This is a genomic window from Sodalis sp. RH21 (assembly GCF_047324175.1).
Classification (GTDB): Bacteria; Pseudomonadota; Gammaproteobacteria; order Enterobacterales; family Enterobacteriaceae; genus Acerihabitans.
On sequence record NZ_CP178732.1, the window covers coordinates 5464100 to 5694785 of the forward strand.

193 protein-coding genes, 2 tRNA genes, 2 rRNA genes and 3 pseudogenes are annotated in these 230686 nt (G+C 55.8%); 80 read left to right on the plus strand and 120 right to left on the minus strand.

Annotation, left to right across the window (positions count from 1 at the left end):
- Positions 1–8: 8 nt before the first annotated feature.
- The 9 genes from ACL2XP_RS25235 to ubiD all read right to left on the minus strand — a co-directional run bounded on the left by ACL2XP_RS25235 (position 9) and on the right by ubiD (position 12118).
- A 23S ribosomal RNA gene (locus ACL2XP_RS25235) occupies positions 9–3111 on the minus strand.
- Positions 3112–3467: 356 nt separating this feature from the next.
- Positions 3468–3543: transfer RNA gene (locus tag ACL2XP_RS25240), tRNA-Glu, on the minus strand.
- A gap of 287 nt (positions 3544–3830) precedes the next feature.
- Positions 3831–5373: ribosomal RNA gene (locus ACL2XP_RS25245) — 16S ribosomal RNA — on the minus strand.
- Together the 16S and 23S rRNA genes with 1 tRNA gene alongside form the textbook arrangement of a ribosomal RNA operon.
- A gap of 375 nt (positions 5374–5748) precedes the next feature.
- Positions 5749–6291: a menaquinone-dependent protoporphyrinogen IX dehydrogenase gene (gene hemG, locus ACL2XP_RS25250; protein ID WP_413736172.1), complete on the minus strand. Its 543-nt coding sequence runs from the start codon at positions 6289–6291 to the stop codon at positions 5749–5751.
- Between the two features lie 12 nt (positions 6292–6303).
- Positions 6304–7755: a Trk system potassium transporter TrkH gene (trkH, locus tag ACL2XP_RS25255; RefSeq protein ID WP_413736173.1), complete on the minus strand. Its 1452-nt coding sequence runs from the start codon at positions 7753–7755 to the stop codon at positions 6304–6306.
- Between the two features lie 50 nt (positions 7756–7805).
- Positions 7806–8417, minus strand: coding sequence for an IMPACT family protein (locus ACL2XP_RS25260; protein ID WP_413736174.1), 612 nt, complete (start codon positions 8415–8417; stop codon positions 7806–7808).
- Positions 8417–9748, minus strand: coding sequence for a Xaa-Pro dipeptidase (pepQ, locus tag ACL2XP_RS25265; RefSeq protein WP_413736175.1), 1332 nt, complete (start codon positions 9746–9748; stop codon positions 8417–8419). The genes ACL2XP_RS25260 and pepQ overlap by 1 nt, the downstream gene beginning before the upstream one ends.
- Positions 9749–9877: 129 nt before the next feature.
- Positions 9878–10579, minus strand: a complete 702-nt coding sequence (gene fre, locus ACL2XP_RS25270) for an NAD(P)H-flavin reductase (RefSeq protein WP_413736176.1) — start codon at positions 10577–10579, stop codon at positions 9878–9880.
- A 51-nt stretch (positions 10580–10630) separates the two neighbouring features.
- Complete coding sequence (ubiD, locus tag ACL2XP_RS25275) at positions 10631–12118, minus strand: 4-hydroxy-3-polyprenylbenzoate decarboxylase (protein ID WP_413736177.1); 1488 nt, start codon at positions 12116–12118, stop codon at positions 10631–10633.
- 199 nt (positions 12119–12317) lie between these two features.
- Between ubiD and rfaH the strand changes: the two genes are divergently transcribed.
- Positions 12318–12809 (plus strand): transcription/translation regulatory transformer protein RfaH, encoded by a 492-nt coding sequence (rfaH, locus tag ACL2XP_RS25280; RefSeq protein WP_413736178.1) that lies wholly within the window; start codon positions 12318–12320, stop codon positions 12807–12809.
- Positions 12810–12868: 59 nt separating this feature from the next.
- Here rfaH and hemB read toward each other — a convergent pair whose 3' ends face one another.
- The 12 genes from hemB to ACL2XP_RS25340 all read right to left on the minus strand — a co-directional run bounded on the left by hemB (position 12869) and on the right by ACL2XP_RS25340 (position 23535).
- A complete protein-coding gene (hemB, locus tag ACL2XP_RS25285; protein ID WP_413736179.1) occupies positions 12869–13891 on the minus strand; it encodes a porphobilinogen synthase in 1023 nt (340 codons plus the stop codon).
- Between the two features lie 110 nt (positions 13892–14001).
- On the minus strand, positions 14002–14775 hold the full coding sequence (gene tatC, locus ACL2XP_RS25290) for a Sec-independent protein translocase subunit TatC (protein WP_413736180.1): 774 nt from the start codon (positions 14773–14775) through the stop codon (positions 14002–14004).
- 3 nt (positions 14776–14778) lie between these two features.
- Positions 14779–15345 carry a Sec-independent protein translocase protein TatB gene (gene tatB, locus ACL2XP_RS25295; RefSeq protein WP_413736181.1) on the minus strand — a complete coding sequence of 189 codons (567 nt, stop codon included), beginning with the start codon at positions 15343–15345 and terminating at the stop codon, positions 14779–14781.
- A gap of 3 nt (positions 15346–15348) precedes the next feature.
- The gene (gene tatA / locus ACL2XP_RS25300; protein ID WP_413736182.1) at positions 15349–15642 is read right to left on the minus strand and encodes a twin-arginine translocase TatA/TatE family subunit; all 294 of its coding nucleotides are present in this window, start codon (positions 15640–15642) and stop codon (positions 15349–15351) included.
- Between the two features lie 60 nt (positions 15643–15702).
- Positions 15703–17340 (minus strand): ubiquinone biosynthesis regulatory protein kinase UbiB, encoded by a 1638-nt coding sequence (gene ubiB, locus ACL2XP_RS25305; RefSeq protein ID WP_413736183.1) that lies wholly within the window; start codon positions 17338–17340, stop codon positions 15703–15705.
- Positions 17337–17942 (minus strand): ubiquinone biosynthesis protein UbiJ, encoded by a 606-nt coding sequence (gene ubiJ / locus ACL2XP_RS25310; protein WP_413736184.1) that lies wholly within the window; start codon positions 17940–17942, stop codon positions 17337–17339. Before ubiJ ends, ubiB begins: the two co-directional genes overlap by 4 nt.
- A gap of 12 nt (positions 17943–17954) precedes the next feature.
- Positions 17955–18713, minus strand: coding sequence for a bifunctional demethylmenaquinone methyltransferase/2-methoxy-6-polyprenyl-1,4-benzoquinol methylase UbiE (gene ubiE / locus ACL2XP_RS25315; RefSeq protein WP_413736185.1), 759 nt, complete (start codon positions 18711–18713; stop codon positions 17955–17957).
- A gap of 75 nt (positions 18714–18788) precedes the next feature.
- Entirely contained in the window at positions 18789–20399 is a 1611-nt protein-coding gene (gene rmuC / locus ACL2XP_RS25320) for a DNA recombination protein RmuC (protein ID WP_413736186.1), read from the minus strand.
- Between the two features lie 70 nt (positions 20400–20469).
- Positions 20470–21000, minus strand: a complete 531-nt coding sequence (locus tag ACL2XP_RS25325; protein WP_413736187.1) for a DedA family protein — start codon at positions 20998–21000, stop codon at positions 20470–20472.
- A 198-nt stretch (positions 21001–21198) separates the two neighbouring features.
- Complete coding sequence (udp, locus tag ACL2XP_RS25330) at positions 21199–21963, minus strand: uridine phosphorylase (protein WP_413736188.1); 765 nt, start codon at positions 21961–21963, stop codon at positions 21199–21201.
- Between the two features lie 103 nt (positions 21964–22066).
- Entirely contained in the window at positions 22067–22585 is a 519-nt protein-coding gene (locus tag ACL2XP_RS25335; protein WP_413736189.1) for a hypothetical protein, read from the minus strand.
- Between the two features lie 287 nt (positions 22586–22872).
- On the minus strand, positions 22873–23535 hold the full coding sequence (locus ACL2XP_RS25340) for a hypothetical protein (RefSeq protein ID WP_413736190.1): 663 nt from the start codon (positions 23533–23535) through the stop codon (positions 22873–22875).
- Positions 23536–23888: 353 nt separating this feature from the next.
- Between ACL2XP_RS25340 and ACL2XP_RS25345 the strand changes: the two genes are divergently transcribed.
- Entirely contained in the window at positions 23889–24716 is an 828-nt protein-coding gene (locus tag ACL2XP_RS25345; protein ID WP_413736191.1) for a dienelactone hydrolase family protein, read from the plus strand.
- Positions 24717–24728: 12 nt separating this feature from the next.
- Here the strand turns inward: ACL2XP_RS25345 and metE are convergent, their stop codons facing one another.
- Positions 24729–27005 carry a 5-methyltetrahydropteroyltriglutamate--homocysteine S-methyltransferase gene (gene metE / locus ACL2XP_RS25350; RefSeq protein ID WP_413736192.1) on the minus strand — a complete coding sequence of 759 codons (2277 nt, stop codon included), beginning with the start codon at positions 27003–27005 and terminating at the stop codon, positions 24729–24731.
- Positions 27006–27107: 102 nt separating this feature from the next.
- On the opposite strand from metE, the gene metR reads away from it, so the two are divergent.
- The gene (gene metR, locus ACL2XP_RS25355) at positions 27108–28043 is read left to right on the plus strand and encodes an HTH-type transcriptional regulator MetR (RefSeq protein WP_413736193.1); all 936 of its coding nucleotides are present in this window, start codon (positions 27108–27110) and stop codon (positions 28041–28043) included.
- On the opposite strand, the gene ACL2XP_RS25360 is transcribed toward metR, so the two are convergent.
- Positions 27949–28848 (minus strand): carboxylate/amino acid/amine transporter, encoded by a 900-nt coding sequence (locus tag ACL2XP_RS25360; protein ID WP_413736194.1) that lies wholly within the window; start codon positions 28846–28848, stop codon positions 27949–27951. The genes metR and ACL2XP_RS25360 overlap by 95 nt on opposite strands.
- Before the next feature lie 198 nt (positions 28849–29046).
- Positions 29047–30789, minus strand: a complete 1743-nt coding sequence (ggt, locus tag ACL2XP_RS25365; protein WP_413736195.1) for a gamma-glutamyltransferase — start codon at positions 30787–30789, stop codon at positions 29047–29049.
- A gap of 163 nt (positions 30790–30952) precedes the next feature.
- On the opposite strand from ggt, the gene ACL2XP_RS25370 reads away from it, so the two are divergent.
- Positions 30953–31258, plus strand: coding sequence for a DUF2756 domain-containing protein (locus ACL2XP_RS25370; RefSeq protein WP_413736196.1), 306 nt, complete (start codon positions 30953–30955; stop codon positions 31256–31258).
- A gap of 59 nt (positions 31259–31317) precedes the next feature.
- Here ACL2XP_RS25370 and ugpQ read toward each other — a convergent pair whose 3' ends face one another.
- The 10 genes from ugpQ to ACL2XP_RS25420 form a co-directional block, all read right to left on the minus strand.
- A complete protein-coding gene (gene ugpQ / locus ACL2XP_RS25375; RefSeq protein WP_413736197.1) occupies positions 31318–32067 on the minus strand; it encodes a glycerophosphodiester phosphodiesterase in 750 nt (249 codons plus the stop codon).
- Entirely contained in the window at positions 32064–33140 is a 1077-nt protein-coding gene (locus ACL2XP_RS25380) for a sn-glycerol-3-phosphate import ATP-binding protein UgpC (RefSeq protein ID WP_413736198.1), read from the minus strand. The genes ugpQ and ACL2XP_RS25380 overlap by 4 nt, the downstream gene beginning before the upstream one ends.
- 6 nt (positions 33141–33146) lie before the next feature.
- Positions 33147–33992 carry a sn-glycerol-3-phosphate ABC transporter permease UgpE gene (ugpE, locus tag ACL2XP_RS25385; protein ID WP_413736199.1) on the minus strand — a complete coding sequence of 282 codons (846 nt, stop codon included), beginning with the start codon at positions 33990–33992 and terminating at the stop codon, positions 33147–33149.
- A complete protein-coding gene (ugpA, locus tag ACL2XP_RS25390; protein WP_413736200.1) occupies positions 33989–34879 on the minus strand; it encodes a sn-glycerol-3-phosphate ABC transporter permease UgpA in 891 nt (296 codons plus the stop codon). Before ugpA ends, ugpE begins: the two co-directional genes overlap by 4 nt.
- Positions 34880–34947: 68 nt before the next feature.
- A complete protein-coding gene (gene ugpB / locus ACL2XP_RS25395; protein ID WP_413736201.1) occupies positions 34948–36267 on the minus strand; it encodes a sn-glycerol-3-phosphate ABC transporter substrate-binding protein UgpB in 1320 nt (439 codons plus the stop codon).
- Positions 36268–36511: 244 nt separating this feature from the next.
- Positions 36512–37213 (minus strand): high-affinity branched-chain amino acid ABC transporter ATP-binding protein LivF, encoded by a 702-nt coding sequence (gene livF, locus ACL2XP_RS25400; RefSeq protein ID WP_413736202.1) that lies wholly within the window; start codon positions 37211–37213, stop codon positions 36512–36514.
- 17 nt (positions 37214–37230) lie between these two features.
- A complete protein-coding gene (livG, locus tag ACL2XP_RS25405; RefSeq protein WP_413736203.1) occupies positions 37231–38010 on the minus strand; it encodes a high-affinity branched-chain amino acid ABC transporter ATP-binding protein LivG in 780 nt (259 codons plus the stop codon).
- On the minus strand, positions 38007–39278 hold the full coding sequence (locus ACL2XP_RS25410; RefSeq protein WP_413736204.1) for a high-affinity branched-chain amino acid ABC transporter permease LivM: 1272 nt from the start codon (positions 39276–39278) through the stop codon (positions 38007–38009). Before ACL2XP_RS25410 ends, livG begins: the two co-directional genes overlap by 4 nt.
- Entirely contained in the window at positions 39275–40201 is a 927-nt protein-coding gene (gene livH / locus ACL2XP_RS25415; RefSeq protein WP_413739293.1) for a high-affinity branched-chain amino acid ABC transporter permease LivH, read from the minus strand. The genes ACL2XP_RS25410 and livH overlap by 4 nt, the downstream gene beginning before the upstream one ends.
- A gap of 82 nt (positions 40202–40283) precedes the next feature.
- A complete protein-coding gene (locus ACL2XP_RS25420; RefSeq protein WP_413736205.1) occupies positions 40284–41393 on the minus strand; it encodes a branched-chain amino acid ABC transporter substrate-binding protein in 1110 nt (369 codons plus the stop codon).
- 402 nt (positions 41394–41795) lie between these two features.
- Here ACL2XP_RS25420 and panM point away from each other — a divergent pair, with 402 nt between their 5' ends.
- A complete protein-coding gene (gene panM, locus ACL2XP_RS25425; RefSeq protein ID WP_413736206.1) occupies positions 41796–42197 on the plus strand; it encodes an aspartate 1-decarboxylase autocleavage activator PanM in 402 nt (133 codons plus the stop codon).
- A gap of 57 nt (positions 42198–42254) precedes the next feature.
- Here the strand turns inward: panM and ACL2XP_RS25430 are convergent, their stop codons facing one another.
- The 5 genes from ACL2XP_RS25430 to ftsY all read right to left on the minus strand — a co-directional run bounded on the left by ACL2XP_RS25430 (position 42255) and on the right by ftsY (position 47333).
- On the minus strand, positions 42255–42815 hold the full coding sequence (locus ACL2XP_RS25430; protein ID WP_413736207.1) for a hypothetical protein: 561 nt from the start codon (positions 42813–42815) through the stop codon (positions 42255–42257).
- Positions 42816–43119: 304 nt separating this feature from the next.
- Positions 43120–43977: an RNA polymerase sigma factor RpoH gene (rpoH, locus tag ACL2XP_RS25435; RefSeq protein WP_413736208.1), complete on the minus strand. Its 858-nt coding sequence runs from the start codon at positions 43975–43977 to the stop codon at positions 43120–43122.
- A 233-nt stretch (positions 43978–44210) separates the two neighbouring features.
- Positions 44211–45200, minus strand: coding sequence for a permease-like cell division protein FtsX (ftsX, locus tag ACL2XP_RS25440; RefSeq protein WP_413736209.1), 990 nt, complete (start codon positions 45198–45200; stop codon positions 44211–44213).
- Positions 45190–45858, minus strand: coding sequence for a cell division ATP-binding protein FtsE (gene ftsE / locus ACL2XP_RS25445; RefSeq protein WP_413736210.1), 669 nt, complete (start codon positions 45856–45858; stop codon positions 45190–45192). The genes ftsX and ftsE overlap by 11 nt, the downstream gene beginning before the upstream one ends.
- 47 nt (positions 45859–45905) lie before the next feature.
- Entirely contained in the window at positions 45906–47333 is a 1428-nt protein-coding gene (gene ftsY / locus ACL2XP_RS25450; RefSeq protein ID WP_413736211.1) for a signal recognition particle-docking protein FtsY, read from the minus strand.
- Between the two features lie 227 nt (positions 47334–47560).
- Here ftsY and rsmD point away from each other — a divergent pair, with 227 nt between their 5' ends.
- Both rsmD and ACL2XP_RS25460 read left to right on the plus strand, forming a co-directional pair.
- Positions 47561–48166, plus strand: a complete 606-nt coding sequence (gene rsmD / locus ACL2XP_RS25455; protein ID WP_413736212.1) for a 16S rRNA (guanine(966)-N(2))-methyltransferase — start codon at positions 47561–47563, stop codon at positions 48164–48166.
- The gene (locus ACL2XP_RS25460; RefSeq protein WP_413736213.1) at positions 48156–48443 is read left to right on the plus strand and encodes a DUF1145 family protein; all 288 of its coding nucleotides are present in this window, start codon (positions 48156–48158) and stop codon (positions 48441–48443) included. Before rsmD ends, ACL2XP_RS25460 begins: the two co-directional genes overlap by 11 nt.
- A gap of 18 nt (positions 48444–48461) precedes the next feature.
- Here the strand turns inward: ACL2XP_RS25460 and ACL2XP_RS25465 are convergent, their stop codons facing one another.
- Entirely contained in the window at positions 48462–48782 is a 321-nt protein-coding gene (locus ACL2XP_RS25465) for a DUF1820 family protein (protein WP_413736214.1), read from the minus strand.
- 218 nt (positions 48783–49000) lie between these two features.
- Between ACL2XP_RS25465 and ACL2XP_RS25470 the strand changes: the two genes are divergently transcribed.
- Positions 49001–49627, plus strand: a complete 627-nt coding sequence (locus ACL2XP_RS25470; protein WP_413736215.1) for a lysoplasmalogenase — start codon at positions 49001–49003, stop codon at positions 49625–49627.
- A 3-nt stretch (positions 49628–49630) separates the two neighbouring features.
- Here ACL2XP_RS25470 and tusA read toward each other — a convergent pair whose 3' ends face one another.
- On the minus strand, positions 49631–49873 hold the full coding sequence (gene tusA / locus ACL2XP_RS25475; RefSeq protein ID WP_413736216.1) for a sulfurtransferase TusA: 243 nt from the start codon (positions 49871–49873) through the stop codon (positions 49631–49633).
- 204 nt (positions 49874–50077) lie between these two features.
- Here tusA and ACL2XP_RS25480 point away from each other — a divergent pair, with 204 nt between their 5' ends.
- On the plus strand, positions 50078–50743 hold the full coding sequence (locus ACL2XP_RS25480) for a 7-cyano-7-deazaguanine/7-aminomethyl-7-deazaguanine transporter (protein ID WP_413736217.1): 666 nt from the start codon (positions 50078–50080) through the stop codon (positions 50741–50743).
- A gap of 294 nt (positions 50744–51037) precedes the next feature.
- On the plus strand, positions 51038–51595 hold the full coding sequence (locus tag ACL2XP_RS25485; protein ID WP_413736218.1) for a DcrB family lipoprotein: 558 nt from the start codon (positions 51038–51040) through the stop codon (positions 51593–51595).
- Positions 51596–51636: 41 nt separating this feature from the next.
- On the opposite strand, the gene ACL2XP_RS25490 is transcribed toward ACL2XP_RS25485, so the two are convergent.
- Positions 51637–52848, minus strand: a complete 1212-nt coding sequence (locus tag ACL2XP_RS25490; RefSeq protein WP_413736219.1) for an MFS transporter — start codon at positions 52846–52848, stop codon at positions 51637–51639.
- 419 nt (positions 52849–53267) lie between these two features.
- Here ACL2XP_RS25490 and aegA point away from each other — a divergent pair, with 419 nt between their 5' ends.
- The 9 genes from aegA to ACL2XP_RS25535 all read left to right on the plus strand — a co-directional run bounded on the left by aegA (position 53268) and on the right by ACL2XP_RS25535 (position 64812).
- The gene (gene aegA / locus ACL2XP_RS25495; RefSeq protein WP_413736220.1) at positions 53268–55280 is read left to right on the plus strand and encodes a formate-dependent uric acid utilization protein AegA; all 2013 of its coding nucleotides are present in this window, start codon (positions 53268–53270) and stop codon (positions 55278–55280) included.
- 18 nt (positions 55281–55298) lie between these two features.
- Positions 55299–55823: a 4Fe-4S dicluster domain-containing protein gene (locus ACL2XP_RS25500; RefSeq protein WP_413736221.1), complete on the plus strand. Its 525-nt coding sequence runs from the start codon at positions 55299–55301 to the stop codon at positions 55821–55823.
- 130 nt (positions 55824–55953) lie between these two features.
- The gene (locus ACL2XP_RS25505; protein WP_413736222.1) at positions 55954–57231 is read left to right on the plus strand and encodes an acid phosphatase; all 1278 of its coding nucleotides are present in this window, start codon (positions 55954–55956) and stop codon (positions 57229–57231) included.
- 274 nt (positions 57232–57505) lie between these two features.
- Positions 57506–59005, plus strand: a complete 1500-nt coding sequence (gene proP, locus ACL2XP_RS25510; protein ID WP_413736223.1) for a glycine betaine/L-proline transporter ProP — start codon at positions 57506–57508, stop codon at positions 59003–59005.
- Between the two features lie 76 nt (positions 59006–59081).
- Complete coding sequence (locus ACL2XP_RS25515) at positions 59082–60011, plus strand: LysR family transcriptional regulator (protein ID WP_413736224.1); 930 nt, start codon at positions 59082–59084, stop codon at positions 60009–60011.
- A 106-nt stretch (positions 60012–60117) separates the two neighbouring features.
- A complete protein-coding gene (locus tag ACL2XP_RS25520; protein WP_413736225.1) occupies positions 60118–61308 on the plus strand; it encodes an MFS transporter in 1191 nt (396 codons plus the stop codon).
- A gap of 114 nt (positions 61309–61422) precedes the next feature.
- Positions 61423–62040: a TetR/AcrR family transcriptional regulator gene (locus tag ACL2XP_RS25525; RefSeq protein WP_413736226.1), complete on the plus strand. Its 618-nt coding sequence runs from the start codon at positions 61423–61425 to the stop codon at positions 62038–62040.
- A 114-nt stretch (positions 62041–62154) separates the two neighbouring features.
- Complete coding sequence (locus ACL2XP_RS25530; protein ID WP_413736227.1) at positions 62155–63378, plus strand: MFS transporter; 1224 nt, start codon at positions 62155–62157, stop codon at positions 63376–63378.
- 243 nt (positions 63379–63621) lie between these two features.
- A complete protein-coding gene (locus tag ACL2XP_RS25535; RefSeq protein ID WP_413736228.1) occupies positions 63622–64812 on the plus strand; it encodes a hypothetical protein in 1191 nt (396 codons plus the stop codon).
- Positions 64813–64869: 57 nt separating this feature from the next.
- Here the strand turns inward: ACL2XP_RS25535 and ACL2XP_RS25540 are convergent.
- Positions 64870–66181 (minus strand): annotated as a pseudogene (locus tag ACL2XP_RS25540) (arginine decarboxylase); the annotation flags it as partial.
- Between the two features lie 369 nt (positions 66182–66550).
- Here ACL2XP_RS25540 and ACL2XP_RS25545 point away from each other — a divergent pair.
- Positions 66551–67798 (plus strand): ATP-binding protein, encoded by a 1248-nt coding sequence (locus tag ACL2XP_RS25545; protein WP_413736229.1) that lies wholly within the window; start codon positions 66551–66553, stop codon positions 67796–67798.
- A 27-nt stretch (positions 67799–67825) separates the two neighbouring features.
- On the opposite strand, the gene ACL2XP_RS25550 is transcribed toward ACL2XP_RS25545, so the two are convergent.
- Positions 67826–69031, minus strand: coding sequence for an NAD(P)/FAD-dependent oxidoreductase (locus ACL2XP_RS25550; protein WP_413736230.1), 1206 nt, complete (start codon positions 69029–69031; stop codon positions 67826–67828).
- A 283-nt stretch (positions 69032–69314) separates the two neighbouring features.
- On the opposite strand from ACL2XP_RS25550, the gene pitA reads away from it, so the two are divergent.
- A complete protein-coding gene (gene pitA, locus ACL2XP_RS25555; RefSeq protein WP_413736231.1) occupies positions 69315–70820 on the plus strand; it encodes an inorganic phosphate transporter PitA in 1506 nt (501 codons plus the stop codon).
- A 55-nt stretch (positions 70821–70875) separates the two neighbouring features.
- Here the strand turns inward: pitA and uspB are convergent, their stop codons facing one another.
- The gene (gene uspB / locus ACL2XP_RS25560) at positions 70876–71211 is read right to left on the minus strand and encodes a universal stress protein UspB (protein ID WP_413736232.1); all 336 of its coding nucleotides are present in this window, start codon (positions 71209–71211) and stop codon (positions 70876–70878) included.
- Between the two features lie 578 nt (positions 71212–71789).
- Here uspB and uspA point away from each other — a divergent pair.
- The gene (gene uspA, locus ACL2XP_RS25565; protein ID WP_413736233.1) at positions 71790–72233 is read left to right on the plus strand and encodes a universal stress protein UspA; all 444 of its coding nucleotides are present in this window, start codon (positions 71790–71792) and stop codon (positions 72231–72233) included.
- A 77-nt stretch (positions 72234–72310) separates the two neighbouring features.
- Here uspA and rsmJ read toward each other — a convergent pair whose 3' ends face one another.
- Complete coding sequence (gene rsmJ, locus ACL2XP_RS25570; RefSeq protein WP_413736234.1) at positions 72311–73081, minus strand: 16S rRNA (guanine(1516)-N(2))-methyltransferase RsmJ; 771 nt, start codon at positions 73079–73081, stop codon at positions 72311–72313.
- A complete protein-coding gene (gene prlC, locus ACL2XP_RS25575) occupies positions 73081–75123 on the minus strand; it encodes an oligopeptidase A (RefSeq protein ID WP_413736235.1) in 2043 nt (680 codons plus the stop codon). Before prlC ends, rsmJ begins: the two co-directional genes overlap by 1 nt.
- Positions 75124–75440: 317 nt before the next feature.
- Here prlC and ACL2XP_RS25580 point away from each other — a divergent pair, with 317 nt between their 5' ends.
- Positions 75441–75863, plus strand: a complete 423-nt coding sequence (locus ACL2XP_RS25580; protein ID WP_413736236.1) for a DoxX family protein — start codon at positions 75441–75443, stop codon at positions 75861–75863.
- A 181-nt stretch (positions 75864–76044) separates the two neighbouring features.
- Entirely contained in the window at positions 76045–76521 is a 477-nt protein-coding gene (locus ACL2XP_RS25585) for a helix-turn-helix domain-containing protein (protein ID WP_413736237.1), read from the plus strand.
- Between the two features lie 16 nt (positions 76522–76537).
- Here the strand turns inward: ACL2XP_RS25585 and ACL2XP_RS25590 are convergent, their stop codons facing one another.
- Positions 76538–77569, minus strand: a complete 1032-nt coding sequence (locus ACL2XP_RS25590) for a pyridoxal-phosphate dependent enzyme (protein WP_413736238.1) — start codon at positions 77567–77569, stop codon at positions 76538–76540.
- Between the two features lie 423 nt (positions 77570–77992).
- Between ACL2XP_RS25590 and ACL2XP_RS25595 the strand changes: the two genes are divergently transcribed.
- From ACL2XP_RS25595 to gorA, 3 genes are all read left to right on the plus strand, one after another.
- The gene (locus tag ACL2XP_RS25595; RefSeq protein WP_413736239.1) at positions 77993–78442 is read left to right on the plus strand and encodes an RcnB family protein; all 450 of its coding nucleotides are present in this window, start codon (positions 77993–77995) and stop codon (positions 78440–78442) included.
- Positions 78443–78862: 420 nt separating this feature from the next.
- Entirely contained in the window at positions 78863–79705 is an 843-nt protein-coding gene (locus ACL2XP_RS25600; protein WP_413736240.1) for a 23S rRNA (adenine(2030)-N(6))-methyltransferase RlmJ, read from the plus strand.
- Positions 79706–79839: 134 nt separating this feature from the next.
- Positions 79840–81192 carry a glutathione-disulfide reductase gene (gorA, locus tag ACL2XP_RS25605; RefSeq protein ID WP_413736241.1) on the plus strand — a complete coding sequence of 451 codons (1353 nt, stop codon included), beginning with the start codon at positions 79840–79842 and terminating at the stop codon, positions 81190–81192.
- Between the two features lie 79 nt (positions 81193–81271).
- On the opposite strand, the gene ACL2XP_RS25610 is transcribed toward gorA, so the two are convergent.
- The 4 genes from ACL2XP_RS25610 to ACL2XP_RS25625 form a co-directional block, all read right to left on the minus strand.
- Positions 81272–82552, minus strand: coding sequence for a toll/interleukin-1 receptor domain-containing protein (locus ACL2XP_RS25610; protein WP_413736242.1), 1281 nt, complete (start codon positions 82550–82552; stop codon positions 81272–81274).
- A 57-nt stretch (positions 82553–82609) separates the two neighbouring features.
- Positions 82610–83584, minus strand: coding sequence for a hypothetical protein (locus ACL2XP_RS25615; protein ID WP_413736243.1), 975 nt, complete (start codon positions 83582–83584; stop codon positions 82610–82612).
- A 5-nt stretch (positions 83585–83589) separates the two neighbouring features.
- Complete coding sequence (locus ACL2XP_RS25620) at positions 83590–84183, minus strand: hypothetical protein (RefSeq protein ID WP_413736244.1); 594 nt, start codon at positions 84181–84183, stop codon at positions 83590–83592.
- Positions 84184–84330: 147 nt separating this feature from the next.
- Positions 84331–85692, minus strand: a complete 1362-nt coding sequence (locus tag ACL2XP_RS25625) for a cation:proton antiporter (RefSeq protein ID WP_413736245.1) — start codon at positions 85690–85692, stop codon at positions 84331–84333.
- Between the two features lie 234 nt (positions 85693–85926).
- Between ACL2XP_RS25625 and ACL2XP_RS25630 the strand changes: the two genes are divergently transcribed.
- The gene (locus ACL2XP_RS25630) at positions 85927–87048 is read left to right on the plus strand and encodes a GNAT family N-acetyltransferase (protein ID WP_413736246.1); all 1122 of its coding nucleotides are present in this window, start codon (positions 85927–85929) and stop codon (positions 87046–87048) included.
- Between the two features lie 98 nt (positions 87049–87146).
- On the opposite strand, the gene ACL2XP_RS25635 is transcribed toward ACL2XP_RS25630, so the two are convergent.
- The 4 genes from ACL2XP_RS25635 to ACL2XP_RS25650 form a co-directional block, all read right to left on the minus strand.
- A complete protein-coding gene (locus ACL2XP_RS25635; protein WP_413736247.1) occupies positions 87147–88979 on the minus strand; it encodes an ABC transporter ATP-binding protein in 1833 nt (610 codons plus the stop codon).
- Positions 88980–89327: 348 nt separating this feature from the next.
- Positions 89328–90596 (minus strand): arginine deiminase, encoded by a 1269-nt coding sequence (gene arcA / locus ACL2XP_RS25640; protein WP_413736248.1) that lies wholly within the window; start codon positions 90594–90596, stop codon positions 89328–89330.
- 15 nt (positions 90597–90611) lie between these two features.
- Positions 90612–92120 carry an amino acid permease gene (locus ACL2XP_RS25645; RefSeq protein ID WP_413736249.1) on the minus strand — a complete coding sequence of 503 codons (1509 nt, stop codon included), beginning with the start codon at positions 92118–92120 and terminating at the stop codon, positions 90612–90614.
- 482 nt (positions 92121–92602) lie between these two features.
- Positions 92603–95221 carry an ATP-binding protein gene (locus ACL2XP_RS25650; RefSeq protein WP_413736250.1) on the minus strand — a complete coding sequence of 873 codons (2619 nt, stop codon included), beginning with the start codon at positions 95219–95221 and terminating at the stop codon, positions 92603–92605.
- A gap of 143 nt (positions 95222–95364) precedes the next feature.
- Between ACL2XP_RS25650 and ACL2XP_RS25655 the strand changes: the two genes are divergently transcribed.
- From ACL2XP_RS25655 to ACL2XP_RS25670, 4 genes are all read left to right on the plus strand, one after another.
- Positions 95365–96876 carry a sugar ABC transporter ATP-binding protein gene (locus ACL2XP_RS25655; RefSeq protein ID WP_413736251.1) on the plus strand — a complete coding sequence of 504 codons (1512 nt, stop codon included), beginning with the start codon at positions 95365–95367 and terminating at the stop codon, positions 96874–96876.
- 78 nt (positions 96877–96954) lie between these two features.
- Complete coding sequence (locus tag ACL2XP_RS25660) at positions 96955–97875, plus strand: ABC transporter permease subunit (protein WP_413739294.1); 921 nt, start codon at positions 96955–96957, stop codon at positions 97873–97875.
- A gap of 18 nt (positions 97876–97893) precedes the next feature.
- Positions 97894–98835, plus strand: a complete 942-nt coding sequence (locus ACL2XP_RS25665; RefSeq protein ID WP_413736252.1) for an ABC transporter substrate-binding protein — start codon at positions 97894–97896, stop codon at positions 98833–98835.
- A 54-nt stretch (positions 98836–98889) separates the two neighbouring features.
- The gene (locus tag ACL2XP_RS25670; protein ID WP_413736253.1) at positions 98890–99594 is read left to right on the plus strand and encodes a D-lyxose/D-mannose family sugar isomerase; all 705 of its coding nucleotides are present in this window, start codon (positions 98890–98892) and stop codon (positions 99592–99594) included.
- Here ACL2XP_RS25670 and ACL2XP_RS25675 read toward each other — a convergent pair.
- On the minus strand, positions 99570–100319 hold the full coding sequence (locus ACL2XP_RS25675; protein ID WP_413736254.1) for a response regulator transcription factor: 750 nt from the start codon (positions 100317–100319) through the stop codon (positions 99570–99572). The two genes, ACL2XP_RS25670 and ACL2XP_RS25675, sit on opposite strands and share 25 nt — an antisense overlap.
- A gap of 129 nt (positions 100320–100448) precedes the next feature.
- On the opposite strand from ACL2XP_RS25675, the gene mak reads away from it, so the two are divergent.
- The 10 genes and pseudogenes from mak (at position 100449) to ACL2XP_RS25725 (ending at position 111750) form a co-directional block, all read left to right on the plus strand.
- Positions 100449–101354: a fructokinase gene (gene mak, locus ACL2XP_RS25680; protein ID WP_413736255.1), complete on the plus strand. Its 906-nt coding sequence runs from the start codon at positions 100449–100451 to the stop codon at positions 101352–101354.
- 263 nt (positions 101355–101617) lie between these two features.
- On the plus strand, positions 101618–102772 hold the full coding sequence (locus ACL2XP_RS25685) for an iron-containing alcohol dehydrogenase (RefSeq protein ID WP_413736256.1): 1155 nt from the start codon (positions 101618–101620) through the stop codon (positions 102770–102772).
- 100 nt (positions 102773–102872) lie between these two features.
- Complete coding sequence (locus ACL2XP_RS25690; RefSeq protein ID WP_413736257.1) at positions 102873–103901, plus strand: 2-dehydro-3-deoxygalactonokinase; 1029 nt, start codon at positions 102873–102875, stop codon at positions 103899–103901.
- A 12-nt stretch (positions 103902–103913) separates the two neighbouring features.
- Positions 103914–104906 carry a 2-dehydro-3-deoxygalactonokinase gene (locus ACL2XP_RS25695; protein WP_413736258.1) on the plus strand — a complete coding sequence of 331 codons (993 nt, stop codon included), beginning with the start codon at positions 103914–103916 and terminating at the stop codon, positions 104904–104906.
- Positions 104907–104951: 45 nt separating this feature from the next.
- Positions 104952–106259, plus strand: coding sequence for an MFS transporter (locus tag ACL2XP_RS25700; protein ID WP_413736259.1), 1308 nt, complete (start codon positions 104952–104954; stop codon positions 106257–106259).
- Between the two features lie 76 nt (positions 106260–106335).
- Complete coding sequence (locus tag ACL2XP_RS25705; protein ID WP_413736260.1) at positions 106336–107004, plus strand: bifunctional 4-hydroxy-2-oxoglutarate aldolase/2-dehydro-3-deoxy-phosphogluconate aldolase; 669 nt, start codon at positions 106336–106338, stop codon at positions 107002–107004.
- Positions 107005–107147: 143 nt separating this feature from the next.
- The gene (locus ACL2XP_RS25710; protein WP_413736261.1) at positions 107148–107948 is read left to right on the plus strand and encodes an IclR family transcriptional regulator; all 801 of its coding nucleotides are present in this window, start codon (positions 107148–107150) and stop codon (positions 107946–107948) included.
- A gap of 115 nt (positions 107949–108063) precedes the next feature.
- Positions 108064–109047 (plus strand): annotated as a pseudogene (gene yhjD, locus ACL2XP_RS25715) (inner membrane protein YhjD); the annotation flags it as partial.
- A gap of 492 nt (positions 109048–109539) precedes the next feature.
- Positions 109540–110862, plus strand: coding sequence for an MFS transporter (locus tag ACL2XP_RS25720; protein ID WP_413736262.1), 1323 nt, complete (start codon positions 109540–109542; stop codon positions 110860–110862).
- A gap of 114 nt (positions 110863–110976) precedes the next feature.
- Positions 110977–111750, plus strand: coding sequence for a CDP-diacylglycerol diphosphatase (locus ACL2XP_RS25725; protein ID WP_413736263.1), 774 nt, complete (start codon positions 110977–110979; stop codon positions 111748–111750).
- A 387-nt stretch (positions 111751–112137) separates the two neighbouring features.
- On the opposite strand, the gene ACL2XP_RS25730 is transcribed toward ACL2XP_RS25725, so the two are convergent.
- Complete coding sequence (locus ACL2XP_RS25730) at positions 112138–114504, minus strand: AsmA family protein (RefSeq protein WP_413736264.1); 2367 nt, start codon at positions 114502–114504, stop codon at positions 112138–112140.
- A gap of 285 nt (positions 114505–114789) precedes the next feature.
- On the opposite strand from ACL2XP_RS25730, the gene ACL2XP_RS25735 reads away from it, so the two are divergent.
- Entirely contained in the window at positions 114790–115722 is a 933-nt protein-coding gene (locus tag ACL2XP_RS25735; protein ID WP_413736265.1) for a sugar kinase, read from the plus strand.
- 57 nt (positions 115723–115779) lie between these two features.
- On the opposite strand, the gene ACL2XP_RS25740 is transcribed toward ACL2XP_RS25735, so the two are convergent.
- From ACL2XP_RS25740 to hmsP, 3 genes are all read right to left on the minus strand, one after another.
- Positions 115780–117264, minus strand: a complete 1485-nt coding sequence (locus ACL2XP_RS25740; RefSeq protein ID WP_413736266.1) for a M16 family metallopeptidase — start codon at positions 117262–117264, stop codon at positions 115780–115782.
- Positions 117265–117535: 271 nt separating this feature from the next.
- Complete coding sequence (locus ACL2XP_RS25745) at positions 117536–118810, minus strand: dicarboxylate/amino acid:cation symporter (RefSeq protein WP_413736267.1); 1275 nt, start codon at positions 118808–118810, stop codon at positions 117536–117538.
- Positions 118811–119032: 222 nt separating this feature from the next.
- Positions 119033–121039: a biofilm formation regulator HmsP gene (gene hmsP / locus ACL2XP_RS25750; RefSeq protein ID WP_413736268.1), complete on the minus strand. Its 2007-nt coding sequence runs from the start codon at positions 121037–121039 to the stop codon at positions 119033–119035.
- A gap of 732 nt (positions 121040–121771) precedes the next feature.
- On the opposite strand from hmsP, the gene ACL2XP_RS25755 reads away from it, so the two are divergent.
- From ACL2XP_RS25755 to ACL2XP_RS25785, 7 genes are read left to right on the plus strand one after another with little or no spacing between them, the layout of a single operon-like run.
- On the plus strand, positions 121772–122533 hold the full coding sequence (locus tag ACL2XP_RS25755) for a hypothetical protein (RefSeq protein WP_413736269.1): 762 nt from the start codon (positions 121772–121774) through the stop codon (positions 122531–122533).
- Entirely contained in the window at positions 122524–123327 is an 804-nt protein-coding gene (gene bcsQ / locus ACL2XP_RS25760) for a cellulose biosynthesis protein BcsQ (RefSeq protein ID WP_413736270.1), read from the plus strand. Before ACL2XP_RS25755 ends, bcsQ begins: the two co-directional genes overlap by 10 nt.
- Before the next feature lie 18 nt (positions 123328–123345).
- Complete coding sequence (bcsA, locus tag ACL2XP_RS25765) at positions 123346–125442, plus strand: UDP-forming cellulose synthase catalytic subunit (protein WP_413736271.1); 2097 nt, start codon at positions 123346–123348, stop codon at positions 125440–125442.
- A gap of 23 nt (positions 125443–125465) precedes the next feature.
- Entirely contained in the window at positions 125466–127955 is a 2490-nt protein-coding gene (gene bcsB, locus ACL2XP_RS25770) for a cellulose biosynthesis cyclic di-GMP-binding regulatory protein BcsB (protein WP_413736272.1), read from the plus strand.
- Positions 127956–128004: 49 nt separating this feature from the next.
- Positions 128005–132024, plus strand: coding sequence for a cellulose synthase subunit BcsC-related outer membrane protein (locus tag ACL2XP_RS25775; protein ID WP_413736273.1), 4020 nt, complete (start codon positions 128005–128007; stop codon positions 132022–132024).
- 2 nt (positions 132025–132026) lie between these two features.
- Positions 132027–132512, plus strand: a complete 486-nt coding sequence (gene bcsD, locus ACL2XP_RS25780) for a cellulose biosynthesis protein BcsD (RefSeq protein ID WP_413736274.1) — start codon at positions 132027–132029, stop codon at positions 132510–132512.
- A 13-nt stretch (positions 132513–132525) separates the two neighbouring features.
- Positions 132526–133527: a glycosyl hydrolase family 8 gene (locus ACL2XP_RS25785; protein ID WP_413736275.1), complete on the plus strand. Its 1002-nt coding sequence runs from the start codon at positions 132526–132528 to the stop codon at positions 133525–133527.
- Between the two features lie 97 nt (positions 133528–133624).
- On the opposite strand, the gene dppF is transcribed toward ACL2XP_RS25785, so the two are convergent.
- The 14 genes from dppF to nifH all read right to left on the minus strand — a co-directional run bounded on the left by dppF (position 133625) and on the right by nifH (position 149063).
- Positions 133625–134635: a dipeptide ABC transporter ATP-binding subunit DppF gene (dppF, locus tag ACL2XP_RS25790; protein WP_413736276.1), complete on the minus strand. Its 1011-nt coding sequence runs from the start codon at positions 134633–134635 to the stop codon at positions 133625–133627.
- Entirely contained in the window at positions 134632–135612 is a 981-nt protein-coding gene (gene dppD, locus ACL2XP_RS25795; protein ID WP_413736277.1) for a dipeptide ABC transporter ATP-binding protein, read from the minus strand. The genes dppF and dppD overlap by 4 nt, the downstream gene beginning before the upstream one ends.
- Positions 135613–135622: 10 nt before the next feature.
- The gene (gene dppC / locus ACL2XP_RS25800; RefSeq protein WP_413736278.1) at positions 135623–136525 is read right to left on the minus strand and encodes a dipeptide ABC transporter permease DppC; all 903 of its coding nucleotides are present in this window, start codon (positions 136523–136525) and stop codon (positions 135623–135625) included.
- An 11-nt stretch (positions 136526–136536) separates the two neighbouring features.
- Entirely contained in the window at positions 136537–137556 is a 1020-nt protein-coding gene (gene dppB, locus ACL2XP_RS25805; protein ID WP_413736279.1) for a dipeptide ABC transporter permease DppB, read from the minus strand.
- A 196-nt stretch (positions 137557–137752) separates the two neighbouring features.
- Positions 137753–139360 carry a dipeptide ABC transporter periplasmic-binding protein DppA gene (gene dppA / locus ACL2XP_RS25810; protein WP_413736280.1) on the minus strand — a complete coding sequence of 536 codons (1608 nt, stop codon included), beginning with the start codon at positions 139358–139360 and terminating at the stop codon, positions 137753–137755.
- Between the two features lie 750 nt (positions 139361–140110).
- Entirely contained in the window at positions 140111–141286 is a 1176-nt protein-coding gene (locus ACL2XP_RS25815) for a sigma 54-interacting transcriptional regulator (protein ID WP_413736281.1), read from the minus strand.
- Between the two features lies 1 nt (position 141287).
- The gene (locus tag ACL2XP_RS25820; protein WP_413736282.1) at positions 141288–142907 is read right to left on the minus strand and encodes a sigma 54-interacting transcriptional regulator; all 1620 of its coding nucleotides are present in this window, start codon (positions 142905–142907) and stop codon (positions 141288–141290) included.
- A gap of 246 nt (positions 142908–143153) precedes the next feature.
- A complete protein-coding gene (gene anfO, locus ACL2XP_RS25825) occupies positions 143154–143783 on the minus strand; it encodes a Fe-only nitrogenase accessory protein AnfO (RefSeq protein ID WP_413736283.1) in 630 nt (209 codons plus the stop codon).
- 11 nt (positions 143784–143794) lie between these two features.
- Positions 143795–144301, minus strand: coding sequence for a pyridoxamine 5'-phosphate oxidase family protein (locus ACL2XP_RS25830; RefSeq protein WP_413736284.1), 507 nt, complete (start codon positions 144299–144301; stop codon positions 143795–143797).
- Positions 144302–144313: 12 nt separating this feature from the next.
- Positions 144314–144733, minus strand: coding sequence for a hypothetical protein (locus ACL2XP_RS25835; protein WP_413736285.1), 420 nt, complete (start codon positions 144731–144733; stop codon positions 144314–144316).
- A gap of 94 nt (positions 144734–144827) precedes the next feature.
- The gene (gene anfK / locus ACL2XP_RS25840) at positions 144828–146216 is read right to left on the minus strand and encodes a Fe-only nitrogenase subunit beta (protein ID WP_413736286.1); all 1389 of its coding nucleotides are present in this window, start codon (positions 146214–146216) and stop codon (positions 144828–144830) included.
- Positions 146217–146227: 11 nt separating this feature from the next.
- Positions 146228–146578: a Fe-only nitrogenase subunit delta gene (gene anfG, locus ACL2XP_RS25845; protein ID WP_413736287.1), complete on the minus strand. Its 351-nt coding sequence runs from the start codon at positions 146576–146578 to the stop codon at positions 146228–146230.
- 10 nt (positions 146579–146588) lie between these two features.
- Positions 146589–148154: a nitrogenase iron-iron protein, alpha chain gene (gene anfD / locus ACL2XP_RS25850; RefSeq protein WP_413736288.1), complete on the minus strand. Its 1566-nt coding sequence runs from the start codon at positions 148152–148154 to the stop codon at positions 146589–146591.
- A gap of 81 nt (positions 148155–148235) precedes the next feature.
- Positions 148236–149063 carry a nitrogenase iron protein gene (nifH, locus tag ACL2XP_RS25855; RefSeq protein WP_413736289.1) on the minus strand — a complete coding sequence of 276 codons (828 nt, stop codon included), beginning with the start codon at positions 149061–149063 and terminating at the stop codon, positions 148236–148238.
- A gap of 404 nt (positions 149064–149467) precedes the next feature.
- On the opposite strand from nifH, the gene modD reads away from it, so the two are divergent.
- Complete coding sequence (modD, locus tag ACL2XP_RS25860) at positions 149468–150316, plus strand: ModD protein (protein WP_413736290.1); 849 nt, start codon at positions 149468–149470, stop codon at positions 150314–150316.
- 40 nt (positions 150317–150356) lie between these two features.
- Here modD and ACL2XP_RS25865 read toward each other — a convergent pair whose 3' ends face one another.
- On the minus strand, positions 150357–150785 hold the full coding sequence (locus ACL2XP_RS25865; RefSeq protein ID WP_413736291.1) for a TOBE domain-containing protein: 429 nt from the start codon (positions 150783–150785) through the stop codon (positions 150357–150359).
- Positions 150786–151014: 229 nt separating this feature from the next.
- Between ACL2XP_RS25865 and ACL2XP_RS25870 the strand changes: the two genes are divergently transcribed.
- The gene (locus tag ACL2XP_RS25870) at positions 151015–151956 is read left to right on the plus strand and encodes an extracellular solute-binding protein (RefSeq protein ID WP_413736292.1); all 942 of its coding nucleotides are present in this window, start codon (positions 151015–151017) and stop codon (positions 151954–151956) included.
- 23 nt (positions 151957–151979) lie between these two features.
- Positions 151980–152732, plus strand: a complete 753-nt coding sequence (locus ACL2XP_RS25875; RefSeq protein ID WP_413736293.1) for a molybdate ABC transporter permease subunit — start codon at positions 151980–151982, stop codon at positions 152730–152732.
- Here ACL2XP_RS25875 and ACL2XP_RS25880 read toward each other — a convergent pair.
- Positions 152726–155839 carry a dermonecrotic toxin domain-containing protein gene (locus ACL2XP_RS25880; protein WP_413736294.1) on the minus strand — a complete coding sequence of 1038 codons (3114 nt, stop codon included), beginning with the start codon at positions 155837–155839 and terminating at the stop codon, positions 152726–152728. The genes ACL2XP_RS25875 and ACL2XP_RS25880 overlap by 7 nt on opposite strands.
- A 193-nt stretch (positions 155840–156032) precedes the next feature.
- On the opposite strand from ACL2XP_RS25880, the gene ACL2XP_RS25885 reads away from it, so the two are divergent.
- On the plus strand, positions 156033–156467 hold the full coding sequence (locus ACL2XP_RS25885) for a hypothetical protein (protein ID WP_413736295.1): 435 nt from the start codon (positions 156033–156035) through the stop codon (positions 156465–156467).
- An 86-nt stretch (positions 156468–156553) separates the two neighbouring features.
- Here the strand turns inward: ACL2XP_RS25885 and ACL2XP_RS25890 are convergent, their stop codons facing one another.
- Positions 156554–157420, minus strand: a complete 867-nt coding sequence (locus tag ACL2XP_RS25890; RefSeq protein WP_413736296.1) for a LysR family transcriptional regulator — start codon at positions 157418–157420, stop codon at positions 156554–156556.
- A 94-nt stretch (positions 157421–157514) separates the two neighbouring features.
- On the opposite strand from ACL2XP_RS25890, the gene ACL2XP_RS25895 reads away from it, so the two are divergent.
- The gene (locus tag ACL2XP_RS25895) at positions 157515–158501 is read left to right on the plus strand and encodes a nitrilase family protein (protein ID WP_413736297.1); all 987 of its coding nucleotides are present in this window, start codon (positions 157515–157517) and stop codon (positions 158499–158501) included.
- 158 nt (positions 158502–158659) lie between these two features.
- Here the strand turns inward: ACL2XP_RS25895 and ACL2XP_RS25900 are convergent.
- From ACL2XP_RS25900 to ACL2XP_RS25915, 4 genes are all read right to left on the minus strand, one after another.
- Positions 158660–158736 (minus strand) — tRNA-Pro (locus tag ACL2XP_RS25900).
- A gap of 98 nt (positions 158737–158834) precedes the next feature.
- Positions 158835–160520 (minus strand): kdo(2)-lipid A phosphoethanolamine 7''-transferase, encoded by a 1686-nt coding sequence (eptB, locus tag ACL2XP_RS25905; protein ID WP_413739295.1) that lies wholly within the window; start codon positions 160518–160520, stop codon positions 158835–158837.
- A gap of 294 nt (positions 160521–160814) precedes the next feature.
- The gene (locus tag ACL2XP_RS25910) at positions 160815–161243 is read right to left on the minus strand and encodes an organic hydroperoxide resistance protein (RefSeq protein WP_413736298.1); all 429 of its coding nucleotides are present in this window, start codon (positions 161241–161243) and stop codon (positions 160815–160817) included.
- A 145-nt stretch (positions 161244–161388) separates the two neighbouring features.
- A complete protein-coding gene (locus ACL2XP_RS25915; RefSeq protein WP_413736299.1) occupies positions 161389–161850 on the minus strand; it encodes a MarR family winged helix-turn-helix transcriptional regulator in 462 nt (153 codons plus the stop codon).
- A gap of 193 nt (positions 161851–162043) precedes the next feature.
- Here ACL2XP_RS25915 and ACL2XP_RS25920 point away from each other — a divergent pair, with 193 nt between their 5' ends.
- Positions 162044–163240, plus strand: a complete 1197-nt coding sequence (locus tag ACL2XP_RS25920; protein ID WP_413736300.1) for a multidrug efflux MFS transporter — start codon at positions 162044–162046, stop codon at positions 163238–163240.
- 357 nt (positions 163241–163597) lie between these two features.
- Here ACL2XP_RS25920 and ACL2XP_RS25925 read toward each other — a convergent pair whose 3' ends face one another.
- Positions 163598–164197, minus strand: a complete 600-nt coding sequence (locus ACL2XP_RS25925) for a nitroreductase family protein (RefSeq protein WP_413736301.1) — start codon at positions 164195–164197, stop codon at positions 163598–163600.
- 232 nt (positions 164198–164429) lie between these two features.
- On the opposite strand from ACL2XP_RS25925, the gene ACL2XP_RS25930 reads away from it, so the two are divergent.
- The 5 genes from ACL2XP_RS25930 to ACL2XP_RS25950 all read left to right on the plus strand — a co-directional run bounded on the left by ACL2XP_RS25930 (position 164430) and on the right by ACL2XP_RS25950 (position 168294).
- Positions 164430–164948: a cupin gene (locus ACL2XP_RS25930; protein WP_413736302.1), complete on the plus strand. Its 519-nt coding sequence runs from the start codon at positions 164430–164432 to the stop codon at positions 164946–164948.
- A 46-nt stretch (positions 164949–164994) separates the two neighbouring features.
- Positions 164995–165390: a VOC family protein gene (locus ACL2XP_RS25935; RefSeq protein WP_413736303.1), complete on the plus strand. Its 396-nt coding sequence runs from the start codon at positions 164995–164997 to the stop codon at positions 165388–165390.
- Between the two features lie 850 nt (positions 165391–166240).
- Positions 166241–166597: a VOC family protein gene (locus ACL2XP_RS25940; RefSeq protein WP_413736304.1), complete on the plus strand. Its 357-nt coding sequence runs from the start codon at positions 166241–166243 to the stop codon at positions 166595–166597.
- Between the two features lie 183 nt (positions 166598–166780).
- On the plus strand, positions 166781–167341 hold the full coding sequence (locus ACL2XP_RS25945; RefSeq protein ID WP_413736305.1) for an isochorismatase family protein: 561 nt from the start codon (positions 166781–166783) through the stop codon (positions 167339–167341).
- A 38-nt stretch (positions 167342–167379) separates the two neighbouring features.
- The gene (locus tag ACL2XP_RS25950; protein WP_413736306.1) at positions 167380–168294 is read left to right on the plus strand and encodes a GlxA family transcriptional regulator; all 915 of its coding nucleotides are present in this window, start codon (positions 167380–167382) and stop codon (positions 168292–168294) included.
- A gap of 20 nt (positions 168295–168314) precedes the next feature.
- Here ACL2XP_RS25950 and ACL2XP_RS25955 read toward each other — a convergent pair whose 3' ends face one another.
- Positions 168315–169325 carry an acyltransferase gene (locus tag ACL2XP_RS25955; protein WP_413736307.1) on the minus strand — a complete coding sequence of 337 codons (1011 nt, stop codon included), beginning with the start codon at positions 169323–169325 and terminating at the stop codon, positions 168315–168317.
- Positions 169326–169544: 219 nt separating this feature from the next.
- On the opposite strand from ACL2XP_RS25955, the gene ACL2XP_RS25960 reads away from it, so the two are divergent.
- Positions 169545–170789 (plus strand): MFS transporter, encoded by a 1245-nt coding sequence (locus tag ACL2XP_RS25960; RefSeq protein ID WP_413736308.1) that lies wholly within the window; start codon positions 169545–169547, stop codon positions 170787–170789.
- Between the two features lie 7 nt (positions 170790–170796).
- Here ACL2XP_RS25960 and ACL2XP_RS25965 read toward each other — a convergent pair whose 3' ends face one another.
- Together ACL2XP_RS25965 and ACL2XP_RS25970 are read right to left on the minus strand one after the other, a co-directional pair.
- Positions 170797–172248: a tagaturonate reductase gene (locus tag ACL2XP_RS25965; RefSeq protein ID WP_413736309.1), complete on the minus strand. Its 1452-nt coding sequence runs from the start codon at positions 172246–172248 to the stop codon at positions 170797–170799.
- Between the two features lie 94 nt (positions 172249–172342).
- Positions 172343–173365 carry a zinc-binding alcohol dehydrogenase family protein gene (locus ACL2XP_RS25970; protein WP_413736310.1) on the minus strand — a complete coding sequence of 341 codons (1023 nt, stop codon included), beginning with the start codon at positions 173363–173365 and terminating at the stop codon, positions 172343–172345.
- 140 nt (positions 173366–173505) lie between these two features.
- Here ACL2XP_RS25970 and ACL2XP_RS25975 point away from each other — a divergent pair, with 140 nt between their 5' ends.
- Positions 173506–174411, plus strand: a complete 906-nt coding sequence (locus ACL2XP_RS25975) for an FCD domain-containing protein (RefSeq protein ID WP_413736311.1) — start codon at positions 173506–173508, stop codon at positions 174409–174411.
- Between the two features lie 349 nt (positions 174412–174760).
- A complete protein-coding gene (locus ACL2XP_RS25980) occupies positions 174761–176119 on the plus strand; it encodes an MFS transporter (protein WP_413736312.1) in 1359 nt (452 codons plus the stop codon).
- A gap of 65 nt (positions 176120–176184) precedes the next feature.
- Here ACL2XP_RS25980 and ACL2XP_RS25985 read toward each other — a convergent pair whose 3' ends face one another.
- From ACL2XP_RS25985 to ACL2XP_RS25995, 3 genes are all read right to left on the minus strand, one after another.
- On the minus strand, positions 176185–177723 hold the full coding sequence (locus ACL2XP_RS25985; RefSeq protein ID WP_413736313.1) for an aldehyde dehydrogenase family protein: 1539 nt from the start codon (positions 177721–177723) through the stop codon (positions 176185–176187).
- Positions 177724–177935: 212 nt separating this feature from the next.
- Complete coding sequence (locus tag ACL2XP_RS25990; RefSeq protein ID WP_413736314.1) at positions 177936–178574, minus strand: glutathione S-transferase; 639 nt, start codon at positions 178572–178574, stop codon at positions 177936–177938.
- Between the two features lie 71 nt (positions 178575–178645).
- Positions 178646–179254 carry a hypothetical protein gene (locus tag ACL2XP_RS25995; RefSeq protein WP_413736315.1) on the minus strand — a complete coding sequence of 203 codons (609 nt, stop codon included), beginning with the start codon at positions 179252–179254 and terminating at the stop codon, positions 178646–178648.
- 213 nt (positions 179255–179467) lie between these two features.
- On the opposite strand from ACL2XP_RS25995, the gene fdhD reads away from it, so the two are divergent.
- Both fdhD and sodA read left to right on the plus strand, forming a co-directional pair.
- Complete coding sequence (gene fdhD / locus ACL2XP_RS26000) at positions 179468–180295, plus strand: formate dehydrogenase accessory sulfurtransferase FdhD (RefSeq protein ID WP_413739296.1); 828 nt, start codon at positions 179468–179470, stop codon at positions 180293–180295.
- Positions 180296–180420: 125 nt separating this feature from the next.
- Positions 180421–181041: a superoxide dismutase [Mn] gene (sodA, locus tag ACL2XP_RS26005; RefSeq protein WP_413736316.1), complete on the plus strand. Its 621-nt coding sequence runs from the start codon at positions 180421–180423 to the stop codon at positions 181039–181041.
- A 76-nt stretch (positions 181042–181117) separates the two neighbouring features.
- Here the strand turns inward: sodA and ACL2XP_RS26010 are convergent, their stop codons facing one another.
- The 6 genes from ACL2XP_RS26010 to glyQ all read right to left on the minus strand — a co-directional run bounded on the left by ACL2XP_RS26010 (position 181118) and on the right by glyQ (position 189296).
- A complete protein-coding gene (locus ACL2XP_RS26010) occupies positions 181118–181666 on the minus strand; it encodes an MltR family transcriptional regulator (protein WP_413736317.1) in 549 nt (182 codons plus the stop codon).
- A gap of 58 nt (positions 181667–181724) precedes the next feature.
- Positions 181725–182873, minus strand: a complete 1149-nt coding sequence (locus ACL2XP_RS26015) for a mannitol-1-phosphate 5-dehydrogenase (protein WP_413736318.1) — start codon at positions 182871–182873, stop codon at positions 181725–181727.
- A gap of 86 nt (positions 182874–182959) precedes the next feature.
- Positions 182960–184882 carry a PTS mannitol transporter subunit IICBA gene (locus ACL2XP_RS26020; RefSeq protein ID WP_413736319.1) on the minus strand — a complete coding sequence of 641 codons (1923 nt, stop codon included), beginning with the start codon at positions 184880–184882 and terminating at the stop codon, positions 182960–182962.
- A gap of 551 nt (positions 184883–185433) precedes the next feature.
- Positions 185434–186144: a DUF3053 domain-containing protein gene (locus tag ACL2XP_RS26025; RefSeq protein ID WP_413739297.1), complete on the minus strand. Its 711-nt coding sequence runs from the start codon at positions 186142–186144 to the stop codon at positions 185434–185436.
- Between the two features lie 156 nt (positions 186145–186300).
- Entirely contained in the window at positions 186301–188370 is a 2070-nt protein-coding gene (gene glyS, locus ACL2XP_RS26030) for a glycine--tRNA ligase subunit beta (protein WP_413736320.1), read from the minus strand.
- 11 nt (positions 188371–188381) lie between these two features.
- A complete protein-coding gene (gene glyQ, locus ACL2XP_RS26035; RefSeq protein WP_413736321.1) occupies positions 188382–189296 on the minus strand; it encodes a glycine--tRNA ligase subunit alpha in 915 nt (304 codons plus the stop codon).
- A gap of 94 nt (positions 189297–189390) precedes the next feature.
- On the opposite strand from glyQ, the gene ACL2XP_RS26040 reads away from it, so the two are divergent.
- Entirely contained in the window at positions 189391–189822 is a 432-nt protein-coding gene (locus ACL2XP_RS26040) for an N-acetyltransferase (protein ID WP_413736322.1), read from the plus strand.
- 36 nt (positions 189823–189858) lie between these two features.
- Entirely contained in the window at positions 189859–190893 is a 1035-nt protein-coding gene (locus ACL2XP_RS26045; protein ID WP_413736323.1) for a LacI family DNA-binding transcriptional regulator, read from the plus strand.
- Between the two features lie 251 nt (positions 190894–191144).
- On the opposite strand, the gene ACL2XP_RS26050 is transcribed toward ACL2XP_RS26045, so the two are convergent.
- Positions 191145–191570, minus strand: a complete 426-nt coding sequence (locus ACL2XP_RS26050; RefSeq protein WP_413736324.1) for a mobile mystery protein B — start codon at positions 191568–191570, stop codon at positions 191145–191147.
- Positions 191567–192034, minus strand: a complete 468-nt coding sequence (locus tag ACL2XP_RS26055) for a mobile mystery protein A (protein WP_413736325.1) — start codon at positions 192032–192034, stop codon at positions 191567–191569. The genes ACL2XP_RS26050 and ACL2XP_RS26055 overlap by 4 nt, the downstream gene beginning before the upstream one ends.
- Positions 192035–192472: 438 nt before the next feature.
- Here ACL2XP_RS26055 and ACL2XP_RS26060 point away from each other — a divergent pair, with 438 nt between their 5' ends.
- The 3 genes from ACL2XP_RS26060 (at position 192473) to ghrB (ending at position 195806) form a co-directional block, all read left to right on the plus strand.
- A complete protein-coding gene (locus tag ACL2XP_RS26060) occupies positions 192473–193228 on the plus strand; it encodes a sugar phosphate isomerase/epimerase family protein (protein WP_413736326.1) in 756 nt (251 codons plus the stop codon).
- Between the two features lie 201 nt (positions 193229–193429).
- Positions 193430–194695: an MFS transporter gene (locus ACL2XP_RS26065; protein WP_413736327.1), complete on the plus strand. Its 1266-nt coding sequence runs from the start codon at positions 193430–193432 to the stop codon at positions 194693–194695.
- Positions 194696–194831: 136 nt separating this feature from the next.
- Positions 194832–195806 (plus strand): glyoxylate/hydroxypyruvate reductase GhrB, encoded by a 975-nt coding sequence (gene ghrB / locus ACL2XP_RS26070; RefSeq protein WP_413739298.1) that lies wholly within the window; start codon positions 194832–194834, stop codon positions 195804–195806.
- 28 nt (positions 195807–195834) lie between these two features.
- Here the strand turns inward: ghrB and ACL2XP_RS26075 are convergent, their stop codons facing one another.
- Positions 195835–196350, minus strand: a complete 516-nt coding sequence (locus tag ACL2XP_RS26075) for an AAA family ATPase (protein WP_413736328.1) — start codon at positions 196348–196350, stop codon at positions 195835–195837.
- A 102-nt stretch (positions 196351–196452) separates the two neighbouring features.
- On the opposite strand from ACL2XP_RS26075, the gene ACL2XP_RS26080 reads away from it, so the two are divergent.
- Entirely contained in the window at positions 196453–197451 is a 999-nt protein-coding gene (locus ACL2XP_RS26080) for an AI-2E family transporter (RefSeq protein WP_413736329.1), read from the plus strand.
- 12 nt (positions 197452–197463) lie between these two features.
- On the opposite strand, the pseudogene ACL2XP_RS26085 reads toward ACL2XP_RS26080, so the two are convergent.
- A pseudogene (locus ACL2XP_RS26085) lies at positions 197464–197642 on the minus strand (oligopeptide/dipeptide ABC transporter ATP-binding protein); the annotation flags it as partial.
- Between the two features lie 228 nt (positions 197643–197870).
- Between ACL2XP_RS26085 and ACL2XP_RS26090 the strand changes: the two are divergent.
- Complete coding sequence (locus ACL2XP_RS26090) at positions 197871–199130, plus strand: valine--pyruvate transaminase (RefSeq protein ID WP_413736330.1); 1260 nt, start codon at positions 197871–197873, stop codon at positions 199128–199130.
- A 96-nt stretch (positions 199131–199226) separates the two neighbouring features.
- Here ACL2XP_RS26090 and ibpB read toward each other — a convergent pair whose 3' ends face one another.
- Positions 199227–199709 (minus strand): small heat shock chaperone IbpB, encoded by a 483-nt coding sequence (gene ibpB, locus ACL2XP_RS26095; protein WP_413736331.1) that lies wholly within the window; start codon positions 199707–199709, stop codon positions 199227–199229.
- A 113-nt stretch (positions 199710–199822) separates the two neighbouring features.
- Entirely contained in the window at positions 199823–200236 is a 414-nt protein-coding gene (gene ibpA / locus ACL2XP_RS26100) for a small heat shock chaperone IbpA (protein WP_413736332.1), read from the minus strand.
- A gap of 300 nt (positions 200237–200536) precedes the next feature.
- Between ibpA and ACL2XP_RS26105 the strand changes: the two genes are divergently transcribed.
- Positions 200537–200902, plus strand: coding sequence for a YceK/YidQ family lipoprotein (locus ACL2XP_RS26105; RefSeq protein WP_413736333.1), 366 nt, complete (start codon positions 200537–200539; stop codon positions 200900–200902).
- Between the two features lie 61 nt (positions 200903–200963).
- Here the strand turns inward: ACL2XP_RS26105 and ACL2XP_RS26110 are convergent, their stop codons facing one another.
- From ACL2XP_RS26110 to ACL2XP_RS26175, 14 genes are all read right to left on the minus strand, one after another.
- Entirely contained in the window at positions 200964–201971 is a 1008-nt protein-coding gene (locus ACL2XP_RS26110; RefSeq protein ID WP_413736334.1) for a LacI family DNA-binding transcriptional regulator, read from the minus strand.
- Between the two features lie 79 nt (positions 201972–202050).
- Positions 202051–202968 (minus strand): N-acetylneuraminate lyase, encoded by a 918-nt coding sequence (locus tag ACL2XP_RS26115; RefSeq protein ID WP_413736335.1) that lies wholly within the window; start codon positions 202966–202968, stop codon positions 202051–202053.
- 31 nt (positions 202969–202999) lie between these two features.
- Complete coding sequence (locus ACL2XP_RS26120) at positions 203000–204322, minus strand: MFS transporter (protein WP_413739299.1); 1323 nt, start codon at positions 204320–204322, stop codon at positions 203000–203002.
- Positions 204323–204376: 54 nt separating this feature from the next.
- Positions 204377–205198, minus strand: a complete 822-nt coding sequence (locus ACL2XP_RS26125; RefSeq protein ID WP_413736336.1) for an SDR family oxidoreductase — start codon at positions 205196–205198, stop codon at positions 204377–204379.
- Positions 205199–205747: 549 nt separating this feature from the next.
- Positions 205748–207400 (minus strand): signal transduction protein, encoded by a 1653-nt coding sequence (locus ACL2XP_RS26130; RefSeq protein WP_413736337.1) that lies wholly within the window; start codon positions 207398–207400, stop codon positions 205748–205750.
- Between the two features lie 26 nt (positions 207401–207426).
- Positions 207427–209016: an FGGY-family carbohydrate kinase gene (locus ACL2XP_RS26135; protein WP_413736338.1), complete on the minus strand. Its 1590-nt coding sequence runs from the start codon at positions 209014–209016 to the stop codon at positions 207427–207429.
- Between the two features lie 396 nt (positions 209017–209412).
- Positions 209413–210351: a 2-hydroxyacid dehydrogenase gene (locus tag ACL2XP_RS26140; protein WP_413736339.1), complete on the minus strand. Its 939-nt coding sequence runs from the start codon at positions 210349–210351 to the stop codon at positions 209413–209415.
- 40 nt (positions 210352–210391) lie between these two features.
- On the minus strand, positions 210392–211705 hold the full coding sequence (locus ACL2XP_RS26145; protein WP_413736340.1) for an MFS transporter: 1314 nt from the start codon (positions 211703–211705) through the stop codon (positions 210392–210394).
- 112 nt (positions 211706–211817) lie between these two features.
- Positions 211818–212966: a galactonate dehydratase gene (gene dgoD / locus ACL2XP_RS26150; protein ID WP_413736341.1), complete on the minus strand. Its 1149-nt coding sequence runs from the start codon at positions 212964–212966 to the stop codon at positions 211818–211820.
- Between the two features lie 235 nt (positions 212967–213201).
- The gene (locus tag ACL2XP_RS26155; RefSeq protein ID WP_413736342.1) at positions 213202–213969 is read right to left on the minus strand and encodes an SDR family oxidoreductase; all 768 of its coding nucleotides are present in this window, start codon (positions 213967–213969) and stop codon (positions 213202–213204) included.
- A 227-nt stretch (positions 213970–214196) separates the two neighbouring features.
- On the minus strand, positions 214197–214814 hold the full coding sequence (locus ACL2XP_RS26160) for a 2-dehydro-3-deoxy-6-phosphogalactonate aldolase (protein ID WP_413736343.1): 618 nt from the start codon (positions 214812–214814) through the stop codon (positions 214197–214199).
- Entirely contained in the window at positions 214801–215694 is an 894-nt protein-coding gene (locus ACL2XP_RS26165) for a 2-dehydro-3-deoxygalactonokinase (RefSeq protein ID WP_413736344.1), read from the minus strand. Before ACL2XP_RS26165 ends, ACL2XP_RS26160 begins: the two co-directional genes overlap by 14 nt.
- A complete protein-coding gene (locus tag ACL2XP_RS26170; RefSeq protein WP_413736345.1) occupies positions 215691–216389 on the minus strand; it encodes a FadR/GntR family transcriptional regulator in 699 nt (232 codons plus the stop codon). Before ACL2XP_RS26170 ends, ACL2XP_RS26165 begins: the two co-directional genes overlap by 4 nt.
- A gap of 168 nt (positions 216390–216557) precedes the next feature.
- The gene (locus ACL2XP_RS26175) at positions 216558–217250 is read right to left on the minus strand and encodes a FadR/GntR family transcriptional regulator (RefSeq protein ID WP_413736346.1); all 693 of its coding nucleotides are present in this window, start codon (positions 217248–217250) and stop codon (positions 216558–216560) included.
- A 342-nt stretch (positions 217251–217592) separates the two neighbouring features.
- Here ACL2XP_RS26175 and uxuA point away from each other — a divergent pair, with 342 nt between their 5' ends.
- Positions 217593–218777: a mannonate dehydratase gene (uxuA, locus tag ACL2XP_RS26180; protein ID WP_413736347.1), complete on the plus strand. Its 1185-nt coding sequence runs from the start codon at positions 217593–217595 to the stop codon at positions 218775–218777.
- A 77-nt stretch (positions 218778–218854) separates the two neighbouring features.
- On the opposite strand, the gene yidA is transcribed toward uxuA, so the two are convergent.
- The 5 genes from yidA to dnaA form a co-directional block, all read right to left on the minus strand.
- The gene (gene yidA / locus ACL2XP_RS26185; RefSeq protein ID WP_413736348.1) at positions 218855–219670 is read right to left on the minus strand and encodes a sugar-phosphatase; all 816 of its coding nucleotides are present in this window, start codon (positions 219668–219670) and stop codon (positions 218855–218857) included.
- A 167-nt stretch (positions 219671–219837) separates the two neighbouring features.
- Positions 219838–222252: a DNA topoisomerase (ATP-hydrolyzing) subunit B gene (gyrB, locus tag ACL2XP_RS26190; RefSeq protein ID WP_413736349.1), complete on the minus strand. Its 2415-nt coding sequence runs from the start codon at positions 222250–222252 to the stop codon at positions 219838–219840.
- An 18-nt stretch (positions 222253–222270) separates the two neighbouring features.
- On the minus strand, positions 222271–223365 hold the full coding sequence (gene recF, locus ACL2XP_RS26195; protein WP_413736350.1) for a DNA replication/repair protein RecF: 1095 nt from the start codon (positions 223363–223365) through the stop codon (positions 222271–222273).
- Between the two features lie 25 nt (positions 223366–223390).
- The gene (gene dnaN / locus ACL2XP_RS26200) at positions 223391–224491 is read right to left on the minus strand and encodes a DNA polymerase III subunit beta (protein ID WP_413736351.1); all 1101 of its coding nucleotides are present in this window, start codon (positions 224489–224491) and stop codon (positions 223391–223393) included.
- A gap of 3 nt (positions 224492–224494) precedes the next feature.
- Positions 224495–225892, minus strand: a complete 1398-nt coding sequence (gene dnaA, locus ACL2XP_RS26205; RefSeq protein ID WP_413736352.1) for a chromosomal replication initiator protein DnaA — start codon at positions 225890–225892, stop codon at positions 224495–224497.
- A 633-nt stretch (positions 225893–226525) separates the two neighbouring features.
- Between dnaA and rpmH the strand changes: the two genes are divergently transcribed.
- The 5 genes from rpmH to mnmE all read left to right on the plus strand — a co-directional run bounded on the left by rpmH (position 226526) and on the right by mnmE (position 230498).
- The gene (gene rpmH / locus ACL2XP_RS26210; RefSeq protein ID WP_162368595.1) at positions 226526–226669 is read left to right on the plus strand and encodes a 50S ribosomal protein L34; all 144 of its coding nucleotides are present in this window, start codon (positions 226526–226528) and stop codon (positions 226667–226669) included.
- Between the two features lie 15 nt (positions 226670–226684).
- A complete protein-coding gene (gene rnpA / locus ACL2XP_RS26215) occupies positions 226685–227044 on the plus strand; it encodes a ribonuclease P protein component (protein WP_413736353.1) in 360 nt (119 codons plus the stop codon).
- Positions 227008–227265: a membrane protein insertion efficiency factor YidD gene (gene yidD, locus ACL2XP_RS26220; RefSeq protein ID WP_413736354.1), complete on the plus strand. Its 258-nt coding sequence runs from the start codon at positions 227008–227010 to the stop codon at positions 227263–227265. Before rnpA ends, yidD begins: the two co-directional genes overlap by 37 nt.
- A 2-nt stretch (positions 227266–227267) precedes the next feature.
- Positions 227268–228914, plus strand: a complete 1647-nt coding sequence (gene yidC / locus ACL2XP_RS26225; RefSeq protein WP_413736355.1) for a membrane protein insertase YidC — start codon at positions 227268–227270, stop codon at positions 228912–228914.
- A gap of 219 nt (positions 228915–229133) precedes the next feature.
- Complete coding sequence (gene mnmE / locus ACL2XP_RS26230; RefSeq protein WP_413736356.1) at positions 229134–230498, plus strand: tRNA uridine-5-carboxymethylaminomethyl(34) synthesis GTPase MnmE; 1365 nt, start codon at positions 229134–229136, stop codon at positions 230496–230498.
- Positions 230499–230686 lie beyond the last annotated feature (188 nt).

The following is a 230686-nucleotide window of genomic DNA, read 5'->3' on the forward strand; positions in this document are numbered from 1 at the left end:
GGTGTTGTAAGGTTAAGCCTCACGGGTCATTAGTATCGGTTAGCTCAACGCATCGCTGCGCTTACACACCCGACCTATCAACGTCATCGTCTTTAACGTCCCTTCAGGTGACTTAAAGCCACAGGGAAGACTCATCTCGAGGCAAGTTTCCCGCTTAGATGCTTTCAGCGGTTATCTTTTCCGCACGTAGCTACCGGGCAATGCCATTGGCATGACAACCCGAACACCAGTGGTGCGTCCACTCCGGTCCTCTCGTACTAGGAGCAGCCCCTCTCAATCTTCCAACGCCCACGGCAGATAGGGACCGAACTGTCTCACGACGTTCTAAACCCAGCTCGCGTACCACTTTAAATGGCGAACAGCCATACCCTTGGGACCTACTTCAGCCCCAGGATGTGATGAGCCGACATCGAGGTGCCAAACACCGCCGTCGATATGAACTCTTGGGCGGTATCAGCCTGTTATCCCCGGAGTACCTTTTATCCGTTGAGCGATGGCCCTTCCATTCAGAACCACCGGATCACTAAGACCTGCTTTCGCACCTGCTCGAGCCGTCACTCTCACAGTCAAGCTAGCTTATGCCTTTGCACTAACCTCACGATGTCCGACCGTGATTAGCTAACCTTCGTGCTCCTCCGTTACTCTTTAGGAGGAGACCGCCCCAGTCAAACTACCCACCAGACACTGTCCTCGACCCGGATCACGGGCCGGAGTTAGAACATCAAACATTAAAGGGTGGTATTTCAAGGTTGGCTCCATGCAGACTGGCGTCCACACTTCAAAGCCTCCCACCTATCCTACACATCAAGGCTCAATGTTCAGTGTCAAGCTATAGTAAAGGTTCACGGGGTCTTTCCGTCTTGCCGCGGGTACACTGCATCTTCACAGCGAGTTCAATTTCACTGAGTCTCGGGTGGAGACAGCCTGGCCATCATTACGCCATTCGTGCAGGTCGGAACTTACCCGACAAGGAATTTCGCTACCTTAGGACCGTTATAGTTACGGCCGCCGTTTACCGGGGCTTCGATCAAGAGCTTCAGCTTGCGCTTAACCCCATCAATTAACCTTCCGGCACCGGGCAGGCGTCACACCGTATACGTCCACTTTCGTGTTTGCACAGTGCTGTGTTTTTAATAAACAGTTGCAGCCAGCTGGTATCTGCGACTGGCTTCGGCTCGGGGAGCATGTCCCTCCACCTAATGCCAGCGTGCCTTCTCCCGAAGTTACGGCACCATTTTGCCTAGTTCCTTCACCCGAGTTCTCTCAAGCGCCTTGGTATTCTCTACCTGACCACCTGTGTCGGTTTGGGGTACGATTCGATGTGACCTGGAGCTTAGAGGCTTTTCCTGGAAGCGTAGCATCAATTCCTTCACCACCGTAGTGGCTCGTCGTCACGCCTCAGTGTTGAATAAAAGAGCGGATTTACCTGCTCTTTCCACCTTCACGCTTGAACCGGGACAACCGTCGCCCGGCGAACCTAGCTTTCTCCGTCCCCCCTTCGCAGTCACACCCAGTACAGGAATATTAACCTGTTTCCCATCGACTACGCCTTTCGGCCTCGCCTTAGGGGTCGACTCACCCTGCTCCGATTAACGTTGAACAGGAACCCTTGGTCTTCCGGCGAGCGGGCTTTTCACCCGCTTTATCGTTACTTATGTCAGCATTCGCACTTCTGATACCTCCAGCAGCCCTCACAGGCCACCTTCGCAGGCTTACAGAACGCTCCCCTACCCAACGGACGTATCCTTAAAACACCTTAACGCCTGGCTGCGCAACCTCACGGCCGTGTTACTCCGGTGCTCGAAATCCTCATGGACAGACAGTCCACTCCGGTTTCTGCGCGCCGGGCGCCTTGCCCTGAACTTGCTCGCTCAGTCTTACCGCTGTAATAGTTGCCTGGACGTCTATTACCCGCGTTTAAGCATTTTAAGTGATACGTCCGCTGCCGCAGCTTCGGTGCATGGTTTAGCCCCGTTACATCTTCCGCGCAGGCCGACTCGACCAGTGAGCTATTACGCTTTCTTTAAATGATGGCTGCTTCTAAGCCAACATCCTGGCTGTCTATGCCTTCCCACATCGTTTCCCACTTAACCATGACTTTGGGACCTTAGCTGGCGGTCTGGGTTGTTTCCCTCTTCACGACGGACGTTAGCACCCGCCGTGTGTCTCCCGTGGTAACATTCTTCGGTATTCGCAGTTTGCATCGGGTTGGTAATCCGGGGTGGACCCCTAGCCGAAACAGTGCTCTACCCCCGAAGATGAATTCACGAGGCGCTACCTAAATAGCTTTCGGGGAGAACCAGCTATCTCCCGGTTTGATTGGCCTTTCACCCCCAGCCACAAGTCATCCGCTAATTTTTCAACATTAGTCGGTTCGGTCCTCCAGTTAGTGTTACCCAACCTTCAACCTGCCCATGGCTAGATCACCGGGTTTCGGGTCTATACCCTGCAACTTGACGCCCAGTTAAGACTCGGTTTCCCTACGGCTCCCCTAAACGGTTAACCTTGCTACAGAATATAAGTCGCTGACCCATTATACAAAAGGTACGCAGTCACCCTGATAAATCAAGGCTCCCACTGCTTGTACGTACACGGTTTCAGGTTCTGTTTCACTCCCCTCGCCGGGGTTCTTTTCGCCTTTCCCTCACGGTACTGGTTCACTATCGGTCAGTCAGGAGTATTTAGCCTTGGAGGATGGTCCCCCCATCTTCAGACAGGATATCACGTGTCCCGCCCTACTCATCGAGCTCACAGCCATTGCACCTTCGGATACGGGGCTATCACCCTGTGTTGCCGGACTTTCCAGACCGTTCTCCTGATGCAAAAGCTGATGGTGACTCTGGGCTGTTCCCCGTTCGCTCGCCGCTACTGGGGGAATCTCGGTTGATTTCTTTTCCTCAAGGTACTGAGATGTTTCAGTTCCCTCGGTTCGCCTCGATACGCTATGGATTCACGTAACGATAGTGCAACGAATTGCACTGGGTTTCCCCATTCGGACATCGCCGGCTGATAGCGCTTCATATCAGCTCACCGGCGCATTTCGCGGATTAGCACGTCCTTCATCGCCTCTGACTGCCTAGGCATCCACCGTGTACGCTTAGTCACTTAACCTCACAACCCTAAGATGTCTTCGAAATGGCGGCGAAAGGCCCCTGCCGGTGTTGCGCGGTGCTCGTCATGCTCATGGACATCAAGTCCACTGCGCTGACTGCGCGCCGGGCGCCTTGGCCGGTGCTTTCTCGCTCATTCCTCAACACGGCCATCATCGACACGATGACCTGTTTAGGTGTGTTTATTTGAGAGACTCGCATACTGATTTTGCTCAGCATGGTATTTCAAATTTTCAGCTTGTTCCGGATTGTTAAAGAGCAGTATTTCGCAGCATACTCGCACGTTTTCACGCGTAAATGTGCTCTGAAATGATCAGACAATGAGTAATGGTCTGGGTGACAGTTCGTAAGGCGGTTTGGCGTCCCCTAGGGGGTTCGAACCCCTGTTACCGCCGTGAAAGGGCAGTGTCCTAGGCCACTAGACGAAGGGGACACGGAAAATGCATGCAACGCACCGCGTTGCTTTTCCGTGTAAGGCGAAACTTTCATTAATGAAAGTAAGCGACCTTTTTCTAGCTGAACAACGCATCGCGTTGCTCACCTATTGCAGGCCACACCTTACACTTACGGCGCACATCAGCGACCCTTTTCTAGCCGAACAACGCATCGCGTTGCTCTCCTACTGTCAGGCGACGCCTCACGTACAAAACCATACGTTCTGTTGCTCAATACAGTTATCAGACAATCTGTGTGGACACGTCACAATAAGGTATCTTTCGGTAAGGAGGTGATCCAACCGCAGGTTCCCCTACGGTTACCTTGTTACGACTTCACCCCAGTCATGAATCACAAAGTGGTAAGCGCCCTCCCGAAGGTTAAGCTACCTACTTCTTTTGCAACCCACTCCCATGGTGTGACGGGCGGTGTGTACAAGGCCCGGGAACGTATTCACCGTGGCATTCTGATCCACGATTACTAGCGATTCCGACTTCATGGAGTCGAGTTGCAGACTCCAATCCGGACTACGACGCACTTTGTGAGGTCCGCTTACTCTCGCGAGTTCGCTTCTCTTTGTATGCGCCATTGTAGCACGTGTGTAGCCCTACTCGTAAGGGCCATGATGACTTGACGTCATCCCCACCTTCCTCCGGTTTGTCACCGGCAGTCTCCTTTGAGTTCCCACCATTACGTGCTGGCAACAAAGGATAAGGGTTGCGCTCGTTGCGGGACTTAACCCAACATTTCACAACACGAGCTGACGACAGCCATGCAGCACCTGTCTCAGAGCTCCCGAAGGCACATTCGCATCTCTGCAAACTTCTCTGGATGTCAAGAGTAGGTAAGGTTCTTCGCGTTGCATCGAATTAAACCACATGCTCCACCGCTTGTGCGGGCCCCCGTCAATTCATTTGAGTTTTAACCTTGCGGCCGTACTCCCCAGGCGGTCGATTTAACGCGTTAGCTCCGAAAGCCACGGCTCAAGGCCACAACCTTCAAATCGACATCGTTTACAGCGTGGACTACCAGGGTATCTAATCCTGTTTGCTCCCCACGCTTTCGTACCTGAGCGTCAGTCTTCGTCCAGGGGGCCGCCTTCGCCACCGGTATTCCTCCAGATCTCTACGCATTTCACCGCTACACCTGGAATTCTACCCCCCTCTACGAGACTCTAGCCTGCCAGTTTCAAATGCAGTTCCCGGGTTAAGCCCGGGGATTTCACATCTGACTTAACAGACCGCCTGCGTACGCTTTACGCCCAGTAATTCCGATTAACGCTCGCACCCTCCGTATTACCGCGGCTGCTGGCACGGAGTTAGCCGGTGCTTCTTCTGCGAGTAACGTCAATGATAGGCGCTATTAACCCCTACCCCTTCCTCCTCGCTGAAAGTGCTTTACAACCCGAAGGCCTTCTTCACACACGCGGCATGGCTGCATCAGGGTTTCCCCCATTGTGCAATATTCCCCACTGCTGCCTCCCGTAGGAGTCTGGACCGTGTCTCAGTTCCAGTGTGGCTGGTCATCCTCTCAGACCAGCTAGGGATCGTCGCCTAGGTGAGCCATTACCTCACCTACTAGCTAATCCCATCTGGGTTCATCCGATGGCGTGAGGCCCGAAGGTCCCCCACTTTGGTCTTGCGACGTTATGCGGTATTAGCTACCGTTTCCAGTAGTTATCCCCCACCATCAGGCAGATCCCCAGACATTACTCACCCGTCCGCCGCTCGCCGGCAAAGTAGCAAGCTACTTCCCGCTGCCGCTCGACTTGCATGTGTTAGGCCTGCCGCCAGCGTTCAATCTGAGCCATGATCAAACTCTTCAATTAAAAGCTTGATGCTCAAAGATTGTCATACTGTTAATCTTTTGAATTACCGTATGTCACTCTTCAAGACTTGGTATTGTTGTGTTTCGATACCGTCTTGTGAGTGCCCACACAGATTGTCTGATAAATTGTTAAAGAGCATGGCCAGCGTGATGTAAAACTCACCTGGCGCGGGTTGCGTATATTACGCTTTCCCGTTGAAGAGTCAAGCATTTATTTGCTTCACCGAAGCGCTTTCCCCTTGCCGACCCGGCGTCGCGTTAGCGTTTGTTCCCGGTCAGTGGAGGCGCATTATAGGGAATTAATGAGGCGTGACAAGCGCTAATTACATATTTTCGTTTGATCGGTTTTTTTTTCGACAACCTGACGCTATCCCCGTCACTTACCGGCGGTTTTGCTGGTTAAAGCGTCAAAATCCCTGGCAAAGGCGCTAACCTGATGCCAGTCGGTATATTCAACATCTTTGGTGCTATCGGTCTCGCCGCCGGTCATGCGCATGATCAGTTGAATCATGATGCGATCGAACCAGCGATATTGCGGATAGCGCAGCGCGCCGGCAAACACCGCGCAGCGATCCGGCCGCCAGGGAGAGGCGGCGAGAAACTTACGCGTATAGGCATTGGTTTCCGGCGTGCGTTTATCCGCTTTGCGCGCCGTCAGGTTAACCGCGAAAAACGCGCTGGGCACGGTATCGAGCCACTGGAGATGACGTTTGATAAAGGCATGCAGCTCGGCGGCGAAATGCCCATAGCGGATGGCCGCGCCAATCAGCACCCGATCGTAACGTTGCAGGTCACATTCCCCGGCCTGGCCCAAATCCACCACGTCGCACGAACCCTCGTCACTGAGTTGATTGGCAATGGACCGGGCGATTTTGCGCGTTTGTCCGTCTCGGCTGGAATAAAGAATCAGCGTTTGCATAACCATCCTATGTTACTCGCGCCAGAAGGTCGGCGTGAACAGAACCAATAAGGTGAAAACTTCCAGGCGCCCGAACAGCATGGTCAAAATCAATATCCATTTAGCCGCGGCATTCATCGACGAAAAATTCTCCGCCACCACCCCCAACCCCGGCCCAAGGTTATTCAGCGTGGCGGTGACGGCAGCAAACGCGGAAAAATTATCGACGCCCGTGGCGATAATGGCCAGCATACTGACGATAAAGACTAATACATAGGCGGAAAAAAATCCCCATACCGCTTCCAGGATGCGCTCCGGTAACGCCCGGTTGCCGAGCTTGATGGTATAGACGGCATTGGGGTGAACCAGTCGTTTCAGCTCACGGGAACCCTGCAGATAAAGCAGCAGGATGCGGATGACTTTCAGGCCGCCGCCGGTAGAGCCGGCGCAGCCGCCGATAAACGCGGAGCATAATAATAAGATAGGCAAGAATAGAGGCCAGCGGGCGATGCTATCGGTAGTGAAGCCGGCGGTGGTGGCCATGGAAACGACCTGGAAAAACGCCTGGTTGATGGTTTGCAGGCTGCTTTGATAGACATTATAGCGCCATAAAATCAGGGTGCAGACCAGCACCAGCGCGAACTGCACGGTGATGTACATCCTGAATTCCGGATCGCGCCAATAAACCCGCAGGTTGTGCCCGCTCAGCACCGCAAAATGCAAACCGTAATTACAGCCGGAAATCAGCAGGAACACCGCCACGATAGTATTAATCATCGGGCTATTGAAATAGCCGATGCTGGCGTCATGGGTCGAGAAACCGCCCAGGGCAATGGTGGAAAAACTGTGGCTGATGGCATCGAACACCGACATGCCCGCTCCCCATAGCGCCAGGGCGCAGGCAATGGTGAGGGTGAGATAAATCAGCCATAAGGTTTTTGCGGTTTCGGCGATGCGCGGGCGCATTTTGTTATCTTTTAGCGGCCCGGGCATTTCGGCGCGATAGAGCTGCATTCCGCCAACGCCAAGAATAGGCAAAATCGCCACCGCCAGCACGATAATCCCCATGCCGCCGAACCATTGGAGCATCTGGCGGTAAAACAAAATGGCTTTAGGCAGGCTATCAAGCCCCACCAAAGAGGTGGCGCCAGTGGTGGTCAGGGCGGAAAAGGATTCAAAAAAGGCGTCGGTTACCGACAAATCGGGATGATCGGCAAACAAAAACGGCAGCGCCCCGACGCTCCCCAGCACCGTCCAGAACAACACCACAATCAGAAAACCTTCCCTGGGCTTAAGCTCGTTTTTCTGTTGGCGGTTCGGCAGCCAAAGCACCAGGCCAATCAGCAGGGCGAAGAAAAAGGTCTGGGTAAAAGCGCTGCCGGCACCATCCCGATAGATCAACGCCACCAGGCCGGGAATAATCATGGTCCCGGAGAACAGGATGACGAGCAGACCGACAATGCGGGTTATGGCGCGAAAATGCATTTCAGCACGATCCTTAATATTTTATATAACTGTAGCCGGGGATGGGATAATTATGGAACGGGCGTTAACTGCAATGCGCCGCGACTGAGAGCGCGCAGCTTTTCGGCGGCCAGCGCGATCCGGTCAAACGGGATAACCACCTTGAGTATAATGGATTCACCATAATCGCCCTGCACTATCCGGCCTTCGGTCTGTTTGACCACCGTTTCAACCCATGCCTGTTGCTCATAACCGCATAACACTACAAATTGCACCAGCGGGATTTTCTCCACGCGCTCGGCCAGCTTTAGCGCCTGTTGCACCCCGCCGCCATAAGCTTTAACCAGCCCGCCGGTGCCGAGCTGTATCCCGCCGTAGTAGCGCACCACCACCGCGGTAACCTCGCCGAGTCCCGAACCCATTAATTGCGCCAGCATGGGTTTGCCGGCGGTGCCGGAGGGCTCCCCGTCATCGGAGCAGCCAAGCTGTTGAGAGTCCTGGGGAAAACCGGCCACGCAGGCCCAGCAATGGTGCGCCGCCGCGGGATGCCGCTCGCGGCTTTGCTGGACAAACGCCTTGGCCGCGTCCATTCCCCGCGTGTGGGCCAATAGGGTAATAAAGCGGCTTTTTTTGATCTCCAGCGACGCCGTGACCGGCGCCGCGGGCACAAAATAGGCTTGCATTATGCCAGTTTCAGATCGCGTGTCATATTTTCGATCTGCTTATCTTTGATAACGATGTTATCTTCGATACGAATACCGCCATAGGGTTTGAACATCTCGATGCGCTGCCAGTTGAAGTGCCGGCCAAGGGCGTGCTCGCGCCATGGGGCCAGCAGCGACTCGATAAAGTAGAGCCCTGGCTCGATGGTCATTACCATGCGCGGCTGCATGACACGGGTACAGCGCAGGTAAGGGTAAAGTGCGGGAGCCGCCAGGCGGGTGCCTTTATCGTCCTGCAAAAAGCCGCCGGCATCATGTACCTGGAGCCCAAGCGGATGCCCCAGGCCATGGGGCAGGAACGGGCCGGTAATATTTTCGGCCACCATGGCTTCTTCAGTGATGCCGGACACGATGCCGTATTTGTTCAACAGCTTGGCGATGCGCCGGTGCATCTGGATATGGTACTCAATATAATTAACGCCGGTTTCGATGGTGCCGATCAGGGCCTGCTGTTCAGCGTTCATATCGGCAACCAATTCGGCGAATTCGGCGTCTTTATGCGCCGCATAGGTACGGGTAAGGTCCGCCGCGTAGCCATTGTATTCGGTACCGGCATCGATCAAAAAGCTGCGCGCTTCCTCGGGAGCAAGATGATCGAGTTTGGTATAGTGTAATACCGACGCATGCTCATTGAGGGCGATGATATTGCCGTATGGCACGTCAAAGTCGCGATGGCCGGTAGCGGACAGGTAGGCAAGGTTGATATCGAACTCGCTCATACCGGAGCGGAAAGCTTCTTGCGCGGCCCGATGGCCCGTAACCGCGGATTTTTGCGCTTCCCGCATGCACGCCAGTTCATAATCGGTTTTATAAGCGCGATGGTAATGCAAAAAGTCCAGCACCGGTTGGGGATTGATCCGTTCCGCCGCCAGGCCAAGGCTTTTCGCCCGCGCCGCGCCGGACCCCAGATATGCCACCCGATCGCGCGCCGCCGGCAATAATGGGCCGATCTGGTCAGGTTGGCTAATGGGGATGATGTCGATATAGGGGGTCCAAAAACTTTCCGGCAGCGGCTCCACGCTATACCAGTAATCCACCGGCGCGTAAAACCAGAGTTTGGGTTTGTTGATGCCGTCAACCCATAACCAGCAGTGGGGCACGTTGGTTACCGGCAGCCAGGCTTTGAACTGGGGATTAACTTTAAAAGGGTAATCACAATCATCCAGGAACGCCGTAATGGGTTCGCCGGAGTGAATCAGCAAAGCATCCAGTTTTTGCCGGGCGAGCACCTCGCGCGCGCGCAGTTGCAATGTCGCGAGATGATCCTGATAAAGAGTAGAAAAAGATTCCATGATCTGACCTTATTATACCGCTGAATTGTCGCCATCTTAGCATAGCGCCCGGACGGGAACAGCGTAAACAGCGATGAATAAAGGCCGGGCATGGCCCCGCTTTAGGCGGGGTGACGCTTGCGCCCGGGGTCAGATAAAGGCAAACGCATCGCCGAAAATACGATCCGGCAAGGCATCGCGCTCGGCGCAAAAACGCTCGCGGGCGATTTTAGCCATTTCGAAGCGACCGGCGATATAAATATCGTAGTTTTCCAAGGAGCCGTAATCCTGCAGCACCGCGCTGAGCACCGTGCCGGTTCTGCCCTGCCACACATCGTCCGGTTGTTCGACCACCGGCACTACCTTAAGACGGGGATGCCGTAGCGTCAGGGTTTCCAGCTCGCCCAAATCGTATAAATGCTGTAATTCCCTGCCGCCCCAATAAATGGCCACGTCCCGCTCCGGCTGATTCGCCAATACGGTCAGCAAAATGGAACGCGCATAGGAAAAACCGGTGCCGCCGGCTATCAGCACTATCGGCCGGTCGGTATCGTCTCGCAGCCAGGCTTCGCCGTGGGGGATATCAACCGTGATTTCACGATCTTTCAAGATACGGTCCATGACCGCCATCGCGTACAAATTAAGCTCGGAAGCCCCGATATGCAGCTCGATGATCGTGTTTTCCTTTGGGGTCGATGCCAGGGAAAAGGGGCGTTTATCGCGTTCATCCATCACTACCATCAGATACTGACCGGCGCGAAAACTAAAAGCCGCTTCCGGGACCAAACATACCCGATATACCGTATCGGTGATGGCTTCCACGGAAGTGACCTTACAGGTCAATGTTGTCATGCATTCCCTCTGTCGGGCTGTTAAGCAAAACGGAATAGAGAGCCAGGGATATCACAGCCCTTTACCGCTATCTTTGAATATGGCCAAATCGTCCCAGATAGCATCAACGCGCGCGCTCACCCCTTCATCCATTTCAATGGGGGTTCCCCACTCGCGCTGTGTTTCTCCCGGCCATTTATTGGTGGCGTCCATTCCCATTTTGGAACCCAAACCGGAAACCGGCGAGGCAAAATCCAGATAGTCTATCGGTGTATTTTCCATTAGCACCGTATCGCGCACAGGGTCCATCCGGGTAGTGATAGCCCAAATGACGTCTTTCCAATCGCGCGCGTTGATATCATCATCGCATACGATGACAAATTTGGTATACATGAATTGACGCAAGAATGACCATACTCCCATCATGACCCGTTTGGCATGCCCCGGATACTGCTTCTTGATGGTCACCACCGCCAGCCGATAGGAGCAGCCTTCGGGAGGCAGATAAAAATCGACGATTTCCGGGAACTGCTTTTGCAGGATCGGCACGAACACTTCGTTAAGCGCCACGCCCATGACCGCGGGTTCATCCGGCGGCCGGCCGGTATAAGTGGAGTGATAGATGGCATCCCGGCGCTGGGTAATATGCGTTATGGTAAATACCGGGAATTCATCCACCTCGTTGTAATAGCCGGTATGATCGCCATAAGGCCCTTCGGTGGCCGTTTCACCAGGCTCAAGATAACCTTCCAGCACGATTTCGGCGCTGGCGGGAACCTCGAGATCGCAGGAAATGCACTTTACCACCTCGGTTTTATAACCGCGTAATAACCCGGCGAAAGCATATTCGGACAAACTATCGGGCACCGGCGTGACCGCGGCCAGGATGGTCGCCGGATCGGCCCCGAGCGCCACCGCCACCGGGAAGCGCGCCCCCGGATTCGCCTGCTGCCACTCCTGGTAATCCAGCGCGCCGCCGCGGTGGGACAACCAGCGCATGATGACTTTATTTTTCCCCAAAACCTGCTGGCGATAAATGCCCAGATTCTGGCGCTCTTTATGCGGACCGCGGGTAACCGTAAGGCCCCAGGTAATGAGCGGCGCGACGTCGCCCGGCCAGCAGTGCATGATGGGTATCCGGCTCAGGTCGACGTCTTTGCCCTGCCAAATCTGCTCCTGGCACGGGGCGGAGCTCAGCCGTTTGGTGGGCATATTCATTACTTGCCGGAATTTGGGCGCTTTATCGAGCAAATCGCGAAACCCTTTTGGCGGCTCCGGCTCTTTCAGGAATGCCAGCAGCTTGCCCACGTCCCTCAGCGACGAGACGCTCTCCTGGCCCATGCCCAAGGCCACCCGTCCCGGGGTACCGAACAAATTGCACAGCACCGGCATGTCATAACCTTTAGGATGTTCGAATAGCAGCGCCGGGCCGCCGGCACGCAGCGTGCGATCGGCGATTTCCGTCATTTCCAAATAGGGGTCTATGGGCAGGGTTATCCGTTTTAATTCCCCTCGCTGTTCCAGCAAGGAGAGGAAATCGCGCAAGTCTCGATATTTCATAGCGTCATCAGGTGCCAGGTTATCAATGCATTATAAAGGCTGTTTATCAGCCATGCCGCCCTTTTGTCAAAGTTCCCGGCAAATTTACCGTTTTTTTTACGGCGCTTCCCTTATACAATTATACAATATCCGGGTGGCGCTATTTATCCCCCAAGGCTTTTGATATGCTGAGTTACCGGTTAAATGGGTATATTAGATTATGGAAGCATGGTATTTACTGTATTGTAAACGCGGTCAAATGATGCGCGCGAAAGATCATCTGGAAAGACAGGCGGTTGCCTGCCTGAGCCCGATGGTGACCCTGGAAAAAATTGTCCGGGGCAAGCGTACCGCCATCAATGAACCTCTGTTTCCCAATTATCTGTTTATCGAGTTTGATCCGGAACGCATCCATACCACCACCATCAGCGCTACCAGGGGCGTGAGCCATTTCGTTCGTTTCGGCAATCTGCCGGTCACCATTGCGCCGGATGTGATTGAAGAACTGCGCGATCATGTCTATGAAGGCGTGACCGATCCCCAAACCCCGCAGGTCGGCGACCGGGTCATCATTACCGACGGCGTATTCGAGGGCCTTGAGGCGATTTACACCGAACCCGACGGTGAAGCCCGCTCGATGCTGCTGCTTAATTTCCTCAACAAACAGGTTTGCCAAAGCCTGAACAACCGTCAATTCCAAAAGGTGCAGTAACCTTTTTTGGAATAGGGGCCGGGCGGCGCCGGCTTGACGGGCCGCCGCCGTACAAACCGCTAGCAGCCCCGCATATGGTCGTCGTGCAGCCATTGCGCCACGCGTTTGGAGAAGTAGGTCAAGATGCCGTCCGCTCCGGCGCGTTTAAAGCACAGCAGCGATTCCATAACGGCCGGTTTTTCCTGCAACCATCCGTTTTGAATCGCCGCCATATGCATGGCATATTCACCGGAGACCTGGTAAGCAAAGGTCGGGACGCCAAAAGTCTCTTTAACCCGGTGAATCATATCCAGATAAGGCATTCCCGGCTTCACCATCACCATATCGGCGCCTTCTTGTAAATCCTGCGCCACTTCCTGTAACGCTTCATTGCTGTTGGCCGGGTCCATTTGGTAGGTTTTTTTATCGCCGCCTTTCAGATTGGCGGTCGAGCCCACCGCATCGCGGAACGGGCCGTAATAGCAGGACGCATATTTGGCTGAATAAGCCATGATCTGATTATTGACCAGCCCCTGTTGTTCAAACTTTTGCCGTATGGCGCCGATACGTCCGTCCATCATATCGCTGGGAGCGACAATTTCCGCGCCCGCTTCGGCATGACACAGCGCCTGGCGAACCAGTATTTCTTTGGTCACCTCATTAATGACATAACCCTGGTCGTCAATAATGCCGTCCTGCCCGTGGGTGGTGTAAGGGTCCAGGGCCACGTCGGTGAGTAACCCCAGCTCCGGCACAGCGTCTTTTAGCGCGCGGATGGTGCGGGGGATCAAGCCTTCCGGGTTATAGGCCTCTTCCGCCAGCAGCGATTTATACGGGGCTTCGATCACCGGAAACAGCGACAGCACCGGCACGCCCAATGTGGCTACCGCCTCCGCTTCTTTAATCAGCAAATCGAGGGTCATGCGATAGACCCCGGGCATGGACGGCACTTCCAGCCGCTGTTGTTTGCCTTCCATTACGAATACGGGATAGATCAGGTCATTGACCGTCAGTCGGTTTTCCGCCACCAGCCGCCGGCTGAAATCATAACGGCGAACCCGGCGCAGGCGGCGATGGGGATACATGCCAAAAACATTGCTCATAGTGCTTTCTCCTGGATAACGCCGTCCGTTGATATGGCGGCGTTTATATTATTGTCTTGTTACCAAAACGAAGAACCGCCCTGAAGGCGGTTCTGGCAACGACGGCGCGCTTAATCCATACCTTTGGGATCTTCGGTATCTTCCTTATCCTGCTGGTCCCGGCGGCCCTTGCCCACATAAAACCGGGCGAAGAACAGCCCGATTTCAAACAGCAGGTACATGGGGATCGCCAGTAATGTCTGGGAAAACACATCGGGAGGGGTAAGCAGCATACCCACCACGAAAGCGCCGACCAGCACATAGGGCCGTTTTTTCTTCAAACCTTCGGGCGTGACCACGCCGGTCCAGCACAACAGCACAATGGCTATCGGCACCTGGAACGACACCCCGAACGCCATGAATAACGCCATGACGAAATCGAGGTAATTGTTGATGTCGGTGGCTATCAGCACTCCGCGCGGCGCGGTTTGGGCAAAGAAGCTAAAGGCCAGCGGAAAGACGATAAAATACGCAAAGGCCATGCCCGCATAAAACAGCAGCGTGCTGGAGAACAGCAGCGGCATCATCAGCCGCCGCTCGTGCTTATACAGCGCCGGCGCGATAAAGGCCCAGATCTGGTAGAGCAACAACGGCGCGGACACGAACACCGAAACGATGATGGTTAATTTGATGGGCGTGAAAAACGGCGACGCCACATCGGTTGCGATCATACTGGCACCCGCCGGCAGATGTTTAATCAAAGGTGCCGAAACAATCTGGTAGATGTCATTAGCGAAATAGACCAGCGCCAGGAACACCAGCAACACACTAAGAATGCAATTTAATAATCGCTTACGCAGCTCAATCAAATGGCTGATAAGCGGTTGGGTATCTTCAACGGCCATGTTTTAGCGATCATTATGTAAAGTAGGGGGAGGAGTCGCCGCGGTTTGCTCCGGCGCCGGCCTGGTAGTCACTGGTGGTTCCTGGGGAGCCGGTGGTTCCTGTGGTACATGGGATTCCTGCGGGACATCGGCGGCGGCTACCGGCTGCGGCGCCATGGGCGGCGCTTCAGCCTGGCTGGCGCCGTCCGCCGGCGTTACGCCGTCATGGAAGGCCTCGGGATCGGTAATCAGCGGATTATGGATCGTTTCATGGGGCTGCTCATCGGGAACCATTTTGCTATTGAAACTTTTTTTCATGGAATCCGCCGCTTCGCGCAGCTCCTCCATCGAGGCTTTGAGCTCCGGCGACAGATTATCCTTGCTGGCCTGCTCCACCTTTTTCAAGCTGTCTTGCAGCTCCTGGAGTTTTAGCTCCTGGCTCAGTTCATTTTGCACCGTTGACGCCAGCGCGCGCAGCGCCTTAATCCAGCCGACCACGGTTCTTACCGCCACCGGTAAACGCTCTGGGCCAAGAACCACCAGGCCGATGACAAACACCAGCGCCAGCTCACCAAATCCAATGTCGAACACGGCTTATACCTGCTTGTCGTCTTTATTTATCGGCTCTTCCGGCTGGGATTGAGGTTGAGGCTGAGGAGGCTGCTGCGGTTTCTCGGCCAGAGGCTGGGGCTTAACTGTGAAGTCCGCGTCCTGCCCGCTTTTTTCCGCCGGCGGCGTGGTGGGTTTATCATCATCGTTCATGGCTTTTTTAAAGCCCTTGATGGACGCGCCCAAATCCGAACCCATGCCGCGCAGCTTATTAGTGCCGAACAGTAATACCACGATGACTGCGATGATTAATAATTGCCAGATACTGATGCCGCCCATGATTTCACCTCTATTTAGGGGTTAATTCGCGTTACCGGCGCTATGCCGGACGCGCAATAATTACGCAGTGCGTTTCCAGCCAACGATCCAGCTTACAATGCCGGCAGCCATTAACCAGGCGGGGAATGATGACACCTCGTTCCCCAATGATAATAAAAATGTACCGCAGAGCAACAGGGTTGCGCCGATACCAAACAAAAACCGCGCCTGCCCTTGCCGCACATGCTGGACCTTTAGCTCAACGGTAAGCTTGTCCACGCTCTTTTGCAGTGATTTATGATTCTTGAAATTGTCATAAATCAGTTCGGGCAGCTCGGGAAGTTTCTCAGCCCAGAATGGGGCTTTTTCCTTGAGGGCCCGCAAAATGGCCGGGATGCCTACCTGATCTTTAATCCAGGTTTCCAGGAAAGGTTTAGCCGTCTTCCAGAGATCCAGCTGCGGGTAGAGCTGCCGGCCAATCCCTTCGATATACAACAGCGTTTTTTGCAGCAATACCAGTTGCGGCTGTACTTCCATATTAAAGCGCCGGGCGGTATTGAACAGGTTTAACAATACGTGGCCAAAGGAGATATCCGCCAGGGGCTTCTCGAAAATAGGTTCACATACAGTGCGTATGGCAAACTCAAAGTCCTCCACGTTGGTATCGGGGGGCACCCAACCCGAATCCACATGCAGCTCCGCCACTTTACGATAATCGCGATTGAAAAAGGCGATGAAATTCTCGGCCAGGTAGCGTTTATCTTCTTTATTCAGCGATCCGACGATGCCGCAGTCAATACCGATATATTGCGGATTCTCAGGGTGCTCAAAACTGACGAAGATATTCCCCGGATGCATGTCCGCATGAAAAAAACTATCACGAAACACCTGGGTAAAGAAGAGCTGGACGCCGCGTTCCGCTAATAATTTCATATTGGTGCCCTGTTTTTCCAACGCCGCCACGTCGGAAACCGGCACACCATAGATCCGCTCCATGACCATCATGGTTTCGCTACAGTAATCGGGATAAACCTCGGGAATATAAAGCATCGGGCTGTTATCGAAATTACGCCGCAGCTGAATGCAATTCGCCGCTTCCCGCAGCAGGTTCAGTTCATCGAGCAGGGTTTTTTCATATTCGAGCACCACTTCCACCGGACGCAAACGGCGGCCATCCGGGAGCAGGCGCGGCAGCCAGCTGGCCAGGCGGTACATTAACCGCATATCGGCTTTAATCAACGGCATGATGTCCGGGCGGATCACTTTGATCACCACCTCTTTACCGTTCTCTTTCAGCCGGGCGGTATGGACCTGGGCGATGGACGCGGATGCCAGCGCCACCTGGTCGAAATCATCGAACCAGGCTTCCAGGGGCTGGCCCATGGCTTTTTCGATATGCTGGCGCGCCAGGGCGCCGTCAAAGGGCCTGACCCGATCCTGCAACATCGCCAATTGGTCGGCAATGACCGGGGGGAACAGGTCGCGCCGGGTGGATAACATCTGGCCGAACTTAATCCATACCGGTCCCAGATCCTGCAGCGCCAGGCGCAGCCTGACGCCCAAATCTTCGTCCATATGCTGGTTGGGCATCCAGAAAAAGAGCTTGCGCCCGAGGCGCAGCGGCAGGGTCAAGCGGATCTTGGGGATCAGCTCATCCAGGCCGTAGCTCAGTAATACCCGCAAAATGCTATAGAGGCGGCCTATCTCTCCCACAATCATCGGCTCTGCTCCAAGTTATCCAGGCGAGCCGCCAGGGTTGTTCCGGCCCGGTCTATCGCGTCCACTTCTTCACTAAACCAGGCCAGTTCAAGGGCCGAAGGTGACAAACGCCACTCTTCGCTCACCACCTGGCCCAGACGGGTTTGATGCTCACGCAGGCCGCGTTGCAGTCCCTGAACATGAGCATGCAATTTTTGCGTCACGCCTTCGGCGACGATATCGCCCAGGTAGGGCGCCAGAATTTCCGCCGGGTCAACCTCCGCCATATCGAGCAGGGCGGCAAACTGCTGCACCACCTGCAAATCCCCTTCGACGTCCAAATCGCCCCGCTTGATTAATGCCGCAAGCTGCTGGCGCCGGCGCAGCGCCGGCAACGCCGAAAAATGGGTTTTCAGCGTACAATCCGCCGGGCCATCCCATGCGGTGAGCACATCGATCTGCGCGTCGCCGAATATCAGGATCGCCGGGCTATCCAGCTCCGCCAGTTCCACGCGCAGAATTTTGCCCTTAAGCCGCTGGCGCGCCGGTTTCATCGACCGGTCCTGATAAAGCAAGCGGTTGAGCGCCGTTTCCAGCGCGGCGGTAACCAATAACATCAACATGTCATTTCCCGATCAGAACTTGTATCCGCGATGCAGGGCAACGATACCTCCGGTCATATTAAAGTACTCGGCGGTATCAAAACCGGCATCCAGCATCATGGCTTTAAGGGTTTCCTGGTCAGGATGCATGCGGATGGATTCGGCCAGATAGCGATAACTGCCCGCATCGCGCGCCACCATCTCGCCGATGCGCGGCAGAACGTGGAAGGAATAGAGATCGTAGGCTTTGTTCAACGGCTTGAACAACGGGGTGGAAAATTCCAGAATCAGCAGACGGCCGCCCGGTTTCAAGACGCGGTACATGGAACGCAGCGCCTGCTCTTTTTCTGTGACGTTGCGCAAGCCGAACGAGATAGTGATGCAATCAAAGGTATCGTCCGGGAACGGCAGCGCTTCGGCGTTGGCCTGTACATACCGCACATTGCCGATAATGCCTTTATTGCGCAGTTTTTCGCGCCCGACCTTTAACATCGAATCATTGATATCGGCCAGCACCACCTCGCCTTCTTCGCCCACCATGCGGGAGAATTTCGCGGTCAGGTCGCCGGTGCCGCCGGCCAAATCCAGCACTTTCTGGCCGCGGCGCACGCCGCTGCAATGAATGGCAAAACGTTTCCAGAGACGATGGATGCCAAACGACATCAGGTCATTCATGAGATCGTATTTTGCCGCGACGGAATGAAAGACATCCGCCACCATGACCGCTTTCTCGTCTTTAGCCACGGTGCGAAAGCCAAAATGGGTCGTTTCACGCTTGTCTTCATCTGCCATGTTTTTTTGCCCTGCTTTATCAGTTATCAGAGAAGTGTAACAGAAGCGCGCTGAAAGCCCCACTTCGGGCCAAGCTCACCGCAGCGGATATCCTTCCGGCGCCCGTTGCGAAGTGTCCCCCAGCAGGGCGTCGTCGTCAACCGACAGCGGGTATTCATCCGCGCCCTGCTCCGCATCGTGCCCGGTGGCCGGGAAAGCGGACTCATCGGCGTCCTGGTCCCGGCCGGGCCGATCGGTATAGGGGAGATCGCGTGCCTGCCCCGCCAGGGTGGGATTGATGGGACGTTTGATTTCCACGCCCAGCGCCCGGAACCCTTCCGCCTGGCTGATGATATTGCCCCGGCCCTCGGCCAATTTATTCATGGCCAGCCGGTAACCGGCTTGGGCTTTATCAAGGCTCTGGCCGATGGCCGTCATATCGTCGACAAACAGGCGCATCTTGTCGTACAACCGCGCCGCCCGGTCGGCGATATGCTCGGCATTGCGGCTCTGATGCTCGTAGCGCCACAGGTTGTTGATGGTGCGTAGCGCCACCAGCAAGGTGGTCGGGCTGACCAGCATGATATTGAGCTTCAGCGCTTCGCCGATCAGCTCAGGCTGCCGATCGATTGCCAGCATAAAGGCCGGTTCAATGGGGATAAACATCAACACATAATCCAGCGAGCGTAAACCGGGTAATTGTTGGTAATCTTTTCTGCCCAGCAATCGCATATGTCCGCGCAGCGAATTGATATGCTCCAGCAGCGCCGATTGCCGCTCGCCGTCATCCTCGCTGTTGAAAAAACGTTCGTAGGCCACCAGCGACATTTTGGCATCGATGACCACATCTTTACCTTGGGGCAAACGCACGATCACGTCTGGCTGCATGCGATGGCCGGCATCGACCTGGATATTCACCTGGGTCTGGTACTCATGCCCTTCCCGCAGGCCGGACGCCTCAAGCACCCGGCTCAGGACCACCTCGCCCCAGTTGCCCTGGGTCTTATTATCGCCTTTCAGCGCACGGGTCAGGTTAACCGCCTCGCGTGCCATCTCTGCATTGAGCTGCTGAAGATTGCGGATTTCATGGGTCAGCGTGTGCCGCTCGCGCGCTTCCTGGCCAAAACTGTCCTGAACCTGGCGGCGAAAACCGTCCAACTGCTCGCGCAGCGGCGCCAGCAGCAGATCCAGGCTCTGCCGGTTCAGTTCGTCCACTTTGCGCCCGCTTTGCTCGAAAATCCGGTTGGCCAGATTTTCAAACTGGGCGATCAGCCGCTGCTCGCTATTGACCAGCAGGCGCTGTTTTTCCTCAGCGCCCAGGCGGGTTTCCTCCAGGCGAATGGTCACCTCGCGCAGTTCCGCTTCCTGCGCGCTGTTGACCTCGCGCTGCGCCCGCAGTTCCTGGTTCAACTGCTCGCATTCATCGCGCCAATGCGCCAGCGGCGTGAGCCGCTCTTCGGCGGTGGCCAGGCGGGCATAGAGCTCGCGCATTTCCCGTTCACCGGCCCGGAGCTGCTGCTCGCATTGGCGGTAAGCCGTTTGCGTACGCTCCAGTTCTTGTTGCGCCGATGCCAATGCCTGGGCCTGTAAACGCAGCTCGGCCTGGTTGTGCCCTTGCTGCTTCTGGTGCCTGACGCCGGCGATGAGCAGGCCAAGCAACGCGCCTATGGCGGCCCCGCCGACCGCGTAAAACAGGCTGAAATCCATATTACCTCCGCCCAATACAATTCTGATAGCCACGGTAAGGGGGAACTGTATAGATGTCCAGCGCGTTTTATCAGCCGATAAGGCGGGCGATCCATTGCATGCCAAATGCGCCGGGGGCCAGCAGGCCAAAGGCCCAGACCGCCGCCGATCCCAAATTTGCCAGTTGGAAATAAAGCGCAGGCATGCCGCAGATCCCGGCTACCAGGGGTACTACGGCGCGCAACGGTCCGAAAAAACGGCCGAAAAACGCACCGGCGATCCCCCAGCGGTCGAAAAACGCATGGCCGCTGATCAGCATGTTAGGGTGCTTGGTGAACGGCCAGATATGCACCAGGCGCTGTTGATAGTGATGTCCCACCCAATAGGAAAGCCAGTCGCCAAAAAAACCGCCGGCCACCGCCGATGCATAAATAGGCCAGAAGGCGATACCGGTCTCGCCGATTAATGCGCCCAGGGCCAGCAGGATAACGGTGGCGGGCAATAACAGGGAGAGGAAAGCCAGCGACTCGCCAAAGGCGAGGGCAAAGACCAGGGGCATCGCCCAGATTTGATGCAGACGAACAAATTCAGTGGTATGGACAATGATTTCATCTAATGACAAGGCATCTCCCTTGACGTAATGCTGAGGGCTACCGAACCAAGCCGGTAAAGGGAAGGATGCGGACTATGATGCCATTTAACTGATTTTGCAGATTAAACCAAAACCCAACGACCGGGACATTTTCCCGGCCGCAGGCGCAATTTTCCAGCGGCAGGCGCGCTTATCCGGCGATTGGGCCTTGGCGGCAGCCGGCGCGCGTCATGCCAACAGTTGGCGGGCGGCTGCCACCGCCAGGGCCACCGCGACGCTTTCAGTTTGTTGCATGGTTGCAGCGCTGGGGATTTCCTGTTGGGTGCGATTGACGATTACCCCCGCCACCATGCCCGCCCGCAGTCCCTGGGTGGCGCACATGGTCAGCAAAGTAGCGGATTCCATTTCATAATTCATGACGCCCAGTTCCTGCCATTCCTGCATGGAGCCTTTAAACCGTTTAACCACGCGTCCAGAGTAAGTGTCATAGCGCTCCTGCCCCGGATAAAAGGTATCCGACGATGCGGTAATACCGACGTGGACCCTGGCGCCGGCTTTATCGGCCGCAGCCACCAGCGCGGTGGTACAGGCGAAATCCGCCACCGCCGGATATTCCAGCGGCGCGAAATGCAGGCTGGCGCCGTCCAGGCGAACCGCGGCGGTGGTCACTAACACATCGCCGACATTGATATGGGGTTGAATCGCGCCGGTGGTGCCCACCCGCAAAAAGGTGCGTATCCCCAACTGCGCCAGTTCTTCCACGGCGATCGAAGTAGACGGACCGCCAATGCCGGTTGAGCAGACGATAACGGCTTTCCCGGCCAGTTCGGCGCGCCAGGTAGTAAATTCACGGTGCGTGGCCAGATGTACCGGTTTTTCCATCAGGCGGGCTATTTTCTCTACCCGCTGCGGGTCCCCGGGAACAATAGCCAGCGTGGCGCCCTGTAAATCGGAATGGGTCAGGCCAAGGTGAAAAACATCGGATGTGGACATGGCAGATACCTCTAAAAAGAAGATGTTAGTACGCATATAATTCTCTATTATCTCTTTTTCACCTACCATTGTCCCGGCGAGAGTTCACAATCAGCGGTTAACGCTAAGAGGCGGATAAATCATGAAATAAATGCTTTATCTTTTCATTATCCCGCACTGTCTCGATCAAGCTTCTCAAGACCTCCACCGGCGTCATGTTCCCTCCATCATCAATAATTTTCCTTAACCAGGTATCCAGTATCGGCAAGCCCTGATCTTTTAACAGCCACAGGACTTCGGAAACCAGCGTGGCTATCCCGTGCTGCGCAATTTGGACGCCCAAGGTAAGCACCGCCCCCACATTGGTTATCTTGCCGCCGATGCCCAACACATATCCCAGGGTATTGCCCACCGCTTTCAGGCCGACCACGAGTTTACCGGGTCCTGCGATGTCGACTATTTTCGCCGCCGCCCCGGCAACCGCGCCGAAGACCGACGGGGTGGCCGACGAACCCGACTCCGGGCTATTTTTCACCGTGCTGAAATTGGCGGATAACTTGTTATTGCCCGATTCATATTTTACTTCATTTACCTTCTGGCCTATTATTCTGGCGGACATGAAATTACTGGCTGGTATATTCATGGTATTTCTCCCGTATCATACGTCTCATGAAAAATGTTATGCGTTACAGTTTCAACATAGCTATTAATGTTTCCTATTAATAGTTTACTAACTATAAAAAAAAGAAATTACAGTTGTTCGCATATTTAATGCGTACCTAATCATTAATGAAAATCATTAATGCGAAAATAACCCATAATTATCTTTCTATTTATTTTCATTAGCTTAGATACATAATCGCACCACAGGAAAGCCATATCCTTTCCCGTGGCAGGCGCTTTCAGCATGCTGACGCTGCATTCGGGGCACTAATGCCTCGTGGGCAAGAGGTTAAACAATGCGGCCAGTTTGCTGAATAACGGTTTAAGCGGCAGAGCTATTTTATCGGCAAATAGCGTGCGCGCCGCGGCGGTAGCCTCAGCCAGCTGCCTGCCCAGGGCGCGATAGGAGACTTTGATGTGATTTAATAGGCTGTTGATACTGCCCTTAAATGCGGTAAACATATCGGCGGTCGTTTTTACTCCTTTGAAAAACTGCGGGATTTTCTGGTTTCGAGTTCCGCTGATGTCACAAATGTCGATGGCGACCTGCGCTATCAGGCTGACCGTGGCCCCTGGTTTTTGCGGGTCCGTCACCGCCCGGATGTACTCCGGTATATGGCTGGCATTAATCTCATATAGCAGATTAGCCAGCCGCGGCTGGGGACGGCCGCGCAAATTAGCGCCGCACTGCCATCTTGAATAGGCTGATGAAATCCCTTTATCCGGAATATCAACCAGAAAAAAACCGATGCGCGCGGCTACACCGGCAATATTTCTGACCGACTTCAATAAAGGAATAAATTTAATAAATCCCGTCCTCATACATAATTCTTCCCCCGCAGCCGCCACTTTCGCCAGCGATAAAAATAGCTGGGAGCACATCTTCGATTTATTTTTAACCGATTGCAATCCTGACGCAAAATGACTCATTACGCCAGGCCTCCCGGCCGCATAAACGACGCTATCCGTCGGCCATGGGCGAGTAGTTTGGCCAGATAGAGTGAGAACATCATTCATAGTGATTCAATCCTATTTAAGATTACCGATAAGGTATTTTTCCCGCTAGCCTGACAGGCTTTTTATTTATCTTTACAGTAACCAACTTGTATATTGAATACTTTTAAAAAAAGCCCTTTTAGGATTGAGCGGGATATTTATCGCATTTTTTATTGCCGCCCGCTTGCCTTTATCCTGCCGATACCGCCGGTAAAGGACATAGCGCGTTATCCGCCGTGTCTTATACTCATAGCTGCGGTGTTTTTCATGAGAAAAAAGGTAACCCTATGAACGCTGACGACTCGATTGCTTTGCCAAAAAATCCTACCGGTTTTGCCGCGGCGGCCGGTACGCCGTCCCCTACCGCTATCCGGACCGATGATAGCGGCCTGGTCGCGGGACAAACCACCATCCCCACCCAGGGCGAGCAGATGCCGGCTTATCTTGCACGGCCAGCCGCGCAAAGCGACCATTTGCCGATAATATTGGTGATTCAGGAGATTTTTGGCGTGCACGAGCATATTCGCGATCTGTGCCGCCGTCTGGCGAAACAGGGGTATTTGGCCATTGCTCCCGAGCTGTATTTCCGCCAGGGAGATCCGACCCGGTACGATGATATCCCGACATTATTTAGTCAGCTGGTGAGCAAAGTGCCTGATTCACAGGTATTGGCGGATCTGGATCATACCGCGCACTGGGCGGCGCGACATGGCGGCGACAGCCGGCGTCTGGGGTTGACGGGATTTTGCTGGGGAGGACGTATCGCCTGGTTATATGCGGCGCATAATCCGCAGCTTAAGGCGGCGGTGGCGTGGTATGGCAAACTGGTGGGGGACAAGACGCTGCTAAACCCCAAGCATCCGGTGGATGTCACGGCGGCGCTTGCCGCTCCGGTATTAGGTTTGTACGGCGCCCAGGATACCGGGATTACCGCGGAACATATCGATGCCATGCGCCAGGCGTTAGGCACGGCCAAGGCCGACGCGGATATTATTGTCTATCCGGACGCCGGCCATGCGTTTAATGCCGATTATCGCCCCAGCTACCATGCCGCGTCGGCCGTCGATGGCTGGCAGCGCATGCTGGCATGGTTTGATAAATATGGCGTGAAGTAAGGGCTGCGCGTTTTACCGGGCTTCCGCGCGCAGCCGTTTCGCCGCGTTGACCATATTCGCCAGGGATTGGCGGGTTTCGGGCCAGCCGCGGGTTTTAAGGCCGCAATCCGGATTCACCCACAGGCGTTCCACCGGAATACTTTCAGCGGCCTTGCGCAGCAACGCCACAATCCACTCTTCGCTTGGCACGTTAGGGGAATGGATGTCATAAACCCCTGGCCCCATGCCGTTGGGATAATCGAATTGCTTGAATGTCTCCAGCAATTCCATATCCGAACGGGATGTTTCGATAGTGATTACGTCCGCATCCAGCGCCGCTATGGAATCCATAATGTCGTTGAATTCGCAATAACACATGTGGGTATGGATTTGGGTATCGTCCCGGGCCACCGCGGCATTCAGCCGGAAGGCTTCAACCGCCCACTCCAGATAGGCCGGCCATTCGGACTGGCGCAGCGGCAATCCTTCCCTTAATGCCGGTTCGTCAATTTGGATAATCCCGATACCCGCCTGCTCCAGGTCGGCGACTTCGTCACGCAGCGCCAGGGCGATCTGCCGGGCAATGGTTTTGCGGCTGACGTCTTCGCGCGGGAACGACCAGCATAAAATGGTCACCGGACCGGTCAGCATGCCTTTTACCGGTTTGTCGGTCAGGGATTGGGCGAATTTCGCCCATTCAACGGTAATAGCTTCCGGACGGCTGATATCGCCGATAATGATCGGCGGTTTGACGCAGCGCGAACCATAGCTTTGCACCCAGCCGTTTTGCGTAAAGACGAACCCATCCAGGTTTTCGCCGAAGTACTCCACCATATCGTTACGTTCGGCTTCACCGTGCACCAGCACATCCAGATCCAGCCGTTCCTGCTCGGCAATGGCCTGCTTGATATGCTCGCCGATACTAGTGCGGTAATGGGGGGTATCCAGTCTGCCTTGCTTGAAGTCCAGGCGCAGGCTGCGGATTTCCGTAGTTTGCGGGAATGAACCTATGGTGGTGGTCGGCCAGGCCGGCAAGTTGAAACGCTGGGCCTGGATGGCGGCGCGCTGCGCATAAGGCTGGCGGCGCTGGCTGTCCTGGGCGGTGATTTTCGCCAGGCGCGCGTTAACCTGCGGATTGTTAACCCGGCTGGAATGGCGGCGAGCAAGGATCGGCGCGCTGTAATCGGCCAACCGCTGCACTTGGGCCGCATCAGGATTGTCCAGCGCGGCGCGCAGCAGTCCCAGTTCGGCGCATTTTTGCAGCGCAAAGGCGAACCAGCCTTTGGCTTCATCATCCAGGCGGGTTTCGGTACTTAAATCAATGGGGCTGTGCAGCAGGGAACAGGAGGTCGCTATCCATAACGGCCGCTGGCCCGCCAGGGGTTTGATGCGTTCAAAAGCGGCGCCGAGGTCGGCACGCCAGACATTGCGGCCGTTAATCACGCCAAGGGACAGCAGCCAGTCCGCCGGCAGTTGCCGGTGCAGGTCGGCGACATCATCTTTACCCGCCACCAGATCCACATGCAAGCCTTGTACCGGCAGCGCGCGAATCGCCTCCAGATGATGGCCGATGCTGTCAAAATAGGTGGTGAGCAATAATTTCACCGGCCCGTTCAGCGCCTGATAAGCGGTTTGGTATGCATCCAGCCAGGCCCGCGGTAGCTCCAATACCAGCGCCGGTTCGTCGATTTGTACCCATTCGACGCCGCGCCGCGCCAACTCGGCCAGGATCTGCCGATATACCGGCAGCAGGGCGGGCAGCAGCGAAAGCCGGTCAAAAGCTTCGCCTTTGACTTTGCCGAGCCACAGGTAAGTCAGCGGCCCTAAAATAACCGGTTTGACGTTATGGCCCAGCGCCAGGGCCTCGTCGACCTCGTCGAGTAACTGGGTCCAGCCCAGGCGGAAAGTCTGCCCCTGGGTAAATTCAGGGACCATATAATGATAGTTGGTATTAAACCATTTGGTCATTTCGGCGGCGGCGGCGGGTTCACCGCTCGGCGCCCGGCCGCGGCCGATGCGAAACAGGGTATCGAGATCGGCGGGCTGGTCGCCGAGACGATGGCGCGCCGGAATGTTATCCAGCATCATGCTGGTGGTCAGGACATGATCGTACCAGGCAAAATCGCCCACCGGCAGCACGTCTACGCCAGCATCTTTTTGCTGTTGCCAGTGGCGGGCGCGTAATTCGCGGCCCACCGCCAATAACGCCTGCCGCGAGGATTTTCCTGCCCAATAGCTTTCCTGCGCTTTTTTCAGCTCACGATGCAGCCCGACCCGCGGAAAACCCAGTGTGTGACTTTGTATTGCCATAACCTTCCCTCATTTGGACGTCCAGATGTTTACACATCCATAATCACCATGTACTGTATTATCCACAAGCGCAAATTATTCACATCCAGGTGAAAGACCCTCATGATCGAACTCAAACATCTGCGGACCCTGCAGGCCCTGCGCAACAGCGGTTCGCTGGCGGCCGCATCGGCCCAACTGCACCAGACGCAGTCCGCGCTGTCGCATCAGTTCAGCGATCTGGAGCAGCGGCTGGGCTTTCGGCTGTTTGTGCGCAAAAGCCAGCCGCTGCGCTTTACGCCCCAAGGGGAAATTTTATTGCAGCTGGCCGAGCAAATCCTGCCGCAGGTGCAACAGGCGCTGCAAAACTGCCTGGAACCACAGCAGACCACGCTGCGGCTGGCCATTGAGTGCCATAGCTGCATTCAGTGGCTGACGCCGGCGCTCACCGAATTTCGCGAACTGTGGCCGCAGGTGATGGTGGATTTTCGCTCGGGGGTAACCTTCGACCCGCAGCCGGCCCTGCAACAAGGCGAACTGGATCTGGTGCTGACCTCGGATATTTTGCCGCGCAGCGGGTTGTTCTATACGCCGATGTTTGATTACGAGGTGCGCCTGGTGCTGGCGCCGGATCACCCGCTGGCGGGCAAAGAAGAAATCGCGCCCGAAGATTTAAGCGAGGAAGTGCTGATGATTTATCCGGTGCAGCGCCAGCGCATGGATATCTGGCGGCATTTCCTGCAACCGGCCGGCGTCAGCCCGGTGCTGAAAAGCGTGGACAATACCCTGCTGCTGATCCAGATGGTCTCGGCCCGCATGGGCATCGCGGCGTTGCCCCATTGGGTAGTGGAAAGTTTTGAGCGCCAAGGGCTGATCGTGACCAAAACGCTGGGCAGCGGGCTATGGAGCCGGCTGTATGCCGCTTCCAGGGACGGGGAGCAGCGCCAGCCGGTGATTGAAGCCTTTATTCGTTCGTCCCGTCAACACGCGTGCGCGCATTTGCCGTATGTGCGGGACGCGCAACGATCCACCGCCGGTGCACCCACAGCGAAGCCGTGATCACCAGCGCGCCGATAATAAAGCTCGGCCAGTGCGGGCGTTGCTGCCAAATGGCGAAATTGACCAATAACCCCGCGGGAACATGGAAATTATTCATAATCCCAAGCGTGCCGGCATCCACCTGGGTAGCGCCGTAGTTCCACATAAAATATCCCAGCGCGGACGCGCCGAGACCCAGCCAGACCAATACCCCCCATTGCAGCGAAGTGGTAGGCAATTGCTGCGCGTTGCCAAACAATCCCCAGCCTATCAGCGCCACGATAAAGGACCCGAGGTAAAACCAGGAGAAGGCCGTATGCTGCGGCATGGGATACACTTCCATCAACCGCTTATAGCCCACCTGGCCCAGCGCGAAGACCAGATTGGCCGCCTGCACCAACAGCAGGCCGTGCCAGAAATGTTCGCTGACGCCGTCGTAGCGGATGATCGCCGCGCCGGCCACCGCCAGCAGCGCGCTCAGCACATAACCCCAGCGCAGCCGCCGGCGCCGCAATACATCGTAGACCAGCGTGACGTACAGCGGCGTCATCACGGTAAACAGCAAAAATTCCGGTACCGATAAATAGAGATACGCCCGATAGCTGATCATATACATGATGCCCAGCTGGCAAGCCCCCACCGCCATATATAATAACAACGGCTTCGCCCGGTATCCCCGCCAGCGCAGGAACGGCAAAAAGACCAGCGCCGCCAGGGTGAGCCGCACCAGCACCGAGAACCAGCTATCGACCTGGCCGGCCAGATATTCGCCGATCAGGCTAAACGAGAATGCCCATAAAATGGTGGTAATGATAAGCAGCGGCACGGCGGTAAGTCCCAGCGGAATAAAACGCTATTCTAACGGATGACCGTGGGGAGTTTTCGGTAAAAGAGGTTTACAGGTGCTTATTAACTGAACGGTCGCCGGTAAAATTGGTTTACGCGAACCGGCGCGGACAACCTAAGCGGCTTCCGGCCATACTGCCGGCGCCGTGGGACAGGGGTCTTGCGATCGCGGCCGACGTCAGAACCCGGCGGTCAGATCGCCGATAGTACGGGGATCGGACGCGCCGTTAAAACCGCCGTCGGGCATGATCATAATGCTTTGCGTGCTGCCCATCACCGGCTTGAGCGCGACATGCTGCCCTTTTTCGCCCAACAGCCTCAGGGTATCCGGGCTAAAGCCCTTTTCCACCCGCAGCTCATCCGGCGTCCACTGCTGATGGAAGCGGGGCGCCGCGGTCGCATCCGCGATATTCATTTTAAAATCAATGGTATTGACCAGGATTTGCAGCACGGTGGTGATAATGCGGCTACCGCCGGGACTGCCGGTGACCAGCCAGGGTTTGCCGTCTTTCACCACGATGGTCGGCGACATGGACGACAGCGGCCGTTTGCCGGCCTGGACGGCATTGGCATCGCCCCCCACCAGCCCGTACATATTCGGCACCCCCGGTTTGGCGGAGAAATCGTCCATTTCATTGTTGAGCAAGATACCGCTATTGCCCGCCATGATGCCGCTGCCGAAATAGGTATTAAGGGTATAGGTTACCGCCACCACGTTGCCTTGCCCATCGGCAATGGAGTAGTGGGTGGTTTGATCGCTTTCGTAAGGCTGGAGTTGCCCCGGTTTGATGCTGTCGGACGGATTGGCGCGGTTGAGATCGATACGCTGCGCCAGGGTTTTGGCGTAGGCCTTGCTGGTCAGGGCATTGACCGGCACTTTGACGAAATCCGGATCGCCAAGGTATTCCGAGCGATCGGCATAAGCGAACTTCATGGCTTCCGCCATGGCCTGGATGGCATCCGCGCTGCCGGCCCCCAGCTTCGCCAAATCAAAATTCTCTAAAATATTCAGGATTTGGATAATATGAATCCCGCCCGAAGAGGGCGGCGGCATGGAATAAATTTGATACCCCCGGTAATCGCCCACCACCGGCTGGCGCTCCACGGCCCGGTAAGCGGCCAGATCCGCTTTATCGATCAGGCCGCCGTCCCGGCGCATTTCCAGCGCGATCTGATCGGCGATTTCGCCCTGGTAAAACGCCGCGGGCCCCTGGTCGGCGATCAGCTGCAGGCTGTGGGCCAGCTGCGGCTGCGCCAGTTTTTGCCCCTGGGCATAGGGCTGGCCGTCGGCGTTGAAAAACACCGCCTTGCTGTTGGGATGATTGATTAGCGCTTCTTTGCCGTAGCTGGCCAAATCATCGGCCAGGGCCTTATTAACGATAAAGCCCTCTTTGGCCAGCGTTATCGCCGGCCGCATTACCCGTTGCAGCGGCAGGGAACCATAACGATCCAGCGCCAGCGACAGCCCCGCCACCGTACCCGGCGTACCGGACGCCAGCGGGCTGGTCAGGGAGCGTTGGCTGTCGGCGTTGCCGTCCGCGCCGATAAACATATCCCGGGTGGCGCCGGCCGGGGCCATTTCGCGAAAATCAATCGCCGCCGTCTTGCCGTCATGGGTGCGGATCAGCATGAAGCCGCCGCCGCCCAGATTACCGGCCTGGGGATGGGTCACTGCCAGCGCGTATCCCACCGCCACCGCGGCATCTATCGCATTGCCCCCGGCGCGCAGGATATCCACGCCGACCGCCGTTGCCGTCGCGTCCACGGTGGATACCATGCCCTGGCGGGCTTCAACCGGGTGCTGAATATCATTTTCCACGCCGTAAGCGAGCGGCGCCGCGCCGGTTGAGGCGGCCGTGAACGCCAGCAGCAGCAGCGAGAAAGACAGGCAAACCAGACAGCGGGGGAATGATGGACGCATGATGATTCTTCCTGACCGGTGATTAACTTAATATGTTATTAACAAAAATAGCAGGAGTTCATCTTTTAATCATGGGGTCCCGCGCGCAAATAAGCACGGTATCACCCTGCGCGGCGGGCCGTTAACGGTTAAAATAAAAGAAGGGTCCACCCAGGAGGTGCCAATGAACGCCTATACATGGTTAATACTCCCGGCCGCGCTGGTGGCTTTTACCGCATCCGCGGCGGTAAAACCGGTGACGCCGTCCACGCCCGCCGGGCGTGAGCAACCGTTCCAGCAAAGCCAGGCGCAGCTACAGCTGCGCCAGCAAATGCAAATCAATTCCCAGCAGCAGCAAACCCGCTTGCAGCTCCAGCAGGAAGCCCAGCGCGATCGGCAACGCAGCCAATTGCAGTCACAGCTCAATAACGATCGGCAGCGGGCGCAGCAAAACGCCCCGTTGCGCAATAACCAGCAGCAAAACCCGTAAGCCGGCGGACGCCGGTTTACGGGGCTAATGCGCTGGGTTAATGAACTATGGCCGGCAGCTTAGCTGTCGGCAAAATCCGCGCCAATCAGGTCTATCCGGTCGGTGCACAGCGAGTCAACGCCCCAGCTCAGCAAGGCGCGTCCCCGGTAAGGACTGTTGACGGTATAAGCCAGGATATGCAAACCGGCGTCGGTGATGGCGCCCACCCGTTCTTCGGTTAAAACTTCATGATTCAGATGCAGCGCGCTGCACTCCAGGCTTTGCGCCAGCGTTAGCCAGTTTTCATCCCATTCGTCGAGCAGCAGTCCGCGCGGCAACTGCGGGGCGGCTTGCAGCGCGGCGGCCAGCGCATCAATGGAAAACGAGGATAATAGCGGCGGGACGCCCTGCCCTTGCCACAGCCGGCCGGCGGCCAGCGCCACGGCCCGGCCGGTTCCGGTCTCGGTGCCGGCGGTGGGCTTAATCTCGATATTCACCGCCAGGCCATGCTGCGCGCAGCGCGCCGCCACATCCTCCAGCAGCGGCAGGGTCTCGCCGCGAAACGACGCGTTAAACCACTCGCCGGCGTCAAGCTGCGCCAGGGCGTCCCAATTAAGATCGCCGGCGATGCCGCGGCCGTTGCTGGTACGTTCGAGGGTGTCGTCGTGCAGTAAAAAAATTTGCCCGTCGGCGGATAATTTCGCATCGATTTCAATCATTTTATGCCCATGCCGCGCGCCGGTATCAATGGCGGCCAGGGTATTTTCGGGGGCCAGCGAGCCGCCGCCGCGATGGGCGACGATGGTTGGATAAGGCCAAGCTATAGTCATAATTCCACCCGGGATCCGCTTGCGGGATCAAAAAAGTGCCATGCCTGGGCAGGACAGTGTAAATAAAGTACCGTACCAATAGCGGGCCGGTCATCATGGGAGAGTCGTACCACCATATCCCGATCGCCCCAGCGCCCATGCGCCAGGTTATCCGCGCCAAGCTGCTCCAGCGTAACGATCTCCAGGCCGATACCGCCGGTCGGGGAGGCAGACAGACCAATATGCTCCGGACGGATGCCCGCGGTCAACTCGCGGCCGCGCCATTGCGCGCCGCCGGCGGGCAATGCTATCTCCGGGCCGTCCGTCGCCTGAAAGCGGCCGCCGTCTTCGCTGACCCGGCCCGGCAGCAAATTCATCGCCGGCGACCCCATGAACCCGGCGACAAACAGCGACGCCGGACGGCGATAAATATCCGTCGGGGTACCGATTTGCTCCACCCGCCCTTTATTCATCACAATCACCCGCTCCGCCAGCGTCATCGCTTCCACCTGATCGTGGGTGACATACAGGCTGGTGGTACGCAGGCGGCGGTGCAGCTGTTGCAATTCCAGGCGCATCTGGGTGCGTAATTTCGCATCCAGGTTGGACAGCGGCTCATCAAATAAAAACACCGCCGGTTCCCGTACCAGCGCCCGGCCCATGGCCACGCGCTGGCGCTGGCCGCCGGACAGCTCGCGGGGTTTGCGGGTTAATAATTCCTGCAACTCCAGGATTTGCGCCACGTTATCCACCAGCCGGCGGATATGCTGCTTGCCGAACCCGCGGATTTTCAGGCCGTAAGCCATATTGTCATACACGCTCATATGCGGATAGAGCGCATAATTCTGAAATACCATCGCAATGCCGCGATCTTTGGGTTCGAGGTCGGTCACCCGCTCGCCGTCGATATAAATATCGCCGCTGCTGACGCTCTCCAGGCCTGCGACCATGCGCAGTAGCGTGGATTTTCCGCAGCCGGAAGGCCCCACCAGCACGATAAATTCCCCGTCCGCCACGTCCAGGTTCAGCGGGGCGATCACCGGCGTTTTGCCGTCATAGGACTTTTGCACCGCTTGTAAAATCAAACTTGCCATAAATAATTATTTCTCACTGTCGACCAGGCCGCGCACGAACCAACGCTGCATCAGCAATACGATTGTCATCGGCGGGATCATGGTCAGCAGCATGGCCGCCATCACATAATTCCACTGCGTGGTGCCGTCACCGCTGGCGATCATGCTTCTGATCCCCGCGACCGCGGTGCCCATGGAGCTGTCGCTGATAATAAGAATCGGCCATAGATACTGATTCCAGCCGTAGATAAAAATGATCACGAACAGCGCCGCCAGATTGGTTTTTGACAGCGGCAGCAAAATATCCCAGAAAAACCTGAACGGACCGGCGCCATCGATACGCGCCGCCTCCAGCAATTCATGGGGGACGGTCATAAAAAACTGCCGGAACAAAAACGTGGCGGTGGCCGAGGCCATCAGCGGCAACGTAAGGCCGGTATAGCTGTCCAGCATATGTAAATTGGCAATCACATCCACCGTAGGAAAAATACGCACCTCCACCGGCAGCATCAGGGTCATGAAAATCATCCAGAAAAACAGATTACGCAGCGGAAAGCGGAAGTAGACGATGGCATAGGCGGATAACATCGACACGCTGATTTTGCCGATGGTGATGCTCAGGGCCATCACCAGGCTGTTAAATAGCAAACGGCTGAACGGCACCGCCTGGCTGCCGACCCCCTGCTGCCAAACGTGGCTGACGTTTTGCCACAGATGGCTGCCCGGGATCAGGCTAAGCGGCACCTGGAATACCTGCCGGTTATCCAGCGTGGCCGCCACCACCGCGATATACAGCGGCAGTAAAATAACGGCGACGCCCAAGATCAGCATGAGATGGCTGAAAATATCCAGTCCGCGACGGTTCTCGATCATTGATAACGCACCTTACGCTCGACAAAGCGAAACTGAATAACGGTCAGAATGATCACCATAACCATCAGCACCACGGACTGCGCCGCCGAGCTGGAAAGATCGAGTCCGGAAAAACCTTCGCGGTAAATCTTGTAGATAAGCGTGGTCGTGGCCTGCACCGGCCCGCCGGCGGTGGCCGCGTCAATCACCGGGAAGGTATCGAAAAAGGCATACACCAAATTGATTACCAGCAGGAAAAAACTCACCGGGGTTATCAGCGGCAGGGTGAGATTAAAAAAGCGCCGCACCGGCCCGGCCCCGTCAATGGCCGCGGCTTCCACCAACGAGCGCGGGATGGACTGCAGCGCGGCCAGAAAGAATAAAAAATTGTAGCTTACCTGCTGCCATACCGAGATCAGCACCACCAGGAACATGGCCTGTCCGCTGTTTTGCGCGTGATTCCAGTGATAACCGAGATGATTGAGCAGATAACTGATAAGCCCCAGGCCGGGACTGAATAGAAACATCCACAGCACCGCCGCCACCGCAGGGGCCACCGCATAGGGCAGCAACAGCAAGGTCTGATAAACCCGTTTACCACGCAGCACATGATCCACCAGCGCGGCCAGGAACAGCGAAACCAGCAAGCCGATACCGGTCACCAGGCCGCTGAAGATCAGCGTGGTATACAACGAATCCAGGTAATAGTCGTCCTGGGTCAGCGTGACAAAATTTTCCAAACCGACAAACGTATTGGAAATACCAAACGGGTCGACCCGCTGCACCGAATACCACAGCGCGGTCGCGGCCGGCCAAATAAAAAAAATCGCGGTAATCACCAACTGCGGCAGCACCAACAAATAGGGCAGCCAGCGGTGAGTGAAGCCGCGATGGGGAGCAGTAGCCATAAACAAGTCACCCTAAAGGCGGCCCCGGCCACCGGCATAGCGGCGGCGGGGGGCCGGGGAGCCGGATCTTAACGTAGCGATTGCTCAAACCGGCGTAATAGCTGATTGCCGCGTTTGACCGCGTTATCCAGCGCTTCCTGCGGCGTCGCTTTGCCCGTCCATACGCGTTCCAGCTCTTCGTCGACCACGATGCGGATTTGCTGCATATTGCCCAGGCGCATCCCCTTGGTGAACGGCAACGGCGGTTTATTCAGCATCTGGCGGGTAGCGATATCGGAACCGGGGTTTTTATCGTAAAAACCCTGGGAACGGGTGAGCTCATAGGCGGCGGTGGTAATGGGCAGATAACCGGTTTTCTGATGCCACTCGGCGGCATACTCAGGTTTGGCCAGGAACTGCAGGAACTGCGCCACTCCTTTATAGGTCGCCTCGTCCTTGCCGTTCATCACCCACAAACTGGCGCCGCCGATAATGGCGTTCTGCGGCGCGTTTTTGACATCGGCGTCATAAGGCATCATGCCCACGCCGAAATTAAATTTGGCGTACTGGCGGATGGAGGCCAGCGAACCGGACGACGCGGTGGTGATGCCGCATGAGCCGTTATAAAACTTCTCGGTAGACTCATCTTTACGGCCGAAATAGCTGAAATCGCCCTTCTTGTTCATATCCTCCAGCAATTGGATATGTTTAACCTGCAGCGGTTTATTAAACACCAGCTCGGCGTCATTACCGGCAAAACCATTGTCTTTGGTGGCCACCGGCAAACCGTGCCAGGCGCTGAAATTCTCAATCTGAATCCAGCCCTGCCAACCGCTGGCATATCCGCACTGCATGCCGCTGGCGCGCAGCTTCGCGGCCGCCTCGGCCAGTTCCTGCCAGGTCTGGGGGGGTTGATCCGGATTCAGACCGGCTTTTTTGAAGGCGTCTTTATTGTAATACAGCACCGGCGTGGAGCTGTTAAAAGGCTGGGAGAGCAGATGGCCGGTTTTGCTGTCGCTATAATAACCCGACACCGTCGGTACAAACGCCGACTCGTCGTTTTTGATACCGGCCTGCTCAAACACCTGATACACCGGCTTAAACGCCTTGCTGGCCATCATGGTGGCGGTGCCCACTTCATACACCTGTAGGATCGCCGGGGCGTTGCCGGTACGGTAAGCGGCGATACCCGCGGTCAGGCCCTGCTCGTAATTGCCCTTATACACCGGTACGATACGATAATCCGGCTGCGATTGATTAAACCGCGTCGCCAGTGATTCCACCTCGGTGCCCAACTCCCCTTCCATGGAATGCCAAAAGGGAATATCGGTAACCGCCTGGGCACTGGTGCTTATAGCCAATGTCAACGCCACGCTTAACGTGGCGATACGAATAGAGTGCTTCAACATGCCGGGCTCCTGAATGCCAAAAAAGTTCATCGGCCTGTAACATGACATGTTGAAATGACAGAAAAATAACAAGCTTATGACAGCCCGGTGACAATACCAGAACCCGCGGCAGGCCGGTTGAAGGGAGAGCTTGCCGTAGGGGCCGAAGCGGCCATGGTTTTCCTGGCCGCCAGAGCGCCCCTCGGCATGCTAGGCCCGCAATCACCGCACCCGCGGCAAGCCGGTTGAAGGGAGCGCCCGCTCCCTACCCCCCCAAATACGCGCTGCGCACCGCCTCATTGGCCAGCAACGCCTCACCGGTATCCTCCAGCACGATACGCCCGTTCTCCAGCACATAGCCCCGATCGGCCAGCTTGAGCGCCTGATTGGCATTCTGCTCCACCAGGAAAATAGTCATCCCCTCCCGGCGCAACTGCTCGATGGTATCGAAAATCTGCTGGATAATAATCGGCGCCAGCCCCAGGGAAGGCTCGTCCAGCAACAACAACCGCGGCTGGCTCATCAGCGCCCGCCCGATGGCCAGCATCTGCTGCTCTCCGCCGGACATGGTGCCCGCACGCTGCACGCGGCGCTCATATAACCGCGGGAACAGCTCAAATACCCGCTTGAGCCGCTGCTGATACTGCTGGCGCTCGGCGAAAAAACCGCCCATCGCCAGATTCTCCTCCACCGTCATGCGCGAAAACACCCGGCGTCCTTCGGGCACAATGGCAATGGTCGCCCGCATAATCCGCGCCGTCGGCCAATCGGTAATCTCGTTACCGTCAAACACAATCGTCCCTTCGGACGCGCGCGGATCGCCGCACAGCGTACCGAGCAACGTCGTTTTGCCCGCGCCGTTGGCGCCGATAAGCGTCACGATTTCACCCTGCTCGATATGCAGGCTCACCTGGCGCAACGCCTGGATTTTGCCGTAATGGGCCGACACCTGGTTTAATGACAACATAACCGTACCCTTACTCATCAGGCCTCTCCCAAATAGGCCCGAATCACATCCGGGTTACTACGGATTTCGGCAGGCGTGCCGTTAGCCAGGGGCATGCCCTGATTCACTACATAAATACGATCGGAAATACCCATCACCAGCTTCATATCATGTTCAATCAGTAATACCGACACCTTATGCTGCGCGCGCAACTCCGCAATCAAATGATTCAATTCGGCGGTTTCATTGGGATTAAGGCCGGCGGCCGGCTCATCGAGCATTAACAACGACGGACGCGTCACCATGCAGCGGGCTATCTCCAGGCGCCGCTGCTGCCCATACGCCAAATTACCCGCCTGGCGATTGGCCAGCTCCAGCAAACCCACGCGCTCAAGCCACGTGCCGGCGTAATCCTGCGCATCGGCTTCGGCCTGGCGGAAGGCCCTGGTTTTCAGCAAACCGGCGAATACGCCGCTTTTAAGATGCTGATGCTGCGCCACCAGTAAATTTTCGATCACCGTCATCTCGCGAAACAAGCGCACGTGCTGGAAGGTGCGCACCACCCCCATCCGGGCGATCTTCTGTCCCGGCAGGCCTTCCAGATGCCGATCGCGCAGCATAACGGTGCCGCTGGTGGGGCGGTAAAAACCGGTCAGGCAGTTAAATACCGTGGTTTTACCGGCGCCGTTGGGACCAATCAGGGACACGATTTCACCGGAAAACAAATCCAGCTCCACCTGATTGACCGCCAGCAGGCCGCCGAAACGCATCGACAAACCTTTAACGGATAACAATGGCTGCAAAGCGGAAGTCGTCATGCCTGCGCTCCTTTGCCGGTCTTCATTTTCATTTGCGGACGCTTCATCGGCAACAGCCCCTGCGGCCGCCAGATCATCATCAAGACCATCAGCGCGCCCAGCAACAGCATGCTGTATTGGTTCAGGTCACGCATCAATTCCCGGGACACCACCAGCAGGATAGCCGCCAGGATCACCGCGAACTGCGATCCCATGCCGCCCAATACCACGATGGCCAACACAAAGGCGGACTCCACGAACGTAAAGGATTCCGGACTGACAAACCCTTGGCGGGCGGCGAACAGCGTGCCGGCAAACCCGGCGAACGCCGCGCTGATGGTAAAAGCGGTCAATTTGATCCGGGTGGGGCTAAGACCCAGCGAACGACAGGCGATTTCGTCTTCACGCAGCGCTTCCCAGGCCCGTCCCAGGGGCATGCGCAGCAGGCGATTGATCACGAACAGCGTCAGGATCACCAGCAGCAGCGCCACCATATACAGGAAGATAATGCGATCGCTGGGATCGTATGTCAGGCCGAAAAAGTGATGGAAAGTGTCCCAGCCGCCGTCACGGGCGCTGCGGTTAAACTCCAGTCCGAAAAAAGTCGGTTTCGGAATCTGGCTGATGCCGTTCGGTCCGCCGGTCAGTTCGGTATTATTCAACAGCAAAATGCGCACGATTTCCCCGAACCCGAGGGTGACAATCGCCAGATAATCCCCGCGCAACCGCAGAACCGGGAAACCCAGCAGCAGGCCGAAACCCGCGGCGACCACGCCGGCGATCGGCAGGCTTTCCCAGAATCCCAGCCCATAATAGTGATTGAGCAGCGCATAGGTATAGGCGCCGATGGCATAAAAACCGCCATACCCCAGCACCAGCAGCCCGGACAGCCCCACCACCACGTTCAACCCCAGCCCCAGCATCACGTAGATAAGCGTCAGGGTGGCGATATCCACCGTGCCGCGCGATACCAGAAACGGCCAGGCGATGGCGGCCAGAATCATCACCAGCGCCAGCCATTTCTGGCGCGGCGTGGAGCCGTCGAAACTCGGCAGCACCCAGGACGGACCGCTGATTTTTTTCAGGCTCTGCTGGAATAACGGCCGCAGCAGCTGAAAGAAAAAGACTACCGCGCAGCCGGCGCCGATCCAGTACCAGCGCACTTCACCGGCGCCGTGCACCACCAGGCGGGTGCCCTCCAGGCTCAGGCGCATGCCCATCATAAAGCCGGCCAGCACCAGCAGCATAAACGCGCACAGCAGGGCGTTTAACAAATGGCTGATTTTCATACCTTCTCAACCTCCGGACGACCCAGAATCCCGGTAGGCAGCACCAGCAGCACCACGATCAACAGGGCAAACGACACCACGTCTTTATATTCGCTGCTCAGATAGGCCGAGGTCAGCGCCTCCGCCACGCCCAGGATTAACCCGCCCAGCATCGCGCCGGGGATACTGCCGATGCCGCCCAGAACCGCGGCGGTAAAAGCCTTCATGCCCGCCATAAAACCGATATAGGGATTGATGACCCCGTAAAATTGCCCCAGCAGCACGCCGGCCACCGCCGCCATCGCCGCGCCGATCACAAATGTCAGCGAGATAACCCGATCGGTGCTGATGCCCAGCAGGCTGGCCATTTTTAAATCCTCCGCGCAGGCGCGGCAGGCGCGTCCCATGCGGGAATAACGGATAAACAGCGTCAACGCCAGCATGGCGACAAAGGTCACGGCCCAGATGGTGAACTGCATGGTGCTGATACTGGTCACAAAACCGTTGGCCTGGCCCAATACCCACTGGCCGCTGGCCAGGCTCGGCAACGCCAGATCCCGCGAGCCTTGCGTCAGGCTGACGTAGTTTTGCAGGAAGATGGACATGCCGATGGCGGAAATCAGGGCAATCAGGCGCTTGGAGGAGCGTACCGGTTTGTAGGCCACCCGTTCAATGCTCCAGCCGTACGCGCTGGCAATCACGATGGCCGCGATAAATCCGGCGCCGATCAATAACCAGCCGGCATCGATACCCATCATCATCAGGGCGGCGATAACGATAAAGGAGACATAACTGCCGATCATATAGACCTCGCCGTGGGCGAAGTTGATCATGCCGATAATGCCGTAAACCATGGTGTAGCCAATGGCGATCAATGCATAGGTGCTGCCCAACGTCAGGCCGTTGAACAACTGCTGCATAAAATAAAGGAACTGCTCGGACATACCTTGAACCTTCATAGTCGCTTCCGGTGACCGGACGGTTACCGGAAGCGGCGATATTTTTATACCCGGGAGGGACGGCAGATTACTTAATCGGTGTGGAAGTACCGTCTGCGTGCCATGTGAATACGCCGAACTCGAATCCTTTCAGATCGCCTTTCTCATCCCAGCTTAATGGACCCATTACGGTATCCACGGTTTTGGACTTCAGATCCTTGACGATATCAGCCGGCTCCATGCCCGCGCTGTCCATGCCTTTGGCCAATGCCTGTACCGCCGCATAGGTGGTCCAAACGAACGGCCCGGTGGGGTCCAGTTTCTTCTCTTTCAGGGCGGCCACGATCGGCTGGTTGGACGGCACCTGGTCATAGCGTTTCGGCAGGGTAACCAGCATGCCTTCGGAAGCCGCGCCGGCGATGTTCGACAACGAAGAGTTGCCCACGCCTTCCGGGCCCATAAATTTAGTATCCAGGCCGGCCTGCCTGGCCTGGCGCAAAATTTGCCCCATTTCCGGGTAATAACCGCCGAAGTAAACAAAGTCGACGTTTTCTTTCTTCAGGCGCGCCACCAGCGTGGAGAAATCTTTATCACCCGCGGTGATACCTTCAAACAACACGACGTTGCCGCCGTTTTTCTTCAGGCTGTCCTGTACGGAGCGCGCCAAGCCTTCCCCATATTGTTGTTTATCATGCACCACGGCAATACGCTGGGGTTTAACCACGTCCAGGATATATTTTGCGGCGGTCGGCCCCTGATCGGAGTCCAGGCCAGTGGTACGCATGATCATTTTGTAGCCCCGGGTGGTCAGATCGGCATTGGTCGCCGCCGGGGTGATCATGATGATCCCTTCGTCTTCATAAATATCGGAAGCCGGCTGGGTCGATGAGGAGCAAAGATGGCCAATCACATAGCGGATACCGTCGTTGATGACTTTATTGGCTACCGCGACCGCTTGTTTGGGATCGCAGGCATCATCATATTCGACGCCGACCAGCTTGTTGCCTTTTACTCCGCCCTTGGCATTGATATCGGCAATGGCCTGGCGCGCCCCGGTAAATTCCATGTCGCCGTATTGGGCAACCGGACCGGACATGGCGCCCACCACGGCGACTTTGATGTCTTGCGCCCAGACAGAATGGCTCATCGCCATGGCCATACAGCCGGCCAGCAAAGCGTTACCTTTGTTGAATTTCATCCACTGTTCTCCGTTTTTGTTGTGTTTGCCGCCTGTGTTTATCACCGGCTTTTTGCTGCTATTTAGTATTTTTATTATAAGTAATAATGCGTTACCCTCTAGGAACGAGAGATTATATAATAAACTATTATTTTTCATATTATTAAACAGAAATATTATGCTGTAAATCAACTTATAGTTTCAGAAATAACCTACATCAACAGCACAAAATAATGGTATTATTATCGGTAATTTCATCATCTGCTAGCGTGTCGTGCTGGCTTATGGTATTCAGATAGATCATTTCGCCAGAAATGAGATGCGCGGCAATCGTTTTTACGACGTTTACCGCCGCAAGATTTACACGATCTTTTGTCAACAAATTCGCTACATTATTTTTTTACGTTTTAAGTGATTACACGCATGAAATTGACTATAGAACAGCTATCCCGTTTTACACAGCAGGATGCCATTGATTTGGCTAAGATTTGGCCTGCTACCGACATCAACGCGCTTGAAACCAGGCTGTCCGACTCCTTTGCGATATTCGCCGCCAGGTTCAACGACCGCTTATTGGGCGCGGTGCAAGTGATTGTCGATAATGAGTGGAACGAGGGCCGCCTGGTGGCGCCGCTGGTGCGCGAAGTGACCCGCCGCCGGGGCGTGGGCCTTTACCTTATCAATGAAGCGCAGCGCCTGCTGCCGGAAATCAATCACTGGTGGCTGAGCAATACCCAACCGTTAGGGGACATGGACGTTATGGACAAATTTATGACCGCCTGCGGGTTCTGCCGGGCGGCGGACGGCTGGCATAAAAAGCGCTGATCGAATCCTAATGGCGTGCGCCTGCGATACGTTGCGGCCGTGGGAGCTTTGCCGTCATTAATACGGGCGGCTACCCGGCTTGCGGTCCGTTATATAATCCAGCCGATCCAGACCCGCAAAGGATGGTCCTTTAACAGCGCGTAAATCCAGGGGTTCGGTTTGTGGGTCCAGCGCATAATTGGCGGCCCGATCGCCAATGCGCGACGGCGCCGTATCAGGCTTGATTTGGGCGGGACAAGATAAAACAGAATCTTGCCGGGGATATTTATTATCCATGCCGACCTTAATCATCCCGCTTGGCGTCAAGGTATGAATTACCGTCGCATAACCAGGGGGAATATTTAGCGTCCCCGGCTTATTATATTGTTCGCTGGCGGCGATTTGCGGCTGTGCGATCGTTTCGGTGGCGGGACCGGCGAATAAGGGGTAACTTCGGGGCGCAATTCCCTGGGCTCCCTGGGCGCGCGCCGGCGGCCGGTGATTACTGACGGTTAGCAACCGGGTTAATATCGGATTGGTGCATATAAGCGGCTGGCCATAGGAGGGTTGCGCCCGATGCGCAAGCCAGCGGTAGGTTGATTCCGGCATAGAATCTTGATGGGTAATCGCATGATCCATTATTTTCTCCCTGAAAATGGTTATACTGACGGAATAAATAAAATACCAGGGGAACTTATATAAATAATAATATTGTCCATTGTCACCGCTGTTAATAGCGCTAAATGTTGATATGGATTATTATAATATTAAAGCACGCTGGCAGGACCATAAATTAGCATTATGAATTTATAGCGTAAAGCGGTTGTTGTATTCTTTTAATTATATTCTAAATAACCCGCATTAAATATAATCAGTCCTTCTATAATATCAAAACAGCCGGTTATATACCGGCTGTTTTGATATGGCAACATAAAAAAACGGCTTAGGCTTCTATCGCCAGACGCATTTTTTTCATGGCATTTTTTTCCAGCTGGCGAACGCGCTCTGCTGAAACACCGTATTTATCGGCCAATTCCTGCAACGTGCACTTATTGTCGTCATCCAACCAGCGGGCGCGAATAATATGCTGGCTGCGTTCGTCAAGGCCTTCCAGCGCTACGCTGAGCTTGTCCGCCGCATGATCGTCCCAGTTGTCCTCTTCGATGCCGTCGGCGAAATCGGAAGACTTATCCTGCAGATAGAGCATGGGAGCCATGGCCTGCCCATCGCGGGTTTCGTCTTCCGGCGTCGGGTCAAAGGTCATATCCTGCGCCGCCATGCGTGATTCCATTTCGCGCACGTCTTTACTGGTTACGCCTAGGCTTTTCGCGACCATCTCCACTTCGTCCTGGTTAAACCAGCCCAGGCGCTTCTTGCTCTTACGCAAGTTAAAGAACAGTTTGCGCTGCGCCTTGGTGGTGGCGACCTTGACGATGCGCCAGTTACGCAGCACGTATTCGTGGATTTCGGCTTTGATCCAGTGGACGGCGAACGATACCAGCCGCACCCCGACTTCCGGGTTGAAACGGCGAACCGCTTTCATCAGTCCGATATTGCCTTCCTGGATCAGGTCCGCCTGCGGCAGGCCGTAACCGGAGTAGTTACGCGCAATATGAACAACAAAGCGCAGGTGCGACAGGATCAGCCGCTTGGCCGCCTCCAAATCGCCCTGATAATGCAGTCGTTCAGCCAGTGATTGCTCTTCCTCCGCCGTCAGCATCGGATAGGCATTGGCTGCCCGAATGTAGGCTTCCAGGCTGCCTTGTGGAACCAGGGCCAAAGCTTGCATATCTTTGATCATTCATTTCCTCTCAAAAAAATCTCTGATACGTCGCTATCAATGACGGTGTATCAATGATGTGAAATCAATCGATTGGATCTATCAACTGCCCGCAGGCAGGTTATCCATAGGGCATACAGACATCAGATAGCCGATATTAAGACCAGTCAAGTGCATCTTAGTTCATAACTAAAAGCAACGTAGATCAGCTTGTGCGGTCGTAATATTCAATACATAAGTATAACAAAAAAACGTTACTGGGGTGTAAAGCGGCGTAAATGTTGTACCGTCGCCATCCAGGCCGCCACCCACCCTATCATGCCGGAGATCAGCAGCAGCAGTAGCGTTTCTTCCCAATCCAGGCCATGGAGCGTGAAGGACGTGCCGAACACCGCGGCGACCTTGGCCACCACCGACTCCAGCCGCCAGACCAGCGTCTCGGACAAAATGAGCGACAAAATAGCGCCGCCCAGGCCCAGCAGCGCGCCGCCGTTTAAGAACGGACGCAGGATAAACCCGTCGGTGGCGCCGAGCAGCTTCATCACGTTAATGGTGTCGCGGCGGCTGAAAATGCTCAGGCGGATGCTATTGCCGATCACCAGGAACACCGCAATAATCATCAGCAGCCCGATGGTGGCGGCCACTTGGCCCACCAGGCCGGTTAACGCCGCCAGCCGGGCGAACCAGCTGTCATCCATCCTGACTTCATCCACCCCTGGTTCCGCCGCGACCCGATCGCGCAGGGTCTTGAGGGTATCCGCGCTTTGAAAATCCAGCTTGGGAGTGATAATGGCCACCGCCGGCAAGGGGTTTTCTTCCAGCATATCCAGCGCGCCGCCAAAGCCGGACCAGTTGCGGAACTCGCCCATCGCCTCCTCGCGGGACAGATAGTTCACTTTTTCCACCCCGGGTTCCTGCTTGAGGCGATTTAGCACTTTCAGCGCCGCGTCGTCGTCCAGGGCTTTATCCAGGTAAATGGTCAACTGCGGCGTCGGATACCATTGCTCGGCGGCCTGGCTGACATTTTTCCATACCAGATAACATACGCTGGGCAACGTCAACGAAATGGCAATTACGGCAACGGTTAACAAAGTCGCCAGCGGTTGCCGGCGCAGATCCCCCAGCGCATCGTTCCAGGCATAGGACCACTGTTCGCGCCAGCCGCCGCGCAGCGCCTTGCTTTTGGTTTTGGCGGTGTTGACGCGATTGACGGTTTTTTTGGGTCGGTTCAGTTTATTCGCCATCGGCGCCCCCGGTTATTCTTCCCTGGCTGAGGGACATAATGCGATAGCGGCGCCGGGCGATCAGGCTGAGGTCGTGGGTGGCCATCAGCACGGTCACCCCGGCCCGGTTAAACTCCTCGAACAAGCGCAAAATTTCTTCGGATAACGCATCATCCAAATTTCCGGTCGGTTCGTCGGCCAGCAGCACCACCGGCTTGTTGACCACCGCCCGGGCAATGCCGACGCGCTGTTGTTCGCCGCCGGAGAGCTGAATAGGGAAATTACGCGCTTTATCCAGCAGACCGACCTTGTCCAGCGCCGCCGATACGCGGCGACGGATATCCTCGGTGCTGGCGCCGGCGATGATCAGCGGCATCGCCACATTATCGTAAACGGTGCGATCCAGCAGCAGGTGGTGATCCTGGAAGATCATGCCGATCTGGCGCCGCAGGAACGGTACCTCGCCGTTCTTCAGGCGGCTGATATCGTGACCGCCAAAAAATATATGACCCGCGCTAGGCCGTTCAATGCCACAAATCAGTTTCAGCAGGGTACTTTTCCCCGCCCCTGAATGGCCGGTCAGAAAAGCCATCTCAGCCGGACGAAGATGAAAATTCACACTTTGCAGTGCCTGTCGTCCGCCTAGATAGGCTTTGCTGACTTGTTCAAAGCGAATCATCCTTATTAATCCTCTCGGGCAACCCATTAATCTTCTGGTGCAACCAATTACTCTTCTTGAGAAAACAGCGCCTCTATGAAATCCCCGGCTTTAAACGGCCGTAAATCTTCGATCCCTTCGCCGACGCCGATATACCGGATGGGGATGGCGAACCGATCGGCCAGGGCGAAGATCACCCCGCCTTTGGCGGTACCGTCCAGTTTAGTCAGGGTAATGCCGGTCAGGGGCACGGTTTCATTAAATAATCTTGCCTGGCTGATGGCGTTCTGGCCGGTACTGGCATCAAGGGTCAGCATAACCTCATGGGGGGCGTCCGCGTCCAGTTTTTTCATGACCCGGACAATCTTCTTGAGCTCATCCATCAAATAACTCTTGTTTTGCAAACGCCCGGCGGTATCGGCGATTAATACATCAATGCCGCGAGCCTTCGCCGCCTGGATGGCATCGAAAATGACCGAGGCGGAATCCGCGCCGGTATGCTGCGCCACCACGGGGATCTGGTTGCGCTGTCCCCACACCTGCAATTGTTCGACCGCCGCCGCGCGAAAAGTATCCCCCGCCGCCAGCATGACGGTTTTTCCTTCCGCCTGGTACTGGCGCGCCAGTTTACCAATAGTGGTGGTTTTACCGACGCCGTTCACGCCGACCATCAAAATGACAAACGGCGTTTTGCCGCCCACGTCCAGCGGCTTATCGACTTTAGCGAGGATGGTGGCCATTTCCAGCTTGAGCTGGCCATAAAGCGCGTCCGCGTCTTTCAGATGCCGGCGATCGGCATGTTCCACCAGGCCGGCGATGATCTTGCGGGTGGTTTCCACGCCCACATCGGCAATCAGCAACTGCTCTTCCAATTGCTCGAACAAATCATCGTCTATCTTCTTACCGGTAAACAATCCGATAAATCCGGAACCCAGATTTTGTTTGGTTTTTACCAGTCCCCGCTTCAGGCGGGCGAAAAAGCCCTCACGGGCCGGGCGTTCCTGTTCGGTGGCCGTTATGGCCAAAGGCGCCGCGGCAGGGCTCGCGTCGGAGTCCGGTTCGCTGAGATCAAGAGCGCCGGCATCAAGGGCATCGGCGTCGAGAGCCGCATGAGTTTGCCGCGCCGGCGGCTGCATCCCGTCGGCGATATCGTCTTCAGGCACGGCATCCTGCGGGTCGGGGCGCACATCCTCGGCCAGGGTCAGCGCCGATTCGTCACGCCGGCCCGCCGGCGCATCTGCGCCGCCGGTAGCGGCGCTTTGCCGCGCCGCCACCTGCTCGGTGATGGCGACGATATCCCGGGCGGTATCGCTGGCGGCGTCATCAGCGGGCGTTGCGGTGCCCGGGTGCGGTTGCGCGGCGGCACCGTCCTGGATACTGGCTGCGGGGTCCTGGGCTGCGGGGTCCTGGCTGACCTCGTTTTCCTGCTCCTGGGCGTCATCCTGACGCTTAATGCCTAGCCAGGATAGGAAACCGCGTTTTTTCTCTTTTGCCATATGCGACTACACTCCTCGCCGAATAATCATGGCGGATGAATAACGTGACTGATAAACCTGATAGTTTACCACTTTCCCCGGCCCTCAACACGCGCGGCGTTGGCTTTTCCCGCATACCGGCCAACAACCCATAATTAATATTCCCCCCGGGCGGCCGCGCCGGTAGAATGGCGGTTCATCATCCCTGATTAAACGTTTTCACTGATTTGGCAAATAACAAAGCACCTATGGCGAAAAAAAACCCTCCGCGCCCCGCCGGGCAAATCCGGCTTATCGGCGGCCAATGGCGCGGACGCAAGCTGCCGGTGCCTGAGAGCCCGGGCCTGCGGCCGACCACCGATCGGGTAAGGGAAACGCTGTTTAACTGGCTGGCGCCGATGATTCAGGGCGCACGCTGTCTGGATTGTTTTGCCGGCAGCGGCGCGCTGGGTCTGGAAGCCTTATCCCGCCACGCGGCGGCCGCCACGCTGCTGGAGCAGGATCGGGCGGTAGCCGGCCAGCTTGAAAAAAACCTGCGCCTGCTCCAGGCGGCCAACGGCCAGGTTATCGCCACCGACAGCCTGCGCTGGCTGGCGCGGCCAGGCACGCCCTATGATTTGGTCTTTCTCGATCCCCCGTTTCGCAAAGGGTTGATCGATCAGACCGTGCAATTGCTGGAACAGTATAACTGGCTGGCGCCCGGCGCCTGGATCTATATTGAAACCGAAACGGAAAGCTCGCCGGTGTCCGTACCGGCACATTGGCGGCTGCACCGGGAAAAGGTGGCCGGCCAGGTGGCATACCGGCTGTTTATCCGCCATGGCACCCAACAGGAGCAGGACAATGTGGATTAATCTCGGCCGTTTATTGATGTTGATGATCTGGGGCTTTTTGGTATTTAACCTGGTTCAACCCTTTCCCAAGCCATTAAAATACTTTCTGGATATTGCCATGATATTTATGGCGGTCATGCACGGGTTACAGTTAATTTTGCTTAAAGCGACGCTTACCCGCGATGAACCTAAACTCAGCGCCGCGTTTCAGGGCAAGGTATTTTTATTCGGGGTCTTTGAAATGCTGGCCTGGCAAAAAAAACAGCGCGGACCAAAGCAGGTCCCGCGGGGAAAATAACCGCCACGGCGTCCCTGGTTAAGGTTTTTTGCCCGGCAGATAGGGGAAAGCCGTGACGTTATCGCCCAGATCCGAAATGCGCGCGCTGCCCTTTTCGGTAACCACATCAATACGAATCACCGCTTGCAGCGGGATATAACTGCGGGTGACGCCGTCAAATTCGGTTTTCAGCTTCTCTTCCGACGGGTCCACCAATACGGCGCTTTGGCTGTAAAACACAAACCCGCCGATTTCGATAAAACCGAACATGGGGCTTTGGTTCAGCTCGCGGACATAAAGCTGATAGTTCTTGCCATTATTGATAAATTGGATTCGATATAATGGCTGGTCGCTGCTCATAACCCGGCTATCCCCCACTTTTATGGGTAAATGTATTTTGCATGGAAAATTTCTGGCGCTAACATAACATGAAGTGCGCTAACAGCACATCTCCCTGGCTAAATCTTGGTTAAACGCTTGGCGATCCCCTACACTGTGCAGACAATCGCCTTATCCGCCCCTATTGTAGCAACCGATTTCACAGGGAACGCCACATCACCGCACATAAGGATAAAAAAATGCTCTGGTCATTTATCGCAGTCGTTTTTTCAGGATGGCTGTTCGTTGATGCCACTTATCGCGGTCCGAAATGGCAACGTTGGTTATTTAAACCGGTCACCTTGCTGCTGTTATTGGCCCTGGCCGCCCAGGCCCCGGTGTTAACCCCGGCCGGCTACCTGATTATTCTGGGACTGGTGGCCACCATGGTGGGCGATGCGTTATTGCTGCTGCGCGATGAACGCATGATGTATGTCATCGGCGCTTATTTCCTGTCCCACCTGCTCTATACCATCGGGTTCGCCAGCCAGATGACGTTCACCGTGTTCTGGCCGCTGCCCATCGCCCTGCTGATTATCGGCGCGGTGCTGATTGCCGTACTGTGGCCGCGTCTGGCGGAGCTGCGCTGGCCGATATGCACCTTTGTCGGCATGACGCTGCTGATGGTCTGGATTGCCGGGGAACAATACTTTGCGCGCAGCACCGATCATAGTTTTTCACTGCTGACCGGCACCTGCCTGCTGCTGCTGTCCACCATCTTGTGGTTAATCAGCCATTTCCGCTATCCGTTCAGCGCCGCCAAGGCGACGATCGCCGCCAGTTATTTTGCCGGCCATTTCCTGATTGTCCGCTCGTTGTATTTCTGATAGTCAGCCTTTGCGCACCAGGTAACGATAAGGCAATTGCTCCGTTACCTGGGCCAGTAGCGTATGCTCCATAAAGCGGCAAAACCCCGGGATATCGCGGATAGTGGCCGGATCATCGGCGATGATCAGCAATGTCTGGCCGGTTGACATCTGGCGCACGGTTTTACGCACCATCATGACCGGTTCGGGGCAGCGAAGTCCCTGGGCATCAAGGATGCGATCGGGATTGGCGAAAGGATCTGACATGAAAGATTTCCAGCTTCGGGTAGCTTTAAAAGGGGCCTTGCGCAGTGAGTTTACGCCGGTGATATCCATCTGCAAGCTTCGCCGAAAATGATGATAAACTCAACCATTGCATTATTTTCGCGGTCGCGTATGATGCCCGCCGCGTAATTATCGCTATTGATTATTCTGGGTTCCCTCACCCCATTGCTTAAAAAAGGCCACAATATGTTTAGATTCACCCCCCGCCAGCGGCTGGTCGCCCTGTTCTGGCTGGCGCTATTCCATATTATCATCATCACCTCCAGCAACTATCTGGTTCAATTGCCCGTCGCCATTTTCGGTTTTAAAACCACTTGGGGCGCGTTTACCTTTCCCTTTATCTTCCTGGCCACCGATCTGACGGTGCGGATTTTTGGCGCGCCGCTGGCGCGCAAAATTATCCTGGCGGTAATGGCGCCGGCATTAGTGGTGTCCTACGGGGTCTCCTCGCTGTTTTACCAAGGGGAATGGCAGGGGTATGCCGCGCTCGGCCAGCTTAATTTATTTGTCGCGCGCATCGCCTGCGCCAGCTTTATGGCCTATGCGCTGGGCCAAATCCTGGATATACACGTATTTAACCGGCTGCGCCGCGGCCACCGCTGGTGGGTGGCCCCTACGGTTTCCACGCTGTTCGGCAATATAAGCGATACGCTGGCCTTCTTTTTTATCGCCTTTTATAAAAGCACCGACCCTTTTATGGCGGCCCATTGGGTTGAAATCGCCCTAGTGGATTATAGCTTTAAGCTATTAATTAGCCTGATCTTTTTCCTGCCGATGTATGGCGTGCTGCTTAACATGCTGTTTAAGCGCCTGGGGCATCGGGGCAATACCGCATTTTTCCAACCGGGCTAGACTCTTTAATAGGGTATTCTTGGCATGCCGCGATCAAGGGGTTGCCGGGGTAATTTACCCTTTTGCGCCAAGGCGAAACCGTGCCATCTGTTGTATGCTCTTGTACCAGGGTAAACTGCGCGCCATGGCATGAAGGAACCTGGGCGAAGTCGCGGGGATATCGCACCCTCGGCGTAAAAACGCGCAACCGCTTTCAGGGGATGCTATTGTTTCTTATATCAAATCGTGATCGATTGACGCGGGTCGATGTGCTACAGCGAACCGGCTGAATATATGGAGTATTTAAGGAAATTTATGCAGAAAGTAGCGAAATACCTGGGCATTAGCCTGCTGGTTATCGGGCTGGCGGCCTGTGACAATAAAAACGATCAGAGCGCCCCGGCCAGCAACGGCGCGGCACAGACCCAGTCGGAAAATAAAGTCAGCCTGCTGGACGGGAAATTGACTTTTACCCTGCCGGGCGACATGAGCGACCAGAGCGGCAAAGTGGGCACCCAAGCCAATAATATGCATGTCTACGCCGATGAATCAGGCCACAAAGCGGTAATTGTCATTCTTGGCGATAACACCACCGAAGGGCTGGATGTCCTGGCCCAGCGCCTTGAAGACCAACAGCGCGCCCGCGATCCGGATCTGCAGGTCGTGACCAATAAGACCATCAATGTTAATGGCCAGACGTTGCAGCAGCTGGACAGCATTGTCTCCAGCGGCGGCAAGCCGGCTTACTCTTCGGTGGTGATTGGCAAGGTGGACGCCCATCTGCTGACCATGCAAATTACCCTGCCTTCCGAAGACCAGCAAAAAGCGCAAAGCGCTGCCGAAGCCATTCTCAATACCATTGTTATTAAATAAAAATAGTCATTGGACCCACCGGCCCGCCAGGGTCGGCGGGTTTATCGCCGCCCGGATGCCTGGTTACGCAATATCCGGCGTTTGAGCGCCAGGGTCATCACCAGGCCGGTCAAGACCAGCACGGCCGCCGCCAGATAAATCGACGACACGCCGGCGTGGGCCATCAATACCCCCGCCAACGGCCCCACCACCCCCAGCGATAAATCCATAAACGCGGTAAAGGTCGCCAGCGCGCTGCCCTGGTTTTGCGGCGGGACTTCCTTCATGGCCACCACGCCCAAAGCGGGGAAGACCAAAGAGAATCCCGCACCGGTCAGAAAAGCGCCCACTTCCGCCATCCAGGGCATGCCTGACCACCACACCAGCAGCAAGCCTGCGGCCTCCACGCTAAAACACACCATGGATACGCGCAACCCGCCGTAACGATTAATACTATTGGGGAAGAACAGGCGGGTGCCGACAAAAGCCAGACTGAATAACGTCAGGGCAAACGCCGCGCCGTCCCATCCTTTATCCGCATAAAACAGCGTAATAAACGTGGCGATCACGCCAAATCCGCAGGAAGCGAACGCCAGCACCAGCCCGTAGCGCCAAATAATGCCCACCACAGCGCTAAAGGGAATTTGCTTGCCGGCGGCGGTCTTGATTCGCGGACGCGGAATCGCGGCCATGATAGCCAGGGCGCAGACTACTATGATCGTACCGGATAATAACCCCAGCCCGCCCAGATAATACAGCCATACCCCCAGCGGCGCCCCTATCGCCAACGCGCCATAGCTCGCCACGCCGTTCCAGGAAATCACCCGCCCGATATGCAAAGACCCCACGGCGCCAACGCCCCAAAGCGTCGCGCCGGTACCGACAAAGCTTTGTCCGATGCCAAGGATCACCCGCCCGGCGCACAGCATGATAAGCGCCAGCAGCGGCACCGCATCGCCAAACAGGGAAAACAGGTAAAACACGCCGCTTAACAGGCAGCCGCACAGCCCCAGCACCACGATGCGTTTTGGTCCAACCCGATCGGCATAACGCCCGGCCCACGGGCGGCTAAGCAGGGTGGCGAGATATTGCAGGCTGATGACCAGCCCGGCCCAAAAAGCGCTGTATCCCATATGGTTATGGACATAACCGGGCAATACCGCCAGCGGCAGGCCAATAGTCAGGTAATTGACGAAATTGAACACGACGATGGAAAGAATATTCAGATTGAGACGCCATCCACTGGCGGCCGGCTGAGAAGAAGGAGCAGGCATGGACATCATTCTCATAACAAGGGGCGGTTCTATTGAGGGCGCCCTGTGAACAAATAGTTAATAAGTATAACGAAATGGCGGGGGTGGATCATGGGAGAGATGACTAAATATCCAGGCGTCTGCCCAAAAACGCATTTTTTGTCCGACAAATCGCCGTGAATCGCCACCCTTCGCGCCAGACGCGGCCGGTTGGGCGTTTACCCCAATTAACCGGGACTTTATTCGCCGCCTGCCCAAGCCCGCCGTATCGATATCATATAACCGCACACAAATCCTTGTCCGGCAGAAAAAAGGATTGCAATGGGCGAAGAGTAACCTTTATAAATATAGGGCCTTTATGTCATAAATCCCGTTGCCTCAACCAAGCAAAAACACCCACTTTTGATGCGCCGAGGGCATGCCGCGGCAGGAAAAGCGTTATGAATCGATTTATCGTCGCAGAATCAGAAACCTGTATCGGCTGCCGCAGTTGCGAAGTGGCCTGCGTAGTCGCCCATCACGGCGGTCAATTCCCCGGCAAACGCGAATACTTTACGCCCCGGCTGAAAGTGATCAAGGGTGCGAAAGCCAGCATCGCGATTTCCTGCCATCATTGCGAAGACGCCCCCTGCGCCAGCGCCTGCCCCAACGATGCCATCATCCGCAGCCATGACTCCATCCAGGTGCTCCAGGAGAAATGTATCGGTTGTAAAAGCTGCGTCATCGCCTGCCCGTTCGGCATGATGACCGTCGTCACCGAAACCGTGCAGCCCCCCAGCCAGCGCCTCGCGGACGCCTATGAAAGAACCGAAGCGCAAAAATGCGATTTGTGCGCCGGACAAAATTACCAGCCGGCCTGCGTCGACGCCTGTCCGACGCAGGCGCTGCAACTGCTTGATGAACACCAGATCGCCGCCCGCCAGCAGCAAAAACGGTTGGCCGCGGCGTTAAAAGATCCGGCCAGCTACCTGATTGCCGGCGCCCGGCCTGCGGGCGTCCTGCCCGCGCCAAACGCCCGCAGCCAACAACCCCGGATCAATTGGCTTGATTTGCCGCGCACTCCTCGGCTGGAAGCGGCCAAAATTCCCCTTGAGCAACGCAAAACCGGCTTTGCCGAAATTTACCAGCCGTTTACCGATATGCAAATCAGCGAGCAGTCCGAGCGCTGCCTTGGCTGCGGCGAGCGCACTATCTGCCAGTGGACCTGTCCCCTGCATAATGCCATTCCGCAGTGGATTAAGCTGGCCAATCAGGGCCGCATCGTGGAAGCGGCCGAACTCAGCCATCAAACCAGTAGCCTGCCGGAAGTCTGCGGCCGCGTCTGCCCGCAGGATCGCCTGTGCGAGCAGGCCTGTACCCTGAACGATCGCCAGGGGGCCGTCACCATTGGCCATATCGAGCGCCATATCACCGAAACGGCTTTCGCCATGGGATGGCGGCCGGATATGTCCGCCGTCAAGCCCACCGGCAAACGGGTGGCGGTTATCGGCGCCGGCCCGGCGGGACTCGGCTGCGCCGATATCCTGGTGCGCAACGGTATTACGCCGGTGGTATTCGACCGCTATCCTGAAATCGGCGGGTTGCTGACCTTCGGCATTCCGGCTTTTAAACTGGATAAAAGCGTTATGACCCGCCGGCGCGAAATATTCAGCGCCATGGGGGTGGAGTTCCGGCTCAATACCGAGATCGGCCGGGATATCACCATGGAGCAGCTATTAACCGAGTTCGATGCGCTATTCCTCGGCGTCGGGACCTACCAGTCCATGCGCTCCGGCCTGGAAAACGAGCGGGCCGAAGGAGTACTCGATGCCCTGCCGTTCCTGATCGCCAACACCCGCCACCTGCTGGGGTATCCGGACACCGACGAGCATGCGTACATCAGCATGCGCGATAAAACCGTATTGGTGCTGGGCGGCGGCGACACCGCCATGGATTGCGTGCGCACGTCGCTGCGCCATGGCGCCACGCGGGTTATCTGCGCGTATCGCCGTGACGAAAAAAACATGCCCGGCTCCAAGCGCGAGGTGAAAAACGCCCGCGAGGAAGGAGCCGAGTTTATGTTTAACCAGCAGCCGCAGCGCATTGAGGTCAACGCCCAGGGCCAGGTGACCGGCGTGACCATGATCGTCACCGCCATGGGCGAACCGGACGAAAACGGCCGCCGGCAAGCGGTGGCCATTGCCGGTTCGGAACATATGATAGCCGCCGACGCGGTCATCATGGCCTTTGGTTTCCGCCCGCACCGCATGACCTGGCTGGCGGATCATAACGTGGTACTGGATAAACAGGGCCGGGTGGTCGCGCCCACGGTATCGGGTTATCCCTACCAGACCAGCAACGCCAAGATTTTTGCCGGCGGCGATATCGTCCGCGGGGCCGACCTTATCGTGACCGCCATTGCCGAGGGCCGCAAGGCGGCGGAAAGCATCAGTTGCTACCTGAATGTCTTATAACCGCGGCAGGGATGGGATATGAATCAATTTATCGTCGCCGACAGTACCCAATGCATCGGTTGCCGCACCTGCGAGATCGCTTGCGCCACGGCGCATATGCCGGATAGCGCGCTTACCGCCGGCACATTTTCGCCCAGGCTCAAAGTGGTGAAAACCGCCATGATCACTACGCCGGTATTATGCCGCCAGTGCGAAAACGCGCCCTGCGCCAATGCCTGCCCCACGGGGGCCATCCGGTACCAGGACCACAGCGTTCAGGTACAGCAGTCTTTCTGTATCGGCTGTAAATCCTGCACGCTCGCGTGCCCCTACGGCATGATCACCGTAAGCGTGGCCGGAATGCCCGCCAGCGCAACGCGGCCCGCGGCCTATCACGCCATGGCGTATAAATGCGATATTTGCCGCGGGCGCAGCCAGGGGCCGGCCTGTGTCGAAGTCTGCCCGACCGGCGCGCTCAGACTCATACACCCCGACGAATTGCAGCGCGACCAGCGGCAAAAGCAGCGGCAGATGGCCAAAAACGTACTACGGGGGACGCTTTAATCAATAAAATAAACCGACATTAAACTGTCATAAATCCGGATTAGCTTTATGGCGTATGGAAAATTTTCCTTGCCTGCCCGTAATAAAGTCGCGTTTAAAACCGCGAGCCATCAGCTAAAAAGGATTCGATATGCGGCATCTATCTTCTTTGGTCATCGCCTCCGCCGCGATGCTATTTTTATCTACCGCGTGGGCCCGGCCCGACGGCGCGGACCCGCGCAAAATCAGCGCTATTGTCGATAACACGACTCCCGCCAGCCAGGATGCAAAATTTGTCGCCCTTGAACGGCAAATCCTCACGGATCTGCGGCTGTCGCTGCAAAACGGCGCCGCCGCGCTGACCCGTCCCCAATTGGAGAAAGCCAGGCAATCCCCGCAACAGGCGGATAAACAGTGGTTGATCAACAGCGGTTATGATTTTGCGGTTAAAGCAAACCAGCAGGCCGGTATCGGCCTGTTACAGGAATTTACCCGGTTATCGCCGGCGGTGCAGGCGCAAAACCTGGCCATCGTCACCCAGATCAACCGGGACGCCACCCAAGGGCAGCGCCGGCAGGCGCTGACGGACGCCGAAGGACAAAATTATCTGTTTTTCCTGGCCGATGCGCTGGGGCCGCGGCTGGGTAATGCCTTTTTGCAGGCATACGGTAAAGGCGAAATCGCCGAGGCCGCCGCATTAATCAAAACCTCGGAAATCAGTACCTCCGCCGCTAAGGATCATTTCAATTACCCCAGACCGTTTTTACAGACCGGCAATCAAATTCATCTGGTGCCGGACGATAGCGTGGTAGGGGACGGCCATCCTTATACCGCCACCGCGGGGGCGTTTCCCAGCGGCCATACCAACACCGGCTATACCGATGCCCTGCTGCTGGCGGAGATGATTCCCGAACGGTTCGTACCGCTGGTTGACCGCGGGGCGCGTTACGGCTATTCCCGTATTGTGCTCGGGGTACACTACCCGCTGGATATTATCGGTTCGCGCATGGTCGCCGAGCGCAACGTGGCGCATTTCCTTAACGATCCGCAATACCGCAAGATTTTTGAACAGGCGAAAAGCCAGCTGCGCGGCGCACTGGAAAAAGAGTGCGGCGCCACCCTGGAAATCTGCGCCCAAAACGACGGCCAGCCCGATCCTTATCGGGACAAACAGCTGACAACATTTTATCGCTACACCATGACCTATGGTTTACCCGCCGAACGAGCCACCGCCGCGGCGCTTCGCGTGCCGGCCGGCGCGGAAGTGCTGCTTGAAGCGCCGCTGCCCCGACTTTCGGCCGCGCAGCGACGCGCATTGATGGTCAAAAGCGCGCTGCCGGACGGCTACCCGCTTTCCGGCGGCCAGGGAGAGCAGAATTTCTGGCAACGACTCGACCTGCATGACGCGGTTATCAGCCGCGCCCACTGATACTTTGCCGACAGCCGCCTTTCGACGGCTGCTTTACTTCCCCTACGCCTTCCCAAACCCCGGTAATGGCTATTCCCATAGGGAATTTTTGGCCTCTTTTGCGTCCGATGTCCGGCTAAACGCGCTTTAACCGGCCTGAACCGGATAGTGATGTATAATCACTATCCGGTATTTTTTCATCGCGCCATAATCACTGATTTTTTTACACCGGCATGACCGCATGCGGGTGCTTGGCTATTTTTAGTATCAGGTTACAAATAAAGGATATGTACGAATGTTAAGAAGAAAACGGACAAAACCGATGCAGATTCAAGATATTACTATCATTGACGATGCTAAGCTCAAGAAGGCGATTACCGCCGCCGCCCTCGGCAACGCCATGGAGTGGTTTGATTTTGGGGTATATGGTTTCGTCGCTTATGCGCTTGGGCAAGTCTTTTTTCCCGGCGCGAACCCCGGGGTACAGATGATTGCCGCCCTGGCCACCTTTTCGGTGCCATTCCTGGTCAGACCGCTGGGAGGCCTGTTTTTTGGCCGCCTGGGCGATAAATTCGGACGGCAGAAAGTGCTGTCGGTGACCATTATTATCATGTCGGCCAGTACCTTTTGTATCGGGCTGATCCCCTCTTATGCCTCCATCGGCATCTGGGCGCCCATTCTGCTGCTGGCCGCCAAGCTGGCGCAGGGATTTTCAGTTGGGGGCGAGTATTCCGGCGCCGCTATTTTCGTCGCGGAGTATTCACCCGATCGCAAACGCGGATTCCTGGGCAGCTGGCTTGATTTTGGCTCCATCGCCGGCTTTGTCCTGGGCGCGGGATTTGTGGTGTTTATCTCAAGCATCGTGGGCGAACATAACTTTCTCAGCTGGGGCTGGCGTATTCCGTTCTTCCTTGCCGCGCCGCTGGGCCTGATCGGTATTTATCTGCGGCACGCCCTGGAAGAAACGCCCACTTTCCAGCAGCATGTCGACAGCATCGATCTCCAATCCAAAAGCACGATCCAGGCACCGCCCAAAGTCTCTTTCCGCGAGATAGCCGCCACCCAATGGAAAAGCCTGCTGACATGCGTCGGGCTGGTGATCGCCACCAATGTGACCTACTACATGCTGCTGACCTATATGCCGAGCTATTTGTCGCATAGCCTGCATTATTCGGAAAACCGCGGCGTGCTGATTATTATCGCCATCATGGTGGGCATGCTGTTCGTGCAGCCGGTGATCGGCATGCTGAGCGACCGCTTCGGGCGCAAGCCCTTCGTGATTTGCGGCAGCATAGGGTTGTTTTTCTTCGCGATCCCCTGCTTTATTTTAATTAACAGCGGCATTATCGGCCTGATTTTCCTGGGATTACTGGTGTTGGCCATTATCCTCAACGCCTTTACCGGCGTGATGGCGTCTACGCTGCCGGCCATGTTTCCCACCCAGATCCGCTATAGCGCCCTGGCCATCTCGTTTAATATCTCCATCCTGGTGGCGGGGCTAACGCCAACCTTTATCGCCTGGGTGGTCGAGTCCACCAATAATCTGTATATGCCCGCGTACTACCTGATGGTGATCTCCATCATCGGCCTGCTTACCGGAATATTTATGAAAGAGACCGCCAACCTGCCGCTCAAAGGCGCGGCGCCCGCGGCCTCCGACCGGGCGGAAGCGAAAGAACTGCTACAAGAGCAGTACGACAATATTGAGCAGGGCATTGAAGATATCGACCAGCAAATCAACCTGCTGGAACAGAAAAGAGCCGCGCTGGCGGTACAACATCCCAAAATAAATTAACCGGGGATATTTGCCGCGCTCCCCGCCGGGCGGGTAGACTGCTGGCAGTAACCTCATCCATTTCCGGAGGAATGCCGTGGACCGACTCGCCGCCATGGAAGCCTTTGTTTATGTTCTGGAAACCGGTTCTTTTTCCGCCGCGTCCCGACGGCTGAATATCGGCCAGCCGGCGGTTTCCAAGACGATTGCGTTGCTTGAGGAACGGCTCGGAGTCAGGCTGTTAATCCGTTCGACCCGCGGCCTGACGCCCACCGAGGCGGGCGAGGAGTATTACCTGCGCGCCAAGCGGGCCATTGAGGATATCAACGAAGCCGACGTGGCCGCGCGCGGCGCGGGTACGGGTTTGACCGGCCGGCTGCGGATTTGCGCGCCGGTCACTTTTGCCAGGATGAATATTTTGCCGCGGCTTGGCCCCTTTATGGCCATGCATCCCGATTTGAATATCGATGTGGTACTTGACGATCGCCATGTGGATCTGGTCGCAGAAGGGATAGACGTGGCGATGCGCCTGGGTGAATTAAGCGATTCCAGCCTGGTGGCGCGTAAACTCGGTTCCCGCCGTCTGACGATCGTCGGCACGCCCGCCTACTTCGCACAGCACGGCGAGCCTATGGCGCCCGAAGACCTGCTCGACCATCAGGCGGTGGTGTATACCCAAAGCCGGGGCGGCGGCGCGCGCTGGGTGTTCACCCAGGGAGAAGATGTACGCGTCATTAATGCCCGCGGCCGGCTGCAAGTTTCCGCCGCCGAAGGCATCCGCACGGTGGTACTGTCAGGCCTGGGGCTGGCCATGGCCTCGCAGTGGATGTTCGAGCCGGAGGTGGCCAGCGGCGAGGTGGTGACGGTACTCAATCAATGGCAAATGCCCACGCTGGATTTATGGGCGATATTCCCTACCGGCCGCCTGGCCAGCGCCAAAGCGCGCGCCTTTGTCGAATATTTTCTGCAAGCCTTCGCCGCAGACCCGGCAGCACGCCCGGGCGTCAGTTATTCCCACCAGGAATAAAAGCTATCAGTTCGCCCGGTCTACCGGGCGGACCGGCTCCGCCCTATTCTTAGCGTCATCGGCCGGCCGCAGTGGCGACGGCTATATCTCTCTGGCGGAAAAAATCATGTCGATTGCAAGCAGCATTCCTCACAACCAAAGCGGCGTCCTCGGCCAATGGCTGATCTTTGCCATGGCGGCAGCCTGCGGCATCGCCGTAGCGAATATCTATTACAACCAGCCCATGCTGGTGGTCATCTCGGCCAGTTTTCCCGGACAGTTTGGCCCGGGATTAATTCCGACGGTAACGCAGCTGGGTTACGCGGCCGGCCTGCTGCTGCTGGTTCCCCTGGGGGATCTGTTTGAACGGCGTACGCTGATTATCCTGCAGTTCATGATGCTGGCGGTGGCTTCGCTGCTGGCGGCGGCGGCGCCCGCGGGCTGGGCATTACTGGGCGCATCGTTGTTATTGGGTATCGGCGCCACGGCGGCGCAGCAGATTGTGCCGGTGGCGGCATCCCTGGCGTCCCCCGACCGGCGCGGAGCGGTAGTCGGCAGCGTCATGAGCGGATTGCTGAGCGGTATTTTATTAAGCCGGACCCTGGCGGGCCTGGTGGCGGCCTATGCCGGCTGGCGCGCCATGTTTTTGCTGGGGGTTCCCCTGGCGCTGCTCGGCGCATTGCTGATGGCCCACATGCTGCCTAAAGCGTCGGCCCCGGTACCAACCGCCCTGGGTTATCCGGCGCTGATGGCATCGCTGGCGCACCTATGGCGTGAAGAGCCCCGCTTACGCCAGGCTACCCTGGCCCAGGCCGCGCTGTTCGCCTCCTTCAGCGCCTTCTGGACAATTCTGGCCCTCTATTTGGATCGCTCGGTTTACCATCTGGGGTCCGACATCGCCGGTCTGTTCGGCGTCGTGGGCGCGGTAGGGGTATTCGCCGCTCCCGCCGCCGGCAAACTGGCCGACCGTATCGGCGGCAGGCCGGTGATTATTCTGGGCGTGGCGCTGACGCTGGCGGCCTGGCTGTTGTTTATCGGCTGGACCTCCCTGATTGGCCTGACCGTCGGAGTGATACTGCTCGATCTGGGTGTGCAAAGCGCGCTGGTCGCCAACCAGCAGGTGATTTACGGCCTGCGCGAGGAAGCCAAAGGCAGAGTGAACACCCTGTTTATGGGCGGCATGTTCCTTGGCGGCACCCTGGGATCGATGGGCGCGATGATGGCCTGGGAACGGGGCGGCTGGCAAGGGGTAGGCTATTTCGCCATCGCCCTGGCCCTGCTGGCGGCCCTGGCCATGGTGTTTAAACCCCACCAATAGTCCCGTCCCCCGTTCTGCCGGCCCTTGGTCACACAAACCACGGGGCCGGCAGGCGTGTTTAGCGCCGCGCAATAATACGTTGATTAGGGAACGATCATTTCCTATACTGGCGACATGATGCAAAAAACCTTATCCCATCCGGCCCGCGGTCCTGGCCGTCCCCGTGAATTCGATATGGAGCAGGCGCTGGATAAAGCGATTGTGACCTTTCGGACCAAGGGCTATGTCGCGACTTCGATTGGCGATCTCAGCCAGGCCATGGGGTTATCCGCCGGCAGCCTGTATAAAGCGTTTACCGATAAGCGCGATCTGTTTATGGCCGCGTTCGAGCGTTATACCTCCCTGCGCAATGCCGGGCTGCGCGCCAGAATTGACGCGGCGGCCACCGGGCGGGAGCGCCTGCGGGCGGTGTTGCAGTTTTATGTGCAATCCTCCCATGGCCTCGAAGGGCGCCGCGGATGTCTGGTAGTGGGCAGCGCGGTGGGCCTGGATACGTTTGATCGGGACCTGGCCGGGCTGGTTTCCCAGGCCCTGGGCCGTAATGAAGACCTGTTGATCGACCTGATCGAACAGGGCAAAGCCGACGGTTCGATTTCCCCTGTCATTGATGGCAAGGCCGCGGCCGGGCTGATGTTATGCATCCTGCTGGGCATGCGGGTGGTGGGCAAAACCGGGCGCTCCCTGGACGAAATGACCGGGCTGGCCGATCTGGCGTTGAACATTCTGCGTTAGTATGCGCCGGCTGCGGTTACCCGGCGTTTATCCAATTAGAGAACATTTATTTCCTATTCAAGGAACCACGATAATGATGCCCAGACTTTTTATCGGACTGAAACGGGCGGGAAGATGAAAGCCTCTCCTGCATCCACCCCGACACCTCAACTCTCCGGCGGATTGTCGCTGCTGCTGGCGGCGGCCTGCGGGCTGATTGCCGCTAATCTTTATTATGCCCAGCCGTTGGCGGGGCTAATAAGCCAGGCGCTGGGATTGTCCCCGCGCGGAGCGGGCATCCTGGTCACGATGACGCAAATCGGTTATGGGCTGGGGTTGCTGCTGGTGGTTCCACTAGGAGATCTGTTTGAAAATCGCAAACTTACGCTCGCGGTGATGGCGATAGGCATAGCGGCATTGGCCACGGCGGCGGTTGCCCAGACGATTACGCTGTTTCTTATCGCCGCGTTATTTATCGGGCTGGGATCGGTAACGGTGCAGATCCTGGTGCCCTACGCGGCCCACCTTTCCCCAAAAGCGTTGCAAGGCAAAGCCGTAGGGAATGTGATGAGCGGCCTGATGCTGGGAATTATGCTGGCTCGCCCGGCGTCAAGCCTGATTGCCCACCTGACGTCATGGCGTACGGTATTTATGGTTTCAGCCGTGGTGATGATCCTGCTCACGCTGGTGCTGGCGCGGGCCTTACCCAAACGGCGGCCGCCTGCGGGGCTGCGCTATCCGCAACTGTTGACCTCCATCGGTAGCCTGGCCCGCCATAATATTGTCCTGCGCAGGCGTTCGCTCTATCATGCCGCCATGTTTGGCTCGTTCAGCCTGTTCTGGACGGTCACGCCGCTGTGGCTGACCGGGCCGGAGTTTCATTTGTCCCAGGTGGGCGTTGCGCTTTTCGCCCTGGCCGGGGTTGCCGGCGCCGTGGCCGCCCCTATTGCCGGGCGGATAGCCGATCGCGGCTGGAGCGGTACCGCCACGTTTGCCGCCATGCTGGCGGTCGTCGCGGCGTTTATTCTCTCGCATGCCGGGGCGGCGGGGTCGCCCGCCAGGCTGGCAATGCTGGTAGTGGCCGCGGTGCTGCTGGATTTTGGCGTCACCATGAATCTGGTAATCGGCCAGCGGGCGATTTTCGCACTGGGGGATCATCATCGCAGCCGGCTTAACGGTATTTATATGGCGACTTTTTTTGCGGGCGGCGCGCTGGGATCGGCGCTCGGCGGGTGGGCTTACGCCCGGGATGGATGGCTATTGGCTTCAGCCATCGGCGGTTTATTCCCGGTGATGGCGCTGATCTATCTGTCTACGGAAAGATGGGCTTACCCCGACCAAGAGACTGGCGGTGTATAAAGGCGTTTTTATCTGTAATCCATTACCGATGCCCCACGCTAATAAATCCGTCAATTTGCCCCCGCCTCCGTTAACGGTACGATCGAGGGCGGCCATCCGGGGAAAGTAAGAAAACTATTATATCCTGCCGGCATCTTGTTCACCGTTTGACCTCCCGCTAAGCTTCTGCGTTGACAAAAATGCTCCCCGCACGGCGGCCATACCGTGCGGGCGTGTCCCGGAGTCAACAAGGATTACCATCATATGAACACTGTCCACCCTCACAACGGCCCGCTTGCCATGCAACCCCAGGACGCGGACGATGAGCAAACCGGCGCCTTAGTCCATTTTCAGCGACAATTGGAGGTAGTGAGGAATTGTTGCGATTATTCCCGCGCGCGCTGGCGGCAATGGGCCTGCATTCAGAAAAGTATCGAGCGGGAAGCCGGCAGAACCGACATCCATCCGTATCTACCGATTATGATTGGCCGGCAATGCATCGCCCGCATTGCCGAGCAGCTTTGTACCCGCCTCGACCTGACACGGCTGACTAAAGCGGGCATAGATACCTCCTGGCCCCATAGGCTGATAAATACGGGCCGCAGGCATGTCCTGGATATCGTTGATGCCAGAATCAGTCAACCGGCGGACCAGGCCAACGATATTGAATGCCCGGCAATGCATTTCGTGGCCGGGAAATTTATAACCGACGCATTGGATCATATAGTTAACAAGCGAATACGGCGAGCGGTAGTGGCGCGCAACAGAAGCTACTGCGCCGCGGTCAATCGTCTCCCGCCATACCGCGACCCGCAGGGGAAAGCCATATCCATAGAATCGTTAAGCGAGCGATCGTTTAAATCCAGTTCATACAGGATCTACAACCGCCGGCATGTGCTGCCATATACCCTTCCCGGGCAAAGCGGCGAGTACAGATCCAGGCTGTACGATAAGCTGCTTTGCCGCCGGTTAACCGCCAACGACCTGCCGCCCCATGAAGCGAAACTGATCGGACAATGGGGCGTCATGGCCGCCAGTTTTATCCCGTACGGTACCTGCATAGGCATTCATACCGGGGTACTGGTACCACCGGAGTTTACCGACGCCAATATATTCGATCATGATTATCTGATCGCGCTAACCGTGGAAGAAGAGGACATTTATTTGGATGGCGACGGGATCATGTCAAAAATAAATACCTTGTTCGACTATGACAAAGACGGGCATCCCTTCCGGCAGGCGGCGAGGGGATACAATGTGGAAACCGCGCAGTTCAAGGCAACCTTAAGCGGTGGACGTACGGCGTCGGTCGTGGCGCTATTCACGATAGTCAATATCGCTCCGGGGCAAGAACTGCGCTGTAATTACCACTATTTGGACAACGAGGTACAACACTTGAACAAACAGCAGGCCGATATCGATTTAGCCAATATCCCAGGTAGCGGGATCGGTTAATAAAAACGCCCGCCCCAGGCATTAAACCGCGAAATACACGGGGCCGGCAGCCATCCTTTATTCCTTCAGAACCCAGATACGATATTCGCCGTTGTCGAACTGCGCGCCCTCCAGCTCTTTCTCGAACCCTGGAAATTTCTCACACCAATGGGCAATACTGAGAATGTAGCTTAACCACGGATCATTTTTGCCGCCAAAACTTTCGCCGGGCATGACGATCGGGATACCGGGCGGATAAGGAATAACCCCGACCGCCGAGACGCGATCGGCCAGTTTATCCAGGGTCAGGTGTTCACAGCGCCCGGCCATATGATCCTGAAACGCTGCCCGCGGCAATTTCATCGGCATCGGCAGTTGGCCGAACGCCGCGGATTGCAATTTATCCATTTGGCTGGTTTTCATATAGTTGAACATCTCATCGCACAGATCTTTAAGCCCCATACCGGCATAACGCACGGCATTGGCGGCGGCCAGGTCCGGCAGGCATAGCGTAAGCGGACTGTTGTTATCGTAGTGCTGTTTAAACTCCAGCAAAACGTTGATCAGGGTGCCCCACTTGCCTTTGGTCACCCCGACGGAAAATAGGCATAACACCATAAAATCCGTGGTGCGCGACGGTACGATGCCATTTTGCCCCAGGAAGGCGGTCACCATCGCCGCGCCGATCTCATTGGCCGCAATAATGGCATACAGCGGCGAAGTCGTGGCCTGGAGCATGTAGGATGCATTAAAACGCGAATGCTCCACCGGTTTTTTACCGTTGCGAATATGGATATAGGACGCCTGCGACAAAGCGGCCAACGGTTTGTGGGTCGACCGGGTGGCAAACACCGTCGGGCCTTTCGGATCATGGTCGGCCGGATTGCCGCGCATGGCGAACCGGTTGCGGTAAAGGGGATTAAAACGGGCGTAGGCATACCAGGCTTCATCAAAATGTATTTGATCGACGCTTTTGGCCAGCAGCGTTTGTGCCTGGGCCGCGTTGTAGCACATACCGTCATAGGTACAGTTGGTGAGTACCGCGTAAACCGGTTTTTGGCTCTCCGCCAGTTGGTTAAGCGGATGGCGGGCGATTTTTTCTTTAATCGCCTTGGCGGCGAGCTGTGCTTTAGGGATCGGGCCAATAATGCCATAGCGGTTGCGGGTCGGGATAAAAAATACCGGCACGGCGCCGGTCATCACCAGGCCCTGCTCGATGGATTTGTGGCAGTTGCGGTCGCACAGGGCGATTTGGCGCTCGCCGATGGCGAGCCGCCATCACGGCGCGGTTGGAACCGGACGTGCCGTTAAGCACGGAATAACTGCGGTGCGCGCCGAAAATCCGTGCCGCATAAGCCTCGGAATCCTTAATCGGCCCGCTATGATCCAGCCGCCGGCAAAAGCCTGGACGTGCTGGGGATATAATGAAGGGAAGCAGTGAATTTCCCGGCTAAGATTAGTCGGGAGCAGAGAGTAAATTCAGAATATGTGTACGTATAATGTCTTTATGTCAGGTTTATATGCTGCTCATTAGCCGCCGTGCCAGTGCGGCTTCCTGGCGAAAAGCTAAACGGTGCGGACCCGGCGCCGATGGGCTGATTTACGCTCTTTTCGACGGATGATCCCAAAGCCAACCGACAATCAGGCAGAGACCTAACCAGCAATTGGACGGAGCTGTAACCAGCAATTGGACGCTATGCTAACCAGCAATTGGACGTTATACTAACCAGCAATTGGACGATAACAATATGGGCCTGGCATGACCGATATCACAACATTGCACCCACGTTTAATAACGCCACACATTCAGGCCGCCTTAAAAGATACCCCCGCTGTTTGCCTGCTCGGACCCCGCCAAGTGGGCAAAACCACCCTGGCGCAAGGGCTCGATCCCACCAGGGCTTATATCTCATTAGATGATGTCATCTTGCTAAATGCGGTCAAGCAAGATCCAACGGGGTTTGTCCAAGGGCTACCCGAACGCGTGACTTTGGATGAGGTGCAGCGAGCCCCCGAGCTGATGCCCGCGCTTAAAGCATCCATCGACGCTAATCGTCAACCGGGGCGTTTTATTCTTACCGGTTCGGCTAATCTTCTGCTGTTGCCCGGCGTACAGGAATCGTTGGCAGGGCGTGTTGAAGTCATTTATCTGCAACCCTTATCGGAACAAGAAAAACACCATGCCAAAAAGTGTTTACTGCAAAGGCTGCTCGAAGGGAATATTGCGGTTGAAATCCGGGGCGGGCAGCAAGCGATCGCCGGCGTAGCAGAAGCAGTGATTGAAGGAGGATATCCAGAGCCTAACACCCGCTCGCCGGAGCGTGCCAGGCAATGGCATAAACAGTATATCAATGCGATCATTCAGCGGGATGTCAAAGATATTGCGAACATTCGGGACGACAATGAATTACGCCGCCTCATTGAGCTGTTCGCATTGCGTACCGGCAGCCTGCTTAATCTAAGCGGCCTGGCAAAAGATCTAGGTTTGCAACGGGAAACCGTCGATAAATATCTTACCATCCTTGAGCGCCTGTTTTTGGTCAGGCGCCTACCGGCCTGGCACAAAAATTATGCCAAGCGGCTAATAAAAACGCCAAAAATCCATATCATCGATTCTGGTTTAGCCAGCGCACTTTGCCACCTGAAGGTCAGCGATTGGCAGGGTTTAAGCAATGAATTCGGCGGGCCGCTGGAAAGCTTTGTCATACAGCAGTTGATCTGCCAGGCGGGATGGGTTGATAGCGAACTGCATTTCTCCCACTATCGGGACAAAGACCAGCTTGAAGTGGATTTAGTCATCGAGCAGGGATGCTATATATGGGGGGTCGAAGTCAAAAAGGCGGCCAGTATCCAGGTAAAAGATGGCGCGGGGCTGGCCCATCTGGCGAACCAGGCTGGCAATGCCTGGCGCGGCGGCATCCTGCTTTATACCGGTAATAATTGCCTGCCGCTGAAAAATGTCCCTAACGGATTCGCGGTCCCGATGGATGCGCTTTGGCATGATTGAAGTAATCGCGGTATATCCTGGGGAAGCCTATTTAGCGGATACGGTCGTTCCCAGAGCCTGCGCGCAGGCCCAGGCCGAGCTCCAGGCCCACTGGAAGTTATATCCCCCCAGCCAGCCGATCACGTCCACCACCTCACCGATAAAATAAAGTCCCGGCACCTCGCGGCTCTCCATGGTTTTGGAGGATAAATAGCGGGTATCGACGCCGCCCTGGGTCACCTCGGCGGTGCGATAGCCTTCCGTGCCGTTGGGCTGCACGCGCCAGTGCTGCAGGCCCATCACCCAGTCGGTTTGCTGGCGGCGGGTTAGCTGCTTTAACGTACATTCCGGGATTTCCAGCAGGGCAAACCAAATCTCGACAACGCGCCGCGGCAGCAGCTTCGCCAGGGTATTTTTCAGGCTTTGACTAGGATGGGCCTGCTGCTCCGCGGCCAGAAACGCCGCTAAATCCACGTCGGGCAACAAGTTGACCGTCAGAAATTCGCCGCTTTGCCAGAAGCTGGAAATTTGCAGCATGGCGGGTCCGGATAAACCGCGGTGGGTGAACAGCAGATTCTCGCGGAAAGTAACGCCGTTTTCCGCGCTGACCAGGGAGGGAACCCCGATGCCCGACAGGACGCTTAGCTGCTCCAGCAAGGGTTTATGTAATGTAAAAGGCACTAATGCCGCACGAGTGGGGATCACCGGCAGGCCGAACTGCTGGGCGACTTTATAGCCAAAAGGCGTGGCGCCCAGGCCGGGCATCGACAGGCCGCCGGTGGCGATCACCAGCGCCGCCGTTTTAATCTCGCCCGTGGACAGAGTGAGAGTAAAAACGTCGCTTTGTTTCTCAACGGCGCTCACGTCGCTGCGCAGGCGTATCGTGACCCGGCCTTGCTGGCACTCCTTGAGCAGCAGATCCACGACCTGCTGCGCCGAGTCGTCGCAAAACAGCTGCCCCAGGACTTTTTCATGGTAGGCGATATTATGGCGCTGCATCAGCGCGATAAAATCCCACTGCGTATAGCGCGATAAGGCGGATTTGCAAAAATGCGGATTTTGCGAGAGAAAGGCCGCCGGTTCGACGTAGAGATTGGTAAAATTGCAGCGGCCGCCGCCGGACATTAAAATCTTGCGGCCCGGTTTTTTGCCATTATCCAGCAGCAATACCCTGCGCCCCAGCTGCCCGGCCTGGGCGGCGCAAAACATGCCGGCGGCGCCCGCGCCTATGACCACCACATCAAACTGTTCCACTATGCTCTCTCTGCTTAATCAATAGGACGGGTAATTACCCATCCGCCGGTCGGCGGGCCCACTTGCGGGGGCTGATTGTAATGGCCTCCGGCGGGTTATGCCAACGTAACAGGATGATAAAATGAGTAAATAGAGTTATCAATATGATTTAAAAGGCTAAAGTAGCCAAATCAAAAGTCAATGCGCAGAAAAATGTCATAAAAAGGTCATATTTCTCTTTTCCACCGGCCCCATTGTCGCAGATAATGCGCCCCGTTCATGTCCAATCTATGGCGTAACCTTTATGCTACATCTATTTACCGGCCTGGAGTTTCATACCGGTGTTATGTTGGTGCTCGCATTAATTTTTGTATTGGTTTATGAGGCTATAAACGGCTTTCATGATACAGCCAATGCGGTAGCAACCGTAATTTATACCCGCGCCCTGCGCTCCCAATTGGCGGTCGGCATGTCGGGGATCTTCAATTTCCTCGGGGTCCTGCTGGGCGGTTTGAGCGTGGCGTATGCCATCGTTCATTTATTGCCGGTTAATCTGCTATTGAACGTCAGCTCCACCCATGGCCTGGCGATGATGTTCTCCATGCTGTTGGCGGCCATCATCTGGAATCTGGGCACCTGGTACTTCGGCTTGCCGGCTTCCAGCTCCCATACCCTGATTGGCGCTATCATCGGCATCGGCCTGACCAACGCCATGGTCACCGACTCGTCGGTGCTGGATGCGCTGAATATCCCGAAGCTGATTGAAATCTTCTTATCGTTGATTATCTCTCCGCTCGTAGGGATGGCACTGGCCGGCGGCCTGGTTTTTTTGCTGCGCCGTTACTGGAGCGGCACCCCCAAACGTCGCCGCATCCACCTGACGCCGGCGGAACGGGAAAAAAAAGACGGCAAGCGCAAACCGCCGTTCTGGACGCGAACCGCGCTGATCCTTTCCGCAGCCGGGGTCAGTTTTGCCCACGGCGCCAATGACGGGCAAAAGGGCATCGGCTTAATCATGCTGGTGCTGATAGGCGTGGCGCCCGCCGGATTCGTGGTCAATATGAACTCCACCGGCTATGACATCGCCCGCACGCGGGATGCCGTCAGCAATTTGCAGCAATATTACCTGCAACACCAGGCGGCGTTGCCGCAGGTGGTAGACGCCGAGCCGCCGGCCATCCCGGCGCCCGAAACCAACGTCGCCCCGTCCGCGCCGGTTGAGTTCCACTGCGATAGCTCCCGGGCGCTAATCGCCATCAATCGCACCCTGGCGCTATTGGAAAATCTGCAAAGCTACGATGGCCTGACGCCCTTTGAACGCTCTCACGTGCGCCGGCTGTTGATGTGTATCGCCGATACGGCGGACCGGGTGGTTAAGCTGCCGCAGACCTCCAGCGAAGATAAGCGGTTTATGGGCAATCTGCGCAAAGATCTGCTGGCGACCGTCGAATACGCGCCGCTGTGGATTATCGTGGCGGTGGCGCTGGCGTTATCGCTGGGCACCATGATTGGCTGGCGGCGCGTGGCCACCACCATCGGCGAGAAAATTGGAAAAAAGGGCATGACCTATGCGCAGGGTCTGTCGGCGCAAATGACCGCCGCGGTGTCCATCGGCGCCGCCAGTTATACCGGCATGCCGGTATCCACTACCCACGTATTGTCCTCGGCGGTGGCCGGCACCATGCTGGTGGACGGTGGCGGTGTACAAAGCAAGACAGTGCAAAATATTTTGCTGGCATGGGTGCTTACCCTGCCGGTGGCTATCGTGCTGTCAGGCGGCCTGTATTGGCTGGCGCTAAAATTAATCTGAACGTCAGCAAAAAACGGTATCGGGGCGGCCTGCGGGTCGCCTTTTTTTATTGCGCTTAATGCCAGATCGCTAATGCGATAAGGCTGACCATAATCAATCCGCACAATGCGCTGGTAAGCATAAACTGTCCACGGACCCGCTCGCAGCGCCGGATAAATTCAGGATCGTGGTGATCGAGATAACGTTGGGCAACGATATAGCGAACTAACCGCAGTTGCTTGCTCGGCTGGCCGTGCGCGGTAAAAAACCCCCCGCCGTCCACGTATTGATAAAGCAACGGATCGCAGCCCCGCAGCACCACTAATAATGCCCGTAACGATGAGTAGTAACGCGCCATGTTGACGACACAAACGACACATAAAGCCCAGAACAGCGCAACGGTGTTGATCATAAACCCCCCCCGGCGACGCGATCCCCCACTGAACCCTTGATAACCATGGCCTTCAGTGATTTACGCGCGATAGCAACTAACCACAGAGCTGATTAAGCCCACCCCAAGAATTGATATTACCGAGAATGGATCGACGGTCTAAAAAACGTTCTAACCTTACAATAATGAGTGTAGAAAAGGTTTGTCAAAAGAAAGCAACCGAAGCGACATAAATTATAGATTTATAGCAAATTTCTTTATCACGTGGTAAATCCGCCCAAAAACAGGCCGCGAGACGGGATAAACCCCGGCACAATAGTGCCGGGACCGCCTTCATAAGACGCTATACTAAAAGTAGTACCTTGAATAATTAATAATTTTTACTCTACTCTGGTTGTCGATACTGATATTGTTTTACCGATATTGATGTGTCAGGGGCGGCGGTATGAACCGGTTGCCGGGCATCGTAAGGTTTGGTGTGATCCCGGCATCACTTCTTTGGTGCCACAGAGTGATAAACTCATAGCGTCACAGACATGCCGGATGGCTTACCCGCGTCGCGACGAGTTAACGAGTGACATTTTGCAAGGAGTCTACTTATGTCTTATAAACACATCCTCATCGCCGTTGACCTTTCACCGGAAAGTAATGTGTTGGTGGAAAAAGCAGTGTCAATGGCCAGGCCGTACAATGCAAAGATTTCACTGATTCATGTTGACGTCAATTACTCCGATCTTTATACCGGTTTGATAGATGTCAATCTGGGGGATATGCAAAAACGCATCTCCGAAGAAACCCAAAACGCAATGACGCAGCTGTCGCAGAACGCCAATTATCCGATTACCGAAATCCTCAGCGGTAGCGGTGACCTGGGACAGGTATTGGTGGATGCGATCAACAAATATGATGTTGATTTGGTGCTGTGCGGCCATCATCAGGACTTCTGGAGCAAATTGATGTCATCGGCCCGCCAGCTGATCAACACCGTCCATGTCGATATGCTGATTGTACCGCTCAATGACGAAGAAGTTTACGAAGACTAACGCCGGATACTACGTTCCGCCCTGCGGGACGGAGCGTAGTTTGCCGCGACGGTTCCCCCCGCCCGACCTATACCGTATCAATCACTGACCGGCATGGAAAGCGGCGTATAGATATCGAAACGGTGATTTTTGGTCGTAATATGGGCCTGAGCGGCGATTCCTCCCAGCGGAGGCGCATAGTCGGGCCGTTTGACCACGATACGCCGGGTCGCCAACGCCCGGGCGGGGGCCAGCAGATTGTCCGCGTCCTCGTCGGCGCCCACCAGCGATTGAAACACCCGCATCTCTTTTTTAACCAGCGCGCTCTTTTGCCGGTGCGGAAACATGGGGTCGAGATAGACCACGTCCGGACGCGGCTGTAGCCCGGTTAAGCCGGTCAGGCTGGAGGCATGCACCAGCGTCAGGCGATCGAGCAGCCACGGCCCCACCTCGGGGTCGGCATAGGCGCGCCGCAGTCCGTCATCCAGCAACGCCGCCACCACCGGATGACGCTCGAACATGCGCACCCGGCAGCCCAGGGACGCCAATACGAAGGCATCGCGCCCCAGCCCCGCCGTAGCGTCCACCACTTCCGGCGGCGTATGGCCTTTTATGCCCACCGCTTTGGCAATGGCCTCGCCCCGCCCGCCGCCGAAACGGCGGCGATGCGCCATCACGCCGCCGGTGAAATCGACAAAAATGGCGCCCAGCTTTGGTTCATCCCGTTTACGCAGCTCCAGGCGCGCCGTGGTCATCATCAATTCCATTACCGCCAGCGGATCGTTGGCCAGGCCCCAGCGGGCCGCCAGGGCGTCCAGGAGAGCCGGGTCGACCCCCGGCTCGCAGCTCAGGCATAATGGACCCGCCACTATCCCCGGATGCCGTAATGGCGCAGCATGGCATCGAGCTGCGGCTCGCGCCCGCGGAAGCGGGTAAACAGCACCATAGGTTCTTCGGAACCGCCGCGCGAAAGAATATTGTCCAGGAACGACAGGCCGGTTTCGCGATTGAAAATGCCTTCTTCTTCAAAACGCGACCAGGCATCCGCCGCCAGCACATCCGCCCACAGATAGCTGTAGTACCCCGCCGCATAGCCGCCGGCGAAGATATGGCTGAAGGCATGGGGAAAGCGGCTCCATTCCACCGCCGGCATCACCGCCACCTGCTGTTTCACTTCCGCCAGGGTTTGCAAAATACGCGCCCCCTGCCCGGCATCATATTCATAATGCATGCGGAAATCGAACAGGCCGAATTCCAGCTGGCGCAAAATAAACAGGGCGGCCTGGTAATTCTTGGCGGCCAGAAGTTTGTCCAGCATCCCTTTCGGCAACGGTTCCTGCGTTTCATAGTGGCCGGAAATAAAGGCCAGCGCTTCCGGCTGCCAGCAGAAATTTTCCATAAACTGGCTGGGCAGTTCCACCGCGTCCCATGGCACGCCGCTGATGCCCGCCACTCCCGGGGTATCGACGCGGGTTAACATATGATGCAGGCCGTGGCCGAATTCATGGAACAGGGTCGTGACTTCATCGTGGGTAAATAACGCCGGCTTGCCGCTGACCGGACGATTGAAATTACAGGTCAGGTAGGCCACCGGTTTTTGCAATTCGCCGTCGGCCTTACGCAACATGCCTACGCAATCATCCATCCAGGCGCCGCCGCGTTTGTTTTCACGGGCGAATAAATCCAGATAAAAACTGCCGCGCAGCTCGCCCCGGTCGTCGAACAGATCAAAAAAACGCACTTCGGGATGCCAGGTATCGACATCTTTGCGTTCGGCGGCGGTGATGCCGTAAATCCGCTTCACCACCTCAAACAGGCCGTTAATCACGCGCTGCTCGGGGAAATAAGGGCGCAGCTGTTCGTCGCTGATGGCGTATAGATGCTGTTTTTGTTTTTCGCTGTAATAAGAGATATCCCATGGGTTTAAATCGTCACGTCCATGGTGTTTAGCCGCGAAAGCGCGCAGTTGCTCCAGCTCCTGCTCCCCCTGCGGGCGGGCGCGTTTGGCCAGATCGGTGAGGAAATCCAGCACCTGTTGCGGATTTTGCGCCATTTTGGTGGCCAGGGATTTATCGGCATAACTATCAAACCCCAGCAATCGGGCGAATTCATGGCGCAGCGCTAAAATTTCGCCCATGATCGGCCCATTGTCCCACTTACCGGCGTTGGGGCCCTGATCGGAAGCGCGGGTCAGATAAGCGCGATATAGCTCTTCGCGCAGGGCCGCGTTATCGCAATAGGTCATCACCGGCAGATAGCTGGGGATATCCAGGGTCAGCAGCCAGCCGTCCTGCTCCTTGGCCTCAGCCTGCGCACGGGCCGCTGCCAGCGCGCTTTCAGGCATGCCGCTCAGTTCATTCACGTCGGTAACCAGCTTGCTCCAGCCCATGGTGGCGTCCAGCACGTTATTGCTATATGCCGACCCCAATTCGGATAAGCGGGCGGCAATCTCACCGTAACGTTTCTGCTTCTCGGGAGGCAGGCCGATGCCAGACAGTTCAAAATCGCGCAGGGCGTTGTCGACGGCTTTTTTGCGCGCCACGCTCAGTCCCGCATAATGCTCTCCGTCGCGCAGATCGCGGTAGGCATCATAGAGCCCTTTATTCTGGCCGACCCAGGTGCTGTATTCCGACAGCAGCGGCAAACTTTGCTCATAGGCCTCGCGCAGTTCCGGGCTGTTTTTGACCGCGTTCAGATGGCCTACCGGCGACCAGATACGCCCCAGGCGATCGTCCACCTCCGCCAGCGGCTGGCATAAATTATCCCACGTGTAAGGGCCGGACTGGGCGACGATCCGCTCCACGGTCTGGCGACAGGCATCAAGGGCGGAGGTGACCGCCGGGACGATATGATCAGGACGAATAGCGGAAAAAGGGGGTAAGGTAAAAGAAGTCAACAACGGATTTGTCATAGCGCGGCCCTGATAAATGTTAAAGATATATTCGACTAAGATGAGGCTAACTATAGCGAAAATCAATGGCATTGGCGGATTAACGCGGGGCGGATTGCAGATACGCACCAGAAAATCCGGCGCCCACCGCCGCTTTAAGCGGGATCATTTGATCTGGCATACCCCCGGGCCGTGATATTTGGCGTTGAATAGCGCAGATATAAATGTAACGATAATCGTTCAACGTAATAAATACTAACGTAATGCATTGCCGTTCGGTCTTTAGCGATAAAGCGCGATGGCAGTCGCTTAATGTTTTGCAAATGGGATGGTGTAAAATGATCGCTGCTTTTAACCGTATGCTGGATAAACCGGATCTGGGAAAACTGATACTGCGCGTGGCCTTTGGCGGCATGATGCTGTTTCACGGCGTACATAAAATGATTTACGGTATTTCCGGCATTATCGGCAAGGTAGTTGAGCACGGGATGCCGGCGTTTGTCGGCTATGGCGTATTTATCGGCGAAGTCCTGGTCCCTATCCTGTTTATCCTCGGGATACTGGTGCGCCCCGCCGCGCTGATTTTTTGCGCCACCATGCTGTTCGCCTGGCTGGTTACCCAACCGGGGATGATCTTTACCCTGGATAAAGTCGGGGCATGGGGATTCGAGGTAATTGCCGTTTATCTGTTCGCCGGCCTGGCCATCGCCCTGCTGGGCAGCGGACGGTATAGCGTGATGTCGAACCCGAACTGGCGATAAAACCACGGCCTTGCCGGTCAGGCAACCTGGCCGGTAAGGATAGCCGGGTCTTTGGGTCCCATAAAACCACTGTCGCCTCCGCGTCATGGGCCTGTCGGCAACCTGTCGTATTGCCGTCGTGTTGATTATTTTCCGTGACGATTAAACTGACGGCTTATGGCAAACACCGGAGAGGCAACATATGCAATATCGAATCAAAGAATTACGGTTGGCAAAAGCGTGGTCGCAAGAGCAATTGGCGGAACTCGCGTCATTGAGCGTGCGCACGGTGCAGCGTATTGAAAACGGCGAGCAGGCCAGTTTGGAAACCCTGGCCGCTATCGCCTCGGCCTTTGAACTGGGCGTAACCGATCTCTACTCGGCACAGGCCGCGCCCGTGCAACAGGAACAGGCTCGCGCCATAGATGAGCGGTTGGTTAAAATCAGGAAACAGATTGCAGCCCAAGCCGATTTCTATCGCCAAATTGCCGGTTTTATCATTACCAGCGTTATTTTATTGCTGATTAACTGGCTCACCTCCCATGCGATATCCTGGTCTGGCATAGTGATTGCCATATTAGGCATATTGCTGATCAAACAGGGTGTGAACACATTTATTATCAATAACCGTATCGAAAAATGGAAAGCCAATAAAATAACCAATCTGCTTAATAAATAAAAGCGGCGGGCGATGATCAAGCATGTACCGGCGCGGTGCGTTTGAAGAAATTTTTACCTTTTTCACGATCGCTGTCGCTGCCGGCGTCGGCAAATAGCGTCACCACCGGTTCATCCTGGCCACAAGAGCGCGCCAGATGATAAGCGCTCTTCCAGTTAGCCGCCGATGACGCCCCGATGCGCACGCCGGTCAGCTGATAAAATTCAAACATGGCGCTTAGCGACTCTTCCCAACCAACATGATGGAACGGTACCTCATCCGCCGTCATGCGGGTGATAAACGGCTGGCGAAAACCAAAACCCATGCCGCCGGCGCCGGCAAATTTATCCCTGCCGTTAGGCGGCGACATGGTGCCGAACGGCATTTCCCGCGGCGTGGTGCCCTGCACCTTTAACGCCGGGTTATCCGGCGCCAGCGCCGCGTACACGCCCGATAACGTGCCGCCGGTACCCACCGCGGCCACCCAGCCGCCGGCTTTGTCCCCGTGCAGCTGTCGGCGTATCTCCTGGCCGGTCTGATGTTGATGCACCGCCACATTCACCAGATTTAAGTGTTGTGACAGCAGCATCCAGCTTGGGTCCCGCAGCGCAATTTCCTGAGCGCGGGCAATTAACCCCATCAGGAAGTGCTGGCGATCGACCAAGGTCACATCGGCCCGGGCCTCGTATAAAGCGTTAACCAGCGAATCCGGCGAAGAATCCGGGATCACCAGATGCACCGGGATATCGCACAACCTGCCCAGCATGGCCAGCGCCCGGCCCATATTGCCGCCGGAGGCATCCAACAGCTTCAACTGCCCCCGGCTGAAATCATGCCGGTTAACCGCATCGCAAAACATACCGAATGCCACCCGATCCTTAACGGAACCAAACGGATTTTCAAATTCACACTTGGCCAGTATCCTGGCGCCGCCCGCAGGGCCTGGCACCGGCATTAACGGCGTGTTACCCAAATCATGATAAAACGAGGTCAACTGGGGAAACATCGCGAGCGCCTTGGATGGATCGGGCGCAGCATCCTGGGAATTAAATAAGGTAAAATTCATCATCGCTCCTTGAAAAAGTAAAGCGTGGATTGAGGGCATTACTTCCTGGCGAAGTTAAATATGGCAAAGGAATAATTTGCATACATTTATTAAAAAACTGCATATGAAATATAATAAATATCATTATCGCTGCGCGGTCAACTTTAGTTTAATAAATATATTATTAAATAATATAGAATTAAGATTGGTTTATTTATTATTAATAAAACCAAGAGGAATTATTTAATTCATTGCAATCATCGCCCCCGCGGGATGCCCGTAAAAGAAGCCATTATTCTTAACATATGTTAAGAATGCGATAAGCCTGGTAAATCATTGTCAAATAGCGGTTTTTTTAAGATATATCTTGATTCCAACTATACCTTCTTTACCTGATAGTGTTAATCACTGGCTTACCTGAGCAGTCGCTTAACCGAGGAGTCAAAAATGAAAAAAACCACTCTGGCATTGGTCATAACCTTATTTTCAACAAGCGCCTGCCTGTCAACGTTTTCCTATGCTGACGGCCCTGGCGGTCAACAAAACCAGCAATGGCAGCCCCGGCAGGGACAGCAAGACCATGGCGGTCAGCGCGCCGAGGGCGGACCGGGCCGGCAGGATGGTCGTGGCGCCTCTGGCGGCCACAATGGGCGCGGCAACGCGCGCGCCGGCGAACGCGACCACTTTGCCTGGAACGGGCACGATTTCAGGCGCGGACATCCCGCGCCAAGGCGTTATCGCGGCGATGACTATCGTGTAAACGACTGGCGCGATCGCGGCCTGTACGAGCCGCCGCGAGGCCAGCATTGGGCCTATATTGATGGTAATTACGTTCTGATAGCGGTAGCGACAGGGGTAATAACGTCAATTATTTTAGGCAGCGTCTTACAGCATTAATCCGCCTGCGCATCGCAGCGTAAGCGCGATGCGTCAAACCCGGTTTAAGTGATACAACAGCGGCCTCCTTCGCGGAGGCCTCTTAAAAATACCCCGCCAGGCTGGCTTATTTTCCCTTCACGGCGGCGCTGGCTTCGGTTTACAGACCGAGCTTATTTATCAGCGGCCAGCGTTGGAGCAGGCACGCAACGGTTGCCCCTTGCTCCTGCCCATTCATCAATCAAGGCTTTTCACTTTTTATCCCCAAGGCGGTTTATACTACCGATCATGATATGATGCGCTTGGTTCCAAGCGCCCCGCACGTTACGTTTATAATGGGGTAGCCTGCAAGCAGCACAGCAATGACGCACAGTATACACTTTTCGGTAACTCACTGATTTTACTGTTAATAAAAACACCATCTGAAAGCGCAAACACACTATGTTAAGTTATCGCCACAGTTTTCATGCCGGTAATCACGCCGATGTGCTGAAACACACCGTTCAAAGCCTGATCCTGACGGCCATGAAGGAAAAGGATAAACCTTTCCTTTATCTCGATACCCACGCGGGTGCGGGGCGCTATTTGTTAAGCAGCGAACACGCCGGGCGTACCGGCGAGTATCTTGATGGGATCGGGAAAATCTGGCAGCGGGACGATTGCCCGGCGCTGTTGGCGCCCTATTTGACGGTAATCCGCCATTATAATCGTAGCGGCACTCTGCGTTATTATCCCGGTTCGCCGCTGATTGCCCGCCAGTTGCTGCGCGAGCACGATAAATTGCACCTGACCGAGCTGCACACCAGCGATTATCCGCTGCTGCGCGATGAGTTCCAGAAAGACGCCCGCGCCGAGGTGCTGCGCGCCGATGGCTACCATCAGTTAAAATCCCAGTTGCCGCCATTAAGCCGCCGCGCGGTGATACTGATCGATCCGCCCTATGAAATGAAAACCGACTACCAGGACGTGGTGGCCGGCATTCAGGAAGGGTATAAACGCTTCGCCACCGGCGTCTACGCCTTGTGGTATCCGGTCGTGCTGCGCCAGCATGTGAAGAAAATCCTGGCATCGCTGGAAAAAACCGGTATTCGCCGCATTATGCAAATCGAGCTGGCGGTGCGTCCGGACAGCGATCAGCGCGGCATGACCGGTTCCGGCATGATCGTTATCAACCCGCCCTGGATGCTGGAACAACAGATGGCCGAATTGCTGCCCTGGCTGCATCAGGCCCTGGTGCCTACCGGACATGGGCATACCCTGGTGCGTTGGGTGGTGCCTGAATAATCCCCGCCAGGGACGGTAGCCCGCTCAACCAGGCCGATCCTTTCGCCTATCGGAGGGATTGATGCAAACTTTGCGACAAATGCGCTTTGCGCGTTAAACTTGTGCCCATCATATTGCGTAAAGGGAACTCCCGAATGACCAGACATTACGATTATCTTGCAATCGGCGGCGGCAGCGGCGGTATTGCCTCGATTAACCGTGCGGCATCGTACGGCCAGAAATGCGCGCTTATAGAAGCCAAATACCTGGGCGGGACCTGCGTAAATGTCGGGTGCGTCCCGAAAAAAGTCATGTGGCACGCGGCGCAGATTGCCGAAGCCATTAAGCTCTATGGTCCGGATTATGGATTCGATGCCACGATTAACCGTTTCGACTGGGCCACGTTAATCAAAAGCCGCAGCGCCTATATCGACCGGATTCATCAGTCATACGAAAAAGTGCTGGGCAACAATAAAGTAGATGTTATCCAGGGCTTCGCCACCTTCGTTGATGGCCATACCGTCGAAGTCAACGGCGAGCGTATCACCGCCGATCACATTCTGATTGCCACCGGCGGCCGGCCAAGCCATATCGATATCGTCGGGGCGGAATACGGCATTGATTCCGACGGTTTTTTTGCGCTCGACGCCATGCCGCGACGGGTGGCTGTGGTCGGCGCCGGGTATATCGCGGTGGAAATCGCCGGGGTAATGAACGCCCTGGGGGCGGAAACCCATTTATTTGTGCGTAAACACGCGCCGCTGCGCACCTTTGATCCGCTGATTGTGGATACCCTGGTGGAAATCATGCAGGCGGAAGGGCCAAGCCTGCATACCGGCTCCATTCCTGAATCCATTGTGAAAAACGCCGACGGCAGCCTGACGCTGGCGCTGGAAAACGGCCAGGTATTTACCGTGGATGCGCTGATTTGGGCCATTGGCCGCGAGCCGTCCACCGATAACCTTAATCTGGCCGCGACCGGGGTGGAAACCGACAGCCGCGGGTATATCCGGGTCGATAAATATCAAAATACCAATATCCGCGGTATCTACGCCGTCGGCGACAATACCGGCGCGGTGGAATTGACGCCGGTAGCGGTGGCGGCCGGTCGCCGTCTGTCGGAGCGCCTGTTTAACAACAAGCCGGAAGAGCACCTGGATTACAATCTGATTCCCACCGTGGTGTTTAGTCATCCGCCCATCGGCACCATCGGCCTGACCGAGCCGGACGCAATTGCCAAATATGGCGATAAAGAAGTGAAGGTGTATAAGACCGCTTTTACCTCCATGTATACCGCCGTAACCGGGCACCGGCAGCCTTGCCGGATGAAACTGGTGTGTGTCGGACCGGAAGAGAAAATCGTCGGCCTGCACGGCATCGGCTTCGGTATGGATGAAATATTGCAGGGTTTCGCCGTGGCCATCAAAATGGGCGCCACCAAACGTGACTTTGATAATACCGTCGCTATCCACCCGACGGCGGCGGAAGAACTGGTGACCATGCGCTGATGCGGTAAAAACGGCTACCGCCGGATTGCGCGAAAAAAGCCAGGCCATGGACGAGTACTCCACGGCCTGGCTTTTAATATTAATGGCCGGCCGTTGCCAGGAATGTCCGGCGCTGCGTATTGCCCATACCCGCGGTGATGGCATCGACATCATTCTGGCTTAAATGCGGCAGATGCGGGGCCAGCAGTTGCGCGGCGGACAAGCGGCTATCACCGGTGCCGTTGAGGATTTTCAGCCCGTCTTCCACCGTCAGCTTTTCAGGCAGCACGCCGGCCAGCGCCTCAACCGCCCTGGCGCGGGTATTGCCGCTGGTGGCGCCCAACAATGTCGTGACGGAGTTGGTATCCTGCCCAGGCGCGAGATGCGGAGCCAGCAGCACCACGCCGCTGTACCAGGAATCCCCCGTCCCTCGCAGGATCGAGGCGAGGTCATCTCCTTTAAGTCCCGACGTCAATTGCGCCGGACTCAGTTTCCCGCTGTCCAGCAGAGGGCTCGACTGGAGAGCATTTACCCGATCGCCCGGTGATAGCTGTCGTACGCGATCTACCAACGCCCCCAGAGAATCGTCGGTTTTAGTCTCGGCGACCGGTTTTGCGGCTACCGGCCCGGCGCTGTTTTCAGCGACAGGAGCGGCTTGCGGAGCGGGAGCTTTGGGCGTTGGCGCTGCCGGCGGCGCTATCGGGGAAGTCGTCGTTTGATGGGCCGTTGGGGGGGCATCATCGCGAGACTTAAACGTGAGGGCAGCGCCGCCGACCGCCGCCAGCAAGACGACGGCGCCCAGACCGGCATAAACTTTTTTGCGGGAACCCACTGCCTGGGATGCGGTTTGCGGCGTCGCTGGCTCAACAGGGCGGGGTTTGGCCGCGGAGGGTTTTACCCGCGGCGGCGGCGTAACGCCCGCAGGGCCACCCGCGATGTCCGGTCGTCCGCTGAACGGCGGCTGGCCCAGTTGAAGCTCGCTGGCCACAATCTGGCGTTGCAGTTTGTCCGCCAGCCGATTCATCGTCTCGTCGAAATTGGCGAACAAATCGAGAAACTGGGCGTTGGTCAGGCTATACGCCAAGGCGTGTTTCGGCACCACATCTTCAATTCGCACCGGGATCACCGGTTTGTTTTTATCGCTGGCGATGGCCATTTCACGCGGAATTTCTTTCGAGTTATTGGCATGATCGCTAAATAACAGCACCATGGCCGGCGAGGCGTCCAGCGCATCGACAATGGATTTTTGGTAATCATCCCCGGGCTCGATATCCCGCGAACTTATCCAGCAGGGGATTCCGCGTTTTTCCAAATCGGCGATCATGCGATAAGCCATATCCCGATCGCGGGAGGAGTGGCTAATAAAAATGCGAGAAGGCATGTGGGTCTCTTTATTTAAGGGTCGACAGATGCCTGCATCCGCAAGCATATTCACTAATCACAGCGGCAACTGGCTTGAGCTGGTGAAAATGTACCATTTGTCCCGATCATCGAGCACAATCTCCAAAAACTGCTTCACTTCCAGACGCAAAGCGCTATCGTCGCAAAGTAACCGTTCTTTATTGGTGTGTAATCCCTGTTTAAAGTCGGCAAGCTGTAAACCCGTTTGCTGACATTGCTGTCCAATTTTTTCGTACTCCGCGGTAGAGGCAATGCCATGACAGCAAGAACCGAGGGCCGGCAGAATAGCCGATAGGGCGGACAACAGCGCGGAATGGACCAAGAAGTGGGCCAGGCAGCATACCAGCGTCAGGACAAAGCTATATTTGGCGATATTATGCAGACGATGCTGCATATAATGATTTTCGCGGGCGCGTTTCTGGTTGTATCCCACCTGGTCATCCACCAAATTTTCGAGATGTCTAAAAATATCTGTTGCCGGAGATGCGGGTAATTGCAAAACATAATCGGGAATATTGTATTTCTTAATAACGTTATCTGGTTTTAACCACGCAATGGCATCTTGATAGCGGAGAATTTCGCAAATAGTGCGATGAAGCTGCCAATTGCCTTTCCAGTTCTGAAAAAACACTTTCCCCTGCTGGTTATTTTTATTATTCATGCCGGAAAGGTAAATAGCCATGATAAAAATAATGGCCGCCAACTCCAATAATACGAAAATAAAAGCGTAGTGGTGTAATACGGACTCGGATAACAAGCCTGAAATAGGAATAACGGCGAATACTACGGCCAGAAAGCCAAGAAAGTAACTGACCAGCACTCCGCCGCGAAATAGACTGCTGTAATGGACGGATTGTTCCTCATGCCATGCCAGCTCACGCCACGGTTCTTTTAGCAGTACGGTGTCCGCCCCGGAATGGCCAATGTGATGAGAATGCTGGTTGCCCCGTTTTTTTAAAAAATACGTATGAAGCGCAAATGTTTTTTTCAACGCATTGTTCAATAAATTCATTAATTTTATACCATATCGAGGCTAATAAGCGTCCTGTCGTGGGCGGTATCACGCTGCCCTAACCGCAAGAAATAATGATATTGCTCTGCGGTCACCCACGTTTTTAACGATGTAAAATCCTGAAAAAGCGCCGTGATTTGCGCCGTGCCGCCCAATCCTCTGGGGGGCCTGCCATCCCAGGCGGAAAACAGCACATCACACTGGTTTACCAGGTAAACCCCCGCGCTTAAATACTGCATATCGCGGCCATTACCCTGTTCAATTACATCTTCTTCGGTTAACCAGGGGCAACGCGGCAGAGTGAAAACGCGCTCGGCTTTAGCCAGATGGCGATGAAATTCATCAAGGGATGCCGGGAAATCCTTGGCATAATTAGCCTGGCTCAGCGGGAGAGGGACCTGATAGGGAATAGCCAGCTGGCTGAGCGCCTCGGCAAAAATCCGGTCCGCGCCTTCAGCCAGCGGGGTCAGCCCGCGCACATGTTTATGCGTGCGTAACAGGATTTCACCATGCCGCAACATGGCGTCCAACAGCGCGGTACGAGAAGGGATCTGGCGGTGCCCGGTGATTGCCCAAATGGCCAGGCTTTCTGGTGACATACCCCATCTCCGATTGGCAAATATAAGGATTAATCTTATTCTGTTTGGCAATGTCGATAAAGCGGCGGCGGCATTTTTATTGAAAAAATAGTGATATAGCGTTAGAAATGATAGTAGCCATTATGGGAAGCCGGCCCTGGGGGAAGACTAATCATGTTCCTTTTGGTTATCCTCCTGCACGGCGGCCTGCCTGGCCTGGCGCCAATTGAGCAGCGGCGAGACCGATACGCCGTGAACCACCACGCTGGCGACGATAAGCGTAAAGGCGATATCCGCCATGCGGGTGGCGTCTTGGCCCGCTAAACCGTGGGTATAGGCCCAGGCGATATAGTTGATGCTGCCAATGCCGCGAATACCGAGCCAGCCGATCATTAGCCGGTGCAAACGCGATTCGCCGGTGCCCATAGTCGCCAGGTACACCGAAACCGGGCGAATCACCAAAAATAGCAGCGCCGCCAGCAATAGCCCCATGACCTGCCAATGCATCGCCAGGGTTACGCCCAGCAAAATAACAATACCGGCGGCGAAAATACGTTCCATGGTGTCGCCAAAGGATAAGGCATCGCTTACCACCAGACCGACGGACCTGACCGGACCTTCGCCTCCCGGCGTATGGCGCTGGTTGGGGTTCACCAAGGCTTCCGCCGGCGCGTCGCGATCGCCGTCGGCAACATCCTCGGGGGGATGGCGGGTGATTACCCCTAATTCGGTGCGGCGCAGCCCGACGCCGGCGGCGAAGGCGGCAAGAAAACCCGAGGCATCCAGGCTTTGGGCGGCGGCATAGCTCAATGCAATCAGGGCCAGGGCCAGGAAATCATTGGGTGCGGTATCATGCTGGGAGTTTTTAAGGTGGGTGGCCAAATGCCCCACCAGCCGGCCCAAACCAAAACCGATCCCCAGCCCTCCCAGCAACGCCCAGGCCACATCGATCAACGCCCAGTGCCCCAGCATGGCAAATGAGAGCTTTTCCGGTGCCGTGAGCCAAGCCATGGCCAGCATCAATATGGGCAAAGCCGAGCCGTCGTTCATGCCCGCTTCGCTGGATAGTGATACCCGCAGGCTATCGTCGTCCCGGGCGTCATTCACCGAGATCAAGCTGGCCAGCACCGGGTCGGTAGGCGCGACGATCGCCCCGAAAGCCAGGGACAGCGGCCAGGAGAACCCGGCCAGCCAATGCGCCGCCAGGGTTACGCCGGCCACGGTAAGCAGCATCGCCGGAAAAGCCAGGCGCAGCCCCATCCGCCAGCCCCGATCCACAAAAGGAAGCCGCAGCTTCAAGCCGGTAATAAACAGCGAGGCGGCCATGGCAATCTCGGTCACCTTGGCGATCAGCACCGCATGGGCGGTGATATCTACCTGAAGCAGGTTAAGCACCCAGGGGCCGCAGATAATCCCCGCCACCAGGTAAATGCCAAAGGAAGTAATCGGCCCGCGATGAATCCAGCCGGAGGCCAGCGACATTAGCAGCAGCAGGCCGCCCACGGCCGCGGTCCATCCCAAAAAACCCATATTTTCCCCTTTTTCCCGTCATTATCCGGCGAACCCGTCAGTGGTAACGGCAAAGCCGCGGGGGTGGCCCGTTATGTTGATTTCATGGCGCTGACAACCTGTACACTGTTCATCCATATAAACGTTATTTATATATATTAGTATGGTTTATATTCCTTGATTGAGTAATGTCCATCATGGAGCCTGGGGGAATATTCACCTCTTTTTTCGGGCCTTTAATGAGAGCACAACGCCATGTCCTTAACGTCCCTGCCGCACCTGGCCGGTATACCCGCCGAGGAGTGGGATGCCCTGGTCCCCGCCGGACAGCCCTTTTTGCGCCATGCTTTTCTCTCCTCGCTGGAAGACAGCGGCAGCCTTGGCGCCCGGTCAGGCTGGCAAGCCGAGCATTTGTTATGGCGGGAGGATGGCCGCTGCCTGGCCGCTATGCCCGGCTACCGTAAATGGCACTCCTACGGGGAGTATGTGTTTGACCACGGCTGGGCCGAGGCCTGCGAGCGGGCGGGCATCGACTATTACCCCAAATGGCTCGGCGCGGTGCCATTCAGCCCCGTGGGCGGCGCCAGGCTATTGGGCGACGACGCGGCGGCGCGCCGGTTGCTGCAAAGCCTGCCGGATCATCTTGCGGCGCACGGGCTGTCCGGCGCCCATGTGAACTTTACCGATGCCCGCGACGACCGTCTGCTGGCGGCCGAGCCGCACTGGCTGCGGCGCCTGGGGTGCCAGTATCATTGGCATAATCGCGGTTATCGGGATTTCCAGGACTTCCTGGATACGCTGACATCGCGCAAACGCAAGCAGATGCGCAAGGAGCGCGAGCAGGTGGCCGGGCAAGGCATTGACTTCGAGTGGCTGGAAGGCGCAGCGCTCAGCGAAGCCCAATGGGATTTTATCTATGCCTGTTATGCCAATACTTATGCCGTACGCGGACAATTGCCTTATTTGACGCGGGCGTTTTTCAGCCTGTTGGCCGAGCGCATGCCGCAGGCTATCCGGGTGGTGCTGGCCAGCCAACGCGGCCGGCCCGTTGCCATGGCCTTTAGCCTGGTGGGCGGCGATACGTTTTATGGCCGTTATTGGGGCTGTCTGGCGGAGTTCGATCGGCTGCATTTCGAGACCTGCTTCTACCAGGGGATTGACTATGCCATCGCCCAGGGGCTGGCGCGCTTCGACGCCGGAGCCCAGGGGGAACACAAATTAATCCGTGGTTTTGAGCCGGAGCTGACCTCGTCCTGGCACTACCTGCGCCATGAAGGCCTGCACCATGCGGTGGCGGATTTCCTGGAACAGGAGCGGGCCGGCGTGCGCGCCTGGGCAGAAGAGGCGCGCGCATCATTGCCTTACCGCCAGGCATAGGCCGTTATTTACCGGATTTTCCATGCCTGGAATGCAAGTGCCTGGATGGCAAGCGCCGGTAACGCAAAGCGCCGGCGATGCGTTTTCCGGCCACGCTACTACTGCCCGCCGACAAAACCGCCGGTCTGGTATTGCCATAACCGCGCATATAGCCCCTGTCGCGCCAACAGCTCCTCGTGGCTGCCGATTTCCACGATCCGTCCCCGATCCAGCACCACCAGCCGGTCCATTTTGATAATGGTGGACAGCCGATGGGCAATCGCAATCACCGTTTTGCCGCGCATCAGTACTTCCAGGCTCTCCTGAATGGCTGATTCGACCTCCGAATCCAGCGCGGATGTGGCTTCATCCATAATCAGGATCGGCGCGTCCTTAAGCAGCACCCGCGCAATGGCGATGCGCTGGCGCTGGCCGCCGGAAAGCTTGACCCCGCGTTCGCCCACGTGGGCATCCAGCCCGATGCGCCCCTGCGGGTCGGACAGCAGCGGAATAAATTCATCGGCGCGGGCGCGGTGAATCGCCTGCCACAAATCCGCATCGCTGGCGCCGGGTTTGCCATACAGCAGGTTGTCGCGAATCGAGCGATGCAGCAGCGACGTATCCTGGGTAATCATGCCAATCTGCGCCCGCAGGCTTTCCTGGCTGACCAGGGCGATATCCTGCTGGTCGATCAGTATCCGCCCCCCGTCGAGATCGTAGAGGCGCAGCAGCAGGTTGACCAGCGTCGACTTGCCGGCGCCGGACGGCCCGATCAGCCCGATTTTCTCGCCGGGCCGGATGTCCAGATTCAGGCCGGTTATCACCCGGCTCCCCTGGCCATAGTTAAAATCCACGTTGTCGAAGCGGATGTTGCCTTGGCGCACCGCCAAATCGCGCGCCTGCGGCCGATCGGTAACGCTGACCGGCTGGGCGATGGTTTTCAGTCCATCCTGCACCATGCCGATATTTTCAAAGATGCCGTTCACCACCCACATGATCCAGCCCGACATATTGACGATGCGGATCACCAGCCCGGTCGCCAGGGCAATGGCGCCCACGCTGATCAGCGATTGTGTCCACAGCCGGAGCGCCAAACCGGTGGTGCCGACAACCAGCAGGCCATTCAGGGTAGTGATCGCCACATCCATACTGGTGACCACGCGGCTGGCCAGCTGGGTTTTATAGGTTTGTTCGGTAATGGCGTCACGGGCATACTGCTGCTCCAGCGCCGTATGGGCGAACAACTTCAGGGTGGTGATATTGGTATACCCATCGACAATGCACCCCATAAGCTTGGAACGCGCCTCGGAGGACTCGGCCGAACGTGCTTTCACCCGCGGGACGAAATAGTAGAGACAGCCGATATAACAGACAATCCAGATAATCAGCGGGATCATCAAATGCCAATCGGCCTGGGCGAACAGCACCAGCGCGGTAATGGCGTAGATCAGTACGTGCCACAGCGCGTCCACCGCCTGTACCAGCGAATCGCGCAGGGAGTTCCCGGTCTGCATAATGCGCTGGGCGATACGGCCGGCGAAGTCGTTCTGGAAAAAATTCAGGCTTTGCCTGAGCACATAGTTATGGTTCTGCCAGCGGATCATGCTGGTCATGCCAGGGCTGATGGTCTGGTGCACCAGCAGGTCATGCAGGCCGATAAACACGGGACGCAATATCAGGGTCACCACCACCATCCACAACAGTTCGCCCCCGTGCCGGCTAAAAAAAAGGGCGCTGGGGGTGGTATTGGTCAAGTCGATAATACGGCTCAGGTAGCTGAACAGCGCCACTTCAATCAGCGAGCCGATCAGGCCAACCAGCAGCAGGGCGGCAAAACTCGGCCAGACCTGGCGCAGATAATACAGATAGAATGGCAGCACACTGTTTGGCGGCGCCGCAGCCGGTGCGTCCTGAAATACGTTGATAAATCTTTCGAAACGGCGGTACAGCATGACAAACCTCTCATTTTTTTACGCAGGGCTGTCCGGCCCTGTCGTTAATGCCGGGAGCGCAGGTCAATCTCCCGTTTAATGCCTCAAGCGATCAAGATTAGTGCATTTACCCTAGGGTTCGCGACTTAATTCCGGTGAGAAGGGGGAAAGGAAGCGGGATTGTGGAGGCGGGCCGCAGGTTTAGGGCGCCGATTGCAACATATCGCAAAGTGCGCTGAAAGCCGCGCTTGGGCGGCGATAAGGTTATAAAGGCGCTCATCCCGGGCAGGAACGGGAACCGGCATATTGTCGCCGCCCGGGGCGCACCGTTTTATTGCGTTGGCTTATGCCGGCCGGGGCCGGGCGGAATTACTCCGCCGCATCGCGGATCAGCGGGCAGGTCATGCAATGGCCGCCGCCGCGCCCGCGGCCCAGCTCGCTGCCGACGATTTCAATGACCTCAACGCCCTGTTTGCGCAGTTGGGTGTTGGTTTTTGTATTGCGATCGTAGGCCATGACCTTGCCGGGGGAAAGAGCCACCATATTATTGCCGCTGTCCCATTGCTGGCGTTCGGTATCGTAATCATTGCCTTCGGTCTCGACCACGCGCAGCTTGTCCAGGTTCAGCGCGCCGGCCACCGCCTCGACGAACGTGCCGTTATCGCGGCTGAGTTTCATGCCGGCGGGGCCGTCGTCCGGACGCAGGGAGAAGGTCTGGATTTGATTGACGATGGCGGGATACAGCGTCACCACATCCCGATCGCAGAAGGTGAAAACCGTATCCAGATGCATTGCCGCGCGCAGCTTCGGCATGGCGGCAATCATCACCCGTTCGACGCCGGAATGTTTTTTGGCAAACAGGGACGCCGCCAATTGGGTAATGGCCTGATGGGAAGTACGCTCGCTCATGCCGATCAGCACGGTTTTATTGCCGATCGGCATCACGTCGCCCCCTTCCAGGGTGGCGGTGCCATGATGAATGGTCGGGTCGCCATACCAGACGTCAAACGAGGCGTGGGCGAAGTCCGGGTGGAATTTATAAATGGCGGCGGTCAGCAGCGTTTCTTCATGCCGGGCCGGCCAATAGAGCGGGTTTAGCGTCACCCCGCCATAAATCCAGCAGGTGGTGTCGCGGGTATATAACGTATTCGGCAGCGGCGGCAGCAAATACTCGGTAATCCCCACGGCTTCGCGGATCAGTTTTAATTCTTCGTTGTCATAATGCCCTTCTTTCGCCAGTTCGCTGGTGGAAAGACCGCCGATCAGTATTTCAGCCAGCACCCGCGGAGCCAAACCGTCGAGAAAACTGCGGGTTTCCTTGAGAATACCCAGCGATACTTCATTCGGCACGATTTGCTGATCCAGCAGCCAGGTCTTGGCCAGCGGATTTTCAAGGGTGGTGGCCAGCAGATTATGCATTTCGACTACGTCGACCCCCTCTTCGCGCATTTTAGTGATAAAGTCGAAATGATCCCGCTTGGCACGTTCAACCCACAGCACATCGTCAAATAATAATTCATCACAATTACTCGGCGTCAGGCGATTATGGGCCCGCCCTGGTGCGCAAACCAAGACCTTGCGCAATTTGCCTACTTCTGAATGCACGCCATAATCAGCAGGTTGTTGTTTATTTGTCATAATAGCTCCAGTAACTTAAATAGTGATAACACCGGTAGCGATACTCCATATTGCTGCGATAGCCGCAATCATAACGATAATAAATAATATCCTTTCAGATTTATTGAATAGCTCGGCCTTCTGCTCGCGCTTGGCCATAATATAAAGAATGGTTCCTGGTCCATAAATAATGGCGGACAACAGCAGGTATTTTAATCCGCCGGCATATAACATCAACAAAGCATAAAACGTCGCGATGGCGGCAAAAATCAAGTCTTTTTTATGCCCACGCCAGTCGGTATCGTAACTCTCTCCGGTCCATGCCAGTTTCAGCGCATAAGCCGCTACCAATAAATACGGGATAAGCGTTAACGAACTGGTTAATTCAAGGGCTAATTGGAAAGCATAATCGCTAAATAACGTCAGGATAAGAAATACCTGAATCGTGACATTGGTCAGCCATACCGCCGCAGAAGGTACCGCCTGGCGGTTTTCCCGGGCGAAGAGTTTGGGCATGCTTTGGCTTTTTGACGCCGAATAGAGTACTTCGGCGGCAAGCAATGACCAGGAGAGATAAGCGCCCAGCACCGAAATAATCAGCCCGGCGCTGATAAATATCGCCCCCCAGCGGCCAACCACCGCTTCCAGCACTCCAGCCATGGAAGGCTGGCGCAACGCGGCCAGATCCGGGCGCAACATTACGCCATAGGACAACATGGTTACCAGGATCAACAAGCACAACACCCCGATAAAACCGAGCACCGTGGCGATGCCGATATGGCTGCGCTGCCTGGCGTAGCGGGAATAGACGCTGGCCCCTTCTATTCCCAGGAAAACGAACACTGTGACCAGCATAGTGCTGCGCACCTGCGAAAAGAGCGATTCCGGTTCCGCCGCCGGCGCCACCGCCAGAGCCGCATGGCCGACGTAGCCATAGTCGTTTAAATGGGTTAAATCGCCCACGCGCGCTAAATCGGGCGCGCCCCAGAAATTCAAGGCAAACACATCATTTTTAAACGCAAATAACAGCAAAATGATAAAACAGAATATGGGGATGATTTTAGCGAAGGTGGCAATGGTATTTATTGATGCCGCCCCTTTTACCCCTTTTAATAACAATACATGGAAACCCCATAAAATCACGGATGCCACCAGCACGGCCGGAATAGTATTGCCGTCGCCAAAAATAGGGAAAAAAGCCCCCAGTGTTGATTTGATCAAGACGAAATACGAAACATTGCCAATACAGGTTCCCGCCCAGAACCCCAAGGCGGCGGCAAACCCCAGGTAATTACCAAATCCTTCTTTTGCATATATAAATACGCCGGAATCAAGATCCGGTTTTCGCTGGGCCAAGGTCTGGAAAACAAACGCCAGCATTAACATGCCGCCGCCGGCGATACACCAGGCAATTAACGCGCCAAAGCCACCGGTTGCGCGACCAAAAGTTGCCGGTAAGGAAAAAATACCGGCGCCAACCATAGAACCTACGACCAAAGCCGTCAGGGACCATAACGACAATTTATTGTCGGATGAGTTTGCCATAATTATTCTCAATGACTTGCGGTAAATCATAACCTAACCCAAATTTCGCGGAAAGAATAGTGATCCAATCCAAATTTTTTAATTATATGATTAATTAAAAAATCACGTTATAAAATCAAAAAAAGCAATTAACCCTTAGCATTTATAAATCCTAAAATAATAATAACTTTAAATTTACTTATTATTTAATAATAAGTAAAACTGAACATAATTAGTGCCTGTGCTACTATTTTGCTGCGAATCATCCACTATTATTTACAAAATGGGTACGACCAATAAAACCGTCCGACCCGGCTTTACTTTGCCACCGGATGCCGCGGATCGGAGATTTCAAATTAATTTACTGATTTATTTTGCTTTTCTTTCGCTATTCTTGTTTTCTTCCTATGGCAAATAAGCCCCGGCAAAGTTAATTTGCCGGGTTGTTTTTAATGGAACAATGAGTAAATTACATGAACTATTTTGCCGTTGGGCCGCCGGCATTATTTATCCTGTCTTACCGCCGCGACGCGCGCCAACCTCAGCGCCTGGGCCAGTTGTTGCAGGGTAAATGGCTTGCGCAGCAGCGTGATATCCTCAGGCAGCCCGGCACTATTTGGCCGGATATCCTGCCCGCTGATGAGTAATGTTCCCAATGCCGGATTGATGCTGCGGGCCAGGCGGATGACGTCGGCGCCGCTGTGATCGCCCGGCAACATGAGATCGCTGACCAGCAGGTTGATATCCGGCGTCTGGCGCAATAACGCGAGCGCCTCGGCGCCCTGCGCCGTGGACAGCGTCAGATATCCCAACTGGTGTAATTGTTCGCATAGGGTGTTGCGCACATCTTCCTGATCGTCGAGCACCAGTACCAGTAAATCTTCGCTGGGGGACAAATCGGGTTCGGGCAGCACGACGGGCTGCGGCGCCAACGCCGGAGCGCGCGGTAACTGTAGGCGGACCCGCGCGCCGGCGCCGGGGGCGGAGTCGATTTGCACCCGTCCGCCGGACTGGCGAATAAAGCCATAGACCATGGACAGCCCGAGTCCATTGCCGCTGCCGACGGATTTGGTGGTAAAGAACGGCTCGAACACCTGCGACTTAACCTCATCGGACATACCGCAGCCGCTGTCGATCACCTCCACGGCCACCATATCCTGCTTGCGCCCGCCGGTGCGCACCACCCGCTGGTTATAGGTGCGGATAATAATGTCGCCGCCGCGTCCTTCCATGGCGTCGCGGGCGTTGACCACCAGGTTCATGATGGCGTTTTCCAACTGATTAATATCGATCCAGGCCGGCCAGCCGGGTAGTTGGGAGTCAATAACCAGGGTCAGGTTAACCGGCAGTGAATGAAGCAGCAGCTCGCGCAGGTTCTCCACCAGCCCGGCCAACCGCACCGCCTGGGGGTGCAGCGCCTGCTTGCGGGAAAAAGCCAGCAGGCGCTGGGTAAGCTGGGCGCCGCGCCCGGCGGCTTTCAGGGCGCGGGCAATCCGTTCGTCATCGGCGGCGGGGTTGGCGCCGCATAATTCAAGGCTGCCGATAATCACCGCCAGTAGATTATTAAAATCGTGGGCCAGCCCGCCGGTAAGCTGCCCGACCGCCTTCATCTTTTGGCTATGCGCCAGCGCCTGCTCCAGGGCTTTGCGTTCGGAGCGGTCAAGCACCACGTTGACCATGCCGTGCCGGGGCACCGGACTAAAGCGCAGTTCCAGGATAGGTCCGTCCGCCAGATGCATCTCCAGGGCGCGGGGCTGCGCATTACGCAATTGAACGCTCACTTCCCCCCAGTCCGCATATCCCGGTACCCGCGCCTGGTTGCGGCCGAGCGCGGCCAGCAATTCACGGTAATGCTGGCCGCGAAACAGCAGCGCGGCGTCCAGCCCGAGCAGCAGCGGATATTGCGGGTTCCATACCACCAGATGCCCACGGCGGTCGAACAGGGCAAAGCCGTCGCGCATGGCTAAAAACGTGTTCTCCAACTGGGTGCTTTTCTCTTTTAGCAGCCGCGAAGTTTGCTCCAGGGACGCCGTATTACCGGCAAAAACGTTAAACGCCCGCGCCAAATCGCCAAGCTCATCGCGCCGCTGCAATCCCGGCACGCTGACCTGGCGTTCTCCTCTGGCCAAACGGGACATGGCGTCGGCGATAACCGATAAATTGGAACCGAGATTACGATAGATATACCAGCCGGCAAACAAAGTGATGACCAGCGACAACAGGGCAAACAGACCGATAAAGAAAATAATCGACGACAGCTCTTTATGGGTCTGGCGAATACGCTGTTCCGATTCCCCCGCCACTTTTTTGACGTATAAATTGATATCGCCGTTAAGCATGCCGACCAGGGCTTTGATGTGGTAAGCGTAATAAGCGATGGCCAAATCGCTGCCGGATAACTCCCGGGCCAGCGGCGCCAGGCTGCCCTGGCTGCGGATGAAACGGGTGATTTTATCCCCCAGCAGCGTGGCGTCGCCGGCATCGGCCCAGGTTTCCATGACCTGGTCCAATTGGTTGAGGGCGGCGCGGGGGCTGGGGGTTTGGATGGCGATATTCAGCAGGCGATCGATTTCCCGCCGCAGGCCCGTCCCCGCCTGCAACCGATGTTCCCGCGCGGCGATGGTATCGATCTGGTGCAGATACATCTGGCACTGATACAACTCGCTTAGCAGTTGGTTGCGCTGCAGGTGCCGCTGGCGCCCCAATTCAAGCAGGCGGGTGACGCTGTCTTCCAGCGCGCCGCTGCGCTGGGTAATCCGCGCCACCAGCGCCGGTTCGCTGGCCGCCAGCGGAGATTGCGCCAATTGCCGCAGCGAGGATTGCAGCGCCAGCTGCGTTTGCTGCAGCAGGGCCGACTCGCTTTGATACTCCAGCGAGCCCACGACCTGCGAGAGCCGGATGGCGGCGATGGCCACATTGGATGTGTCCCGCGCCAGCTCCATGCTGCCGGTCATTTCGCTCAGGGTCCTGGCCTGCATTTGCTCTTGCAAATTGCCCGCGTGCCGGAAGCCGACAATGGCCACCCCGCTGACCATCAGGGTAACCGCGACCACCAGCAGGTTGAACATCAACAGGCGGCCCCGGGCGCTGGTCAGTACAGGTCGTGGCGAAAACAGGGGCATGATTAGGACTCCGCGGCGGGCCGGCTGCCAGTATAAGATGCGGGCCAATGCCAATTATGACAAACATGAACGGCTTTTGACATTTTGCGTTTATCTGCGCCTGCTTTACTGCGGTGATTAACCTACCGCGAGGAGCCAACCGGATGACGCAGCCCCCCATTCTCGAAATGCGCGACATTGGCAAACGCTTCGGCCATTTCCATGCGTTAAAAGCGGTGAATCTCACGGTCCGGTTGGGAGAAATCCATGCGCTGATGGGAGAAAACGGCGCGGGTAAAAGCACCTTGATGAAAATCCTGGCCGGCGCGTATACCGCCAGCAGCGGCGAAATCATTATCGACGGACAACCGCGGGTGATTAAAGGCCCTAAAGACGCCCTGGCGGCAGGCATTACGCTGATTTACCAGGAAATGAACCTGGCCCCCAACCTGACGGTGGCGGAAAACATTTTCCTGGGCAGCGAGTTGCAGCGGGGCGGCCTGGTCCAGCGCGGCAAAATGGCGCGGGAAGCCCAGCAGGTCATCGATCGTCTCGGCGCGCAGTTCCGCGCCACCGATTTGGTCATGTCCCTGACCATAGCGGAACAGCAGCAGGTGGAAATCGGCCGGGCGCTGCACCGCCGCAGCCGCATTCTGGTCATGGACGAACCTACGGCCGCGCTCTCTTCCCGGGAAACGCAAAAACTGTTCGAGCTGATTAAACGGCTGCGCCAGGAGGGCATGGCCATTATCTATATCAGTCACCGGATGGCCGAAGTCTATGAGTTATCCGATCGGGTCAGCGTGCTGCGCGACGGCCAGTATGTAGGTAGCCTGACGCGCGAAAATCTCTCCGCCGGCGAACTGGTGCGCATGATGGTCGGAAGGCCGCTGAGCGATCTGTTTAATAAAGACGTCAATATCGCCGTCGGCGACGTGCGCCTGGAGCTGAACGGGCTGACCGACGGCAAAAAGGTCAAGCCGGTCAGCCTGCGGGTGCGTGCCGGCGAAATCGTGGCGCTATCGGGCCTGGTGGGCGCCGGGCGCTCTGAACTGGCGCAGCTGATTTTTGGCGTGCATAAATCTACCGGCGGCAGCGTGCGGGTGGACGGCAACGCGGTGGAGATCCGCTCGCCGCGGGATGCCATCGCGCTCGGCATCGGGTTTTTACCCGAAAATCGCAAGGAACAGGGGCTGTTTCTGGAGATGGCCGCCCATGAAAATATCGTGATGCCGACCCTTGAGCGCGACGGGCGTTTCGGCCTGCTCAACCGGCGTAAAGCCCTGGGCATCTCTTCCGAGGCCATCAAATCCCTGAATATCCGCGTCCCCCACGCCCTGGTGCGGGCCGGCGGCCTGTCCGGCGGCAATCAGCAAAAATTGCTGGTTTCGCGCTGGGTCGCCATCCATCCGCGCATTCTGATCCTCGACGAACCGACCCGCGGGGTGGACGTGGGGGCCAAGAGCGAAATCTACCGGATGATGGGGCGATTGGCGCAACAGGGGGTCGCCATTTTGATGATCTCCAGCGAATTACCGGAAGTGGTCGGCATGAGCGACCGGGTTTACGTGATGTGCGAAGGCCAGCTGGCCGGCGAGTTGAGCCGCAGCGAGATCTCGCAGGAAAATATCATGACGCTGGCCACCGGCGTCGTTGCGCAACAGACGCCCGCATAAGGAGCCGACATGACTACGAAGTCCGCATTACCCGACGCCGCGCCGGTTACCGTTAAACGGCCCTGGCTGAATGATGTGATGCAGACGGTGGGTATTTTGCCCATCCTGGTGCTGATCGTGGCGATTTTCGGGTTTGTCGCCCCTAATTTCTTCACCGACAGCAATCTGCTGAATATCGCCCGGCAGGCGTCCATCAATATCGTTCTGGCGGCGGGCATGACCTTTATCATCCTCACCGGCGGCATCGATCTCTCGGTAGGGTCGATGCTGGGCGCCACGGCGGTGGTGGCGATGGTCGTCTCGCTAAACCCGGCGCTGGCCGGCCTGTCGATCCCGCTGGCGCTGCTGGCCGGCCTGGTGATGGGGCTGTTCAACGGTATCCTGGTGGCCTATGCCGGTTTGCCGCCGTTTATCGTCACGCTCGGCACGTATACCGCGCTGCGCGGCGCTGCGTATCTGCTGGCGGACGGCACCACGGTGATCAATTCCTCCATCAATTTCGAATGGATCGGCAATTCCTATCTCGGACCGGTGCCCTGGCTGATTATCATCGCCCTGGCGGTTATTGCGGTGTGCTGGTTCATCCTGCGCCGCACGACCCTCGGCGTACATATCTACGCGGTGGGCGGCAATATGCAGGCGGCGCGTCTGACCGGCATCAAGGTCAGTTTCGTGCTGCTGTTCGTGTATGCCGCCAGCGGCCTGCTTTCCGGCCTGGGCGGCTTAATGAGCGCCTCGCGGCTTTACAGCGCCAACGGCAACCTCGGCATGGGGTATGAGCTGGATGCCATCGCCGCGGTGATCCTGGGCGGCACCAGTTTCGTCGGCGGTATCGGCACCATTACCGGTACGCTGGTGGGCGCGCTGATTATCGCCACGCTTAATAACGGCATGACGCTAATGGGCGTCTCCTACTTCTGGCAGCTGGTGATCAAAGGGGCGGTGATCATCATAGCGGTGCTGATTGACAAATACCGTACCCGACACCATCAGGCATAACCCTACCGGAGAGACACTATGCGATTTAATCCCGTTTATACCGCGCTGCTGACGGCGGCCATGATCACCCTGGCGCCGGCGGCCCAGGCCAAAGAGTTGAAAGCCATTGGGGTGACGGTGGGCGATCTGGCCAACCCGTTCTTTGTCCAGATTACCAAAGGCGCGGAAATGAAAGCCCGCGAACTGGCGGGGGATAAGGTGAACGTCACGCTGGTTTCCAGCGGCTACGATCTCGGCCAGCAGGTGGGGCAAATCGATAATTTTATCGCCGCAAAGGTCGATATGATTATCCTTAACGCGGCGGATTCAAAAGGCATCGGCCCGGCGGTTAAACGCGCCCAGGCCGCCGGTATCGTGGTGGTGGCGGTTGACGTGGCGGCGGAAGGCGCCGATGCCACCATCACCTCCAATAACACCCAGGCCGGGCAAATGGCCTGCCAATACATCAGCGACAAACTCAAAGGCAAGGGCCAGGTGGTTATCGTCAACGGGCCGCCGGTATCCGCGGTGCAAAACCGGGTGGAAGGCTGCATGACCGAACTGAAAAAGCATCCCGATATCAAGCTGCTGTCCTATAACCAGAACGCCAAAGGCAGCCGCGAAGGCGGGCTGGAAATCATGACTTCGCTGCTGGCGGCGAATCCCCATATCGACGCGGTATTCGCCATTAACGATCCCACGGCGATCGGCGCCGATCTGGCCGCCAAGCAGGCCCAGCGTAAAGAATTCTTTATCGTCGGCGTCGATGGTTCGCCGGACGGCGAGGAAGCGCTGAAACGCGAAAATTCGCTGTTTGTCGCCACGCCGGCGCAGGACCCGCAGGTCATGGCCGCGAAGGCGGTGGAGATTGGCTACCAGATCCTGCAGGGCAAACCTGCGCCCAAGGAACCGATACTGATCCCGGTGAAAATGATCGATCGCAACAATATCACCGACTATAAAGGCTGGACGGTGAAATAAACCCGACGGGCGGGATAACCCTGCCCGCTATCTTCCTGTGACGGCGGAGGCGGTATGAAGCGCTCTCAGGTTAATATTATCGTGCAACAAACCCAGCAGTTTTTTGCCCGCAACGGCGTACATCTGCCGCCCTTTGCCCACTTTTCCCCCCAGGACTGGTTGTCGCTTGAACACGGCGACTGGCGGGAAGTGTTTGATTTACATCTCGGCTGGGATGTAACCGATTTTGGCGGCGGCGATTTCGAGCGGGTCGGCCTGACGCTGTTTACCCTGCGCAACGGCTCGCCCGGCGCCGTCCCCTACGCCAAAAGTTATGCTGAAAAAATCATGCACTGCCGCGAAGCGCAAGTCACGCCGCTGCATTTCCATTGGTTCAAGCGCGAGGACATTATCAATCGGGGCGGCGGCAATCTATTGGTGGAAATGTATAATAGCGACGATGAGGAGCGGCTGGCCGACACCCCGGTGACGGTGGCGATCGACGGTTGCCGCCAGACCCACGCCGCCGGATCGCGGGTGCGGCTGGCGCCCGGCGAGAGCATTTGCCTGACCCCGGGCATCTATCATAGCTTCTGGGGCGAAGAAGGTTTTGGCGACGTGGTGGTGGGCGAAGTGTCGATGACCAATGACGACCAGAACGATAACCGGTTTTTGCAAGACCAGGCGCGCTTCGGCCAGATAGAAGAGGATCAGGCGCCGCGCTGGCTGTTATGCAACGATTATCACGACGCCGGTTATGGGCAGGCCCCGGCAATCTGACCGGCATCCGCCCGGACCACATCCGCTGAAAACACATAACCCAGCCGGCGGATGGTGCGGATCATGACCGGCTGGTGCGGATTCGGTTCGATCTTGCGCCGCAGACGCATGATCAGCACATCCACCGTGCGATCAAACACATCCAGGGTTTCGCTGTGGGTCAGTTCCAGCAACTGATCGCGGGTGAGCACCTTGCGGGCATGGGCGACCAGCGCCAGCAGCAGCCCGTATTCGCCCTGCGTCAGCGGCACGGGCTGCTGTTGCGGATTAAACAGCGCGCAGCGCTCGCTGTCGAGCCGCCAGCCGTTGAACCGCCAGCCGGTTTTATTGCCGCTGGCGGGTTCGGTGCCCAGGGCGCCGCTGCGGCGCAATACCGCCTTGATCCGCGCAATGACCACGCGGGGATTAAAAGGTTTGACGATGTAATCATCGGCGCCCATTTCCAGGCCGACGACAATATCGGATTCCGATCCCATGCCGGTGAGCATCACCACCGGCAAATGAGGCTGCAAACGCCGGATTTGCTGCAATACCAGCAGGCCGTTGGTGTCGGGCAGCATCAGATCCAAGAGCACCAGCGAGATATCCGGCAGTTGGGCGAGCAAGGTCAGGGCGGCCTGCCCCTGATGGCAGATATGTACGGTAAACACATGCTCGCTGAGCATGTCGTTCAAGACTTCACAGATAGCGGGGTCGTCGTCGACGACCAATATATTGGGTTTCATAGACCGCCCTCGCTGTGTTACGAAAATGATAATAGAGTGTACATTACGGCTATTCGATAGCGCGGATAATGGTGTGGATGTGTGAGACGTCTCTCATGCCGGCTACGGGATTCACAGAAGGAGATAACGGTGCGTATTGGGATTGATCTGGGTGGAACGAAAATTGAAGTGGTGGCGCTGGCAACGGACGGCAAGGTGCGGTTCCGGCAGCGCATATCTACGCCGCGCGATGATTACGGCCAAACCCTGCAGGCCATTGCCTCGCTGATATCGGCCGCCGAGCAGGCCACCGGCCAGCAGGGGAGCATCGGTATCGGCATTCCGGGCACCCTGTCGCCGTATACCCATAAAGTGAAGAATGCCAATTCGGTCTGGCTCAACAGCCAGCCCATGGATAAAGATTTAACCGCGCTGCTCGGCCGGCCGGTGCGTATCGCCAATGACGCCAACTGCCTGGCGGTTTCCGAAGCCACCGACGGCGCGGCCGCCGGGGCGCAAACCGTATTTGCGGTAATTATCGGCACCGGCTGCGGCGCCGGACTGGCAATCAATGGCCGCGTGCATGCCGGCGGTAACGGCATCGCCGGGGAATGGGGTCATAATCCCCTGCCCTGGCAGGACGAAGATGAACACCGCCACGCCCGGGAAGTGCCTTGTTATTGCGGTAAAGCCGGCTGCACCGAGACATTTATCTCCGGCACCGGTTTTACCGGCGACTATCAACGCCTGGGCGGCCAGCGGTTGACCGGGCCGGAAATCATTCAGCGGGCGGCGGCGGGAGACGCGCTGGCCGAACGGGTGATCGGCCGCTATGAGCTGCGGCTGGCCAAAGCGCTGGCCCAGGCGATCAATTTGCTGGACCCGGATGTAGTGGTGCTGGGCGGCGGCATGAGTAATGTCGATCGCCTTTACCAGACCGTGCCGCCGCTGATTAAGCAATGGGTGTTCGGCGGTGAATGCGAAACTCCGATCCGTAAAGCGGCCCACGGCGACTCCAGCGGCGTGCGCGGGGCGGCCTGGCTATGGCCGGATTGATGCCGCTTCATTTTTTGCCGGGCGCAATGCCCGGCAAAGTGTTATCAACGTTAATAATGCAAAAATTTATTTAATATGTTTTATAATCAATAAATTAACAATTACCCCTTATATCTGAATGCGTATAAATATTTGTAAATGTAATAAAATAATGTGATTTGCTTCAATGTTTCCCCTCCTCGCTATGGATTTTACCTGCCGCTCATTTATGATTTAAACATAAACCCGAACGTCGTTCATATATGCGGACAACAGGATATATCATGGCATCTTTTGACTTCTCCAACCCGGTGAAATTTTACTTCGGCGCCGGCAAACTAAAATTGCTGGGCGGCATCGCCGGCCAATATGGACATAAGGCCCTGCTGGTGGCGTCTGACAGCGCCAAACCCACCGGCCAATTGGCTCTGGTACAGGAATATCTCGATGCCGCCGGTATCGGCTATGCGGTCTACGATAAATTTATGCAAAATCCCCTGTCTACCCTGGTGCATGAAGGCGCGCAATTTGCCAGGACGGAGAATTGCGATGTGGTGATTGGGCTTGGCGGCGGCAGCGCCATGGATATGGCGAAAGGCATTGCATTTTGCGCCGTTAATGAAGGCAGCATCTGGGATTATGTCTTCGGCCGCAAAACGGGTACCGGCGCGCTGCCGATGATCTTGATACCCACCACGGCGGGTACCGGCAGCGAATCAAATCGTACCGCGGTTTTCACTAATCCGGACACCAATGATAAGAAGGGCCTGGTAAACCCGCTGATTTACCCCAAAGCGGCGATTATTGACCCGGAACTCATGCTGACCTTGCCAAAACGGGTCATCGCCGGTCCCGGCGCCGATGTCTTGTTTCATGCACTGGAATCATATATTTCCAAAAACGCCAATCCGTTCAGCGAAATGCTGTCGCTAAAGGCCATAGAACTTATTTCCCGCTACTTGCCGCGGGTTTACGCCGACGTAGCGGACATCGATGCCTGGGAACAGGTTACCCTGGCCAGTTCGTTGGCCGGCATGGCAATCGACTGCGCGGGCACCACCCTGCCCCATGCGCTGCAACATCCCATGGGCGGCCTGCTGAATGTGGTACATGCCGAAGGTATCGCGGCAATGTATGTTCCTTTTATGGAATATACCTGGCCCGCCGCGCCGGAAAAATTTGCCGTTATCGCCAAAACAATGGGCGTTGATACCCAAGGCATGTCGCTGGAAACCGCAGCGGCAAGTAGCGTCGCAGTGGTGCGCGATTTCCTGGCGGGGGTAAATATGATGCCGACGCTGACCGAACTGGGCGTCAAAGAAGAACATTTCGATTGGCTGATTAATAACGTGCTCACAACCATGAAAGTGGTGTTGGCCAATAATCCGCGGGTGCCGGATGCCGATACTATCCGTGAAATATATCAGCGTTGTCTGTAATTAGCTGATTAACCGGATGCTAATGGTCCCAGAGGCTGATTATTTCTGCCGGTCAGTACCCTATTCCCGGCGGAAAAATGAAAATAAGAGGTTAACCAGCATGTTTGCAATAATAGATTGCGGCTCCACGGCTACGCGCATTTTTTTGCTAAGAGACAACGACATCATAGCTAAAAAAGAGACCCCCAATGGAGTGAACCTGTCCGCTTCCAGCGGAAATAACCAGCTATTGAAACAGGCGATAGCAGCCTGCCTGTCGGAATTGTTGCGAGAAAATAACTTCCGTCTTGAGGATATCCGTTTTGCAATTGCATCCGGCATGATTACATCTAATTTGGGGTTAGTGGAAATTCCGCATCTGGTTGCGCCGGTCGCCATAGATGATCTGGCGAAATTCGCGCGGCAATATAACGACATGACAATATTCCCCCTACCTATCCCGGTTGTATTTATTCCCGGAATTAAAAATGATATAGGCACGGCGACATGGGAAAACATGCGCAGCATGGATTTAATGCGCGGGGAGGAAACCCAGGCCATTGGCGTGCTCGCGCGCTATAATCCTGAATTGCCCTGCACCATTATTGAGCTTGGTTCTACTACAAAATTAATTCATATTGACCGCGCGGGGCGGATAGCCGGCAGCATCACTTCGCTTAGCGGCCAAGTGTATGGGGCGGTGTTAAAAGAAACTTTTATCGGTTCCAGCGTTAAACTCGCGGACGGACAAAGCGACATTTTTTCCCCCGAAATTTTGCAGCATGCCTGGCAAAGCGTCCAAAACAGCGGGTTATTGCGCACCATACTATTAACTCGCTTTATTCAATTTTCGTTAAATACCACCGCCGCCGACCGTAAATTATTTTGTGAGTCCGCTATTGCCGCCGATGATATGAAACTTATTGATGACGCTAAGCAATACGGGTTCGATCTCACAGGCGAAATTATCCTGGTGGGTAACGAAAATCGCTGCCGGATTTATCACTATATGATTGAGCATTCCCAAAAAATTTCTCAAGCGGTACGTCAAATAACCGCTCGGGAAGATATCGATAGATTGGTGATAGATGGCGCGAATTATATTGCCAATCGCCTTGCCATCACCATCCCGGCAACGACCAGCGTTTGAGGAAAATGACTTATGTATTCGGTAACTATTGATACTGGCACCACCAATACCCGGATTTGCGTCTGGCGCGACGATCATATTATAGCTCAGGCCAGCGAACCGGTGGGAGTGCGCGATACCGCCATCACCGGCAGCAAAACCACCCTGACCCAGGGCGTGGGCAAAGCCATCCGGGAGGCCCTGGCCGAGGCACGGGTTCCCGAAGGCGAGGCCATAACCTATTTGTCGGCGGGGATGATTACATCTAATGTCGGCTTATGCGAGATCCCCCATCTGGTTGCGCCGGCGGGAATTGCCGAATTGGCCGCCGGCATGGTGAAAGCAGAACTCGGCGACGTCTGCGATCAACCGATTTGGTTTGTTCCCGGCATCAAAAACCACGCCGCCGCGGTCACCAGCGAGAATAGCGACGCCATGGACATCATGCGCGGCGAGGAAACTGAAACCATCGGCGCCATTAGCGCCCTGGACATTCAAGGGCCGGCGGTCATTATCCTGCCGGGTTCCCATTCCAAGTTCGTAAAAATCGACGCCGACAATAAAATTGAAGGCTGCGTCACCACTATTGCCGGCGAACTGCTGGACGTGATTACGCAGCGCACGATTTTAGCCAGTTCCCTTAAACATCGGATGACCGACTCGATAGACGCGCCGGTGCTGCTGGACGGAGCTAAAAGCTGTCAAGATGTGGGACTGGCGCGCAGTTGTTTTTCGGTACGGATTTTGGATATGTTTGGCGATCTGACCGATAACCAAAAAGCCAACTTTTTATTGGGCGCGGTACTGCACGACGATATTCAAGCGATAAAAAACAGTAAAGCATTAAATATTACACCAGATATTACCTTGGTCGTTTGTGGTAAAAAAATACTTAAAGAGGCGCTGATAACGCTGATAAAAAATGACAATTGGTTTACCGGGGAAATTATTATCATGCCAGATAACCAGGCCTCGTTATCGGGACTAGGCGCGCTGGCCATTGCCAAATACAGAAACATTATTTGATTAGCATCTTAATACCTTACATGGCTTTTTTATAGGATAATCAATATGTCCAGTATCGATCAACCGCGTGTTGGCGCGAAAAAGATAGGCGGTAAAAGGTGGTTTGTGGTTTTCCTATTATTAATAGGTGGCATTATAAATTATCTTGACCGGGCAAGCCTTTCTATTGCCGCGCCGGATATGATGAAAGACTTGAACCTGTCTAATACCGATATCGGGTTGATGGGTTCAGTATTTGCATTGATTTATGCCCTGTGCCAATTGCCTTCCGGGTGGCTGGTGGATAAATTCGGCCCCAAGAAAGTCTATACCTGGGCAATTGGATTATGGAGCTTTGCTACCATGCTGACCGGCGCGTGCAGCAACCTGGCCACCTTGTTGTTTGCCCGCGGCATCCTGGGGGTAACCGAAGCCCCGTGCTGGCCTGGGGCGGCCAAGATAACCGCCTCCTGGTTCCCGAAAAAAGAGCGCGCGCTGGCCACCGGTTTCTGGGATGCGGCATCCAAATGGGGTCCGGCAATTGCGCCCCCGATCCTGGTCGCGATCATTGTGCCTTTCGGCTGGCGTTCGCTGTTTTATATTTGCGGTGGCATCGGTTTAATTTTCATGCTGTTTTTCATCTATGCCTACCGGCAGCCTGAAAAACACCCCACCATAACCCCGGAAGAATTGGAATATATTAAACAAGGCGGCGGCGGCACCGCGGAAAAAATCGGGGATACCGAGAATACCATCAGTTGGGGATCGCTATTTAAGTATAAATGCGTATGGGGAATGATTCTCGGCTGGTTCTGTTATGTTTGGATGATGAATATTTTCACCACTTTTTTACCCCTCTACCTGATCAAAACGCAAAATATCGAATTAAAAGCGCTGGGTATATACGCCAGTATCCCTTATTTCGGCGGGATCATAGGCGCCATTTTCGGTGGTTATGTTTCCAAATGGCTGATGGATAAAGAGATATTCAGCGATTCATTAAAATCCAAACGCGCCACCATCAGCGTATCCGCACTGTTGGCCGGCATCACCGTGGTGGCGATTCCTTTTGCCACCAGCCTTGCCGGCACGCTGACCCTGCTGGTGATCGCCATGGCGTTTCTTTCGGCTTTATCCGCCACCGGTTGGGCATTACCCGGTGACGTGGCGCCGTCTTCCATGGTGGGTTCGGTTGGCAGCATCCAGAACTTCGGCGGTTATTTTGCCGGTTCGCTGTCGCCCCTGGTTACCGGCATGATCGCCGATGCCACCGGCTCTTACGCCATGGCCTTTATCAGCGGCGGCATCATCGCCGGCTGTGCGGCGCTGTGTTACTGGTTTATCGTCAGGGCCCCGATTACCGCCGCCGAATAATATTGACCCGGCGGCCAGGGCCGCACGGGTTATGTCCAATTTTTGGCCAGATATCTGGACAGTCAAGAGGTAAGAAATGATTAAGCAGCAGGTTATTCACACTATTGGACAAACTGGCGTTATCGCTATCGTCAGGGGGTCGGCGCCGGAAGATATTTTGCCGTTGGCCTGGGCCCTGTACGAGGGAGGTATCAGGGTACTGGAAGTCACCTGTAATACTCGCGGTTATCTGGCAAGCATAGCGGCGCTTTCCGCCGAACTCGGCGATAAAATGTGGATCGGCGCGGGTACGGTGATTAATCCGGTCATGGCTCAGTTGGTGCTGGACGCCGGGGCCAATTTTGTCCTGGCGCCGGATTTTAATCCTGAAGTCGTCCGGCTGGTGCATGAAAAACGAAAACTGATGATCCCGGCGGTGGCCACGCCAACGGAAATATTGCAGGCTTGCCGCTTAGGGGTGGACCTGCTGAAGCTATTTCCGGCTAACGGCCTGGGTCTCGATTATTTAAAAGAGCTCCAGGGCCCCTTGGATAATTTAGCTATTATCCCCGTCGGAGGCATTACGCTGGATAATATGCCTGATTTTTGCCAAGCGGGCGCGTTTGCCTTGGGTATCGGCAGCGAATTAATTAAAAAAGACTTAATCAGTACCGGACAATGGTCTGAATTGAGCCTATTGGCGGAAAAGTTTATTGCTTGTTTTCAAAAAAATAAAAAAATCGGCAATAACCAAATTTGTTTGTGATGGTTTTTTGCTCAGCTTTTCGCTCATTATGGACCGGTTCATATTTCCTGAACCGGTTGTATGGCGCTACATTTTTCTTCGATAACCAACGCAATATTGTATAATGCGGCAGCGATACGACTATCAGGTTATCAGGAAAAAAAATGGAAAAAATTAACCGCTCCGTCGCCAGGGCTCTCGAAATGCTGGAACTGGTAGCCGACAGTACGGAAGAACTCACCATCACTGAAATCAGTAAAAGCCTGGGTATTCCCAAAAGCACCACGTTCGATATCATTTATACCCTGGTTGATAAAGGGTACCTTGATGTGGCAAATGCCCGCGCCAAGTCATTCAAGCTGGGGCTTAAACTATTTCAGACCGGCGCGGCTTACCTCGATCAGGCCCCGTTTTACGAGGTCGCCAGACCCATTCTCGAAGAACTGGCCGCCCAGGCGCAGGAAACCACGTTTTTAGCGATGGAGAACGAGGGGTATCTGGTCTATCTCGACAAGGTGGAAAGTTCGGCCTCGGTCAGAACCTCGGCGCGTATCGGCTCGAATAACCCGATTTATTGTACCGGCCTGGGCAAAGCCCTGCTGGCGGCCATGCCGGACCAGCGGGTCAGGGATATTCTGGCGATGACCGGCGGATTGAAACCGATCACCGACTACACCATTACCGATGAAGACAAGTTCTTCACCATCCTTAATGAGGCGCGCCGACGCGGTTACGCCATTGACGATCGCGAACACAATGCCGAAGTATTTTGCGTCGCCGCCCCGGTCTACAATGCCTACGGAAAACCGCAGGCGGCCATCAGCATCGCCAGCCTGTTTTCCAAAATCCAAAACGATCCCGCCCGGATTGAGCAACTGGGCGGCATGATTTCCCGCGCCGCGCTGCTTATTTCCCAACGGATCGGCTTTCGCAGCGATAAGCTCTACAGCGATTTTCGCCAGTAGGCGCAGAAAGTATCCAACGGTTCGTCGCGTTGGTATATTCCCACCCCGCCTTGATGATCCTTATCTATAATCAATTGCATGATAAAATAATATCGCGATGCTAATGAGAGGGATCATGGCCGATAAATCAACAACACCAGCGACCACCCACCCAACCAAAGCCAGCCCGCTGCTTGGCAATATCCATACCGGCAATGCGCGCGTGGATCAGGCCGCGCAACGCTCGGGGCGTTTTATCGAAAAAGTCAGCGCTTACCCCGCGATAGCGCATGTGATTCGCGCGGTGGAACGCTTTAACGATCGCATGGGCAGCCAGTTCGGCGCGGCCATCACCTATTTTTCTTTTCTTTCCATGATACCCATACTTATGGTGTCATTTGCCGGGGCAGGATTTTTCCTGGCTTCAAACCCCGATATTCTTACCGATCTGATTAATAAAATCGTCGATAGCATCAGCGACAAAACCCTGGCGGAGACCCTGAAAACCACGGTCAGCACGGCTATTGCGCAGCGCACGACGGTGGGCATCACCGGCCTGCTGATCGCCCTGTATTCCGGGCTGAACTGGATGGGCAACCTGCGCGAGGCGATCCGCGCCCAGCTGCGTGACGAATGGGTGCGCAATCCCCAGGACGAAGAAAAATTCTATTATAAATATCTGCGCGATCTGATTTCATTGATTGGGCTGATTGTGGCGCTGATTGTCACCCTCTCCCTGACCTCCATTGCCGGCGCCGCGCAAGATACCATCGTCAAAGCGCTGGGCCTGGATTCTATTGAATGGCTGAAGCCGGCCATGACGATTATCGGTCTGGCTATCTCCATTCTGGCCAATTACCTGCTGTTTTTGTGGATTTTCTGGGTTATCCCGCGCCATAAGCCCCACAGCAAAGCCATTTTTCGCGGCACGCTGCTGGCGGCCATCGGTTTTGAAATCATCAAAATCATTATGACCATGACGCTGCCGAAGCTGGCGACCTCGCCTTCCGGCGCCGCCTTTGGTTCGGTTATCGGCCTGATGGCTTTCTTTTACTTTTTCGCCCGCCTGACGCTGTTTTGCGCGGCCTGGATCGCCACCGCCCACTACCCCCCGGAACAGGATAATCAACCGCTGCGGGCGGACGAATCCAATCCCGCGGACGCAGATTCTTCAACGCCTCCCTCACCCAATGCCCGGCCCGCCGATAGCGCCGAGGGGGTTGCCAAATCGGCGGCGGCGAACCGTGACGCCGAACGGCCAGCGCGGCGGCGCCCGCTGCCGGCGCCCTATCTAATGGCGCTTACGGCCGGGATAGTAGTGTATTGCTTCAATAAATTGCGTTGAATACAGTGTTTTGTGCCAACTTTAACAAAACCGCAACCATAACCCAGCATATAACTCTTACCCTGCGCTTTTCTTGGCCGCCCTTTCAGGGTTTAACTCTGCCATAGGCCCCCCGGCGCGCGGTAATCACTGCCATTCAGGGACCGGGACGAATAATCTGCTTTCTGGTTCCTGGAAGGGACTTTCGCTCAAAATTACGTCATTGAAAATGCATTTTTCTATGTCTAAGATGCCTTTCTTTTACGAAATTGATCAATAAGAAATATAATGCCAGCCTCCATCGCACCAACCATCGAATCCAACGCGCAATCCGTCCCGATAAATTCCCGGGGAAAAGTGATTGTGGCGTCGCTCATCGGCACAGCTATCGAATTCTTCGATTTCTATATCTATGCCACCGCGGCCGTAATTGTTTTTCCCCATATTTTCTTTCCCCAGGGCGATCCCACCGCCGCCACGCTGCAATCGCTGGCGACCTTCGCCATTGCGTTTATCGCGCGCCCCATCGGCTCGGCGCTATTTGGCCATTTCGGCGATCGGGTGGGCCGTAAAGTGACCCTGGTGGCTTCGCTGCTGACCATGGGCATCTCCACCGTTCTGATTGGCCTGCTGCCGGGTTACCAAACCATCGGCATCATGGCGCCAATACTGCTGGCGCTGGCGCGTTTTGGCCAGGGTCTCGGGCTGGGCGGGGAATGGGGCGGCGCGGCGCTGCTGGCAACGGAAAATGCCCCGGCGCATAAACGCGCGCTCTACGGCTCCTTCCCGCAACTGGGCGCGCCGATCGGCTTCTTCTTCGCCAACGGCATGTTTTTGCTGCTGTCCTGGCTGCTGACCGACGAACAATTCCTCAGTTGGGGCTGGCGCGTGCCCTTTATTTTATCGGCGGTATTGGTATTGATCGGGCTATATGTCCGGGTATCGCTGCACGAAACGCCGGTATTCGCGAAAATAGCCCTCGCCAAAGCGCAGGTTCGCATGCCCATCGGCACGCTGTTTCGCAAGCACCTGAAAGTGACCATTCTCGGCACCTTCATCATGGTGGCCACCTATACGCTGTTTTATATCATGACCGTTTACTCATTGACGTTTGGCACCGCGCCAAAACCCTTGGGCCTGGGCTTTTCCCGTAACGATTTCTTGCTGATGCTGATGGTCGGCGTGATCGGTTTTGGTTTGCTGGTGCCGGTTTCCGGTCAATTGGCCGATAAATTCGGCCGCCGCAAAACCATGATTGTCATTACTTTGCTGATCATTGTATTTGCGCTGATCTTTCCGTCGATGCTCGGGTCGGGAAACACCTGGCTGGTCATGGCCTTCCTGCTCTGCGGCTTTATCGTGATGGGGCTGACCTTCGGCCCCATGGGCGCCCTGCTTCCCGAACTGTTTCCTACCGAAGTACGTTATACCGGCGCGTCGTTCTCCTATAACGTCGCCTCGATTATCGGCGCCTCGGTCGCCCCTTATATCGCTGCCTGGCTCACCGTCAATTATGGGTTGTTCTACGTGGGCATTTATCTGGCCTCGATGGCGACCCTGACACTGCTGGCCCTTTTGGCCACCCACGAAACCCGGCACCAATCCTTGTAAAAATGCGGGCAACCCGGCCGGCAAACGGTTTATCATGCCGGTTCGGCTAACAAAAACGGGCCGTACTCCCCTGGGGGCGGTCCGTTTTTATATAACTGCCCGGAGTAAAAAACCATGATCAATTGGCGCCGCAACCGATACACCCTGATAATACTGGCGATCGCGCTGGCGGCTCTCGGTACCGCTATTTATTACGGCCGGCAGCCCGGCGGCAATCCCGAAACGCTTTGGAAGATCGTCAGCCAGAAATGCGTGCCGAACCAGCAACAGCACGGACAGCCGGCCCCTTGCAGCGAAGTCAACCTGGCCGCGGGTTATGTGGTATTAAAAGATTTGAACGGCCCGTTACAGTATCTATTGATGCCGGTGGCAAAGATAACCGGCATTGAAAGCCCGCGCGTACTGGAAGCCGGCACCCCTAATTTTTTCGCTGACGCCTGGCAGGCGCGACGCTACCTGGCCGAAAAACGCGGCGCGTCGATACCGGACAGCGCCCTCGCCTTAACCGTTAACTCGGTCTCGGGACGCACGCAAAACCAGCTCCATATCCATATCTCCTGCCTGCGCCCCGATGTGCGCCGGCAGTTGGACGCGGAAGCCCCCGCCATTCTGACTACCTGGCATCCCCTGACCGCGCCGATCATGGGCCATCTCTATCTCGCCAAACGCATCACCGCCGACGAACTGGCGGCGCACAGCCCGTTTTTAAACCTGGCGCAGGAAGTACCTGATGCCGCGGATAAAATGGGCCACTACGGACTGGCAGTGGTACCCCTGGCCGACGGCGCCTTCGCCCTGCTGGCCAGCAAACGCAACCTGCTGCGCATGAACCGGGCGTCCATCGAGGAAATCCAGGACCACACCTGCGCCATCCTGCGCCAATTGTAATACCCGGTAGGCCCGCCGACACCCGAACCCGCGGCGAGTTATGTTAAAGGGAAACCGTGCCGTAGGGGTCGAAGCGGCCATGGTTTTCCTGGCCGCCGGAGTACCCCTTGGCGCGGTAGGCCCGCCGACACCTGAACCCGCAGCGGGCCATGTTAAAGGGAGACCGTGCCGTAGGGGTCGAAGCGGCCATGGTTTTCCTGGCCGCCGGAGTACCCCTTGGCGCGGTAGGCCCGCCGACACCTGAACCCGCAGCGGGCCATGTTAAAGGGAGACCGTGCCGTAGGGGTCGAAGCGGCCATGGTTTTCCTGGCCGCCGGAGTACCCCTTGGCGCGGTAGGCCCGCCGACACCTGAACCCGCAGCGAGTTATGTTAAAGGGAAACCGCCCTTATTTGTTGTTTTTCATTTCCTGCAAAATCGGCCCACACTGATTCTCCTCGCCGCCGCTGGGCGAAATCAACGCCAGCAACGCCGCCGCCGGGGCGAGCACCGCCCCCAGAGCCACCGCCGCCGCGCCGCGGGCAATCAGCGGCCCGGGCTTCACGCCGGCATCGGGATGCTTAAAGGTACCGCGCACATACAAAGGCGAACGCAGCGTAACGATACGCACGCCTTTACTCGACGGATTAATCGACAAATCCAAACGCTCGGTGGAAAAATTAGTGGTCCCATCAATCTTAATCACGGCATTCTCGGTATCGAACACAAACAGCCGGGGCGTCGCCAAACCATTACGCACCCCAAGATCCGCCGCCGCGCAATTAATCTGCACCTGATCGTCGCCAAACAACTTGCCCACCACATAATTACCGACATTCAGCCCGGCAATCTCCATCAAATTGCGGCTAATCACCCCATTATTCATCAAAATACGCACATCCCCATTACTGCTGCCCAACAGCGCCGCCACGGAATTCCCGGTCCCGGTAAACTGCGCGTCGCCGTTCAACTGCCCCATACTGCTGCGCATCGCCTCCACATCGGGGAACAACGCCTTCAATTGCAACCCGCGCGCATGCAAATCCGCGCGGCCGCGCATCGGCGTCTTATCGCCCTCCAGTTTAATAGTGGAATTCAGATTACCGCGCGCCAGCCCAAACCGCAGGGGATCGAGCAGCAATACGCCATTATCCAGCTTGACATGGGTATACAGATCGCTAAGCGGCAGGTTCTTACCATGCTCAATACGTTTGCCGGTGAATTTAACATCGGCGTCCATGGTATCCCATTTGGCGGTGTCGAATTTATCATAAGGCAGAACTTTATCCGCCGGTTGCACCGACTGGGTCTTGGCCTTTTCCTTGCCTTTTTGCGTACCGCTGTCAGCGCCGATCAACGGCCCTAAATCCGCAAAGCGCAACTGGTTCGACACCACCTCGCCGGTGAGGGACGGCCGGGGCTTACCCTGCAAAAATTCCAACGTACCGTGGATATCGCTGGCCCCGATCTTGCCGTTGAATTTCTCATAACGATAGCGGCCGCCCTCTTTACCCTGAAAATGGGCAACCAGATGACCATCAGTGGAATAGGGCGGCGAATCCGGCAGAACCACCCCGGTCAAGCCATGCAGATCGCCGAGGTTATCACCGGATAATTTCAGCCGCAGATTCAACCCGCCCAGATTCATCGGATCTTCGAGCGTGCCCTGGATTACAACCCGGGTCGCGCCGGAGCGGACGTCCGCCTGTAGCGGGAAAGGCTGATTGGCGCTGCGTAAGGCCAGCATGCCGCCAATTTTACCGTCGCCGCTAAGGGGTTCATTATTATATTTGCCGCTGACCTTCCAGCCGAAAATATAATCGTCGGTTTTTTTACTGGCCGCCGCAGGGGCATTGTCCGCCGTTGTCCCTTTATCAGCGGCAGGCGCCGTTCCTGGCGCGGTCTTATCGTCGGCGCCCTTCGCCGCGGTCTGTCCGTCGTTATCGGCCTTCGCCTTGGCAGCGGCGTTATTTTTGCCGTCCGGCTTCGCCGCCGTAGCGGTGTCGTTTTTGTTATCCGCCTTCGCCTTGGCAGCGGCGTTGTCTTTGCCGTCCTGCTTCGCCGCCGTAGCGGTGCCGTTTTTGTTATCGGCCTTCGCCGTGGCGGCGTTGCCTTTGGTGTCCGACCGCGCTTTCGTACCGGCGCTGTCGCTCTTATCCGCCGTGCTCTCGCCGGCCAGCTCCGCATAAGGGATAGGCTTGCCCAGCGGACTTAGGGTTAAATGAATATCGGCCTTGGTTATCGGATCAAGGAAATCGATTTTGCCTTGATCGAACGCGATATCGTCCACTTTAAACGACCACGCCGAAGGAGGCGTATCCTGCTGCGGTTGATCGCTATTGGCCAGATTAAAGGTCCAGTTATTTTTGCCATCGGCCAGCCGCTTTAACGCCGCATCAGGAGCGACCAGGGTAATGCGGGGCAGATAGATTTCTTTATGCAGCAGTGCCAGCGGCGAAATGCTGGCCTCCACCCGTTTTAACCGGGCGGTATAATCGCCGGGCACCTCGGGTGGATTGCCCAGCACCACATCTTCCGCATGCAGATGCGGCCAGGGCACCCAGGCGCGCCAGCCCGCTTCATCCCGCTGGCGCGACCACTGCACGCCCAGGTCGCCATTAATGGCGAAGGGCCGGTGCAGCTCGGCCGACACTTTGTTGTTGATCGTGGGTTTCAGGCGATTGAGATCAAAGGTAGCGATAAAAATAATGACGGCAGCCACTACTACCAGCAAAAAAATTACAATCCCTAAAATCACCTTTTTGGTCCGGGTCATGTGATTACATTCCTCATCAAACGGCCTTATTCCATTAATCATAGTTGAGGATTGGCGACCTGATCCCGGATAATTCCGGTAAGCCGGCTAAAAAAATACCGAATTACTATAGCGTTAGCCATTTTGCACCTGCAAAACGCCGCCTTGGCCGGCGCCAACGCAATACGATCCAAGTCATGAAAAATTAAAACATCGTTTCAGTGCTATTGACTGAAACTGCCATTCTGTTGAGACTAGATGCATCAACACGTTTTTATTCACCTTACTTATACAGGCCCGCAGTTAATGACAACCAAAAACATTGCCGTAATCGGCGAATGCATGATTGAACTGTCCCAAAAAGGCACGGACGTTAAACGCGGTTTTGGCGGCGATACGCTGAACACCTCGGTTTATATTGCGCGGCTGGTCAAACCGGATGCCCTGAACGTGCATTATGTTACCGCTTTGGGCACCGATAGTTTTAGCGAGGACATGATGAGCGCCTGGCAGCGGGAAGGGGTGAAAACCGACCTGATCCAGCGCATGGATAACCGTTTGCCCGGCTTATACTATATCGAGACCGATGACAGCGGCGAGCGCACATTCTACTACTGGCGCAACGAAGCCGCCGCCCGTTATTGGCTGGAAAGCGAGGACTCCGAGCGCATCTGCCAGCAACTGTCCGGCTTTGACTATATTTATTTAAGCGGCATCAGCATCGCCATCCTCAGCGTCGAAAGCCGCAAGCGCCTGCTTACCCTGCTGAAAACCTGCCGGGCCAACGGCGGCAAGGTGATTTTTGACAATAATTATCGCCCGCGCCTGTGGCAGAGCAAAGAAGAAACCCGCGACGCTTACCGGGATATCCTGTCCAATACGGATATCGCGTTTCTGACGCTGGATGACGAAGACATGCTGTGGGATAAACTGCCGGTGGACGAGGTGATCAAACGCACCCGCGGCTGGGGCGTACAGGAAATCGTCATCAAGCGTGGCGCCGAATCCTGCCTGGTCACGACCAAAGAGGGAGAATTGCTGGACGTGCCGGCGATTAAACTGCCGAAGGAAAAAGTGGTGGATACCACCGCCGCGGGCGACTCCTTCAGCGCCGGTTACCTGGCCGTGCGCCTGACCGGCGGCGATGCCGCCGCCGCGGCCAAGTGCGGGCACCTTACCGCCAGCACGGTAATCCAATACCGCGGCGCCATCATTCCGAGCGAAGCCATGCCCCGCTGAGTTTGCGCCGCCCGGAAAAAAACAAAGCCGCGTTAAGATTAACGCGGCTTTTGCATATTATGACTGCGGGGGAATATCCGTGACTTCGGGCTTGCTTTCGTCAACTGCGGCCGGCTGCGGCCCGGGCGCCATAATATGCTCGTAGGTTTCCTGCAATCCTTTCATATTGATTTCCGGCTCGCCCTTGGGTTGCATCAGCACCAGCGTGGCGTTTTGCGATAACTGCGTGCGCAGCTCCTGGTTAAGCATATCCAGCGTCAGTTTGGTCAGGAATTCATTACGCAGTTTTTGATACTGTTCCGGCGCGATATCCACCACATCGTTTTGCTGCGAGCGCAAGCGCTGGCTCATCAGGACAGCGGTATCGGTGCGGGCATAGGTGGCGAACAGCGTGCCGAGTTCGCCGGTCTTGCGCGCCATCAGCGCATCGAATTCCGACTTGCTCAAGCCGTTATTGCGCAGGTTCGCCAATTCATGGGAGACAAAGGTCATCGCCGGCATCAGGTTCTCCGCCGGTGTATCCATATGAACGGCGCACTGGGCGCGCTGGTAATGCACGTTGCAATCAAAGCGCAGGTTGGTTTGCTTCAGGTTGCTGTCTTTCATCGCCTGCTGCACGTGCAGGAATAGCGCCTCGCGGGCCAGATCGCTGCGCCAGTAATGGTCAAGGGCGCGGGAATCGCGAATGGGCTGCCAGGGGGTATCCCAGACCAATTTAAGGCTGTCTTCTTTCTCCCCCTCGCTCATCAGGCTGACCGGCTGGGCCAATAGCGGCGACAGCGTCGGCAGGGTGGAAGGCGTGTCGCGTTTGCCCTTGAGCGTGGAGAACGTTTTGACGATCAGCTCATTGATGTTGCGGCTATCCACGTTGCCGACCACATACAGCGTCATGGCGTCAGGGGTATACCACCGCTGGTAGAATTGCTGCAACAGCTGGCCGTTGATCGGCGGTTTCGCCTGCTGGCTGGGGTCGTGAGCGAGCAATACCGATCCTTTAAGCCGGTAATGCCACCAGTCGCTGCGGGAATTGGCCGGGTAGGTCGCCACCGGGTCCGCCCCTTGCAGCGCCGCATGCAGCGTGGAAGGGGTGATGGTCAAATGGCCGCCGGTGTTCATCATCCACTTCAGCGCTTCTTTTAACAATTCGGGGCGGCCGTTGGGCAGGCTCAGGCTATAAAGGGTGTAATCATAAGAAATCACCGCCGGCGGCTGCGGGCGCTCGTTATCGACACCCTGCTGCCATAATGATTTCAGCTGCGCGCTGGAGAAGTTTTCGCTATGCGTCAACGCCAGGCGCGGAAGCAGGCGCGCAAAACCGGTCTGCTGCGCGTTTTCCGCCAGCGAGCCGGTATTTACCATCAGACGTAATTCGATACGGTCGTTCGGCCGTTGCGGTGTTGTCAATACTTGCCAGGAGAAGCCATTACTGAGTTTACCCTGTTGCCAGGCGGGATCGGGTTGTAATGCTTCTGCCTGAACATTGCCACCCACCGTCGCCAGTAACACTACACTCATGAAAAGACGAATTCCGGTGCCCTGCATGTGAACCCCTACTCAATAACTACCCATTAAAATATGTGAATCTCACTCAGACGGTTTACCGTGCGTTCCATCGATTAGTACTTTTCCCGTCGGAAAAAAGCGTGTCGCAAAGTGTACCATGTTGTTAGACCGCAGACCTTTACGGATGTCACCGCACGGCAGAAAATAGTACCCGGCTGCTTATAAACAACACAATAATGGGATTATTGGCGATTTGCCGGCCATATAACCACGCCATGGCCGGCAAACGGGTTAGAAAAACAGCGAGGCGTTACAGCGGCCTGGCGGCGGCTTTGGCGGGTTTGAGCACCTTGTTCATTTGTTCTTCATCGAGCTGATCGCACCATTTGGCGACGACGATGGTCGCCACGCCGTTACCCACCAGATTGGTCAGCGCGCGGGCTTCGGACATAAAGCGGTCGATCCCCAGGATTAACGCCAGGCCGGCCACCGGCAAATGGCCCACCGCCGAGAGGGTGGCGGCCAACACGATAAAGCCGCTGCCGGTTACGCCCGCCGCCCCTTTGCTTGACAGCAGCAGCACCACCAGCAGAGTGACCTGATGGATAATATCCATATGGCTGTTGGTGGCCTGGGCGATAAACACGGCCGCCATCGTCAGGTAAATCGACGTGCCGTCCAGATTAAACGAGTAGCCGGTGGGAATGACCAGGCCCACCACCGATTTTTCGCAGCCCACGCGCTCCATCTTATCCAGCATACGCGGCAGCGCCGACTCGGAGGACGATGTGCCGAGCACAATCAATAACTCTTCTTTGATATAATTGATAAAACGGAAAATATTGAACCCGGTGACCCGGGCGATCGTGCCCAGCACCACCACCACGAACAGGATGCAGGTCAGATAGAAGCAGGCGATAAGCTGCCCTAATTGCACCAGCGAACCCAGTCCGTATTTACCGATGGTAAAGGCCATGGCGCCGAAGGCGCCGATCGGCGCCAGCCGCATGATCATATTAATGATGCCGAAAATGACTTTGGCGAAGCTGTCGATGACGTTAAAAATCACCTGTCCTCTTTCCCCCAGGCGATGCAGGGCAAAACCGAACAACACCGCGAACAGCAGCACCTGGAGGATATTACCGCTGGCGAAGGCGCCAATGACGCTCGCCGGAATAATATCCATCAGGAAGGCGATCAGCCCCTGCTGTTCGGCCTGCTGGGCATACACCGCCACCGCTTTCGCGTCCAGGGTGGCCGGATCGATATTCATTCCGGCCCCCGGCTGCACGACATTGACGATAATCAAACCGATAATCAGCGCCACGGTGCTGACAATCTCAAAGTAGAGCAGCGCCACCGCCCCGGTGCGTCCCACTTCTTTCAGGCTTTCCATGCCCGCGATACCCGTCACCACGGTGCAGAAAATCACCGGGGCGATGATCATTTTTATCAACTTAACAAATCCGTCACCCAGGGGTTTCATTTGCGCACCGAGCTCGGGGTAGAAATGGCCTAATAAAATACCTGCCGCAATAGCTACCAGCACCTGTAGATAGAGGCTTTTAAAGGGGTTGAATTTCATACCGCCAACCTTGTTGTGAGTTGTAAGGGATTAATTGAGGTGATTTTGTAATACGATTATTAATGATTTGATAAGCATTTAAATATTCAGCAATAGCAATACACCACCCCATGGGCGTTGTCGGTAAGCAGAAAAAGAAAATAAGAATTGAAACGCTTCAGTAAAGGGTTATGAAAGTAAAGAAAGGGGATAGATCGGCAACTACGGGGGATTAACCAGGCGCTAAACGGCGGCGAGGTGTAAAAAACGCTGTTCGAATTCACTTTGCGGCAGCGGTTCGGCGAACAGATAACCCTGTCCCCAGTTGATTTTATGCTCCAGCAGACATTGCAACTGCGCCTCGGTTTCCACGCCTTCGGCAATCACCGGCAGGTCCAATACCTGGGCAATGGCGCTGACGATGCGCAGCATTACCAAATCCTCCGGCAGCCCTTCGATAAAACTCCGGTCGATTTTTAACAGGTCAATCGGCAGGTTGCGCAGCCGATCCAGGTAATACAGGCTGGCGTAGCCCATGCCGAAGTCATCCAGCGCGATTAAAATGCCCAGATCGTGTAATTGGCGCAGCAGGTCCAGCGAGTATTCGAATTCGCTGATGCGCGCGGTTTCGGTGATTTCCAGCACCAGTTGGGCCGCCCCGATGTCATAACGTTCGAGCAGCGTCTTAAGCAAAGGAACCAAATGGGAGCCCTGGAGCTGCTTGGCGGAGATATTTACCGCCAGCGGAATATGGATACCGCGCTTTTCCCATTGGGCCAGCACCCGGCATGACGCCTCCAGCACCCAATTGCCCAGCGGCACCATGGCGCCGATCTCTTCCGCACCGGTGATAAAGTCGGACGGCAGGGAGTAGCTGCCGTCATCCTGCCGCCAGCGCAGCAACACTTCGGCGCCGATCAGCTGATGGTTGCGGATATCCAACTGGGGCTGGAAAAACAGCGCGCAGCGTCCCTGTTCGATCCCTTCCAGAATAGTGCTTTCCAGGGTCAAGCGGCGATGAGCCATGTCCGTCAGCTTTGGCTCGAAGAACAGGATCTGGTTTTTACCATTGTCGTGGGCCGACATCATGGCGGAGGTAGCGCGGCGCAGGAACTGATGCGCGGACTCTTCTTTACGCTGCCTGAGGGCAATGCCGATGCTGGCGGCAGGGCGCAGCGACAGGTTGCCTATGGCCAGCGGCGCGTTGATGCTTTTTATGATGCTTTGCGCCAACTGCATGCATTCATAAGCGTTGCTGATTCCTTTGTCGAAAATAGCGAATTCGTTATGGTTCAGTTGACCGAGAACGCGGTTGTCATTCATATGCCGCTTGAGCTGGCGGATTAAGGTCATCAGCAAGATCCCCCGCTGCGCCTCGGTCAGTATGCCGGTCGCTTCCTGCAAGGTCTCGATGCCGATCACCAGCAGGCCGAAATGCCGCGGTTCCGGCTGCATGACCATTTGCGAGTCCAGCATGGCGGTAAACAGGTTCTTATTCGGCAGGGCGGTCTCGGCATGGCGCGTGGACAGGCGGCTGAGATCCTCGAACATGTCCGCCATCGCCTGCTGGTTGCGGTTATAACTGCGCACCAATACCCCTAGCTCATCGTCACGATGCATATTCGGCAGCGACAGCTGGTGCCGGGGCGTATCCTGGGGCGAGAGCGTTTCCAGTTCGCGGGCAATCTCGCGCAGGGGATGCACCATCAGGCGATTCATGCACCAGGTTATCGCCACCGTCATGACCAGCGCCAGCAGCAGATAGGTGGACATCATGGTGGAAAAAGCGCTGACGATAAACTGGTACAAACGATAAGAATCGGCCTGCAGCACCAGCGAGGCCAGGGCGCGCGGGTGGGATGGCCGCGGCAAGGCATATAGCGGCACCGTGATCTCCACCGGCAGTCTGAACAGGCGTTCGATCAGCGGGGGCACCGGGCGCTCCGGCGGGAAATCCGCATGCAACACCTGGAAATCATTGGGCAGCACCACGTCCGCCCGGCTCAATATGCCCACCGGCTTGAGGGTATTGAGAATGCGCTCGGCCTGGGCCACATCCGCTTTCAATACCGCGCTGGACAGGGGCAGGCGAACCGACATGGCGATATTTTGCAGTTGTTGGGCGTAATCTTCGCGGCGTTGCTGTACAAAATGGAACAGCTGGATCACGATAAAAATGCTAATAGTGACCAGTGCCACCCCTGACACGGTAGCCATCTGTTTAATCGTTAATGAACGTCTGATCCGCAAACTGTTCTCCAATGCGTTCTTTTTTTGCGCCGCCGCAGGCTCCCCGCAGTCGCCCAGCGAAATGATACCTACTAATATATACTATCTCATCACGGCTTTTGTTCTTTAAAACAGGCATTTCGGATAATGCCTGCTTATATGTGGCGCGCCTGGGGAAAGTTGGCATTATCCATATGAATATTCCGCTGGCAAAAAAAGTCGCCGTCTCACAACCGTCCCCGCCGATAGCGATGCGGTAATGCATTTTCGGCGTCAACAGCGCTGGCAACCGAACGAAGAGCTGTGTAAAATGCAGGCAAATCACAATAGGCGTTTACCCACTTATTTTGCATTGCCTCTTTGCCATCGTTTATTTACAACAAACATTACTTTTTCTTTAGAAGTTTTCGATGGCTGCACAACATTATGACGTGCCGGGAGGATAATGACATCTTTCATTGGCAATGCCCTATATTCATAGGATGCCTTTCGCTTCATTAATTAAGACAATTTTCCTTAGCCTGCCTCAGTCAGGAAGGGGGGGCGGTTTATTGCCAACCAATGTGTTTCTTTTGATTTAATTTTGTAAAAAAATGAAACTTGTATTAGGTTGTCTTTATGATCCCCAGCTCTTCTCGCTGAGCCAATATCAATACCTAATAACAAGGCTATGATAGCCCGCGAGCGCTGATATCCTAAGGCAGGAAAGGCGTCCCAAGGGGTGCCGTGCGAATTTACTGTGTGAGGTTGAGAATGAATAATTATGATGATATTAAGCGTTTTAAAGAAAAGCTAAATATGGAAGCCATTGATTATAAAGAAATAGCCGAAAGCAATCCTAATAAGGCTTCTCAAAACTGGGCTATCATCAAACAGGTCGCCACCGCCGATGAACCTTTTCATCCGCTGGATCAGGGCCGTTCTACCCAACCTACGCCAAGCCCGGTTTCCGCGCGGGAATTCACCGCCTCGCCCCTCGGCCACCCGGAGCCCGCGCAACCGTTTTCCAACGGCGCCAGGGATACCGGCGCGCTAAATGCCCCATCCCGCCCGCTAACGTCGGCGCCGGTGCAGGATGAGTCATTCGCCTCGCCTTTGATGAGCGCACTCAGTAAAGCCTTGCCCCCCGCTCCCCAGTCTGCCCGGCCAGGCGGCAGCGCAGTCCATATCCTAGGCGAGGCCCCGGGCGGCGCGGCATTTCTCAACGCGCTGGAGAATCAGTTTACGCGGCAACCGGCCGCGGTAACGGAACCGGCCCGTACCGCGTCCCCGGCGTCTTTGTTTGACGCCGTTGGCCATAGCCAACCCGCGGCGGCCCCCGTCCAGTCACCGGTACGCCCCCGGCCCACCGTATTGTTCCATGCCACGGCCCCGGCAGAAGAGCCCGCCCGGGCGGCCGATAACATGCGCTTTAATAAATTATTTAACCGGAAATCCCCATCCCAGACCGGCACTCTGCCGGCACGTGATATGCCCCTTTCACTTCTTTTAGAGAATATCGCTTTATGCCGTTAGTTTGTGTCTGTTCACCAAAGGGCGGCGTGGGTAAAACGACGATCAGCGCCAATCTTGCCTATGCCCTGGCCCGCAGCGGCAGCAAAGTGCTGGTCATCGATTTTGATGTGCAAAATGCCCTGCGTTTACATTTTGGCGTACCGATTTCAGATACGCGGGGTTATGTGGCGCAGGCCACCACCGCCGTGGACTGGAGCCAATTTATCCTCAAAGCTGATGCCAACCTGTTTGTCCTGCCCTACGGCGAGGTGGAAGAAGACCAGCGTCTGGCGTTTGAAAACGCCATCAGCCACGATCCGCATTTTTTGCAGCGCGGGCTCAATACGGTACTTAATTATCCAGGTCTGGTGGTCATCGCCGATTTTCCTCCCGGCCCGGTACCGGCATTAAAAGCCATGCGGGCCATTGCCGACCTGCATATTGTCGTCATGCTCGCGGATACCGCGTCCCTCTCGTTGCTGCCGCAGATGGAAAACCACAAATTCCTCGGGTCGCCGATGAATAGTAAATTTGGCGAGTATTATGTAGTTAATCAAAGCGATATGCGCCGCAATTTAAGCCGGGACGTATCCCAGTTTTTCGAACAACGGCTGGGCGATCGGTTGCTGGGCGCTATCCACCGGGATGAGTGCGTGCCCGAAGCCAACGCCTCGCAGCGATCGATCATTGAATTCAGCCCGGTATCCGCCGCTGCATTTGATATTGAGCTTATCAGTAAAAAGGTCGCCGCTATTATCGGGGTGAAAGTGGGTGACGGCGAGTTTTATGCCGTGCCGAATCACGGCATCAAATAAAAAAGTCCGGGGCCAGGCATGAATAAGCTTATATTCTCAATACTTTTGCTAGCGTTGCTGCCGGTCGCCGCGGTGATCGTCATCACCCCGATGGATAGCGATAAGCAGTATATATTCGGTCTGTTCAGCATTGGATTGATATTGCTGCTCGGCGTGAGTAAGAGCCATTTAATCAGCGTTATCATGGTGGTAATGTCTTTTTTGATGTCTACCCGCTATATCTACTGGCGCGCCACCGAAACGCTGCATTTTAATTCCGTGATCGAGGCGATACTGGGTATCGGCTTATTTGCTGCCGAGTTGTATGCCTGGACCATTCTGGTGCTGGGTTATCTGCAAACCACCTGGCCGTTGAAACGCAAAATCGAACCGATGCCCGAGGACCCCGCCACCTGGCCGACGGTGGATGTCTATGTACCCTCCTATAACGAAAGCCTTGACGTGGTGCGCGACACGGTACTGGCGGCGCAGTGCATCGATTACCCGCGCGATAAGATGAAAATTTATATCCTTGACGACGGCAAACGCAGCGAATTCGCGGTATTCGCCGCCGACGCCGGGGTGGGTTATATCACCCGTAACGATAATAAACATGCCAAAGCCGGCAACCTGAATCATGCGATGACCGTGACGAAAGGCGAATATATCTGCGTATTCGACTGCGATCACGTGGCCACCCGCGCTTTTCTGCAGGCGACAGTGGGCAGTTTTTTAATCGACGACCGCCTGGCGCTGATCCAAACCCCCCACTACTTTTATTCACCGGACCCGTTTGAGCGCAATCTGTCGGCGGCGCGCGATATCCCCAACGAGGGCGCGCTGTTCTATGGCCCGGTGCAGCAAGGTAATGACAACTGGAACGCCACTTTCTTTTGCGGTTCCTGCGCGGTCATCCGCCGCAGCGCCCTGGAGCAAATTGGCGGTTTCGCGGTGGAAACCGTCACCGAAGACGCCCATACTGCCCTCAAACTCCAGCGGCTGGGCTGGAACTCCGCGTTCTTGTCCGTTCCGCTGGCGGCGGGCCTGGCCACCGAACGCCTGGGCCTGCATGTGATACAGCGAACCCGCTGGGCGCGCGGCATGACCCAGATATTCCGCATGGATAATCCCTTGTTCGGCGGCGGCCTGAAGTGGCAGCAGCGCCTGTGTTATCTCAATGCCATGCTGCACTTCCAATACGGGTTGCCGCGCGTAGTGTTCCTGACCGCGCCCCTGGCCTATCTTCTGTTTAACCAAAATGTCATCGCCTCGTCGGCGAGCACCATTTTTGCCTATGTGCTGCCGCACCTGTTTTTGGCGATCTACATAAACTCCCGCATGAATGGCCGTTTCCGCTATACCTTCTGGGGAGAAATTTACGAAACGGTCATGGCTTTCCATTTGATTATCCCGACCCTGCTGACCCTGGTTTCCCCTAAACACGGCAAATTCAACGTGACGGATAAAGGCGGCCTGCTGGACGTGGGTTTCTTCGATTTCCATATCGTCAAGCCCCACCTGATCGTGGCGGTATTGCTGGGCATAGGCATTGCGGCCGGGGTAGTGCGGGCCATCATGCATGATTATTTCAACGTGGACCCGCACGTTATCCTGTTCAATATCGTTTGGGCGTCCCTGAGCGTCATCATTTTGCTCGCGGCGATTGCGGTGGCCAAAGAGACGCGCCAAATCCGTAAAACGATCCGTATCGATGTGAAAATTCCGGCGATCATTCATTTCGCCAGCGGCATTTCGGCCCGTACGGAAACCCTGGATTTGTCGATGGGCGGTATGAAGCTGGTCACCCCGGACGATCGCTACCTGCGCGACCAGATAGAAGAAGTCGAATTACGCCTGCAATCGGGGGCGGTCTGCATCCCGGTCAGCGTCATTGGCGCCGATGCCAATGTGATTCGCCTGATGTTTGAAGATATGCCGCTGGAAAAACGCCGCGAACTGGTGCGCGTCGTATTAGCCAGGGCGGATGCCTGGATCGTCCCCCCTTATCCGAAAGATCGGCCGCTGCACTCTTTTGCCAGCATCGTCCGTTGTGTCTTCGAGCTGTTTTACAATACCTGGAAAGAACGTGGCCAGAAAAGAAAGAATGCCAAGTCCGTGGGGCCTGGTGAAGCATAATAAGATCACTCGGAAATAATCGAATGCCATTTCGTATCAGGAAGATTGTCGATTTTTTTGTGCTGGTTGCGGTGCTGGGCAGCTTGGGGACGGCATTCGCCGCCGATGCTCCCGCGCCGGTTTATCATTTACCGCCATTGCCGGTGCAGCCCGGGGCGAGTGCGCAGGACAATGACACCTCCTCTTTGCAATCCGATCCCAACGCCGCTCCCGCCGCGCCGGCGGCCGGCGCAGCCCAGGCCGCGGATGGCGACGCCAATACGCCGCCCGCCGACGGCCTGCCGATAGATTTCCCGCCGCCGGTGGTCAGGGTGGCCCCGCAGAATAACGCGCCCGCGGCACAAAGCGTAGAAAACCAATTGGCGCAAATCACGCCCCTGAGCGATGATGCCATCAGCGTCGCCAGTATGGGCCAGCCGAACGGCCTGACCCTGAGCGGCGGCCAGTTGCAGTCGGGCATCGTGTTCACCCTGCCCCAGGATCAGGTGGCGACCACCGCCCGGCTCTATCTGGAGCTAAAAGTCTCCCCCGCGCTGGCCGCGCGCGATACCAGCCTGCGCCTGATGCTCAACGGCCAGGAATTGGGCAATGTGGCATTAAACCAGGCTAACGCCGCCAATAATGTTTACGAACTGGATATCCCGGCGGCGATGATCGTCAGCAATAATAACTTGAGTTTTAGCGTCAGCGACGAAAATACCCTGCAATGCGAGCGGGAGCTGTCGGACAAATACTGGGTAACCATCCTGCCCACCAGCCGCTTGCAGTTGAGCAGTCAAATCCTGGATATCGGCCGCGACTTAAGCCATTTCCCGCGGCCGTTTTACGACCCGCTGTCCATGAAAGGCTCGTCGGTGGCGTTTATCTTCGGCCAAAAGGTCAAATCCGACGCGGTGGAGGCCGCCAGCCTGCTGGCTTCTTATTTCGGCCTGCTCTCCAACTATCGTAATGTTGATATCCCGGTGCATCTGGATGAATTACCGACCCAAAACGGCGTTCTGTTCGGCGAGCCGGGGGATAAAATAGCCGACATCATCCTGCCGGACGTCAGCGGTCCGACGCTCAAAATGATCGATAACCCGCTCAATCCGGTCTATAAACTGCTGCTGGTGGTCGGACGCAACGGCAATGAGCTGCGCCAGGCCGCCTACCGGCTTATCTCGTCGCCGCTACCGCCCAAGCAGGATGTCATCGCGGTGCAAAACCAGCCCATTCCCACCCGGCAGCCCTATGATGCCCCGCGCTGGATTGATACCACCAAGCCGGTGTATTTAAAGGATCTGGCGCCGAATCAGGAATCATTGACCGCCAACGGCCTGTATCACGACGGCATCCGTATCGGCTTTCGCGCCGCGCCGGATCTGTTTATGTGGGACGGCGATTCCATACCGGTGAAGATTGATTACCGCTTCCCGACCGAAACCTGGATTGATGAAGACCTGTCGCAGCTGAGCATTACGCTTAACGGCACGTTCCTGCAAAGCTTGTCGGTGAACAAACACGGCCTGGTGGAAACCGCCTGGCGCAGGCTGGGCGGCGATACCCGCCAGGAAACGTTCAATCTGCAATTGGCGCCCTATTTGATTTATGGCGACAATCAGATGGAATTTTATTTCGCCCTCAAGCCCAAAGCAGACGCCCCTTGCAGCCTGCTGACCAGCAATAATATCAAAAGCCGCATCGATCCCGATTCTTATATCGATTTGAGCAAGACGCATCATTTTACGCTGTTGCCAAACCTTTCCTATTATGTCGGCGCGGCCTTTCCGTTCAGCCGGCTGGCCGATTTTTCAGAAACGCTGATATTGTTACCCGCCAACCCCGAGGCGGGTGAAATCGCCACGCTGCTGGCCATGGCCGCCCGCGCCGGCAATGCCACCGGAATTCCGCTTAACCATGTGGAAGTGCGTCTTGGCCTGCATGACGGCGCCGCCGCGGAGCTGGGCGCGAAAGATATCCTCGTTTTCGCCTCGCTGAAACAAAATGAGCTGGTGCAGGATCTGCTGGCGGGGTCGCCTTATGAAATGCGCAACGGCCTGCTGACGGTAAAAGAGCAGACCCTGGCCGATCGGCTCAAGGGCTATTTGTCGGGCCGGTTTTTCCGCCAGGGCATCGAGGCCGACCGGTATCTGGCGTCTACCGACGCCTGGCGCGGTTTCCTGAGTTTTAGTTCTCCCTGGGCCAGCAACCGGGTGGTGGTGATGGCCACGGCGACCAGCAGCGATCAGTTGGAACATTTAAATAGCGATTTGCAACTACCGGCGATCAATGCCGGAATACGCGGCGATATTGCGGTAATCAACAGCGAAAATGGCGTAAAAAGCTTTGTTGTCGGTACCCAATTCCACCGGGGCGAAATGCCGTGGTACATGCTGATCATTTGGTACGCCAACCAGCATATTATTTTGCTGTCTTTATGCGGCCTGCTGTTCGCGGCATTGATAGGCAGCTGTAGTTATGTCCTGCTGGCGCGACATGCGGCCAAGCGCCTGGCCAATAGTGCCAATAAATAACGATATTCACCTGATGTCATACCTGAGTGGGTCCTATGGGTAAGAGAAAATGAAACGGCAACTAAAAAAAGAGTTAAAAACGCTGTATGTAGCCGGCCTGGCGGGCCTGTGTTTATTTTCCGCCATGGCCCAGGCAGCGGATAATAGCCCGGCCATCAACGCCTTGCTGCAACAGGCGGCCTATTGGCATGAAAAAGCCCATAACGATCTGGCCCAAGAGTCGTTACAGAAAATTCTGGCGGTGGATGAAAACAATGCCGACGCTCTTTACCTGCTGTCGCTTTATTCATTGCGCGGCGGCCAAAAGGCCGAAGCCCAGAAATGGCGCCAGCGTTTTGTCAAAGCCGCCCCCAACGATGCGCGTTTGCAAAACCTCGACAGCGCCAGCGTACTGCAAACCATCTCCCCCACCCAGTTAGCCAATGCCCGGCAACTGGCGGCGCAGGGTAATACCGCGCGCGCCATTGAAAGCTACCGTACCCTGTTCCAGGGCAGCCAGCCGCTGGACAGCCTGGCGGTGGAATATTACGAAACCCTGGCCGGTGTTCCGGCTTCGCGCCAGGAAGCCATTACCGGCTTACGCAACCGCCTTGGCCAGCAGCCAACCGATAAAGCCGTCCAATTAGCGCTGGGCCGCATCCTGACTTATGACGAAACCACCCGCCGCGAAGGGATCGGCCTGCTGGCGCCGCTGGCGACCAATAATAAAGGGGCGGATAACGCCCTGCGCCAGGCGTTGATCTGGATGGTGCCCCAGCCCGAAGATAAAGCGGCGTTCGACAATTATATGCAGCGCCATCCCAGCGATAGCGCGGTGTTGGAACATTTCCAGCAAGCGGTGGGAGGCGCTGAGAAAGGCCAGGGCTATAGCGCCCTTAACAGCGGCGATCTGGCGGCGGCGCGCGGCCGGTTCGAGGCGGTATTGACCACCAACCCCAATGATGGCGACGCGTTGGCGGGCCTGGGTTATATCGCGATGCGCGGCAGCGATTTCAGCGCGGCGGAGAACTATCTTAACCAGGCGGTGAAACAGGGCGGTCCAAACAGCGCCCAATGGGCCGCCTTGGCCAAAGACGCGCATTTTTACGGCGAATTGAATAAAGCCAAAGGCGCGGTGTCGGCCGGGGATTTAAATCAGGCGCTGGCCCTCAGTGAACCGCTGACGCAGGCCGAAGGCAATAAAGGCATTTCCGCCGCGTTATTCCGCGCCGACGTGCTGCGCCGGCGCGGCGACCTGGCCGGCGCGGAGCAAATCTATCGCACCGCCTTGTCCCAGGATGCCGGCAATACCGATACCAAACTGGGACTGTATTATACCCTGCACCAGGCCAATAAAACCGTCGAGGCGCAGCAGGTCCTGGCTACCATTCCAGCGGATAAACGTCCGCAGATCGCGGCGGCCGGCGCCGCGGTGAATGTAGACCCGTTGCGCCGCCAGGCCGCGGCGGCGGTGCAGGCCAACGACCCGCAGCGGGCGCTGAATTTATTACAGCAGGCGTTGGAAAAACAGCCCGCCAATATCTGGGTGCGGCTGGATATGGCGCGCATTCTACAAAAGCAGGGCAACGGCGCCCAGGCGCAGGCCATGATGGCCGCAGCCGGGCAGCGCGGCGCGCCGGCGGATAATATCTATGCCGCCGCCCTGTTCGCCAGCGAAACCCAGCGCTGGGCCGTCGCATCGCAACTGCTGTCATCTATTCCCGAGAACCGCCGCAACCGCGCTATGCGCGATTTGGCCGCCCGGGTCGGTTTTAACGAGCAAATGGCCAGCGCCGAGCGCTATATGCAGCAGGGCAACCGCACCGCCGCGCTCAACACCCTGCGCGGTCTGGCGCAATCCCCGCCGGCCGCCCCGGCCGATGTCGGCAATTTGGCCCGCAATCTGATGGTCCTGGGCGATACCGCTACCGCGGTTTCCCTGGTGCGCAATAATATGCGTACCGGCGTCAACGGCAATGCGGGCGATTATGCCGCCCAGGTAGGCGTACTCAACCAGGCGGGCCTGACCGCCGAGGCGGAAGCCTGGATGAACGATCCGCGCATTTTAGCCAGCACCACCCCGGACGAGCTGAGCCGGATACGCCAGGGCTCGGTGATTAATCAGGCCGACGAGCTGCGGGAACGGGGCCAGTACGGCGCGGCGTATGACAAGCTGATTGCCGCCATGCAAAGCGACCCGCAGAATGTCGATTTAATGCTGGCCATGGCGCGTTTATATCAGTCCGGCAAAATGAACGATCAGGCGGCGCGGGTCTATAACTATGTGCTGACGCGCGAGCCGCAAAACGAAGGCGCGCGTGAAGGCGCCGCCAGCGCCGCCCTGGCGCAGGGCGATGTCGGCCGGGCCAAGCAGCTGGTGGCCGGCATGCAAGGTCCCAGGTCGGTGGATCGCCTGGTGCTGGAAGCCCGCATCGCGGAAGCATCGGGCGATCACGATCAGGCCCTGGCCCTGCTGCGCTCCGCCAAAGGCCGGGTCCTTGGCCTGAACTCAGCCGCCGCCGGCGCGCCCCCGGCGATCGGCGGCCTGCAAATGGCCGACAATCCCTTCGTTAATCAACGCAGCGGCGCCGCCACGCCGCGTACCGCATCCAGTTACGGCACGGTGCTGCCGTGGCAGCAATCGGACAATGTGGCGCCGTTGCCGCTGACCGGCATGTCGCCGGCCATGGCCGCCGCCGAAACCCCGGAAAGCCGCGAGCTGACGCAAATAAATGCCATGCTTGATGACATCCAGGGCAGGACCGCGACCTGGGCGCGGGGCGATATCAGCATGCGCAGCCGTGATGGCGAAAGCGGGCTGAGCAACCTGACGGAAATCAAGGCGCCGGTTTCGTTTTCCGGCGTGCCATTCGACAGTTCCCGCCTGAAGCTGACGGTAACGCCGGTATCCCTGGATGCCGGCACCACGTCCGGCACCGCGAATAACCGCTTTGGCACCGGCGCGTTGCAAAACGCCCTGGCGGCCCAAAATACCGTGAGCAAGGCCCTTGAGGTACTGCGTACCTCGGTGAACGCCGAAACCGGCGAGCGGCTGTTTACCGATGCGCAGATAGATGCGTATAAAACGAAAACCCTGAGCGAAATTCAAAGCGAAGCGGCCACGCTGTATAACACCAACTGTAATTCCAGCTCCAGCGCCGATATCGCCACGGCCTGTACCGCCGGCAGCCAAATTACCAGCGTGGTTCCCGATAATTATATCGCCAATCCGTCCGGCTCGCAGCGCGCGTCGGGGGCGGAAGTCAACGTGGCGCTCAGTGGCGACAGCTATAAAGCGGATATCGGCACCACGCCACTGGGCGAGGATTTAAGCTCGCTGGTGGGCGGCCTGGAATGGTCTCCCAGCCTGACCAGCTTCAGTAAATTACAGCTGATCGCCGAGCGCCGCGCCGTGACCGACAGCCTGCTGGCCTACGTCGGTACCGAGGATAAATACACCGGTAAAAGATGGGGCCAGGTGACCAAAAACGGCGGCAGCGCGCAATACTCCTATGACAATGGCGACGCCGGGCTGTACGCGGGTATCGGCGCTTATAACTATTTGGGCGAGAACGTGCCCAGCAATACCGGCATCACCTCTTCCGTCGGGTTCTACGTGCGGCCCTACCGGGTCAACGGCGATGAAGTTAAAACCGGCGTGAATATCACGTATATGAATTACGATAAAAACCTGAGCTACTTCAGTTACGGCCAGGGGGGTTATTTCAGCCCGCAGAATTACGTCAGTTTCTCGCTGCCCCTTGAATACACCCAAAAATACGCCGATTGGGATTTAACCTTGGGCGGCTCGGTGGGCTATCAATCCTATTCCCAGGATAAAAGCGCGTACTACCCCGGCGATAAAAATTTGCAAACGCAACTTGAGCAGCTTATCGCCAACGGTTACGGCGCTACGGCTTATTACGATGCCCGCAATGAGAATGGCGTAAGTTATAATGTCCATGCCAACGGCAGCTACAAGATTAATACCAATATGTCGGTAGGGGGCCAGGTGGGCTACGATACCTTTGGCGATTACTCCGAAAGTACCGCGCTGGTGTACTTTAAATATTTATTAGGTGGTAAATAAGAATGCAGGATTTGCCGAATACCGCTACCGAGCTCGACTACTTGCGCCGGCAGCAATACCGGGCCGGCTGGCAGGATCTGCTGGATATCATGATTTCGGGCATCGCCGAAAACGCCAGCGATGAAGACCGCCGCCAGTTTCTCAATTTGATGGGCAACCGGCTGGCCGGGCGCTTTCCTTTGGCCCAGGCCGAAACCGTGGGCGATTTGGAAGATCAGCTCAATCGGCTGTGGTCGGATTTTCATTGGGGATTCGTGAGGCTCCATCCGGGTGAAACCCATCTGATACTGACGCATCACGCCTTCCCCGCCGCCGCGCCCGGCGCGCAGGAGCAACGGCAACAATGGAACGACGGATTGGCGGCTATACTGGAAGGAGCTTATGCTGAATGGTTATTGGCCCAAGGCGGCCAGCCTCATGTCCCGCTGCGTTGGTTGCCTGACGGCGCGGAAGGCGTTATGACCTTTAGCTATCAAAACGGTATATAGGGATTATTGAGTTATGAAACTTGCACGCCATGTCGCTCTGCTGCTCGGTTTGGTTTTCGCATTGCTGACGGGTATTGCGCAAGCCGATAATGCCGGCTGGCAACATTACAAAAACCGCTTTATGCTGCCGGAAGGCCGGATAATCGATACCGGCAATCACAACGTCAGCCATACCGAGGGCCAGGGCTTTGCCATGCTGCTGGCGGTTAGCTATAACGATCGCCCTGCGTTTGATAGCTTGTTGAAATGGACGAATGAGCATTTGTACCGTAAAGATATCGGGCTGTATTCCTGGCGCTACGATCCTGCCGCCACTCCGCCGGTATCCGACATCAATAATGCGTCCGACGGCGACACCCTGATCGCCTGGGCGCTGTTGCAGGCGGGCCAGAAATGGCGGCAGCCGGCCTATACCGCGGCCTCCAATGCGCTGCAGACCGCGATTATCAAACACAATGTCATCAAGTTCGCCGGTTACACCATCCTGCTGCCCGGCGCGTCGGGTTTTAACCAGAACAGCGCCGTTACGCTTAATCCGTCCTATTTTATTTTCCCCGCCTGGCAGGCGTTTTATCAAAACAGCCATCTTAAAGTCTGGAACGATTTGTCCACCGATTCCCTCGCGCTGCTGGCGACGATGCGTTTTGGCGATCCGCAGCTGCCCACCGATTGGGTGACCTTGCGGGCGGACAAAACGCTGTCCCCGTCGGATCGCTGGCCGTCCCGTTTCAGTTATGACGCCGTACGTATTCCGCTGTATATCAACTGGGCGCAGCGTAATAGCGTGGCGCTGGGGCCGTATGTCGCGTACTGGCGCCAGTTTGACCGCTTAAGCACTCCCGCCTGGGTAGACGTGTTAACCGGCGCCAAAGCCGGCTATATGCTGTCGCCGGGTATGCTGGCGATCCGCGACGCGATCATGGGCAACGGCGCGCAGGTGAACGAAAATATCCAACCGCAGGAAGATTACTACTCCGCCAGCCTGCGGCTGCTGACGTTCTGGTCGCTGAAATAGCGCGGCCGCCGGGTGCGCAACGGTTGTCCCGCCACTAAAAAAGCGGGCGGAGAATATACTCTCCGCCCGCTTTTTTGTGGCCCATGGCATCAGTCTATCAGCGAATATTCTGCGCTTCGTCCTGATCCACGGCAAAACACGCCACCAACTGGTCGCCGTAGCGCTTAAGCTGCGGCTGCAATTCGGTACAAGTACCGAAACGACGGCGGCAGCGGGCGCTGAAGGCGCATCCCGGCGGCGGGTTCAGGGGACTTGGCAGCTCGCCGGTCAGCTTAATCCGCTCCCGGCGCAAATCCGGGTTCAGACGCGGGGTGGCCGACAATAGTGCCTGGGTATAAGGATGGCGCGGATTGTCGAAAATGGCCTGCTTGCTGCCCTTCTCCACGCAGCGCCCCAGGTACATCACCATCACTTCATCGGCAATATGCTCCACCACCGATAGATCGTGGGAGATAAACACATACGACAGCCCCATCTCCTGCTGCAAATCCATCATCAGGTTCAGCACCTGGGCGCGGACCGACACATCCAGCGCTGATACCGGCTCATCGGCGATCACCACGTCCGGCTCCAGCATCAGGCCGCGGGCGATGGCGATACGCTGGCGCTGCCCGCCCGAGAACATATGCGGGTAGCGGTCGTAATATTCCGTGCGCAGGCCCACTTTCGCCATCATGGCCAGCGCTTTTTCACGCCGCTCCGCCCGGTTGAGCGTGGTATTGATTTGCAGCGGCTCTTCCAGGATCTGCCCGACTTTCTTGCGCGGATTCAGGGAACCGTAGGGGTTCTGGAAGACGATCTGGATCTTTTGGCGGCGCAAATGCTCCGAAGTGATATCCGGCTTGAGCAGATCCTGCCCTAAATAGTGCAGTTCGCCTCCGGTAGGCGCTTCAATCATGGTCAACAACCGGCCCAGCGTGGATTTACCGCAGCCGGATTCGCCGACCACCGCCAGGGTTTTGCCGCGCTCCAGGGTAAAGGAGACGCCGTCCAGGGCCTTCACCATGGTTTCCTTGGCGAATAATCCTTTTTTTACCGGGTAATATTTCTTTAAATCAACCGCATGCAGCAGCGCGGTGGATTTAGGATCGTAAATGGCTTCGCTCATCGGGTAGGCCTCCCGGCATCATCCAGCGGATAGTGGCATTTTGACTGACGATCGGGCAGATCCCTGAGTTCCGGTTCCACCCGGCGGCAATAATCGGTGGCGTAGGGACAGCGGGGATTGAGCAGACAACCGGTCGGCCGATCGTATTTACCCGGCACCATGCCGGGCAACGACGCCAGCCGCGCTTTATCAGTGGCGAATTCCGGCAGGGCGGCCAGCAGCGCCTGGGTATACGGATGGCGCGGCGCGCGGAAAATCTCCGTCGCCTTGCCGGTTTCCACCACCTGTCCGGCATACATCACGATAATATGATGCGCCGCTTCCGCCACCAGGGCCAGGTCATGGGTAATCAGCACCAGCGCCATATTTTCCCGCTGCTGAAGATCGAGCAGCAGTTCAATAATCTGCGCCTGGATGGTCACATCCAGCGCGGTGGTCGGTTCATCGGCAATCAGCAGCTTGGGCCGGCAGGCGATCGCCATGGCGATCATCACCCGCTGGCTCATGCCGCCGGACAACTGGTGCGGGTAGACATCCAGGCGCGACGCCGGAGCGGGAATCCCCACCAGGGTCAATAAATCGATTGCCCGCTGGCGGCGGGTTTTGCGGTTGCCGCCCTGGTGGACCTTGATGGCTTCCATAATCTGAAAACCCACGGTGTAGCAGGGGTTGAGGCTGGTCATCGGGTCCTGGAAAATCATGGCGATGTCGGCGCCAATCAGCTGGCGACGTTCGCGGCTGGAGATTTTCTGCAAATCCCGGCCGTTGAACACCAGGTTTTCCGCCATGACGCGGCCGGGGAAATCAATCAATCCCATGATGGCCAGCGAGCTGACCGACTTACCGGAGCCGGATTCGCCGACGATACCCACTACCTGGCCTTGTTCCACCTGGTAGCTGATGCGATCCACGGCACGAAACGGCGTTCCTTCATCACCGAAATGCACCGATAGTTTATCTATGGTTAATAACGCCATTGCTTCCTCATTACTGCTTGAGTTTGGGGTCGAGAGCATCACGCAGGCCGTCCCCCATCAAATTAAAGGCTAATACGGTGAGCAGGATAATGAACCCCGGGAAGGTCACCACCCACCAGGCACTTTGCGCGAACTGCAACACATCGGCGAGCATGGTGCCCCACTCCGGTGTCGGCGGCTGCGCGCCCATGCCCAGAAAGCCCAACGCGGCCATATCAAGGATGGCATTGGAGAACCCCAGCGATGCCTGCACGATCAGCGGCGCCAGACAGTTGGGAAGGATATTGATAAACATCTGGCGCATTGGCCCGGCGCCGGCCACGCCGGAGGCGGTCACGTAATCGCGGTTCACCTCGCCGAGCACCGCCGCGCGCGTTAAACGCACATAGTGCGGCAGGGCGACGAACGTCAGCGCCAGCGAGGCGTTAACGATGGACGGGCCGAATACCGCCACCAGCACCAGGGCCAGCAGCAGGCTGGGCAGCGCCAGCATGATATCCACCACGCGCATGATGACCACGTCCACCAAACCGCCGATATAGCCGGACAGCAGGCCGAAAATCACCCCGAAAATCAGCGACAGCGCCACCACCAGGCAGCCCACCAGCAGGGACAGACGCGCGCCGTACATCAGGCGGGTCAGGATATCGCGGCCGACATCGTCGGTGCCCAGGATAAACTGCCAGCTGCCGCCGTCCATCCAGACCGGCGGGCGCAGCAGCGCTTCGCGGAACTGCTCCGCCGGACCATGAGGCGCAAGCACCCCGGCGCCGATGGCGATAACAAACATCAAAATGATATAAGCCAGGCCGATAACCGCGCCTTTATTACGTTTAAAATAATGCCAGAACTCCTGGAGCGGGGTCATGGGCTTCGGTGCGCCGGTCACTACCGGCTCAGAGATTTCAGTCATTTTCCATTCCCCTATTTCTTGTGGCGAATACGCGGGTTAACCACGCCGTACAGCACGTCCACCAGCAGATTCACCACAATAATCAGGATCGCTACCAATAACACCCCACCCTGAACCACCGGATAATCCCGGCGTTGCAAGGCCTCGATCAGCCAGCGGCCCAAACCCGGCCAGGAGAAAATCGTCTCCGTCAGGATGGCGCCCGCCAGCAGGGTGCCGACCTGCAGGCCGATCACCGTGACTACCGGCAACAGCGCGTTACGCAGGGCATGGACAATGATGACGCGCATCCGGCTCAGGCCTTTGGCGCGCGCGGTGCGGATATAATCTTCGCTCAGGACTTCCAGCATGGCCGAACGGGTCATGCGCACGATGACCGCCAGCGGAATGGTGCCCAGCACGATCGCCGGCAGGATCATATGCATCACCGCGTCTTTAAAGTCCCCGGGCTGGCCCCAAAAAAAGGTATCGATCAGCATGAAGCCGGTCAGGGGCATGGTATCGTCCAGGAACACCGTATCCCCCACCCGGCCGGAAACCGGGGTGAGATTAAAGTGCACCGACACCAGCATGATAAGCATCATGCCCCACCAGAAAATCGGCATCGAGTAACCGGCCAGGGAAATACTGACCGCGGTGTGATCAAATAACGAACCGCGCTTTACTGCCGCCAGCACCCCGGCGGGGATACCTACCAGCACGGCGAAAATCATCGCGCAAACACCCAGTTCCAGGGTCGCCTGGAAACGCGGCACGAATTCCTGCCAGACGGGGATGCGGCTTTTAAGTGAAATACCCAGGTCACCGTGCAAAATGCCGATAACATAGTTGACGTATTGCTGAAATAACGGTTTATCCAGGCCTAACTGCGCCATCATCTCTGCGTGGCGTTCCGGGGACATCCCGCGCTCGCCGGCCATGATCAATACCGGATCGCCGGGGATCATATGGACAAACGCAAACGTCAGCAAAGTAATACCAATAAACGTCGGGATAACGAGTCCCAAACGTCGGAGTATGAACTGCAACATATTCCGAACTCTCTGTTTCTGTAAAAAGTTTACCCGGACGCGTGAAGCGGCCGGGTTATCAAAGCTCACATCTTCAGGATTCCCCCCGTGGCCTCGCTGGCGCGATACCTTCCCCGGTGCGGCACCGGGGAATACTCCCGCTTCCTCGCATGGGTGGAGGAAGCTCCCTTGAGGGATATGGGGGGTTAAATGACCTTTAGTCTAAAGATACGTTCTCGAAATGATGTTTACCCAATGGATCGACCACATATCCTTTGACTTCTTTACGCACCGGTTCGTATACCGTTGAATGGGCAACGATTAACGCCGGCGCCTGATCGTGCATCACCACTTGAGCCTGCTTGTACAGGTCAATGCGTTTTGCATGATCGGAGGTGCTGCGGGCCGGTTGAATCAGATCTTCAAACGGTTTGTAGCACCATCTTGAGTAGTTGGAGCCGTCTTTAGCCGCATCGCAGCTAAACAGGGTGGCGAAGAAGTTGTCCGGATCCCCATTGTCCCCGGTCCAGCCCATCATAACGGACTGATGTTCGCCGGCTTTGGCACGCTTGAGGTATTCGCCCCATTCGTAGCTGACGATCTTGGCTTTAACGCCGATTTTCGCCCAGTCGGACTGGATCAGTTCCGCCATGCGGCGGGCATTGGGGTTATAGGGACGCTGAACCGGCATCGCCCACAAATCGATGGAGAAACCGTCCGGCAATCCCGCTTCTTTCAGCAGTTCCTTCGCTTTGGCCGGATCGTAAGCATAATCCTGCACCGCGTCGTTATAACTCCACATGGTCGGCGGAATCAGGTTTTTAGCCGGCTGGCCGGCGCCCTGGTAAACCGCGTCGATGATGGCGGATTTATTGACGGCGGTAATCAGCGCCTGGCGAACCTTCAGGTTATCCAGCGGTTTTTTCTCGACGTTGAACGCCAGATAGCCGACGTTCAGCCCGGGCTGTTCCATCAAATTGATGGTTTTATCTTCTTTCATGCGCGCGATATCGGCCGGATTGGGATACGGCATAATCTGGCATTCGTTTTTCTGCAATTTGGCATACCGTACCGAGGCGTCCGGCGTAATGGAGAACACCAGGCGATCGATTTTCGGTTTGGTGCCCCAGTAGTTTTCGAACGCTTTGTACAGGATGCGGGAGTCTTTCTGGTATTGCAGCAGTTGGAACGGACCGGTACCGATAGGGTTAAGATCGATTTTTTCCGGCGTGCCTGCTTTTTGCATCGAATCCGCATACTGGGCGGACATAATGGAAGCAAAATCCATGGCCAGGTCGGCCAGGAATGGGGACTCTTCGCGGGTCAGATTAAAGCGGACGGTATAATCATCGACTTTTTCGACGCTGCCGATCAAATCGCCCATGCCCATGCCGTCAAAATACTCGTAGTTGCCGCCGGATACTTTATGGTACGGGTTGTTGGCGTCTTTCTGCCGCATAAAGGAGAAGATCACATCGTCGGCGTTAAAATCGCGGGTCGGTTTGAAATCTTTGCTTTCCTGCCATTTCACACCCTTGCGCAAATGGAAGGTGTAAGCCTTGCCATCGGCGCTGATTTCCCATTTTTCCGCCAGGCTCGGAATCACTTCCGTGGTGCCCAGTTTAAAATCGACCAGACGGTTATAGATCGGCACGGAACTGGCATCAAAACTGGTGCCAGAGGTAAATAGCTGCGGGTTAAACCCTTCAGGCGAGCCCTCTGAACAATACACCAGAGTTTTTGCCTGAACGCTGGCCGCCACGGCTAAAGCCGCCAGGCTAATGCCGACCTTCAGTATCCCTGATTTGGTCAAGGAAATTGTCATCGTTATGCTCCATTGTATGATGTGATGTTGTGTGTTGTACGGCCAGACGCTGTTTTTTTTAGTGCTGCGGTCTGTGCAGTTATGCCTTGCGGCATCAGAACTGAAGAAGGGAAATTTGCCGGAGCGCCTGGTGAAAAGCACCGACCGACATGTTGAATGTGCGGACCCATCCAAACAATCCTTTGCCCCTCCTGACTTCCGAGGCTCCCAATTTGGCAACAGTTTGCCAATACGTCAATATAACCAGTAAGGATTTACAAATTTCGTGATGTCCGTCGAGCGCACATAAACCACAGGCGTATGGCGGAAAAAATAGCACGATCGGCAGTGGTTAAGGTAATAACCTGAAGTATTTCACTATGTGACAAAATTTTAATAGTCATACATTCTAATTAAAAACAAAAAATATTTTTTTCCGAATGGCGAATATATGAACTCTTGTTTCATAATTTTCACATAAAGGCAGGTTAAAATGCTGTGATTTATTTGAGTTAATGCCCACATCCACAGCTCTCGTCCATGATTTGCCAAACTATCTGCGCATTATAAATAAACGTTATGACTATCCATAAGCATATCATAGGATCACCCACTACCAATATCCGCACCTACGATATATTCAGCTGATTTAATTATCAATTTTAGCCGGCGACCGCGACCTGCGGACCGCGGTGCTCCTCCCGGCGGCCTGAAATGGCCTAGCGGGCGCAAAGTGTATTTAGCCTATGGGAAATAGCCGTCTTTTTACCGCTAGAATTTCTTTACTTCGATATGCCATTTCTTTAGGGCGTAATAAAGTTGCCTGGGCGTAATATTCAGCAAACGGGCGGCCTTGGCTTTTACCCCGCCGCTTTTTTCCAAAGCCGCGACCAGGCGATAGCGGATAGCCTCGTCATCGGCGTAGGACGCGCGCTTTGCCATCGGCTGGGCATTGCAGGCGCCCGGCTGCCATAACGGGGCGGCCTGCACGGCCGTCGCCCCGGCGCCTGGCCTGGGAAGGCCGGCGTCCGGCTGCTGAGTGATTTTTTGATTCAAATGCTGCCGATAGCAGCGGCCGGATAAACACGGCAGTTGAGGGATAGCGTTGCCCACGGCCTGCAAAGCGGCATGTTCAAGGCAATTCTCCAAATCGCGCACATTGCCCGGCCAGTGGCATAAATAGAGAGGCGCCAACGCGGCCTCGGCCATCGATAAATGCAGGCCGTTAAGGCGGTTATAGCGTTCAAAGAAATAATCCACCAATCCGGGGATATCTTCTTTACGATCCCGCAGGGAGGGAAGATTAATCGTGGCAATATGGATGCGATAATAGAGTTCGGCTAAAAATTCCCCCTGCACCATCATTTGCTCAAGATTTTTCTCCGTGGCGCAAATAATACGTACGTTGCTGGCAAAAGTATGCGGGCTGCCCAGGGGTTTATATACCTGCTCTTGCAGCAGGCGCAGCAGACGTTTTTGCAACGATAGCGAGAAGTGGCCGACTTCGCTGATAAACAACGTCCCCCCCGCCGCCAGGGAAATATCGCCGGGATATTGCGCCGGCGGCTGTGCGGCGTTCGGTAAAAAACCGCTGTCAAAACCGAACAACTCCCGCATAATCTCTTCATTATTCAGGTAGTCGCAGCAGACCTTGATAAACGGACCGGCGCGATTTTGCGACTGGCCATGGATGGCGCGGGCGATAATATCCTTGCCGGTGCCCGGCTCGCCGCGCAGTAAGACCGCCGAACGGGTAGGCGCTATTTTGGCCACCGCCGACATAATGCGTTTCATGGTAAAAGAGCGGGTAATGATCCGGTCGACTTCATGCTTTCCGGCGGCCTTGCGCGCGCGCGGGCCCGTGCGTGGGCCAAGATTATCGGCGCAATGCGCGATGGTGATGCTTTCTTTTATGCCCTCCCCGCCGGGATCTTCCGTCCTGGTCATCTTAATCTCCGCACCGGTAGCTTTTGTAATTCAATTGATATTTCGCCATGCGCAGGCCAAGCATGCGGCGGGTCAGGCCCAGTTGGGCGGCCGCCTTGGACATATTGCCCTGGTGGCGCGCCAGCGATTCGACGATGATTTCGTACTCCATCCGGGATAAGCGCGCCTCCAGGCCCGCTTGGTCGCCGAGTTCGCCCAACGCGGCCGGTTGCAACGAGTTGGGCAAATTATAGCTGTGGATAACGCCGTCTTCCGCCAGCAGCACCGCCCGCTCCATCAGGTTTTCCAGCTCCCGCACATTGCCCGGCCAGTCGTAGCCCAGCAATAAATTCAGCGCGGGGGTGGCGATGGCCGGTACCTCCACCTGCTGCTCTTTGGCAAACCAGGCGTTGAAATGATCGGCCAGTATCAGGATATCGTTGCCCCGTTCACGCAGCGGCGGAATAATAATCGGGAAAACATTCAGCCGGTAAAACAGATCCTCGCGAAATGTCCCCTGGGCGACCATGTCGGTTAAATCGCAGTGGGTGGCCGCCAATATCCGCACGTTAACCTTTATCGACTCATTACTGCCCAAACGCTCAAAGCAGCGCTCCTGGATCACCCGCAGCAGCTTGGCCTGAGCCGGGGGCGAAAGCTCGCCCACTTCATCCAGAAAAATAGTGCCGCCATCGGCTTCTTCAAATCGCCCTGCCCGGCGGGCCACCGCGCCGGTAAAAGCGCCTTTTTCATGGCCGAACAGCTCGCTTTCAATCACGCTTTCCGGCAAAGAAGCGCAGTTGAATTTGACGAAAGGCCCGCTGGCGCAACTGCTATTGTAATGGATGGCGCTGGCGACCCGTTCTTTGCCCACCCCGCTCTCGCCGAGAATCAATACCGTCGTCCGGGCGCGGCTGACCTTTTCAATCATCCGGTATACCGACTGCATGGCCTTGGAGTTGCCGATAATATTCGCCGGCTTGAATTTTTCCTTTAATTCATGGTTAAGCCGGGCGTGCTGATCCTGCAACACCTGTTTATGGGCGCGCTCCAGAAGATGCAGTTCCACCGCCTGGGCGATAGTTGTGGCGATAATGGCCAGCACTTCCAGATCCAGATAGAGCAACTGCCGGTTATTGTATAAACGTTCGACCCCGATGGTGCCCATGACTTTCATGCCGCGCATAATGGGCACGCAAATAAACGACAGCCGGCCGTCCTGGGTTTTATCCCAGCTACCGGTGCGATTAAGGAATAGAGGTTCATCGGCGATCAGCGGTACGATAATGGGCTGCCTGGTTTCCACGACTTTACCGGTAATGCCTTCCCCCGGATAATAAACGCCCTTTTCAATTTCCTCCGGCGATAAACCGAAGCTTTCATGGATAAAAATCTGATCGCAGCTGGCGTCATAAAGGGAAATCATCGCCCTGGTGACCTGCAAATGTTTTTGCATCAGTTCAAGCACCAGTTTTAAGGTCTTGGATAAGGAGCCGCCGACGCTCACCACTTTACTGACTTCCGAGAGCAAAGGCAGCAGTTCGGAGCGGCATTCACCCAGTTGGCAGGTAAAAGAGAGCGACTCGGCCAACGATGGCCGGGTTGGAATGGGTTTAATCATGGCATTCTTCACAAGCTTCATGACCCTCTCCTGGGCGATTACCGCCGACGGCAACAGCATGGTGATATTGAACTGTAAATGGTGCAAATGAGGGGCCAGAACGGTTTATCCGCCATCGTTATATAATAAAATATATAACGACATGATTTACCATTACATTCTTGACGGCGGCGCGGCGGGCGCCGGTGCGATTGGCGGTGGGCCGGTTGTCTCAAAAGCGACAACCGGCGGTTGGCATTGTTGGGTTTAATACGTCGGGATACTGGGCTAAGACCCGGGCGGCGTGGGAAACACCACCGCATAACAGCGGCCGTCAGCGGTTTTCCCTATATCCACGGCCAGCTTCAAGCGCGGGAACTCACGCTTGAACCATTTGGGCACATGGTCGCAGACAATGGCGATTTTCTCGAACGGGGTGTGTTGGAAAAACGGCAGCAATACCTGTTTTGAGGTAAGCGCGCCGTCGCTTTGCAGGGCGTCGATCAAATTAAGCCGGTACTCCCCCGGCGCCTCGCCCGGTTGGATAAAGCGCCCGGGCGCAGTTGCCGTCAAGGCCGATGCCCTGCCGGCTTGCTCCGCTACCCGCTGCTGGATTTGCTGCAAGAAAAATTCCGGTTCGCCGGCAAGACGCCACATCACGATACCCATGCCGTCAAAAAACGACAGCAGCGCACCGGTAATGGAGCGGGCCACAAAATGGCGGCACCCGGCCAGATCCGCCAGCATGGACAGGGTTCGGGTCCTGATTTCAGTCAGTCCCATTCCGTCGTCCAGAGCAAAGGGGATATCCCGCACCGGCCGCCATCCGGCCGGGGACGATTCGAAGACCCTGACCGTGCCGGGCTGGTAAAGCGAGGCGGTCCGGCCGTCCGGGTCAATAAATACCGCTATTTTCATAGATATCTCCCCTAAAAACCGTGTTTTTTGCCCTTCATCGAGACGACATCAACGCGCAATACCCGTGTGGCCCGCAGGTTTTCCGGCGGGAATTGCCAGGCTTTATCGCTAAAGCGCGCCACGATCAGGTTCAGGGCGGCGATCTTCTCCTGCTCCTGTTCAATAAAGACCGCTTTGCCAAAACCGATTACCGTACGGTGCCGGGCCTCGAAGTTACAAATAACCTCGCTTTCCACCACGCCGTGTTCCGTTGATATGGCAAAGCACAGGTTATTATTTTGTTTAATGATGGCTATTTTGGTGCCGGCCCTGGCCGAATGGAAATAGAGCGCGCTGCCGTCCCAGGCATAAAATACCGGCACCATAAACGGCATATCGCCATCTGCCAACGCGATATACATCACTTTCGAGGAAGCCAATATCTCATCGATTTCCGCCCGGTCGGTGATTTCCCGGTCATCCCGGCGCATGGCGCCGTGGGGATGCCCCTGCGCGGGGTGCGCTGTTATCGGGTGCATATGATCCTCTGATTACTCAAACGGGAAGGTGCGGGTTTCCAGCGGGGCCAATAGCGCCGCCAGCGCCCGGCAAACGGCAATAATGCCGGTCACATCCTCCGGGGTAGGCGTGCCGTGATGATAATTTTCCAGCGAACAGATACCGAAAATATCATCCAGCGCCCGGATATCGCGGCTCAGTGCCGCATCGAATTGCATCACTTCCTCCGCCGTATCCATCAGGCTGGCGTAGTTATGATTAAACGGCATGCTGCCGTACCAGGCGCACAGTGCGATCAGATAACATTCGACGGCAATGGACGCCACGTTGAAAATCAGGCCGGGAGATTGCGCCTGGCCGGCAAACAGTTCCGCACGGCGGTGATACCCCCGCGCATTCACGGAAAGCCGGGCGAATTTTTGCCGATCGGTTTCAAATATCATTTTCGACATCGGTTAGCTCCTCCAGGAGTACCATGGCCGGATACGGAACGCCGCCATCCGGCAACCAGGCCGCCGCCAACCCGTCGGCGCGGGCCGGGCTCCTTTACCAAACGTTAAGAATCCACTCTTTGTTTTTCTTGTATTCCATATCGGTAAACAGCGCATTGGCGATCTGCTCCGCCAGCCAGATGGCCCCGGCGTAACCCACCACCGGATGACGATAGGACCCCGCCCGGTCATAAGTGGGAAACCCCACCCTGACCATCGGGATCTGATTATCGATGGCGGTAAAGCGCCCCTTGGAATGGCCCAGGATCAGATCGAGCTTTAGTCCCTTATTGGTGATGCGGTCTTCCAGCTCCCAGAGATCGGCGTTGGTGATAATTTCCATCTCGCCGTCCACCTGCTCTTGCAGGGCAATAATGCGCGGGTCCTGGTCATAAAACGCATTATCGTCGCCCAAAAGCAGCAATACCGGCTTCATTTCCAAATCCAGGCAGAACTCCGCCAATCCGATGGCTAAATCGGGGTTGCCATAAATGGCCACGCGTTTATCGGCCAGGAACATATGCACCAAATCGGTCAGGGCATCGATGGCGATACCGCGCTCACGCACCAGCGATTCGGGAATGGGTTTGCCGGTAAGCTGCCGGAGGTTTTGCAAAAACGTATCGGTATTACGGATACCGATGGGCGTAGGTCCGATAATGGTGGGGATAGCGAACTTTTCCGCCAGGTAGTCCGCCGCCTTGCGGCCCTCATAACGATTCAGGGCTATGGTGCCCAGGGCGTTGGCGGTGCCCACCAAATCCTCGATGGTGGTGTTGCCGTGGGAAACCGTATTGCCGCTGGGCATAACCGGGGAGTCGAAGTTTTCAATTTCAAACAGTACCGTGGCGTCGATTTGCATGGCCGCCAGCAGATGCTTGAGCGCCGTCACATCGCCGGGGTTGACCCAGCCGGTGACCACGTTAAGCTTGCCGTTGGGTTCGCTTTTCTTGGCGAAATATTTTACAAAATCCCGCACCGCCACGTCATAGCCGCTCACCATGCTGCCCACAAAGCTCGGGGTATGGATTGGAATCAAATGGACTTCCCGGCCGGGAAATTTCTGCGGCAGCAGTTCGTCGTTCAGTTTTCTGACCACGCCGTCCACATCGTCGCCGATAACTTCGGTGGAACAGGTGGTAATAATCGGCACCACCTTGACGTGCGGGTAGCGCATCAGCAGCACGTCCACCGCCTGTTCCACGCGATCGAGCGCGCCGAACACCGCCCCGTCCTCATGCACCGAGGAGGAAGCGATTTCGAAGCTCTCTTTCAGATGCTGGGAGATCAACAGGCGCACAAACATGACGCAGCCCTGGCCGCCGTGGACAATGCCGATACAATCCTTGATGCCGATACTGACATATTGCGCCCCCGCCGGCTGGCAGGTGAATATCGGGTTAATCACACCGGTACGTTCTTTGCCTTTTAATTCACATGACATGATCTTGCCCTCTAGTAGCGTTGATCGGTTAGTTCCGCATTCAACGATCCGGTAATGGTCAGGTAATTAAGCCGCTCATGCAGCGCCGTAATAAGCTGCTTGATATCCGACGTCCCCATGGTCGCCAGCCAGGCAAACCGGGTTTGATAAGCTTCTACCAGCACCACGGCGTCCGCCCAATAGCAGCGGGCGGCCGGGGTGGACAAATCCACCGGTTCGTCGCACAATAATTGCGCGGTGATGCCCAGAATCCCCGCGTTCTGCTTTTCCCGGTCCCAGACGCGGGAGTGGAACTGCCAAAGGCAATTTTTCATGATGTAATCCACCAGCGGCTCGATCCGGCTGTCAATCGGGTTTTCCATGGTCGCTCCCTTATTCCTCTGTTTTAGCAGTCTGTTTAGCGAAAGCGGGATAAACCCGTTCGCGCAGTTTGGACACGCTGTCAAACCCGCCGGTGTACTGGCGCAGCTCGGTGGACGACAGGACGTCATCGCCCAGGGCGGCGCCCGATAGCATTTTCTGCGTGACGAAACCGCTGCCGGTGGGGATTGGGTCTTTGCTGATATCCAGCAGGGCCAACTGATGGATCGGCGAATAGATGGCGTTGTAGATATCGCGCGCAAAGCGCACCCAGCCTTCGTAGCCTTTATAAGGCCCGTTATGGTAGGCATGGGCATTCAGATACGGCACCCGGATTTTTTTGGCCACTTCACCGGGCCGTTTACCGGTAAAAATCACGTCCGGCTTAAGTTGATACATCGCCTCGATGGTTTCCAATTCATTGGGATCGTCGATAGCCATCGCCCCGGCTTCACAGCGGGCAATGCCTTTTTCCATATCGCCCTGATGACCGAATTTGGTGTACACCGATACCACCTCCAGCCCCATTTCCGCATGTATCACATGCGCCCAATGCCATAGCTTGGAACCGCCCGGCCACAAGCAGACTTTTTTGCCTTTCAGACGGGCCATATACCAATCAAGCTCCGGTTTCCAGCGGGCGGTTTCTTCATCGATAATGGCCTGCGCCCGATCTTCGATGCCAAAAAACAGACCGATTTTGCGCAGGGAATCGGACAAAGGGCCAAAACCGAAACCGTCGATATCCAGACGCGGAATCCCGTAGCGCACCCGCAGTTCATTGCAGATATATTCCGCCGAACGCGCGCATTCCAGCACATTGAGGTGGGCTTTATGCATACCGCGCAGATCGTCATAGGAACCATTGCCGGTAAAGGTGGACAATACCTGGATGCCCATGCGCTTAAAGTAATCGCACATGACTTCCTGATCGCCCTGGATGTTGTATTCGCCGACGTAATTAATCACGTGGTCGCTGGTGATTTTGGGCTCGACCGTACCGACTTTCTGGTTGATCCAGGCGATATTGATTTTATGGTGCCCGCCGGACTGGCTCGGGCCGGCAAAGCCCGGGGAGTTACAGACAAAAATATCCACATCCGGCATTTCATCCATAATGTCCTGCGCCACCGCGGCGATATCGTCGCCAATCAGCGCCGATGCGCAGGTTTGGTAGATAGTCATGCGCTTAATGGTGGGATGGGCCTTGAAGGCCTCCAGAATATTTTTCTTCAATACCCCTTCGGCGCCAAAGACGATATGTTTCTCTTTCATATCGGTGGCAAAGGTATATTTGAGCTGGAAATTATCGTTGTCGCTGATATAGCGCTTGGTCTGCCAGGTGTCGTAAGTACAGCCCACCGGACCGTGGCTGATATGAATAACATCCTTCATCGGGGTGCCGATCACATGCTTGGCACCGCAATAGGCGCAGCCGCGTTCGGAAAGTGTCCCCGGAATGGTATTGAGATAGCCCAGCGGGAGCACCGAGGTTAAATCTTCCTCGGCGCCTTTCACGACGGCGTGCAGCTTGCGCTCAGGAATACATTTGCTAACGTCAAACTCATGATGTGGCATTCTCTACTCCCCGAATTTATGGGTAACGGTCTTAATTGCCGGAATCAATCCGGCCTTCGACCCGGTAAAACCAGCCGGTGATTAGTCGGCTATACCATATTTAACAACCATGGCTTCCAGGGCATCCATGGACATTGGCTTGGGAATAACCAAGTTTTTGTTTTCAATAATTTTACGCCCCAACTCGCTATATTCATGGGCCTGATTGGATTCAGGATCATATTCGGTCACGGTCTTCTTATTGAACTCGGCTTTTTGCACAATATTATCGCGCGGCACAAAGTGCAGTAATTGGGTACCAATAGCGGTGGTAAATTCCTCGACAAATTCTCTTTCTCCATCCACCTTCCTGCTATTGCAAATAATGCCGCCAAGGCGTACGCCGCTTTGCTTGGCATATTTAACCAGGCCTTTACAGATATTATTGGCTGCATAAATCGCCATCATCTCACCGGAGGCGACGATATAGACTTCTTGGGCTTTACCTTCACGGATTGGCATGGCGAAACCGCCACAGACCACATCGCCTAACACGTCAAAGAAGATAAAATCCAAATCCTCCGAATAGGCTTTATTATTTTCCATCAGGTCGATGGCGGTGATGACCCCGCGCCCCGCACAGCCTACGCCTGGTTCCGGGCCGCCGGACTCAACGCAGCTGATACCAAAAACGCCGGTTTTGACCACCATCTCGTTGGTGATTTTTTCCGCCCCCTGGTCGCGCAATACATCCATCAATGTTTCCTGATGCATGCCGCCAAGAATAAGCCGCGTGGAGTCTGCCTTTGGATCACAACCGTGAATAAAAACTTTCTGATTATGATAAAAGGCTAATGCGGCCGCGGTATTTTGCGTTGTGGTGGATTTACCAATGCCACCTTTGCCATAAATTGCCAATTTGCGAGTCACAATAAAGAACTCCTTTAATAAACGGTGAAAAATAAAATATGTTTTGAACACGCTATGAATAGAGCAATCCCCATGCCAAGGATGGCCTAGCCGGGTCTGCATTGAGGAAAAACAGAGTAACATTGGCAATCCACCGCGTTTACCCACTGTATTTACAGTAAATATATTTCTCGGCTTTTAGTAGGATTTTGTTAGTCACCGGTGTTTATTAACCATTGCCACAATTGATTAAGTACATAAACGTACTTTTTTTAAAATAAAAGTTCTCCGAGGTATTTTTATTCCGGTTACCGATTGGCCGGCCCGGCGCTTGATCAATATCAACACCGTTGCGCCCTGGGATATGTTATTGGTGGTATTAACCATAAAGTCCAGCTACCGGCCAAGGCCAAGCGAGTAACAGCATGTTCTATCTTTCCGATGGGGATATCGATTCATTACTGCTGGAGGATATCCGCTATGGCGATTTGACCACCCGCGCCTTGGGTATAGGCGACCGCGCGGGGATCATGACCTTTAGCCTGCGCCGGCCCGGCAAGGTCAGCGGGTTGGACGCCGCCGCGTGCGTGTTGCGCAAGCTTGAGCTGGCGGTGGAAAAAACGGCGGCGGACGGCCGGGCGGCCCTGCCGGGGGACGTGCTGTTAACCGCCCGCGGCCCGGCTGAACGGTTGCATCAGGGCTGGAAGGTGGCGCAAAACCTGCTGGAGTGGTGCAGCGGGGTCGCCCAGGCCACCCACGAGATGGTCAGCCGGGCGCAGGCGGTGAATTCACGGTTGCAAGTCGCCTGCACCCGGAAAAACATTCCCGGCACCAAGACCCTGGCACTGGGCGCGGTACTGGACGGCGGCGGTACGATCCATCGCAGCGGCACCGCCGATACGGTATTGCTGTTTGCCAATCATCGCCGGTTTTGCGACGACCCCGGCGATTGGCGACAACACGTCGCGACGCTGCGCCTTGCCGCCCCCGATCGGCTGATAGTGGTGGAGGCGGATAACGAGTCCGAAGCGATAGCGGCTCTGCTGAGCGGGCCGGACCTGGTGCAGCTGGATAAATTCAGCCCGGACGCGGTGCGCAAAATGGTGGAATTCGCCCTGTCCGCCGCGCCCCGCTGCCGCCTGGCCGCTGCCGGCGGGGTTAATCTGGACAATATCGCGGAATATGCCCGCACCGGCATCGGGTTAATCGTCACCTCGATGCCTTATTACAGCCAGCCCGCCGACATCCAGGTCCGGCTATATCCCGCCGGTTGAATGTCCCAGGCGCGGACCGGGGATATACCGTACGGCGCACTTAACCGCGGGTCGCCAGCACAATACTCGATGCCTTGACCAATGCGGTGATGGCGTCGCCCGGTTTTAATCCCAAGCCGGTAACGCTCTCATTGGTGATCACCGAAACCAGGGTAAGCGTCGGGTCGATTTCCACCGTCACCTCGCTGTTTATGGCGCCCTTGGTAATATTGCCGATTTTACCGCTGAATTGATTGCGCGCCGAGAAGCGCAATCCGGTATCGGCGGCCGTCAGAATCACCCACGGAGCCTTGATAAACGCGATGGCTTCACCGCCCTGGCGCAAATTAAGATATTGCACGCTGCTATGGGTGATCGTGGCGACCAGCGCTTTCCCATTGGGCAGAGTGATTTCGACTTCATCATTGACCGCGCCCGTAATAATGGCGGTAACGGTGCCGGTAAGCTGATTTCTGGCTGAAGTAAGCATGGTCGTCTCCGATTCGTGTGAGTATCGATAGCCGCGTCTTACGATCGCGATGCGCTCAAAATCACGGCTGGCAAACAGAACGCGATTTGGTAGCGATCGGATAGATAAATTTTATCATCGCACAAACTGCCGGGATGCCATTAATATTTTGGCAAATTTAATTGGTTGATCTTTTAATAAGTTGGCCGATATTGTTGTATAAACTTTTATACAACGACAGCTGAAAACAATGAACAGAAAATATATTGGTGCCATGGTAATGTGCGCGCTTGGGGCATTCTCCAGTCTCAATGCAGCCGCGGCGGAAGATATTCGCGTGACGTATGCCGGGTCGATGGGGGTGGTGATGGATAAATACCTCGGCCCGACGTTTGCCAAAAACGAGCATCTGACTTATCAGGGACAAGGCCAAGGGGCCTACGGCATGGCGCGCCTGCTCGCCTCGAAAAAAATCGTCGCCGATGTCTTTGTTTCCATTACGCCGGGACCCATGGATATCCTTAAACAGGCCGGCATGGTGGATGAGGCCGTACCGGTTGCCAGTACCCGCATGGTGATTGTCTATAACCCGAAAAGCGCCTTCGCTCCCGCGTTTGTCGCCGCGAAAAACGCGCGGCCGGGCGATAAGACGACCGCGCCCTGGTGGAAAGTGCTGCAATCTCCCGGTCTGGCGTTCGGCCGTACCGATCCGGTGAACGACCCCCAGGGGCAAAACATCATCTTTACCATGAAGCTGGCGGAAAAATACTACCGGCAGCCAGGACTCGCCCAGAAGGTTTTGGGCGAGGTGCAAAACCCTAAACAGGTATTTGCCGAAGGCGGTCTGCTGACCCGCATGGAGTCGGGACAGGTTGATGCGTCCTCCGGTTACGAAAGCGCCACCATCTCCGCCAAACTCCCCTATATCACGCTGCCCGATGAAATCAATCTGAGCAATCCCGCCATGTCCGCGGACTGGTACGATAAAGTAAGCTTTGCGGTAAAAGACGCCACGGGCCAGGAAAAAACCCTGCACACCCAACCGCTGGTATTTTATGCCGCCGTACTGAAGAATGCCCCGGATGCCGCGGAAGGACGCAAATTCGTCGCCTTTTTGCAGAGCAAGGCCGGCCAGGCTTTACTGGCGCAAAATGGCTACGGCCAACCCAAGGGCGGGGCGTTGTATCATTAACCGCGCCCGGATAGCGGCGTAACATGCCCGCCCGCTGGTTTGCACTCCCTGCGTTAGTCTTGCTGGCATTGCCATTCGCCACGCTCATAGGGGTGACGCCCTGGCGGGACTTCCATCTGGCCTACGGTGATTGGGGCTCGGTCGGCGTCTCGCTGGGATTGAGCGGTATTTCGATACCGCTGATTATCCTGTTGGGCATCCCGCTGGCGCTATGGTTGGCGCGCACCGTTTCGCCCATGCGTCATTGGGTGGAAATCATGGTATTGATTCCCCTGCTTACTCCCCCGCTGGCGCTGGGCATTCTCCTGGTGTCGGTCTACGGACCCTATGGCGCATTGGGCGGCCTGTTGGCCAGGCTCGGCTTTTCATTGACCAATAACGCCGGCGCGTTTGTCACGGCCCAGGTATATGGGGCGTTGCCCTATTTTGTGATGTCGGCCCGCTCGGCCATCGAGGCCGTTCCGGCGGACGTTGAAGATGCGGCCAAAGTGCTGGGCGCCTCGTCCTGGCGGATACTCACCCGGCTGACGCTGCCGCTGGCGCGCCGTGGCTTGGCCACCGGCCTGGCCATCGCCTGGGTGCGCGTCATAGGTGAGTTTGGCATTGTGCTGGTTTTTTCGTATTTCCCGCAGGGGATACCGGTCAAGTTATATATTAATTTGCAAAATGAGGGCGTTGATGCGGTGTACTCATTATTATGGCTGCTGCTGATAGTAACGCTGCCCTTCCCGTTATGGTGCCTGATACAGTCACGCCGCGTTAGGAACCCCTACTGACGGCCAAGCGCCACGACCTTGGCGGAGGGCCGTTTTTTCAGGTAGTTATTTACGTTGCCCCGGGCTAACTCATCCACGATAAATTTATTGTTTTCGATAGATCTGACCCTGAAAAATGAATTTCTCTCGAGTAATACCTCGCCTTCGGCCAGATGCCGGGTATATAGCATAATCGGGTGGCCCAGCTTTTTGATGCGCATCTCCAAAAACACTCCGGCATGGTCTTTTGTAGCCGCTCGGGCAAATCCCCCGGCAATCTGCCGATCCACGGAAGAGGACAAAAAGCCCGCGCCCGCCAGCACATCGTCGACCTTGATAGCGGCTATCCGTTGTTTGCTTAGCGAACAGCCCCGGTATACTACGCCCGGATAAGGAGGGATTTTGTTTAATGCGCTATCGAGCTCCGCCACCTGAGCTTTCATGGCATCCCTTATCCAGGGGGAAATAAATTGATCCGGCATGCCTTTATCAAGAAACTCATTGATTGCATCATTATTGTTACTGCCGTAAGCTGCAATGGTGGATATTTCCTCGCCGGTAAGGCGCGACTTCTCCATATTTTTGGTACAAATTACATAAAGCCTGGCGGTCGCAGGCGATAAATTTAGCGATTCTTGCAGCAAGTCAATTTTTGAATAGCGGCTAAACCCTCCTCTTTTATGGCTATAAAAAATATCACCGACTTTTTTGAATTTCTGGCCCCATAGACGGGGTAAGATCACCGATCTACGCGCGTAAAGGCTATATGAAACTCCTCCGGGATTGGCTTTGATTAAAAAATATTCATTATTATGCTTGATATAATTTTTATGCGTATCTTTCTCTTGGTAAATAAATGGATTTTCCGGATCGAGGGACAAATTCGGCTCGATTTTTCTTGCTGGTATACCGCCGCGAGTGTCTCGTAATATATTAGCCAACTGCCCAGAGACGCTGCTGCAGAAGTTATCATCAATACCTAAAGGATGCCGTTTTTTCCGGCAAGAAAAAACTTCATAAGCCAATCTTTGCTTGGCTGAAGCATGCCTACTCTCTGGTTGATAGAGATATATTTTATAATCTTTGTCATAAAAAACCGCCACGTGCTTCCCGCTGCCAATATAATAATTGTTTATACCTGGCTTTTTAAAAATAGGGAAGTATTCATTGCCGATATTAATATAGCTTTTTCCGTTGGCTGCGAATATAATCCCTCGGGCATTGTGATGATAAGGTATAATCTGATCGAGGGGTTTACCAAGAAGTTTAATTGCGCGTATTTTATTGAAAATCTGCGGGTGTATCCATTTATGCTGCCGGTTTTTAGCCAAATAACGGAACATACCCTGTTTGATTCCGCCTATTTTTGCAGCATTACCCGGTCCCCTATGCCAGGCACGGTTTCCTTTTGCTGCCATCGCTATTCTGACCTGGCTGGTCAAGCCGGTTTCGCCTGTTTCAACACCGGGGTTAAATGCCCCCCTCTTCGCCAAGGACACTTTATTGGACAGCACATCGGTCAATGCCATAATGGCAATATTAATACCATCATTGACAACATTCATTGCGCCTTGCTGACGCTCAGCCGCGTTATCACCCGCCAGCATTTGATCGATATCTACTCCTAAGGAAATCAGGGGTGTTACGGGGTTGGGTAAAATATTATCTATCGCCGACAGGTACCGGGCAGCCATGTCCCTGCCGATTTCCGCATCGGATTTTATCAATACGTCAGCATCAAAATATGAGCGTTCCTCTTGCCTGATCAGCAGGGCCTCGGGTAAGTTCCCGAGAACGGGTATTTTGCTGCGCCAAATTTTATCGGCGTATCGTTTAGCGAATTCATTGTCCGCAAAATGCGCCAACCAGCTATCGACGCCATCATAGATGATCCCGTCCTGCCGGTCATGCAACGAAAAATGCGCGGCGATATGTTCGCGGCTGGCGTTATACCGGCAAAGGTTAATTAGCCAATCGCGCATTGCTGAAATATTACTGAACGGCACTATATTTTCGTTCCTCGGCAGATAAAGCAGTATTTTTTTTGAAATTTGCGATTCCCAAACAAGCGCATCCGTGGAGAGATATCCATTGATATCGAAAAAATAGATCATTACGGTACTACTCGGCCGGCCAATCAACCCAAATTGATTCAAAAATATCTTTTCAGCGTTTTTTCTATGATTTCCCCCTAATTTAGATAACGCAAAAAATAGCGTATAAATATTTGATGCCTCCTGAATGCTTTTATCCTGCCAGTATTTATCCAAGCGGTTAATAAATATATAGAAAAAATCCATATCCCATATAATCCTGGCAATAACCGAGGGTTTTATCGCAATTTGTTTTCGACTGTTAAAATAAGGATCGGTGAGCGCATTAGTGTTATAAATGCCGCACATTTGATCAACCACGTCGAGATTATCCTGCGCATCGGCCGGAAAATTCTTCAGCACATATTCCGTCAACATTCCCGATTCAATAAGCGTGGCACGGTCATGGCGCCAACCGGTGAATGCATGGGCATCGCTAAAGGCGGAGCTAAACCGATTAAAAAAAGTATTATCAGGATTTATATGTAATTGCGTTTTTGCTTTTATCGCCTTCTTCAGCTCATTTTTGGCAATAGTCAGCAACTGGGGATATTTTTTGCCGTTCTCGATATATCTTTTGGCCATAAGAAAATTTTCGAATTTCTTGGCTGCTCTTATGGAACGGCGGGAAGAGGGATAAGGTATTTTTTTAGACGATGGCTTTATTTGCGGCGCGGCGCTGGTCATGGGAGACGCCGGGAAATGCCATGATGGCAAAGCCGGCATTCCGTTTTGCGCGTTTCCATGAATAGCGGTGATGACACGGTTGCCGGAGTTAAACCGGACGGTCCGATTATTATCTCTGGGGAGCGTCTGGCGCGGCTCGACGGCGGCGCAAATATTGGAAACAAGAAGTAATGTCTGCAGCATCAATTGCGCCATTCCTTTTTTTGGCGCGGGGACCGGCGATTCAGCCAATTTTTTTAATAGTTTTTGCTGTTCATGCGAAGAAAGGCCATGCTTATTTTTCTGGTTGCAGTAATTTCCAATCTGACGCCGATAGCGCTCGTTAGCCGTCAAGCGGATTGAATTCATCGCCAGCGATCCTCCTGTTATTTATATTTTCCCTGTGTTAAATGATAGCAAAGGACCTGCAAGAGGATGCATTATCGGAATGCTGCCGGAAAAAGATGCGTCACCGGGCTCGACGCCCCTGGAACATGAAGTGCCCGGACTAGCCTGGCCGCCATAGTTAAACCTGCACAACTCATCACTAAGGAAATAACTTATGACTTCCCAACATATTCCCGATCGCGAGCGGCGCGTCACCCTTAAATCGATTTCCACGGCGCTGCGCAAATTACATAAGGCATTAATTGATTTGGAAACCCGGCGTTTTGGTCCGGTCGGCAGCCCGTTTGAACACTTACAATTGGTGAGCGCACACCCGCAATTCGCCTGGATACGGCTGCTGTCGGAAATTCTGGTAGAAATGGACGAACGGCTCGATGAGCCGGAGGAAATTGATGGCGCCGTCATCCTGGCTTACAAAACGGTTATCGAACGGCTATTGGCCCTGGGGCCGGAGAATGATACCGAATTTGCCCGCAATTATGTGACCGCCCTGCAGGAATCCCCCGAGGTGGCCATGGCCCACGGCGCGCTGCGGCATCTGCTATTTTCGCTGCCCGGCATCTCCGGCGACGGTGGCCGGCCCGCCTGATCCGCGCCAAAGGACGGGCGATCAACATCAGCGCGCGCCGGATATTGCCCGTGGCGTCTTGGCGCGGGCTACCCCCCGTATCCGGCTCACACTGCGCTTGCCATCATCTTTACAAAATTATCCCGCAGAACATCCTGGATCTCCGGGTTCCACGCAATCCCAATCAGCCAATGGGTATATTCCCCCTCGGCCGGCACCACATTCAGACCGGCAGGCAAAATATGGCTGACGCCGGCGGGCAACAATGCCACGCCGTTTCCGGCCGCCACTAATGCCAGTATGGTTTGAATATCATCGGCAGCAAACACCGACTTGGGGCTGAGTTTATTCTCTTTAAGAAAACCGGCCGTCTGCGTCGTCAGGCCATGCCCACGGTGCGGGGCGAGCTGTAGCAGTTGATGCGACTCAAGTACAGGCCGGATACTCGCAGGGCCAGCGTGCAGCCCGGCAGGAGTGACCAGGACCAGCCGCTCTTCCATCAGCACTTCGACTTGCAGGGGGCCAGGCGCCGGCAGACGTATAAATCCGGCCTGAAGCTGCCCGTCCAGCAACATCCGGCACTGTACGTCGGAAGGCATGTCGTTCAGCGATACCTCGACATCCGGAAACTGCTCACGAAAAGCGGTGACCTGCGCGGGAGCCAGCTGAAACGACGAGATGCCAAATCCCAGGGCAAGCTTACCCGCGCTCCCTTTTTGCATCCTGCCGACATATCCCCGAAACTCATCATACTGCTTGAGCAATTCGCTGGCCCTGGAACAGAGTTGCTGGCCGGCGACGGTGAGTTTCGCGCCTTGGCGGCCACGCTGGAAAAGTGTCATTCCGGCCAGATGCTCCAGCGTCTGGATCTGCTTCGTCAGGGCAGGTTGCGTCAGGCACAGGATTTCCGCAGCGGGGCCATAACGCCCCTGCCGAGCCAGTGTAACGAACGCGCGCAACAGTTTTATATCCATTCCTGTGGGTTATCAAACTCTGAGAAATCGTGATTATACAGTCTCGCACCTGTCTGGTGAAATTGACACCGGTTTCCAGTTGAGGATAGCGGGCATGAAACAGAATCTTCGGGTTGCAACAGTCCAGTTCTGCCACCGGGCTAATGACAAGCACTATAATCTTTCGGTTATGGAGGGGTTTATCCATCAGGCCGGCCGCCAGGGCACCGGGATACTGGCCTTCCCCGAAATGTGTATTACCGGCTACTGGCATGTGCCCGACCTTACCACTAAAGGAGTGGCGGCGCTGGCGGAACGGATTGACGGCAGCCCGTCCCTGGCACGAATCACTTTACTGGCAAAAAAATATGGGATGGCGATAGGCGCGGGACTTATCGAGCAGGGAAACGACGGGCTGCTGTATAACGCTTATGCGGTATGTATGCCGGACGGCCGTGCGCATGTACACCGCAAACTGCATGCCTTCGAGCACCAGGACCTTGCCAGGGGGGACCGCTTTACCGTATTTGATACCCCTTGGGGAGTGCGGGTTGGGATTCTTATCTGCTGGGATAATAATTTGGTCGAGAACGTGCGCGCAACGGCGCTGCTTGGCGCTGATATCCTGGTGGCTCCGCACCAGACGGGCGGAACCCATTCCCGCAGCCCTTATGGAATGAAGCCCATTCCCGCAACGCTTTGGGAAAACAGGTATAACGATCCGCTTGCCCTGGAGACGGCGTTTCGTGGCGATAGCGGGCGCGGCTGGCTGATGCGCTGGCTGCCCGCCAGGGCCCATGACAATGGTTTATTCGTCCTGTTCAGCAATGGTGTTGGACTGGATAACGGCGAGGTTCGCACGGGTGGCGCCATGATCCTCGATCCCTATGGCCGCATCATTGAAGAAACCGGCTCTTTTGAAGATACGATGGTAAGCGCCGATCTCGATTTGAACCTGCTTGCCATGTCTACCGGGAGAAGGTGGATACATGGCCGCCGGCCTGAGCTGTATGGCATTCTGAGTCAATCCCAGGGTTATGAACGCGATGCCCGCAGCGCCAGATTTTCTACGGATGTCCCCAGCTTTGAAAAACGCAAATAGCACAGAGGCCGTCTGCCGTCGCCCTAAGCAAGATTAAAGGAACCAGAATCCGAACAGAACAAAAGAAAAACGGCACGTCAAAGACGTGCCGTTTTTCTTTTACCGACTTCGTCAGGCTGCCTGCGGACAGCTCTTTAGACCAAGCCTTGGGGGAATGTTGGTCGGTGAGAGAGGATTTGAACCTCCGACCCATACGTCCCGAACGTATTGCGCTACCAGGCTGCGCCACTCACCGAGTGCGGGCGCATCTTACTGCGGCCGTCTTTTTGCGTCAATCCCTTTTTCACGAAATTTTACCGGGTGCTGATAAAGCCACCGGTGGGATATGCCGGTTTATATCGCCGACGTTTTAACCGGTTTATTGCACCAATTATTGCCGGCCTTGATTCCGCCGTTCGGCGAGGTGTACCCCAAACAGCCTAAGATGGAATCAAACAGCTCTTCATGGCGATGGGTCGCGCCGATACGCTGCTGCGCCTGCAAACGGTCGAACGCGTCGCGGTGAACCGGGTCGGACAGAAACGAATCCGACGCCCATACCATCATCGGCACGCGGAATTGCTCAGGCGGCGCCATATCCCGCGGCGTGCCGTGCAAATGATAATTTTCATCAATGGACTCGCCGTGATCGGCGGCATAGAACACCAACGCCTTTTTACCCCTGACCTGGTCGATCACGCTATCAAGAAAACTATCGGTATACAGCACGCTGTTATCAAAGGCGTTAACCAGCTGCGCTTTGGTACAGGAGTGATCCACGCCGATACACTCCGGCTGGTAGCGGGCAAAATTGCGCGGGTAACGCTGCGAATAGAGATAATGGGACCCCTTGGTATGAAGGATCACCAAATGTTTGCCCTTGGGGTAGCGTTTGAGCGACTCTTTCATCTCGTCAACCAGCAGCATATCGTCGACGGATTTACCGTCGTTGCGTTTTTCGGCGGCGATCATCTCGCGAAATGAGAAATTATTGGTATCGGTATTGTTGTAGAACCACACTTCGCTTTGCATGGCGAACAGCTCGGAGGTAAACCCCAAAGAGCGCATGACCGCAAAAACGTTCTGCTCTTTGAGCGTACGCTGCTGGTTATCCGACGCCCCGCCTTCGCGCACGAACATACAGCGCAGGGAGAGCTTGGTGGAGGTATCGCAAGATTGCCCGCGAAACGCCACTAAATTTTTCTCGCGGGACAGTTTGGGCGTAGTATCTCGGTTATAGCCCATCATCCCCATATGATCCCAGCGGGTGGTTTCGCCGATGACAAAAATCACATACGTATCGTCGATGCCGGCGGGCGGCACATAGGTAAATTTCTTGGCCGGATCGAGCAGCGAGTCATTATCCTGGCTCTCATCGAAATGGGTATAAGCAAACAGTCCCAGGGCGGCCATCCAATTAACCGGCAGGTAGGAATGGGCGATAACCCCGCCGTAGCTCGGCAAATCGATATTGGTGATTTTTTCGCGCACGTTTTGCGCTTTGTCCTGATAGCGTACCGGCAGCCAGATCAGCGCCAAAATCACCAGCAGGCTTAACAATGGCTTAATCCGCTGGCCGGGGGTTTTTAATTGCTGGAACAGCGTGCCGCTGGTGTTGTTTTTCCAGATCAGGAACACGGGCAGCGCGCTGACCACCACCATCCACAGGAGAAAGTAGAACCCGACCACTTCCTTTGATAAATCAATATCGGTGGTCATGACCGAGGCGATAATCCCATAGCCGATGACCACGTTAAAATATGTCATGTAATAACTGGCGGCAACCGAGATTAGCAACAATAATGTAGCCACGGTGCGGTAGAAGTAGCGTCCGCCCAGCGAGATCAGACGCAACAAAAAGAACGTCGACAGGACAGTGGCCATAATCTCGGTTATGGCAATCACCATGTTGCCGGAGGTCGCGCTCGGATGGAGCAGATCGAAACGACGGATAAAAACCGAAAGGTTAAGAAACAAACCTATATAAATGGCGATTAGTATCGATAGCTTCTGCTGTGACAGCTGTTTTGCTAAATTTATCAACGCAAGGTCTCGGCGAATCTGTGTATTTTTGGACGCTGTGAGGACAGATTGACTATCTGAAGTCAGACCGCCACGGGTAACCCGTGCCAACAACGAATGAATAAGCACATCATTAAGTATGAGTTTTTGACCCATTTAATATTAAAAAGTTTTATTGGTAGGTGATATAACGCTTTTGCAGTGAGATCGCCTAAAAAACAACCGCCGCAAGCGTAATGCCCACGGCGGTTCCGATCCACGATTTTCCCGGACACGCTCCCCTTGGCAGCCCGCCCGCTTCAACCTGGTGAACTAATTAATGACGTTGAGTTTAACATCAATGTTATTGCGGGTCGCGTTGGAATAAGGGCATACCACATGGGCTTTTTGCACCAACTCTTCCGCCACGCTGCGATCCAGGCCGGGCAAATGAATATCCAGCTGGGCCTCGATGGCAAATCCGGTCGGCACCGCGCCGATACCGATCGTACCTTCAATAAAGGCGTCCGCCGGCAGTTTAACTTTTTCCTGCGAGGCCACGTGTTTTAATGCGCCCAGGAAACAGGCGGAATAACCGGCGGCGAACAGCTGTTCAGGGTTGGTGACTTCCCCGCCCGCGCCGCCCATTTCTTTCGGTACGCCGAGTTTGACATCCAGTACGCCATCGGATGAAGTCGCTCGTCCATCACGTCCGCCGGTTGCCTTGGCCTTCGCACGATAAACCACTTTTTCAATAGACATATTATGTTTCCTTCTTACGTTATTGGATGTTACCCCCCGGGCTTCGAGGGATGCATGACTCGCGATTAAATCGCTTGCAATATAAAGGCATCAATTAAATCTAGTATAGACCAGGGTCTTTACTTCGTCTTCGCCCCGCCCGCCGTTACCACTGCGCCAATTGAGCGCGCAGCGTTTGCAATTGCCGCTTTATTTCATCAAGCTTATCCGAACTGCAGGCGGTGGCGCACAGCACGTCATCGGGGATGGTCCGCGCCGTCTCACGCAGCGCCCGCCCGCGCTCGGTCAGGCGGATAATGACCTGGCGCTCGTCCGCGGCTGAACGAAATCGCCCCAGCAGGCCGGCCACTTCCAGACGCTTAAGCAGCGGGGTCAGCGTAGCGGAATCAAGAAACAGCCGCTCGCCGATTTCGGATACCATGACCTCGTCGCGCTCCCACAGCACCAGCATCACCAGATATTGGGGATAAGTGAGATTCAGCTTGGCCAACAGCTTGCGATACACTTTATTCAGCGCCAGGTTTGCCGAGTACAGGGCAAAACAGAATTGCTGATCGAGGGATAAATGCGTGTCCATCGGCTTTTGATCGTTAGGTTTCGTCTTCATGGTTCAAGTATAGATAGCGCGCTATAGAATAGCAAGTGACTTTTTAATCCCGCCTATCGCCCGTCCCATGCGTACAAAAGATGACCGTGCTTTTTTGCTACACATTATAATAGAAGTTAATACAACGGGGTTTTACCAAAATGGTATTATTGGTAAACAAACTATTACCCTCCTATTTGATGCGCATATAAATATGGAAGCCTGGAAGCTCAACATTTTTTCCGTCTGGTTAGGCTGTTTTTTTACCGGACTGGCCATGAGTCAGATTCTCCCTTTCTTACCTCTGTATGTGGAACAATTGGGTATTCATACCCATGAAGCGCTGAGTATCTGGTCGGGGCTGGTATTCAGCGCCACGTTTCTGGTCTCGGCGGTGGTGGCGCCGCTGTGGGGCAGTCTGGCGGATCGCAAAGGACGCAAGTTGATGCTGCTGCGGGCGTCATTGGGCATGGCGGTGGTGATTGCCCTGCAGGGTTTTGTCAGTAACGTCTACCAATTATTCCTGCTGCGGGCCTTGATGGGGTTGACCTCGGGCTATATTCCCAACGCCATGGCGCTGGTGGCTTCCCAGGTCCCGCGCGAAAAAAGCGGCTGGGCGCTCGGCACCCTCTCCACCGGCCAGGTGGCCGGGGTGATAGTCGGCCCGCTGCTCGGCGGTTTTATGGCCGATCATCTTGGTTTGCGCGTGGTGTTCCTGGTAACCTCCGCGCTGATGTTCGTCAGCTTTCTGGTGACCCTGTTCCTGATAAAGGAACGGGTGGTGAACGTCAAAAAAGCCGATCGGTTGAATGGCCGGGCGATCTTCCATTCGCTGCCCTACCCTGGATTGATCTTCAGCCTATTTATCACCACCATGATGATCCAATTGACCAACAGCTCCATTAGCCCGATCCTGACCTTGTTCATCAAGGATATTTCGGGCGATACCGGCAATCTGGCCTTTATCAGCGGGGTGATCGCCGCCGTACCGGGCGTGTCGGCGCTAATGGCCGCACCGCGCCTGGGCCAACTGGGCGATCGCATCGGCACTTCGCGCATCCTGATGACGGCCATGGTATGCAGCATCGTGCTGTTCTGTTTCATGGCCTGGGTGAAAACCCCGTTCCAGCTGGGCGTGCTGCGCTTCTTATTAGGTTTTACCGACGGCGCGCTCATGCCCGCGGTACAAACGCTGTTGGTAAAATATTCCAACGATCGGGTAACCGGGCGGATCTTCGGTTATAACCAATCGTTTATGTATATGGGTAACGTCGTCGGCCCGCTCATAGGCTCCAGCGTATCGGCGGTGCTGGGCTTTCGCTTTGTCTTTTTGTTTACGGCGGTGATGGTGCTGATCAATACGGTGCAGCTCTGGTCTGGTTTCCGTAAACTGCCGGCCAAATCCGGTTAAATCCACGGATAACGACCGCCCATTTGTACCACCATGATGCCTGCGCAAATCGCCACGAAAAATAAAAATACCAGTAATATCCGGGTCATCATTCCTCTCCTCTTGATGAATACTGCATTATGACCAAAGAGTCGGGCCGCTTGCGCGCCTGGCGCCTTGCCAACTGACAGTTGACCCGCGTGGGCGCGTAGAAGTTCAACCCTGCCTGTTTTTTAACCAGCCTAGCCATTAACTATAGACGCGCTGTTCGAACCTGGGAAAACCACCGCCGAAAATAGGCGGTTTTTTGAGCGAGCACGCACGTTAAAAGACCGGCGTAGCCGCCGGTCTTAGCGAATTAATCTCTGTTTTGATTCCTTATTTGAGAATGCGAAAACGTTCTTCATCGGAGATAAATGTTTTTTCGCCCGCCGGCTGTTCAATGGAGCCAAACGGCATTTGCGCGCGCAGCTTCCAGCTATCGGGTAGCTGCCAGGTGCTTTTGACTTCACCGTCGATTAACGGATTGTAATGCTGCAGCGAGGCGCCAATACGTTCCTGCGCCAAGGTGGACCAAACGGCAAACTGGGCGATACCGGTGGAATGCTCCGACCAAATGGGAAAATTATCGGCATAGGCGACAAATTGCTTTTGCAAAACATCAATAACTTTGGTGTCTTCAAAAAACAGCACCGTGCCGAAGCCGGCGGCAAAGGAGGCCAGCTTGTTTTCAGTGGCGGCAAAGGACTCGGCGGGAACAATCTTCCTCAGCGTCTCTTTGACGATATTCCATAATTTTTCATGCTGCTGGCCAAACAGCACTACAACGCGAGAGCTTTGGGAATTAAAAGACGAAGGGCTGTGCTTCACGGCTTCCTTCACCAGAGCGGCAATCTGATCTTCGGACAGCGTAATATTTTTACCGATGGCATAAATCGACCGGCGGGCCTTGATGACGTCCAGAAAAGCGTTGCTCATGGGACTACTCCTGTTAGAAAGGGATTAACAAAACGGTGCAAACCATGCCGAATTGTTCACCGGTTAGCTTATGCCTTGATCGGGGGCTCTGTAAATCACTCGCATCATCCCCATGATTAACTATGCTGATATAACTTATTGCTAATATTTATAATAATCGTCGCCCGGCACGGTACGAGGTCCGGACGCACACTCGGTCACAGCGTCATTTAGGCGAACAGGAGTCATTAACATGACAATAGAAACCCTGAATCTGCAGGAGCCGGTAGGGGGTGTACCGAACAATCCGCTGCCCGTGGTAATTTATCGCAACGTTATTCCGGCTGAAACCGCCGATCCGGCGGATTGGCTGGAACAACATCTTGCCGCTAACGACTGGCCGGCCCAATGGCGGTATATCATCTATGACTTCACCCATTTCCATTCCAATTGCCATGAACTTCTTGGCGTCTACGCCGGCCAATCCCGGGTACAACTGGGCGGCGAAACCGGGCCGATCGTGGAATTAACCAAAGGCGACGTGGTGCTGGTGCCGGCCGGCGTCGGACACAAAGCGCTGGAATCCAGCAAGGATTTCATGGTTGTCGGCGCTTACCCCCGGGGAATGAGCGCCGATTTATGCCGCGACAATCCCGCCAAACTGGCGTCGCTGCAGCGGCATATCGGCCAGGTGCCCATGCCGTCCACCGACCCGATAACCGGCGGGCACGGCGGCATCACCACGCTTTGGCACAATCCCGAGCAAGCCTGAACCACCATCGTCAATGCCCTATGGGGTCATTCCGCAGGAGGATATTATGTCCCGAGTACAGGCAGTAGATCATTTAGTTGTCAGCGTCAGCGATTTCGCCGCCTCAAAACAATTTTACAGCGGCTTATTCGCATTTCTTGGCTTTGAGGTGATGGATGAAATGAGCGGCGCAATGGGCTGGAGCAACGGCAATACGCGCTTTTGGATTTACCAGGCCGACGAGCAGGGAAAAAAACAGGCATATCGCAAGGGCGACGTAGGGTTTCACCATTATGCCTGGTCCTTGAACAGCCGGCAGGATGTTGATGAGCTGCAAGTATGGCTGGAAGAAAACAAGGTCCGGATAGTCGACCCCGCCGGCGAATACTATGAGGATTATTACGCGGTGTTTTTCCTTGACCCTGACGGTATGAAGCTTGAGGGCATGCACTACGGTAAATAATTCGCCGGCGGCAAGCACGGCGCTAGATATAATTGCTCAGGTGATCATCACGAACGGCGGGCACGCCGCTCCCCAGCGGCGGGGCAGCGTGCCGAGCCTCCCGCTGATGTCCTTTATTATGCACCGCGGGCAGGTCGGACTTATTTCCCTGGCGGGGCCTTACCCGGAAAATCCTGATAGAAGGCTCAAAATAATCGGGAAAGCCGGTAAACGCGGTAAGTTTAATATAGACCACCGGCTCGTTGCTATATATTGGGCGATTCGCCGAATTTTTGTCTGGGCCGGCCAGGCGTGGCGCTACGTTGTTGACCCCCGCCACGCGTCCCAAGGAAGATTCTCTGATAAAATTATACTTGGACTCGTCCCGCGAATAACCCCCGCATGGAAAACAAATGTGAAAACAGCATAATTTCCCCGACATAACTCCACCTCCTGGGCTGCTATAAAATATTACCTCTCGCCAATTTACGCCTCATATTATTAATATACTCAAACATATATAGCGATATTCAATTCACTTCGAAAAATTATTTAATAAAAATATAAAATGCCAAAAATATATTTATAAATAAACGGCCAAAACTTGACGATACGTTTTTCCTATTAACATAAACATAACGTAAGGGTCATCTTTTCCCTAACTCTTTCCTGGAACCCAGGGTTAAAAAGTTTATTACCTATGTCGTTAATCATTCGATAGATTATTAAAGATACTTATGCTGAGGTTATTTATTGACGTCTCACGATCGCCCGCGCTAATACGCGGCCGCAGTTGGTTAAAAATTAAACCACCAACGTCCGGCGAGTGGACCATACTTGGAGAGAGCCAACCTAAACTGAGGACATCTTGATGAAAGAGATAGGCGCAAACGGTCAGGTCGACTATGTAGAGTTTAACGTCAGTGATATCGAGCGGACCAAAAAATTCTATGGTTCGGTGTTTAACTGGGCATTTACCGATTATGGCCCGACCTATACGGAATTTTTCGACGGCCGCATCAACGGCGGTTTTACCTCCACCGAAGCCGTAACGTCCCCCGGCGGGCCGCTGGTGATATTTTACGCCAGCGACCTGCCGGGCACGCAGAAAAAACTGGAAGCCGCCGGCGCGGAAATCGTCAAGCCCATATTCGCCTTCCCGGGCGGGCAGCGCCTGCATTTTAAAGATCCGGACGGTTATATATTGGGAGTATGGACCGAAGATTGATTCCCCCCATCCCGGCACGGCGGAAAAGGGATTGCCCCGCCGTGTCCCGCCCGCTCCGCGGGCTCGGCCAAAAGCAGTTTTGGCAACCGGTCCCGAAACAGCCACATCATGTCCGATTATGTCCTGTCTATTATCCCACCCCTTTGACACTATAGCGCCATCGCAATCACCAGGAGTCTTGAAATGGCACATAGCGCATTATTGATCGTTGACGTCCAGCTATCCTTCCTGCATCGTCCCTTTTGGTCGGAAAACGATATCCCGGCCTTTCAGCAAGCATTATTATCCCTGATTGAGGGATGCCGCCGGCATGATGTGGCGCTGGTGGATATTTTACATAACAGCGGCGACGGACCGTTCAGCCTTGCGTCGGGACTGGTGAAGCGCATGCCGTTCCTGACCCATACGGCGGACGTGACATTGATTAAACATGTTCATAATGCCTTGACCGATTCCGGGCTGCATCAATGGCTCCAGGAGCGGGAAATCGGGCATTTAATTATCGCCGGAATGCGTACCGAGCAGTGCTGTGAAACCACCGCCAGGGTCGCCTCGGATCTGGGCTATCGGGTGACGTTCGTGACCGAAGCGACGCTGACCTTTCCCATGACCCATGGCGGCCGGACATTGAGCGCAGCGGAATTGAAACATCACACCGAAACGGTACTGGTCGATCGTTTTGCCGATATTCGCACCGTGGCCGAGTGCCTGGCCGAACTGGCGGACAGTACCAAAGCATCGTAAAAAGGCGCCGGGCCCGGCAGTAGGCAGGAGTAACCGCAATGCGTGACGTATTCTTTTTGGTATTACCCGGCGTGATGTCGCTGGACCTGACCGGCCCGGCGGAAGTGCTGACCCTGGCGGGCGCTTTCCGGCTGCACTACTGTGGCCCGCAGGAAGAAATCCCCACGTCCACCGGCATGACCATCAGCCGTATCGCGCCATTGCCAGGGGATTTGCCGCCGCAAAGCATTGTGGTGATCCCCGGAGTGACCGATTCCCGCCACCAGTTGGACAGTGCGCCGGCGCTGGCGGCGCAGCAATGGCTGCAGGCGCATCGCGACGCCTTCCACAACCAACTGTGGACCCTGGTATGCGTTTGCTCCGGCTCGCTGCTTGCCGGACGGGCCGGGTTATTGGACGGCTACCGCTGCACTTCGCACCATAATATCCTGGCGCGCCTGCGCGAACAGGCGCCCGGCGCACTGGTGAAAGACAACCGGATTTTTGTGGAAGATCGCGGGATATTCACCAGCGCCGGCATTACCGCCGGCATCGATTTGGCCCTTTATCTGGTGGGCCAGTTTGTTGGCCCTCGGCAAGCCATGGAAGTCGCCCGGGAGATGGTGGTCTATTTTCGGCGCGGGGGCGACGATGCGCAACTTTCGCCCTGGCTGCGCCATCGCAACCATCTGCATCCGGCGGTGCACCGGGCGCAGGATATCCTGGCCAAGGAGCCGGAGGCCGAGTGGCAACTGGATCAACTGGCCAGCCAGGTATTTATGAGCAGCCGCCATCTTACCCGCCTGTTCCGGGAACATCTGGGACTTAGCGTTCGGGAGTATCACGAACAGCTGCGCCTGGCGGTAGCGCAACAACGTTTACAGCAGGGCTTGGGCATCGAAAAATCGGCCCTGGCCGCCGGTTTTTCGTCCAGCCGCCAACTGCGGCGGGCGCAGCAGCGCTGGCAGGCATAATTGCGCGGAAATAACCAAAATCAGCTCACCCAGCGGCGGATATCCAGCTTGCTTAAGCCCACCGCCAGCAGCAGGCTTAATGCCAGGGTGACGATAAAAATATATACAATATCCAGCGGCGGATACGCTTTGACATCCAGCCCATGGGTACGCATGTAATGAATAATAAACGCATGAAAGCCATAAATCGCCAGCGAATAACGGGATATCAGGCGCAACGGCGGGTATGAACGACGGCAGCACGTTTGCTTAAATAAAATAAAGAGCGCTACCGCGCCGACGAATACCAGCGGGCCGCAATACAGATAATAGGTGTCGGCAAAATCGCCGTTGATAATCAGCTGTTTTTTGGTGCCGACCGCCACTAGCGCCGCAGTAATAACAAATACCGCCGCCGCCAGGAAGGGAATCATTTTGCCTGGTAAATCCAACATGCCGATGGCGCGCCCTAAAATGGCATATAAAATGTAGTAAAAGGTGTCGCCGCCGATAAACAGGTTAACCGGTAAAAGCGTCATTCTCCCCAGATGCAATGGGACGGTATTGGGGTTGGCCACCACCGCCAGCAGCAGGATGGCGGCGGTGATGTAACCGGCGGAAACCGGTTTTACCTGCACCAGGGGGGACAAGAGATAGATAACGATAACCGCGTAGAAAAACCACAGATGATAAAAAATCGGTTTCTGCAACATTCCTTCCAGCGCCAGCTTGACGTTAATCGGCGTAAACAGGGTCATATATAACAGCCCGACCAAGCTATAAAACAGCAGGCACAGGCCCACGCGCAGAAAATGTTTTTTACCGGCCGGCCTTTCGCCAAAAAACAAAAATCCCGAAATCATAAAAAAAAGCGGAACCGCAACGCGGGACGCGGAATTAAGTACATTGGCCAATAGCCAATTATACTCGCCGATCTCCATGCCATGGGTAACATAAAAAGTCGTGGTATGGATCATTATCACCATCATGCAGGCCAGGGCGCGCAGATTATCTATCCAAAAAATTCTTTTATTGCCGTCCACCACCGTCATCCCAATCCCCGCGAGCCAATCCAACGCTTGATCTTCAATAACTTAAAAATAGGCTATAGATGCGTAAAGCGGGATGCAAAGTTAAAATGAATTATCAGAATGTGCCGATCGCCGGTCCGGGGGTTGCGCATACCTTAAAATGCTTGCAAAATAGCCCGCCAATGCTGAAGGCATTGGCGGGATTTATTTTTTTATCTTTATATTTCATATGGTTAAAATATGCAAGCTACCTTATCTCCTTCCACCCGGCTGGGTCGGAAGGCGTTGTTGTTTCCGTTATGCCTGGTGCTGTTTGAATTCACCGTTTATATCGGCAATGACATGATCCAGCCGGGCCTGATGGAGGTCATCGCATCATTTAACGCCGGGCGCGAATGGGTGCCGACGTCAATGACCGCCTACCTTGCCGGCGGCATGGTACTGCAATGGTTATTAGGACCGTTGTCGGATCGGCGCGGCCGCCGTCCGGTGATGCTGGCGGGGGTGGCATGCTTTATTTGCGCCTGCCTGGGCATTTTGCTGGTCGATACCATAGAGCAATTTATGGCGATGCGCTTTTTACAGGGTTTCGGGTTGTGCTTTATCGGTGCGGTAGGCTATGCCACCATTCAGGAATCATTCGACGAGGCCACCTGTATTAAAATTACCGCCCTGATGGCCAATGTCGCGCTGATCGCCCCGCTGTTAGGGCCTTTGGCCGGTTCACTGATTATCCATTTCGCCCCCTGGCAGGCCATGTTTATCCTGTTTGCCGCCCTGGCGGCCATTGCCCTGGTCGGCCTATGGCGGGCGATGCCCGAAACCGCCTCGCGTCTGGGGGAATCCTTCTCCCCCGCCGGGCTGTGGCAAGATTATAAAGTGGTATTGACCAACCGCCAGTTCCTCTATGGGGCCCTGGCCATCGGGTTCGCCTGCCTGCCGCTGTTGTCATGGCTGGCGCAGTCGCCGGTGATCCTGATGGGGGATGAGGGCCTGACATCGGTGGAATATGGTTTGCTGCAGCTGCCGGTCTTCGGCGCGCTGATGCTGGGGAATATTACCCTGGCGCGGTTAAGCGGCCGGCGCACGGTAGATCGCCTGATTAAGTTCGGCGCCGCGCCCATTATCGGCGGGCTCGCGCTAGCCGCCGTAGCGACCGTGCTCTGGCCCCATGCCTACTTGTGGATGACCGCCGGCATGAGCCTGTATGCCTACGGCATCGGCGTGGCCAACGCCGGCTTATACCGCCTGACGCTCTTCTCGTGCGCCATGAGCAAGGGCACGGTATCCGCCGCGTTGGGCATGCTTAATATCCTGATGTACAGCCTGGGCATTGAACTGGCCAAGTCCCTTTACGCCCAGGGCGGCAGCGGTCTATTTAGTCTGTTCAACCTGCTGAGCGTGCTGGGCTGGTATACGCTGGTGCGGCTGTTTATCCGCCGCCGCGCCGCGCCCCTGGCATCAATACCTACCGCCGCGTTATAAGCGTGGGCTACAGATATTCGGCCAGGACGGCGCGCACGCCATCTGTAAGAATACCCTGTAGCTGCGCCGTCACCCGGTCCGCCAGCCCGGGCAGCAGGCTAAGATCCCGCTCCCACAGCCCGGTATCGGCTAAAATATCCCGCACCAGCCATTCGAGGGGAATCTCCCGCGCGTCCACTTGCCGCCAGAGCGCGGCAAACTGCGCCAGTGCATGCTCGTCATCCTGCAAAGGATAACCGCCGCCGTCGCGTTTACCGCGATAAAAAGCCAACAGCGCGGCCAGGGCCAGGGTCAGGCGGGGAGGAATGGCGCCCGTACGTTCCCGCCACGCCAGCAACCGGGGCAACAGGCGGGTACGGAACTTGGTCGTGCCGTTCAGGGCGATGGATAACAGTTGGTGACGGATAAAGGGGTTGCGAAACCGGTTCAATACCGCCGCCGCAAAAGAAGCCAACTGGTCCGGGGGCAAATCCAGTACGGGAATAATATCCTCGCTCAGCATGCGCTGTATAAAGGCGCTGATTTGACGGTCCTCCATCGCTTGGCCCACGGTATCCAACCCGGCCAGAAAGGCCAGGGGCACCATGGCGGTATGGGCGCCGTTGAGGATGGCCACCTTACGTTCCTTATAAGGTTTTATATCGTCCACGATGCGGACATTGAGCGCCAGGCGATCTAAACCCAGCGCGGCCTTCAGCCGTTCCGGTCCCTGAATCACCAGCAAATAGAAATACTCGGCGGTATCAAGGAAAGCATCGTGATAGCCCAGCTCGGTTTCCAGCGCGGCCGCTTCTGCGGCGGGATAACCGGTCACGATCCTATCCACCAGCGTAGAGCAAAACAGGTTGTCGCGCTCCACCCAGCGGCAAAAATCCCCGGGCAAGGCCCAAAGCGCGGCGTAACGCAGTACCAGCGCTTTTAACGTCTCGCCGTTATAATCAATCAGCTCGCAGGGCAATATGATCCATCCCTTATCCGCCGCGCCGTCAAAATGGCGGTAACGCTCATACAGCAGGCGGGTCAGCTTGGCGGGGAAACTGGCGGGCGGTCTGTCGTCAAAGCGGTCGTCGGCGACAAAGGCGATTCCCGCCTCGGTGGTATTGGAAAAAACAAATCGGATATTGGCATCGCCCGCCAGTTGCAAATATTCATCGAATTGCCGGTATATCGCAATTTCGCGATTCACCGAGCGGATCAGCCGCGCTTCCCGCACCGCCTCGCCCTGTTCGTTCAAACCGCGGATCACGGTGGTATAAAGCCCATCCTGGGTATTCAACGACGGCGGAAAATCGGTATTAATGGGGCGAACAATAACAATGCCGGCATCCAGATCGGTGTGTTCATTTAACAAATCAATTTGCCAGTCCATAAAAGCGCGCAGGAAATTGCCTTCGCCGAATTGAATAATACGATCGGGATGCTGGCGGCCGGGATATTCCCGCCGGTTAAGTGATTTCATATCACAGTCCTTAATTTTGGCCAAACGGCACCGTAGGTTATCCACTGCGATAACGATTAGCGGTGCGTTTGAGATAGTGAGTCGCTAGGTTTATTCAGAACTGAATAACGCCTTTGATTAAATCGCGGTTATTAATCACCTCGCTTTCATAAATATCCGCCAGCGTGTCAAAGTTAAATCGGTGGGTAAGCATCATTTCAGCCGATATTTTCCCCTCGGCCATTAAACGCCCGACTTTGGCGAAATCCTCGGGAGTAGCATTACGGCTGCCCATCATGGTGGTTTCTTTTTTATGAAAATCAGGGTCGGCAAATTGCAGATTGCCTTTAAACAAGCCGACGAATACAATGCCGCCGCCGTGGCGGATTAAATTAACCGTATTATTCATCGCGTGCTGATTACCGGTGGCGTCGATCACCTTGGCCGCCAGCATACCTGAAAATTGTTTGCGCAATTGCGACTTGAAATCCGTTGCGCCCGGGTCCAATGTCGCCACTCCCAGCGTCTGTTCGACGTGCCGCCGGCGCTGTTCGCTGGTGTCGGCCACCACGACTTTCGCCCCGTCGGCGATGCCGATCGCCGCGACGCCCAGGCCAATGGGACCGGCGCCCACCACCAGCAGATGGTCTTTAGCCGCAACGGCCGCGCGGCGTATGGCATGGGCGCTGATGGCAAAGGGTTCAATCAGGGCGGCGGCCACCGGGTCGACATCGTCCACGACCAGCAAATTACTGACCGGCACACACAGATATTCGCTAAAACCGCCGTCCTGATGCACCCCGATAACCGAGATATTTTCGCAACAGTTGGTGCGGCCGCTTCGGCAAGCGCCGCAACGCTGGCAGGCGACGTAAGGGATGACCGCAACCCGCTGGCCGGCATGCAGATTAAATACTTTGCTGCCGACGCCGACAATTTCTCCACAAATTTCATGGCCTAAAATGCGCGGATAGCTGAAAAACGGCTGGTTGCCGGACCAGGCGTGGATATCGGTTCCGCAGATGCCGACATACTTGATTTTAATCAGCGCTTCGCTGGGCGCGGGCAGCGGCTGGGTGCGCTGTTGATATACCAATTTGGCGGGTTCCTGGCAGACCAGGGTCTTCATGGTGGTCATAATATGCTCCTTGTGTGAGGTAGAGCCTGTTATTCACCAAAACCACATACTGCGGGTGCGCCTTGAACTTTATTTGTGATAAAGGCCCGACAATTCAGTTTTAAATTGGTTTTAAATAGATAAAAAGCAGGAAGAGCCATATGAGCAGAACGCAAAACCTTCGCCAGAATGTGATCAACCAGGTGATTGACGGCATTGCCCTGGGCCATATCAGTTCGCCGCTGCCGTCGCAGGCGGCGCTGGCCGAGATGTACAACATCAGCCGCACTACCGTGCGCCACACGCTCGACCACTTGCTGGAGCGCGGGGTGCTGGAAAAAGCCGGCGAGTATTACAGTATCGTGCGCAAGCCCCTGGCAGACGATGGTTTTAATTGCATCAGCCGGCCCCAGGACGAACAGACCGCCATTTTCGAAGGGGCGTTTTATCATATGATAAACCAGCGCCAACTGCGGGCCGGGGATACCTTTTCCGAACTGCAATTGGCGCGCTCGGCCAATGTCAGCCCGGTGGTGGTGCGCGAGTTCCTGCTGCGGTTTTGCCGTTATAACCTGATTGAAAATACCCGGCGCGGCCAGTGGCGCATGAAAAAATTCGATCAGGATTACGCTGAAAAGCTGTTTGAGCTAAGGGAAATTCTGGAAACCCATGCCCTGAATCGCTTTATGAATCTTCCCGCCGACGATGAGCGCTGGCTGCAAATCAAAGAGCTGCTCGACCGCCACCGCCATCTCAGGGACACCATTGCCGGCAATTACCGCACGTTCTCCCAGCTTGACCGCGATTTCCATGCGCTGATCCTTTCAGCCGCCAATAATCCCTTTTTTAATCAATCCCTCGAAGTTATTTCGGTGATTTTTCATTTCCATTATCAGTGGGATGAGAGCGACCTGAAGCAGCGCAACCTGGTCGCCATCGAAGAGCATATGGCGATTCTCAGCGCGCTGCTTTGCCGTAACGATTTGAACGCCACCCGGGAGCTGCGCCGCCATCTGGATACCGCCAAACAATCGATGATCAGATCGATAAACCAATACAGCGAATAATCCATCGAGGCAAAAATGGCCTGGCGGTGGTTTTTTTCTTCATAAAAAACTGCCATAAAAAGCCGTTTAAAACCGATTAAGAACGGCAAAGTAATAGCTGTCCCACGATTTCGCCACAAAAATCCGCTGCCGCAAGTTTCTCCCCGTTACCCTCCCCTCAGCCAGCAATTTTACGCATGGCCGGGGCCGGCGCCCAGAATGTATTTCGCCGGCCCCACTACCGTTTGGTTTATGCGATATTTCCGCCGCACTGAAATACCTATGCCGCATTAAGGATAGGTAGGATTGATCCCTGCGGCCGGTTATCTAATAACGACATTATAACGAAGTGGTACCCAGGAGTGAGAAAATGGAAAAGAGCAATATCGTGTTTGATCCCAGCACAGATCGGGAAAAACCGGCCGCGCAGATTATTCCGATACCTGCGGATGGCATCCCGTTACGCTCCGCAAGAATAAAAAAGATTCAGACCACGGCAATGATTTTGTTATTCCTGGCGGCGGTCATTAATTTTCTCGATCGTAGTTCGCTGTCGGTGGCCAATCTCACTATTCGCGCAGATCTGGGCATTAATGCCACTGAAATAGGGATGCTGCTATCCGCCTTCTCCCTGGCTTATGGTATTGCCCAATTACCCTGCGGCCCGCTGCTCGATCGCAAAGGTCCGCGCATTATGCTAGGGCTGGGGATGTTTATTTGGTCGCTATTCCAGACGAGCGCCGGCCTGATTCATAGTTTTACGCAATTTATCCTGGTACGCATCGGGCTTGGTATCGGCGAAGCGCCAATGAACCCCTGCGGCGTTAAAGTGATTAACGATTGGTTTAATATTAAAGATCGCGGCCTGCCGATGGGCATATTCAACGCCGCCTCCACTATCGGCCTGGCCATAAGTCCGCCCATCCTGGCCGCCATGATGCTGGCGATTGGCTGGCGCGGCATGTTTATTACCATCGGGTTGCTGGGCATCTTCCTATCGATCGGCTGGTATGTTTTATATCGCAATAAAACCAGCTTTGCCCTGAGCCGCGAGGAACAAGCCTATCTTAATGCCGGCAGCGTCAGCGCGCGGGCCGAACCCATGAGTTTCCGGGAATGGCGGGGCTTGTTTAAAAACCGCACCATGTGGGGCATGATGCTGGGTTTCAGCGGCATTAATTATACCGCCTGGCTCTATCTTGCGTGGCTGCCAGGCTACCTGCAAAGCACCTATCACCTCAACCTGACCAGCACCGGTATGTTCTCATCCATCCCGTTCCTGTTTGGCGCGGCGGGTATGCTATCCAACGGTTTCGTCACCGATTATCTGGTGCGCCGCGGCATGGCTCCGCTAAAAAGCCGCAAAATCTGTATCGTAGCCGGCATGCTGCTTTCCGCCGCCTTTACCTCGATAGTGGCGCGCGCCGATACCACCACCAGCGCGGTGTTGCTGATCGGTATGGCGCTGTTTTGCATCCATTTTGCCGGCACCTCCTGCTGGGGCCTGATTCATGTGGGGGTAACCTCGCGCATGACCGCCTCGGTCGGCAGCATTCAAAATTTCGCCAGCTTTGTGTTCGCCTCTTTCGCGCCCGTCGTTACCGGCTGGATCGTGGATACCACCCACTCCTTCAATCTGGCATTGACCATTTGTTCGTGTGTGACGGTCCTGGGCGCCCTGTCTTATATTTTTATCGTGCGCGATCCGATTGTTGATAGTAAAAGTTAACTTCACCTGCAAAAAAAAGCCGGCTTACGCCGGCCATATTATCGATGGTGATGTATGGACCCCGATTAAAACAGCCCCAGCGGCTGGTCGGAATAGCTGACCAGCAGGCATTTGGTCTGTTGATAATGCTCCAGCATCATTTTGTGCGTCTCGCGCCCGATACCGGATTGTTTATAACCGCCGAAAGCGGCATGGGCGGGATAGGCGTGGTAGCAATTGGTCCAGACGCGCCCGGCCTGGATGCCGCGGCCCATTTTATAGGCGACGTTGCCGTCGCGGCTCCATACCCCGGCCCCCAGGCCGTAATCCGTATCGTTGGCCAGCGCCAGCGCCTCATCCATATCTTTAAAGGTGGCCACCGCCAGCACCGGACCGAAGATTTCCTCCTGGAACACCCGCATGCTGTTTTTACCCAGCAGGATGGTCGGCTCCAGATAGTACCCCTCGGACAATTGCCCCTCCATCTGTTTACGCCGGCCGCCGGTGAGGATTTCGGCGCCCTCTTTTTTGCCGATATCGATATAATTGAGAATGGTGTCCATTTGACCCGAGGAGACCTGGGCGCCCATTTGGGTACGGGTATCAAGGGGATTGCCGCTGCGAATGGCCTCAACCCGTTTTACCGCCCGCTCCATAAAGCGTTCATAGATGGATTCCTGCACCAGCGCCCGGCTCGGGCAGGTACAAACCTCGCCCTGGTTAAAGGCAAACAGGGCAAATCCTTCCAGCGCCTTGTCAAAAAAGGCATCCTCTTTTTCCATCACGTCGGCAAAAAAGATATTGGGGGATTTGCCGCCCAGTTCCAGGGTAACCGGGATCAGGTTTTGCGTGGCATAACTCATGATTTGCCGGCCTACTTCCGTCGAGCCGGTAAAAGCGACTTTGGCGACCCGCTTCGACGTGGCCAGATATTCGCCGATCTCGTTGCCCGCGCCGTTGACCACGTTAAGCACCCCCGGCGGCAGCAGATCCCCGATGAGCTCCATCAGCACCAGGATCGACAGCGGGGTGAGCTTGGCCGGTTTTAACACGATGCAGTTCCCGGCGGCCAGGGCCGGGGCCATTTTCCAGCAGGCCATCAGCAGCGGGAAATTCCATGGGATGATTTGCGCCACCACGCCCAGCGGCTCATGGAAGTGATAAGCGACCGTGTCGGCGTCGATTTCACTGATGCCGCCCTCCTGCGCGCGAACGCAGGAAGCGAAATAGCGGAAATGGTCAATCGCCAGCGGCACGTCGGCACCGCTGGTTTCGCGGATGGGTTTGCCGTTATCCCAGGTTTCCACCGCGGCCAGCAGCTCAACGTTCTGTTCCATGCGATCGGCGATGCGCAGCAGAATAGTCGCCCGGGTTTGCACCGACATGGCGCCCCATTCCGCCTTGGCTTTATGCGCGGCGTCCAGCGCCAAATCCACATCGCCGGCGCTTGAGCTGGCGATTTCACACAGCGGCTGGCCGGTAATCGGCGTCAGGTTGACAAAATAATCACCCTTTACCGGAGCGACCCATTCGCCGCCGATAAAGTTGTTATAACGTGGTTTGAGTTCGAGCGGGTAACCATATTCGCCGGGTATCAGCCGGCTGGAAGGGGGATTGTGGGCCATGGTTTCTCCTTGACGCTATTATCTTACGGCGCCGTGCCAGTCCATCGCGAACGAGCCTGGCCGGCAAACGAACAGCGAACAATTGCGAACAACAGCGACACGCAGCCAGAAGCCGGTCTGAACGCTTATTATTAACGTTAGCCGCTGCTGCCTGCGCAGAACAGGCCGATAGGGAGGGAATTTAAACTATTCGAGAAGCCTCACACTTTGGCTTATAACATTTCATCGGTATACAGCGCGGCCGCTACCGGCGGCGTCGTGCGGGCAAAACTGGCGCGGCTGAATAAGCGCTCCACCAGCGCCACCAGCGCCGGCCGGTCCACGCACCAGTTAGGCATGATGCGCCGATAATTGATCGCGCCCAGCGTACAGGCCACTGCGATATCGGCGAGCGTAAGCGCGGGGGTGTTCAGGCACTGCCTGTCGCGGGCATGGCGTTCCAGCGCATCCAGGCCCCGGCGGATTTTTTCACGCTGGCCCAGCAGCACCCCTTCGTTTTGCCCGTCGGGACTGCGCCGGCACTCCCTGACAATGGCCATCGTCGCATCCGTCACGCCGTCGGCCAGCGCTTCTATTTGCCGTACCCGCAGGGCGTCCAGCGGCTGCGCCGGCAACAGCCGCGGTTCGGGATACGTCAATTCCAGATATTGGGCGATAATAGGCGAATCGAAAAAGCTTTCCCCCCGCTCGTTTACCAGCACCGGCACCTTGCCCAGCGGATTGACCGCCGCCACGAGCTCGTCCCCGGCCCACGGAGCGGCGCTGACCAATTCAAAGACAATGCCTTTTTCCAGCAATATCACGGAAATTTTCCGCACATAAGGACTGGTATAGCTGCCTATCAATTTCATCGGTTCACCTCCGGTTGCCATTATCCGAACGGGCGGGCCTGGACGTTACGCCTCCATCACATCCGGCCAGCTTAATGGAAGGACACGGTATTGAGTATACTTTTCACCAGCGCATTGTGCTCCTTGTCCGCGGCGGCGGGCGAAAGGACCTGCACGGTAATCACCCGATCGTGATAAGGCGTGATCAGCAGCGTGCCGATCATGGCATTGTCCTTCATCTCCTGTTCGGAATCGATGCGCAGGAATTTATGATCCCCGGCCATTACCGTAGTCTGCCCGGTTTTTTTGACATCCTTGAACTGCGTTTTCAGGCCGGACAGGGCGCCCTGGGCCATTTTGTTGAATGCCGATTCGCCGGTATCGTTGGCATCCCCGTTGACGGTACGCACGGTGCTGATGCCCACGACCTGCGAATGCTGACGGTTGGCGAACAGCTGAACCGCCACGCCGGTATCCTGGGGGGTCTTATCCTTCGGCGTTTGATCGACGAAATCCTGCGGCAATTGCAGGGTAATCTTGCCGTCGAGCAACGCCACGTTAAGCCCGTTGTGGATTTCCGCCACCGCCGCAGTGGACGCGGTAGCGGACCCGGGGGCGGCATTCGCCTGGCCGGCGGCGGCCAGCGCCGCTACGCCCGCCAGGGCAATCGCCGCCGTAATCTTGAAATAACGCATGACCATGCCAAACATCCTTATAGCTATCGACAGAATAGCTTTTAGCATAGCCCCATTTTAAGCGCAGCGGTGGAGCCGATGCGTAATTTACCCCCATGCCGGTCGCGCCGTTGGCGGGGACAAAAGGCATGCTACGATAATTTTGCAACGGGGCCCGTGGGGTAGAATAATGGCTTATGGCTATTAGCCCCCAACCGTGAGTATACCAACGTGAATAACATGCCGCCCCTTGAGGATACCGATCCGGCCACGCTGGCCGGCATTACACGGCTGGCCGTACGCCAACGCGGGCAGTTAATCCTGGAACAGCCGGACTGGCTGGCCGAGGAAGTGCCGGTGGCGCTGGTCTATAACGGTATTTCCCACGTGGTGATGATGGCCTCTCCCAAGGAGCTGGAAGAGTTCGCGCTGGGCTTCTCGTTATCGGAGGGGATTATCGATTCGCCACGGGACATCTATGGCATGGACGTAGTGCCGGCCTGCAACGGCATGGAAGTACATATCGAACTCTCCAGCCGCCGTTTTATGGGCTTAAAAGAGCATCGGCGGGCCATGGCCGGGCGTACCGGTTGCGGGGTGTGCGGCGTCGAGCAATTGGACGAAATCGGTAAACCGATCGCGCCGTTGCCTTTTACCCAGACCTGGCCCCTCGACCGCCTGGACCGCGCCTTGTCGCAGCTTAAAAGCGTACAGCCCATCGGCCGCCTGACCGGCTGCACGCACGCCGCGGCCTGGATCACGCCGGAGGGGGACTTGACCCTGGGCTGCGAGGACGTGGGCCGCCATGTGGCCCTGGATAAACTGCTCGGCTATCGCGCGCGGCGGGGAGCCACGCCCGGCGCGGTGCTGGTATCCAGCCGGGCCAGCTACGAAATGGTGCAAAAATCCGCCATGTGCGGCGTGGAAATTCTGTTCGCCGTCTCGGCCGCCACCGCCCTGGCAGTAGAGGTGGCGGCGCGCTGCGGCCTGACCCTGGTGGGCTTTAGCAAACCGGGGCGGGCCACTATTTATACCCATCCCGGGCGTATCGTTGACACCCAAAGCTAAACATGTTCTTTAAAAGGAACTTATAAACGTTTTCATAAACGTTTAATTAACTATAATGATCGGATTGCTTACGCGGCACTAACATTTATTCAGGGTGCCGCCCACCTAAAATGGAGAAGATTAATATGAGCTATACTCTGCCATCCTTGCCTTATGCTTACGACGCCTTAGAACCGCATTTCGACAAACAAACGATGGAAATCCATCACACCAAACATCATCAGACCTATGTCAACAATGCCAACGCCGCGCTCGAAAGCCTGCCGGAACTGGCCAGCCTGCCGGTTGATGAACTGATTCAAAAACTCGATCAGGTCCCGGCGGACAAAAAAACCGTCCTGCGCAACAACGCCGGCGGTCACGCCAACCACAGCCTGTTCTGGAAAGGGCTGAAACTGGGCACCACCCTGCAGGGCGAGCTGAAAACCGCCATTGAACGGGATTTGGGTTCCGTCGATGCATTTAAAGAAGCGTTTGAAAAAGCCGCCGCTACCCGTTTCGGTTCCGGCTGGGCCTGGCTGGTGTTAAAAGACGGTAAACTGGCCGTGGTTTCCACCGCCAACCAGGATAACCCGCTGATGGGCGAAGCCATTGCCGGCACTTCCGGTTACCCGATCCTGGGCCTGGACGTATGGGAACACGCTTATTACCTGAAATATCAGAACCGCCGTCCGGACTACATCAAGGCCTTCTGGAACGTGGTTAACTGGGACGAAGCGGCCAAACGCTTTGGCGAAGCCAAATAAGCTACAGCCGAATCCGCGCCAGCCGTTGGCGCTGAAGCGTAAAAACCATCCCGCGGGATGGTTTTTTTATGGGGGATTATCTTAGCAGGAGCTTATCGGTGAACGCTTTTTTGGCGCTGATGCGCACCAGATATTCCGTTGTCGACAGCACCATGGTGGAACGCACAATCTGCTGGTAACGCTGCTGCTGCATCCTGACCAGGGCGTCATCCGCCGGCGCGCGGGAAAATACCGGTAACGGAGGGAAAGCCGTAACGCAATGCAGTTCGCTGAACGGGCCCAGAATCTCATCGTCGGTAAAACGGTACTCTTTGGGATCGTCTTGCAACGCCTCATGCAGGGCCATCAATAATTCCGCGTCTTCATATTCGTGACGGCTGATAACGCCCAGGGCATACACCAGCTTCAGGCGAACCGGCAGTTCGCCCAACGGCCCGGCGCCAACCAACAGCGGTTCCACGGCATACTTGACCGCGTAATCATCCTTGCGAAAGATCTGCAATACCAATATATCGACCGCTTCGGTTAGCAACTCCACCGCCGCGCCCATCAGATCCCTGACCGTTGTCCCTGCGTTAAGCTGTTCGAGAACCTGGTTTTCGTACAGTTGAGTATTTTCCGTCATCACCAAACACCATGTAAAATCCGGCAGCGAGGCGATCCTCGCCCCCGGGTCTCAATCGTTATTGCATGGCGTTATAGAGACTGACCACCTGCTCTACGACTTCACTGTCTTCTTCAAGCCCGGAGACTTGCGCCAACGCCGCCTGCGGCCCTGATTTTTCCAGCAATTGCGCCCATTCCTGCGCCTGCGGGTCCTGCTCGCTATGATAATGCATGGCGGCGGCAATCCCCTTGGCCAGATTATCGTGGCGCAGGCCATACTCCAGCGTGCCGCGCAGCGGCTTGATCAACCGATCGCCGGCGCTGAGTTTACGCAGCGGCTGGCGGCCGACCCGTTCCACGTCGTCATGCAGATAAGGATTTTCAAAACGCTGCAGAATCTTATTGATATAAGCGGCGTGCTTCTCGGTTTCAAAACCATAGCGGTTAATCAGCACCGCGCCGCTCTCTTCCATCGCCCCTTTCACCACCTGGCGGATAGACGGGTCCAGAATGGCGTCACGGATGGTCTTATGGCCCGCATGCTGCCCCAGATAGGCGGTAATGGCGTGGCCGGTGTTCAATGTAAACAACTTACGTTCAACAAAGGCCATCAGATTGTCAGTCAGTTCCATGCCGGCGATTTTCGGCGGCTCGCCTTTGAACTGGGTTTTATCCACAATCCATTCGCTGAAGGTTTCCACCGTCACCGCCAGGGGGTCCTGGGTGCCGGCTTCGGCCGGCGGAACGATGCGATCCACCGCCGAGTCGACGAAACCGACATGTTGTTCCACCCAGGCGTGATACTGCTCGGGCAACGCCTTCAGCACATGCTGTTTAAGCTGGCTGGTGCCGCGCACCATGTTTTCACAGGCGATAATATTCAGCGGCTGGGTATTGCCCGCGTCATGGCGCTTGATCAGCCCCTGCGCAACGGTGCCGGCAATCCGTTCCAGGATCTGCGGGCCCACGGCGGTAGTCACTAAATCAACGGCGGCAATCAGCGCCACCACATCCTGGCCGGTGCTATTCACGGCGCTGACGTGGCTGACTTTTTCCACGCGGGATTGTTCGCCCACCACGTGAACCTCATATTCGCCCCTGGCGTTCAACGCATCCAACACCGTTTGGTTTACGTCGGCGAACACCACTTCAACCTGGGCATCGGCCAATAGTTTGCCGATAAACCCGCGACCTATATTACCTGCTCCGAAATGTAATGCTTTCATAAAATCAACCTTGGATTCTCTTAGTTAAAAAGGGGCCAATGCAGGCCCCCTCTCAAATACAACCGTTTCCATCGCCTGCGCCGAGGTCAGGCCGTTTTGTTGCCTTTAAGCAGCGCCAGAACTTCATCCACATCGGTGGTATGAATCAGCCGTTGAATGACCGCGTCGTCGTCCAGCGCATTGGTCAGGCTGGTGATCACCTGGATGTGTTCGTTATTGCGGGCGGCGATACCAATCACCAGGCGGGCAATATCATCTTCTTCGTCGCCGAAACGCACGCCGTCGGGATATTGACAGAACACTACGCCGGTGCGCAGTACCTTGTCCTTGGCTTCAATCGTACCATGGGGCACCGCGATGGACTCGCCCAGATAGGTGGACGTCAGTCTTTCACGATCCATCATCGCGTCGACATATTCGGGCAGCACATAGCCGCCTTTCACCAACTGTTCGCCGGCAAAACGAATCGCCTGTTCTTTTTGTTCCGCATGCTGGCCAAGGAAGATATTGGCCGCGGTCAGGCGAAACAGGTTTTGTTCGCTGTCTTCAAAGCTATCATCCAGCGTGGAAATAACTTTTTGCTGGTTGGTCGCATTCTTTTGTACCGCCACCAGACGCGCCACCAGGTCGGTATACAGCCCGCTGTCGAGGAAGTTGGTCAACGAGATATGCTGCGCCTGGGGAGCATGGCGCATGGCCCGTTCGGTCAGATCGCGGTGGGTAATCACCAGATCCACATCTTCCGGCAGGCTGTTGATGGCCGTATTGGTCACGCTGATATTGGTCAGTCCCGCCTCTTTGACTTTTTTACGCAGCACGCCGGCGCCCATGGCGCTGGAGCCCATGCCCGCGTCGCAGGCCACGATGATTTTACGTACCGCGCTCAGATCGCCGGTAGCGCCGGCGGTAACCGGCGCCGCCATACCCTTGGATTGCGCCTTCATATCTTTGATACGACGGGTCGCTTCATCCAGATCGTCGCCTTCTTTGGCTTTCATGCTCTTGAGCAGGATTGACGCGATAATAAACGACACGGCAAAGGCTGCGATTACCGCCGCGATATTGGCAAAATAAGCGCCTTTAGGCGTCATGGCCAGCACCGCCAGGATTGAACCCGGGGAAGCCGGGGAAACCAGACCGCCGCCCAGCACGCTCAGCGTGAACACACCGGTCATGCCGCCGAGGATGACCGCAATCAGCAGACGCGGATTCATCAGCACGTACGGGAAATAAATTTCGTGGATACCACCCAGGAAGTGGATGATTGCCGCGCCGCCCGCGGATTGCTTGGCGTTGCCGCGACCGAAGATCATATAGGCAATCAGTACGCCCATGCCCGGTCCTGGATTGGCTTCAATCAGGAAGAAGATTGATTTACCGGTAGCCGTGGCCTGCTGAATACCCAGCGGCGAGAAGATACCGTGGTTGATGGCGTTATTCAGGAACAGGATTTTCGCGGGTTCCACGAAGATCGAGGCCAGGGGCAGTAAATCGTGGCGCACCATCAGGTTAACGCCCGCCGCCAGGATATGGGACAGGATTTCAACCAGCGGCCCGATAGCCAGGAAGGCGATAATCGCCAGGATCATCCCGATAATGCCGGCGGAGAAGTTGTTGACCAACATCTCAAAGCCGCTTTTGATTTTGCCGTCCACCATGCGATCGAAACGCTTGATCGCCCAGCCGCCCAACGGACCGGCCAGCATGGCGCCGAGGAACATCGGCATATCCGCCCCGGCAATCACGCCCATGGTGGTAATCGCACCGACCACGCCGCCGCGTTCGCCGCCGGCCAACCGTCCGCCGGTGTAACCTATCAGCAATGGCAGCAGATAAGTGATCATCGGGCCGACTAATTTAGCCAGGGTGGCGTTTGGCGTCCACCCGGTCGGTATAAACAGCGCGGTAATGATCCCCCAGGCAATAAAGGCGCCGATATTCGGCATCACCATATTGCTGAGGAAGCGGCCAAAATTTTGTACTCTGACCTTGATATCCGATGAAGACATAAAAAAACACCCCTATTGATACGCGCCGGACCATAAGGGCGCGTGAAAATTGTTGCGACAGTGTTGCATTCTCTGTCGGTAGTTCTGTTAGCAGCGCGACTCTACCACGCCGGGATAGCGAAGCGTAATAAGGGCCTTAAATGTGATTGAAATCACATCCCACCCCCCTATTTAGCCCCTATATAGGTGATATACATCACAAATATTACCTGTAAAAAAACCACAAAGTGACGATCAGGACGCTTTCGCGGAACAAAGTGTGATTCAGATCACGAGATGTCGTAGGGAATTTGTTTGATAAATGTGATTTGTATCACAAATTATTTACTGTCGGGACCAGATGGAAAGGCTGACAGCGTCGCTACGGGACATTTAAGCCTGTGGCGACAAGAGATTATGAAAAAAGATGTAAGAAATTTACGGATAACCCGTCTGCCGGACCAAGCCATGGCCGCCAGTCATTATCCCTGCCGGCTGTTATAAAAAGGTGACCAAACCGGCTCACCTTTTGTTTTAACCCCATCAATTGTCCCGCTGGCTGCCAGTAAGGTTTACTGGACACCGCCGCCGGCTTGCGCCTGCAGCAATTGCTGATGCTGGGTTTGCAGTCCGCCCATCAGTTCATTGTACTGCGTCGCCTGCAGCCGAGTGGGAAACGCCACCGAGTTGGCGCCATAGGTCACCTGAGCGCCCTGCATATTAAGGAAATTACCCACCTGGATCAGCGTCTCGGACAATGTTCCGGCGCTGCTTATCACCGGCGTCACTTTCTGGGTCGGCTGGATCACCAGTTTGGTATAGGCCTGTTCGTATACCGCCTTCAAGTCTTCGGGCTGCTTAAGGGCGGCGCGGGCGTCATCGGCCTGTTTTTTCAAGCGGTCGATTTGCGGCCCCAGCAGATTCAGCGCACCGGCCGATTGCTGTAACTCCACGCGATGCGACAGGTAATCCTGCGGTACCCGAATCTGGTTGATCTGATCAAGCACCGGCGTCAGGCTGGCGTTAATCGCCTGGGTATATTGCTGGGTGAAGGTCAGCAAAATCTGGTAGTCGCTGACATAGGTGCCGAATTTTTGTTTTTGATCTTCGCTGAGGGTCGGCAATCGCTCACCGCCGGGCAAGATGGTGGTTTGCAAAAACTGAATGAATGCCTTGCGCTGATCCGGCTCTTTATCGCCGCAGGCGGTGAGCTGCACCGCCAGGAAGAACAGTACTGGAATCATCAGCACGTAGCGCAGCTGCGCCAGTCTATCCCTTAACATCATGACCCATACTCCTGTAAAATCACTGGTTATTGCAAGGACGGGAGTAAACCCGCCCTTATTCTATTAGGGATTAAGAATAGTCCAATTTTCAGGTTATAGCGGTATTAAGGCGAATAACGGGTGAATCGACGCGGCATGACCGCGTCAATCCGGTCATTGCAGCAGCGAGATATCCGCCACGCGCAGGAACAGCTTTTGCAGCTGATCCAGCAGGGTCAGGCGATTCACTCGCACTTCCGGGTCTTCCGCCATCACCATTACCTGGTCAAAAAACGCGTCCACCGGCTCGCGCAGCGCCGCCAGCTCCACCAGCGCTTCTTGGTAACGGCCCGCGGCGAACAGCGGCTGCAGGATATCGCGCAGCACCGTAAGGTGGGTGGCCAGCTGAATTTCCGCCGACTCCCTCAGTTTGGAAGCCTGCACGTCGTCATTGAGGGTATCGCTGGCCTTGGCCAGGATATTCGAGACGCGCTTATTGGCGGCCGCCAGCGCCGCCGCGGCATCCAGGGTGCGGAAATAGCTGACCGCTTTAACCCGGGCGTCAAAATCCGCCGGCCGGGTGGGACGACGCGCCAGCACCGCCTGGATGGTGTCGACGCTATGCCCTTCTTCCTGGTACCAGGCGCGGAAACGGCCGAGCATGAACTCGACCACATCATCCACTACCCGCGCATTGGTCAGTTTTTCGCCGTACAGGCGCGCGGCTTGCGCCGCCAGGGTTTGCAAATCCAGCGGCAGCTGTTTCTCAACGATGATGCGCAATACCCCAAGGGCCGCGCGGCGCAGGGCAAACGGGTCTTTATCCCCTTTGGGATGCTGGCCGATGCCGAAGATGCCGGCCAGGGTGTCCATTTTCTCCGCTATGGCCACCGCGCAGGAGACCGGCGTGGAAGGCAGCGCATCACCGGAAAAACGCGGCTGATACTGCTCTTTGAGCGCCAGCGCCACCGATTCCGGCTCGCCGTCGTGGCGGGCGTAATGCATGCCCATCACGCCCTGGGTGTCGGTGAATTCAAACACCATATTGGTCATCAGGTCGCATTTGGTCAGCAGGCCGGCGCGGGTGGCCAAAGCCTCATCCGCGCCGATTTGCCCGGCGACCCAGCCGGCCAGCGCTTCGATGCGATCGCTTTTGTCGCGCAGCGTGCCCAATTGCTGCTGGAACAGCACGGTATCCAGGCGCGGCAAATGATCTTCCAGGCGCATTTTCAGATCGGTGTTAAAGAAAAATTCGGCATCCGCCAGACGCGGGCGCACCACTTTTTCGTTGCCGGAAATAATCTGGATCGGGTCTTTTGATTCGATATTGGCGACAAAAATAAAATTTGGCAGCAATGCGCCCTGGGCGTCATAGACCGGGAAGTATTTCTGGTCGCCTTTCATGGTGTATACCAGCGCCTCGGCGGGCACGGCGAGAAATTTCTCTTCAAATTTCGCCGTCAGCACCACCGGCCATTCCACCAGCGACGTCACTTCTTCCAGCAGGGAATCGGTCAGGTCGGCGTTGCCGCCGATTTCCCTGGCCGCCGCCTCCGCGTCCCGCTTAATCTTGGCTTTGCGTAAATCATAGTCGGCCATGACCTTGCCGCGCTCCAGCAGCGCCGCCGGGTATTGATCCGCATGGTCGAGGGTAAATTCCGCTTCGCCCATAAAACGATGGCCGCGCACGGTGCGGGCCGAATCGATGCCCAGCACCCGGCCGGGGATCAGTTCGTCGCCCAGCAGCATCGTCACCGTATGCACGGGGCGGATAAACTGCGTGTCTTTATCGCCCCAGCGCATCATCTTCGGCACCGGCAGCCTGGCCAGCGCGGTGGTCACCATGGCGCACAGCAGCTCCTGCGCGCGCTGGCCCTTGACCGAGGCGCGGTACAGCAGCCATTCGCCTTTATCGGTCACCTGGCGCTCCGCCTGGTCGACGGTGATCCCGCAGCCGCGCGCCCAGCCCTGGGCCGCGTTGGTCGGCTGGCCGTCGGCGTCGAAGGCCTGGGCGATGGCGGGGCCGCGTTTTTCAACTACACGATCGGCCTGGGCGGCGCTCAGGCCGGCGACTTTCAGCGCCAGGCGGCGGGGGGAAGCGAACCATTTAATCCCGCCATGGGGGAGATTGGCGCCGTCGAGCTCAGCGCCGAACAGAGTGGCAAAAGACTGCGCCAGGTGGCGAAGCGCCTTCGGCGGCAGCTCTTCCGTGCCGATTTCCACCAGAAAAGTATGTTGCGTCATGAGCCTGCCTCTTATTTCTCGTTCTTCTTGCACATCGGGAAGCCCAGGGCCTCGCGGGAAGCATAATAGGCTTCGGCGACGGCTTTGGTCAGGGTGCGAATGCGCAGGATATAGCGCTGGCGTTCGGTAACCGATATGGCCTTGCGGGCATCCAATAAGTTGAAGCTGTGCGCCGCTTTCAGAATGCGTTCATAGGCGGGCAAAGGCAGCGGGTGCTCCAGCGCCAGCAGCGTTTGCGCTTCCTTTTCATACTGGTCGAAGCAGACAAACAGGAAATCGACGTCGGCGTATTCGAAGTTGTAGGTGGACTGTTCCACTTCATTTTGATGAAATACATCGCCGTAGGTGGTTTTGCCCAGCGGGCCGTCGCTCCAGGTGAGGTCGTATACGCTGTCCACCCCTTGCAGGTACATGGCCAGTCGCTCCAGGCCATAGGTGATTTCGCCGGTCACCGGACGGCATTCCAGCCCGCCCACCTGCTGGAAGTAGGTGAACTGCGTCACTTCCATGCCGTTGAGCCAGACTTCCCAGCCCAGGCCCCAGGCGCCCAGCGTCGGGTTTTCCCAGTTATCCTCGACGAAGCGGATATCATTGATCGTCGGGTCCAGCCCCACTTCTTTGAGCGAACCGAGATACAACTCCTGGATATTATCCGGCGAGGGCTTGATGATGACCTGGAACTGATAGTAATGCTGCAAGCGGTTGGGATTTTCGCCATAGCGGCCGTCGGTGGGACGGCGGGACGGCTGGACATAGGCGGCGGCGATCGGCTCCGGGCCCAGCGCGCGCAGGCACGTCATGGGATGGGAGGTACCCGCGCCGACTTCCATATCCAGCGGTTGGATAATAGTGCAGCCTTGGCGCGCCCAATAGTCCTGTAAAGTCAGGATCAGGCCCTGAAAGGTCTTAGGATCAAACTTTTGCATGTTGAATTCGCACGCGATAAAAGTGGATTTATTAAGAATGCGCCAGTATACCCTCTGGCGTTAAGATATACAGCCCAATTAAGGAGCTAAAGCGATGATCCGGCTTTTTCAACCCGCCGATATGCCCGGTCTGCTGGCGCTCTGGCTGGAAAGCACCATGCGCGCGCACCCGTTTATCCGCGCGGATTACTGGCTGGAGAGCCTGCCGCTGGTGCGCGACGAATACCTGCCCCAATCGGTGAGCTGGCTGGAGGAGCGCGATGGTATCCTGGCCGGGTTTATCAGCGTACTGATGGGACAATTTGTCGGCGCGATATTCGTGGCGCCGCGCTATCATCGCCAGGGGATCGGGCAGGCGCTGATGGCGGTGGCGAAACGGCGCTATCCGGTCTTAACGCTGGAGGTCTATCAGTTGAACCGCCCGGCCTGCGAATTTTATTACCGCCAGGATTTCCGCCAAATCGGCAAAAATTTCAACGCCGATACCGGCCATGCTTTATTGACCCTGCAATGGCGCAGCCGTTGAGAACATGATGAACGAAACCACCAGGAGAAACACGCCGTGAACCAACCAAAGGGAGCCTACGCTTCAGGACGCGCCACTATCAGCGACGTGGCCAAAGCCGCCAAAAGCGGTAAAACCAGCGTATCGCGCTATTTGAACGGCGAGCTCGACCTGCTGTCGGACGACCTTAAAGCGCGCATCGAAGCCGCCATCGTGCAGCTCAACTACCGGCCCAGCCAGATGGCCCGCAGCCTGAAAGGGGGGCAAACCCGGCTTATCGGCCTGATTATCGCCGATATAACCAATCCCTATTCGGTGGACGTCATGCGCGGCATCGAGGCCGCCTGCCGCCAGCACGGGTTTACCCTGCTGGTGTGCAATACCAACAATGAAGTGAACCAGGAGCGCCATTATCTCCAGTTGCTTAACGGCTACCAGGTGGAAGGCATCGTGGTCAACGCGGTGGGAATGCATGAAGATGCCCTGAATATGCTGCAACAATCGCTGCTGCCCATGGTGCTTATCGATCGTAAAATCCCCCATTTCGCCTGCGATATGGTCGGCCTGGATAACCACCAGGCGGCGACCCTGGCCACCGAGCATTTGATCGAGCAAGGGTATGAGGCCATCCTGTTTCTGAGCGAGCCCTTGGGCACGGTCAATACCCGCATCGATCGTTTGCAGGCGTTTCGCGCCCGCATCGCGCGCTATCCTAACCTGGTGGCGGAGGAAGCGGAAAGCGCGCTCCACGATACCGACGCCCTGGCAGCCATCGTCGGGGGTTTTAATCGCCGCCGCCGGGGGATGCGCAAAGCCATTTTGTCGGCCAACGGCGCGCTGACCCTGCAAATCGCCCGCACCCTGCGACGCCAGGGCCTGCACTGGGGCAGCGATATCGGCCTGCTGGGCTTTGACGAACTGGAATGGGCCGAACTGGCGGGGGTAGGCATCACCACCTTTAAACAGCCCACCTATAAAATCGGCTACGCGGCGCTGGAGCAACTGTTAAAACGCATCCAGGGAGCTAACGAACCGGTCAGCGAACAGGCGTTCGAAGGTGAACTGATTGTCCGGGGATCGACCACACGGTAAAATCGCATAATGGTTATAGTTCATAACAGCTATGGTTGAATAACCGGAGCTGTTAATTCCATCAACTCAGAGCAAACGCGATGAGCTCTGTATAAAGCCCGCTATCAGCCTGTCGAAGGGCGGCTAAATATTTTTTTCTTGCTTCTGAAGTGATTACCATTTGGTCTGGCACACTGCCCCATGTAAAATAATCATTTCCCAGCGAGCGGCGTAAAATATCGCAAATAATACGGGAAAACCTGCCGTTTCCATTAGGAAAATGGATGAATCCAGACAATATTACGATGTACTCTCAAGAAAATTTCATCAACCGGAAACGTGCTATTTTCTATCCAATAGATTGTATTATCTAAGGTGTCTTTAAGTCTTGTCGTTACCAGGTAAGGGGCCGTATTTCCTATATTGACTTCGCGACATTTTGTTTTGCCTGCCCATTTCCATGTTTTATTAAACATACGTTTATGTAAAATAAAACAAAAATCATTTGTCAGTATTCTTTTATAAGTAGGTGCTGATTTATCGAGCCAGATCAATGCAGATTGTATGTTCTCCTTTTCAAATTCGTTAAGCTCACTGCGTTTAGCAATATAATTGGGGATAAGACCGTCAAGATCGTCGGGAGATAATGCTGTTGCACCATCTGGCAAGCGTTCATTAATCGATAGAGAATAGTTCATGGAATATCCCAAAAATTAGCAGGCCATTTTTCGAGATACTGATGCGCTAATTTACTAATACTTCTGTTTTGAAATTCTTTACTTGTTGATTGATCTTCCAGAGACATATGTACTTCTACCTGACCATTGATTTTTGCCGCTTTCCGGTATGCCTGTTTTTGTCGGATTTTTTCCAGCGATCGTTCTTTTGGTACGAGATAATATACTACCTCGCATCCAAGTCCTTCAGCGACCTTTTCAAGAGTATTGAGAGTGATAGAACCCTCTTCCTCGCCTTTTTCTATGTAAGCGATACGTGACTGAGTTAAGCCTACGCGCTCGCCTAGCGACCTGGCACTCATGCCTAAAGTCGTTCTGACTAATTTTAGCCAGCCGCCTTTAGGCCGACTGGCTATTTTTTCAGGTCTTAAACTGCGAATTATCGCATCTACTTGCTTGATTTTAAGCTCTTTATCCCAAGACATGACGACGCCCTCATGACATTTACAACATAATTAGCTCTAGAAATTATGCTATATATATTCAAAATTTTTGGTACAAAAACAACATATATAGCATAAATATTACATAAACCTTGTTAATTTATGTACTTATATGAAGAAATTGTTATCGCTATTTTCAGCTAACAAACATAATTATCGATAAAAATGGTATAAATGACATAATTGTCTCATAAATATTAGTTAAATATAGTGTATAATTTCAAAAAATATATGGTAAATATATCATAAATTAAAAATTGCGCGGAATCTCGTCTTCATTCATTTTTGCATCCACCGCTCGATACAAAAGATAAATTAGTGACCCCGATCATAAATCTGACATAACGGCCTTCTCAATGGAACCGGTACCATCTACCGTTAAGCCATGACGCGGGAACATTGCCCGTAAAGGAGTCCAAGATGAAGCATGATGTTTTTGTGGTCACCGCCGCGTACGGTAACGATAACGTACTCGCCCTGGGCGGGCAGCATAAGCTGCTGCCGATTATTGCCCAATCCGGCGCCGCCGGGGTGGAAATCCGCCGCGAGCTATTGACCGAAACCGACCTCAGGGAGTTGCCGGAACTGGCGCGGGCCATCAGCGCCCACGGCTTGCGCTGCTTTTATTCCGCCCCGGAAGCCCTGTTTGCCCCCGATGGAGCGCAAAACACTCTTTTACCCCAATTGTTTGACGAAGCGGAACAACTTAACGCCGAGCGGCTAAAATTGTCATTGGGACACTATCAAGCCACCGGTCATAACGCCGACGCCGAGCAGACCCTGGCCGCATTCCTGGCAGCGCAGCAGGTGAAACTACTGGTGGAAAACGACCAGACCGAATGCGGCGTGCTGCTCCCGCTCAAAGACTTTTTCACCCGGGCGGCCGGCGCGAACCTGCCCGTCGGCATGACCTTTGATATGGGCAACTGGCATTGGGTGGGGCAAGCGCCTCAGCCAGCCGCCGCCGCGCTGGCCACCTTTGTCAGCTATATCCATGTGAAGGTCGCCGTCCGGTCCGCCACAGGCTGGGGCGCGGTGCCGCCGGACGAGAGCGACGATACCTGGCGCCAGCTTCTGGCCGCCCTGCCGGATAACGCGCCGCGCGGTATTGAATTTCCGCTGATTGGCGATGATTTGGCCGCCGTGACCCGCCGTTTCGTCTCATTGCTGCAATGAGGCCATCGGCGGCGAGCTCCGCTCTGGCGCTGAAACGAAAAAGTTACATTTTTACTGGAACCGATACCATCATCACTTATCGATTAACGGACTCGCTGCCGGCCACAGGCTTTCCGCGGGCGTGACATAGAGATGATGACCGCGCCCACCTGGCGCGCCACAACACGCTGTAGCCGTACTACTAAACATCAAGGATTACCCATGAGCATAGCTAAATTAGCACCGAAGCGCTGGTGGTATATTATGCCGATTGTATTTATCAGTTACAGTCTGGCATATCTCGACCGCGCTAATTTTAGTTTCGCCTCCGCGGCGGGCATTAATGATGATTTGGGCATTACCAAAGGGGTTTCGTCGTTATTAGGCGCCCTGTTCTTCCTCGGTTATTTCTTTTTCCAGATTCCCGGCGCGATATATGCGGAGCGGCGCAGCGTCAAGACGCTGATATTCTGGTGCCTGGTATTATGGGGCGGTTTTGCCGCACTGACCGGTATCGTCAGCAACATCCCGATGCTGATGGCCATTCGTTTTGCCCTGGGCGTGGTGGAAGCGGCGGTTATGCCGGCATTACTGATTTATATCAGTAATTGGTTTACCAAAGCGGAGCGCTCCCGGGCCAATACGTTCCTGATCCTGGGTAATCCGGTAACGGTATTGTGGATGTCGGTGGTATCGGGTTATTTAATCAATGCCTTCGGCTGGCGCGAAATGTTTATTTTCGAAGGCATTCCCGCCGTTATCTGGGCATTTTGCTGGTGGATACTGGTCAATGATAAACCCGCCCAGGCCAAATGGCTGTCCGAAGATGAAAAACAGGCGTTGCAGCGGCAATTAGCCAAAGAGCAGGAAGGCATTAAAGCGGTTCATAATTACGCCGAAGCTTTCCGTTCACGTAATGTCATTATCCTGTGCATCCAGTATTTCGCCTGGAGCATCGGCGTCTACGGCTTTGTATTGTGGCTGCCTTCCATTTTACGTAACGGCATGGAAATGGGCATGGTGCAGGCCGGCTGGTTATCCGCCGTGCCCTATCTGGCGGCCACCATTGCCATGATTATCGTGTCCTGGGCATCGGATAAACTGCAGAAACGGAAAATATTTGTCTGGCCGCTGCTGCTGATCGGCGCGCTGGCCTTTATCGGGTCCTATCTACTGGGCGCCAACCACTTCTGGGGGTCCTATGCGCTGTTGGTGATAGCCGGCGCCGCGATGTATGCCCCTTACGGTCCTTTCTTCGCCATCGTGCCGGAAATGCTGCCGCGCAATGTGGCCGGCGGGGCCATGGCGCTGATTAACAGCATGGGCGCGCTCGGTTCGTTTGTCGGTTCATGGGTGGTCGGCTACCTTAACGGCGCCACCGGCTCGCCGTCGGCGTCCTATATGTTTATGGCCGTGGCGCTGCTGGTATCGGTATGGCTGACCCTGATTGTCAGGCCGGCGGAAAATACCCGGCCGCAGCCGGCGTAGGCGATGCCGCCCGCTTCCGTTAACAGGTAAAAATGTTATGCTGTTGTTATTGATGGTTGTTATTGATGGCTGTTATTGATGGCTGTTATTGATAAGCGTTATCGATATGCCGGATAACTGACTAACGGAGATGATGATGAAACCTGCCGTGGTACTTTACAAGCACCTGCCGGACGAACTGCGCCAACGCCTGGATGAGCATTTCGACGTGACCGAAATCGACGGGCTGGGCGGGGAAAACCTGAAAAAACATGCCCAGGCGCTGCAAAAAGCGCAGGGTATCATCGGCTCAGGCGGCAGGTTCGATAGCGCCATGCTCGATCGGCTGCCGGCGCTCAAGGTGGCGTCGACCATTTCGGCGGGTTATGACAAATTTGATGTCGACGAACTGACCGCGCGCGGCATCCTGCTGATGCATACGCCCCATGCCCTGACAGAAACCGTGGCCGATATCATGATCGGCCTGGTGCTGGCCACCGCCCGCCGGATAGTGGAGACCGCCGAACGCACCAAAGCGGGCGAATGGCGCGCAAGCGTCGATACCAGTTGGTTCGGCGTCGATGTGCACCATAAAACCCTGGGAGTGGTGGGCATGGGGCGCATCGGCATGGCGCTGGCCCAGCGGGCTCATTTGGGCTTTTCCATGCCCATTTTATATAATGCCCGCCGCCAGCATGCCGAGGCGGACCGGCGTTTTGCCGCCGAATATTGCGATTTGGATACCCTGCTGGCCAAAGCCGATTTCGTTTGCATCACTCTGCCGCTCACCGCAGAAACCCACCATTTAATCGGCCGCGCGCAGTTGGCCAAAATGAAACCCGGCGCGATTTTGATTAACGCCGGCCGCGGGCCGGTGGTGGATGAAAACGCGCTGATTGAAGCACTGCAAAACCGCGTCATCCGCGCCGCCGGCCTGGATGTCTATGAGAAAGAACCGCTGGCGGCGGACTCGCCGCTGCTGCGCCTGCCCAACGTGGTGGCCTTGCCCCATATCGGGTCCGCCACCGACGAAACCCGCTATAATATGGACGCGACCGGCGTGGATAACCTGATTGCCGCCTTTAACGGCCGGGTACATGAAAACTGCGTTAATCCCGGGGTGGTCAAATAGCGGCGAGATAAGCCAGGGCAGCCGCAGATTAACCTCCCCGTACGATATTCAGTCCCTCTTCCGCGACCGGCGGCACGAAGTAGCGTGTCAGCCGGTCAAAATCCTCATCGCTGGTAGTATAAGGGTGCTGGCCGCCGGCGTTCCTGGCGTGCAGGCGCTGTTTGCACACTACGTCGGGCAGGTCGAGAAAGTGCATGACATGTCCGGCGCCCGCCTCTTGCGCTATCTGCAACGCCCAGGCCCGGATGGCCGGGGTATTGAGCGGGACATCCAGCACCACCGACAGGCCGTGACGTAAAACTTCCGCCAAATGGCCGCTCAACAGCTGGCGGATACGCCCGGAGCAGCGGATATAATCAGGGATCTGCACGATCTCGCCGGGATAAAGGGTCGCAAGCCAGCGATCCTCCACGATCAGCAAGCCGGCGCCGCCCTCGCTCAGCCGCTGCGCCAGGGTGGATTTCCCCGCGCCGATTTTGCCGCATATCATATGCAGCGTGGGGGCGGGTAAATTTATTAACGGACGGCGCGTATAATCTGTCATCTTCTCTCCAGGGCCAAATAGTTAATCTTTGCCGGTATCTGGGGCTATGCTTTATGTCGGTATGCGATAAAATGGAAACGAGCGGTATTACAAGGAACAATAATGACCATCAGTCATACTCATATCAAAATCAGCACGTTTGTTTTGATGCTGCTATTTATCGCGATTATTATCCCTCTGCACTTATTTCCCTGCTTTCTTGCGGGTTTCCTGGCCTATGAGATCATTTTTGCGTTAACGCCCTGGTTCGAGCGAATTATCGGCGGCCGGGCGCGCTGGGTCGTCGTGAGCATCATCGCCGCCGTAGTGGTTATCGTGATGACGCTGTCCATCGTCAGCCTGGTCAGTTTTCTCACCGCGAATATCCAGCGGGGCATCGATTTAACCGCCGAAACCAATCGCATTTTTTCCGGCTTGAAAAACCGCATACCCGATGTGCTGCCCGCATTTTTACCCGAGAGCGCGGAGGAACTTAAAAACGAAGTGTTCGCCCTGGTGGAAAAGAACCTGATCACCATCCGCAATATGGGCCGCAGCTTCCTGCATGGCCTGATCACCATTCTGATCGGCCTGATTATCGGCGCTATCATTTCCCTGAATAAACCCTCGGGCCGCTCCACCTACTTTCGGGAACAAATGCTGCAGCGGGTGCAGAATTTATCCAGCTCGTTTCGCAATATCGTCTTTGCGCAGATCAAAATATCGCTGGTAAATACCATACTGACATCAATTTTACTGTTAGTGATCTTTCCATTGTTCAAGATACATCTGCCGCTTTCCAAGACGCTAGTGGCGGCCACCTTTATTTTTGGTTTATTGCCGATTATTGGTAATTTGATTTCGAATTTCCTGATGATCATCTCCGCGTTATCCATCTCGCTGCCGGTGGCCGGCGTCGTGCTGGCCTATCTGGTGATGATCCATAAGCTGGAATATTTCCTTAACGCCGAGATTGTCGGCAACCGGATACAGGCCAAATCGTGGGAACTGCTGCTGGCGATGCTGGTGTTTGAAGCGGCCTTTGGGCTGGAAGGGCTGGTGGCGGCCCCTATTTATTATGCCTACCTGAAAACCGAGCTGCGGGCGCTGGATCTTATCTGAGGGGCCTGGCGGTCAGGGTGCGGCGTAGTGGCAGGACACGATATGCCCGGGCAGCACTTGGCGCAGAGCGGGCGGCTGCGTGCGGCACAAATCGGTGGCATAGGGGCAGCGGGTATGAAACCGGCATCCCGGCGGGGGATCGGCCGGGGCGGCGCATCGACATCAAGCGTCGGCACCGCGGCCAGCAGGGCCAGCTGACCTGCTAACGTGAACTGTTTATGCAACATATTTGCCTGATGCTCCAGAGAAACGGCGTGCGGATGTCCGCACAATGCGGCAAGGGGTACATTTCGTATTGTTAATATGTCTAAGAATGAAATTATATTTCTTATAACTATTAGTAAAATAGGGGTTGCCTGACGCGACCAAGGCGGTAAGGTATCATTCGGCTTTCCGTTAACAATATTCAAACAACTACTATGACCTATTCGCTGTTCGGCAAAAAATTTACCGCCCACTCCGGTATCAGCCAACTGATGGACGATATGAACGATGGCCTGCGCTCCCCGGATGCCATTATGCTCGGCGGCGGCAACCCGGCCGCGATCCCGGCCATGGACCGCTATTTTCAGGCGCTTTGCCAATCCATGCTCGACGATGGTTCGCTGTGCGAAGCGCTGTGCAACTACGACGGGCCGCAGGGTAAAAATGCGCTGCTGAATGCGCTGGCGGGTTTACTGAGCCAGGAACTGGGCTGGCCCATTACCGCTAAGAACATCGCGCTGACCAACGGCAGTCAAAGCGCATTTTTTTATCTGTTCAACCTGTTTGCCGGCCGCAGCGGGAACGGCGCCCTGAAGCGGGTCCTGTTTCCCCTGGCGCCTGAATATCTGGGCTACGCCGATGCCGGGCTGGAGGACGATATGTTCGTCTCGGCCAAACCGACCATCGCCCACCTGCCGGACGGCCAGTTTAAATATCACGTGGATTTCGATCGGCTGAACGTCAGCGACGATATCGGGCTGATTTGCGTATCCCGGCCCACCAATCCCACCGGCAATGTGATTACCGACCTGGAGCTGAAACGCCTGGATGACCTGGCCCGCCAGCACCGGGTACCGTTATTGATTGATAATGCCTATGGCCTGCCCTTCCCGGGCATTATTTTCTGCCCGGCCACTCCCCTGTGGAACCCGAATATTATCCTGTGCATGAGCCTGTCCAAGCTGGGGCTGCCGGGCGCGCGCTGCGGGATCGTCATCGCCAGTGAAGCGACCATCGCCGCCGTGGGCAATATGAACGGCATTATCAGCCTGGCCCCGGGCGGCATCGGCCCGGCCCTGGCCGCCGAGATGATCGGCCGCGGCGATTTGATGCGTTTATCGAACACGGTCATCCGGCCTTTCTACCAGCAGCGGGTGGAGCAAACCATCGCCACCCTGCGCCGTTACCTGTCGCCGGAGCGGTGCCTGATCCATAAGCCCGAAGGGGCGATTTTTCTTTGGCTATGGTTCCAAAATTTACCCATTACCACCGAAGCGCTGTATCAGCGGCTTAAGCAGCGCGGCGTATTGATGGTGCCTGGCCACTATTTCTTTCCCGGCCTGGAAGGCGACTGGCCCCATACCCAACAGTGCATGCGCATGAACTATGTGCCGGACGCCGATAAAATTGAACGCGGCATCGCCATCCTGGCCGAAGAGGTGGAGCGGGCCCATCGCGAGACGGTCCGCGGCTAGCGGGGTAATTCAGATAAAAAAAAGCCCGTGGCGGGTTTGAGCCACGGGCGTTGAGCGATCGCCCGGCGCCGCTGGCCGGGCATTAGGCGGGACCGATTATTGCTGGCCGGCCTGGGCCGGTTCGGCCTGGGCGGTTTCGCCCTGGTGTTCCAGCACCTTCTGCCGGCTGGCGCTGGTAATGGCGATGGTGCGCGGCTGCTGGGATTCGGGCACATGACGTTCCAAATCGATATGCAACAGGCCATTGACGAACTCCGCCTGGGCCACCGACATATGTTCCGCCAGGGTAAAGCTCAGGGTGAACTCTTTGCGCACCAGGCCCTGATGCAGATATTCCACCTGGCGTTCCGGCTGCTGGGGTTTACCCGAGATGCCCAGGCGAGGCCCTTCCACTTCGATATTCAATTCTTCTTGTTTAAAACCAGCCAGCGCCAGAGTGATGCGATAATGATTATCGTCGCTCTTTTCAATGTTGTAGGGAGGGAAACCGAACGCTTCCTGATTACCCTGCATATTGCTGGCTAATTTATCAAAACCAATCCACTGACGCAGCAGCGGTGACAAATCGTAGTTACGCATAATATTTACCCCTTCTATGAAGCGAGATCGTTCGCCCAACCTCAGGTTGGGTTAGCCCCCGGTTACGGCGGGCAGACGTTATTACAGTTGCGTGGCGGTTTGCCACGACCGGTTTATTTGATTTCGATGCGGCGCGGTTTCAGCATTTCCGGTACCACGCGTTCCAAATCGATATAAAGCAGGCCATTTTCCAGATTGGCGCCTATAATTTGAATATGCTCGGCCAGCTGGAATTTGCGTTCGAAATTACGCTCGGCGATGCCCTGATATAAATAGTTGCGCTCTGCGGGTTCCTGCGCATGGGCGCCTTTCACCGTCAATAAATTATCATGGGCGGTAATATCCAGCTCATGTTCGGCGAATCCGGCGACGGCGATGGCAATGCGGTATTGGTTTTCATTGACCAATTCGACATTATAGGGAGGGTAACCACCGTTACTCTGGCTTTGCCCCGCTTCCAGCAAATTCACCAGGCGGTCAAAACCAATGGCGGAGCGATATAGTGGTGAAAAATCAAAGTTACGCATAAAAAGCCTCCAACGTTCAGCGAGGTGACAAACAACCTTCCGGATGGACAGGTCAGCGACCGGAATACCCTTACGGCATACTCTTTTATGGTCACAGTATTAAAATGGCGTCGCCGATGGGCTTTTCAAGGGGGAAATAAGAAAAAATTTCTTTTTTTGAACAAAATCTGCAAGTCGTAAACGAGATATCCATTACACTGAAAGCCCATAAGCGGCATGCTTATCAATGTGAATAATAATGAGCGGGATGCTTGGCCGTCGTGAGTAAAAAAACAGCAACCATACGGATGCATCGGGATTATGTTTAAAAAGACACTGTTAAAAAAATCACTACTCCTGTTTACGGCGGGTTGTGCATTGGCGAGCAGCACCGGATGCTCAAGCGTAATGACCCATACCGGGGCCAACCAGGGTTATTACCCCGGCACCCGCGCCAGTATGAGAATGCTGCAGGATAAAGATACCAGTTGGAGCATGATGCCGCTGGCGGCCATAGACCTGCCCTTCTCGGCGGTGCTCGATACCGTGCTGCTGCCTTATGATTATCTGCGCAGGGACAGCGATAAAACGCTAGAATCCCCCCACGAGCGCATGCTGCACGGCACTCCCCCCCAGCCCAAACAGCACAAATCCCATGCCGCCCGCGCCTCGGCACAGGCAAAATAACCGGCCGCGCGCTACGCCGGTCGACGCGGCCATGCGGTGGTCCGCCACCCGGCGTAAGCCGTTAAAAGACCGCGCGCCGGCGGTGGGTCAAGGTCATGGGAATCACCGATTTTCCGGGCGCCGCGTCCCCTTCAATCGCCAATTGCATGGCCTGGAAAGCATGTTCGACCCAGGCATTCTCGTTTTGCCCCATCGACCAGGTATTATTGGGTAGAAAGCCCAGCATCGGGTGCTCATCGAAGGTACCGATATTAATATCGGCCGGGATATAGCCATAATGCTGCCGCACTACGCTAAGCGCCCCTTCCAGCACCGGCAGCGATGAGGCGATAAATGCCGGCGGGGCATCCTGGTGCAGCTCGAAAAAACGCTGCATCAGCCATTCCCCGTCCTCGCGCCGGTTATGCTGCGCGGCCAGCACCCACGACTGGTTTGCGGCAATGCCCTGGCCGGCCAGCACGCCGGTAAAACCCAGCAAACGCTGTTGTATCGTCGGCTGTTGAATATCTCCCGCCATAAAAAACAGCGGCAGTTTACCGGCATCGAGCATCGCATGGGTTAACTGCGCGCTGCCATTTACGTTGTCACTGACCACCAGCGCCACCTCGCTATCGCTAAAATCGCGATCGAGAAATACCAGCGGTTTGGTAAATCGCTTAAGGTGATGATTTTGCGCCTGTAATGAACACGGCACCACGAACAGCCCGTCCACGTTGCGCTCGCGCATGGTTTCCACCAGCGTGTTTTCGCGCTCGGTATCGCTGTAAGTACAACTTGTGGTCAACTGATATCCGGCTTCACGGCAGCGGATCTCCAGCTTTTCCGCCAGCGTCGAAAAAAACAGATTGGATAAGCGCGGAACGATCAGTCCCAGAGTATCGGTTTTATTCAGTTTCAGGCTGCGGGCGGCGTGGTTGATGGTGTAACCGTATTCGTTGACATAAGCGTCTATCCGGGCCTGCGTTTTAACGCTGATCCGGTATTGCCGCGCTTTGCCGTTAAGCACCAGCCGGACGGTGGTGATGGAGATCCCTAACGCTTTGGCAATCTGCTCTACGGTCTTGGCCATCTTCTTAATCGGTCCTGTTAAAAAAACTCTCCACGATAAGACAGTATAGCGGACGGGCTAACTCGAATCAGCGTAAAAATCAGATCATAACGTCATTATTTTCAGCTTCCTGCCCGAGTTGGTGGGCAACGGCGCGTAAAGCGTCATGCCAGACCGTTTCCACAGGGGCAAACGGCGCCCGGCAGCGGGCGCTGGCTATAACGCCCATCTCTTTAAGGATAAATTTCAAGGCGGGGAAAACCCCCGCTTTAACCAATAAATCGATGACCTCATTGCATTGTCCCTGCAATGCCTGCGCTTCCACCAGCCGGCCTTCTTGCAACGCTTGCCACAATTGGCGGTAGCGCCAGCCCATAATATTGAAGGTGCTGCCAACGGCGCCGTCGGCGCCGGTACCGATACCCGCCAAGAACACTTCGTCATAGCCATTTAATATCAACGCTTCCGGGAAACCGCGCCTTAACTGCTCGGTTTGATACATATCAAAGGAGGTTTGTTTCAGGCCGATAATACCTTTAGTGCCGAGCAGTTCGCGCAAATCATTGGCGCTGAATTTCACCCCGCTCATGGCCGGGATATTATAGATAATCAACGGCACGCCCTGGGCGGCGGCAACGATATCTTTATAGTAGCCGATGATTTCCCTCGATTGATAAGGGAAATAGATGGGCGGGATAGCGGAGATGGCGTCGTATCCCGCCTCGGCGCATACCTGCGCCAGCCGTCGGCTTTCGCGGGTGCTGATGGCCCCTACGTGGCCGATGAGCTTGCTTTTCCCGCTGCGGTTTTTCGCTACAAACCGCAGCACCTCCTCGCGCTCTGCCGGCGTTTGCAGCAGCGATTCACCGGTAGAACCACCCACATAGATGCCGTCGAGCGGTTGCTGGTTAATCACCTCGGTAAGCTGGCGCAGGCTGGAAAAATCAATGGCCTCATCCTCGGAAAACGGCGTGGCAAGGGCCGCATAAAGGCCTGAAAGGCCTGAAAGTCCTGACATAATCACCTCTGGTAAGCTGTTGATATAAAGATTATGGTTTTTTCAATTCCGACAAATTTGCCCGGAAGGTTTCCTTCGTGATGCAGACGCAAAAAACGGTGACCGCCGCCATGGCCGCCAAGAATAGCGAAACCGGCCAGGAGCCGCCGCCGGACCAGGCAATCAGCAGGGTCGCGATCATCGGAGTCAGGCCGCCGACGATATTGGCCAGTTGGAAACCTAACGACACGCCGGTATAACGCACGCTGGTATCAAAAAGCTCGGAAAAAAATGCCGGCTGGACGCTGAACATCATGCCCAACCCGACGGAATAGCAGAAGGTGGTGGCGAAATAGAACATTTTCACCGAGCCGGTATCAATCATCCAAAACAGTGGGAAGGCAAATATCAAGGTTATCAGTGCGCCGGCCAGGTAAACCGGGCGACGGCCAATTTTATCGGATAAATGGCCAAAGAATGGGAAAGTAAAAATACCGACAAAGCTGGCCAGTAATAAGCCGTTTAATGCCGTTTCACGACTGAAATCCAGTTGCCGGGTGACGTATGACATAAAAAAGGCGACGGTTAGCCACCCCAGCACAATTTCGCCCATACGCATCCCCATGGCTGTCAATACCGCACGCCAATGATGTTTCAGCACCTCGATAATAGGGAAATCGTGGCTGGTATCCTTGGCTTTACCTTCGGTGAATACCGGCGTTTCTTCTATTTTAGCGCGGATATACAGGCCGACGAACAGCAAGGCTACGCTTAGCAGGAATGGAATACGCCAGCCCCAGCTCATTAACTGCGGCTCCGGCAGCCAGGCGACGACGGCAAAAACCCCGGTGGCGATAAACAGCCCTAATACATTGCCTAGCTGGACAAAAGAACCAAAAAATCCGCGCCGGTGCACCGGTGCGTACTCTGTCACCAGAGTCGTGGCGCCGCCCCATTCCCCGCCGATGGCAAAGCCCTGGCATAAGCGCAGGAAGATCAATAATAACGGAGCCGCATTGCCGATGGAGTCGTAGCTGGGCACCAGCCCGATGCAAAAGGTCGATATGCCCATGATCATCAGCGACAACACCAGGGATTTTTTACGGCCGATTTTATCCCCGTAATGCCCGAATACTATGGCCCCGATGGGACGGCTTACAAAGGTAATCGATAGGGTAAGAAAAGAAATGATTAGCCCCATAAATGGTGACAAGTTGGGAAAGAACAGTTTCGGAAATACCAGGGCGGCAGCGGTGCCATAAATAAAGAAATCATAAAATTCAATGGTGGTACCGCTTAATCCTGATCCGAGCACGGTCAGTAATTTCTTTTTCTGCTTTTTTTTCTCTTCCGTCGCGTCTTGCGTCGCGGCCATAGGTGTATCGGCTAAGATCGTCATAATGCATTCCTCATGGAAGGGGGGAAGGTATTACCAGGCAGTCCAGCCACCGTCGATAACCAGGTTCGAACCCGTCATATATAAAGACGCGTCTGAGGCCAAAAATATAATGGCGCCGTTATATTCGCCGGGGCGGGCCATGCGGCCAATGGGAATTCGGTTGCAGTAGTTTTCCACAAACTCTTTATCCTGATCGTCACGAAATACCCCCGACGGCGTTAACGTATTAACCCGCACCCCTTTTTTACCCCAATAAGTACCCAAGTAACGGGTCAGGTTATAAATGCCCGATTTCGAGGCGCAATATGCCACCGGTTTGGTAAAGGCGCGGCCGGTTTTAGCCTCTTTATAGGCGTAAATGTCCTGCACCGGCGACAACATGCCGTAAATCGAGCCGATATTAATGATCGAACCTCTGCCTGCCTCGGCCATCGCGCCGCCCACCGCCTGGCAGCAAAGGAAAACGCCGGTTAGATTGACATCCATCACTTCGCGCCATACGTCTTCTGGAAATTGTTCAAACGGACCGCTGACTTCCGGCGGGGCGCTGGGCTGGGTATCGATACCGGCGTTGTTAATCAGGATATGAGGCACCCCCAGGCGGCGCTGGGTTTGTTCCAGCGCATCAAGAATCGATTCCTTACCGGCCACATCCACTTGCAATGCGATCACGTTCTGCACCCGCTCACCAAAGGCGTCCCGCAGTTGGTCATTGCTGACGGCCGTACGTCCCCAGATTGCGACGCTGGCTCCCTGTTCCAATAATGAGCGGGTGAACTCCTGGCCTAGCTGGCCAAATCCGCCGGTAATCACCGCAATTTTGTTGTCTAGCGCAAAAAGTGTATTTGACATGGGCTTGCCCTCGAACCTGGAATAAATAGGAGACTTAACATTGCCAACCCTTTTGCTAAGTCGAGTTAGCAATGTATCTAAAGGCGTCTTTGCTGGCAAAGAATTTTGTTATGAACTGTGAGCCAGATCGATTGAATTAGGTTAATAAAATGATGCTTTAATGTTTTTTACATGACTTTGATTAACAGCGCATCGTCAGCGATGAATGCGCCAACAAAGCACGTTTTTCCAGCGTCTGTCGCAAGAAACACGACCGCGCCGGCGACAGAAAGCGGAGAATGCCGGCGTATGATTAACGATCAAGCGCCGGACCCCGGCGCGAGGTTGCCAGCGCGCGCCAGGCAACGGTATGACCCTAAAGCAAACGTTTATAAGGCCATGGGCACCATAGGCGCCCGAATGCGGCGACCGGGGCAATCATCCGGTCAGTCCTTGCAAGGTCTAGAGCATATGCTCGTCGATTGTTCCGCGCGAGTCGAACGCAGTGAGCATCACCGGGCCAGGTACCACGGCATTTCCGCCGGTCTCCGGATGGCTGTTCCATGACCGCTATTTCTCAAGCAAATCGATGCCGCCGCCGGCAACCCGCACCTGTATCCCCATGGTCAGCGCCTGGGCGACAAACGCCTGGAACACCTCGCCCAGCAGCGCAGGCTCCACATAAGCCAGCGTCAGGTGGTTACTTTGGTGGCCGGCCATTAAATCATCACGGCTGGTGCCGTCCAGTACCGCATTAAGCAGCGGCCATTCATAGTTAGTAGCGCGGCGGCGGCGTTCAAATTCGTCCTCCGGCAACTCCACTGCGGTGCCGGTGCCGATATGCATCACCACGCCCAGGCCTTCATAATGGGCGCGCGCCCAGATAAAGCGCCCGGCCTTGCCTTGCCCGGCAATAGTCGAGCCGCCGTAGGGGAAAAACATCGCTGGCTGGCGATAGCCGGTAGCGCCGGCAATACCGCCTTTAAGATGGGCAAAAGGCACTGCGCCGGAGATCTCCAGATCCCAATAAAAAGTACCCTGATAGTCACTGCCCCAGCGAATGTCGTGCAACGTGGTCTCGGCGGGCTGCCCCAGTGCGTCCAGCAACCGCCACAGCATCACTTGGGGGATAGCGCTGCCCATATCCACCTCGTTGATACAAGGAATGGCCTTGCCCGGCCAGATGATGTCGCCCTGTTCGTCGGGGATGGGGAAGCGCTCGGCGTTACCGATGGCCCCCTCGGCAAAATCGGACGCTGCGCAGCACTCTTTTAGTCCTTGCTGATACTGCACGCCAACCGCAGCCAGGCCAAAACGCTGTACAAAGCGCGCCATGGCGATCATCATCGCGCACTGCTCCAGCACCTGCGCCCGCGTCAGGGACTGGCTGCCGTCCTCACCATAATCAAATGTCATGCCGCGCTGTTCATACCACTCCAGGCACTCTTCACGCAGGGATTGCGGCACCTTGGCCATTTCCACCAGCAGCGCCGATTGTGACAGGGATTCCAATGGGATACCGACGCCCACCATGGCTTGTAGCGGAAATACGCCATTAATCATACCCATACAGAAGGTATCGAACAGACCGATGATTGCCTGGTTACGCAGGATATATTCACCCGCCTGGCGGCCAATTTGCCCCGCCGGGCTTGCCATCAGTGGATGTGTAGGTTTGATGTCATGGAGGTATTGGGTTTTATGGCTTAACCCGCCGTCACGTAGCCAGGTCGTCAAACCCTGGTAAAACAGCTCGTCATCAAAATGTTCCGACCACAGACGCGAGTAGGTAACGCCGAGACTGGTCAACGTGCCCGCCATACACAGCATTCCCACCAGGCCCGGCCAGGTGCCGTCGAAATTAGCCAGCAATAATACCGGCCCGCGATGATGTGCTAATGAAGGCGCGATATGATGGGAGTATTGCCATGCGGTGAGCAGTACGATAACCGGCGCATCGCGATCGATGGCGGCAAATAGGGCGCTCCCCTCTTTTTGGCTGCTGATAAAACCATGGCCGCGATCGGCATGAATGGCATGAGCCCGTTTAATTCGGTAACCCAGCTTCTCCAATGCCGCCTGGAGCTTTTGCTCATAGCTAAGTTGGGTCGGCCAGCAGGTAACATTCGCCGGTTCACGTAAATCGGCGTTCGCCACCAATAAAATTTCCTGAGGGCCGGCGCTGATCGATGCCGGGGAAGGCGGAAGAGTAAAATTCAGCATAGTTAGCTCCTGGTGGGTAATACGTCTCAGCGCCACTGGCGCATCACATTTTCAGCCTGTTGCATATCGTCGTACAGCCGCAGATACACCTGATACTTTGCCTGGTGAAACGCCGCGTAACGGCTATCGGCATGGATCGTCTCCCCTGGCCGCACCAGCGCCTGGGCCGCCTCGCTCAGGTTGGCATAGGCGCCGGCGGCTACCGCACCCAGCAAGGCCGCGCCCAGCGTGACGGTATCGTCCTGGGACGCCAATTCGATATTGCAACCGGTAACGTTGGCGTACTCACGTAGCCACAAGGGGTTTTTGGTCGCGCCGCCGCAGATCAACAGCCGGGTAATATGATGACCGGCCTGGTTCATGGCCCCGATAATATGGCGCGTACCGTAAGCGATGGCCTGAAGCGTGGCCAGGTAAAGGCGCGCTAGCGCGTCCGGGCCGGTTTCAAGGGTCAATCCCATCACCGCGCCGCGAGCTTGGGGGTTCGCTCTGGGTGAACGGTTGCCATAGTGATCGGCCAACACATGCAAATGCCGGGTAGGCAAGGGATCGCGCCGTTCCAGATCGGCCACCCACCGGTTGAGCAACTGATATTCGTTACACCCTTGCTCGGCGGCCTGCTGTTGCAGCAGCGGCCAGGCGCCGTGCTGTTGAAGCGTCCACTCGACCAATGCACCGGCGGCACTTTGTCCTCCCTCGCTCAACCACCAGCCCGGCAACATTGCCCCCCAGTACGGCCCCCAGACACCGGGGACCGGAATTTCGCGGCGATTGACCAGCATATGGCAGTTAGACGTGCCGCTAATGATGGCCAGAGCACCTTCCGGCTGCGTTCCCACCAACGCCAGGCCGCCGGCGTGAGCATCGATGATGCCACCCGCTACCGTGACGGCGGTTGTCAATCCGCACTGCTCTGCCGCTTCGGCGCTTAAACAACCGGCGGGCTGTCCCAGTTCAAGGATCGTCGCCGGTATTTTTCCCAGCAAATCATCTAAACACACTGCTTTTAATAGCGGCTGGCTGAATCTTTTTTCATGAGCCAGATAGTTCCATTTGCAGGTCAGCGTACAACTACTGGCAACGTCAGCGCCGGTAGCGCGCCATACCAGGAAATCCGCCAAATCAAACAGCCGCCAGGCCCGCCGGTAGCGATCCGGGAAGTGGCGTTTTAACCACAGCGCTTTCGGCAACTCCATTTCAACGCTGACTTCGCCGCCCACATAGCGCAGCGCCGCATCGCCAGTGGCGTTGATATCGCGGGCTTCATCGACGGCCCGATGATCCATCCACATAATGATGTCGCGTTCTTCTTCGCCCTGTTCCGCGACCGAAATACCCCGTCCGTCATTGCCCACCACCACCAGTGAACAGGTGGCGTCAAAACCAATGGAGACTACTGACTGCGCAGCGATACCGGACGTTTGCAGCGCTTCTTTTATTGCCTGGCACGCCTGGGACCAGATTTCCCGGGACGATTGCTCAACCACGCCCGCCCTGGGATGAAATTGGCTGATAGGCCGCACTGCAAAGGCCAGCCGGGCGCCCTGCCGGTCAAAGACCCCTGCCCGCACACTGGCGGAGCCCACGTCTACACCGATGAAACATTGGTCCGTCATGAGTGCCTCGCAATTGCTACGTCGAGTTAGCAATTTAAACAAAGCGAATACGCGTGACAAACTATTTCGATGTGAACTGTGAGCTCGATCGTCTCGCTACATAAAACGCGTGTTAAATCAATGGCCCTACGACAGGCAACCTATTGAGATCAAAAAACCAGGAACACAGGACGCCACGACAATGCGTGGCGGTTATCAGGGTTTGGAAAGCAGGCTATAAAACGATAAGAAGAGCGTCGGCCATGTAACGCCGGTGAAGACAGACACCCGTAAGCGGAGGGTATTATCCAGCAAATTGAATGCGGCCCGCCTGGAATGAGCCTTCATCGGCACCCATTTTCACCCGTTGCCCCGAACGTTTAAACCACGGACGCAGGGCAGCGGAGAATCGATAGGCTAGTAGGGCGCCACCGGCGTCAGCAGCGGCTTGCCCGCCACAAACGCCGCGATATTCTCGAACACTAAATCGGACATCGCCCGCCGGGTCGCGTGCGTAGCGCTGGACATATGCGGCGTAATCACCACATTAGGCCGGTTAAATAAGGCCGCTGGCACCTTCGGCTCAACGCTGAACACATCCAGCCCGGCGCCGCCGATAATCCCCTGCTCCACGGCATGAACCAAATCCGCCTCGTCCACCACCGTGCCGCGGGCAATATTAATCAATATCCCTTCCGCGCCCAGGGCGGCCATCACCTCGGCGTTCACCAGCGATCGGGTTTTCTCGCCGCCGTTCACGCATACCACCAGAAAATCACTCGCCGCGGCCAGTTCGACCAGCGACGGATAAAATTGCCATGGGCCGTCGGGCAACTGCCGATAATCGTTATAGGCAATGGTCATATCAAAAGCCGCGGCGCGCTTGGCTATGGCATGGCCGATACGCCCCATGCCGATTATGCCCAGCCGGCTGCCCGATACTTTTTTGGTCCAGGGATAACCCCCGCGCGCCCAGCCGCCCTGCTCGATAAAACGCTGCGCCCCGACGATTTGCCGCGATGTCGCCAGCAGCAATCCCATCGCCATATCCGCCACATCCTCGGTCAACACATCAGGCGTATTGCACACCGCGATCCCGCGGCGCTGGGCGGCCGCCACGTCGATACCATCGTAGCCGACGCCGAAATCGGCAATCAGCGCCAATTTTGGAAACCGGTCGATAAATTCTTCCGTGACCACCGATTCCCCATTCACTACCAGCACCCGGGCTTCCGCGGCCTGCCGCAGCCGTTCCGGCTCGGAAAGCAGCTCATAGTCGGTCATCTGAAACTGCTGTTCGAGCCGCTGCGTCAACGCATCGGGTAACATGGCTGCTTTGATTACGGGATATGTCATATTCTTCACCTGATCTCTTTATCTGATTTTTAACCTGAAACTAGCGGGACAGCGGCGCAACCACGCCGTTTTTAACCGCCGCCGCTTTAGTCCTGCCGACAAAAATCCCCACGATACCGCCAATAATCAGCGCGACGGCGATAATCAATAATCCATAATGGTAACTATTGGTCATATCCTTGATTTTGCCCAGCAGCGGCGGTAATCCCAAGCCGGCGAAATTAGCGATGGCATTGATAAAAGCAATGGAGGCCGCCGCCGCCACGCCGGTCAGTTTCTCGGTGGTTACCGCCCAGAAAATCGGCGTCAAGGCAAAATTAAAGCCGACGGTCAGTACCAGTAAAATATAGGCCAGCCACAAATTGGACGTATAAATCGATATTGCCAGCAAAACCCCCGAGATAATCAGCGGCACGCCTAAATGCAGGGCACGCTCTTTGGTCTTATCGGAATGGCGTCCATTGAGATACATAAACAGGCAGGCAAAAACAAAAGGCACCGCCGCCAGCAGGCTGATAACAAAATTACTCTTATCCGCCACCATGCTTTTCAGGATAAGCGGCAAAAATAACGTAATGCCAATGGAGCAGAAAGCCTGAAGGAACCATACCAGGCTTAGCAACCACACCACTTTATTGGTCAGCGCGCTGCCCCAGGAGTGGTTTTTACCCAGCTCCGCGCCGGCGTTATCCGCCGCCAGGGTGGCTTTTAACCAGCCTTTCTCTTCACTGCTCAGCCACTTGGCTTTATCCGGCGTATCGGAAAGATAAAACAGCACCATTATTCCCATAACCACGGCCGGCAACCCTTCGATAAAAAACAGCCAGCGCCAGCCCTCGATACCGCCGATACCGTGCAAACTCAAAAGGCTGCCGGAGATAGGCAGGCCGATAATGGATGCCAATACCGATCCCATATAGAAAAATGACATGGCCCGGGCGCGGTTACTTTTCGGAAACCAGCAGGAAATATAGTAAATAATACCGGGCGCAAAACCCGCTTCCGCCATCCCCAGCAGAAAACGCATCACGTAAAGCTGGGTCGGGGTATGGACAAAACCCATACCGGTGCTGACCAAACCCCAGGTTATCATAATGCGCGCAATCCATAATTTGGCGCCCACCTTGGTCATGATGATATTGCTGGGAACTTCAAATAAAATATAGGAAATATAAAACATCCCTACGCCCAGGCCATACATACTGGTGGTTAACCCCAGGTCGGCATTCATTTGCAAAGCCGCTACCGAGATATTGGTCTTATCAAGATTGGAAATAAAATAACATATTATAATAAAGGGTATTATTTTTAAATTCAGCTTAGCCAGCGTGGACGTGCTTAAATCAATATTCATATCATCACCTATAGGCCACGCCCTATTGCCGCATGGACAATATAAAGCGTGGCAGGATATCGTGGGATGGTACTGGTTAATATAGCTCTATCATTTCAGCCGAGGCGGCAGATTACCATTCCGCCACCGCGCCGTCGGGATAGCGCCACACGGGATTGCGCCACTCCCCGGCATTTTTACTGCGCTCAATCACCAGTTGTTCATTGATTTCCACGCCCAGCCCGGGTTTATTCAGCGGATAGAAATACCCGTCGGTCATTTTGAAATCGTCTTTATTAATCACATAATCCAGCAATTCGGCGCCCTGGTTATAATGGATGCCCATGCTTTGTTCCTGCAACACCGCGTTATAGGAAACGAAATCCACCGCCAGGCAGGACGCCAGGGCGATGGGGCCCAGCGGGCAATGAGGCGCCAGCGTCACATCATAAGCTTCCGCCATGGAGGCGATTTTCAGGCATTCGGTAATCCCGCCCGCATGGGACAAATCCGGCTGGGCGATGGCCAGGCCGCCGGCCGCCAATATCCGTTTGAACTCAAAACGCGAGAACATCCGTTCGCCCGCGGCGATAGGAATCGACGTTTGCGCCGCCAGGCGCGGGTAATACTCCGCCTGCTCCGCCAGTACCGGCTCTTCGATAAACAGCGGACGGTAGGGTTCCAGCTCTTTAATCAGCAGTTTGGCCATCGGCGCATTGACCCGGCCGTGGAAATCCAGACCAAACTCGATATCGTTGCCCATGGCCTCGCGTACTTGCGCCGCCACCGCCACCGCCGCGTCCACTTTGCGGGAATTATCCAGCAGCCCCATCTCTTCGCAGCCGTTGAGCTTAAAAGTATCAAAACCGATTTCAGTCAGCTTTTTCATGCCGGCGATCACATCAGAGGGCCGGTCGCCGCCCACCCAGCTATAGGCTTTGATACGGTCGCGCACCAGACCGCCCAGCAGTTGATAAACCGGCACGCCCAGCGCTTTGCCTTTAATATCCCACAGCGCCTGATCGATACCGGCGATAGCGCTCATTAAAATCGGCCCGCCGCGGTAAAAACCCGCGCGATACATCGTTTGCCAGATATCATTGATCCGGGCCGGGTCCTGGCCTATAACATAATCGGCCAGCTCATGCACCGCCGCTTCCACGCTTTTGGCGCGTCCTTCGATGACCGGCTCGCCCCAGCCGACTATGCCTTCATCCGTTTCGATTTTCAGGAACATCCAGCGCGGCGGCAACCGGTAGGTGGTGAGTTTAGTGACTTTCATAAGCATTAGTCCTTCAGCGTTAATATACCGAGGATTGTAGCACCACATTTTAATATTGTACTACAATCTGGATCACACTTTCGACAATCCCTCTGCGTGCGATAATCGGCCGCAATCCCCTGGCAAAAACGCATAAAAAAGCCGCCCATCAGGGCGGCCGGCCAGAAGAATAATCAACGTAACGCGGGGGTAAGCGCGGCGCACCGGATGGGGCGCACCGGTCGATAAAACCGGCTTATAGCACCGACAGCCAGCCGCCGTCGACGTATATAATTTGGCCGCTGACATAATCGGATGCCGGCGACGCCAGATAAACGGCGGTGCCGATCAACTCATCGGGTTTGCCCCAGCGTCCGGATGGATTGCTGTTTTTAACCCAGGCATCAAATTCCTTATTTTCCACCAGTGCGGTGGTCATTTCGGTAAGGAAATAGCCCGGCCCGATGCCGTTGACCTGGATATTATGCCCGGCCCATTCCGCCGCCATGGCGCGGGTCAGCATCTTGATACCGCCTTTGGCCGCCGTATAGGCGCCGACGGTGGCCCGCGCGGCTTCGCTGGTCAGCGAGCAGATATTGATAATTTTGCCCCCGGCGCCGTTGGCTACCATGCGGGAGGCCGCTTCACGGGAGACAATAAACGCGCTGGTCAAATTGGTATCTATTACCCGCTGCCAATCCGCCAGCGGCAAATCCAGCAGGGGCTGGCGGTGCTGGATGCCGGCGTTATTAATCAAGATATCCACATGCTCGCCTTCGCTATCCAGGCGCTCAAACACGCCGGCCACCTGCTGCGCATTGGCGACGTCAAACGCCATGCCGCGCACGTCATACCCCAACGCGCTCAGTTTATCCACCGCGGCCATCAGGTTATCTTCATGCATACCGTTGAGAATAACCGCGGCCCCCGCCGCGGCCAGACCCTTGGCATAGGAAAATCCGAGCCCCCGGGCTGAACCGGTGACCAGCGCGGTGCGTCCGCTTAGATCAAATAAGCCTGCCATACCTGTTTCCCCTTCTGATTGCGCGAAATAAATAGCGGGGGCGTGCCTGCCGCCGGACATTGACACCGGCCCGGATCGAACCCGGGCAGGGGTTATATCAGCAGAATAGACATTCACGGCGGACGTATCAATTATTTGCTGGCGCATGGCCCGGCCGCGAGGCGGATATAGGCGCTATACGCCGCGGGTGGCGTGATTGCGGCGGGCGGATTTTTACGTTCGCGCTTTTACAGTACGGCGCTCTTATATGCTTGTACAAAGGCGGCGGCCTGCCGGGCCGTACGGCCGACATCCTGGCCGGCACGGTACAAATCGCCGCCCAAACCAGCGCCGATACACCCGGCTTTAAGATACAGATGAAGGTTTTCCGGAGTGATGCCGCCGACGGCGAACACGGGCACTTCCGGCGGCAATACCGCTTTTAGCGCCTTGATATAATCGGGGCCGAAGGAGACGGAAGGAAATATCTTCAACGCCTGGGCGCCTGCGTCAAGGGCGGTAAAAGCTTCGGTGGCGGTGGCGCAGCCGGGGCAAACCGTCATGCCCAGGCTCACGGCCCGGCGGATCACTTCGGGTTGAATATTTGGCGTAACCACCAGTTTACCGCCCAGCGCCGCCAGTTCATCCACCCGTTCCGGTTTAAGCACCGTGCCGCCGCCGATCAGCGCCCGGGAACCATAGGCCTGCACCGTTTTACCAATGCTTTCCCGCCAGTTCGGCGAGTTCAGCGGAATTTCCACCGCGTCAAAGCCGGCGGCCAGCAGCACCTCCACATGGTCCAGCACTTCGTCCGGGGTAATACCGCGCAGGATGGCGATCAGGGGTAATCTATCATTCCAGTTCATTAACAATACTCCTTATACCGGCCTGGAATGACGCGTCGCCATCCAGCAACCGATAGTTAAGTCCGGCATATTTCAGTGCCTGTTGATAGCGGGCCGCAAGCGTCGGATTGCCGATGATGGTGATGGTTTCTCCGCCGCATATATTCCAGCCGCGCTGCATTTGCGCCACTTCATTACCGATTAACAAGCCGGAGAGCCACTCGCTCACCGCGCTTTTATCCAATTGGCCCAGGACATGGGCGGCACGGGTTTCAAATAGGCAGCGCAGGATATGGCTTTCGGCAAATCCCTGCGCCAGACCTTGCTGGAACACGGCCGGGTTCGGCTGTTGCTCCGTCAGGCCAACCCCGATTAGCGACTGTTTGATCAACAAATGATGTAGCTCGCCGGTCATGATGGTGCGAAAATCATCAATAACGCCATCGGCGATCCTGACCCATTTACAGTGCGTGCCTGGCATCAGGAACAGCGGCGCGGGATGGGTGCGATAGGCGCCCAGCAACTGCGTCTCTTCGCCGCGCATCACGTTATTATTATCAGCGCTGGTAATACTGATCCCGGGAATAATCCAGGCCGCCAGCGGCGCCGCCTGCTCCACGCGGGTAAGGCTGCCGGCCAAATCGGTCAAGCGCGTCGGGCAAGGAAGGTAAGGCACCGAAACCCAGCCCGCATTGCTGCCGACCATGCCGGCCATGATCACCGGCACCTCATGTCGCCGCCAGGGCGCCACCACATCCAGGAATACCTGCTGCGCCGTCCGGCCGCCCAGACGCGTCACGCCCGCCTCGGAACACTGCGTATCCGCCAGTTCGCCATTGAGATACAGCCAGGCGCGTAAATTCGTCGAACCCCAATCGATGGCGATATAACTTTTGCTCATGTAATGTCCTTCAACCGTTTCGTCGAGCTGGCAATCATGGTGATCGCCGCCTGCTCCGCCGCATCGCTATCCTGATGCCTGATGGCGTCATATAAATTCTGGTGCTCCTGCAGGGTACGGGGCATATTGCCCTCGTCCGCCATATAGGTGCGTTCAAACACCGCGCGCTGCAATGAGCTTATGGCAACCCCCAACTGTTGCAGCACCGGGTTGTGCACCGCGCTCAGCACCGCCTGGTGGAAGCGAATATCCGCTTCATTAAAGGCGTCGCGATCGTTATGGTTGGCGATCATCGCGTTAAGCGCGGTTTCAATCACCGCCAGTTCGCCGGAGGTGGCGCGCTCCGCCGCCCAGCGCGCGATGGTGGGTTCCACCAGATGGCGCACCTCGGTGAGCGAGGCGATCAGGCGCGGGTCGTAATCCATGGCCAATACCCACTGCAAGACGTCGGTATCCAGATAGTTCCATTTGTTGCGTGCGCTGACGAAGGCGCCGCGATAGCGGATAATTTCAATCAGGCTTTTGGCCATCAGCGCGCGCAGCACCTCGCGGATAATATTGCGCGAGGTTTCAAACTCCTCGCACAATTCCGCTTCGGAGGGTAATCCGGTACCGGGGATATATTTACCGCTGATAATTTGCTGACCCATCTCATGAATGATGCGATCGGTTTTGCTCAAGGCCTGACGGTCCATAAGGACTCCAATAAAGTGAATAAAAAATTACTGTCACTTTATCATTTTATGCTTTTCTGTCGCGGCACTTGCTGCACAATTTCACGCAAAGCGGTAGTAACCTTGAGGCAATTGTAGCACCATTAATATTTATTGTACTACAATCTGGATCACATTTTGGGCAGGCGGTTACTTGGCGCCGTCGAACAGGCGTTCGTAGACGTGCTGGAGATGCAGCTCCATATATTTACGGGCGGCCGGGGCATCGCGTGCGATGATCGCCCTGGCGATATCATCATGATCCCGGTTCAGGGAGAGAGGGAAATCATTATTGGCATAGTGGCTTTCCAGACGGACAAACCTGGAGCTTTTACGCTTGTTCCACAAATATTCCATCATATCGCGCAGCACGTCGTTGCCGGTCATTTCGCCGATCAGCAGGTGAAAACGCTTGTCTTCGCGCAGGAATTTCTCGTCATTAACATGCAATTGAGTTAAAGCGTGGGTAATTTCACCCAGCTCGGCGCGCTGTGCGTCGGTACCATTTTGCGCCGCCAGGCCGGCCATGGCCGATTCGAAAATCTGCCGCGCTTTAATTAACGATTCCAGGCTGAATTCATCTTCGCTTTGGCTTTGGGCGCTTTGCGGCAGGGGATCGGTAACGTAAACGCCGTTGCCGGTGCGGATTTCCACCCAGCCGGTAATCTCCAGGGCAATCAGGGCCTCGCGGATGGATGACCGGCTGACCCCGAGCTGCTTGGCCAATTCCCGCTCGGACGGAATCATTTCGCCCGGCGAAAATTGGCCGCTATTAATGCAATTAATCAGGAGATTAGAGATTTGCCGATACAGGCGTTCAACTTTTAATGTAGGTAGCTCCATATCCCCTCCAGCGCAAGACCCTGCGCCGCATATCATCATGGTTAATTGCTTCGCAGCTTAACACAGCGGCCGGAATGGCAAAAAAATTTAATCACCGGGCAATACGCGGGCTTTACCCTGTAAATGAGACATGCATCACAGAAAACCAATGACCGATCGGGAATAGTTACTTCATTGTGTGGTCAGGCCACCTGACCAATGATGTTTTCCTGTATGATCGCCCTCATTGCCGGGACACAATCCCTTTTTTTATCGTGTAAGATCCGCTGGAACAACCGGTAACCGCGTAACCTTCCTGTGGCCTGGCCCCGTTACGCACCGCTAATCAGTAAGGAGTGAATTATGGAACATACATGGCGCTGGTACGGCCCTAATGACCCGGTGTCGCTGGACGACGCCCGACAGGCCGGCGCGACCGGTATCGTTACGGCTCTGCACCATATCCCCAACGGCGAAGTCTGGACCGTGGAAGAGATTAAAAAACGCCAGGCCATCCTGGCGGAAAAAGGGTTGGTATGGTCGGTGGTCGAGAGCGTGCCGGTGCATGAATCGATTAAAACCCAGACCGGCGACTACCGCCGGCATATCGCCAATTATCAGCAATCGCTGCGCAACCTGGGCGCCTGCGGCATCGATACGGTCTGCTATAACTTCATGCCGATCCTGGACTGGACCCGTACCGATCTGGAATATCCGATGCCCGACGGCTCGCGGGCGCTGCGTTTTGATCATATCGCGTTTGCCGCTTTTGAGCTGCACATCCTCAAGCGCCCCGGCGCCACCGACGATTATGATAGCCAGGAACAACAGCAGGCGGCGGACTATTTCGCCGCCATGAGCCAGGAGCGAATCGACCGCCTGACCGCCAATATCATCGCCGGCCTGCCCGGCGCCGAAGAAGGCTATACCCTGGAGCAGTTCCTGGTGCAGCTGGCGCAATATGACGGTATCGATAAAGCTAAACTGCGCGAGCATATGGCCGAATTTTTGAAAGCCATCGTGCCGGTGGCCCAGGAAGCGGGTATCGTGATGGCGGTTCATCCGGACGATCCGCCGCGGCCGATTCTCGGCCTGCCGCGCATCGTTTCCACCATTGAAGATATGCAGTGGTTAAAAGAGACCGTCGACAGCATCAATAACGGTTTTTGCATGTGCACCGGCTCTTACGGCGTGCGCGCCGATAATGATTTGGTGAAAATGACCGAAACCTTTGCCGATCGCATTCACTTCGCCCATCTGCGCGCCACCAGCCGCGAAGAAAATCCAAAAAGCTTCCATGAGGCGGATCATCTCGACGGCGACGTCGACATGGTGAGCGTGGTCAAAGCGATTTTGGCCGAAGAGCACCGGCGCAGCAAACAGGGCATTACCCGCGCCATTCCCATGCGTCCGGATCACGGCCATCAAATGCTTGATGATCTGAAGAAAAAGACCAATCCCGGCTACTCCGCCATCGGGCGCCTCAGGGGGCTGGCCGAAGTGCGCGGCGTCGAGCGGGCAATAAAGCAGACCTTCTTTAACGACTAGCGCGGTATGCCGCCCCCGTTATCGGCTATGCCCGTTTCCCCAGGGGAGCGGGCGTTTTTGCCGGCGATGAGAACCCGCTATACGTCCAGCACCAGCTTCTGGATAGCCACCGCGACGCCGTCTTCCATATTGGTCTTGGTGACGAACTGGCTGGCCGCCTTGATTTCGTCAATGGCGTTGCCCATGGCGACGCCGGTACCGGCGTACTTGATCATCGCCAGGTCATTGGCCTGATCGCCAATGGTCATGACCTGATCCGCCGTCAGGTTCAAATGCTGCGCCAGCGCTTTAACGCCCTCGCCTTTGTTGGCCTGCTTGCTCAGCAACTCCAGGTAATATTCGGCGCTTTTCATAATGGTGTAACGCTCAAATGCTTCCGGCGGCATTAGGCTTATCGCCCGATCCAATATTTCGGGCTCGTCGATCATCATCACTTTTGGAAAGCGCAAGGCGGTATCCATTTCATCTACCCGGCGGAACTTAAACGGCATGCCGGTAAGATAGGCCTCATAAACCGTATAACGGCTGATATCGCGATTGGCGGTATAGAGGGTATGGAAATCCAGCGCGTGGAAATGCACGTTCAACTGCCGCGACAACGCTTCCAGATAAAGATAGTCATCAAAATCCAACGTCGATTCGGAAACCGTATCGCCATTGACCGCCCGCTGAACCAGCGCGCCGTTGTTAGTAATGCAATACTGCCCTTCTTCGTGGAGATCCAGCTCCAGCAGATAGCGCTCGATGCCGATATACGGCCGGCCGGTGGCCAGCACCACATACACCCCTTTTTCGCGGGCGGCGCCTATGGCCTGTTTGACAGCGGGCGTTATCTCATGTTTGTGGTTTAACAGCGTCCCATCCATATCTATTGCAATCAGTTTTATTGCCATCAGATCCTCTTTACTGTGAGCCGCAATGACCGAGGCCAACGCTATGCCGCCTCTTGGCTAAGCCTGCCGGCCCGCTTAATAATAACGCAAATCGCCGGGCGAAAGTGAGTTCATAAAAAAAGGCAGCGATCGCCGCTGCCTTGCAGATTTAACAACGAACAATGCGATTAAATATCGATATTCGCCGCTTTCAGGGCGTTTTCTTCGATAAAGGCGCGCCGTGGTTCCACCGCGTCGCCCATCAGCGTGGTAAACAGCAGATCGGCGGCAATGGCGTCTTTAACCGTAACGCGCAGCATACGGCGGCTTTCCGGGTCCATAGTGGTTTCCCACAGCTGTTCCGGGTTCATTTCACCCAACCCTTTGTAACGCTGGATGGCCAGGCCGCGGCGGGATTCCTTCACCAGCCAGTCCAAAGCCTGCTCGAACGTGGTTACCGCCAGGCGGCGTTCGCCGCGTTCAACATAGGCATCTTCTTCCACCAGCCCGCGCAACTTTTCGCCCAGCGTACAAAGTTTACGATATTCGCCACCGTGGAAAAACTCAAAGTCCAGCACGTAGTCGGTATCCACGCCGTGGGTACGGATGCGCAATACCGCCTCGAACAGTTGGCGCTCGCGGTTCTCGCGGACTTCAAAGCTGTAGCTGCTGCCATGCTTCTCGTTTTGATTGAGTTCCCCAACCAATGCGCCAATCCACGTTTTCACATGCTCCTGGTTAGCCAGATCCGCTTCGGTAAGCGAAGGCTGGTAAATCAGGTGGTTAAGCAACGCACGCGGATAGCGGCGCTCCATGCGGCCGATCATTTTCTGCACCGCATAATGTTCGGCAACCAGGCTTTCCAGCGGCGCACCGGCAAGTGCCGGCGCATGTTCATTGATATGCAGGGCCGCGCCGTCCATCGCCAGGGAAATCTGGTACTGGTCCATCGCCTCATCGTCCTTGATGTACTGCTCTTGCTTGCCTTTTTTCACTTTATACAACGGCGGCTGGGCAATAAACACGTGGCCCCGTTCGATGATTTCCGGCATCTGGCGATAGAAAAACGTCAACAGCAGGGTGCGTATATGGGCGCCATCGACGTCGGCATCGGTCATGATGATGATGTTGTGGTAGCGCAGCTTTTCAGGATTGTATTCATCCCGGCCGATGCCGCAGCCCAGCGCGGTAATCAGCGTGGCCACTTCCTGCGAAGAGAGCATTTTATCAAAACGCGCTTTCTCGACGTTGAGGATTTTCCCTTTCAACGGCAGTATCGCCTGATTTTTACGGTTGCGCCCCTGCTTGGCCGAACCGCCGGCGGAGTCCCCTTCCACCAGATAGAGTTCGGACAAGGCCGGATCGCGCTCCTGGCAGTCGGCCAGCTTGCCCGGCAGGCCGGCCAAATCAAGCGCGCCTTTGCGGCGGGTCATGTCGCGGGCCTTGCGGGCCGCTTCACGGGCGCGGGCGGCATCGATAATCTTGCCGACCACGATTTTGGCATCGGCGGGGTTTTCCAGCAAATAGGCCACCAGGCGCTCGTTCATTTGCGTCTCGACGGCGGTTTTTACTTCGGAAGACACCAGTTTGTCTTTGGTTTGCGAAGAAAACTTCGGATCGGGCACTTTCACCGACACCACGGCAATCAGGCCTTCGCGGGCGTCGTCACCGGTGGCGCTGACCTTCGCTTTTTTACTATAGCCTTCTTTTTCCATATACGAGTTCAGGGTGCGGGTCATCGAGGCGCGAAAACCGACCAGATGCGTACCGCCGTCGCGCTGCGGGATATTATTGGTAAAGCAGTAGATATTTTCCTGGAAACCATCATTCCATTGCAGCGCGATTTCCACGCCGATACCGTCTTTTTCCGTGGAAAAATAGAAGACATTGGGATGGATCGGGTTTTTGTTTTTACTCAGATATTCCACAAAGGCTTTGATGCCGCCCTGGTAGTGGAAGTGATCTTCTTTATCATTACGCTTATCTATCAGGCGGATGGACACGCCGGAGTTAAGGAATGACAGTTCACGCAGCCGCTTGGCCAGAATTTCATATTGAAATTCGGTATTGTTGGTGAACGTCGCCAGGCTCGGCCAGAAACGCACGGTAGTGCCGGTCAGCTCGGTATCGCCAACCACCGCCAGCGGGGACTGGGGAATACCGCCTTTATAGGTTTGTTCATGCACTTTGCCTTCGCGCCTGACCACCAGCTCCAGCTTTTCCGACAGGGCGTTTACCACGGAAATGCCCACGCCATGCAGGCCGCCGGACACTTTGTAGGAGTTGTCATCAAACTTGCCGCCGGCGTGCAGCACCGTCATGATGACTTCCGCGGCGGAAACGCCTTCTTCTTCATGGATGCCGGTGGGAATGCCGCGGCCGTCATCCTGTACCGATACGGAGTTATCTTCGTGGATGATCACCACGATTTCTTTACAATGGCCAGCGAGTGCTTCGTCAATAGAGTTATCTACAACCTCGAATACCATATGGTGCAGACCGGTGCCGTCATCCGTATCACCGATGTACATCCCTGGGCGTTTGCGCACCGCGTCCAGTCCTTTGAGTACTTTGATACTTGAGGAGTCATAAGAATTCGACATCAACGTTTCTCGCTCATTTTAAACTTCGGATTGAATACTTATTTTACCCTGTTCCACTTGGAACATCCTGCCCTTTTCGTCCGTAATATCACGGATTTGTTCAGCGCTCAGCGCGCTGACAAACACCTGGGCCCGGGTGGCTTTCAGGCGCTCCGCCAGCAACCGGCGCCGGCCGGTATCCAGCTCGGATGCGAAGTCATCTATGAGGTAGAGACACCGCCGCCCGCTCTGGCGGGTAAGAAACTCACCCTGCGCCAGGCGCAGGGCGCACATCAATAATTTCAGCTGGCCGCGAGAGAGGATATCCTCCACCGGAATGCCTTCGGCGCGGATGCGAAAATCCGCCTTGTGCGGGCCAGATGCAGTATAGGTCAACGCCCGATCGCGCTCAAACTGACGCTCCAGAAGCTCGCCGTAGTCGCTTTCGCGATCCCATCCGCGCTGAAAACTGAACTCCAGGCGGAACTCGGGTAAAAACTGGGCGCAGGTGGCGGTAATATCCACCGCTATGGCCTCGCTGTACTCGGCGCGCCACCGGCTGATCAGCCCCGCCAGGGGAATCAGTTCCTGGTCCCAGGCGCGCAGCTGCGCGTAACGGCTGACCTGGCGCAGGGCCGCGTTGCGCTGCTTAAGCAAGCGTTTAAGGTTGCTCCAGGCGTTGAAAAAACCCGGTTCGTGGTGAAAACACCCCCAATCCATAAAGGCGCGACGGTATTTCGGCCCCCCGTTGAGCAGCGTAAAACCTTCAGGGGTAATCAGCTGCATGGGCAGCAACTGGGCCAGTTCGGCGACCTTATGGCCGTCGCTGCCGTCGATACGCACCCGGCTGTCGCCCTGGCGGCTTTTGCTCAGCCCCACCGAGCTTTGCCGGTCGCCTTCGGCCACGCCGTCAATGCGCCCGTGCAGGGTGAATTCCGGCTGGTCGTGGCGAATAACCCGCCCCACCTGCAAACTGCGGAACGCCCGCCCGTGACCAAGAGTGTAAATGGCTTCCAATACGCTGGTTTTGCCGCTGCCGTTGGCGCCGACCAGAAAATTGAAATCGGCTGCCAGGGCGAGATCGGCGGACTCGATATTACGGAAATCACGGATAAGCAGGCGGGATAAGGCCATTAAGTCACATTACCTTACCACATCTCTAGAGACGCATCGGCATAACAACATACGCTGCCGCCTGGCTGGCGCAGTCTTCGATCTGCACGCTGGAAACCCCATCGGTAAGCAATAAACGGACATTTTCACTTTTCAAGGCGTTCAGCACGTCGAGCACGTAGCTGACGTTAAAGCCGATTTCCATTTCGGTGCCCTGATAGTTGACGTCCAGGATCTCTTCCGCTTCTTCCTGCTCGGGATTATTGGCGGTGATTTTCAACTGGTCGGTGCTGAGGTACAGCCGTACGCCGCGAAACTTCTCATTGGACAAAATGGCGGCGCGGGCAAAAGCCTGTTTCAGCACGTCGCAGCCCGCTTCCAGGGTTTTGTCGGGGTTCTTCGGCAATACGCGGCGATAATCCGGGAAGCGGCCGTCAACCAGCTTGGAGGTAAAGATATAATCACCCACGCTGGCGCGGATATTATTGGTGCCGATTTGCAGTTTCAACGGCGTTTCGCCGCCGTCGAGCATCCGGACCAGCTCCATTACCCCTTTGCGCGGCACGATCACCGAATGGGAAGGCAGCGCTTGCCCCACGGGCATGGAACACACCGCCAGCCGGTGGCCGTCGGTGGCCACGGTGCGCAGCTCCTCGCCTTCGGTCTCGAACAGCATGCCGTTAAGATAATAACGCACGTCCTGATGGGCCATGGAGAACTGGGTGGATTCAATCAGCCGTTTCAGCGTGGCCTGCGGCAGGATGAATTCCACGTCGCTTTGCCAGTCGTCCAGGTTGGGAAAGTCGCTCGCCGGCAGGGTTGACAGCGAAAAGCGGCTGCGCCCGGAGCGGATCAGCATGCGATCGCCCTCCAAAATGACCGTAATCTCGGCGCCGTCGGGCAAACCGCGGCAAATATCGAAAAATTTGCGCGCAGGCACGGTGGTGGCGCCCGGCTCATGGGGCTGGGACAGGGCAACTTTCGCCACCATCTCCATTTCCAGATCGGTGCCGGTCAACAATAAGCTATCCTCCGCCACCTGTAACAATAAGTTACCGAGGATCGGTAGGGTAGGACGCCCGCCTAGGGGGCTGCTCACCTGTTGCAGTGGTTTAAGCAGATGCTCTCGTTCAACGATAAATTTCATAAGTTAGGAAGATAATGTTCTGATTAAGTTGGAGTAATCTTCTTTGATATCGTGGCTCTCTTCACGCAGTTGCTCAATCTTGCGGCACGCGTGCAGCACCGTGGTGTGATCGCGCCCGCCGAAAGCGTCGCCGATTTCCGGCAGGCTGTGATTCGTCAGCTCTTTCGATAACGCCATCGCCATTTGGCGCGGGCGCGCTACGGACCGGGAACGCCGCTTGGACAACAGGTCGGCCACCTTGATTTTATAATATTCCGCGACGGTTTTCTGGATATTATCGATGGTAACCAGCTTTTCCTGCAAGGCCAGCAAATCGCGCAGCGCTTCGCGCACGAAATCAATGGTAATGGCGCGGCCGGTGAAGTTGGCATTGGCGATCACCCGGTTAAGGGCGCCTTCCAGTTCGCGCACATTGGATCGCAGGCGCTTGGCAATAAAAAAAGCCACTTCCCCCGGCAGGCGGATATCGTTCTCGTCGGCCTTCTTCATCAGGATCGCTACGCGCGTTTCCAGCTCCGGCGGCTCGATCGCCACCGTCAGGCCCCAGCCAAAGCGGGATTTCAAACGATCCTCCACCCCGTTGATCTCCTTGGGATAACGATCGGAGGTCAGGATGATTTGCTGGTTACCTTCGAGCAGGGCGTTAAAGGTGTGGAAAAATTCTTCCTGGGAACGCTCTTTATTGGCAAAAAACTGGATATCATCGATCAGCAGCGCATCCACGGAGCGGTAGTAGCGTTTGAACTCCTCGATGGCGTTATTCTGCAATGCTTTCACCATATCCTGCACAAAACGTTCGGAGTGCATATAGACCACCCGGGCGTTGGCCTTGCGCGCCATGATGCCATTGCCCACCGCTTGCAGCAGATGCGTTTTGCCCAGGCCGGTGCCGCCGTATAAAAACAGCGGGTTATAGGCGCCGCCGGGGTTGTCCGCCACCTGGCGCGCCGCCGCGCGCGCCAATTGGTTGGATTTACCTTCCACGAAGTTGTCAAAATTATGCTTCGGATTTAAGTTCGATCGGTAAGACAGCTCAGGCTGTACCGGCGAACTGTCCCAGCTTGGCCGCGCGAGCCTGGGACGGGCCGCCTGCACCGGCGCCTCGCTGGGGTGGCTGACCGGTTGCTGCTGCTGGGCCACTACCACCGACAACGGCGGCTTGCTGCCGACTTCAAAACGCAGCAACGGCGCATCCGTGCCGCAAAAGTCATTTAACAACCCATTGATATTATTAAGATACTTATCGCGAACCCAGTCGAGCACAAAACGATTCGGGGCGTACAACGCCAGAGTGTTTTCACTCAGTTCCGCCTGAAGAGGGCGTATCCACATACTGAATTCTGTGGCAGGTAACTCATCCTGTAATCGGGCAAGACATTGCTGCCAAAGCGAAAGTGACACGGCGGACTCCAATCGAACAAGATCAACAAAAGAAAAGAAACAAAACTGTATGATTCAGGATCATCTTTTTGACACAGATAACCGCGATAGCCACCTGCGAACCGCCTTTAACGGTTTACCGCAACGAAACCCGAGGAGGATCCCATCAGGGACTGCGGATCATAACGCAAAGCACGCCAGAGATCTTCCTCTTCTACACAGTTTTGATCCTTTTTATCCACAGGCTGTTAAGGGCGGGAAAGAGTGTAACTGATTCTCCTTCCGCTGGATAAAATGTAAGTCTTATATCAGTAAAATTAAGCATAGTCTGATTTTTAGCCACTGCCCCGCGCCGGACGATCCTAATAATAATGTACTTGATCCCGGCAGATCCTTGCGCTTTGCCCCGGAACCCGTATAATTCTCAGCCCTACACGTGTCGCCTGTTTTCCTTGTCTGTTTTCAGATGCTGATTCCGGGACGGGCACGGGTATCCAGGTGGGTAAAACGTGATGAGAATTGACTCAGGACTGTACAGTTATTACAATCCCCGCCTCTTTATCCTTTGATGCGATTGAGGCGTCGGTCTTTTTCACGCCGAGTAGCCAAACGCGTTTACTGTGAAGTCACATATTTGTTTAGGTATAAATCGCTATGAAACGCACTTTCCAACCGTCCGTATTGAAACGTAACCGTACCCACGGTTTCCGCACCCGTATGGCAACGAAGAATGGTCGTCTGGTTTTGGCACGTCGTCGTGCTAAAGGCCGTACACGCCTGTCCGTATCTTCGAAGTAATAAAGCTAACCCCCGGTGGTTAAGCTAGCTTTCCCCAGGGAGTTACGGTTGTTAACTCCCACTAATTTTACTTTCGTCTTCCAGCAGCCACAACGGGCCGGCACGCCGCAAATCACCATCCTCGGCCGCCTGAATACGCTGGGGCATCCCCGCGTCGGTCTGACGGTCGCCAAAAAACATGTCAAACGGGCTCATGAACGCAACCGGATCAAGCGCCTGACGCGCGAAAGCTTCCGCACGCATCAGCACGCCCTGCCCGCCATGGATTTTGTCGTTATCGCCAAAAAAGGGGTGCAGGATCTGGATAATCACGCTTTGACGGAAGCGTTGGAAAAATTATGGCGCCGCCATTGTCGCCAGTCTCCAGCCTGTTAATCGGGTTGATACGCGGGTATCAGCTGTTAATCAGCCCGTTGCTGGGGTCTCACTGCCGGTTCCAGCCAAGTTGTTCGCAGTACGGTATTGAGGCGTTACGCCGGTTCGGAATGTTAAAAGGCAGTTGGTTGACATTGAAACGCGTATTAAAATGCCATCCTTTGAACCCAGGTGGCGATGACCCCGTGCCGCCGAAAACCAACGATAACAGAGAACACTAACGATGGATTCGCAACGTAATCTTCTTGTCATCGCTTTGCTGTTCGTGTCGTTCATGATCTGGCAGACCTGGCAGACGGACCATAATCCGCAGCCGACTACAGTCCCGACGACGCAGCAACAGACAGCGAGCACAGCAACCGGTGATGCAGTAAATCAGGGAATACCCGCCAGCGGGCAGGGGCAACTGATCACGGTGAAAACCGACGTTTTGTCGCTTTCCATCAATACCCGCGGCGGCGACGTTGAGCAGGCTCATCTGCTGACTTATCCTGACAAGTTGGGTTCCGATCAGCCTTTCCATTTGCTGGAAACCTCCCCCGAGTTTGTTTATCAGGCGCAAAGCGGCCTGACCGGCAAAAACGGACCGGATAACCCGGCCAATGGCGAACGCCCGCTATATAATATCAACCAGGATACGTATGTGCTGGCGGATAACCAGGGCGAGCTGCGCGTTCCCTTGACTTATACCGCGCCCGACGGCGTGGTCTATACCAAGACCTTTATCCTGAAACGGGGCGATTACGCGGTGAACGTTGAGTACGGCATCAACAACACCAGCGAGAAACCCCTGGAATTGGCGCTGTTCGGCCAGTTGAAGCAATCCGTCGATTTACCGAAACATCGTGATACGGGCAGCAGCAACTTTGCGCTGCATACCTATCGCGGCGCGGCGTACTCATCAAGCGAAACCAAATATAAGAAATACAGCTTCAGCGATATTAAAGATGCGCCGCTGAGCATCACTACCCAGGGCGGCTGGGTGGCCATGCTGCAACAATACTTCGCCACGGCGTGGGTTCCGGGCACGCAGGCCGCCAATACCTTCTTCACCACCCAAATGGACAACGGCCAGGCCGCGGTGGGTTTTAAAGCCACGCCGGTTACCGTAGCGCCGGGCACCGAAAGCAAGCTGGGCGCGACGTTATGGGTAGGCCCGGAAGTTCAGGACAAAATGGCGGCCATCGCCCCTCACCTGGATCTTACCGTGGATTACGGCTGGCTGTGGTTTATCAGCCAGCCGCTGTTCAAGTTGCTGAAGTTTATCCATAGCTTCGTGGGCAACTGGGGCTTCTCCATCATCGTTATCACCTTTATCGTCCGAGGCATCATGTATCCGCTGACCAAGGCGCAATACACCTCCATGGCGAAAATGCGCATGCTGCAGCCGAAACTGGCCGCCATGCGTGAAAAAATCGGTGACGACAAACAGCGCATGAGCCAGGAAATGATGGCGCTGTACAAGACGGAAAAGGTCAATCCGCTGGGCGGCTGCCTGCCGCTGGTCGTACAGATGCCAATCTTCCTGGCGCTGTATTACATGCTGATGGGGTCCATTGAACTGCGCGGCGCGCCCTTTATCCTGTGGATTCAGGACCTTTCCGCACAGGACCCGTATTACATTCTGCCGATCCTGATGGGCATCACGATGTTCTTCATCCAGAAGATGTCGCCGACCACCGTCGCCGATCCGATGCAGCAGAAAGTCATGACCTTTATGCCGGTAATCTTCACCGTGTTCTTCCTGTGGTTCCCGTCGGGCCTGGTGCTGTATTATATCGTCAGCAACCTGGTGACCATTATCCAGCAACAGTTGATTTACCGCGGTCTGGAAAAACGTGGGCTGCATAGCCGCGATAAAAAGAAATAACCGCGCGTCATTCATACCCAATAGATTTCGAGTTGCGCGAAGGCGGCAAGGGAGAGAGCCCGATGAGCTTACCCAGGTAAGTGATTCGGGTGAACGAATGCAGCCAACGCGCCCGCGGCTCGAAAGATGAAGGGTATCGGTTAAACTTGCTAAGGCGGTCATTAGACCGCCTTAGCTTTTTTTTTTAACGCATCAACCCGAATGCGAAGAGAGAACAGCATGAGCCAAATGGATACCATCGTAGCCCAAGCCACGCCGCCCGGACGCGGCGGGGTAGGCATTCTGCGCGTTTCCGGCCGCCTGGCCGCCGAGGTGGCGCGCCAAGTGCTGGGCAAACTGCCCCGACCGCGTTACGCGGATTATCTGCCGTTTCGCGCTAGCGACGGCAGTACGCTGGACCAGGGCATCGCGCTGTTTTTCCCCGGCCCGAATTCCTTCACCGGCGAGGACGTGCTGGAGTTGCAGGGCCACGGCGGCCCGGTGATATTGGATATGCTGCTTAAACGCATCCTGGGGCTGCCTGGGCTGCGTATTGCGCGACCGGGGGAGTTCTCCGAACGCGCCTTTCTCAACGATAAGCTGGATTTGGCCCAGGCCGAAGCCATCGCCGATTTAATCGACGCCAGTTCCGAGCAGGCCGCCCGATCGGCGGTTAACTCCCTGCAGGGGGTATTTTCCCAGCGGGTGCATCAATTGGTGGAAGCACTCACTAACCTGCGCATCTATGTGGAAGCGGCGATCGACTTCCCCGATGAGGAAATCGACTTCCTATCGGACGGCAAAATCGAAGGCCAGCTTAACCGCGTCATGGGCGAACTGCGCGACGTACGCGCCGAAGCCCGCCAGGGCAGCCTGCTGCGCGAAGGCATGAAAGTGGTGATCGCCGGCCGCCCCAATGCCGGCAAATCGAGCCTGCTCAACGCCCTGGCGGGCCGCGAGGCGGCTATCGTCACCGCCATTGCCGGCACCACCCGCGACGTGCTGCGCGAGCATATCCTGCTAAACGGCATGCCGCTGCATATCATCGACACCGCCGGCCTGCGCGAAGCCGGCGACGAAGTGGAGCGCATCGGCATCGAGCGCGCCTGGCAGGAAATCGAGCAGGCCGATCACGTATTGCTGATGGTTGACGGCGCCAGCACCGCCGTCAATGACCCCGATCAGCTGTGGCCGGAGCTGATCGCCCGCATTCCGCCGAGCCTGCCGCTGACGGTAGTGCGCAATAAGGCGGACTTAACCGGGGAAGCGCCCGGCCTAGGTGAAGTAAGCGGTCACTCACTTATTACGTTATCCGCCCAGTCCGGTGACGGAGTCGACTTGCTGCGTGAACATTTACAGCAGAGCGTAGGGTTTAACGGCAGCCTCGAAGGGGGCTTCCTGGCCCGCCGCCGCCATCTGCAGGCGCTGGATATCGCCGCCGAGCATCTGGTACAGGGTAAAGAACAGTTAGTAAGCGCTTACGCGGGGGAATTGCTGGCCGAGGAGCTACGGCTGGCCCAGCAGGCGCTGAGCGAGATTACCGGCGAATTTACCTCGGACGATTTGCTGGGGCGGATATTTTCAAGTTTTTGTATCGGGAAGTGAGTCCGGTTCCGCAGACGTCCACCCAATTCCGCTAATCCCATATGACTGATTGTTTTATGGGATTTTTATTTCCATTTCGGTTTATACCCTTCCGCTGAAAGCCAGCAATTTTTGTGCCCACGTCTGTGCCCTAAATCAGCAATAAATTTTTTTTATGATTGCCCGGTAGTCGCCCACAAGATAAAGAG

Bases quoted from the DNA above. Each gene is read 5' to 3' on its own strand.
- ftsX (WP_413736209.1), bottom strand. From the start codon at position 45,200: ATGGCGAATAAACTGAACCGACCCAAAAAAACCGTCAATCGCGTCAAC.
- ACL2XP_RS25725 (WP_413736263.1), top strand. From the start codon at position 110,977: ATGATCAATTGGCGCCGCAACCGATACACCCTGATAATACTGGCGATC.
- uspA (WP_413736233.1), top strand. From the start codon at position 71,790: ATGTCTTATAAACACATCCTCATCGCCGTTGACCTTTCACCGGAAAGT.
- ACL2XP_RS25935 (WP_413736303.1), top strand. From the start codon at position 164,995: ATGTCCCGAGTACAGGCAGTAGATCATTTAGTTGTCAGCGTCAGCGAT.
- ACL2XP_RS26175 (WP_413736346.1), bottom strand. From the start codon at position 217,250: ATGGAGCTACCTACATTAAAAGTTGAACGCCTGTATCGGCAAATCTCT.
- ACL2XP_RS26020 (WP_413736319.1), bottom strand. From the start codon at position 184,882: ATGTCTTCATCGGATATCAAGGTCAGAGTACAAAATTTTGGCCGCTTC.
- tusA (WP_413736216.1), bottom strand. From the start codon at position 49,873: ATGTCAGATCCTTTCGCCAATCCCGATCGCATCCTTGATGCCCAGGGA.
- ACL2XP_RS25650 (WP_413736250.1), bottom strand. From the start codon at position 95,221: ATGCCCCTGTTTTCGCCACGACCTGTACTGACCAGCGCCCGGGGCCGC.
- uxuA (WP_413736347.1), top strand. From the start codon at position 217,593: ATGGAACATACATGGCGCTGGTACGGCCCTAATGACCCGGTGTCGCTG.
- gorA (WP_413736241.1), top strand. From the start codon at position 79,840: ATGACCAGACATTACGATTATCTTGCAATCGGCGGCGGCAGCGGCGGT.
- bcsD (WP_413736274.1), top strand. From the start codon at position 132,027: ATGCAGGATTTGCCGAATACCGCTACCGAGCTCGACTACTTGCGCCGG.
- ubiE (WP_413736185.1), bottom strand. From the start codon at position 18,713: ATGGCAGATGAAGACAAGCGTGAAACGACCCATTTTGGCTTTCGCACC.
- ACL2XP_RS25695 (WP_413736258.1), top strand. From the start codon at position 103,914: ATGTATTCGGTAACTATTGATACTGGCACCACCAATACCCGGATTTGC.
- ACL2XP_RS25590 (WP_413736238.1), bottom strand. From the start codon at position 77,569: ATGATGAATTTTACCTTATTTAATTCCCAGGATGCTGCGCCCGATCCA.
- ACL2XP_RS25260 (WP_413736174.1), bottom strand. From the start codon at position 8,417: ATGCAAGCCTATTTTGTGCCCGCGGCGCCGGTCACGGCGTCGCTGGAG.
- dppF (WP_413736276.1), bottom strand. From the start codon at position 134,635: ATGAGCGAAGCCATTTACGATCCTAAATCCACCGCGCTGCTGCATGCG.
- ibpB (WP_413736331.1), bottom strand. From the start codon at position 199,709: ATGCGTAACTACGATTTGTCACCGCTGCTGCGTCAGTGGATTGGTTTT.
- gyrB (WP_413736349.1), bottom strand. From the start codon at position 222,252: ATGTCGAATTCTTATGACTCCTCAAGTATCAAAGTACTCAAAGGACTG.
- ugpQ (WP_413736197.1), bottom strand. From the start codon at position 32,067: ATGACTATAGCTTGGCCTTATCCAACCATCGTCGCCCATCGCGGCGGC.
- ftsE (WP_413736210.1), bottom strand. From the start codon at position 45,858: ATGATTCGCTTTGAACAAGTCAGCAAAGCCTATCTAGGCGGACGACAG.
- ACL2XP_RS26130 (WP_413736337.1), bottom strand. From the start codon at position 207,400: ATGCTGAATTTTACTCTTCCGCCTTCCCCGGCATCGATCAGCGCCGGC.
- ggt (WP_413736195.1), bottom strand. From the start codon at position 30,789: ATGCGTCCATCATTCCCCCGCTGTCTGGTTTGCCTGTCTTTCTCGCTG.
- ACL2XP_RS25410 (WP_413736204.1), bottom strand. From the start codon at position 39,278: ATGAAAATCAGCCATTTGTTAAACGCCCTGCTGTGCGCGTTTATGCTG.
- fdhD (WP_413739296.1), top strand. From the start codon at position 179,468: ATGCCGCCCCTTGAGGATACCGATCCGGCCACGCTGGCCGGCATTACA.
- ACL2XP_RS25740 (WP_413736266.1), bottom strand. From the start codon at position 117,264: ATGCAGGGCACCGGAATTCGTCTTTTCATGAGTGTAGTGTTACTGGCG.
- ACL2XP_RS25380 (WP_413736198.1), bottom strand. From the start codon at position 33,140: ATGGCAAGTTTGATTTTACAAGCGGTGCAAAAGTCCTATGACGGCAAA.
- ACL2XP_RS25895 (WP_413736297.1), top strand. From the start codon at position 157,515: ATGAAACAGAATCTTCGGGTTGCAACAGTCCAGTTCTGCCACCGGGCT.
- ACL2XP_RS25955 (WP_413736307.1), bottom strand. From the start codon at position 169,325: ATGACGGTGGTGGACGGCAATAAAAGAATTTTTTGGATAGATAATCTG.
- ACL2XP_RS25890 (WP_413736296.1), bottom strand. From the start codon at position 157,420: ATGGATATAAAACTGTTGCGCGCGTTCGTTACACTGGCTCGGCAGGGG.
- hemB (WP_413736179.1), bottom strand. From the start codon at position 13,891: ATGAGCAATGTTTTTGGCATGTATCCCCATCGCCGCCTGCGCCGGGTT.
- ACL2XP_RS25940 (WP_413736304.1), top strand. From the start codon at position 166,241: ATGAAAGAGATAGGCGCAAACGGTCAGGTCGACTATGTAGAGTTTAAC.
- ugpE (WP_413736199.1), bottom strand. From the start codon at position 33,992: ATGATCGAGAACCGTCGCGGACTGGATATTTTCAGCCATCTCATGCTG.
- ACL2XP_RS25660 (WP_413739294.1), top strand. From the start codon at position 96,955: ATGCAGACGGTGGGTATTTTGCCCATCCTGGTGCTGATCGTGGCGATT.
- ACL2XP_RS26145 (WP_413736340.1), bottom strand. From the start codon at position 211,705: ATGAATATTGATTTAAGCACGTCCACGCTGGCTAAGCTGAATTTAAAA.
- ACL2XP_RS25785 (WP_413736275.1), top strand. From the start codon at position 132,526: ATGAAACTTGCACGCCATGTCGCTCTGCTGCTCGGTTTGGTTTTCGCA.
- ibpA (WP_413736332.1), bottom strand. From the start codon at position 200,236: ATGCGTAACTTTGATTTTTCACCACTATATCGCTCCGCCATTGGTTTT.
- anfO (WP_413736283.1), bottom strand. From the start codon at position 143,783: ATGAAAATAGCGGTATTTATTGACCCGGACGGCCGGACCGCCTCGCTT.
- aegA (WP_413736220.1), top strand. From the start codon at position 53,268: ATGAATCGATTTATCGTCGCAGAATCAGAAACCTGTATCGGCTGCCGC.
- ACL2XP_RS25490 (WP_413736219.1), bottom strand. From the start codon at position 52,848: ATGCCTGCTCCTTCTTCTCAGCCGGCCGCCAGTGGATGGCGTCTCAAT.
- ACL2XP_RS25925 (WP_413736301.1), bottom strand. From the start codon at position 164,197: ATGAGCAACGCTTTTCTGGACGTCATCAAGGCCCGCCGGTCGATTTAT.
- ACL2XP_RS25815 (WP_413736281.1), bottom strand. From the start codon at position 141,286: ATGACCAGGACGGAAGATCCCGGCGGGGAGGGCATAAAAGAAAGCATC.
- ACL2XP_RS25705 (WP_413736260.1), top strand. From the start codon at position 106,336: ATGATTAAGCAGCAGGTTATTCACACTATTGGACAAACTGGCGTTATC.
- ACL2XP_RS25620 (WP_413736244.1), bottom strand. From the start codon at position 84,183: ATGTCACCAGAAAGCCTGGCCATTTGGGCAATCACCGGGCACCGCCAG.
- ACL2XP_RS26160 (WP_413736343.1), bottom strand. From the start codon at position 214,814: ATGAACTGGAATGATAGATTACCCCTGATCGCCATCCTGCGCGGTATT.
- ACL2XP_RS25710 (WP_413736261.1), top strand. From the start codon at position 107,148: ATGGAAAAAATTAACCGCTCCGTCGCCAGGGCTCTCGAAATGCTGGAA.
- ACL2XP_RS26140 (WP_413736339.1), bottom strand. From the start codon at position 210,351: ATGACATATCCCGTAATCAAAGCAGCCATGTTACCCGATGCGTTGACG.
- tatA (WP_413736182.1), bottom strand. From the start codon at position 15,642: ATGGGCGGCATCAGTATCTGGCAATTATTAATCATCGCAGTCATCGTG.
- anfD (WP_413736288.1), bottom strand. From the start codon at position 148,154: ATGCCACATCATGAGTTTGACGTTAGCAAATGTATTCCTGAGCGCAAG.
- ACL2XP_RS25370 (WP_413736196.1), top strand. From the start codon at position 30,953: ATGAACGCCTATACATGGTTAATACTCCCGGCCGCGCTGGTGGCTTTT.
- arcA (WP_413736248.1), bottom strand. From the start codon at position 90,596: ATGACAAATAAACAACAACCTGCTGATTATGGCGTGCATTCAGAAGTA.
- ACL2XP_RS25980 (WP_413736312.1), top strand. From the start codon at position 174,761: ATGGAAAAGAGCAATATCGTGTTTGATCCCAGCACAGATCGGGAAAAA.
- ACL2XP_RS25945 (WP_413736305.1), top strand. From the start codon at position 166,781: ATGGCACATAGCGCATTATTGATCGTTGACGTCCAGCTATCCTTCCTG.
- ACL2XP_RS25930 (WP_413736302.1), top strand. From the start codon at position 164,430: ATGACAATAGAAACCCTGAATCTGCAGGAGCCGGTAGGGGGTGTACCG.
- fre (WP_413736176.1), bottom strand. From the start codon at position 10,579: ATGACAACATTGACCTGTAAGGTCACTTCCGTGGAAGCCATCACCGAT.
- udp (WP_413736188.1), bottom strand. From the start codon at position 21,963: ATGTCCACATCCGATGTTTTTCACCTTGGCCTGACCCATTCCGATTTA.
- ACL2XP_RS25915 (WP_413736299.1), bottom strand. From the start codon at position 161,850: ATGAAGACGAAACCTAACGATCAAAAGCCGATGGACACGCATTTATCC.
- ghrB (WP_413739298.1), top strand. From the start codon at position 194,832: ATGAAACCTGCCGTGGTACTTTACAAGCACCTGCCGGACGAACTGCGC.
- livG (WP_413736203.1), bottom strand. From the start codon at position 38,010: ATGACGACTTCCGCTTTGCAGCCATTGTTATCCGTTAAAGGTTTGTCG.
- bcsQ (WP_413736270.1), top strand. From the start codon at position 122,524: ATGCCGTTAGTTTGTGTCTGTTCACCAAAGGGCGGCGTGGGTAAAACG.
- ubiJ (WP_413736184.1), bottom strand. From the start codon at position 17,942: ATGTTGATGTTATTGGTTACCGCCGCGCTGGAAACGGCGCTCAACCGC.
- livF (WP_413736202.1), bottom strand. From the start codon at position 37,213: ATGTTGTCATTAAACCAGGTGTCGGCCCATTACGGCAAAATCCAGGCG.
- ACL2XP_RS25535 (WP_413736228.1), top strand. From the start codon at position 63,622: ATGAACACTGTCCACCCTCACAACGGCCCGCTTGCCATGCAACCCCAG.
- yidA (WP_413736348.1), bottom strand. From the start codon at position 219,670: ATGGCAATAAAACTGATTGCAATAGATATGGATGGGACGCTGTTAAAC.
- ACL2XP_RS25995 (WP_413736315.1), bottom strand. From the start codon at position 179,254: ATGGTCATGCGTTATTTCAAGATTACGGCGGCGATTGCCCTGGCGGGC.
- ACL2XP_RS25735 (WP_413736265.1), top strand. From the start codon at position 114,790: ATGACAACCAAAAACATTGCCGTAATCGGCGAATGCATGATTGAACTG.
- ACL2XP_RS26010 (WP_413736317.1), bottom strand. From the start codon at position 181,666: ATGACGGAAAATACTCAACTGTACGAAAACCAGGTTCTCGAACAGCTT.
- ACL2XP_RS25830 (WP_413736284.1), bottom strand. From the start codon at position 144,301: ATGCACCCGATAACAGCGCACCCCGCGCAGGGGCATCCCCACGGCGCC.
- ACL2XP_RS25820 (WP_413736282.1), bottom strand. From the start codon at position 142,907: ATGAAGCTTGTGAAGAATGCCATGATTAAACCCATTCCAACCCGGCCA.
- ACL2XP_RS25460 (WP_413736213.1), top strand. From the start codon at position 48,156: ATGTGGATTAATCTCGGCCGTTTATTGATGTTGATGATCTGGGGCTTT.
- ACL2XP_RS26040 (WP_413736322.1), top strand. From the start codon at position 189,391: ATGATCCGGCTTTTTCAACCCGCCGATATGCCCGGTCTGCTGGCGCTC.
- glyQ (WP_413736321.1), bottom strand. From the start codon at position 189,296: ATGCAAAAGTTTGATCCTAAGACCTTTCAGGGCCTGATCCTGACTTTA.
- pepQ (WP_413736175.1), bottom strand. From the start codon at position 9,748: ATGGAATCTTTTTCTACTCTTTATCAGGATCATCTCGCGACATTGCAA.
- proP (WP_413736223.1), top strand. From the start codon at position 57,506: ATGTTAAGAAGAAAACGGACAAAACCGATGCAGATTCAAGATATTACT.
- ACL2XP_RS25960 (WP_413736308.1), top strand. From the start codon at position 169,545: ATGCAAGCTACCTTATCTCCTTCCACCCGGCTGGGTCGGAAGGCGTTG.
- ACL2XP_RS26055 (WP_413736325.1), bottom strand. From the start codon at position 192,034: ATGTCTTGGGATAAAGAGCTTAAAATCAAGCAAGTAGATGCGATAATT.
- rpmH (WP_162368595.1), top strand. From the start codon at position 226,526: ATGAAACGCACTTTCCAACCGTCCGTATTGAAACGTAACCGTACCCAC.
- ACL2XP_RS25480 (WP_413736217.1), top strand. From the start codon at position 50,078: ATGTTTAGATTCACCCCCCGCCAGCGGCTGGTCGCCCTGTTCTGGCTG.
- hemG (WP_413736172.1), bottom strand. From the start codon at position 6,291: ATGCAAACGCTGATTCTTTATTCCAGCCGAGACGGACAAACGCGCAAA.
- bcsA (WP_413736271.1), top strand. From the start codon at position 123,346: ATGAATAAGCTTATATTCTCAATACTTTTGCTAGCGTTGCTGCCGGTC.
- ACL2XP_RS26050 (WP_413736324.1), bottom strand. From the start codon at position 191,570: ATGAACTATTCTCTATCGATTAATGAACGCTTGCCAGATGGTGCAACA.
- ACL2XP_RS25545 (WP_413736229.1), top strand. From the start codon at position 66,551: ATGACCGATATCACAACATTGCACCCACGTTTAATAACGCCACACATT.
- ACL2XP_RS25505 (WP_413736222.1), top strand. From the start codon at position 55,954: ATGCGGCATCTATCTTCTTTGGTCATCGCCTCCGCCGCGATGCTATTT.
- ACL2XP_RS25430 (WP_413736207.1), bottom strand. From the start codon at position 42,815: ATGGATCATGCGATTACCCATCAAGATTCTATGCCGGAATCAACCTAC.
- dppA (WP_413736280.1), bottom strand. From the start codon at position 139,360: ATGACAATTTCCTTGACCAAATCAGGGATACTGAAGGTCGGCATTAGC.
- recF (WP_413736350.1), bottom strand. From the start codon at position 223,365: ATGGCCTTATCCCGCCTGCTTATCCGTGATTTCCGTAATATCGAGTCC.
- ACL2XP_RS25775 (WP_413736273.1), top strand. From the start codon at position 128,005: ATGAAACGGCAACTAAAAAAAGAGTTAAAAACGCTGTATGTAGCCGGC.
- ACL2XP_RS25985 (WP_413736313.1), bottom strand. From the start codon at position 177,723: ATGGCCCACAATCCCCCTTCCAGCCGGCTGATACCCGGCGAATATGGT.
- ACL2XP_RS25525 (WP_413736226.1), top strand. From the start codon at position 61,423: ATGATGCAAAAAACCTTATCCCATCCGGCCCGCGGTCCTGGCCGTCCC.
- ACL2XP_RS25970 (WP_413736310.1), bottom strand. From the start codon at position 173,365: ATGACCACCATGAAGACCCTGGTCTGCCAGGAACCCGCCAAATTGGTA.
- ugpB (WP_413736201.1), bottom strand. From the start codon at position 36,267: ATGTTGAAGCACTCTATTCGTATCGCCACGTTAAGCGTGGCGTTGACA.
- anfG (WP_413736287.1), bottom strand. From the start codon at position 146,578: ATGGAAAACCCGATTGACAGCCGGATCGAGCCGCTGGTGGATTACATC.
- uspB (WP_413736232.1), bottom strand. From the start codon at position 71,211: ATGATCAACACCGTTGCGCTGTTCTGGGCTTTATGTGTCGTTTGTGTC.
- anfK (WP_413736286.1), bottom strand. From the start codon at position 146,216: ATGTCATGTGAATTAAAAGGCAAAGAACGTACCGGTGTGATTAACCCG.
- dnaN (WP_413736351.1), bottom strand. From the start codon at position 224,491: ATGAAATTTATCGTTGAACGAGAGCATCTGCTTAAACCACTGCAACAG.
- dppD (WP_413736277.1), bottom strand. From the start codon at position 135,612: ATGGCGTTATTAACCATAGATAAACTATCGGTGCATTTCGGTGATGAA.
- rpoH (WP_413736208.1), bottom strand. From the start codon at position 43,977: ATGATCAAAGATATGCAAGCTTTGGCCCTGGTTCCACAAGGCAGCCTG.
- dppB (WP_413736279.1), bottom strand. From the start codon at position 137,556: ATGTTGCAGTTCATACTCCGACGTTTGGGACTCGTTATCCCGACGTTT.
- ACL2XP_RS25755 (WP_413736269.1), top strand. From the start codon at position 121,772: ATGAATAATTATGATGATATTAAGCGTTTTAAAGAAAAGCTAAATATG.
- yidC (WP_413736355.1), top strand. From the start codon at position 227,268: ATGGATTCGCAACGTAATCTTCTTGTCATCGCTTTGCTGTTCGTGTCG.
- ACL2XP_RS26015 (WP_413736318.1), bottom strand. From the start codon at position 182,873: ATGAAAGCATTACATTTCGGAGCAGGTAATATAGGTCGCGGGTTTATC.
- ACL2XP_RS25630 (WP_413736246.1), top strand. From the start codon at position 85,927: ATGTCCTTAACGTCCCTGCCGCACCTGGCCGGTATACCCGCCGAGGAG.
- ACL2XP_RS25520 (WP_413736225.1), top strand. From the start codon at position 60,118: ATGTCGATTGCAAGCAGCATTCCTCACAACCAAAGCGGCGTCCTCGGC.
- ACL2XP_RS25530 (WP_413736227.1), top strand. From the start codon at position 62,155: ATGAAAGCCTCTCCTGCATCCACCCCGACACCTCAACTCTCCGGCGGA.
- ACL2XP_RS25585 (WP_413736237.1), top strand. From the start codon at position 76,045: ATGCAATATCGAATCAAAGAATTACGGTTGGCAAAAGCGTGGTCGCAA.
- ACL2XP_RS25870 (WP_413736292.1), top strand. From the start codon at position 151,015: ATGAACAGAAAATATATTGGTGCCATGGTAATGTGCGCGCTTGGGGCA.
- modD (WP_413736290.1), top strand. From the start codon at position 149,468: ATGTTCTATCTTTCCGATGGGGATATCGATTCATTACTGCTGGAGGAT.
- tatC (WP_413736180.1), bottom strand. From the start codon at position 14,775: ATGGCCGTTGAAGATACCCAACCGCTTATCAGCCATTTGATTGAGCTG.
- ACL2XP_RS25470 (WP_413736215.1), top strand. From the start codon at position 49,001: ATGCTCTGGTCATTTATCGCAGTCGTTTTTTCAGGATGGCTGTTCGTT.
- ACL2XP_RS26115 (WP_413736335.1), bottom strand. From the start codon at position 202,968: ATGTCAGGACTTTCAGGCCTTTCAGGCCTTTATGCGGCCCTTGCCACG.
- ACL2XP_RS25690 (WP_413736257.1), top strand. From the start codon at position 102,873: ATGTTTGCAATAATAGATTGCGGCTCCACGGCTACGCGCATTTTTTTG.
- ACL2XP_RS25615 (WP_413736243.1), bottom strand. From the start codon at position 83,584: ATGAATTTATTGAACAATGCGTTGAAAAAAACATTTGCGCTTCATACG.
- ACL2XP_RS26080 (WP_413736329.1), top strand. From the start codon at position 196,453: ATGACCATCAGTCATACTCATATCAAAATCAGCACGTTTGTTTTGATG.
- bcsB (WP_413736272.1), top strand. From the start codon at position 125,466: ATGCCATTTCGTATCAGGAAGATTGTCGATTTTTTTGTGCTGGTTGCG.
- dppC (WP_413736278.1), bottom strand. From the start codon at position 136,525: ATGACTGAAATCTCTGAGCCGGTAGTGACCGGCGCACCGAAGCCCATG.
- ACL2XP_RS25340 (WP_413736190.1), bottom strand. From the start codon at position 23,535: ATGAGTCATTTTGCGTCAGGATTGCAATCGGTTAAAAATAAATCGAAG.
- ugpA (WP_413736200.1), bottom strand. From the start codon at position 34,879: ATGGCTACTGCTCCCCATCGCGGCTTCACTCACCGCTGGCTGCCCTAT.
- ACL2XP_RS25700 (WP_413736259.1), top strand. From the start codon at position 104,952: ATGTCCAGTATCGATCAACCGCGTGTTGGCGCGAAAAAGATAGGCGGT.
- ACL2XP_RS25835 (WP_413736285.1), bottom strand. From the start codon at position 144,733: ATGTCGAAAATGATATTTGAAACCGATCGGCAAAAATTCGCCCGGCTT.
- ACL2XP_RS26125 (WP_413736336.1), bottom strand. From the start codon at position 205,198: ATGTCAAATACACTTTTTGCGCTAGACAACAAAATTGCGGTGATTACC.
- ACL2XP_RS25655 (WP_413736251.1), top strand. From the start codon at position 95,365: ATGACGCAGCCCCCCATTCTCGAAATGCGCGACATTGGCAAACGCTTC.
- ubiD (WP_413736177.1), bottom strand. From the start codon at position 12,118: ATGAAATATCGAGACTTGCGCGATTTCCTCTCCTTGCTGGAACAGCGA.
- panM (WP_413736206.1), top strand. From the start codon at position 41,796: ATGAAATTGACTATAGAACAGCTATCCCGTTTTACACAGCAGGATGCC.
- ACL2XP_RS25465 (WP_413736214.1), bottom strand. From the start codon at position 48,782: ATGAGCAGCGACCAGCCATTATATCGAATCCAATTTATCAATAATGGC.
- livH (WP_413739293.1), bottom strand. From the start codon at position 40,201: ATGTCCGAGCAGTTCCTTTATTTTATGCAGCAGTTGTTCAACGGCCTG.
- ACL2XP_RS25580 (WP_413736236.1), top strand. From the start codon at position 75,441: ATGATCGCTGCTTTTAACCGTATGCTGGATAAACCGGATCTGGGAAAA.
- ACL2XP_RS25670 (WP_413736253.1), top strand. From the start codon at position 98,890: ATGAAGCGCTCTCAGGTTAATATTATCGTGCAACAAACCCAGCAGTTT.
- pitA (WP_413736231.1), top strand. From the start codon at position 69,315: ATGCTACATCTATTTACCGGCCTGGAGTTTCATACCGGTGTTATGTTG.
- ACL2XP_RS25420 (WP_413736205.1), bottom strand. From the start codon at position 41,393: ATGAAATTCAACAAAGGTAACGCTTTGCTGGCCGGCTGTATGGCCATG.
- ACL2XP_RS25745 (WP_413736267.1), bottom strand. From the start codon at position 118,810: ATGAAATTCAACCCCTTTAAAAGCCTCTATCTACAGGTGCTGGTAGCT.
- ACL2XP_RS25885 (WP_413736295.1), top strand. From the start codon at position 156,033: ATGACTTCCCAACATATTCCCGATCGCGAGCGGCGCGTCACCCTTAAA.
- prlC (WP_413736235.1), bottom strand. From the start codon at position 75,123: ATGACAAATCCGTTGTTGACTTCTTTTACCTTACCCCCTTTTTCCGCT.
- ACL2XP_RS25685 (WP_413736256.1), top strand. From the start codon at position 101,618: ATGGCATCTTTTGACTTCTCCAACCCGGTGAAATTTTACTTCGGCGCC.
- ACL2XP_RS25665 (WP_413736252.1), top strand. From the start codon at position 97,894: ATGCGATTTAATCCCGTTTATACCGCGCTGCTGACGGCGGCCATGATC.
- ACL2XP_RS25950 (WP_413736306.1), top strand. From the start codon at position 167,380: ATGCGTGACGTATTCTTTTTGGTATTACCCGGCGTGATGTCGCTGGAC.
- ACL2XP_RS25990 (WP_413736314.1), bottom strand. From the start codon at position 178,574: ATGAAATTGATAGGCAGCTATACCAGTCCTTATGTGCGGAAAATTTCC.
- ubiB (WP_413736183.1), bottom strand. From the start codon at position 17,340: ATGATTGTGGGAGAGATAGGCCGCCTCTATAGCATTTTGCGGGTATTA.
- ACL2XP_RS25875 (WP_413736293.1), top strand. From the start codon at position 151,980: ATGCCCGCCCGCTGGTTTGCACTCCCTGCGTTAGTCTTGCTGGCATTG.
- rfaH (WP_413736178.1), top strand. From the start codon at position 12,318: ATGGAAGCATGGTATTTACTGTATTGTAAACGCGGTCAAATGATGCGC.
- trkH (WP_413736173.1), bottom strand. From the start codon at position 7,755: ATGCATTTTCGCGCCATAACCCGCATTGTCGGTCTGCTCGTCATCCTG.
- glyS (WP_413736320.1), bottom strand. From the start codon at position 188,370: ATGACGCAACATACTTTTCTGGTGGAAATCGGCACGGAAGAGCTGCCG.
- ACL2XP_RS26165 (WP_413736344.1), bottom strand. From the start codon at position 215,694: ATGAGCAAAAGTTATATCGCCATCGATTGGGGTTCGACGAATTTACGC.
- ACL2XP_RS25965 (WP_413736309.1), bottom strand. From the start codon at position 172,248: ATGAAATCACTTAACCGGCGGGAATATCCCGGCCGCCAGCATCCCGAT.
- ACL2XP_RS25975 (WP_413736311.1), top strand. From the start codon at position 173,506: ATGAGCAGAACGCAAAACCTTCGCCAGAATGTGATCAACCAGGTGATT.
- ACL2XP_RS26105 (WP_413736333.1), top strand. From the start codon at position 200,537: ATGTTTAAAAAGACACTGTTAAAAAAATCACTACTCCTGTTTACGGCG.
- ACL2XP_RS25500 (WP_413736221.1), top strand. From the start codon at position 55,299: ATGAATCAATTTATCGTCGCCGACAGTACCCAATGCATCGGTTGCCGC.
- mnmE (WP_413736356.1), top strand. From the start codon at position 229,134: ATGAGCCAAATGGATACCATCGTAGCCCAAGCCACGCCGCCCGGACGC.
- ACL2XP_RS25345 (WP_413736191.1), top strand. From the start codon at position 23,889: ATGAACGCTGACGACTCGATTGCTTTGCCAAAAAATCCTACCGGTTTT.
- rsmD (WP_413736212.1), top strand. From the start codon at position 47,561: ATGGCGAAAAAAAACCCTCCGCGCCCCGCCGGGCAAATCCGGCTTATC.
- ACL2XP_RS25610 (WP_413736242.1), bottom strand. From the start codon at position 82,552: ATGCCTTCTCGCATTTTTATTAGCCACTCCTCCCGCGATCGGGATATG.
- ACL2XP_RS26060 (WP_413736326.1), top strand. From the start codon at position 192,473: ATGAAGCATGATGTTTTTGTGGTCACCGCCGCGTACGGTAACGATAAC.
- ACL2XP_RS26170 (WP_413736345.1), bottom strand. From the start codon at position 216,389: ATGGACCGTCAGGCCTTGAGCAAAACCGATCGCATCATTCATGAGATG.
- ACL2XP_RS25635 (WP_413736247.1), bottom strand. From the start codon at position 88,979: ATGCTGTACCGCCGTTTCGAAAGATTTATCAACGTATTTCAGGACGCA.
- metE (WP_413736192.1), bottom strand. From the start codon at position 27,005: ATGGCAATACAAAGTCACACACTGGGTTTTCCGCGGGTCGGGCTGCAT.
- ACL2XP_RS26110 (WP_413736334.1), bottom strand. From the start codon at position 201,971: ATGGCCAAGACCGTAGAGCAGATTGCCAAAGCGTTAGGGATCTCCATC.
- ACL2XP_RS25645 (WP_413736249.1), bottom strand. From the start codon at position 92,120: ATGGCAAACTCATCCGACAATAAATTGTCGTTATGGTCCCTGACGGCT.
- ftsY (WP_413736211.1), bottom strand. From the start codon at position 47,333: ATGGCAAAAGAGAAAAAACGCGGTTTCCTATCCTGGCTAGGCATTAAG.
- metR (WP_413736193.1), top strand. From the start codon at position 27,108: ATGATCGAACTCAAACATCTGCGGACCCTGCAGGCCCTGCGCAACAGC.
- ACL2XP_RS25600 (WP_413736240.1), top strand. From the start codon at position 78,863: ATGTTAAGTTATCGCCACAGTTTTCATGCCGGTAATCACGCCGATGTG.
- ACL2XP_RS25910 (WP_413736298.1), bottom strand. From the start codon at position 161,243: ATGTCTATTGAAAAAGTGGTTTATCGTGCGAAGGCCAAGGCAACCGGC.
- ACL2XP_RS26075 (WP_413736328.1), bottom strand. From the start codon at position 196,350: ATGACAGATTATACGCGCCGTCCGTTAATAAATTTACCCGCCCCCACG.
- ACL2XP_RS25880 (WP_413736294.1), bottom strand. From the start codon at position 155,839: ATGAATTCAATCCGCTTGACGGCTAACGAGCGCTATCGGCGTCAGATT.
- ACL2XP_RS25595 (WP_413736239.1), top strand. From the start codon at position 77,993: ATGAAAAAAACCACTCTGGCATTGGTCATAACCTTATTTTCAACAAGC.
- ACL2XP_RS26090 (WP_413736330.1), top strand. From the start codon at position 197,871: ATGACCTATTCGCTGTTCGGCAAAAAATTTACCGCCCACTCCGGTATC.
- ACL2XP_RS25675 (WP_413736254.1), bottom strand. From the start codon at position 100,319: ATGAAACCCAATATATTGGTCGTCGACGACGACCCCGCTATCTGTGAA.
- ACL2XP_RS26025 (WP_413739297.1), bottom strand. From the start codon at position 186,144: ATGTTAAGGGATAGACTGGCGCAGCTGCGCTACGTGCTGATGATTCCA.
- ACL2XP_RS25920 (WP_413736300.1), top strand. From the start codon at position 162,044: ATGGAAGCCTGGAAGCTCAACATTTTTTCCGTCTGGTTAGGCTGTTTT.
- ACL2XP_RS25730 (WP_413736264.1), bottom strand. From the start codon at position 114,504: ATGACCCGGACCAAAAAGGTGATTTTAGGGATTGTAATTTTTTTGCTG.
- sodA (WP_413736316.1), top strand. From the start codon at position 180,421: ATGAGCTATACTCTGCCATCCTTGCCTTATGCTTACGACGCCTTAGAA.
- ACL2XP_RS25865 (WP_413736291.1), bottom strand. From the start codon at position 150,785: ATGCTTACTTCAGCCAGAAATCAGCTTACCGGCACCGTTACCGCCATT.
- ACL2XP_RS25485 (WP_413736218.1), top strand. From the start codon at position 51,038: ATGCAGAAAGTAGCGAAATACCTGGGCATTAGCCTGCTGGTTATCGGG.
- rmuC (WP_413736186.1), bottom strand. From the start codon at position 20,399: ATGGATTTCAGCCTGTTTTACGCGGTCGGCGGGGCCGCCATAGGCGCG.
- dgoD (WP_413736341.1), bottom strand. From the start codon at position 212,966: ATGAAAGTCACTAAACTCACCACCTACCGGTTGCCGCCGCGCTGGATG.
- ACL2XP_RS26135 (WP_413736338.1), bottom strand. From the start codon at position 209,016: ATGACGGACCAATGTTTCATCGGTGTAGACGTGGGCTCCGCCAGTGTG.
- yidD (WP_413736354.1), top strand. From the start codon at position 227,008: ATGGCGCCGCCATTGTCGCCAGTCTCCAGCCTGTTAATCGGGTTGATA.
- ACL2XP_RS25625 (WP_413736245.1), bottom strand. From the start codon at position 85,692: ATGGGTTTTTTGGGATGGACCGCGGCCGTGGGCGGCCTGCTGCTGCTA.
- ACL2XP_RS26155 (WP_413736342.1), bottom strand. From the start codon at position 213,969: ATGGCAGGCTTATTTGATCTAAGCGGACGCACCGCGCTGGTCACCGGT.
- ACL2XP_RS25720 (WP_413736262.1), top strand. From the start codon at position 109,540: ATGCCAGCCTCCATCGCACCAACCATCGAATCCAACGCGCAATCCGTC.
- ACL2XP_RS26065 (WP_413736327.1), top strand. From the start codon at position 193,430: ATGAGCATAGCTAAATTAGCACCGAAGCGCTGGTGGTATATTATGCCG.
- ACL2XP_RS26120 (WP_413739299.1), bottom strand. From the start codon at position 204,322: ATGGCCGCGACGCAAGACGCGACGGAAGAGAAAAAAAAGCAGAAAAAG.
- ACL2XP_RS25335 (WP_413736189.1), bottom strand. From the start codon at position 22,585: ATGAATATACCAGCCAGTAATTTCATGTCCGCCAGAATAATAGGCCAG.